191 protein-coding genes, 3 tRNA genes, 3 rRNA genes and 1 pseudogene (2 of these 198 cut by a window edge) are annotated in these 230686 nt (G+C 46.6%); 125 read left to right on the top strand and 73 right to left on the bottom strand.

The annotated features are described in order from the left end of the window. The 3 genes from BQ9893_RS05425 to BQ9893_RS05415 all read right to left on the bottom strand — a co-directional run. Positions 1 to 56, bottom strand: the 5' end (the start) of a protein-coding gene (locus BQ9893_RS05425) for an NCS2 family permease (RefSeq protein WP_075965074.1). 1240 nt of this gene lie to the left of the window's left edge; only the first 56 of its 1296 coding nucleotides appear in the window; the start codon lies at positions 54 to 56; the stop codon falls past the left edge of the window. An 11-nt stretch (positions 57 to 67) separates the two neighbouring features. Next, the gene (locus BQ9893_RS05420) at positions 68 to 784 is read right to left on the bottom strand and encodes a nucleoside-specific channel-forming Tsx family protein (protein ID WP_075965073.1); all 717 of its coding nucleotides are present in this window, start codon (positions 782 to 784) and stop codon (positions 68 to 70) included. A gap of 152 nt (positions 785 to 936) precedes the next feature. Continuing rightward, positions 937 to 2982, bottom strand: coding sequence for a M13 family metallopeptidase (locus BQ9893_RS05415; RefSeq protein WP_075965072.1), 2046 nt, complete (start codon positions 2980 to 2982; stop codon positions 937 to 939). Between the two features lie 157 nt (positions 2983 to 3139). Between BQ9893_RS05415 and BQ9893_RS05410 the strand changes: the two genes are divergently transcribed. The 3 genes from BQ9893_RS05410 to BQ9893_RS05400 all read left to right on the top strand — a co-directional run bounded on the left by BQ9893_RS05410 (position 3140) and on the right by BQ9893_RS05400 (position 8066). After that, on the top strand, positions 3140 to 5479 hold the full coding sequence (locus BQ9893_RS05410) for a beta-galactosidase (protein ID WP_075965071.1): 2340 nt from the start codon (positions 3140 to 3142) through the stop codon (positions 5477 to 5479). Between the two features lie 11 nt (positions 5480 to 5490). Then, positions 5491 to 7029 (top strand): alpha-N-arabinofuranosidase, encoded by a 1539-nt coding sequence (locus tag BQ9893_RS05405; protein ID WP_075965070.1) that lies wholly within the window; start codon positions 5491 to 5493, stop codon positions 7027 to 7029. A 125-nt stretch (positions 7030 to 7154) separates the two neighbouring features. Then, positions 7155 to 8066 (top strand): nucleotidyltransferase family protein, encoded by a 912-nt coding sequence (locus BQ9893_RS05400; RefSeq protein ID WP_075965069.1) that lies wholly within the window; start codon positions 7155 to 7157, stop codon positions 8064 to 8066. Positions 8067 to 8206: 140 nt separating this feature from the next. Here the strand turns inward: BQ9893_RS05400 and BQ9893_RS05395 are convergent, their stop codons facing one another. Continuing rightward, positions 8207 to 9493 (bottom strand): DcaP family trimeric outer membrane transporter, encoded by a 1287-nt coding sequence (locus BQ9893_RS05395; RefSeq protein ID WP_075965068.1) that lies wholly within the window; start codon positions 9491 to 9493, stop codon positions 8207 to 8209. 127 nt (positions 9494 to 9620) lie between these two features. Between BQ9893_RS05395 and BQ9893_RS05390 the strand changes: the two genes are divergently transcribed. Genes BQ9893_RS05390 through BQ9893_RS05370 form a run of 5 tightly spaced genes read left to right on the top strand, consistent with a single transcriptional unit; the run spans position 9621 to position 15331 of the window. Further along, on the top strand, positions 9621 to 10292 hold the full coding sequence (locus BQ9893_RS05390; RefSeq protein WP_075965428.1) for a peptidylprolyl isomerase: 672 nt from the start codon (positions 9621 to 9623) through the stop codon (positions 10290 to 10292). Between the two features lie 10 nt (positions 10293 to 10302). Beyond that, positions 10303 to 11064 (top strand): peptidylprolyl isomerase, encoded by a 762-nt coding sequence (locus BQ9893_RS05385; RefSeq protein ID WP_075965067.1) that lies wholly within the window; start codon positions 10303 to 10305, stop codon positions 11062 to 11064. Beyond that, positions 11061 to 12395 carry an MATE family efflux transporter gene (locus BQ9893_RS05380; protein ID WP_075965066.1) on the top strand — a complete coding sequence of 445 codons (1335 nt, stop codon included), beginning with the start codon at positions 11061 to 11063 and terminating at the stop codon, positions 12393 to 12395. The genes BQ9893_RS05385 and BQ9893_RS05380 overlap by 4 nt, the downstream gene beginning before the upstream one ends. Before the next feature lie 3 nt (positions 12396 to 12398). Next, positions 12399 to 14396, top strand: a complete 1998-nt coding sequence (locus BQ9893_RS05375) for a fructose-1,6-bisphosphatase (RefSeq protein ID WP_075965065.1) — start codon at positions 12399 to 12401, stop codon at positions 14394 to 14396. An 11-nt stretch (positions 14397 to 14407) separates the two neighbouring features. Continuing rightward, entirely contained in the window at positions 14408 to 15331 is a 924-nt protein-coding gene (locus tag BQ9893_RS05370; protein WP_075965064.1) for a DMT family transporter, read from the top strand. A gap of 38 nt (positions 15332 to 15369) precedes the next feature. Here BQ9893_RS05370 and BQ9893_RS05365 read toward each other — a convergent pair whose 3' ends face one another. After that, on the bottom strand, positions 15370 to 16302 hold the full coding sequence (locus tag BQ9893_RS05365) for an Rpn family recombination-promoting nuclease/putative transposase (RefSeq protein WP_075965063.1): 933 nt from the start codon (positions 16300 to 16302) through the stop codon (positions 15370 to 15372). Between the two features lie 524 nt (positions 16303 to 16826). Here BQ9893_RS05365 and thrA point away from each other — a divergent pair. From thrA to thrC, 3 genes are read left to right on the top strand one after another with little or no spacing between them, the layout of a single operon-like run. After that, positions 16827 to 19265, top strand: coding sequence for a bifunctional aspartate kinase/homoserine dehydrogenase I (thrA, locus tag BQ9893_RS05360; RefSeq protein ID WP_075965062.1), 2439 nt, complete (start codon positions 16827 to 16829; stop codon positions 19263 to 19265). A gap of 40 nt (positions 19266 to 19305) precedes the next feature. Beyond that, positions 19306 to 20508: a cofactor-independent phosphoglycerate mutase gene (locus tag BQ9893_RS05355; RefSeq protein WP_075965061.1), complete on the top strand. Its 1203-nt coding sequence runs from the start codon at positions 19306 to 19308 to the stop codon at positions 20506 to 20508. Beyond that, entirely contained in the window at positions 20505 to 21818 is a 1314-nt protein-coding gene (thrC, locus tag BQ9893_RS05350) for a threonine synthase (RefSeq protein WP_075965060.1), read from the top strand. Before BQ9893_RS05355 ends, thrC begins: the two co-directional genes overlap by 4 nt. A gap of 107 nt (positions 21819 to 21925) precedes the next feature. Here thrC and BQ9893_RS05345 read toward each other — a convergent pair whose 3' ends face one another. Then, positions 21926 to 22363 carry a DUF695 domain-containing protein gene (locus BQ9893_RS05345; RefSeq protein ID WP_075965427.1) on the bottom strand — a complete coding sequence of 146 codons (438 nt, stop codon included), beginning with the start codon at positions 22361 to 22363 and terminating at the stop codon, positions 21926 to 21928. A gap of 85 nt (positions 22364 to 22448) precedes the next feature. Between BQ9893_RS05345 and BQ9893_RS05340 the strand changes: the two genes are divergently transcribed. The 4 genes from BQ9893_RS05340 to BQ9893_RS05325 all read left to right on the top strand — a co-directional run bounded on the left by BQ9893_RS05340 (position 22449) and on the right by BQ9893_RS05325 (position 25182). Then, on the top strand, positions 22449 to 22946 hold the full coding sequence (locus BQ9893_RS05340) for a GNAT family N-acetyltransferase (RefSeq protein ID WP_075965059.1): 498 nt from the start codon (positions 22449 to 22451) through the stop codon (positions 22944 to 22946). A gap of 55 nt (positions 22947 to 23001) precedes the next feature. Further along, positions 23002 to 23874 (top strand): EamA family transporter, encoded by an 873-nt coding sequence (locus BQ9893_RS05335; protein WP_075965058.1) that lies wholly within the window; start codon positions 23002 to 23004, stop codon positions 23872 to 23874. A 49-nt stretch (positions 23875 to 23923) separates the two neighbouring features. Further along, positions 23924 to 24499, top strand: coding sequence for a Crp/Fnr family transcriptional regulator (locus BQ9893_RS05330; RefSeq protein WP_075965057.1), 576 nt, complete (start codon positions 23924 to 23926; stop codon positions 24497 to 24499). A gap of 89 nt (positions 24500 to 24588) precedes the next feature. Next, a complete protein-coding gene (locus BQ9893_RS05325; protein ID WP_075965056.1) occupies positions 24589 to 25182 on the top strand; it encodes a sugar O-acetyltransferase in 594 nt (197 codons plus the stop codon). 56 nt (positions 25183 to 25238) lie between these two features. Here BQ9893_RS05325 and BQ9893_RS05320 read toward each other — a convergent pair whose 3' ends face one another. The 4 genes from BQ9893_RS05320 to BQ9893_RS05305 form a co-directional block, all read right to left on the bottom strand. Continuing rightward, the gene (locus tag BQ9893_RS05320) at positions 25239 to 26189 is read right to left on the bottom strand and encodes a transporter (protein ID WP_075965055.1); all 951 of its coding nucleotides are present in this window, start codon (positions 26187 to 26189) and stop codon (positions 25239 to 25241) included. A 165-nt stretch (positions 26190 to 26354) separates the two neighbouring features. Further along, positions 26355 to 27440, bottom strand: a complete 1086-nt coding sequence (gene gcvT, locus BQ9893_RS05315) for a glycine cleavage system aminomethyltransferase GcvT (protein ID WP_075965054.1) — start codon at positions 27438 to 27440, stop codon at positions 26355 to 26357. Between the two features lie 17 nt (positions 27441 to 27457). Continuing rightward, a complete protein-coding gene (gene pepT, locus BQ9893_RS05310; protein WP_075965426.1) occupies positions 27458 to 28687 on the bottom strand; it encodes a peptidase T in 1230 nt (409 codons plus the stop codon). 112 nt (positions 28688 to 28799) lie between these two features. Then, positions 28800 to 30206 (bottom strand): amidophosphoribosyltransferase, encoded by a 1407-nt coding sequence (locus BQ9893_RS05305; protein WP_075965053.1) that lies wholly within the window; start codon positions 30204 to 30206, stop codon positions 28800 to 28802. 489 nt (positions 30207 to 30695) lie between these two features. On the opposite strand from BQ9893_RS05305, the gene BQ9893_RS05300 reads away from it, so the two are divergent. From BQ9893_RS05300 to BQ9893_RS05275, 6 genes are all read left to right on the top strand, one after another. Then, positions 30696 to 30769 (top strand) — tRNA-Thr (locus BQ9893_RS05300). Positions 30770 to 30974: 205 nt separating this feature from the next. Continuing rightward, positions 30975 to 31505, top strand: a complete 531-nt coding sequence (locus BQ9893_RS05295) for a DUF4199 domain-containing protein (protein ID WP_075965052.1) — start codon at positions 30975 to 30977, stop codon at positions 31503 to 31505. A 21-nt stretch (positions 31506 to 31526) separates the two neighbouring features. Then, positions 31527 to 32480: a glycosyltransferase gene (locus BQ9893_RS05290; RefSeq protein WP_075965051.1), complete on the top strand. Its 954-nt coding sequence runs from the start codon at positions 31527 to 31529 to the stop codon at positions 32478 to 32480. 112 nt (positions 32481 to 32592) lie between these two features. Further along, positions 32593 to 33162, top strand: a complete 570-nt coding sequence (locus tag BQ9893_RS05285) for a manganese efflux pump MntP (protein WP_075965050.1) — start codon at positions 32593 to 32595, stop codon at positions 33160 to 33162. Between the two features lie 487 nt (positions 33163 to 33649). Then, on the top strand, positions 33650 to 34621 hold the full coding sequence (locus BQ9893_RS05280; protein WP_244155058.1) for an O-antigen ligase domain-containing protein: 972 nt from the start codon (positions 33650 to 33652) through the stop codon (positions 34619 to 34621). A gap of 5 nt (positions 34622 to 34626) precedes the next feature. Continuing rightward, on the top strand, positions 34627 to 35361 hold the full coding sequence (locus tag BQ9893_RS05275; protein WP_075965048.1) for a WecB/TagA/CpsF family glycosyltransferase: 735 nt from the start codon (positions 34627 to 34629) through the stop codon (positions 35359 to 35361). On the opposite strand, the gene BQ9893_RS05270 is transcribed toward BQ9893_RS05275, so the two are convergent. The 14 genes from BQ9893_RS05270 to BQ9893_RS05205 form a co-directional block, all read right to left on the bottom strand. After that, entirely contained in the window at positions 35336 to 36409 is a 1074-nt protein-coding gene (locus BQ9893_RS05270; RefSeq protein WP_075965047.1) for a glycosyltransferase family 4 protein, read from the bottom strand. The two genes, BQ9893_RS05275 and BQ9893_RS05270, sit on opposite strands and share 26 nt — an antisense overlap. A gap of 118 nt (positions 36410 to 36527) precedes the next feature. Further along, positions 36528 to 37631: a sialidase family protein gene (locus tag BQ9893_RS05265; protein ID WP_075965046.1), complete on the bottom strand. Its 1104-nt coding sequence runs from the start codon at positions 37629 to 37631 to the stop codon at positions 36528 to 36530. Between the two features lie 66 nt (positions 37632 to 37697). Next, on the bottom strand, positions 37698 to 38696 hold the full coding sequence (locus BQ9893_RS05260) for a glycosyltransferase (protein ID WP_075965045.1): 999 nt from the start codon (positions 38694 to 38696) through the stop codon (positions 37698 to 37700). A gap of 4 nt (positions 38697 to 38700) precedes the next feature. Then, positions 38701 to 39810, bottom strand: a complete 1110-nt coding sequence (locus BQ9893_RS05255; RefSeq protein WP_139322562.1) for a hypothetical protein — start codon at positions 39808 to 39810, stop codon at positions 38701 to 38703. A 6-nt stretch (positions 39811 to 39816) separates the two neighbouring features. Further along, a complete protein-coding gene (locus BQ9893_RS05250; protein WP_075965043.1) occupies positions 39817 to 41076 on the bottom strand; it encodes an oligosaccharide flippase family protein in 1260 nt (419 codons plus the stop codon). 1 nt (position 41077) lies between these two features. Further along, on the bottom strand, positions 41078 to 41764 hold the full coding sequence (locus BQ9893_RS05245; protein ID WP_075965042.1) for an acylneuraminate cytidylyltransferase family protein: 687 nt from the start codon (positions 41762 to 41764) through the stop codon (positions 41078 to 41080). A gap of 7 nt (positions 41765 to 41771) precedes the next feature. Further along, positions 41772 to 42812 (bottom strand): nucleotidyltransferase family protein, encoded by a 1041-nt coding sequence (locus BQ9893_RS05240; protein WP_075965041.1) that lies wholly within the window; start codon positions 42810 to 42812, stop codon positions 41772 to 41774. Position 42813: 1 nt separating this feature from the next. Continuing rightward, positions 42814 to 43968 (bottom strand): UDP-N-acetylglucosamine 2-epimerase, encoded by a 1155-nt coding sequence (gene neuC / locus BQ9893_RS05235; RefSeq protein ID WP_075965040.1) that lies wholly within the window; start codon positions 43966 to 43968, stop codon positions 42814 to 42816. Beyond that, complete coding sequence (gene neuB / locus BQ9893_RS05230) at positions 43965 to 44972, bottom strand: N-acetylneuraminate synthase (RefSeq protein ID WP_075965039.1); 1008 nt, start codon at positions 44970 to 44972, stop codon at positions 43965 to 43967. The genes neuC and neuB overlap by 4 nt, the downstream gene beginning before the upstream one ends. 3 nt (positions 44973 to 44975) lie before the next feature. Then, the gene (locus tag BQ9893_RS05225; RefSeq protein ID WP_075965038.1) at positions 44976 to 45617 is read right to left on the bottom strand and encodes an acetyltransferase; all 642 of its coding nucleotides are present in this window, start codon (positions 45615 to 45617) and stop codon (positions 44976 to 44978) included. Further along, entirely contained in the window at positions 45614 to 46753 is a 1140-nt protein-coding gene (locus BQ9893_RS05220) for a LegC family aminotransferase (RefSeq protein ID WP_075965037.1), read from the bottom strand. The genes BQ9893_RS05225 and BQ9893_RS05220 overlap by 4 nt, the downstream gene beginning before the upstream one ends. Then, positions 46746 to 47723, bottom strand: coding sequence for an NAD-dependent 4,6-dehydratase LegB (locus BQ9893_RS05215; RefSeq protein ID WP_075965036.1), 978 nt, complete (start codon positions 47721 to 47723; stop codon positions 46746 to 46748). Before BQ9893_RS05215 ends, BQ9893_RS05220 begins: the two co-directional genes overlap by 8 nt. A gap of 3 nt (positions 47724 to 47726) precedes the next feature. Then, positions 47727 to 49325: a GumC family protein gene (locus tag BQ9893_RS05210; RefSeq protein ID WP_075965035.1), complete on the bottom strand. Its 1599-nt coding sequence runs from the start codon at positions 49323 to 49325 to the stop codon at positions 47727 to 47729. 8 nt (positions 49326 to 49333) lie between these two features. Next, entirely contained in the window at positions 49334 to 50143 is an 810-nt protein-coding gene (locus BQ9893_RS05205; RefSeq protein WP_075965034.1) for a polysaccharide biosynthesis/export family protein, read from the bottom strand. Positions 50144 to 50334: 191 nt separating this feature from the next. On the opposite strand from BQ9893_RS05205, the gene BQ9893_RS05200 reads away from it, so the two are divergent. Further along, entirely contained in the window at positions 50335 to 51186 is an 852-nt protein-coding gene (locus tag BQ9893_RS05200) for a CvfB family protein (RefSeq protein WP_075965033.1), read from the top strand. A 183-nt stretch (positions 51187 to 51369) separates the two neighbouring features. Here the strand turns inward: BQ9893_RS05200 and rrf are convergent. The 5 genes from rrf to BQ9893_RS05175 all read right to left on the bottom strand — a co-directional run bounded on the left by rrf (position 51370) and on the right by BQ9893_RS05175 (position 56495). Next, positions 51370 to 51480: ribosomal RNA gene (gene rrf / locus BQ9893_RS05195) — 5S ribosomal RNA — on the bottom strand. Between the two features lie 125 nt (positions 51481 to 51605). Further along, positions 51606 to 54480 (bottom strand): 23S ribosomal RNA (locus BQ9893_RS05190). Positions 54481 to 54644: 164 nt separating this feature from the next. Continuing rightward, positions 54645 to 54718: transfer RNA gene (locus tag BQ9893_RS05185), tRNA-Ala, on the bottom strand. Between the two features lie 11 nt (positions 54719 to 54729). Beyond that, positions 54730 to 54806: transfer RNA gene (locus tag BQ9893_RS05180), tRNA-Ile, on the bottom strand. A gap of 158 nt (positions 54807 to 54964) precedes the next feature. Then, positions 54965 to 56495 (bottom strand): 16S ribosomal RNA (locus BQ9893_RS05175). Together the 16S, 23S and 5S rRNA genes with 2 tRNA genes alongside form the textbook arrangement of a ribosomal RNA operon. Before the next feature lie 413 nt (positions 56496 to 56908). Between BQ9893_RS05175 and BQ9893_RS05170 the strand changes: the two genes are divergently transcribed. From BQ9893_RS05170 to BQ9893_RS05140, 7 genes are all read left to right on the top strand, one after another. Further along, complete coding sequence (locus BQ9893_RS05170; RefSeq protein WP_075965032.1) at positions 56909 to 58075, top strand: efflux RND transporter periplasmic adaptor subunit; 1167 nt, start codon at positions 56909 to 56911, stop codon at positions 58073 to 58075. Further along, positions 58072 to 61200: an efflux RND transporter permease subunit gene (locus BQ9893_RS05165; protein WP_075965031.1), complete on the top strand. Its 3129-nt coding sequence runs from the start codon at positions 58072 to 58074 to the stop codon at positions 61198 to 61200. The genes BQ9893_RS05170 and BQ9893_RS05165 overlap by 4 nt, the downstream gene beginning before the upstream one ends. Positions 61201 to 61205: 5 nt before the next feature. Then, positions 61206 to 62576, top strand: coding sequence for an efflux transporter outer membrane subunit (locus BQ9893_RS05160; protein WP_075965030.1), 1371 nt, complete (start codon positions 61206 to 61208; stop codon positions 62574 to 62576). Positions 62577 to 62648: 72 nt separating this feature from the next. Further along, positions 62649 to 63209, top strand: a complete 561-nt coding sequence (locus tag BQ9893_RS05155; protein WP_075965029.1) for a nitroreductase family protein — start codon at positions 62649 to 62651, stop codon at positions 63207 to 63209. Then, positions 63206 to 63973, top strand: coding sequence for a Rossmann-like and DUF2520 domain-containing protein (locus tag BQ9893_RS05150; RefSeq protein ID WP_075965028.1), 768 nt, complete (start codon positions 63206 to 63208; stop codon positions 63971 to 63973). Before BQ9893_RS05155 ends, BQ9893_RS05150 begins: the two co-directional genes overlap by 4 nt. Further along, positions 63966 to 64487, top strand: a complete 522-nt coding sequence (locus tag BQ9893_RS05145) for a KdsC family phosphatase (RefSeq protein ID WP_075965027.1) — start codon at positions 63966 to 63968, stop codon at positions 64485 to 64487. The genes BQ9893_RS05150 and BQ9893_RS05145 overlap by 8 nt, the downstream gene beginning before the upstream one ends. A 24-nt stretch (positions 64488 to 64511) precedes the next feature. Continuing rightward, complete coding sequence (locus BQ9893_RS05140) at positions 64512 to 65102, top strand: Maf-like protein (protein ID WP_081415371.1); 591 nt, start codon at positions 64512 to 64514, stop codon at positions 65100 to 65102. Between the two features lie 49 nt (positions 65103 to 65151). Here the strand turns inward: BQ9893_RS05140 and BQ9893_RS05135 are convergent, their stop codons facing one another. Both BQ9893_RS05135 and feoB read right to left on the bottom strand, forming a co-directional pair. Then, positions 65152 to 66165 carry an FAD:protein FMN transferase gene (locus tag BQ9893_RS05135; RefSeq protein WP_075965424.1) on the bottom strand — a complete coding sequence of 338 codons (1014 nt, stop codon included), beginning with the start codon at positions 66163 to 66165 and terminating at the stop codon, positions 65152 to 65154. Between the two features lie 190 nt (positions 66166 to 66355). Next, on the bottom strand, positions 66356 to 68836 hold the full coding sequence (gene feoB / locus BQ9893_RS05130; protein WP_075965026.1) for a ferrous iron transport protein B: 2481 nt from the start codon (positions 68834 to 68836) through the stop codon (positions 66356 to 66358). 107 nt (positions 68837 to 68943) lie between these two features. On the opposite strand from feoB, the gene BQ9893_RS05125 reads away from it, so the two are divergent. Continuing rightward, positions 68944 to 69399 carry a 2-amino-4-hydroxy-6-hydroxymethyldihydropteridine diphosphokinase gene (locus BQ9893_RS05125; protein ID WP_081415370.1) on the top strand — a complete coding sequence of 152 codons (456 nt, stop codon included), beginning with the start codon at positions 68944 to 68946 and terminating at the stop codon, positions 69397 to 69399. On the opposite strand, the gene BQ9893_RS05120 is transcribed toward BQ9893_RS05125, so the two are convergent. The 11 genes from BQ9893_RS05120 to BQ9893_RS05070 form a co-directional block, all read right to left on the bottom strand. Further along, on the bottom strand, positions 69292 to 70326 hold the full coding sequence (locus tag BQ9893_RS05120; protein WP_075965025.1) for a class I SAM-dependent methyltransferase: 1035 nt from the start codon (positions 70324 to 70326) through the stop codon (positions 69292 to 69294). The genes BQ9893_RS05125 and BQ9893_RS05120 overlap by 108 nt on opposite strands. After that, entirely contained in the window at positions 70313 to 71443 is a 1131-nt protein-coding gene (locus BQ9893_RS05115) for a glycosyltransferase (RefSeq protein ID WP_075965423.1), read from the bottom strand. The genes BQ9893_RS05120 and BQ9893_RS05115 overlap by 14 nt, the downstream gene beginning before the upstream one ends. A gap of 5 nt (positions 71444 to 71448) precedes the next feature. Further along, complete coding sequence (locus BQ9893_RS05110; RefSeq protein ID WP_075965024.1) at positions 71449 to 72690, bottom strand: glycosyltransferase family protein; 1242 nt, start codon at positions 72688 to 72690, stop codon at positions 71449 to 71451. After that, a complete protein-coding gene (locus tag BQ9893_RS05105) occupies positions 72687 to 74003 on the bottom strand; it encodes a UDP-2,3-diacetamido-2,3-dideoxy-alpha-D-glucuronate deacetylase VimE (RefSeq protein WP_075965023.1) in 1317 nt (438 codons plus the stop codon). The genes BQ9893_RS05110 and BQ9893_RS05105 overlap by 4 nt, the downstream gene beginning before the upstream one ends. Positions 74004 to 74016: 13 nt before the next feature. Beyond that, positions 74017 to 74655 (bottom strand): PIG-L deacetylase family protein, encoded by a 639-nt coding sequence (locus tag BQ9893_RS05100; protein ID WP_075965022.1) that lies wholly within the window; start codon positions 74653 to 74655, stop codon positions 74017 to 74019. A 7-nt stretch (positions 74656 to 74662) separates the two neighbouring features. Then, the gene (locus tag BQ9893_RS05095; RefSeq protein ID WP_075965021.1) at positions 74663 to 75622 is read right to left on the bottom strand and encodes a GNAT family N-acetyltransferase; all 960 of its coding nucleotides are present in this window, start codon (positions 75620 to 75622) and stop codon (positions 74663 to 74665) included. A 125-nt stretch (positions 75623 to 75747) separates the two neighbouring features. Then, positions 75748 to 76791 (bottom strand): recombinase RecA, encoded by a 1044-nt coding sequence (gene recA, locus BQ9893_RS05090; protein WP_075965020.1) that lies wholly within the window; start codon positions 76789 to 76791, stop codon positions 75748 to 75750. Between the two features lie 6 nt (positions 76792 to 76797). Further along, positions 76798 to 77256, bottom strand: a complete 459-nt coding sequence (gene bcp, locus BQ9893_RS05085; protein ID WP_075965019.1) for a thioredoxin-dependent thiol peroxidase — start codon at positions 77254 to 77256, stop codon at positions 76798 to 76800. A 9-nt stretch (positions 77257 to 77265) separates the two neighbouring features. Continuing rightward, positions 77266 to 78195: a radical SAM protein gene (locus BQ9893_RS05080; RefSeq protein WP_244155084.1), complete on the bottom strand. Its 930-nt coding sequence runs from the start codon at positions 78193 to 78195 to the stop codon at positions 77266 to 77268. Positions 78196 to 78315: 120 nt separating this feature from the next. Beyond that, positions 78316 to 79509, bottom strand: coding sequence for a saccharopine dehydrogenase family protein (locus BQ9893_RS05075; protein WP_075965017.1), 1194 nt, complete (start codon positions 79507 to 79509; stop codon positions 78316 to 78318). A 177-nt stretch (positions 79510 to 79686) separates the two neighbouring features. Continuing rightward, positions 79687 to 80520 carry an AraC family transcriptional regulator gene (locus BQ9893_RS05070; protein WP_075965016.1) on the bottom strand — a complete coding sequence of 278 codons (834 nt, stop codon included), beginning with the start codon at positions 80518 to 80520 and terminating at the stop codon, positions 79687 to 79689. A 144-nt stretch (positions 80521 to 80664) separates the two neighbouring features. Between BQ9893_RS05070 and BQ9893_RS05065 the strand changes: the two genes are divergently transcribed. From BQ9893_RS05065 to BQ9893_RS05055, 3 genes are read left to right on the top strand one after another with little or no spacing between them, the layout of a single operon-like run. Then, on the top strand, positions 80665 to 81780 hold the full coding sequence (locus BQ9893_RS05065; RefSeq protein WP_081415369.1) for an efflux RND transporter periplasmic adaptor subunit: 1116 nt from the start codon (positions 80665 to 80667) through the stop codon (positions 81778 to 81780). Between the two features lie 9 nt (positions 81781 to 81789). Continuing rightward, complete coding sequence (locus BQ9893_RS05060; RefSeq protein ID WP_075965015.1) at positions 81790 to 85005, top strand: efflux RND transporter permease subunit; 3216 nt, start codon at positions 81790 to 81792, stop codon at positions 85003 to 85005. Continuing rightward, positions 85002 to 86369 (top strand): TolC family protein, encoded by a 1368-nt coding sequence (locus BQ9893_RS05055; protein ID WP_075965014.1) that lies wholly within the window; start codon positions 85002 to 85004, stop codon positions 86367 to 86369. The genes BQ9893_RS05060 and BQ9893_RS05055 overlap by 4 nt, the downstream gene beginning before the upstream one ends. 64 nt (positions 86370 to 86433) lie before the next feature. On the opposite strand, the gene trpA is transcribed toward BQ9893_RS05055, so the two are convergent. From trpA to BQ9893_RS05015, 8 genes are all read right to left on the bottom strand, one after another. Further along, positions 86434 to 87204 (bottom strand): tryptophan synthase subunit alpha, encoded by a 771-nt coding sequence (gene trpA / locus BQ9893_RS05050; RefSeq protein ID WP_075965013.1) that lies wholly within the window; start codon positions 87202 to 87204, stop codon positions 86434 to 86436. A gap of 17 nt (positions 87205 to 87221) precedes the next feature. Then, positions 87222 to 87893 carry a phosphoribosylanthranilate isomerase gene (locus tag BQ9893_RS05045; protein WP_075965012.1) on the bottom strand — a complete coding sequence of 224 codons (672 nt, stop codon included), beginning with the start codon at positions 87891 to 87893 and terminating at the stop codon, positions 87222 to 87224. Then, positions 87890 to 88699, bottom strand: a complete 810-nt coding sequence (gene trpC / locus BQ9893_RS05040) for an indole-3-glycerol phosphate synthase TrpC (RefSeq protein ID WP_075965011.1) — start codon at positions 88697 to 88699, stop codon at positions 87890 to 87892. The genes BQ9893_RS05045 and trpC overlap by 4 nt, the downstream gene beginning before the upstream one ends. 1 nt (position 88700) lies before the next feature. Next, positions 88701 to 89699 carry an anthranilate phosphoribosyltransferase gene (gene trpD, locus BQ9893_RS05035; RefSeq protein ID WP_075965421.1) on the bottom strand — a complete coding sequence of 333 codons (999 nt, stop codon included), beginning with the start codon at positions 89697 to 89699 and terminating at the stop codon, positions 88701 to 88703. A gap of 30 nt (positions 89700 to 89729) precedes the next feature. Beyond that, positions 89730 to 90305: an anthranilate synthase component II gene (locus tag BQ9893_RS05030; RefSeq protein WP_075965010.1), complete on the bottom strand. Its 576-nt coding sequence runs from the start codon at positions 90303 to 90305 to the stop codon at positions 89730 to 89732. 27 nt (positions 90306 to 90332) lie between these two features. Further along, positions 90333 to 91736 carry an anthranilate synthase component I family protein gene (locus tag BQ9893_RS05025; protein WP_075965009.1) on the bottom strand — a complete coding sequence of 468 codons (1404 nt, stop codon included), beginning with the start codon at positions 91734 to 91736 and terminating at the stop codon, positions 90333 to 90335. A gap of 14 nt (positions 91737 to 91750) precedes the next feature. Beyond that, positions 91751 to 92944, bottom strand: a complete 1194-nt coding sequence (trpB, locus tag BQ9893_RS05020) for a tryptophan synthase subunit beta (RefSeq protein ID WP_075965008.1) — start codon at positions 92942 to 92944, stop codon at positions 91751 to 91753. Between the two features lie 511 nt (positions 92945 to 93455). After that, positions 93456 to 94430 carry a carboxylesterase family protein gene (locus tag BQ9893_RS05015; protein WP_081415368.1) on the bottom strand — a complete coding sequence of 325 codons (975 nt, stop codon included), beginning with the start codon at positions 94428 to 94430 and terminating at the stop codon, positions 93456 to 93458. 506 nt (positions 94431 to 94936) lie between these two features. On the opposite strand from BQ9893_RS05015, the gene BQ9893_RS05010 reads away from it, so the two are divergent. From BQ9893_RS05010 to BQ9893_RS04990, 4 genes are all read left to right on the top strand, one after another. Further along, entirely contained in the window at positions 94937 to 97222 is a 2286-nt protein-coding gene (locus BQ9893_RS05010) for a TonB-dependent receptor (protein WP_075965006.1), read from the top strand. Between the two features lie 194 nt (positions 97223 to 97416). Further along, positions 97417 to 98298: a FecR family protein gene (locus tag BQ9893_RS05000; protein WP_075965004.1), complete on the top strand. Its 882-nt coding sequence runs from the start codon at positions 97417 to 97419 to the stop codon at positions 98296 to 98298. Positions 98299 to 98301: 3 nt separating this feature from the next. Continuing rightward, positions 98302 to 101010, top strand: coding sequence for a TonB-dependent receptor (locus BQ9893_RS04995; RefSeq protein ID WP_075965003.1), 2709 nt, complete (start codon positions 98302 to 98304; stop codon positions 101008 to 101010). A 19-nt stretch (positions 101011 to 101029) separates the two neighbouring features. Then, complete coding sequence (locus BQ9893_RS04990; RefSeq protein ID WP_075965002.1) at positions 101030 to 102025, top strand: DUF4249 domain-containing protein; 996 nt, start codon at positions 101030 to 101032, stop codon at positions 102023 to 102025. 13 nt (positions 102026 to 102038) lie between these two features. On the opposite strand, the gene BQ9893_RS04985 is transcribed toward BQ9893_RS04990, so the two are convergent. Beyond that, the gene (locus BQ9893_RS04985; protein ID WP_075965001.1) at positions 102039 to 102617 is read right to left on the bottom strand and encodes an HdeD family acid-resistance protein; all 579 of its coding nucleotides are present in this window, start codon (positions 102615 to 102617) and stop codon (positions 102039 to 102041) included. 190 nt (positions 102618 to 102807) lie between these two features. Here BQ9893_RS04985 and rfbA point away from each other — a divergent pair, with 190 nt between their 5' ends. The 10 genes from rfbA (at position 102808) to BQ9893_RS04935 (ending at position 114017) form a co-directional block, all read left to right on the top strand. After that, positions 102808 to 103692, top strand: a complete 885-nt coding sequence (gene rfbA, locus BQ9893_RS04980; protein ID WP_075965000.1) for a glucose-1-phosphate thymidylyltransferase RfbA — start codon at positions 102808 to 102810, stop codon at positions 103690 to 103692. Beyond that, complete coding sequence (locus BQ9893_RS04975; RefSeq protein ID WP_075964999.1) at positions 103685 to 104758, top strand: GDP-L-fucose synthase family protein; 1074 nt, start codon at positions 103685 to 103687, stop codon at positions 104756 to 104758. Before rfbA ends, BQ9893_RS04975 begins: the two co-directional genes overlap by 8 nt. Before the next feature lie 110 nt (positions 104759 to 104868). Then, positions 104869 to 106020, top strand: a complete 1152-nt coding sequence (gene gmd / locus BQ9893_RS04970) for a GDP-mannose 4,6-dehydratase (RefSeq protein ID WP_075964998.1) — start codon at positions 104869 to 104871, stop codon at positions 106018 to 106020. A gap of 110 nt (positions 106021 to 106130) precedes the next feature. Next, entirely contained in the window at positions 106131 to 107279 is a 1149-nt protein-coding gene (locus BQ9893_RS04965; RefSeq protein WP_075965420.1) for an OmpA family protein, read from the top strand. Between the two features lie 99 nt (positions 107280 to 107378). Next, positions 107379 to 108776 (top strand): undecaprenyl-phosphate glucose phosphotransferase, encoded by a 1398-nt coding sequence (locus BQ9893_RS04960; RefSeq protein ID WP_075964997.1) that lies wholly within the window; start codon positions 107379 to 107381, stop codon positions 108774 to 108776. 68 nt (positions 108777 to 108844) lie between these two features. Further along, positions 108845 to 109267: a Holliday junction resolvase RuvX gene (gene ruvX / locus BQ9893_RS04955; RefSeq protein ID WP_075964996.1), complete on the top strand. Its 423-nt coding sequence runs from the start codon at positions 108845 to 108847 to the stop codon at positions 109265 to 109267. Positions 109268 to 109272: 5 nt separating this feature from the next. Beyond that, entirely contained in the window at positions 109273 to 109830 is a 558-nt protein-coding gene (def, locus tag BQ9893_RS04950) for a peptide deformylase (protein WP_075964995.1), read from the top strand. 24 nt (positions 109831 to 109854) lie between these two features. After that, entirely contained in the window at positions 109855 to 111402 is a 1548-nt protein-coding gene (locus tag BQ9893_RS04945) for an acyl-CoA carboxylase subunit beta (protein WP_075964994.1), read from the top strand. A 24-nt stretch (positions 111403 to 111426) separates the two neighbouring features. Then, positions 111427 to 111759: an acyl-CoA carboxylase biotin carboxyl carrier protein subunit gene (locus BQ9893_RS04940; RefSeq protein ID WP_075964993.1), complete on the top strand. Its 333-nt coding sequence runs from the start codon at positions 111427 to 111429 to the stop codon at positions 111757 to 111759. A gap of 137 nt (positions 111760 to 111896) precedes the next feature. Then, complete coding sequence (locus tag BQ9893_RS04935) at positions 111897 to 114017, top strand: tetratricopeptide repeat protein (protein ID WP_075964992.1); 2121 nt, start codon at positions 111897 to 111899, stop codon at positions 114015 to 114017. 89 nt (positions 114018 to 114106) lie between these two features. On the opposite strand, the gene BQ9893_RS04930 is transcribed toward BQ9893_RS04935, so the two are convergent. Further along, on the bottom strand, positions 114107 to 114319 hold the full coding sequence (locus BQ9893_RS04930) for a hypothetical protein (RefSeq protein WP_075964991.1): 213 nt from the start codon (positions 114317 to 114319) through the stop codon (positions 114107 to 114109). 475 nt (positions 114320 to 114794) lie between these two features. On the opposite strand from BQ9893_RS04930, the gene BQ9893_RS04925 reads away from it, so the two are divergent. The 26 genes and pseudogenes from BQ9893_RS04925 (at position 114795) to BQ9893_RS04800 (ending at position 143869) form a co-directional block, all read left to right on the top strand. Continuing rightward, positions 114795 to 115433 (top strand): FadR/GntR family transcriptional regulator, encoded by a 639-nt coding sequence (locus tag BQ9893_RS04925; RefSeq protein ID WP_244155057.1) that lies wholly within the window; start codon positions 114795 to 114797, stop codon positions 115431 to 115433. A 19-nt stretch (positions 115434 to 115452) separates the two neighbouring features. After that, positions 115453 to 115959 (top strand): HD domain-containing protein, encoded by a 507-nt coding sequence (locus BQ9893_RS04920; RefSeq protein WP_075964990.1) that lies wholly within the window; start codon positions 115453 to 115455, stop codon positions 115957 to 115959. A gap of 5 nt (positions 115960 to 115964) precedes the next feature. Beyond that, entirely contained in the window at positions 115965 to 116486 is a 522-nt protein-coding gene (locus BQ9893_RS04915) for a methylated-DNA--[protein]-cysteine S-methyltransferase (RefSeq protein ID WP_208610802.1), read from the top strand. A gap of 1034 nt (positions 116487 to 117520) precedes the next feature. Next, positions 117521 to 118765, top strand: coding sequence for a tyrosine-type recombinase/integrase (locus BQ9893_RS04910; RefSeq protein WP_075964988.1), 1245 nt, complete (start codon positions 117521 to 117523; stop codon positions 118763 to 118765). Positions 118766 to 119032: 267 nt separating this feature from the next. Next, positions 119033 to 119467, top strand: coding sequence for an RrF2 family transcriptional regulator (locus BQ9893_RS04905; protein WP_075964987.1), 435 nt, complete (start codon positions 119033 to 119035; stop codon positions 119465 to 119467). A gap of 90 nt (positions 119468 to 119557) precedes the next feature. After that, the gene (locus tag BQ9893_RS04900; RefSeq protein WP_075964986.1) at positions 119558 to 120868 is read left to right on the top strand and encodes a DUF3575 domain-containing protein; all 1311 of its coding nucleotides are present in this window, start codon (positions 119558 to 119560) and stop codon (positions 120866 to 120868) included. Further along, on the top strand, positions 120865 to 121845 hold the full coding sequence (locus tag BQ9893_RS04895) for a DUF5119 domain-containing protein (RefSeq protein WP_081415365.1): 981 nt from the start codon (positions 120865 to 120867) through the stop codon (positions 121843 to 121845). The genes BQ9893_RS04900 and BQ9893_RS04895 overlap by 4 nt, the downstream gene beginning before the upstream one ends. Positions 121846 to 121885: 40 nt before the next feature. Next, a complete protein-coding gene (locus BQ9893_RS04890; protein ID WP_075964985.1) occupies positions 121886 to 123052 on the top strand; it encodes a fimbrillin family protein in 1167 nt (388 codons plus the stop codon). Between the two features lie 75 nt (positions 123053 to 123127). After that, on the top strand, positions 123128 to 124249 hold the full coding sequence (locus BQ9893_RS04885; RefSeq protein WP_075964984.1) for a fimbrillin family protein: 1122 nt from the start codon (positions 123128 to 123130) through the stop codon (positions 124247 to 124249). A 159-nt stretch (positions 124250 to 124408) separates the two neighbouring features. Further along, complete coding sequence (locus BQ9893_RS04880; RefSeq protein ID WP_075964983.1) at positions 124409 to 125506, top strand: fimbrillin family protein; 1098 nt, start codon at positions 124409 to 124411, stop codon at positions 125504 to 125506. A gap of 39 nt (positions 125507 to 125545) precedes the next feature. Then, positions 125546 to 127519: a fimbrillin family protein gene (locus BQ9893_RS04875; protein ID WP_244155056.1), complete on the top strand. Its 1974-nt coding sequence runs from the start codon at positions 125546 to 125548 to the stop codon at positions 127517 to 127519. Between the two features lie 47 nt (positions 127520 to 127566). Continuing rightward, positions 127567 to 129840 (top strand): fimbrillin family protein, encoded by a 2274-nt coding sequence (locus BQ9893_RS04870; protein ID WP_075964981.1) that lies wholly within the window; start codon positions 127567 to 127569, stop codon positions 129838 to 129840. Between the two features lie 184 nt (positions 129841 to 130024). Further along, on the top strand, positions 130025 to 132661 hold the full coding sequence (locus tag BQ9893_RS04865; RefSeq protein ID WP_081415364.1) for a fimbrillin family protein: 2637 nt from the start codon (positions 130025 to 130027) through the stop codon (positions 132659 to 132661). A 236-nt stretch (positions 132662 to 132897) separates the two neighbouring features. Further along, positions 132898 to 133179 (top strand): hypothetical protein, encoded by a 282-nt coding sequence (locus BQ9893_RS04860; RefSeq protein ID WP_075964979.1) that lies wholly within the window; start codon positions 132898 to 132900, stop codon positions 133177 to 133179. Beyond that, entirely contained in the window at positions 133172 to 134044 is an 873-nt protein-coding gene (locus tag BQ9893_RS04855; RefSeq protein WP_244155055.1) for an RteC domain-containing protein, read from the top strand. Before BQ9893_RS04860 ends, BQ9893_RS04855 begins: the two co-directional genes overlap by 8 nt. Positions 134045 to 134094: 50 nt before the next feature. Beyond that, positions 134095 to 134541, top strand: coding sequence for a PepSY-like domain-containing protein (locus tag BQ9893_RS04850; protein ID WP_075964978.1), 447 nt, complete (start codon positions 134095 to 134097; stop codon positions 134539 to 134541). Between the two features lie 160 nt (positions 134542 to 134701). After that, entirely contained in the window at positions 134702 to 134986 is a 285-nt protein-coding gene (locus BQ9893_RS04845) for a hypothetical protein (RefSeq protein WP_244155054.1), read from the top strand. 283 nt (positions 134987 to 135269) lie between these two features. Further along, positions 135270 to 135968 carry a hypothetical protein gene (locus tag BQ9893_RS04840; protein ID WP_139322561.1) on the top strand — a complete coding sequence of 233 codons (699 nt, stop codon included), beginning with the start codon at positions 135270 to 135272 and terminating at the stop codon, positions 135966 to 135968. A 43-nt stretch (positions 135969 to 136011) separates the two neighbouring features. After that, a complete protein-coding gene (locus BQ9893_RS04835; RefSeq protein ID WP_075964975.1) occupies positions 136012 to 136473 on the top strand; it encodes a PepSY-like domain-containing protein in 462 nt (153 codons plus the stop codon). 594 nt (positions 136474 to 137067) lie between these two features. Beyond that, positions 137068 to 137853 (top strand): hypothetical protein, encoded by a 786-nt coding sequence (locus BQ9893_RS22005; RefSeq protein WP_244155053.1) that lies wholly within the window; start codon positions 137068 to 137070, stop codon positions 137851 to 137853. Beyond that, positions 137850 to 138908: a YncE family protein gene (locus BQ9893_RS04825; RefSeq protein ID WP_075964973.1), complete on the top strand. Its 1059-nt coding sequence runs from the start codon at positions 137850 to 137852 to the stop codon at positions 138906 to 138908. Before BQ9893_RS22005 ends, BQ9893_RS04825 begins: the two co-directional genes overlap by 4 nt. Before the next feature lie 101 nt (positions 138909 to 139009). After that, entirely contained in the window at positions 139010 to 140239 is a 1230-nt protein-coding gene (locus BQ9893_RS04820; protein ID WP_075964972.1) for an AAA family ATPase, read from the top strand. Between the two features lie 38 nt (positions 140240 to 140277). Beyond that, entirely contained in the window at positions 140278 to 140799 is a 522-nt protein-coding gene (locus tag BQ9893_RS04815) for an RloB family protein (RefSeq protein ID WP_244155052.1), read from the top strand. A gap of 344 nt (positions 140800 to 141143) precedes the next feature. After that, complete coding sequence (locus BQ9893_RS04810; protein WP_075964970.1) at positions 141144 to 141521, top strand: helix-turn-helix domain-containing protein; 378 nt, start codon at positions 141144 to 141146, stop codon at positions 141519 to 141521. Further along, a pseudogene (locus BQ9893_RS04805) lies at positions 141518 to 143592 on the top strand (AAA family ATPase). Before BQ9893_RS04810 ends, BQ9893_RS04805 begins: the two are co-directional and overlap by 4 nt. Next, positions 143567 to 143869 carry a helix-turn-helix domain-containing protein gene (locus BQ9893_RS04800; RefSeq protein ID WP_075964969.1) on the top strand — a complete coding sequence of 101 codons (303 nt, stop codon included), beginning with the start codon at positions 143567 to 143569 and terminating at the stop codon, positions 143867 to 143869. The pseudogene BQ9893_RS04805 and the gene BQ9893_RS04800 overlap by 26 nt, the downstream one beginning before the upstream one ends. Positions 143870 to 143964: 95 nt before the next feature. On the opposite strand, the gene BQ9893_RS04795 is transcribed toward BQ9893_RS04800, so the two are convergent. From BQ9893_RS04795 to BQ9893_RS04780, 4 genes are all read right to left on the bottom strand, one after another. Continuing rightward, positions 143965 to 144474, bottom strand: coding sequence for a PIN domain-containing protein (locus BQ9893_RS04795; RefSeq protein WP_075964968.1), 510 nt, complete (start codon positions 144472 to 144474; stop codon positions 143965 to 143967). After that, positions 144449 to 145171, bottom strand: a complete 723-nt coding sequence (locus tag BQ9893_RS04790) for an ImmA/IrrE family metallo-endopeptidase (protein ID WP_075964967.1) — start codon at positions 145169 to 145171, stop codon at positions 144449 to 144451. The genes BQ9893_RS04795 and BQ9893_RS04790 overlap by 26 nt, the downstream gene beginning before the upstream one ends. Then, positions 145168 to 145509 (bottom strand): helix-turn-helix domain-containing protein, encoded by a 342-nt coding sequence (locus BQ9893_RS04785; protein ID WP_075965416.1) that lies wholly within the window; start codon positions 145507 to 145509, stop codon positions 145168 to 145170. Before BQ9893_RS04785 ends, BQ9893_RS04790 begins: the two co-directional genes overlap by 4 nt. Before the next feature lie 155 nt (positions 145510 to 145664). Beyond that, a complete protein-coding gene (locus tag BQ9893_RS04780) occupies positions 145665 to 147578 on the bottom strand; it encodes a type IA DNA topoisomerase (protein ID WP_075964966.1) in 1914 nt (637 codons plus the stop codon). Positions 147579 to 147870: 292 nt separating this feature from the next. Between BQ9893_RS04780 and istA the strand changes: the two genes are divergently transcribed. From istA to rho, 18 genes are all read left to right on the top strand, one after another. Next, the gene (gene istA / locus BQ9893_RS04775) at positions 147871 to 149235 is read left to right on the top strand and encodes an IS21 family transposase (protein WP_075964965.1); all 1365 of its coding nucleotides are present in this window, start codon (positions 147871 to 147873) and stop codon (positions 149233 to 149235) included. A gap of 11 nt (positions 149236 to 149246) precedes the next feature. Further along, on the top strand, positions 149247 to 149921 hold the full coding sequence (gene istB / locus BQ9893_RS04770; RefSeq protein ID WP_075964964.1) for an IS21-like element helper ATPase IstB: 675 nt from the start codon (positions 149247 to 149249) through the stop codon (positions 149919 to 149921). A gap of 167 nt (positions 149922 to 150088) precedes the next feature. Continuing rightward, on the top strand, positions 150089 to 151276 hold the full coding sequence (locus BQ9893_RS04765) for a 6-bladed beta-propeller (protein WP_075964963.1): 1188 nt from the start codon (positions 150089 to 150091) through the stop codon (positions 151274 to 151276). Between the two features lie 110 nt (positions 151277 to 151386). Further along, positions 151387 to 151848 (top strand): glycosyltransferase family 2 protein, encoded by a 462-nt coding sequence (locus BQ9893_RS04760; RefSeq protein ID WP_081415362.1) that lies wholly within the window; start codon positions 151387 to 151389, stop codon positions 151846 to 151848. Further along, the gene (locus BQ9893_RS04755; RefSeq protein ID WP_081415361.1) at positions 151842 to 153125 is read left to right on the top strand and encodes a 6-bladed beta-propeller; all 1284 of its coding nucleotides are present in this window, start codon (positions 151842 to 151844) and stop codon (positions 153123 to 153125) included. Before BQ9893_RS04760 ends, BQ9893_RS04755 begins: the two co-directional genes overlap by 7 nt. Before the next feature lie 271 nt (positions 153126 to 153396). Next, positions 153397 to 153906, top strand: a complete 510-nt coding sequence (locus tag BQ9893_RS04745) for a nitroreductase family protein (protein ID WP_075964960.1) — start codon at positions 153397 to 153399, stop codon at positions 153904 to 153906. 146 nt (positions 153907 to 154052) lie between these two features. Further along, positions 154053 to 156008: a threonine--tRNA ligase gene (gene thrS, locus BQ9893_RS04740; RefSeq protein ID WP_075964959.1), complete on the top strand. Its 1956-nt coding sequence runs from the start codon at positions 154053 to 154055 to the stop codon at positions 156006 to 156008. A 33-nt stretch (positions 156009 to 156041) separates the two neighbouring features. Further along, on the top strand, positions 156042 to 156656 hold the full coding sequence (gene infC / locus BQ9893_RS04735) for a translation initiation factor IF-3 (protein WP_075964958.1): 615 nt from the start codon (positions 156042 to 156044) through the stop codon (positions 156654 to 156656). Between the two features lie 60 nt (positions 156657 to 156716). Continuing rightward, complete coding sequence (gene rpmI, locus BQ9893_RS04730; protein WP_075964957.1) at positions 156717 to 156914, top strand: 50S ribosomal protein L35; 198 nt, start codon at positions 156717 to 156719, stop codon at positions 156912 to 156914. Positions 156915 to 157022: 108 nt separating this feature from the next. Further along, a complete protein-coding gene (gene rplT / locus BQ9893_RS04725) occupies positions 157023 to 157367 on the top strand; it encodes a 50S ribosomal protein L20 (protein ID WP_075964956.1) in 345 nt (114 codons plus the stop codon). A gap of 10 nt (positions 157368 to 157377) precedes the next feature. Next, positions 157378 to 157662 carry a hypothetical protein gene (locus BQ9893_RS04720; RefSeq protein WP_244155051.1) on the top strand — a complete coding sequence of 95 codons (285 nt, stop codon included), beginning with the start codon at positions 157378 to 157380 and terminating at the stop codon, positions 157660 to 157662. Between the two features lie 180 nt (positions 157663 to 157842). Continuing rightward, entirely contained in the window at positions 157843 to 160017 is a 2175-nt protein-coding gene (locus tag BQ9893_RS04715) for a glycoside hydrolase family 20 protein (RefSeq protein WP_075964955.1), read from the top strand. Positions 160018 to 160053: 36 nt separating this feature from the next. Then, the gene (locus BQ9893_RS04710) at positions 160054 to 162297 is read left to right on the top strand and encodes a GH92 family glycosyl hydrolase (RefSeq protein ID WP_075964954.1); all 2244 of its coding nucleotides are present in this window, start codon (positions 160054 to 160056) and stop codon (positions 162295 to 162297) included. A 143-nt stretch (positions 162298 to 162440) separates the two neighbouring features. Then, a complete protein-coding gene (gene aspS / locus BQ9893_RS04705; protein WP_075964953.1) occupies positions 162441 to 164198 on the top strand; it encodes an aspartate--tRNA ligase in 1758 nt (585 codons plus the stop codon). A gap of 84 nt (positions 164199 to 164282) precedes the next feature. Continuing rightward, complete coding sequence (locus BQ9893_RS04700; RefSeq protein ID WP_075964952.1) at positions 164283 to 165380, top strand: Nif3-like dinuclear metal center hexameric protein; 1098 nt, start codon at positions 164283 to 164285, stop codon at positions 165378 to 165380. Between the two features lies 1 nt (position 165381). Then, on the top strand, positions 165382 to 166146 hold the full coding sequence (locus tag BQ9893_RS04695; protein WP_075964951.1) for a zinc ribbon domain-containing protein: 765 nt from the start codon (positions 165382 to 165384) through the stop codon (positions 166144 to 166146). Positions 166147 to 166150: 4 nt separating this feature from the next. Then, entirely contained in the window at positions 166151 to 167485 is a 1335-nt protein-coding gene (gene tilS, locus BQ9893_RS04690) for a tRNA lysidine(34) synthetase TilS (RefSeq protein WP_075964950.1), read from the top strand. A gap of 183 nt (positions 167486 to 167668) precedes the next feature. Then, the gene (rho, locus tag BQ9893_RS04685) at positions 167669 to 169714 is read left to right on the top strand and encodes a transcription termination factor Rho (protein WP_075964949.1); all 2046 of its coding nucleotides are present in this window, start codon (positions 167669 to 167671) and stop codon (positions 169712 to 169714) included. 138 nt (positions 169715 to 169852) lie between these two features. Here rho and BQ9893_RS04680 read toward each other — a convergent pair whose 3' ends face one another. The 8 genes from BQ9893_RS04680 to pbpC form a co-directional block, all read right to left on the bottom strand. Continuing rightward, entirely contained in the window at positions 169853 to 171139 is a 1287-nt protein-coding gene (locus BQ9893_RS04680; protein ID WP_075964948.1) for a DEAD/DEAH box helicase, read from the bottom strand. 160 nt (positions 171140 to 171299) lie between these two features. Further along, positions 171300 to 172127: a transporter substrate-binding domain-containing protein gene (locus BQ9893_RS04675; RefSeq protein WP_075964947.1), complete on the bottom strand. Its 828-nt coding sequence runs from the start codon at positions 172125 to 172127 to the stop codon at positions 171300 to 171302. Positions 172128 to 172131: 4 nt separating this feature from the next. Beyond that, positions 172132 to 174243, bottom strand: a complete 2112-nt coding sequence (locus BQ9893_RS04670; RefSeq protein WP_075965414.1) for a putative porin — start codon at positions 174241 to 174243, stop codon at positions 172132 to 172134. A gap of 53 nt (positions 174244 to 174296) precedes the next feature. After that, complete coding sequence (locus tag BQ9893_RS04665; RefSeq protein WP_075964946.1) at positions 174297 to 174854, bottom strand: 2-oxoacid:acceptor oxidoreductase family protein; 558 nt, start codon at positions 174852 to 174854, stop codon at positions 174297 to 174299. Between the two features lie 168 nt (positions 174855 to 175022). Further along, entirely contained in the window at positions 175023 to 175787 is a 765-nt protein-coding gene (locus BQ9893_RS04660) for a thiamine pyrophosphate-dependent enzyme (RefSeq protein ID WP_075964945.1), read from the bottom strand. A gap of 295 nt (positions 175788 to 176082) precedes the next feature. Continuing rightward, positions 176083 to 177165 (bottom strand): 3-methyl-2-oxobutanoate dehydrogenase subunit VorB, encoded by a 1083-nt coding sequence (locus BQ9893_RS04655; protein ID WP_075964944.1) that lies wholly within the window; start codon positions 177163 to 177165, stop codon positions 176083 to 176085. 9 nt (positions 177166 to 177174) lie between these two features. Continuing rightward, a complete protein-coding gene (locus BQ9893_RS04650) occupies positions 177175 to 177408 on the bottom strand; it encodes a 4Fe-4S dicluster domain-containing protein (RefSeq protein ID WP_075964943.1) in 234 nt (77 codons plus the stop codon). A gap of 105 nt (positions 177409 to 177513) precedes the next feature. Then, on the bottom strand, positions 177514 to 179859 hold the full coding sequence (pbpC, locus tag BQ9893_RS04645) for a penicillin-binding protein 1C (protein ID WP_075964942.1): 2346 nt from the start codon (positions 179857 to 179859) through the stop codon (positions 177514 to 177516). A gap of 746 nt (positions 179860 to 180605) precedes the next feature. On the opposite strand from pbpC, the gene BQ9893_RS04640 reads away from it, so the two are divergent. From BQ9893_RS04640 to BQ9893_RS04630, 3 genes are all read left to right on the top strand, one after another. Continuing rightward, positions 180606 to 182984: an ABC transporter permease gene (locus BQ9893_RS04640; RefSeq protein ID WP_075964941.1), complete on the top strand. Its 2379-nt coding sequence runs from the start codon at positions 180606 to 180608 to the stop codon at positions 182982 to 182984. Between the two features lie 52 nt (positions 182985 to 183036). Next, positions 183037 to 183717 (top strand): ABC transporter ATP-binding protein, encoded by a 681-nt coding sequence (locus tag BQ9893_RS04635; protein WP_075964940.1) that lies wholly within the window; start codon positions 183037 to 183039, stop codon positions 183715 to 183717. Positions 183718 to 183792: 75 nt separating this feature from the next. Then, a complete protein-coding gene (locus tag BQ9893_RS04630) occupies positions 183793 to 184734 on the top strand; it encodes a sugar phosphate isomerase/epimerase family protein (protein ID WP_075964939.1) in 942 nt (313 codons plus the stop codon). Positions 184735 to 184808: 74 nt separating this feature from the next. Here the strand turns inward: BQ9893_RS04630 and BQ9893_RS04625 are convergent, their stop codons facing one another. After that, positions 184809 to 185237, bottom strand: coding sequence for an HIT family protein (locus BQ9893_RS04625; RefSeq protein WP_075964938.1), 429 nt, complete (start codon positions 185235 to 185237; stop codon positions 184809 to 184811). Between the two features lie 290 nt (positions 185238 to 185527). On the opposite strand from BQ9893_RS04625, the gene BQ9893_RS04620 reads away from it, so the two are divergent. The 19 genes from BQ9893_RS04620 to BQ9893_RS04535 all read left to right on the top strand — a co-directional run bounded on the left by BQ9893_RS04620 (position 185528) and on the right by BQ9893_RS04535 (position 204927). After that, the gene (locus BQ9893_RS04620; protein ID WP_075964937.1) at positions 185528 to 185833 is read left to right on the top strand and encodes a hypothetical protein; all 306 of its coding nucleotides are present in this window, start codon (positions 185528 to 185530) and stop codon (positions 185831 to 185833) included. Positions 185834 to 186033: 200 nt separating this feature from the next. Then, positions 186034 to 187311, top strand: a complete 1278-nt coding sequence (locus BQ9893_RS04615; RefSeq protein WP_075964936.1) for a hemolysin family protein — start codon at positions 186034 to 186036, stop codon at positions 187309 to 187311. Positions 187312 to 187483: 172 nt separating this feature from the next. Then, the gene (locus BQ9893_RS04610) at positions 187484 to 188224 is read left to right on the top strand and encodes an NUDIX hydrolase (RefSeq protein ID WP_075965413.1); all 741 of its coding nucleotides are present in this window, start codon (positions 187484 to 187486) and stop codon (positions 188222 to 188224) included. Between the two features lie 9 nt (positions 188225 to 188233). Continuing rightward, a complete protein-coding gene (locus tag BQ9893_RS04605; protein WP_075964935.1) occupies positions 188234 to 189721 on the top strand; it encodes a xylulokinase in 1488 nt (495 codons plus the stop codon). A gap of 55 nt (positions 189722 to 189776) precedes the next feature. Next, positions 189777 to 191105 (top strand): xylose isomerase, encoded by a 1329-nt coding sequence (gene xylA, locus BQ9893_RS04600; protein ID WP_075964934.1) that lies wholly within the window; start codon positions 189777 to 189779, stop codon positions 191103 to 191105. Between the two features lie 210 nt (positions 191106 to 191315). Then, positions 191316 to 192860 (top strand): D-xylose transporter XylE, encoded by a 1545-nt coding sequence (gene xylE, locus BQ9893_RS04595; protein WP_075964933.1) that lies wholly within the window; start codon positions 191316 to 191318, stop codon positions 192858 to 192860. Positions 192861 to 192895: 35 nt separating this feature from the next. Further along, positions 192896 to 193714, top strand: coding sequence for a monofunctional biosynthetic peptidoglycan transglycosylase (mtgA, locus tag BQ9893_RS04590; protein ID WP_075964932.1), 819 nt, complete (start codon positions 192896 to 192898; stop codon positions 193712 to 193714). Next, on the top strand, positions 193711 to 194379 hold the full coding sequence (lipB, locus tag BQ9893_RS04585) for a lipoyl(octanoyl) transferase LipB (protein WP_075964931.1): 669 nt from the start codon (positions 193711 to 193713) through the stop codon (positions 194377 to 194379). Before mtgA ends, lipB begins: the two co-directional genes overlap by 4 nt. Then, the gene (locus BQ9893_RS04580; protein WP_075964930.1) at positions 194376 to 195314 is read left to right on the top strand and encodes a tRNA-dihydrouridine synthase family protein; all 939 of its coding nucleotides are present in this window, start codon (positions 194376 to 194378) and stop codon (positions 195312 to 195314) included. The genes lipB and BQ9893_RS04580 overlap by 4 nt, the downstream gene beginning before the upstream one ends. Before the next feature lie 92 nt (positions 195315 to 195406). Beyond that, positions 195407 to 196456 carry a linear amide C-N hydrolase gene (locus BQ9893_RS04575; RefSeq protein WP_075964929.1) on the top strand — a complete coding sequence of 350 codons (1050 nt, stop codon included), beginning with the start codon at positions 195407 to 195409 and terminating at the stop codon, positions 196454 to 196456. Between the two features lie 217 nt (positions 196457 to 196673). Then, positions 196674 to 199262, top strand: a complete 2589-nt coding sequence (gene clpB / locus BQ9893_RS04570) for an ATP-dependent chaperone ClpB (RefSeq protein WP_075964928.1) — start codon at positions 196674 to 196676, stop codon at positions 199260 to 199262. 111 nt (positions 199263 to 199373) lie between these two features. Further along, the gene (locus BQ9893_RS04565) at positions 199374 to 201080 is read left to right on the top strand and encodes a RecQ family ATP-dependent DNA helicase (protein ID WP_075965412.1); all 1707 of its coding nucleotides are present in this window, start codon (positions 199374 to 199376) and stop codon (positions 201078 to 201080) included. A 179-nt stretch (positions 201081 to 201259) separates the two neighbouring features. Next, positions 201260 to 201586 carry a hypothetical protein gene (locus BQ9893_RS04560; RefSeq protein ID WP_075964927.1) on the top strand — a complete coding sequence of 109 codons (327 nt, stop codon included), beginning with the start codon at positions 201260 to 201262 and terminating at the stop codon, positions 201584 to 201586. Between the two features lie 49 nt (positions 201587 to 201635). Next, positions 201636 to 202319, top strand: coding sequence for a YiaD family glycine zipper/OmpA-like lipoprotein (locus BQ9893_RS04555; protein WP_075964926.1), 684 nt, complete (start codon positions 201636 to 201638; stop codon positions 202317 to 202319). A 214-nt stretch (positions 202320 to 202533) separates the two neighbouring features. After that, complete coding sequence (locus BQ9893_RS04550) at positions 202534 to 203016, top strand: GNAT family N-acetyltransferase (protein WP_075965411.1); 483 nt, start codon at positions 202534 to 202536, stop codon at positions 203014 to 203016. A 123-nt stretch (positions 203017 to 203139) separates the two neighbouring features. Next, positions 203140 to 203289 carry a hypothetical protein gene (locus BQ9893_RS22000; RefSeq protein WP_244155087.1) on the top strand — a complete coding sequence of 50 codons (150 nt, stop codon included), beginning with the start codon at positions 203140 to 203142 and terminating at the stop codon, positions 203287 to 203289. Further along, on the top strand, positions 203235 to 203432 hold the full coding sequence (locus tag BQ9893_RS04545; RefSeq protein WP_244155083.1) for a GNAT family N-acetyltransferase: 198 nt from the start codon (positions 203235 to 203237) through the stop codon (positions 203430 to 203432). The genes BQ9893_RS22000 and BQ9893_RS04545 overlap by 55 nt, the downstream gene beginning before the upstream one ends. 178 nt (positions 203433 to 203610) lie before the next feature. Then, positions 203611 to 204264, top strand: a complete 654-nt coding sequence (locus BQ9893_RS04540; RefSeq protein ID WP_075964925.1) for a DUF4136 domain-containing protein — start codon at positions 203611 to 203613, stop codon at positions 204262 to 204264. A 33-nt stretch (positions 204265 to 204297) separates the two neighbouring features. Next, positions 204298 to 204927, top strand: a complete 630-nt coding sequence (locus tag BQ9893_RS04535; RefSeq protein WP_075964924.1) for an outer membrane beta-barrel protein — start codon at positions 204298 to 204300, stop codon at positions 204925 to 204927. An 82-nt stretch (positions 204928 to 205009) separates the two neighbouring features. Here the strand turns inward: BQ9893_RS04535 and BQ9893_RS04530 are convergent, their stop codons facing one another. From BQ9893_RS04530 to BQ9893_RS04500, 7 genes are all read right to left on the bottom strand, one after another. After that, complete coding sequence (locus BQ9893_RS04530; RefSeq protein ID WP_075964923.1) at positions 205010 to 205651, bottom strand: hypothetical protein; 642 nt, start codon at positions 205649 to 205651, stop codon at positions 205010 to 205012. Continuing rightward, on the bottom strand, positions 205632 to 206438 hold the full coding sequence (locus BQ9893_RS04525) for a metallophosphoesterase family protein (RefSeq protein ID WP_075964922.1): 807 nt from the start codon (positions 206436 to 206438) through the stop codon (positions 205632 to 205634). Before BQ9893_RS04525 ends, BQ9893_RS04530 begins: the two co-directional genes overlap by 20 nt. A 108-nt stretch (positions 206439 to 206546) precedes the next feature. Beyond that, on the bottom strand, positions 206547 to 207482 hold the full coding sequence (locus BQ9893_RS04520) for a phosphoinositol dihydroceramide synthase (protein ID WP_075964921.1): 936 nt from the start codon (positions 207480 to 207482) through the stop codon (positions 206547 to 206549). Further along, positions 207479 to 208162 carry a CDP-alcohol phosphatidyltransferase family protein gene (locus BQ9893_RS04515; protein WP_075964920.1) on the bottom strand — a complete coding sequence of 228 codons (684 nt, stop codon included), beginning with the start codon at positions 208160 to 208162 and terminating at the stop codon, positions 207479 to 207481. Before BQ9893_RS04515 ends, BQ9893_RS04520 begins: the two co-directional genes overlap by 4 nt. Before the next feature lie 17 nt (positions 208163 to 208179). Further along, positions 208180 to 208686 carry a GtrA family protein gene (locus BQ9893_RS04510; protein WP_075964919.1) on the bottom strand — a complete coding sequence of 169 codons (507 nt, stop codon included), beginning with the start codon at positions 208684 to 208686 and terminating at the stop codon, positions 208180 to 208182. Continuing rightward, on the bottom strand, positions 208671 to 209144 hold the full coding sequence (locus BQ9893_RS04505; protein ID WP_075964918.1) for a phosphatidylglycerophosphatase A family protein: 474 nt from the start codon (positions 209142 to 209144) through the stop codon (positions 208671 to 208673). Before BQ9893_RS04505 ends, BQ9893_RS04510 begins: the two co-directional genes overlap by 16 nt. Positions 209145 to 209305: 161 nt before the next feature. Next, positions 209306 to 210598: an inositol-3-phosphate synthase gene (locus tag BQ9893_RS04500; protein WP_075964917.1), complete on the bottom strand. Its 1293-nt coding sequence runs from the start codon at positions 210596 to 210598 to the stop codon at positions 209306 to 209308. Between the two features lie 402 nt (positions 210599 to 211000). On the opposite strand from BQ9893_RS04500, the gene BQ9893_RS04495 reads away from it, so the two are divergent. From BQ9893_RS04495 to BQ9893_RS04460, 8 genes are all read left to right on the top strand, one after another. Next, on the top strand, positions 211001 to 211246 hold the full coding sequence (locus BQ9893_RS04495; RefSeq protein ID WP_005635197.1) for an RNA recognition motif domain-containing protein: 246 nt from the start codon (positions 211001 to 211003) through the stop codon (positions 211244 to 211246). Between the two features lie 107 nt (positions 211247 to 211353). Then, positions 211354 to 212604, top strand: coding sequence for an LpxZ family protein (locus tag BQ9893_RS04490; RefSeq protein WP_075964916.1), 1251 nt, complete (start codon positions 211354 to 211356; stop codon positions 212602 to 212604). Positions 212605 to 212744: 140 nt separating this feature from the next. Further along, complete coding sequence (locus BQ9893_RS04485; protein ID WP_075964915.1) at positions 212745 to 213725, top strand: FecR family protein; 981 nt, start codon at positions 212745 to 212747, stop codon at positions 213723 to 213725. Between the two features lie 231 nt (positions 213726 to 213956). Then, positions 213957 to 217262, top strand: coding sequence for a TonB-dependent receptor (locus BQ9893_RS04480; protein ID WP_244155050.1), 3306 nt, complete (start codon positions 213957 to 213959; stop codon positions 217260 to 217262). A 12-nt stretch (positions 217263 to 217274) separates the two neighbouring features. After that, positions 217275 to 219068 (top strand): RagB/SusD family nutrient uptake outer membrane protein, encoded by a 1794-nt coding sequence (locus BQ9893_RS04475; RefSeq protein WP_075964914.1) that lies wholly within the window; start codon positions 217275 to 217277, stop codon positions 219066 to 219068. A gap of 130 nt (positions 219069 to 219198) precedes the next feature. Further along, the gene (locus BQ9893_RS04470) at positions 219199 to 221676 is read left to right on the top strand and encodes a hypothetical protein (RefSeq protein ID WP_075964913.1); all 2478 of its coding nucleotides are present in this window, start codon (positions 219199 to 219201) and stop codon (positions 221674 to 221676) included. Positions 221677 to 221702: 26 nt separating this feature from the next. After that, a complete protein-coding gene (locus tag BQ9893_RS04465; RefSeq protein ID WP_075964912.1) occupies positions 221703 to 223568 on the top strand; it encodes an FAD-dependent oxidoreductase in 1866 nt (621 codons plus the stop codon). Between the two features lie 91 nt (positions 223569 to 223659). Next, complete coding sequence (locus BQ9893_RS04460) at positions 223660 to 225111, top strand: alpha/beta hydrolase fold domain-containing protein (protein ID WP_075965409.1); 1452 nt, start codon at positions 223660 to 223662, stop codon at positions 225109 to 225111. 7 nt (positions 225112 to 225118) lie between these two features. Here BQ9893_RS04460 and BQ9893_RS04455 read toward each other — a convergent pair whose 3' ends face one another. After that, positions 225119 to 226279, bottom strand: coding sequence for an MFS transporter (locus BQ9893_RS04455; protein ID WP_075965408.1), 1161 nt, complete (start codon positions 226277 to 226279; stop codon positions 225119 to 225121). Between the two features lie 375 nt (positions 226280 to 226654). Here BQ9893_RS04455 and BQ9893_RS04450 point away from each other — a divergent pair, with 375 nt between their 5' ends. The 4 genes from BQ9893_RS04450 to BQ9893_RS04435 form a co-directional block, all read left to right on the top strand. Beyond that, positions 226655 to 229021: an ABC transporter permease gene (locus BQ9893_RS04450; protein ID WP_075964911.1), complete on the top strand. Its 2367-nt coding sequence runs from the start codon at positions 226655 to 226657 to the stop codon at positions 229019 to 229021. Between the two features lie 124 nt (positions 229022 to 229145). Continuing rightward, positions 229146 to 229637, top strand: coding sequence for an RNA polymerase sigma factor (locus BQ9893_RS04445; protein ID WP_075964910.1), 492 nt, complete (start codon positions 229146 to 229148; stop codon positions 229635 to 229637). Between the two features lie 4 nt (positions 229638 to 229641). Next, positions 229642 to 230205 carry a hypothetical protein gene (locus BQ9893_RS04440; RefSeq protein WP_075964909.1) on the top strand — a complete coding sequence of 188 codons (564 nt, stop codon included), beginning with the start codon at positions 229642 to 229644 and terminating at the stop codon, positions 230203 to 230205. Between the two features lie 26 nt (positions 230206 to 230231). Further along, positions 230232 to 230686 carry the 5' portion of a DUF5024 domain-containing protein gene (locus BQ9893_RS04435; protein WP_075964908.1) on the top strand. Its footprint extends 10 nt past the window's final position, so the window shows 455 of its 465 coding nt (coding positions 1-455); it begins with the start codon at positions 230232 to 230234; the stop codon falls past the right edge of the window.

The raw sequence follows: 230686 nt of genomic DNA, 5'->3' as shown, positions 1-230686 counted from the left end.
ATCTCCGTCCGCAATGTCATTGTCTGTGGGTCGAACCCAAGTAATTTCTTCAGCATATCCAACCCGATTAATCGAATGACCACTTAATTGCCAATGTAGGAATGGCATAAAATCCTTTACGTGCGCCAAAATTCTGGCTCAGCTCTACCTCGCTACCGACACTCAGTTTGAACTTATCATCAACATGTTTCAATTTGTTCAGATTCACCCAAAACTGCGGTTCGCTCAGGAAAATAAAGTTTCGATGGCTGCCGTCTGCATAATCGGTCCGTTCCCTCCACCAGTCGGCAAAACCGCTGAATGTACAAAGACCGTTCTTGGCAAAATGGATATACCACGTACTTGTCAACTGGAAGTTGTTTGGTTCCTTGTGTTTCTGGATATATTTATACATGGCGGTAAGTGTAAAACCTTTCGTAAAGTCAGAACTGTTCCACGTATAGGTCGCACCGCCGAGATAAGCGTTATTGTAGGAAAAACTGTTCGATGCTCCACCATTATATTCGACATGTATGGAAAATGGCGGCTGCCAGAAACGCAACTCGCGGGCGATCTCCCAATAACCGGCAGCAACACCTTTACTGGTATAATCCATATCAACAAAGAAATAGGTACTTCCCCATTTATCTGCTTTAAACATTTCCACCGTCGAGGTCAACACCGGACGGCCGTGTAAATCCTTGTCATAAAGAGCGCCCCCGAAATCATAATGTAACTGCACATTCTGTGCCTTTCCGCAACAAACAATAGCCAGCAAAGCTGCCAGCATAAAAAACCTTCTCATCTTATCCTAAATTGTTAAAGTGTTAAAGAAAGATGCAAATATACAAAAAGAGATATATCAAAGCAATAACACTTCGATACATCTCTTTCTGCAAATGTTTTTTACAAACTACCGTACACTCGCTTTCCGGAAAAGAACCGTTTCTTTCCGTCTTACCAAATCACCACCCGGTCAGCCGGCAACATATACATCGGTTCGCCTTCTTTGATATCGAATGCGGCGTAGAAAGCATCGATATTGCGGAGGGCGGCATTGACACGCCACTTGCCTAATGAGTGCGGATCGATCTTGGTCAGACGCAAGATCTCTTCAGGACGGATGTTTTGGGCCCAAAGATTGGCGTAACCCAGATAGAAACGCTGTTCGTTGGTAAAACCGTCGATCGGAGCCGGTGTTCCTTTTCCTTCCAAAGAGTTGAGGTAAGCCAAATGTGCGACCATTAAGCCTCCCTGGTCGGCAATGTTTTCTCCCAATGTGAAACGACCGTTGGCATGAACGCTGTCCACAACAATGATATCGCTATATTGCTGAGCCAGGCGGTCGGCACGTTGCGTAAAGAGAGCGGCATCTTCGGCCGTCCACCAGTCGCTCAAGTTGCCCTCCTTATCATAGTTGCGTCCTTGGTCATCGAATCCGTGAGTCATTTCGTGGCCGATCACGACGCCGATAGCACCATAGTTCACAGCGTCGTCAGCTTCCGGATTAAAGAAAGGAGGTTGCAAGATGGCGGCAGGGAAACAAATCTCGTTCGTTGTCGGATTGTAATAAGCGTTTACCGTCTGCGGGCTCATTCCCCAACGAGCTTTATCGACCGGTTTGTCTACATCCGCTAACATATAATTGACTTCAAAGATATTGGAACGGCACACGTTCGCCCAATAAGAATCATTCTTGATCTCCAGGCCACTGTAGTCGCGCCAAGTGTCGGGATAACCGATCTTGACGATAAAAGCGGCCAATTTTTCCTGCGCCTTCGCCTTAGTGGCATCGCTCATCCATTCCAGGCCGGAGATACGGTCACCCAAAGCTTTCTGCAAGTCGCCGACCATCTTCAACATTTTTTCCTTGGAAGAGGCGGGGAAATATTTAGCCACATACATCTGGCCGACAGCTTCCGACAAGGCACCGTTCACCGTAGATAAAGCACGTTTCCAGCGTGGCTGCTGTTCCTGACGGCCGGACATCGTCTTGCCATAGAAATCAAAATTTGCTGCGACAAACGGATCGCTCAAGTAAGGAGCGGCAGAGCTAAGCAGGTTGAATGTCAGGTAATATTTTTGTTCATCCAAAGTCGTATTCTTCATCAAGGCAGACAGACCTTCGTAGAACGGGAGCTGTTTCGCATCCAGATATTTGATATCCATCATCCCCATGCTTTCGAAATAAACATCCCAGTTCAACGGATCGTTCTTGGCTTTGAAGTCTTCGACAGACATCTTATTGTAGTTCTTCCGGGAATCACGCAAATCTTCACGGCTGAAAGAAACTTCGGCAATGCCTTTTTCGATCTTCATGACCGCATCGACGGCAGCATCGGCCTGTTCGGGAGAACTTCCGATCAAAGTAAACAGGCGGGTAATATAGTTTTTATAGGCTTCGCGCATCTTCTGGCTGCTTTCGTCTTCCAGCAGGTAGTAATCACGATCCCCCATACCCAGTCCGGCTTGGTACAACTGTACAATATTCATGGAACTGTTCTTTTCATCAGCCCCGACATACAAGGCAAAGAAAGGAGCCATTCCCTCCTTATGCAAGGTCGCCACCATCTTGGTCAGTTCGTCTTTCGTTCCTAACTTGTTGATTTCAGCGAGCTGATCCTTAATCGGAGCATAACCGTCTTCATTCAGTTTCACGCTATCCATCCCCATTGCGAACAGCATACCGATCTTCTGCCCGACGCTCCCCTCCTGTTGCGGTGTCTCACTGAGACCTTCAATAAGCGTACGGATCTGTTCCTGATTGTTATCCCTGAGCTGGTCGAAAGTACCGAAACGGGCATATTCCGGTTTCAGCGGATTATTCTTCATCCAACCACCACAAGCATACTGATAGAAATCGATTCCCGGAGCCACGGTTGTGTCCAGGTTTGCCAGATTAATAGCATCATTCTTTACAGCGTCCTTCGCAGGAGTTTTACTGCATCCCACCATTGCGGCCATTCCGGCGGCAACAAGCGGTATTACCATTAACTTTTTCATCTTGTTCAACGTTTAATCATTCATTTTACATGGCAAAGGTACACAAATTGAAGCAAATGGAACTATTTTTTCCATTTATGCCCCACAAATATCCCGCACATAAGTGTAATTTATGTACTTTTATCGCCGGATAATATTTATAAACTAATTTTATATCATGAAGTACCTACAGAACACAGCATCCTGGCTGATAGCACTGTTTCTCATTGTCCTTTCCGGCTGTAACCAAAAGCCGGCTGGAGAACACACTTTTACGATCAGCGACAAAACATTTCTGTTAGACGGGAAACCGTTTGTGATCAAAGCCGCGGAAATCCATTACACCCGTATTCCGGCCGAATACTGGGAACACCGCATCCAACTTTGCAAAGCTCTTGGCATGAATACGATCTGCATCTATGCCTTTTGGAATATTCATGAACAAAAACCCGGCGAATTCGATTTCAGCGGACAGAACGACATTGCCGCTTTCTGCCGCCTGGCTCAAAAATACGATATGTATATCATGCTGCGCCCCGGCCCTTACGTCTGCTCCGAATGGGAAATGGGAGGACTGCCCTGGTGGTTGCTGAAAAAAGAAGATATCAAACTGCGTACCAACGATCCTTATTTCCTGGAACGGACCAAACTGTTCATGAATGAAATCGGGAAACAGCTTGCCGACCTCCAGATCACAAAAGGAGGCAATATTATTATGGTACAGGTCGAAAATGAATACGGTTCCTATGCGACAGACAAGGAATACATCGCCAACATCCGCGACATCGTGAAGGGTGCAGGATTTACAGACGTTCCTCTGTTCCAGTGTGACTGGAGTTCCAACTTCCAGAACAATGCCCTTGACGACCTGGTATGGACCGTCAATTTCGGTACGGGTGCCAATATCGACGAACAATTCAAAAAACTGAAAGAAGTACGCCCCAACACCCCGCTCATGTGTAGCGAGTTCTGGAGTGGATGGTTCGATCATTGGGGACGCAAGCACGAGACACGCGATGCGGAAACGATGGTATCCGGTATCAAGGACATGCTCGACCGCAACATTTCGTTCTCTCTCTACATGACGCATGGAGGAACGACTTTCGGCCATTGGGGAGGAGCCAACAGCCCCGCCTACTCGGCTATGTGCAGTTCTTACGATTATGACGCGCCTATCAGCGAGGCAGGATGGACAACCCCCAAATATTTCAAATTGCGTGAACTTCTTGCCGGCTATATGGACGAAGGCGAAACACAGTCTGAAGTACCGGCTGCTAAACCGATCATCGAAATACCTGAATTCGAGATAAAGGAAGTCGCTCCTTTATTCGGAAACCTGCCGGAGCCGAAGACTTCTGAAGACATCAAACCGATGGAACAGTTCGACCAAGGCTGGGGAACAATCCTGTACCGGACTACACTTCCTGCCGTGACCTCCGGCACTATCCTCCTAATTACGGAAGTGCACGACTGGGCACAGGTCTATGCAAACGGGAAACTCTTGGGACGCCTGGACCGCCGCCGCGGCGAGAACTCCCTTAAACTGCCGGCTTTAGCTGCCGGGACACAGTTGGACATTCTGATTGAGGCTATGGGACGTGTCAACTTCGACAAAGCGATCCACGACCGCAAAGGAATCACTGAGAAAGTGGAATTGCTGAACGAAGGCTCCACTCAGGAATTGAAGAATTGGCAGGTGTATAGTTTTCCGGTGGATTACCCGTTCGTGAAAGACAAAAAGTATGCTCCGGGCAAGAAATCAGACGGACCGGCCTATTACCGTGCGACATTCAACTTGGAAGAAACAGGCGACGTATTCCTCGATATGCAGACCTGGGGAAAAGGCATGGTTTGGGTAAACGGGAAAGCGATGGGCCGCTTCTGGAAAATCGGGCCGCAACAAACACTCTTCATGCCGGGCTGCTGGCTGAAGAAAGGCGAAAATGAAATTATCGTACTCGATTTATTAGGTCCGGAAAAAGCAACGATCAAAGGCCTGGACAAACCGATCCTGGATATGTTGCGTGCCGAAGCACCGATGACACACCGTAAGGATGGTGAAAACCTGAATCTCAAAAACGAAAAGCCGGTAGCCTCGGGTACGTTGAAAGCCGGCAACGGCTGGCAGGAAGTCAAATTCGACGCGCCGGTGAAAACCCGTTTCTTCTGTCTCGAAGCACTGAGCGCCCAGGATGGCAAAGACAACGCCGCCATAGCCGAATTCTATCTGTTGGACGAAAACGGGAAACCACTCTCCCGCCAGCACTGGCAGATCGCATATGCCGACAGTGAAGAGACACGGGGCGGTAACTTTACCGCCGATAAAATATTCGACCTGCAGGAATCGACTTATTGGAGTACGGCACGCGGTGACAAATACCCGCATCAAGTCGTGATCGACCTGCGCGAAGAAGTGGTTGTCTCCGGTTTCCAATACCTGCCTCGAGCAGAAGAAGGATATCCGGGCATGGTCAAAGAGTATAAGGCATACACAAAAACGAACCCGTTCAAATTTTAAATCTATTAGACATGAAAACAGTATTAGCAAGTTTAATGGCAGCCGCCGTGCTGCCCCTCTTCGCCCAGAAAGACGCGAGCATCCGTATCTATCCTGAGCAGGGAAACCAACTGATCAGCAAACATATCTACGGTCAATTTGCCGAGCACCTCGGAACCTGCATCTATGGCGGGCTTTGGGTCGGCCCTGAATCTGAAATACCCAATACGCAAGGCTACCGCAACGACGTGCTGAATGCCTTAAAAGAGCTGAAAATCCCCAACCTCCGCTGGCCGGGCGGCTGCTTTGCCGACGAATACCACTGGATGGACGGGATCGGTCCGAAGGAAAACCGCCCCAAGATGGTGAACAACAACTGGGGCGGCACGATCGAAGACAACAGTTTTGGTACACATGAATTCCTGAACCTCTGCGAACTGTTAGGTTGTGAACCTTACATCAGCGCCAATGTCGGCAGCGGAACCGTCGAAGAGATGGCCAAGTGGGTCGAATATATGACATCGGAAGGAGACAGCCCGATGGCCCGCCTGCGCCGGCAAAACGGACGCGACAAGGCATGGAAAGTCAAATTCATCGGTGTCGGCAACGAAAGCTGGGGATGTGGCGGAAGCATGCGCCCTGAATATTACGCCGACCTCTACCGCCGCTACTCCACTTACTGCCGTAATTACGACGGGAACCGACTTTTCAAGATCGCCAGTGGTGCCAGCGACTACGACTACAACTGGACGGAAACGCTGATGAAAAACGTGGGCGGCCGCATGGACGGTATATCCCTGCACTATTACACGGTGACGGGATGGAATGGCAGCAAAGGATCGGCTACGGATTTCAACAAAGACGATTACTACTGGACAATGGGCAAATGTCTTGAAATAGAAGATGTCGTCAGGAAACATATCCAGATCATGGACAAATACGACCCGCAGAAGAAAATCGGTCTGATGGTGGACGAGTGGGGAACCTGGTGGGACGAAGAACCGGGCACGATCAACGGCCACCTGTACCAGCAGAACACCATGCGCGACGCTTTCGTGGCAGCCCTTACCCTGAACGTGTTCCACAAATATACGGATCGCGTCCGGATGACCAACATCGCTCAGATTGTCAACGTGCTCCAATCCATGATCCTGACGAACGGCCCGAAGATGTTGCTCACGCCGACCTACTATGTTTTCCAGATGTACAACGTGCACCAGGATGCCACATTCCTGCCGATGGACCTGATTTGCGATAAAGCCAAAGTGCGCGACAATCGCGAAGTGCCGATGGTTAGCGCCTCTGCTTCCAAAGACAAGAACGGACATATCCATATCTCTTTGGCCAATGTAGATGTCGACAACGCCCAAAACATCACCCTCGACCTGCAGGGGCAGAAGATAAAGAGTGTGAACGGACGTATCCTGACCTCCGCATCCATCAACGACCACAACACCTTCGAGAAACCGGATGTCGTAAAACCGGCGACCTTCAACGGTGCGAAAATAGAAAAGGGACAACTCAAAATCGACCTGCCTGCCAAATCGATTGTCGTGCTGGAAGTGGAATGAACATGGCGTTGTTTGTAGTATCAGGTCAGGAGTAAATGAATAAATCATAAATCATAAATCAAAAATCATATTTATTTTCTACTTTTGTCCGAAGAAAACAAAAACACTATATAAACTTGAAAATTATGAAACCTACATTATTCTTATTGGCTGCCGGAATGGGAAGCCGCTATGGAGGCTTGAAGCAATTAGACGGACTGGGGCCTAACGGCGAAACAATCATGGATTATTCTATCTACGATGCTATCCATGCCGGTTTCGGCAAACTTGTTTTCGTTATCCGTAAAGATTTCGAACAGGATTTTCGCGACAAAATCCTCTCCAAATATGAAAGTCACATCCCGTGTGAACTGGTATTCCAGGCATTGGACAACCTGCCCGAAGGATTCACCTGCCCGGCAGAACGTACCAAACCGTGGGGAACGAACCATGCAGTCATGATGGGTGCCGACGTGATCAAAGAACCGTTTGCCGTTATCAACTGCGACGACTTCTATGGTCGCGACTCTTTCCAAGTAATGGGCAAGTTCCTTGCCTCCCTGCCGGAAGGTTCTAAGAATGTGTACTCAATGGTAGGTTTTCGTGTAGGCAACACATTGAGCGAAAGCGGTACAGTATCACGCGGTATCTGTAGTACAGATGAAAACCATCTGTTGACATCCGTTGTCGAACGTACCAAGATCCAGCGCATCGACGGAGAAGTGAAATACATCGACGACAACGGCGAATGGACAGCTACCCCCGACACGACCCCGGTAAGCATGAACTTCTGGGGCTTCACTCCTGATTACTTCGCTTACAGCCAGGAATTCTTCAAGACTTTCCTGAGCGATCCGAAGAACATGGAAAACCTGAAGAGCGAATTCTTCATTCCGCTGATGGTTGATAAATTGATCAATGACAAGACGGCTACGGTCGAAGTGTTAGATACCGCCAGCAAATGGTTCGGTGTCACCTATCCGGAAGACCGCCAGGAAGTAGTAGACAAGATCCAAGCATTGGTCAATGCCGGTGAATATCCTGCTAAATTGTTCTAAGCAAACAAGATCAAGTCCAATAAAAAAGAATCCCCGCAGTGTTTTCTGTTTCACTGCGGGGATTTTATTGTTCACTATGATAATGTTTCACATTTTGACAGGTTTAAACCATAAATCATCATTTAAAGGTTCAAATATTCTTAGAAACTATACTGTACCGCCAGATTCACCCGGTTGGCATGACGTGTATCGCCGTTGAAATCCGTACGCCAACCACGTAGATATTCGGCACCGGCCTGCAGGTTGGAAGTGATGTTCCAAAAAAGTGTGGCATTCAGATACTGACCATAGCGGTACTGTCCGGAAGGAGTGGCCGGATAACCGTCATGGCTGTACAGGCGTGACTGCCCGTATGTGCTGGTGACAAACACTTTCGGAGAGAAATTATACTGCATCCCGGCAAACCATCCCATCATCGGGAGCACCTGCATCTTCCCATTCTTTTCAGGGTTCGGAGCCATATCGACATTCAACATGCTCATATCGTTCAGGAACTGTCCGATCCCCTTGCCATACACACCCTGTCCATAGACCTGCAAACGATTCGTCACATTGAAGGTAGCAGAAGCCAGTACACCCCATCCGATCTCCGACTCCGCCTTGCGAGCAGTCAAATTGTCGTAACTCATACTGCGAATGATAGCCGCTGCCCGGAAATGGCTTTTAGGGTTCCAACCGTACTGCACGTAGACCGGGAAGTTCGGCATCCGCTGCTTGGCAATGCTGACATGATCATTCGTCAGACCGTCCACAACCGGCATTTCCACGCCGATACCGGCTTTCAAGCCCTTGGCAAGTGCATGTTCGTAACGGATCTGCGTGGCATGATAGATCGACATCCCGTTAGGACCGGCGAAATCAATCGTAGCAGGCACATTGCCCAAGTCCATGAACGAACCGTAATCGTAGCCTGCCGTAAAACCACGCGCCGACACATAAGCATTCCTCAACTCGAATATCTTACCGCTACCTCCCCGGAAGTTGCCGGCGGTATACACTACGAAATCGCCCAACAAGTCCGTATGTCCGACCAGTTTCAAAAAGATGGAACTCGTAGTGGCGTCCATCTGGAACTGGTTCCGCACGTACGACTGCCCCTTACCGGGAATCAATGCCGGATAAAAATCTATATTATCGGAAATACCGCCAAAATCATATTCGGCTGCCAGTTTCACATATCCTCCGATACCGAGTGCAAAACGGCCTTTCCGGTCAGTCAACAGGAAACGAGGCTCTTTCGGTTCGTGGAAACGAGGACTTTGCGTCTCATTCATGATCCGGATAATTTCGTTGCCTGCCTTATCGATGGAGACAAACATGACCGAGTTAGGTTCGTTATCCTCAACCACAACTTTCTGAGCGTGGGAATGGACAGAAACCAGTCCCATTCCGAGCAGTAGAACTGCGCTTTTCAACAATGTTTTCATAAATGTGCTTTTTGTTTAGATGAATTACCAACTTGAACAGATACCGACGGAAAAGGTTGTGTTAAATGATTGCTTTAACGAGTAAATATCACTATTTTTGTTGCCATAATATAAAAATAAGATGAAGATGAAAAAGCTGTTTGCTATATGCTTAGTGGTCCTTTCGGCCCTTATATCCGTTCATTTGCAAGCGCAAGAGGTTGAAACGCTGGTACTGATCGACACCGATATGGGAAAGATCAAAGTGAAACTCTTTAATGATACACCCCAGCACCGTGACAATTTTATCAAGAACGTGAACGAGCACCGCTACGACGGGTTGTTGTTCCACCGTGTCATCAAGCAATTTATGGTGCAAGCGGGCGACATCAATTCAAAGGATGCTCCAATTGAACAACATTTAGGTGATGGTGACCTGGGCTACACCATTCCAGCAGAGATCGTGTACCCGAAGTATTTCCATAAACGCGGCATGTTCGCCGCCGCCCGTACAGGCGATGAAGAGAATCCCGAACGCGCCTCGTCGGCTACCCAGTTCTATATCGTAACCGGCAAGTTCTTTACGGAAATGGAACTCGACAAGATGGAAAAGGAACAAGGCATCACCCTCACCCCCGAACAGCGTCAAGCCTATATGCTGGAAGGCGGCACACCTCATCTGGATGGCAAATATACGATCTTCGGCGAAGTCGTAAGCGGCATGAAAGTAGTCGACAAGATCCAGTTTACCGAGACTAACGCAGAGGACCGTCCCGTCAAGAACATCAAGATCAAATCAATGAAGATAGTCAACAAATAAACAACAAAGAATGGAAACGAAAGAAACATCAGTGGTGATGGACACCACGCTCGGAAAGATAAAAATCAAATTATACAACGATACTCCGCAACACCGCGACAATTTCATCAAGCTGGCGAAAGCCGGACAATACGACGGCCTGCTGTTCCACCGCGTCATCAAAGACTTTATGGTACAAGGTGGCGACGTAACATCCAAAGATGCCCCGATGAACAAGCCGTTAGGAGCCGGAGACTTGGGCTATACCGTTCCGGCGGAGTTCAACTATCCCAAATATTTCCATAAAAAAGGCGCCCTGTGTGCCGCACGTACCGGAGACGAAGTGAATCCTGAAAAAGCATCGTCAGCCTCGCAGTTTTATATCGTCACGGGTAAGAAATATTCGGAAGCCGAACTTGGCCAGATGGAAAAGCAATTGGAGGGGCGTCTGAAACAAGCCATCTTCAGCCGCCTCCAGACGGAAAACAAGCCCAAGATCATGGAGCTCTACCGCAGCGGCAACAAAGAAGAGCTCGCTGTGCTCCGCGACACTCTGATCGGCAAGACCGAACTGGAGGCCGAAAAACGGAAAGACGAGACGAAGATGCCCGCCGAACTGCGTGAAACCTACAAGACGATCGGCGGCGTGCCCTTCCTCGACAATCAATACACCGTATATGGCGAAGTGGTGGAAGGTCTGGACGTGGTAGACGCAATTCAACAAGTAAAGACCAACAAACAAGACCGCCCGATGGAAAATATAGTAATCAAGTCGGTAGAGGTTTTGGAATGATGCAGTTTTCGGTATACAAGAAACATTACAAAGAAACGATACGCCTGGGTGTCCCGATCATGTTGGGACAGCTGGGCATTATTATTGTAGGCTTCGCCGACAACATCATGGTTGGGCATCACAGCACGGCAGAGCTGGCTGCCGCATCCTTCGTCAACAACTTCTTCAACCTTGTGTTTATTGCAGGAATGGGATTCTCCTACGGGCTGACGCCCATCATCGGAGGCTATTTTGCGCGAAAAGAATATGCCAAGGCGGGTGAGACACTGAAAAACAGCCTTTGCATCAATTTTGCCGTGGGGCTGACGCTCAGTCTCTGCATGTTGGTACTGCTCTTGAACATCCACATCCTGAAACAGCCGGAAGAGCTGATGCCCTATATCGTACCCTACTACATATTGCAGCTTTTTTCGGTTATCTTCACCATGTTGTTCAACTCGTTCAAACAGTTCAGCGACGGCACGACAGACACGGTCACCCCGATGTGCGTCATGTTAGGAGCTAACGTGCTCAACATCATCGGGAACTACCTATTGATATACGGCAACTTCGGATGTCCCGAATTGGGGCTTACCGGCGCCGGCATCTCGACGCTCGCCAGCCGCATCCTGACATTCGTCATATTCTGCATCCTGTTTACCCGACATTCCCGTTACAAACTTTACAGAGAAGGATTCAAGAAAGGGACAATCAACCGGACAAGCATAGGCAATCTGGCCCGCCTCGGTTTGCCGGTCGGCTTTCAGATGGGAGTCGAGACTGGTTCATTCAGCCTAAGCGTCATCATGATGGGTTGGCTGGGAAGCACAGCTCTTGCCGCCCACCAGGTAGCAGGCGTGATCACCACGCTCGGCTTCATGGTCTATTACGGCATAGCAGCAGCGGTCGCCATACGGGTAAGCAACTTCCGAGGGTGGAACGACTGGCCTGCCATACGGCACGCATCCTTTGCCGGGTTGCATCTGGTCATGGGAACGGCAACCATCGTAGTCCTCTTGATCTTTATCTTCCGCAACAATATGGGATATATCATCACACCGGAAAAAGAGGTGGTCGAACTGGTCGCCCTGCTCGCCTGGTCAATAATCCTGTACCAGGCAGGCGACGGGCTGCAAATCCTCTTCGCCAACGCCCTGCGCGGCATCTCTGATGTCAAATACATGGCCTATATGGCTTTCTTCTGCCACTTCGGGCTGGCACTCCCCATCGGTTACCTGTGCGGATTCACCTTCGGCTGGGGAGCCATCGGTGTTTGGTGTGGCTTTCCGATCAGTCTGACCACACTCGGACTGTTACTTTGGAGACGTTTCAATCGATTGACAAAAAAATAGTGTATGACTAAAGATATAACAGCAGAACATGTATTAAACGACCTGCGCTACCTGACGCTGTTGGCACGCAGCTTTCCGACGGTGGCAGATGCCTGTACGGAAATCATCAACCTGGAGGCCATCCTGAACCTGCCGAAAGGGACGGAGCATTTCCTGTCCGACATTCACGGTGAGTACCAAGCTTTCAACCATGTGCTAAAGAATGCCTCCGGTGCGATCAAACGTAAAGTAAACGAGATATTCAGCAACACGCTGCGCGATTTCGAAAAGAAGGAACTGTGCACGCTGATCTACTACCCGGAACAGAAACTGGAACTGATCCGGCAGTACGAAAAAGACCTGGACGACTGGTATCTGATCACCCTGAACCAACTGGTGCGCGTATGCCGGAACGTATCGTCCAAATATACGCGTTCAAAAGTGCGTAAGGCCTTGCCGAAGGAGTTCTCCTATATCATCCAGGAACTGCTTCACGAGTCGAGCGACGAGCCGAACAAATCTGCTTATGTAGACCAAATCATCAACACGATCATCTCGACCGGCCGCTCAAACGACTTCATCATCGCCATGTGTAACCTGATCCAACGCCTGACAATCGATCTGCTGCACATCATCGGTGACATCTACGACCGTGGACCGGGTGCCCACATCATCATGGACACACTTTGCGACTACCATAACTTCGATATCCAGTGGGGTAACCATGACATCCTCTGGATGGGAGCCGCTGCCGGCAATGCGGGTAGCATCGCCAACGTGATCCGCATGTGCATGCGCTACGGCAACCTGGCGACTTTGGAAGACGGCTACGGCATCAACCTCCTGCCCCTGGCGACATTCGCAATGGAAGTCTATGGAGATGATCCCTGCGAACTGTTCATCCCGCGCACGAACGCATCGGATGTGACTTTCGACGAAAAGACAACCCAACTGATCGCCCGCATGCACAAGGCGATTACAATCATACAGTTCAAAGTGGAGGGCGAGATCATCCGCCGCCGTCCGGAATTCGGGATGGACGACCGTCTGTTGCTCCACCACATCGACCTCCGCCATGGGACGATCCGCATTGAAGGAAAGGAATATGAGTTGAAAGACAAAAACTGGCCGACCCTCAACGCTAAAGATCCCTATGCCCTCTCCATCGAGGAGGAAGAACTGATGCGACGTATCAAACATTCGTTCGAATGCAGCGAGAAACTGAAAAAGCATATGCGCTGCCTGTTCACGCATGGCAGCATGTACCAAGTCTGCAACTCCAACTTGCTCTTCCACGCCTCCGTCCCGATGAACCCGGACGGAACACTCAAGGCTGTCAGAATCGAAGGGACGGAATATAAAGGCAAAAGTCTGCTGGACAAAGCAGACCAGTTGGTACGTACCGCCTATTTCGATGCCGACGACAGTCCGGAGAAGGACTTTGCAATGGACTACATCTGGTACCTCTGGGAAGGCAAGGACTCTCCTCTTTTCGACAAGAGCCGGATGGCGACTTTCGAACGTTGCTTCATTGACGACAAATCGGTACAGAAGGAAGAAAAAGGCGCCTACTATTCCCTCAGGGAAGAAGAATCAGTCTGCGACATGCTGTTAGACGAATTCGGCGTCACCGGCCAGCACCGCCACATCATCAACGGGCATGTCCCCGTACGCTCCATCCAAGGTGAGAATCCGATCAAAGCGAACGGCAAACTGCTTGTCATTGACGGAGGCTTCTCCAAGGCCTACCACCCGGAGACAGGCATTGCCGGTTATACCTTGGTCTACCATTCGCGTGGCTTCCAACTCGTGCAACACGAACCATTCCTGTCGGCCGACCAGGCCATCAAGGAAGGCAAGGACATCCGCTCCACCACCATCGTCGTGGAGCTGAACTCCCATCGCCAGATGGTCAAGGATACAGACAAGGGAGTGGACCTGCAACAGCAGATCCATGATCTGGAAAAACTCCTTTATGCGTTCCGCAACGGATTTATCAAAGAAAAAGAACGTTATAAATAAGAACATCTATCATGAACAGCGAGAAACTGAAAGGTCACATCCTGATATTGATAACCAACATCCTGTTTGCCGTCAACATGCCGATATCCAAATATCTGCTGCCGGCACACGTTCCCCCCGAAGGTCTTACGATCATGCGCATGGCTTTCGCCTGCGTGATGTTCTGGATCGTGTCTCTCTTCACGGTAAAAGAGAAAGTGCCGTTGAAAGACTTAGGGATGCTTTTTGTCTGTGCTCTTTGTGGGGTGGGAATCAATCAAGGGTTGTTCATCGTCGGGCTGAACCGTTCTTCTCCTGTCGATGCCTCCATCATCGCCACCGCCGTGCCGATCTTCGTTCTGCTGTTGGCGGCCGTCATACTGAAGGAGCCGATCACCCGAAAAAAATCATTCGGGGTGTTCATGGGAGTCAGCGGCGGTCTGTTGCTTGTCTTCAATTCTACACATGCCACGGACAGTATCAGCAGTCTCGACGGTGACGTGATGATGATTGTCAGCGGGTTGATGTACGCCATCTACCTGGTTCTGTCGAAACCGCTTTCCCTGCGCTATTCATCGGTCACAATGATGAAGTGGATGTTCTTGTTCACAACGCTGACATTGGTTCCTTTCACCTTCCGGCATGTGCTCGATGCTCCCGCTTTCCACCGTGAAACGTTGGATTTTACAGAATTAAGCGCGATCTTCTACGTCCTCTTCGGGGCGACGTTCCTCCCCTATCTACTCATCCCGATGTCGTTGAAGCGAATCCGCCCGACAACAGTCAGCATGTACAACTATGTGCAACCGATCGTCGCCTCGTTCATCGCCGTCATGATCGGGCAAGACACTCTTTCTTGGCAGAAATTCCTGTCGGCGATCCTGGTCTTCATAGGTGTTTATCTCGTGACACAGAGCAAAAGCCGGGAAGATATGGACCGGGAACAGAACACGTAACCGGTCAATCAACAAAACCATGCAGAGGAACGTCCTGCCTATAGTTTTTCGATCTCATCGGCCGTCAGACCGGTGCAGTTTGAAATAGCGACGGCATCCATCCCCATCTGCTTCATGTTGGTAGCAGCTTGGCGCATGGCTTTCGTTTCCCCCTCGGCGAGTCCTTCAGCCTTTCCTTCGGTAAGGCCTTCCCATTTGGCATTCTCAATAGCGTCTTCCAGGATCACAACATTGGTGAGATGTTCTTCATAGGCATAGCGTTCTCCACGGGTCATGGAGTCGTATTTCAATTTCTCACGGGCTTCGCGAAGGCCAGGGACAGTCGTGTCCGGACGAATTGTACCATCTTTCAGGTATTCGATCCATTCGTCGAGCGGAGTACTCGCTACCTTGTCGAACTCGTTCACGCGGATCAATATGTATTCGGGAAAGATTTCGGCCGGTAGGCGGGGGATGACAGCGTCGCGATCGCGTGTGTTGATACGTAACTGATCTCCGGTGTGAACACCGATGAAGTGATTCTGCCCGTGATAGAAATAGTCCGTCCCGACACCGAGGTCGAAATAAAGGATGCTGATGGAATATACCTTCTTCACTTTCTGGTAACTCTCGCCCAAAGATATATGTTCGGTGATAGCTTTAGCAACACCGTAGAGGATACGTTCGAGATAATACAGTTCGCGGGTGTTCTGGACTTCTACGATGATGATTTCGCCTTTGCTGTTCAAAGCCTTGACATCGACACGGTTGAATTTATCGTCGAAAGCCGTCTGGTTGCCTTCGCTTTCGAGGATTTCCAATATCTTGACCTCTTCGCCTATCATAACAGTCAGGAAACCTTCAAGCACGCCAAAGTTGGCTTTCTGGCGCAATAAACGCTTGATAGCCCAATCGAAACGGATATACCTATCCTGCAACTCTCTTCTTTCCATCTCTTCCATGATTTTCAGATCTGATTCTTCTTTTTTCATAGTTAATGTTTTTTATTTGTTATATGATTCATCAAATGTACGCATTATCCACGAACAGGCAATAATACAGCCGGGAAGTTTTGCACAATGCAGTAAAATACATCAGCAGTCACGTTTCCTCCCTGGTATCTGGAATTTTAACATAGCACCTTCGTTTTGCCGTCAGATTGAACTTTTATCTGTCAGATTTCAACTTTTACTTAAAAAAATGCTTGCATTTGAAAAATAATGCGTAATATTGCCGACGTAAATATAAACACAAGAAAAATCGCAAATGACATTAACAGGTTTCACATATCATACCTGGGCACTGACAATGACCCCTTGGGGGGTTTAGCATATACAAACAAACAAGTGCGGAGACCACGTCCCGCTTTGTTGCAATTCTCACATTGCACTTGCGTTTTTTTTCAAATCAATCAATAATTATTAGTAAATAACTGACATTCTCAAACCGGCATGCAGTTCTGTTTATAAACTGCCGATTGTCGATTTCCGATTGTCGACTAAACAAATACATATCGATGAAAGTATTGAAATTCGGCGGAACATCCGTAGGTTCCGTGGATAGCATTCTGAGTGTAAAGAAGATAGTAGAGGCTATTGAAGAGCCTGTAATCGTTGTAGTATCCGCCTTAGGGGGGATCACGGACAAACTGCTGAAGACAGCCTCGATGGCGGCAAACGGAGATGTAGCCTACGAAAGAGAGTTTTCCGAAATCGTAACCCGCCATCTCGACGTCATACAAGGTGTTATTCCCGACCAAACAAAGCGGATCGAAGTGCAGAAGCAAGTGATGGCTTTGCTCGACGAACTGGGTAATATTTACAAAGGTGTGTATCTCATCAACGACCTGTCTGCCAAGACTTCCGACACGATCGTCAGCTACGGCGAGCGTATCTCCTCGCTGATCGTTTCGAATGTGATAAACGATGCCAAACTGTTCGACTCGCGCAAATTCATCAAGACGGTCAAACAATTCAACAAGCATATCGTTGATTTCGAATCAACAAACAAGCTGATCGAAGAAACATTCAACCCGTTACCCAAAGTATCGCTGGTACCCGGTTTCATCTCTTCCAGCAAGGAAGGGGAAGTGACCAACCTCGGACGAGGAGGTTCCGACTATACCGCCTCCATCCTGGCAACGGCTTTAGGTGCACGCCGGCTGGAGATCTGGACGGATGTGGACGGCTTCATGACAGCCGACCCGCGTGTGATCAGTTCGGCCTACGTCATCGACCGGCTGACCTTTACGGAAGCGATGGAGCTGTGTAACTTCGGGGCAAAGGTGATTTATCCTCCTACAATCTACCCGGTCTACCACAAAAACATACCGATCCGCATCCTGAATACCTTCAACCCGACAGCAAGGGGTACTTATATCTCCAAAGAACGTGTACCGGATGACAGCAAAGCGATCATCAAAGGTATCTCGTCTATCAACGACACCTGCCTGATTACGGTACAAGGTTTGGGCATGGTGGGGGTTATCGGTGTCAACTACCGTATTTTCAAAACATTGGCCAAGAACGGCATCAGTGTGTTTATGGTGTCGCAGGCCAGTTCGGAAAACAATACGACGTTTGCCGTCCGAAATGCAGACGCCGACCTGGCGGTCAAAGTCCTGGACGAAGAGTTCGCACTTGAACGCGCCCAAGGCGACATGAGCGACACGGTAGCGGAAAAGGATCTGGCAACCGTCGCTATCGTAGGCGAAAACATGAAGCGCACTCCCGGTATTGCTGGCAGGCTATTCGGAACATTGGGTAGCGCAGGTATCAGCGTGATCGCCTGTGCACAAGGTGCATCCGAAACGAACATTTCGTTCGTCATCAAACTGAAGTACCTGCGTAAAGCATTGAACTCCATCCACGATTCCTTTTTTCTCTCCCAATACAAGGTGTTAAACCTTTTCATCGCAGGTGTCGGCACAGTCGGTGGCAATTTGTTGGAACAGATCCGCATCCAGCAACCGAAGCTGATGCAGCAGAACGGGCTGAAGCTGAATGTAGTCGGCATAGCCAACAGCAAGCATGCCATCTTCTGCCGTGAAGGGCTGAAACTGGAAACCTGCATCGACGAACTGAAAAAGAACGGACAAGAAAGTTCGCCCGAACATCTGAAAGAAGAGATTCTGAAGATGAATATCTTTAACTCGGTGTTCGTGGATTGCACGGCTAACCAGGCAGTCTCCGATCTATACGAAACATTACTGAACAACAACGTATCAGTCGTTGCGGCAAACAAGATCGCCGCATCCTCTTCATACGAAAACTATATCAAACTGAAAGAAACGGCCCGCCACCGTGGCATCAAGTTCCTGTTCGAAACAAATGTCGGAGCCGGACTGCCGATCATCAACACGATGAACGACCTGATCAACAGCGGCGACCATATCTTGAAACTGGAGGCTGTCCTTTCCGGTACACTCAACTATATCTTCAACACATTGAGCGCGGACATTCCTTTCAGCAAAGCGATCATGATGGCAAAAGAAGAAGGATATTCCGAACCGGACCCCCGTATCGACCTGAGCGGCAAGGATGTGATCCGCAAACTGGTGATCCTGGCACGCGAAGCCGGTTACAAAGTGGAGCAGGAAGATGTGAAGCGCAACCTTTTCATTCCCGAAAACTATTTCGAAGGTTCGCTGGATGATTTCTGGCGCAACATACAGGGACTGGACGCCCAGTTTGAAGAAAAGCGCCAACAACTAGAAGCAGAAGACAAGCATTTCCGTTTCGTCGCCAAGATGGAAAACGGAGCCTGCGAGGTCGGTTTGCAGGAGGTTGATGCACACCATCCGTTCTACGAACTGGAAGGCAGCAACAACATCATCATGATCTCTACCGAACGCTACCATGAGTATCCTATGATCATCAAAGGATATGGAGCCGGAGCCGATGTTACGGCAGCCGGAGTCTTCGCTGATATTATTTCGATTGCTAACATCCGTTAAACAATTGTCAATTGATAATTGACAATTATGAAAGACTGATATGAAAAGTATAATCATCTTGGGAGACGGTATGGCCGACGAGCCGATAGAAGCTTTGGGCGGCAAGACCCCGATGCAGTATGCGGACACTCCCTATATGGACAAACTGGCCGAAATGGGGGTTACCGGACGTATGAAGACCGTTGCCGACGGTTTCCATCCTGGAAGTGAAGTGGCGAATATGGCCGTATTAGGTTACGACCTCCCGACCGTCTACGAAGGGCGGGGCGTGCTGGAAGCGGCCAGCATCGGATATGACCTGAAACCGGGTGAAATGGCCATGCGCTGTAACCTGGTCTGCGTGGAAGGCGACATTCTGAAGAACCATTCATCCGGCCATATCACCACGGAAGAAGCAAATGAACTGATCTGCTTTCTGAACGAACAGTTTGGGTCCGACCGCATACATTTCTATACCGGTGTGTCTTACCGCCATCTGTTAGTGGTGAAAGGAGGCGACAAACGCCTGGATTGCACTCCCCCGCACGATGTGCCTCTCCATCCCTTCCGCCCCTTGATGATCAAGCCGGAAGTCCCCGAAGCACAAGAAACGGCCGAGCTGCTGAACGACCTGATCCTGAAATCGCAGGAGATACTGAAAGACCACCCCGTCAACCGCCGGCGTATCGCCATCGGGAAAGACCCGGCAAACAGCATATGGCCCTGGTCGCCGGGATATCGTCCGGCTATGCAGACCATGCAGGAAATGTATGGCTTCAAGCAGGGGGCCGTCATCTCGGCCGTCGATCTGATACGGGGCATAGGCGTATATGCCGGATTGAAGGTGATCGATGTGGAAGGTGCTACCGGGCTCTACGACACGAACTATGAAGGAAAGGCGCATGCCGCTCTCGAAGCATTGAAGACAAACGATTTTGTCTACCTGCATGTCGAAGCCAGCGACGAAGCCGGACACGAAGGGGATGTCGATCTGAAAATCCGGACCATCGAGGATCTGGACAAACGAGCCATCGGCATTATCTTCGAAGAGTTGCAGAAATGGGATGAGCCGGTGGCGATTGCCGTCCTACCCGACCATCCGACTCCTTGTGCCATCCGCACGCATACGAACATTCCCGTCCCATTCCTCATCTATAAACCGGGACAAGAGCCTGACGGCGTGACACGTTTCGACGAGTTCTCCGTACTGGAAGGGAAATACGGCATATTAGAGAAAGACGAATTTATAAAAGAATTAGTATGAACTATTACAGCACGAACAAGCAAGCACCGCTTGCCTCACTGGAAGAAGCCGTCGTAAAAGGTCTTGCAGGTGACAAAGGGTTATATATGCCGGAACACATCCGGCCTTTGGACAAAGATGTGATTTCCGATCTCAAAAACAAATCGTTCCATGAAATCGCCTGTACGGTAGCACGGGCTTTCTTCGGGGAAGATATAGAGCCGGAAACGCTCGATGCGATCGTCCGGGACACGCTCTCGTTCGAGACACCGGTCGTCCCCGTACGCGACAATATCTACAGCCTTGAACTATTCCACGGCCCGACTTTGGCTTTTAAGGATGTTGGAGGGCGCTTCATGGCCCGCCTGTTAGGTTATTTCATCCAGAAAGAGGGCTTGAAACAGGTGAACGTATTAGTGGCCACATCCGGAGATACGGGGAGTGCCGTTGCAAACGGTTTTCTCGGCGTACCGGGCATTCACGTATATGTACTCTATCCGAAAGGGAAAGTTAGCCCGATCCAGGAATGCCAGTTCACCACGCTCGGACAAAACATCACGGCACTGGAAGTAGACGGGACATTCGACGACTGCCAGGCATTGGTCAAGTCAGCCTTCATGGACGAAGAGTTGAACCGCCACATGAAACTGACCTCTGCCAACTCTATCAATGTGGCGCGTTTCCTTCCGCAATCATTCTACTACTTCAACGCGTATGCCCAACTGGACAAGGCGGGCAAAGCGGACGAACTGGTCGTATCCGTCCCCAGTGGGAACTTCGGCAATATCACAGCCGGATTGTTCGCCCACCGGATGGGGTTGCCGATCAAACGCTTCGTGGCAGCCAACAACCGCAACGATGTATTCCTGGAATATCTCCGTACGGGTGTCTACACGCCGCGCCCTTCCGTCCCGACCATTGCCAATGCGATGGATGTCGGCGATCCGAGTAACTTCGCCCGTATCCTGGACTTGTACGGCAAGAACGGTAACCCGCATGCGGAAATCTGCCAACTGATCAGTGGTTACCGTTTCACGGACGAAGAGATCGGGACTACCATGAAGCAGGTGTACGACGAGACCGGTTACATATTGGACCCGCACGGTGCTTGCGGCTATCAGGCATTGATAGAAAGCGGGCTGTCCCCAAACGAAACAGGCCTGTTCCTTGAAACCGCCCATCCGGCGAAGTTCAAAGGGACGGTAGACAAAATACTGGAGGCCGACATCGAAATCCCCGCCAAACTGAAAGCCTTCATGCAAGGAGAAAAACAAAGCGTCGGGATGGACAAGGACTTCGAAAGTTTCAAATCTTATTTATTAAAACAATAATATTCGGCTTACCTCCAAAAGCCACTGTGTTATTGTGGAAACAGCCTTGTTCCTGTGTCAAGCGCGGGAACAAGGCTGTTTTTTATCTTTTCCGTACGGGCGAAATCTCATTCAATGGCCCATTCTTTCATCTCGTACATATCCAAATATTCCTCCCATTCGGGGTCTACCTCCGTATAGATAGAGAGCGGCAACATTTCAAACGGGGCCAGAGCTTCGTTCAACCGTTCGCCAAAGACGCGGACAGTCCGGGTATAATATACCCATACCCTCTCTCCGCCTCCGGTATAAACACCGGTCAGAATCGAGAGTTTGTCCTTTTCCATTGCCTTACGCAAAACTTCCTGTACCTCTTCCATCTTTTCGGCAAGCGTTTCGGAAGGCATTCCTTTGTCGTCACCTTCATATTTCCAGGTGATTTCCACCCGCTCTTTGAACTTGCCCGACTGAATAAATTCAGTTAATTCATCACGACCGGAAACGGTGACCAGTTGTCCGGATTCATTCTCCGAAAGAGCAGTAAACCATTCGTTGCTTAATCTCATACCTATATTAATTATTTTACAAAAATAGGGATTATTTTCCTTCCAATACATTATTTTTGCGACAAGAATACAAGATAATAAAGATATGGTCAGACAGGTGAAACTTCAGGATGCGAAGGCGATCGCGGATATTTATAATGAATATGTAGTGCATAGCGTAGCGACTTTCGACACGGAACCGGTACAGGAAGAAGAAATGCGCACCCGGATTACTGAAATATCTTCATCTTTCCCTTATTTCGTTTATGAGGAGGACAAGAAAATCGTCGGTTATTGTTATGCCCATACATGGAAAGAGCGTGCTGCCTACCGCTATACGCTGGAAACGACCGTTTATCTGTCTTCCGGGCATACCGGAAAAGGGATCGGCACGCTCCTGATGCAAAAACTGATTGAAGCATGTCGCGAAAATGGCTATTGCGCTTTGATAGCCTGCATCACGGAGGGGAACGAAGCCAGTAACATCTTGCATGAAAGACTTGGGTTCAAACAAGTCTCCCGCTTCAAAAAGGTAGGCTTGAAGTTCGACCGTTGGCTGGACGTCATAGACTATGAACTTCTGCTGGCCCCGACTCACGGCTGACAGAAATGTCTTTAACCGAAAAACTATATTTTATTCTAATGCATCTAATGGACAAATGTTAGCAACAGCCTTCTCACTCATTCTGCGTATCCTATCCAATCCGATAGGAAATGTTTTTCAGAAGAAATTGACCGAACAACAAAACCATCCGCTGCTGGTCAATTTCCTGACTTTTTTCATATTGAGCATTCTTTGTATCGTTCCGGCATGGAGGCAAGATTGGGGACAGGTATCTGAACTAAGCTGGTATTACGGAATCATTGCCGGAGTGTTCGGTGCAATAGGCAATGGTTTTTTAGTCAAAGCGCTACAGGGCGGAGACCTTTCGATTTTAGGACCGATCAATTCCTACAAATCGGTAGTAGGCATTTTAGTCGGTATTGTTTTCCTGCACGAAATTCCCAATATCTGGGGTATAGCCGGCATCATCCTAATTATTTACGGCAGCTACTTCGTATTAGACACAATGCAAGAGCGTTTCTCCTGGAGACTATTAAAAAACAAGGATATACAGTATCGTATCGCGGCAATGGTATTGACAGCCATCGAAGCTATATTTATAAAGAAAGTCATTCTTTATTCCTCTACCATGGTTTCTTTTTTCTTTTGGTGCTGGTTCGGGACGTTTTTCTCTTTTATACTTCTTTTCTTTTTCAAAGTTCGTTTTCTGAAAGAACTGAAACAGATAAAATGCCATCATTTGCCGGCATACGGTTGTTTGGTCCTATGCATCGGAACCATGCAATACACGACAAACTATGTCTTCTCGCACATGAATGTCGGATATGCTTTGGCTCTATTCCAATTATCCACCTTAGTAAGCATCATCTTAGGATATCGGATATTCAAAGAACAGAATATCAAAAAGAAATTGCTGGGTGCAATAATCATGGTCATCGGTTCAGGGGTGATTATTTTGCTAAACTAACGGGCTGGCTACAAGTCCAATGATAATATTCAAATAAAAGTCACCAACAATGAACAATATAATCAGAAAAATAAAAGAATATTATCCGATGCAGGATGATTCATTAAACCTCTTAAAAGAGAATCTGAGACCACAGTTGTTCCCTGCCAAAACCATTATTGTACAAGCCAACCATTTAGACAAGCATATTTATTTCATAGAAAAAGGCATGACACGCTCATACATCCTGCATAACGGAAAAGAAATAACCACATGGTTCTCTTTGGAAGGTGATGTCACCTGCGGCTCATGGGATTTGTACAGGAACAAAGCCGGATTTGAATATGTAGAGACTCTGGAAGATACATTGGTTTATTCCATCTCCATAGAAACATTAAACGTCCTGTATAAATCAAACATCGATATAGCCAATTGGATGAGAGTTCTCCAACAGGAGAACTTCCTCAAACTGCAAGATACTCATATCCGCAGGTTGAACTGGTCTGCCAAAGAACGGTATGAACATTTTGTGCAAGAATATCCCACTCTTTTCCAACGGGCCAACTTAGGATATATCGCATCCTTCTTAGGTATGACACAACAATCGTTAAGCAGGATAAGAAAGGCTTTTTTTAACATAGGGTAAATTTACTGTAAACCCAAATGTTTTATTTTGTAGACAAAAACTCACACTTTATGGAAAGCAATGAACTATTTTTATTAAAATACTAAGACATGAAAACAGAATTGGAAAAATGTTTGGCAGGAGAAGTATTCAATGGTGGTGATAAGGAATTGGCAACAATGGCATTGAATGCTAAAAGATTACTAAAAGAATTGAACAATACGGATTATGCTGATGTAGAACTGAAAAGAAACATCTTACAGAAATTATTCGGTAAAATAGGTGAAAATGTTCATTTAGATATTGATTTCCACTGTGAATACGGGAAACATATTTTTGTTGGCAATCAGGTAGTCATCAACATGAATTGCACATTTGTAGATAACAATATCATTGAAATCGGCAATAACGTACTGATAGCCTCCAATGTGCAGCTATATACCGCTACCCATTCAACGAAAGTGCACGAAAGGATAATGAATGATGAGGAGATAAAGACAGGAATCTGCAAAACGTATGCGTTACCTATAAAAATTTGTGATGGCGCATGGATTGGAGGAGGAAGCATTGTTTTACCGGGCGTAACTATTGGTAAAAACAGTGTTATCGGAGCCGGAAGCGTTGTCACTCGTTCTATTCCTGATAATTGTGTTGCCGTAGGAAACCCATGTAGGGTTATAAAGTATATTGATAATGAAATATAAGCATATAACATTTGTATTAGAAGGCATTTTTCGCCATACATATTATCTTACTTTCATTATTTTATTTCATTCCTCCTCTTTTTCCAAAGCTGGTAGCTGTTAAAAATGTTTTGCCACAGGACGTATGATCCGGGGCCGACCGATGAAAGAGGGTCCAGATAGGTATAGGCCATCCAGATGGCGAGTACGGTGTTTTTCTGGCCGAGGGCCTGCCCGGCACTGATGCGGTCGGAATAGCGGGTCCCGATCCTTTTGCCCAAATAGAACTGGATGGCGCAGGTGACGAACCCGGCTAAGGCTATCAGCATCTCCACTCCTGCCGGAGCACTGCTTTCGGCAAGAGACTTCACGGTCTGCGCCGTCACGATGGCAAGCGCGACACCCCAGAGATAGAAGGCAAGATCGCGGAAACCCAACAGATAATGATGCAGCCTCGGTAGGAAATAGCGAAACAGCATCGCCAGGAAAAACGGACAGAGCAGCAAGGGGAACACCTTACTCAATATCTTCAGGAAAGCAGCCATAAAGGTTATATCGGCATGGGGTTCTACCAACGGGAACATCAGCGGGACGATTACCGCCGCCAGGATGTTCGACAACAACGTGTAAGTCGTCAGGCTGGACGCGCTCCCTCCCAACTTGCCGGTGATAACAGCCGCTGCCGTAGCCGTCGGGCAGATCAGGCAGACCATCGCACCCTCGAAAACCTCCTTGTAGGCGCCATCCATATGCACAAATATCAACAAAGAGGCCACCAGAGAAGCCGAAACAAGCTGGAACAACAGCAACCATCCATGCCAGGGAGAAGGCAGCAGTTCGTGCGGTTGCACTTTACAGAAAGTCAGCAATAGTTGCGCAAAAATAAGAGCGGGAGTCAGGTAGGCGATAAAAGAATTCATGAACGGTTTTGTCGGCTCCAGAAAAGCGAAATTGGCAAAAGCAAAATACCCCAATGCTCCGGCAAGCATCGCAACGGGCAATGTCCAGTTTTTCAGAAAATTCAACATAGAAATATCCTCTTTTTTATTCGGGATGCAAACTTACAAAACATCTCCCATTTCCCCCACTATAATCACAACAAAATCCGAAGCACGACAAAACCCATAGGGTTACGGTGGCTAAAGCTATGCTTTACACCTCCTAACCCTATGGGTTTTCCTATCTATCTCGTCTTACTTGCGGAACGGTGCTTTTACGACCTGGGCTTTCAGATTGCGATTCCGGACTTTGATAAAGATTTCGGTCCCGACTTTCGCAAATTCAGGTTTCACATATCCCATACCGATACCTTTTTTCAAGACAGGCGACATGGTTCCGGATGTCACCACCCCGATGATGTTGTCTGCGGCATCTACGATTTCGTAGCCGTGGCGGGGAATACCTTTGTCGACCAGTTCGAAAGCGCACAACTTGCGGCTAACGCCTTCTTTCTTCTGACGTTCCAGTTCGGCACGGTTGGTGAAGTTCTTGCCTTCGGCAAACTTGGTGATCCATCCCAGACCGGCTTCGATCGGCGAAGTAGTGTCGTCGAGGTCGTTGCCGTACAGGCAGAAGCCCATTTCCAGACGCAACGTGTCGCGTGCCCCCAGGCCGATCGGTTTGATACCTTCGGGCTTGCCGGCTTCGAAGATGGCGTTCCAGATCGTCATGGCCTCTTCCGGATAGAAATAAAGTTCGAAACCTCCGGCTCCGGTATATCCCGTATTGGAGATGATGACGTTCTTGCAACCGGCAAACTCGCCTGTCACAAACGAATAGTAAGGGATGGAAGACAGGTCGACCGGAGTCAGACGTTGCAAAACCTCGATGGCTTTCGGACCCTGGACAGCCAGCTGTGCAGTACGGTCGGAAGAGTTCTCCAGTTCCGCCCCTACCGTGTTATGGCTTACGCACCAGTCCCAGTCTTTGGCGATATTGCCTGCATTGACGACCAACAGGTATTTTTCCGGTTCATAATGATAGACCAACAGGTCGTCCACGATACCGCCCTTGTCATTCGGGAAGCAAGTATATTGAGCCTTGCCGATCGGCAACACGGAAGCGTCGTTCGAGGTGATGCTCTGGATGAATGCCAGGGCGTTCGGGCCTTTTACCCAGAACTCGCCCATGTGGGAAACATCGAACACGCCTACACCGTTCACTACGGTCATGTGTTCGTCGATAATACCGGTATACTCGATCGGCATGTTGAAACCTGCAAATTCATGCATTTTGGCACCGAGTGCGATGTGCACGTCGGTAAACGGAGTTGTTTTCATGATTTATGATTTGTGATTTATGATTTATAATTTCCTTTGACTAACAATTCTGCTATTTTAACGACCGTCTCCATGCTCTTTTCAAGCGACTTGACCGGCAGGAACTCATAACGGCCGTGGAAGTTCAACCCGCCGGCGAAGATATTCGGGCAAGGCAGTCCCATGAAAGACAGGCGAGCGCCGTCCGTCCCTCCGCGGATCGGTTTCACCAAAGGCGTGACACCGGCTTCCTTCATAGCATCGAACGCCAGGTCCACGATAAACTTCTTCGGTTCGACCACTTCACGCATATTGTAATACTGGTCGCGCATTTCGAGCGTCGTGCTGCCCGGATGCATCTCGTTCATGCGTTTCACCAACTCGCGCAACAGCTCCTTCTTCTGTTCGAAAGCAGTGCGCACATGGTCGCGTATAATATAGGAAAGGGAAGCCTCTTCGACCGTTCCGCTCATGCCGGTCAGGTGGAAAAAGCCTTCATAGCCGGACGTATGTTCGGGACGCTGTGCGACAGGCAGCCAGGAGGCAAACTCCACCGCCAGCAACGATGCGTTCAGCATCTTGTCTTTGGCATATCCCGGATGCACGTTCAGCCCTTTGAAAACGACTTTGGCTCCGGCAGCATTGAAGTTCTCGTATTCCAACTCGCCGATCTGCCCGCCGTCGATCGTATAGGCCCATTCGCAACCGAACTTTTCGACATCGAAATAGTCGGCTCCGGCTCCTATCTCTTCATCGGGCGTAAACCCGATACGGATCTTGCCGTGTTCGATCTCCGGATGATCTTTCAGGTATTTCATGGCGGCGATGATAGCGGCCACTCCCCCTTTATCGTCTGCTCCCAGCAAAGTCTTGCCGTTGGCCACGATGATGTCCTGTTCCTTATAATCGTTCAGTTCGGGAAACATGAGCGGCGAGAGCACCACGTTCTCTTCGGCACACAACACGATATCGCCTCCCTTATAGTTCACGATACGGGGCTTGACATCCTTGCCCGACATATCGGGACTGGTATCCAAATGGGCGATAAAGCCGATCGTCGGAACTTCCTTTGCCGTATTGGCCGGCAGGGTAGCCATCAGGTAGCTCTTGTCGTCGAGGGTGATATCTTCCAATCCGACCTCTTCCAACTCTTTCACCAATGCTTCGGCAAACACGCGCTGTCCCGGCGTACTGGGGGTCACGCCTGTCGTTTCGCTCGACTCGGTGTCGAACGTCACGTACTTCAAAAATCTATCTGTTACTGTCATAAGCTTATCATTAATGTTACAAGCCATAAAAGTAAACAAAGTGTCATTAACAACAAAAAAATCATGTGCATTTCTGCACATGATTTTCCTTATATCATCCGGTCACATCTCTTTAGAAACAACTGCTTCCGTCGAAACAATGCGTACAGACTTTGCATTTCGGCAAACCGATCGCTTCGATGAGCGTCTCCAGCGTATTGAACTTTAACGAGCTCAGGCCGAAACGTTCGGCAATGATCTGCACCATTTTTTGATATTCAGGCGAATCGGTTGTCGCATATTTCTCCAGGTTCTTGTTCTCGTCTCCTTCCAGTTCTTTGATGATCCGGCGGGTGATCAGTTCAAGGTCGCTCTTCGACGAAGTAAAGCCGATAAATGGGCAACCGTAGATAAGGGGCGGACAGGCAATACGCATATGCACCTCTTTTGCTCCGTAGTCATACAGAATTTTCACGTTGTCGCGAAGCTGTGTCCCACGTACGATCGAGTCGTCACAAAACAGGATACGCTTGCCTTCCAGCATGGCCCGGTTGGGAATCAGTTTCATCTTGGCCACGAGCGAACGCATTTCCTGGTTGGCCGGAGTGAAGCTGCGCGGCCAGGTCGGCGTGTATTTGGCGATAGCCCGATGGTAAGGCGCTCCTTTTCCTTCGGCATACCCCAAGGCCATGCCGACACCCGAATCGGGAATACCGCAGACACAATCCACCTTGCTCTCATCTTTCTTTCCCATCTTGTAGCCACATTGGAAACGGACTTCCTCGACATTCCTTCCCTCATAGCAAGAGACGGGGAAACCATAATAAACCCACAAGAAGGAACATATCTGCATCTTTTCGTTCGGCCGGCGCATCTGCTCGATACCATCGGCACGCATGCACAAGATTTCACCCGGTCCGACAAATCGGTCTATCTCATAATCCAAATTGGGCAAACTGCTCGATTCGCTCGTCGCGGCAAAAGCGCCCTCTTTCTTACCTATAATAATAGGCGTTCGTCCCCACTTGTCGCGTGCCACGATGATGCCGTCTTCCGTAAGCAACAACATGGAGCAGGAACCTTTGATACGGTCATAGACATTTTCTATTCCTTCGACAAAGTTTTTTCCCTGCGTGATCAGCAACGCCACAAGTTCGGTCAGATTCGTCTTGCCCGAACTCAGTTCGGAAAAGTGCATGTTGGCCTTCAGCAAGTCCTGTTCCAACTCATCGACATTATTGATCTTCGCAACCGTCACGATAGCGAACTTTCCGAGATGAGAGTTGATGACGATCGGCTGCGCATCCGTATCGCTGATAATGCCGATACCGGCATTTCCCACAAACTTATCGAGAGAAGACTCGAACTTTGTACGAAAATAAGAACTTTCCAGATTGTGAATCGAACGTGTGAACCCGACCTCCTTATCGTATGTAGCCATACCGCCACGCCGGGTCCCCAGATGAGAATTATAGTCGGTGCCATAGAATAAATCAGTTGAACAGGCCGACTTAGAAATAGTTCCGAAAAAACCACCCATTGTAAATAGTGTTTTTGATTTTTGAATTTGAACGCAAAGGTACAAGATTATTTATAAATCCGAAATATCCTTTCCTTATAAACAAGCTCTACTTTTCAATCTTCTACTATCAAAATAACACAACACCCCGTCTAAATCGAGTTTCAATAGCGGGAAAACAGAATTAGTAGCAAGGGTAATATTTTTTAACATAGCTATTTCACATCATTTTCGCATTTTCACTACCAGAATGACAAATGGTTTTTCCTCACAAGCCCTCCCCACAAGCGCCCTGCATATATTTTTTAACATATCTAAAAGCCAAAGGTTTCCAACCACTTACAAATAAATAACACCCATACTGGCAGAAAACGCTTGCTTTGTAAAAAATAATATCTACTTTTGCACCCGGGTAAGTCCTACACGGCATGCTCCCTCGGAATCCCCCAGGGCTTGACCGCAGCAAGGGTACTTGGTTGTAGCGGCGCGATGTAGTAAGCTTACCCACCTGCCTCTTTAGCTCAGTTGGCCAGAGCACGTGATTTGTAATCTCGGGGTCGTTGGTTCGAATCCGACAAGAGGCTCGAAATAAAAGGACAATTGACAATTGACAATTAAGAAAGATATCTAATTGCGATTGTCAATTGTCTTTTTTTATGTTCAATTGTTAATTATCTGTTAATCGTTCGTTAATTGTCAATTGCCGATTGTCAATTGTCAATTCTAAGCATTGTATATTCTCGTAAAAGGAGTAATTTTGCTGATGAGAACATTAAAAACAGCGTTATCATGGAAGAGAATAAAGGTTTACTGCTGAAATGTGCGATGTCTTATGGCCTGGCTATGGGGATCTATTGGGTAATAAAATATCTGTTCCTCATCTTCGGGTACTCCATTCCCTCGCTTATCCTTATTTATGAAGGCTTGAGCCTTGCCGTTCCTTTCATCGCCTACTACCTGACCAAACGTTACCGGCAGGACATAGGAGGAAGCATCAGTTTCTTCCACGCATGGCGATTCGGCATCATGCTGTACTTCTTCGCTGCCCTGATCGTTTCGATCGAGCATTTCATATTCTTCCAGTTTATCGCTCCGCCCGATTTCCTAAGCAACACGATGACACAGGCTATAGCTATGCTGAAAGAGGCTGACTTCAACAGCGAAATGATCGAAGCCATCAGCCGGACCAACATCACCCCCATCCACATGGCTATTCAAGGTATTTTCAATAATATATTTTACGGGATCATATTATCCATACCGGTAGCAGCACTGATTTGCCGCAAACAAACAGCAAACCCGGTGTCCGAAGAAAAATAAGAAGAATATAAAAAACAAATAATGGACATATCAGTAGTTATACCATTGTACAATGAAGCCGAATCTCTTCCAGAACTGTTTGCATGGATAGAGCGGGTGATGAAAGAACATAACTTCAGTTACGAAGTAATCTTTATCAACGACGGGAGCACGGACAACTCATGGGAGGTGATCGAAGCGCTTAAAAGCAAAAATCCGGAAGTGGTACACGCAGTCAAGTTCCGTCGCAACTACGGTAAATCCCCCGGTCTGAACTGCGGTTTCCAACGGGCAAAAGGAGATGTGGTCATCACAATGGACGCCGACCTTCAAGACAGCCCCGACGAAATTCCCGAACTGTATAGGATGATCACCGAAGACGGCTACGACCTGGTGTCGGGCTGGAAGAAAAAACGCTACGACCCGTTGTCGAAAACCATCCCGACCAAGTTGTTCAACGCTACGGCACGAAAGTTCTCCGGCATCACAAACCTGCACGATTTCAACTGTGGACTCAAAGCCTACAAGAATATCGTCATCAAGAATATAGAAATCTATAACGACATGCACCGCTACATCCCCTACCTTGCCAAAATCGCAGGATTCAACAAGATCGGTGAAAAAGTGGTGCATCACCAAGCACGCAAATATGGAACGACCAAGTTCGGGCTGAACCGTTTCGTGAACGGTTATCTGGACTTGATCACCCTCTGGTTCACCTCCAAATTCGGCAAGAAACCGATGCATTTCTTCGGATTATGGGGAAGCGTGATGTTTTTTATCGGTTTCATAGCACTGGTCATCGTACTGGGCGCGAAACTGATTTCTATCTGTACAGGAGATTTGCGGCCATTGGTCACCAACTCGCCCTATTTTTATGTTTCGCTGACAGCCATGATCCTCGGAACACAAATGTTCCTCGCAGGATTCATCGGAGAATTGATTTCGAGGGATTCACCCAATCGAAACAAATATAAAATCGAAACAGAATTATAAACCTGCTGAAACAGGTGTACAGAAGCGTTGTTAGACGCGCAAGCACGCATCCCCCAAAAAAGAAGGAAAGGTATAGGAGATGATCATCAAGGAAGAAATATTTTAATATAATATGTCATTTATAGAAATAGTGTTACTGGCTGTGGGGCTGTCGATGGACAGTCTCGCGGTTTCTGTCGCAGGCGGAGCCCTCATTCAAAACTACAAACATCACCACATGCTGAAGATCGGTTGCGTAATGGGAGGATTCCAGGCCGGGATGACCATAGCCGGTTATCTGGCAGGGCTGAGTTTCAAGAAATATATCACAGCATTCGATCACTGGATCGCCTTCCTGCTGCTGCTTTACCTCGGAGGTAAAATGATATACGAAAGCACAAAGGAAGAAAAAGAAAAAAATTGCAAGACGAACCCGCTGTGCTACAAGACACTTTGCGGCCTGGGCATTGCGACAAGCATCGACGCTCTGGCAGTCGGCATATCGCTCGCCTGCATCGAAACAGGCATTGCACTGGAAGCCCTGACAATAGGAATCGTCACATTCTTGTTCTCAGCATTCGGAGTCTACTTCGGAAACCACTTCAGCCGCAAGATAGATCTCAAATTAGACCTGATCGGCGGCTTAATCCTAATCTTCATCGGAACCAAAATCCTGATCGAACATATCTATTTCAACGGATAAAATTTGCCATTCTCACATCCAAGATGACAGACTCGTCACCAAACGGTTGGCGTTGTTACACAACAAGCACTTTATAGTCCAGTCGAAATGGATGTGGTTTGACATATTCGGTCCAATTAAATACATGAAGACTACCAAATAAAAGAACAATTAACCTTACTTACTTTGCCTAATTTCAAGCGAAGTGGTATCTTTGTCACAAATTACATAATCCATAGCAAACAATGAGATGCAAACATTCCTAAATAATATTTTATACAAATTATTTATAATCACTATCACATTCGGAGTTGTTCTTCATGATGTCATAAGATTCAAATCCATAGATGAAATTTGTGGTTTATGCTTACTTATAATTTTTCTTTTTTCCCTATTTCGATCCAAAGACTGGAAAATCAATAAAGTCTTTCTGTTTACATTATTCGTTTTTCTTTTCTATCTATGCTATTCTCTATGGATCGGTAGCAATAATAAAAAAGCGATATTAATGGACTTAATCATACAAATGAAACCCTATTTGGCATTTTTCTGTATGTATCAATTAAAACCACAATTCAGTAATACTCAGCGTTTATTACTTAAACAACTCATGTTGCTATTTTGGTTCATCTTACTGCCAATAGGATTGGTCAATATAATAATTCCTCAGACAATACCTACAATAATGATACATCCTACAAATTTCGCAGGAGTAATAACCGCAATATCAATTGTATATTTATACGCTTCAAATTACACAAAAAAAGATAAAATTATTTTTTTAATAATGTTAACCATAGGACTTGTTTCCGGACGATCCAAATTTTATGGATTTTATGCATTATCCATAGTCACTATCTTATATTTTGAAAATCCAGATCATCTAAAGATAAACATTAAAAACATATCGATATTAACATGTAGTGTCACAATTATAATACTTGTTGCTTGGGAAAAAATTATGCTTTATTTTGGACAAGGTTTCATGATGAATGGGACAGAGAAAAGTGATATTGCCCGATTTGTTTTATATGCAACATCAATCAGTATATTTGTAGACTATCTACCTTTCGGTAGCGGACTTGCAAGTTTCGCCACACATACATCTGGATATTACTACTCCCCCTTATACAGTAAATATGATATTGACAATGTATGGGGAATCAGTAAAAACGACTGGTCGTTTATCGCAGATACCTATTATCCGTCTCTCGCACAATTCGGAATCGTTGGAATTTGTTTATTTATATCATTCTGGCTTTATCTATTAAAAAAATCTTATACGATATTTTCAAAAACACAAGAGACTAAAATATTTGCATTAACACTCTTAATTACAGGATATTGTATAATCGAAAACATAGCAGATGCCTCGTTTACAAGCAACAAAGGATTTTTCATGCTGATGCTTCTCGGACTTATATTATCTAATAATCACGATTTAAAAAACGAAATATCTCAACCGATAAAACAATCATAATCAACATGAAGGCACAATTCATATCTTTACAAGATTATCAAATTGCAAAAAATTACATATTCGATAATATACCTGTTTCAAAAACGGTCATTAATACAATCAACGCGCACTCGTGGGTAACAGCAGAAAAGGATACCATATTTAAAAATGCATTATTGACTAGTGACATTTTATTACCGGATGGAATTGCAATCGTATTGGCCGCCAAATTCCTAACAGGGAATAAAATACATAAAGTGGCTGGTGCTGATTTACACGAAATGATCCTGCACACACTAAATGAAAAAGCAGGTAAATGTTTTTATCTCGGAGCATCTCAAGAAACTTTGGATAAAATAAAAAACAAATTGCAGAAAGAGTATCCTAATATTCAAGCAGAGACCTACAGTCCTCCTTTCAAAAGCGTATTTTCTGAACAAGATAACAAGAGTATGATACAAAATATCAATTCTTTCAATCCTGATGTCTTATTTGTTGGTATGACTGCACCTAAACAAGAGAAATGGATTATAGAAAATAAATCAGAGATTAAAGCTTCCGTTATCACTGGTATAGGAGCAGTCTTCGATTTTTATGCTGAAGTAAAAAAAAGACCAGCTAAATGGATGATAGATTGTGGTTTAGAGTGGTTAGGCAGATTATTCCAAGACCCCAAGCGCCTTTGGAAACGATATATAATAAACAACCCAATATTTATATATCAAATTCTTAAAATTAAACTGAACAATATATTTCATTGATCATATCAACATATCGAGTGATAGAGAACTGTTCCATTATAGTTTTTCGACTTCGAAAAGCCATTGCAGCAAGCAAGTTTCGCTCCTGGTTTAAGCGCACTATAATATCAGTAATTGCTGTATCATCGTTAATCAAAAATCCATTTTCATGATCTTGTACGACAACCGACATAGAACCAACAGGAGTAACTATCGGGACAACTGCACTTCCCATACTCTCCAACAATGCCATAGGAAGCCCTTCAAAAAAAGATGGCAACAAAAAGATATGGGATAAGGAAAGTACTTCTTTTTTCATTTCTCCATAGACCAACCCTTTGTCGATAATAGATGCATAAGCTGCTCCGTTTAACTGTTTTATAAACCAATCCTTATCCGGACCTACTCCACATAAATAAAATCGATAAGAAATTCCTTTATCGGATAATTCATTTAAAGACCTTGCAATGGTTTCCAACCCTTTTTTTCGATCAATACGTCCCAAGTACAATATATTCAAAAACTCACTTTGATAATCCTTTTTCAATTCATTTTCTTTCGGTATCTCGACTGCATTTGGTATAACCCAAATCTTTTTTCCAAAAAGAAAAGGATAATGTAACGACAAATAATCACATTCGGTACTACTCAACACCAATATTTCAGTACTTTTCTTCAAAAAGAATTTAATAATCGATCGTAATATTATACTATCAGGAATAGATGATATATAACGTCCCCCATGAATATGAAGATACAAAGGCAATCCTTTCAAATAGAGTAAAAAATAAGGAAATACATCCCGCAATAAAGACAAAGGTTCAAAACCTATATTAAAATGTACTGCTGAAATATGATGCTTCCTAACAAAAGTCAATATCTTAAATGGTGTTTTCATCTGAGTAATCAACCAAAAAAGACCACGTTTTGAATTATCCTTCCTCCCTAATACAAAATGATAATAATTTACTTTCGTATTATACGACATCAATAAACGGGTTATCGAAGAAATGCCACTTACATTATCTTTTGTATCCAAAGATGGCGAAGTTATCAGTATATTGTCCATTATTTTGTTATCTTTATTTTTTTCAAGTATAAATTTGGACGGTTCTTAAATTAATGTGCTGAATCGACCGTCTGAGCACAAAGTGTGAATAGATATCCTCTGTTTCATTAACTAAACATCAATAAGACCGAACATACACTAATTTCAAACTACCCAATCCCCATTGTTCTTGTTTCGATATGCTATACAAAACAAGCATCTCATTATCCGACAAAAATTCCATTGCCGGATAACAGGCCAAATAACCATTTTGATTCTCTAATAAAGCTTTATTACTCCACATCGTACCTTCATTAAAAGAGGAGGCAATACAAAGAGGCATTCGTTCGCTTTTACTTTTATTCCATACGGCAACCAAAGCTTTCGTATAAGGATTCCTTTCTATCAAAGCTGGAGCCAACGGTGATTCTAAAGGACTTCGAGAGAGTTTACCCCAAGAATACCCTCTATTATCCGAATAAGAATAATATTGATATCCGCTGTTTGTTCTTATATACATGAGAATCTTACCATCGGACAACTCGACAATTCCCGGTTCTTGCAACACTAATGACCGATCCGGTGATGTAAATGATTTACCCTTACACCAATTTTTCCCACCATCATCAGAATAACAACAAAAGATTATGCCGCTTTCTGAAAACACTCCAGCTTTATCAACGATATGTTGGGAAATAGGTATAACTATCCGTCCCGTAGACAACTGGATAGCACGAGAGTTATTCATAATATAATAGCCACTTTCTGGCGAAATACAAGCCGTAGGTTCCGACCAATTCTCTCCATTATCAGCAGAAAACCGGACAACTGGATAACAGTCCTTATTACTATTTTTGACTAAATAGAACAAAGCCAAACCACCATCCTTCAATTGCAATAAAGAAGCTGACATCACGTTTAAATGACCTCTTTGATCAATAAACTCCATTTCTTCAGACCACGTTTGTCCCTTATCTTTTGAAATTCGCTTCACTAACACAGCATGATCATGGTCTTCATATCCTCCCACAAATTTAGTATAGATCAAAAGAAGTCTCCCATCTGTCAATAACAAAATATCCCCCTCACTCCTTCGCGGTATATCCAAAGAAGATTCAACAAACAATGCATTAGATTTAAATATATAAGGAATAATCTCTTCTTCCACCACATCTGAAGAACATTGGGAGAACAATAATAGCAAAAATATACCTATTCCACAAAAATAACCACTCTTTTCCATCTCTACAGAATATTTCATCTTAATGGAATCAAATATAAAAAAACTGCATCATAGAAAAAACTTTTTTTATCCCCTTAACTTTTTTTTTAGCCAAACAACCGGATACAAAATCCGTACGACATTCCATCCGCCCATAACATTAAAGCCACAAGATATAATGTATTCTTTCACTTCTTTACCAGGCTGTAAATGAGAGATACCTGATTCATGAATTAAAACACATAAACTTTTCTGCACTTCTCTCTCTTTCAATTCAGCTATACGCAATAAAGCAAAAACCATTAAACTCGTTACCGTTTCTTTTATTACATTCTTAAAGCCATTACCGAGAGAAGGATCTTCTATGTATTGCAAAACAGAGATAGAAGCCCCTATTATATCCGTTACTTTCTTTTTATCAATTGTATAAATTGTTGAAGTTCCTCTTTGGCGATATGCATAAATACAAGAATCCATATAAACAACCTTATTTGCATGGTAAGCAATTTTTAAGGCATATTCCACATCTTCAAAAAAAGCCCCTTCTTTATATTGAATAGAATATTTTAATAAAAAACTTCTTTTGATTAAAGACAAGCAAAAGAATTCTCCTTGATAAAGATGTTCATACAAAAATTGTCCATCTACTAACCGACCACTATATTGCATTCTCTTATCACGATTTGTTTTTTTATCCAATTCATGTCCTTCTTCATCAACATATTTATAATCAAACCTCAAAACATCCAGATCGTGTTCCGTCGCTTTTGACAAAAGAGAAGCCAATGAATCCAAACAAAGATAATCATCAGAATCCATAAAAAAAACATATTTTCCGCTTGCCACAGTCAATCCGTTATTCCTGGCCACCGATTGCCCACTATTTTTCTGAGATATTATAATCATATTCGGATATATCTCCTCATATTTCCTCAGGATATCAATACTTTTATCCGTTGAACCGTCATTCACAGCAATGACTTCGAATGTTTCCAAAGACAACGATTGCTTGTATATACTAAGCAAGCAATCTTCTAAATAATTTTGAACATTATAGACTGGTATTATTATCGATAGCTCCTTCATTGTATTACAAATTTAATAACTTAGCCAATAGGATATCTTTATTCCTTTTCATTTCCGTATTCTTGGATGTCAAATAAGAATATATATACTCACTCCGTTCTTCTTGATTCAGTTTTCGAGGATTAAAATCAGTCATATCGATATGATCTACATCAAATATCGGCATTTTTAATAACAGAGACAACTTCTTTTGAGTTGATGACAAATCACGATTTTTACCATATTCCTTATTTGTGATCAAAGCCATTGGTTTGTCATATAAGATACAATAAGAAACAGAGTTACTCGTATGCAACAATACCATATTGGCCCCTTTTACTAAAGCCCCCGTTTCACCTTGAACAATCCTTCTATCTCCAAACTCTGATCCTACATATTTAGCCTTAGGATGAGCTGCGATTATCACCGGTATACCATATTTATCTTCAAACTTGTCAAAAAAAGTTCTTAAACTTTCCTGATAAGATAAAGGAGATACTGCTTTCATCCCCATCATATAAAGCAAATCAGGATGCAAAGGGTAATAAATATCCAAAAAAACCGCATACTCCCCCCTTGTGGACGATTGATTTTCAAAATATTTTTCATAATCAGGATGATTGATGGGAATCCTACCCGGAAACAAAATAGAAGAAGAGAAAACAACATCAAAGTCCTTCACCTTATTTATTCTTTTATATATACTCAAAGCATATTCCTCAACCCGATTTGATAGCATCTTTACAATCCTTTTCAACTGTACATTCCTCAACTTCTGCCACAAAGAAATGTTCAAGACCGTATTCCCGTACATATCAATCCTCACCGTAAAACAATGATGATCCGACAACAATTTATAAAATTTCCTCGACTGCCAATTTTTACGAACCTCTATTATAAACACTATATTGCCAATATCGGCAGACACTAATTGCTGTCGGACTTGCCACAATTGAGTGAATTTTCTTATATAAGAAACCTCAACTTCCTCTGTCAATCGCATGCCTGGAAATATATACTGAGAAATATCCCAATATTCAAACTCAACGCCAGCTTGAATAAAATCTTCTATATAAAATATAGATTTAGTCCTTTCTGTTAATGGCTCATGGCCTATCATCACTATTTTTTTCATGCCAACCTATATTAATTTATAAACCCGACGACTATACAAAAAAACTCCTAATACAATCATCATGTTTACAATCATCGTTACATAAGCCGTGTACATCACCGAATATCGCGTCAACAACACAGATAGCAGTACATGAAAGAGAGACATTGAAAATGTTATATACATTAACTTTTTTGTTTTCTTATAATAAAACAGATAATTCACAAAGAGATAATATACACATTGAAAAAAGGCACTCATGCATAACGGGAATAAATAGGATACTGCATCTGTGTATTTAGGAACAAAAATCGGTATAAAGACAGAAGTCCCGACATAAACACATAATGTAATGATTGCAAAAAATAAAATCATGACTTTCGTTTGCTTCAATAAACGGCTGGATGTATCCGCCTCTATATTGGCAAGATTCTTATATATATATACCGAATTTGTCGCATTAAAAGCCAATCCTATAATCTGAATAATATTAGCAAAATTGTAAGCAAAACTATATATTCCGACTTGGGTTGCCATATAAAAGTAATTAATCACATACCGATCCAAACCTTGGCGAATCCAGGCAGATGCGCTATGAGGAATCAATGGAATACCAAAATCCAAAGCAGATTTTACAGTTTCTTTATTTGGCATCAACCTTTGAAGATAGCCTCTTCTTATTAGGAAGTAGATACTGACAAAAAAGAACAGCATACTAACGGCAACCTGTGCATACACTCGTCCCAACCACCCCCAATGGAAACCAATAACCAGAATTAAAGTCAAGATAAAGTTTGCAAAAACTGTTGCGACACTATATATTCCATATGAAAGAGGATTTTCCTCCAAACGCCAAATATCCAGATTGACAGTAGAAAATACTTGCATATAGCATACCAACAACCCCAACCATTGATACTCAGTAGACAATCCGATTATTCGTTCAAAAAAAGCAGAAAAGAACAAGAGTAATAATGAAAAAACAAGAAATGATACGGAAGACAAACATAAAACAGTACTTAACATCCGCCGAAGTAGCGTTTTCTCCGCAGAAAAAAAATCAACAGCAATAATACCTGTTGCATTCAATGAAATAAAAATAGACAACAATGTCACAAATGTGTTAAACAGATTCAACTCACCGTATTCAGAGGGAGGTATAAAACTGGCTAACACCAGTAACAGCAAAAAACCAATGCCACTATTCAGAAAAGAAAAGAAAGCGAATAGCGTTCCGTTCCTGAACAATATATTAGTCCGTATCTTATTTATCAAAGCGAAAGACATGCTACTTTCTTTTATTCATTACAGCTTCCAAATATATCCAATCTGTAAGGGTATCTAAATCAACAGACATATCCAGTGGCATAACATACTTGCGTATTTTCTTAAAACTATCAAAATACCCCTTACGCAATGACTCCACATTAAATACGTAAATAGCTCCATTAAACATCCAAACAGAAGGCGTATCCTGACGTCTCCTAAAAGTACCATTTCCTTTTGAGATGTGAAGATATCCATCCCTATTTTCTTCAAATAAATTATAATATGGATTCTGAGGAGATTCGCATACGGAAACAACAGCATCAACAGACTTATCGTATAATTCAATAGCTTCCATTACCTGCTGAGCTGTCCGCAAAGGAGAAGTCGGTTGTAAAAGGACTACAGCATCATAGTTAACCCCTAAGTTCTCGTAAAAATCAATTGCATGCAAAATGACCTCGTATGTACCGACCGAATCAGTAGCAAGAAAATCAGGTCTTTTAAACGGCACTGTCAAACCATAAGATGTAACAACTTGCATAATTTCATCATCATCAGTCGATATACAAATATTACAGTCATCCGTCAATTGACGAGCCACATCAATTGAATAGGCAATTAAAGGCTTTCCCGATAATTCCTTTATATTCTTACGAGGAATACCCTTACTTCCTCCTCTCGCTGGTATCAAATACAACAATTTCATTATTCAATTATAAATGGTTTACTAATTCCTGAGCTTTATCAAAATCTTCAAACTTACCTATATCCAACCAATACCCGGTAATTGGATAACGTATGACTTTATAGCCCTTCGAAATTAACAGATTAAGAAAATCCGTTGCATCAAAGAATATATTTGAAGGAATAAGTTCCAATAAATTTTTCTTTATCAAATATATACCAGCATTAGCATAATAATTGAATGTCGGTTTTTCTTTTATGCCTTTAATCTCCCGCCCGTCTAAATCAAATATTCCATACGGAACTGAAACAGAGTAAGGCACTGCCGCCACAGACATATCGGCCTGATGCTCCGAAAAATGAGAGAAGAAATCTTCATAATTTATATTTGTAAACAAATCCGAATTCATCACTAATACCGTATCGTGATGAAAACATTCTACATATCTAATCGATCCTATTGTCCCTAAATACTGTGGTTCACGAATACAACGTATATTAGAATCTACACGGGATTCGGCAATATATGACTCAATCTGTTCTCTTAAATAATTTACAGTTATAGAAATATGATCAATACCATATTCTATTAAATGATCTATATTATAATCTATGATCGGTTTATTACCCACCTTCAACAATGGCTTAGGGACTGTTTCTGTCAACGGGCGTAGACGCAATCCTTTTCCTCCTGCCATTAAAACCGCGTCAACAGGTAAAATAGACTTCTGTTTCTGAAGGTTATATATTTTAATTATACGCCTATCACAATCCAAATAGGGCAATAAAACTATCTTCTTTGATTTTAATGTTTTTATTTCATCAATAGAAATATTACCATATTGCAAATAATGAAAATTTCGATTCATTGCCATAGAAACAGGTGCATCCAAATTCACTCCTTTAATCAGACACCGACGGATATCTCCGTCGGTCAACGAACCGACCATTCTTCCCTGCCCGTCTACAACAAACAGAGTTAAAATATCATTTGATAGTTGATTCAATGCAACTAAAGCCTCCCCGATATTAAGACTCTCATCTATTATATATTTTGAGTTTGCATCCATATTACAAATTATAAAATGATTTCTGAACCAAGTTTTCTAATGGATAAGTTTTCAACTGAAAAACAATCATATCTGTGGTACCATCCTTTTCATACGGATTATTTCGCAATTTTGCTACTGATTGAATTTCTTCAGAGAAAATTAATTTAAAACCCTGTTCTATCTCTTCCATTGACACTCCGCTATGTACCACACTTTTTGCAGCAATACGTCCCTTTTGACGGTCTCCAATATCCAGAGTCGGTATTCCGAAACTCGGAACTTCCAAGATACCACTCGAAGAATTACCAATAACAGCAGAGACATATTTCAATGCGGAAAGATAACGAAGCTTACCCAAAGACTTAAAAGCGATTGCTCGGTCTTTATTCTTTGCAACAAAATCTTTTATACAGTCTACTATGACACACCCGTCCGTATCTGAATTCGGAAATGTAAAAAGGATCCGATATTCCGAATGTTTAGTTAAGACTTCCAATAAATTATCACATTGTTCCCGTGTCGTACACGTTTCCAAAGTTACAGGATGGAACGTGACAAGTAGGGACTTATCGCCCAATTTAAAATCCAAACTATTCTCCAATTCTTCTTTTGAAAGGAAAGAGCTTTTTTTTATATTTTCAACTCCAATAGCTCCGACATTAAACACCCGATCCGGACTTTCTCCCAACTGAATCACCCTTTTTCGATATTCTTCCGTCGAAGTAAAATGCAAATGACTCATCTTGGTAATCGCATGGCGAATCGCATCGTCATAGGCACCTTCCGTTATTTCTCCTCCATGTAAATGAGCAACAGGAATCTTAAAAAACAAGGCAGTGGAAACAGCTGCCAGAATTTCATATCGGTCACCTAAAACAACAATCAAGTCAGGACGCAGGTCTTCATAGGCATCGGCAAAACCAATCATCCCTAATCCTACGGATTTAGCTGTAGCACTTGATGTATCCGAAGAAAGCAGCATTTCAACCCGCTTATCAATAACAAAACCATCTTTCTCTATTTCCTTATACGTCAAGCCAAACTCAGGAGAAAGGTGCATATTGGTTGCTATGATCTGTAATTTTAAATCTTCAGATTCATCTATTTGCTTCATTAGGCCACTTAGTAAACCATATTCAGCACGGCTACCAGTTATAACGCATATTTTTCTCATAATTCTATCAGATCATCTGGTTCATATAATCTCGTTGCCGTTTTTCCTACCACATCCAACCATTGCATGGGAGAGATTCCGTTTCCCGGACGTTTTACAGTCAGATTCTGTTCTGTAAAAATCTCACCTTTCTCTATTTTGGACGCTGCAACGATGCTTTTCCTGGCGACTTCTACATTTTTAACTTCAGAAGGAGTTATCCGCTTTTCGGCATCTCCTAAAGCCTTTTCTATATTTCGAATAGATGAAACCATTCTCTTCAGTTCATCCGGTTCCAAAGAGGCCTTATGATCTGGCCCCTCCATATTCCGATCCAAAGTAAAATGCTTTTCTATAACAGAAGCTCCCAATGCAACAGCCGCAATAGGAACTTCTATACCTCTTGTATGATCTGAATATCCGACTTCGACATGAAATCTCTCAGCAATAGACTGCATAGCCCGCAGATTCACATCTTCCATAGGAGTCGGATATTCTGTATTACAATGGAGTATTATTATATCATTATGTCGGACACCATTTTCCTCCAAAACTGCCAACGCTTCTTCTATTTCCCGATATCCACTCATTCCGGAAGACAGGATTACAGGTTCTCCCCTTCGGGCAATCTTTCTTAAATAAGGATAATTGGTAATTTCTCCCGAAGGGATTTTCCACAATCCCAAATGAATTTCTGTAAGGAAATCGATACTATCCAAATCAAAAGCTGTAGATAAGAATTTTACACCTTTCTTTTTACAATAATTTATCAATATCAAATGCTGTTCCCTAGTAAGTTCTAGTTGTTTCAACATTTGGTACTGGGAATCATTACCATCACACAGATTTTTTTGTTGATACTCTGCCTTGACTGCATTTTTTGAGACCAACAACTCTGTTTTAAAGGTTTGAAACTTAACATAATCAACCCCTGCCTCTGCAGCCACATCAATCAACTGTTTCGCTATTTCCAACGAACCATTATGATTTACACCAGCCTCCGCTATAACAAGAGTATGTTTCATATCTTACAATTTTATCTTTAATAATGCTGGATTACCAGAATAAATGCCTTTTTTCACTATATTTTTACGCACAACACTGCCGGCTGCAATAACACAAGAATCCATAATACCAATGCCGTTCACCATCACAGATTGACTTCCTAAAAAGACCCCCTGCCCAACTGTACAATTACCATTCACCATTGCCCCTGTAGAAATATGGCAAAAATCACCAATAACTGCATCATGCTCAATATTGGCAAATGTATTGATGATGCAACCTTTCCCGATGTGAGCGTTCGCATTAACCATTGCATTATGTAACACGACACTTCCTTCACCTATAGAAGCATAACGAGAGACATGAGCTGTAGAAGCCACAATCGTAGCTAAACGACCACCAACTGATTGAATATGTTCGTGCAACCGGATTCGCAGATACGCATCCTTTATATGTCCTACCGTCACAATAAACAAGGCTTTATCCACATATTTAACCAAATCTTCATCCGTCCCGACAACCGGATATCCCAAAACAGAACTACCGACATATTCTGGCATATCAAGTATACCAAGTATCGTATAACCTGCACTCTCAGCTACATCTATCACCGATTTGCAATGTCCGCCACCACCGACCAATACTATATTATTAGGGTCTCTCATAACCTAACACTACTTGGAATATTTACAACACGTTCCTCAAACCAATACGTATTCGTCAGATCGTCCGTCTGGCAACCTGCAAACATTGGTTGTTTATTCATCAATCCCCAAATTGGTCGTGTCATAACTCCATGATCATTTGTATAGGTCAAAAATTCATCACGTGCCACCTTATCAGGCAATAAAACCGCATTCAACCAATAATTGGAACGACATTCTTCCGGTTCGGAAAAAAACTCAATTGGTGTATCTTTGAAAAAGATTTTATATTTTTCAGCAGTTTCACGTTTATTATCTATAAAACGATCCAGATTCTCCATCTGTGCACAACCTAACGCCGCATTTATATTAGGCATACGATAATTATAACCGACATGATCATGCATAAACTCCCAACGATGAGGAACCTTAGCTTGCGTCGTTAAGTGTTTTGCATAAGCACCCAATTCGGCATCCTGGAACAACAACATACCGCCTCCACCAGTCGTAATCGTTTTATTACCATTAAAACTTAGCGCACTAATCTTACCCCAAGTACCAGTATGCCTACCCCTATACAAACTACCGATGCTTTCAGCTGCATCCTCTATTAATTCGATATGATACTGTTCACATATTTGTACAAGCTCCGCTAATCTAGCAGGATGCCCGAATGTATGCATTGGGACACATGCTTTCACTCTCCGTCCTGTCTCTTTATTATAGCAAGTGCCATCCTTTATGTCTGCAAATGTAGAAAGCCATTTTCTTAAACTGCCAGGAGACAAGCTCATCGTTTCCCGATCTACATCTATAAAAACAGGATGAGCGCCTATATAACTTATTGCATTTGCAGTAGCAATAAATGTCAAAGCCTGAGATATTACTTCATCTTCACGCTCTACCCCCGCCAATAACAAAGCCATATGAAGAGCATTTGTCCCATTTACACAGACAACAGCCTTTGCCGCCCCTGTATAATCGGCAACCATTTCCTCAAACCGATCTACAAACTTACCAACACTCGAAACAAATGTCGTATCAATACACTCATTCAGATATTTCTTTTCATTGCCGATAAAACAAGGGGCATGAAGGGGTACAAAGTCATCCGAATGATATAATTCATGTATAAAATCAATTACAGGTTCATACATTGTATATATCAGTTTTATATTTTTTCAAATTATCTTTATCCAAAAACCAATTTATCGTTTCCTTTAAACCTTCTTCCAAAGAATAAGAAGGCTCATATCCTGTTAAGGATTTTATTTTTGCATTATCTCCCCATAAGCGGAAAACCTCAGAATTCTTAGGGCGGATACGAGCCTGATCTTCTATGAACTTAACATCTGAATTCATCAGATGAGCTATTAAATTCAGAGTATCACGCATCGAAATTTCATTGTTGCTACAAATATTGACTTCTTGTCCAATCGCCGCATCACATCTAGATAATTCAATAAACCCTTTGCAAGTATCTTTTACGAAATTAAAATCACGCGTCGGAGTCAAATCTCCTAACTTTATCTCTTTCTTTCCATTTGCTATTTGCGTTATAATGGTTGGTATAATAGCCCGAGCTGATTGACGGGGGCCATATGTATTGAACGGTCTCACTAACACTACTGGCAGTGCAAAAGCATTATAGAAACTCATTGCGATTGCATCCGCTCCAATTTTCGTTGCAGAATAAGGCGACTGTGGTTGCTTAGGATGACTTTCATCAATCGGAACATAACGTGCAGTTCCATACACCTCCGAAGTCGAGGTTACAAGAATTCTTTTCACTCCGTTTTCTTTTGCTGCCTGGCAAATATTCAAGGTCCCTTTTATATTTGTATCCACATAACTATCCGGCGCAACATAAGAATAAGGAATCGCAATCAATGCTGCCAAATGGAAAATAATCTCAACATCCTGAGTTATATACTTACAGAAATGAGAATCACGTACATCACCAGTCACCACCTCTAATTCAGGATGCTTAACATTATTCAACCATCCCCAATCATTGAAAGAATTATAATATGAAAGTGCTTTGACTTTATATCCTTGTTCCAATAACATTTCAGTCAAATGAGACCCGATAAAACCATCAGCCCCTGTAACCAATACTTTTTGCATATCTTACTTCGTTTCTTTATATTCTTTTCTTAATGCACTAAATTGTTCCCGACCAAATAGAAATGCAACCGGAATAATCAAAGTAAAAAGAAACATTCCTATTGCTGCATAAAGTTTTCTAGGGCCGATTGGAGATTGCTTTACATATGCCTTTTCAACAAATCTCGCCCGATCTTTAGACTCTCCTATAGCCAAAGCAATATCTTCTCTCTTTTGTAAAAGAATTAAATAAACAGCTTGATAAATTTCTTGTTGACGTTTATAATCAATATATTCTCTTTCCAAAGATGGAACTATCCCCATTTTGTCCATTATCAGTTTTTCTTTTCCCTTTAAATCGTTTAAAGTAAACTGTATTGCCTTTTGAGAATTTTCTATTGCAAGAAAAACACTTTCCCTAAGTTGGTCCACCTGCTTATTTATCTGCCCAATAAGAGGATTATGCCCTTTTGTTGTTTGCAATAATTTAGCTCGTTCCAATAATGCTTCATTATATGTAGTTATAGGACCAGCCTTATCACCCTCTCCTGTAGAAAGCAAAGAAGGTATCAGATTATACTTATTCTGAGGATCTTTAATATATACATTCAGCATTTCAATTAATCGATTTTGAGCCTCTAATTCAATAATTTTAACCTGTAACTCTTTCAATTGCTCTACATAGAATTGAACATCAGCTTCAATATCTGTCATTTTATTTTTCAATTTATAACGTTCTATAGAAACTTCTGTTTCACTCAAATCAGCCATTACATGTTGAATACGTTCTTCCAAAAAAGCCAATGATTTCATTCCTTCAGTTCGTTTAATCGAATCCTCCTGACTATTATAAACATCAACTAAAGTATTTAACATATTAAGACCTCTACGTCTTTCATAATCTATATAAGAAATTTCAATAACATTCGCATTTTTGGAATATTCGTCAAACGTAAAATCCCGGAATATATCTTCTGCGACCCAACCTGCAGGTGATATATCCAAAGTTAATGACAAAGGTTTGATTTCTTCATTTCTATATGCTAAAATAAAATTTCCTTCCTTTAACTTTATTTTTGCAGGCAAAGACTCAAATTCAAATAGTTTTTTTTCTTTTAAAGCTTCTGTCTTAACTTTAATCTTACCATCTTTCCTTATGTCAACATCAAAAGTAACTATACAATCTAATTCATTTTCTGTAGTCGAATCCACATACAATATCAAAGGAATGTTCTCATACATTTTATACTTATAGGCATACGGCTTATAATAAGAAATATTTAAGCCCAATTTTAGCACCACATTTTTCAATGTCGAGTTGGAAGTAAGCTTAGCCATTTCATCATCCAAATTAATTCCTCCTCCTCCGATTCCTCCTAAACCAAAAGACTTCATTAATCCAGAAGCATCTCCAACGTTAAAACCATTACTCGAACTGCTCTTATCCTCTATCAATTGTATTTTTGCTGCAATTTCATAAGTACGAGGTGTAAATATTAAATACAACAATGCTGGTATTAAAGATATAATTGCTGCATAAACAAATAATTTCCAATGGCGAATATAATATATTACTATTTTCTTCAGACTAATAGTCTCATTATCATGTTGAATTGCATTCATATCTTATACTAATTTCTATTAAGATTTACAATTGTAATTACCATGCTTGTGATAATCGATACAGAACTAATTATTGAAGTCAACAACGACATCGTAAACTGCCGATCAGAACTTGTACGAGCACGTTGTTTATTCTTGATTGGTTCTACATAAACAATATCATTTTGTTTCAAGTAGAATCCCGGAGATGCAAATATTGCAGGATCTGTTATATCCATCCGATAAGTTTCTTTTACACCATCATTATCCCGTATCACTAATATATTTTTCCGATTCGCCGTCAAAGGTAAATCTCCAGCCATACCAATAGCATCCAAAACAGAAATTCTATCATTTTTTATAGTGAAAGATCCTGGACGAGAGATTTCTCCCATCATGGTAATCTTAAAATTCAAAAGCTGGACATTTACTAATGGATTTTCCACATATTTAGATATCATATTTTCCAACTTAGCTGCAATATCTTGCCTAGTCAAACCCGCAACATGAATTTCGCCTAGAACAGGGAAATTTATATTACCCTTGGGATCTACTAAGTAAGTATATTGACTTTGAGAGGCGACAAGAGGCTGTTCACCTTGTGCTGAATAAGCATATACAGGTGGATTAAAAGGAGTTACAGCAGCAGGATCCCATGCTGTAACATTAATTGATAATAAATCATCACTTGTTATTTTGGTAGTATATGTTTGACTCATTTTTGTTAACTGCTCAGGGGTCAAATCATCTATTCCCTGAAAATAAATCACATCTTTTGGTGCCGAACATGCACACATCAATCCACAGAAAATGGCAAACAAATAATATTTCAATCTCATGCTATTATATAAGTATTTCAAAATTAGAACTACAAAGATACAACTTTCAAAGGAACCATCCCTTTAAAAACTCCTTATAAAAACTATTACTACTATAACGATGCAAATTTTGTTATATTGCTGCTTGAGAAATAAAAAATATAGGATATTAGGCTATTTTCCCGTACTTTTGCCTTAAAATAAATAGGAGAATGGTTGAAATAGGGAAATATAACACATTAAAGATCGTAAAGGATCTGGACTTTGGAGTTTATCTGGATGGGGGAGATGGAGTGGAGATACTTTTGCCTGCCCGTTATGTACCCAAGAATGTAAAACCGGGAGATGAAGTCGAAGTTTTTATTTACCACGACAATGAAGGAAGGTTGATTGCAACGACGGCCAAACCACTTGCCCAAGTAGGAGAATTTCAGTTTATGGAAGTGAAATCTGTCAATAATACCGGAGCTTTTCTGGAATGGGGATTAATGAAGGATTTATTGGTTCCTTTTAAGGAACAAAAAATGCCCATGCGGGAAGGGAAATGGTACTTGGTATATGTGCATGTAGATCATGTTACCGGACGCATTGTTGCCTCTGCAAGAGTTGATAAATATTTGGATAATGTAATACCGGATTATTCCTTTAATCAGGAAGTCGATTTGCTAGTTGCTGAAGAAACTGAAATAGGATATAAAGTAATTATAAACAACACTCATTGGGGACTGGTTTATCATAGCGAGGTTTTTCAACGTCTAGAAAAAGGGGAACATGTAAAAGGATACATCAAAGAAGTTAGGGAAGATGAAAAAATTGATGTCAGTCTCACTCCCTTAGGATATCAAAAGGTCGAAGGCATTTCCAAGATAATTCTGGATTCACTCAAAGCCCAAGGTGGATATATAGCCGTTCATGACAAAAGTGAACCTGAACTGATCTATTCTCTATTTCGCTGCAGCAAAAAAGCTTTCAAACAGGCCATCGGAGCTCTTTACAAACAAAAGATAATAAATCTCGAAACTGAAGGAATCCGATTAATCAATAAAGACAATAATATCCAATGAACATCTATTAGGGGGAGAGCCTCCAATCTCCCCCTATAAATGGGGGAGCCGTCATAGTTTATCGGGGGGAGCCTGATCCGTAATCACCCGAACAAATTATAGTATAGTAATACGAAAAAAGCCGACTCAAAACTGAATCGGCTTTCATCATCGAGTGTTGTTTTTGCCTGCACTCTCATTCTAAAACGGCGGCTATCTACTCTCCCACTTTTACGCAGTACCATCGACGTGGTTGGGCTTAACTTCTCTGTTCGGAATGGGAAGAGGTGGATCCCCAACGCTATAACCACCTTAATCTCTTTTGTTCTTTTTATCAAGACTTTTGACTGGACAACTGCAAAAAGCTTTTTTTACGTAACTTCTCTCATTTCGAGCTTACGACCCTAAAGCCGTCCTGCTGATATATCAACCCTTTCATGATTCGAAAGTCTCGGGCTATTAGTACTACTCGGCTTCGACATTACTGCCCTTACACCTGTAGCCTATCTACGTCGTAGTCTACAACGACCCTTAAGGGATATCTCATCTTGAGGCTGGCTTCGTACTTAGATGCTTTCAGCACTTATCCAATCCAGACTTAGATACCCGGCGGTGCTCCTGGCGGAACAACCGGTAAACCAGTGGTCTGTCCAACACGGTCCTCTCGTACTAGTGTCAGAGCCCCTCAAATATCCTACGCCCACGATAGATAGAGACCGAACTGTCTCACGACGTTCTGAACCCAGCTCGCGTGCCACTTTAATGGGCGAACAGCCCAACCCTTGGGACCTTCTCCAGCCCCAGGATGTGACGAGCCGACATCGAGGTGCCAAACCGCTCCGTCGATATGAGCTCTTGGGAGCGATCAGCCTGTTATCCCCGGAGTACCTTTTATCCTTTGAGCGATGGCCCTTCCATGCGGAACCACCGGATCACTATGCTCTAGTTTCCTACCTGATCGACTTGTAGGTCTCCCAGTCAAGCACCCTTATGCCATTACACTCTGCGACCGGTTACCAATCGGTCTGAGGGTACCTTTAGAAGCCTCCGTTACTCTTTTGGAGGCGACCACCCCAGTCAAACTACCCACCATACAGTGTCCTCGCTCCTGCGAGTTAGAACTCAAACAACAAAAGGGCCGTATTTCAACGGCGGCTCCACAAACACTGGCGTGCCTGATTCATTGCCTCCGGCCTATCCTACACATCCGTTGCCCAAATTCAATGTAAAGCTATAGTAAAGGTTCACGGGGTCTTTTCGTCCCATCGCGGGTAATCGGCATCTTCACCGATACTACAATTTCACCGAGCTCACGGTTGAGACAGTGTCCAGATCATTACACCATTCGTGCAGGTCGGAACTTACCCGACAAGGAATTTCGCTACCTTAGGACCGTTATAGTTACGGCCGCCGTTTACTGGGGCTTCAATTCAAACCTTCTCTTGCGATAAGCTCTCCTCTTAACCTTCCAGCACCGGGCAGGTGTCAGGCTGTATACCTCATATTTCTATTTCGCACAGCCATGTGTTTTTGTTAAACAGTTGCCTGGACCTATTCTCTGCGCCCTACCTCTCAGTAGGGACCCTTTATCCCGAAGTTACAGGGTCAATTTGCCTAGTTCCTTAACCGTGAATCACTCGAGCGCCTCAGTATTTTCAACCCAACTACGTGTGTCCGTTTACGGTACGGGTACTTTATGAATATGCTTAGCGGATTTTCTAGGGAGCCTGATTACATCCATATTGCCTTGTGCAAGCACTCGGCATACTGTTAGGTTCGACTCTCCCTGCGGATTTGCCTACAGGAATCTACGTCTACACCCTTCAACCGACTATTCCGTCAGTCGGCAGGACTGTCACTTCTCCGTCTCCACATCGCTCCATAAAGTAGTATGGGAATATTAAACCATTCTTCCATCGGAATCGCCGTTCGGCTTATCCTTAGGTCCCGACTTACCCTGATCCGATTAACGTTGATCAGGAAACCTTAGTCTTTCGGCGAGGAGGTTTCTCACCTCCTTTATCGTTACTTATACCTACATTTGCTTTTCCAAAAGCTCCAGCAAAGGTCATCCTTTACCTTCGGCGCCGTTGGAATGCTCCCCTACCATGTATTACTACATCCATAGCTTCGGTAGACAGTTTATGCCCGAGTATTATCCATGCCGGACTCCTCGACTAGTGAGCTGTTACGCACTCTTTAAATGAATGGCTGCTTCCAAGCCAACATCCTAGCTGTCTCTGCAGTCCGACTTCGTTAGTTCAACTTAACTGTCATTTGGGGACCTTAGCTGATGGTCTGGATTCTTCTCCTCTCGGACGCGGACCTTAGCACCCGCGCCCTCACTCCATGGCAATATATAGCACGCATTCGGAGTTTATCTGGACTTGATAGGCGGTGAAGCCCTCGCATCCAATCAGTCGCTCTACCTCATACTATACTAACCATAGGCTGCACCTAAATGCATTTCGGGGAGTACGAGCTATCTCCAAGTTTGATTAGCCTTTCACCCCTACCCTCAGTTCATTGGAACACTTTTCAACGTATACCCATTCGGACCTCCAGTTGGTGTTACCCAACCTTCATCCTGACCAAGGGTAGATCACTTGGTTTCGCGTCTACTCACTCCGACTATACGCCCTATTCAGACTCGCTTTCGCTTCGGCTACGGGCCTGAAGCCCTTAACCTTGCCGGAGAAAGTAACTCGTAGGTTCATTATGCAAAAGGCACGCCGTCACAACTTGCGTTGCTCCGACCGCTTGTAGGCAGACGGTTTCAGGGACTATTTCACTCCTCTGTTCGAGGTGCTTTTCACCTTTCCCTCACGGTACTGGTTCGCTATCGGTCTCTCGGGAGTATTTAGCCTTACGGGATGGGCCCCGCTGGTTCACGCAGAATTCCTCGTGCTCCGCGCTACTCAGGATACCACTAGGCTTCTTCAGGAAGTCGTATACAGGGCTTTCACCGTCTACGGCCGTCTTTTCCAAAACGTTCTACTTTCCTAACTTCTTGCCACATCGTGGTCCTACTACCCCGATAATGCCTAAACATCATCGGTTTGGGCTGTTCCGCGTTCGCTCGCCACTACTTGCGGAATCACTTTTGTTTTCTTCTCCTATGGGTACTTAGATGTTTCAGTTCCCCACGTTCGCCTTCCTTACGGAATGGCAGGCCTTCAACCTGCCGGGTTGCCCCATTCGGAAATCCCGGGATCAAGGGTTATTTGCACCTTCCCCGGGCTTATCGCAGCTTATCACGTCCTTCTTCGCCTCCGAGAGCCAAGGCATCCACCGTCTGCCCTTGCTTACTTTCTTTATCACTGACACTCTTTCCAAACCTTTAATTTTTCAATTAACATTTGGAGTATCGCGTCGGATTGATATATCTTCAGCTTGCTCTTATTTTTCGTTACTTAACTTTTTTGAAGTTGTCCAATACGTCAAAGATCTTTTTCTGCCTCTTTTTGGGAGGCTTTTTGTGGAGAATAACGGATTCGAACCGTTGACCCTCTGCGTGCAAAGCAGATGCTCTAGCCAGCTGAGCTAATCCCCCGTCTTTTTTTATGGTAGTCCCAGGCAGAGTTGAACTGCCGACCTCTACATTATCAGTGTAGCGCTCTAACCAACTGAGCTATAGGACTGTCAACTTTCATGTTGCCTGAGATTTTCTTATCTCAGCCTCTTTTTTCTCTTTCACTGGCCCTTCCAGCTATAAAGATCATATTTTTATACATATTCAACCGTAGTACCAGAGAGCAACATACCTTCTCCTACTTCTCTTACAAGATTCAGGCTCCAGAAAGGAGGTGTTCCAGCCGCACCTTCCGGTACGGCTACCTTGTTACGACTTAGCCCCAGTCACCAGTTTTACCCTAGGCCGATCCTTACGGTTACGGACTTCAGGTACCCCCGGCTCCCATGGCTTGACGGGCGGTGTGTACAAGGCCCGGGAACGTATTCACCGCGCCATGGCTGATGCGCGATTACTAGCGAATCCAGCTTCACGGAGTCGAGTTGCAGACTCCGATCCGAACTGAGACATGGTTTGGAGATTAGCATCCTGTCGCCAGGTAGCTGCCCTTTGTCCATGCCATTGTAACACGTGTGTCGCCCCGGATGTAAGGGCCGTGCTGATTTGACGTCATCCCCACCTTCCTCACAGCTTACGCTGGCAGTCTCACCAGAGTCCTCAGCTATACCTGTTAGTAACTAGTGATAAGGGTTGCGCTCGTTATGGCACTTAAGCCGACACCTCACGGCACGAGCTGACGACAACCATGCAGCACCTCGTAATTTGCTATTGCTAGAAAAAGTGTTTCCACTTCCGTCAAACTACGTTCAAACCCGGGTAAGGTTCCTCGCGTATCATCGAATTAAACCACATGTTCCTCCGCTTGTGCGGGCCCCCGTCAATTCCTTTGAGTTTCACCGTTGCCGGCGTACTCCCCAGGTGGATTACTTAACGCTTTCGCTGTAGAGCTTACTGTCTATCGCAAACTCCTAGTAATCATCGTTTACTGCGTGGACTACCAGGGTATCTAATCCTGTTTGATCCCCACGCTTTCGTGCTTCAGTGTCAGTTATGGTTTAGTAAGCTGCCTTCGCAATTGGAGTTCTGCGTGATATCTATGCATTTCACCGCTACACCACGCATTCCGCCTACCTCAAACACACTCAAGTTCCCCAGTTTCAACGGCAATTTTATGGTTAAGCCACAAACTTTCACCGCTGACTTAAAAAACAACCTACGCACCCTTTAAACCCAATAAATCCGGATAACGCTCGCATCCTCCGTATTACCGCGGCTGCTGGCACGGAGTTAGCCGATGCTTATTCATAGGGTACATACAAAAAGGGACACGTCCCTCACTTTATTCCCCTATAAAAGAAGTTTACAAACCATAGATCCTTCTTCCTTCACGCGACTTGGCTGGTTCAGCCTCTCGGCCATTGACCAATATTCCTCACTGCTGCCTCCCGTAGGAGTTTGGTCCGTGTCTCAGTACCAATGTGGGGGACCTTCCTCTCAGAACCCCTATCCATCGTCGGTTTGGTGGGCCGTTACCCCGCCAACTGCCTAATGGAACGCATGCCTATCTATCAGCAATAAATCTTTAACAAATATTCCCATGCGGGACCCCTGTTTTATGGGGTATTAATCCGACTTTCGCCGGGCTATCCCCCTCTGATAGGTAAGTTGCATACGCGTTACTCACCCGTGCGCCGGTCGCCATCAGTTTGTATTGCTACAAACCATGCTGCCCCTCGACTTGCATGTGTTAAGCCTGTCGCTAGCGTTCATCCTGAGCCAGGATCAAACTCTTCGTTGTTGATTTGTTTTTTCGAACAGAGAAGTTAAGCCCAACCACGTCGATGGTACTGCGTAAAAGTGGGAGAGTAGATAGCCGCCGTTTTAGAATGAGAGTGCAGGCAAAAACAACACTCGATGATGAAAGCCGATTCAGTTTTGGATTGGCTTTTTTCGTATTCCCCCCAGCATGCATGCATAATCAAACACTTGGGTATCATAATTGGGGATTTTTTAGAAAGAATGTGGAATAATTCTACATATATGGATTGTCTTTTAGAAAAACGAGCTATTTCATACTAAGTGTATTGTATTAAAAATAAGCGATATAATCTTTTTTAATGTATCAGTTAAAAACAATGGTACGATTATTTCATTTCTTAATTTAGATATAGATATATAGCAAGTTTAAATGTCAATTATAAATCTTGGAAAATGGAAGGAGAAAGATTGGTTAAAAAGGCCGTGTTTTTAGCCTTGATAGTGTTAGCAACTGGATGTCGACATAAGGATGAACCTTTGAGGCCTCTCGTGATTGTAGATAAACCGGCGAAGGAGGATGTACAGATTTTTGGTGAATATGTCGGACGTATCCGGGCAGCCCGGTTCGTTGAGATACATGCCCGCGTTGAAGGTTATCTGGAAAAGATGTTGTTTGTGGAAGGAAAGGAAGTAAAGCAGAACGAACCTCTTTTCATTATAAATTCAGCTCTTTATAGGGCAAAGGTAGAGAAAGCCAAAGCACAGCTGAAAAAGGACGAAGCACAAGCTGCAAAAGCCAAACGTGATGTAGAACGTTTGCAGCCTCTGTACGAACAGCATGCTGCCAGCCAATTGGACTTGGACAATGCATTAGCATCGTTAGGCGATGCAGAAGCGGATATCGCCATGAGCAAGGCCGATCTGGACCAGGCGCAACTTGAATTGAGCTATACGACTGTAACCTCTCCGTTGGCCGGATATATTAGTGAGCGTTTTGTGGATGTCGGTGCCTTGGTCGGTCCCGGTGTAAACTCCAAATTGGCGGCTGTCGTAAAGAGCGATACTGTTTTGGTGGACTTCAAGATGACAGCATTGGACTATCTGCGTGCCGAACGTCGTAATATTAAGTTCGGAGAGCAAGACACGTCCCGTTCCTGGCAACCGACCGTGACGGTTACCTTAGCCGACGATTCCGAATATCCTGTTAAAGGGATAGTGGATTTTGCCGATCCGATTGTCGATCCGCAGACTGGTACATTCGGTGTGCGCGCTGAACTTCCCAACCCGAACCAGAAACTTCTTCCGGGGCAGTTCACAAAAGTGAAACTCTTGTTGGATGTCCGTGAACGTGCAATTGTTGTTCCCCGTAAAGCTATTTCCATAGAGAAAGGAGGCGCTTTCATTTATGTAGTCCGCCGGGACAATGTGGCAGAAAAGCGTTTTGTACAGACCGGACCGGAAATCGGGAACAATATTGTCATAGAACGTGGATTGGGAGAAAATGAACAAGTTGTAATAGAAGGCTATCATAAGTTGGTCCCCGGTATGCTGGTACAGCCGGTGCAGGCGGGTGACGATAAAGCAATTGAAGCATTAAAGGCAAAGGAGGAAGGAGAATGAAACCGGGATTCTTTATAGATCGGCCCGTTTTCTCGACAGTACTTTCTTTGGTGATTGTTATTGTCGGGATTATAGGGTTGGTGATGTTGCCGGTGGACCAGTATCCACAGATCACTCCGCCGGTTGTGAAGATTAGTGCCTCGTATCCGGGCGCAAGTGCCATGACGGTATCGCAAGCTGTTGCGACTCCTATAGAACAGGAGTTGAACGGTACGCCGGGTATGATCTATATGCAAAGTAGTAGCTCCAATTCGGGAGGTCTGAATATCACTGTCACGTTCGATGTGAATGCGAATCCGGACCTTTCGGCCGTAGAAATCCAGAACCGTGTGAAACTGGCGGAGTCCCGCTTGCCGGCAGACGTTGTGCAGAACGGCATCACGGTAGAAAAACAATCAGCCAGCCAGTTGATGACATTGAGTCTGCTTTCGGACGATCCCCGTTTCGACGAAATCTATTTGAGTAACTTTGCGACTATAAACGTATTGGATGTGCTACGTCGTATTCCCGGTGTAGGTCGTGTTTCGAATATCGGTAGCCGTTATTATGGAATGCAGATATGGGTTTATCCGGATCGTCTGGCAAACATGGGGTTGACAGTAAAGGACTTGCAGAATGCCTTGAAAGAGCAAAACAGTGAATCGGCAGCTGGCGAGTTGGGAAAACAACCTGTATTGGATGTCGATATCACCCTGCCTGTTACTGCCAGAGGACGTTTGTCTACGGTAAAGGAGTTCGAAGATATTGTAGTCCGTGCCAACCCGGATGGTTCTATTGTCCGTATTCGTGATGTGGCAAGAGTTTCGCTCGAAGCCTCTTCTTATTCAACGGAAAGTGGGCTGAACGGAAAAAATGCAGCAATACTCGCTATCTATATGCTGCCGGGAGCCAATGCGCTGGAGGTGGCTACGAATGTAAAGGAAGCGATGAAAGAGATTAGTCGGAACTTTCCTGAAGGGGTGGAATATAAGTTCCCCTTTGATGCAACCGAATATATATCACAGTCTATCCATGAGGTATATAAAACCCTGTTTGAGGCCTTGTTTTTGGTCGTATTGGTGGTATTTCTGTCCTTGCAGAACTGGCGTGCAGCCTTGATCCCGACAATTGCCGTTCCTATCTCTCTGATCGGGACATTCGGTTTTATGCTGATCATGGGCTTTTCACTCAATATGTTGACACTGTTAGGCTTGATTCTGGCAATCGGTATTGTAGTGGATGATGCGATCGTCGTGGTGGAAAATGTGGAACGTTTGATGCATGAAGAGCACCTGACGGCACGCGAGGCTACTCATAAAGCTATGCGCGAGTTGTCGGGGGCCTTGATTGCTACTTCTATGGTGTTGGCGGCCGTGTTTGTCCCTGTCAGCTTTTTGAGCGGAATTACCGGAGCTTTGTATCGTCAGTTCTCCATTACGATTGTAGTCTCCGTACTATTGTCTACGGTCGTGGCATTGACATTGAGCCCTGCCATGTGTGCGATAATCCTGCGCCCGAACAGGAAGAAAAAGAATATTGTCTTCCGTAAAATCAATATCTGGCTGGCCAAAGGAAATAATAAATACGGCCATTTGCTGGAAAAAGCGATTCGGAACCCGAAGCGTATCTTGGCTGGTTTCGGAATGGTGATCATATTTATCTTCGTGCTGAACCGGATGATCCCGACCAGTTTTATACCCGAAGAAGACCAAGGGTTCTTTACTGTCGAACTGGTGATGCCCGAAGGAGCGACTTTGGAACGGACACGTAAAGTCACAGACCGTGCCATCGCTTTCATCGAGAACCTGCCAGCTGTCGCATATGTGCAGAATGTGACCGGTAGCAGCACACGTGTCGGAACTTCGCAGAGCCGTTCCACCTTGACCGTTATTCTGAAACCTTGGGAAGAACGCAAATCTTCCAATATGGGAGTGGAGGACGTAATGGAACAATGCCGTAAGGAGTTTTTATATTATCCAGAAATATTGGCCTACCTGAACCGTCCTCCTGTGATTCCGGGGTTAGGAGAGAGCGGAGGTTTGGAAATGCAACTGGAGGCCCGTGGTGATGCCAGTTGGGAAAACTTGGTGGCGGCAGCCGATACGTTTATGCTCTATGCATCGCAAACGCCGGAGCTGACTGGTGTGTCATCAGCCTTGCAGTCGGAGATACCGCAGCTCTATTTCAATGTAGACCGCGACCGCGCGAAGTTCCTTGGTATCCCGTTGACAGATATCTTTTCGACCATGAAGGCTTATTTAGGTTCCGTCTACGTGAACGATTTCAACATGTTCAACCGTATATATAAGGTGTATATCCAGGCAGAGGCCCCATATCGTGCAACGCGTGATAATCTTGGCCTGTTTTTCGTCCGTGCACAGAACGGTTCGATGGTCCCGTTGACAGCTCTGGGGACGGCCAGCTATACGACCGGACCGGGAACGATCAAACGTTTTAATATGTTCACGACAGCCGCTATCAGTGCTGTTGCCGCTCCCGGATATAGCTCTGGCGAAGCAATGGCAGCCATGCAGCGGATTGCCCGTGAGCATCTGCCGGAGAACATCGGATTGGAATGGAGCGGACTTTCCTACCAGGAGAAAAAGGCCGGCGGACAGACCGGATTCGTGCTGGCACTGGTATTCCTTTTCGTATTCCTTTTCTTGGCCGCCCAATATGAAAGTTGGATTGTGCCGATTGCTGTACTGCTTTCATTGCCGGTTGCTGCATTGGGGGCTTACCTCGGAATATGGGCGACGGGCCTGCACAACGACATTTATTTTCAAATCGGTCTGGTGACGTTGATCGGTTTGGCCGCAAAGAATGCGATTCTGATCGTCGAGTTCGCCAAAGTACAGGTCGATTCCGGAGTCGAGGTTGTCAAAGCTGCCCTTCATGCTTCCCGGATGCGTTTCCGTCCGATCCTGATGACCTCATTGGCTTTTGTCCTGGGCATGCTTCCGATGGTATTGGCAAGCGGACCGGGTTCTGCCTCCCGCCACAGTATCGGCACCGGTGTGTTCTTCGGGATGCTGGTCGCTATCACTGTCGGGATCGTTTTGGTTCCTTTCTTCTTCGTCTTGATTTACAAGATAAAAGGTAAAGTCAGAATGGAACGTATTCTTCGTCGAACAATAAGCAAATAATTACAATGAAACGAAATATCTATATATTCATAGCCCTCTCCTTTATGCTGATGCTTTCTTCCTGCAAGATCGGCAAGAAGTACGCTCGCCCGGAACTGAACCTTCCGGAAGAGATTGTGACAGGGGCGGATACCGCTTCGATAGACAGTGTCTCCTGGCAGAGCCTGTATGCCGATACGACTTTGCAGCGCTTGATCACCATCGCTCTCGATAATAATAAAGACATGAAAATCGCCGCGGCGAAGATTAAGGAGATGATCGCTTCGAAACGGATATCTTTCGCTGATCAGTTTCCGGAAATAGGGGCCCGGATTTACGGACAGAAAGAGCGCCTGAATTATGGAGGTGATAACCCGAAACACGATCCCGAATACGGAGCCAAACTGACTCTCTCGTGGGAATTGGACCTGTGGGGGAACCTTCGCTGGGCAAATGAAGCGGGAATTGCCGCCTATCTGCAGTCGGTAGAAGCACGCCGTGCCTTGCAGATGACATTGGTGGCGGAAGTAGCTGCCGCTTATTATGAACTTTGCGCACTCGATCAGGAACTGGATATCGTGCGCCATACGTTGGCTGCCCGTCGCGAAGGTGTCCGCCTGGCCAAGCTGCGCTTCGAAGGTGGCCTGACTTCCGAGACATCCTACAGCCAGGCACAGGTGGAACTGGCACGTACGGAAACTCTGCTTCCTTCGCTTGAACGGAAGATCAAGATAAAGGAGAATGACCTTTCTTTCCTGCTTGGACAGTATTCGGGGAATGTCCCGCGCGGATTGTCCTTACGTGAACAACATTTACCGGAAACATTGCCGGTCGGCCTGCCTTCTTCCTTGCTTGAAAGGCGTCCTGACATACGACAAGCCGAGCAGAAACTGCGCGAAGCGAATGCCAGGGTAGGAGTGGCTCAAACCGATCTTTTTCCAAGGATCAGTTTGACTGGTAATTTAGGCTTTGAAAACGAAGAACTGACGAATTTTATCAAGAGTCCCGCATGGTTCCTTGTTGGTGATTTGTTACAACCGTTGTTTGCTATGGGTAAGAACAAAGCGAAACTGAAAGCGGCTCGTGCCCGCTATGAACAGGAAGTCTATAATTACCAGAAAAGCGTGCTCGGCGCTTTTAAAGAAGTGGGTGATGCAATCGTCACGATCCGCAAGGCAAAGGAGGTCCGCCTGTCATACGAAAAATTGCTCAATGCTGCCGATACTTACCTCCAATTGGCACAATTGCAGTATATCAACGGTGTCACTAACTATATGGACGTTCTTGACGCCCAGCGTGGTTTGCTTGACGCTCAACTCAGCCTGAACAAGGCGATGCTTGACGAACTGCTGTCGACAGTCTACCTTTACAAAGCGTTGGGAGGAGGCTGGGAATAAAGTCGGTTTTTGTCATACCGAAAATCTCACTATCTTTGTTTTCTCTTTCGCAATCAATAAAGTAAAATGTAAATGGAAAGTTTCGCAACATTAATAAAGAACAGAAGAAGTACCCGTAAGTTCACGGAGCAGTTACTGAATCCGGAGCAGGTGGAAATGATATTGAAAGCCGCCTTGATGGCACCGGCTTCCAAACGAAAAAATCCTTGGCAGTTTGTTGTCGTGGAAGATAAGGAGATGTTGGCCAAGTTGTCGGTGTGTAAACCGGCAGGAGCTGCGTTTCTGAAAGATTGCGCGTTGGCCGTCGTTGTGTTGGCGAATGTGCTGGAAAGCGATGTTTGGGTAGAAGATGCTTCGATTGCTTCTATCTATATGCAATTGCAAGCTGAAGATTTGGGATTGGGCAGTTGCTGGTGCCAGATCCGCAACCGGCAGACGGAAGACGATACGGATGCCGCGCAGTATGTGCGAGGATTGCTTGGCGTACCTTACCAATTGGAAGTCCTGTCCATCATCGGTATCGGATATAAGGACCAGGAACGTAAGCCGTTTGACGAATCGCACCTGCAATGGGAAAAGATACATCTCGGAACTTTCCGCATGCCAACTGAAAACCAACAGGAGGAAGCATGAAAATCATCTTTTTAGGCTCCGGCAACCTGGCAACGCGTTTGTCGCTCGAAATGCACCGCAAAGGAATGCAGATCGGGCAGGTGTATAGCCATACGCCGGAAAATGCGCAGCAGCTGGCCACCTTGTTGGGCTGTCCTTGGACAAACGATCCCGAAGCTGTCGATACGGATGCCGACCTGTATGTCTTTTCCTTAAAAGATACGGTTTTGGCGGATGTGATTGCCCGTGTCAGGCCGAACAATGGCTTGTGGGTACATACGGCAGGCAGTATGCCGATGGATATTTTCAGCGGCCATGTGGCCAACTATGGAGTCCTGTATCCGATGCAGACGTTTAGCAAAACACGTGAGGTGGATTTCAGTGTGATTCCTTTTTTCCTTGAAGCCAATACGTCTGAAAATTCCGGCAAATTGCAACAATTGGCGGAGAAGCTTTCGGAAAATGTCCGTTTCCTGTCGTCCGACAAACGTAAAAGTTTGCATCTGGCGGCTGTCTTTGCCTGCAATTTTACCAACCATATTTATGCGTTGGCTGTTAAATTATTGCAGGGACAGGGTATACCGGCCGATGTCCTACTGCCGCTTATCGACGAAACGGCAGCCAAGATACACACGATGTCGCCGAGGGAGGCACAGACCGGCCCGGCTATCCGGTACGATGAGAATGTGATCAATAAACATTTGGCTATGCTGGACGATCCCGATATGCGGACGATCTACCGGTTGATCAGCCAAAGCATACATAAGGAGGCACAACATGAGTAGTATCAATTATGATCTGAGTAAGATAAAGGCTTTTGTTTTTGATGTGGACGGTGTGTTGTCCTGTGATGTAATTCCCTTGCATCCGAACGGTGACCCTATGCGTACCGTTAATATAAAGGATGGCTATGCTTTGCAGCTCGCCGTCAAGAAAGGCTATCATGTAGCCATTATTACCGGGGGATACACGGAAGCGGTACAGATTCGTTTTTCGCGTCTCGGCATTACCCATATTTATATGAAGAGTGCTGTGAAAGTCCACGATTACAAGGATTTTCTGGAAAAGACAGGTCTGCAACCTGAAGAGGTTATGTATGCTGGGGACGATATCCCCGATTATGAAGTGATGACAATGGTCGGCCTGCCTGTGGCACCCGCAGATGCAGCTCCTGAAATCAAGCGTATCGCCAAATATATCTCCCACAAGAACGGAGGAACCGGCGTTGCCCGTGATGTAATCGAACAAACCATGAAAGCTCAAGGTCTTTGGATGGGTGACGAGGCTTTCGGCTGGTAGCACTAAACTGAAAAAAATAGGATAATGAAAAGCATACTCTCTAACTTAAGTCAATATAAAATTGTATTAGGCTCCAATTCTCCCCGACGGCGCGAATTGCTGGCTGGACTGGATATTGACTTTGAAGTACAGACAATCCCGGGGATAGACGAATCTTTTCCCAAAACATTGCGGCCGGACGAGGTACCGGTCTATATCGCCAGGAAAAAGGCGGAAGCCTACATTCCTTCCATGTCGGCAGACGAATTGTTGATCACAGCCGATACGATCGTGTGGACTTTCGGTGAAATTTTAGGAAAACCAAAAGACCGCGAAGATGCTATCACGATGCTTCGGAAACTGTCCGGACGTGTACATGAGGTGATTACCGGCGTTTGCATTACGACAAAGGAGAAAACTGTTTCTTTTTTCGCTTCATCTGCTGTTTGTTTTGCCGATCTGGACGACGACGAGATCATCTACTATGTCGATAAGTACCGCCCGTTTGATAAAGCCGGCAGCTATGGCATACAGGAGTGGATCGGTTATGTGGCAGTCGAAGCTATCAATGGTAGTTTTTATAATGTGATGGGATTGCCGGTCAGGTTGCTTTACCAGGAGTTGAAAAAGTTTTAGGATCAGGACCTTTCTTGTGCAATTTATACCAATCAAGAAGGGGCCGAGCTTACATTGGTTTCCGTTTAGGCAGGTATTGGAGCATTCCTTTTGAATATTCAATTTGGTGCTTCCCATTCTCATCGGCATATATCACATAATATTCAATCTCTGGTAAGGAATCAGCCATTTGCCTGGCTTTTTCCAATCCCATCGCCATAAATGCAGTGGCATAGGCATCGGCCGTCATGCAATCGTCAGCAACGATTGTGGCGCTCAATACACTTTGTTCGGCAGGATAACCGGTACGGGGATCGATCGTGTGAGCATATTTTTTACCGTCTTTGATATAAAAATTACGGTAATTGCCGGAGGTGGCAATCGCACCTTTTTTACAAAGCTGGACGATTTCGTCATAATTATATTTGATACCTTCCGGATCTTCTTCCGGAAGGTTGATGCCGGTTCGCCAGCATACGCCATTCTGATTGACTCCCTTTACCACTACTTCGCCGCCTATCAAAATCATATAGTTTTCCACTCCTTCCTTTTCAAGGAGGCGAGCGATCACGTCACAGGAATATCCTTTGGCTATGGCGGAGCAGTTAAGTAACAGGCGGGGATCGTCTTTTACGACCTTTTTGCCTTCCAGATGCACTTTCCGGTAACCGACAAAAGCTTTGAGGCTGTCGATCATGGCAGGTGTCACACTGTCTTTTTTATTGAACCCGAATCCCCAAAGATTGACCAAAGGGGCGCAGGTAATATCGAAAACACCATCTGAATTGCGGGAGACTTCCATTGATTTATTGAATACCTCTGTAAACCATTCGTCTACCTCTACCGGTTCATTGTTATTTACTTTCGCGATGATCGAATTAGGGTTGAAAGGATTCAGGGACAGGTTGAACTTTTGCAATTCGGCATCTATTTTATCCGTTAAAATCTGGGAGGCTTCATATTTGATCGTGTATAGGGTATGAAACACAGTTCCGCTTTCTTCGTAATATTGTTTCTTGTTGTCTTTGCAGGAAACGATAGAAAGAATCCCCAATATAGCCAGTAGGTAGACTTTCTTATGCATCTTTTTATCTTTGCTCCGGTTGTTGTCCTTTAGTGTACATCCCGAACATCCATGGCAACAAGATTTACTCGTTCCGGTGGAGTGTGTTAGGAATCTGTAAATTTTTTTCCCGATGTGGAAAATGACGACAAGACCGATGATGACAACTGCTATTTCCTGCCACATGATTAAAATATTTTGTATTCTGTTGTTAACTAAATAAATTCATAAAAAGGTGTCCTGTCTGGTAGACCACGCATGAGACAATCCACGCAAGTACACAAGTATAAAAGATTACGAATATCCCCCATTTCCACGAACCGGATTCATTGACAATAGCCGATATCGTAGCGATACAAGGAAAATAGATCAGAACGAAGAGCATGAAACTCAGAGCGATCAATGGGGTGAAGACAGGTTCTCCATCGGCATTCTTATCCTGTTTCAAGCGTTCGGTCAGGACCTGGCTGTCATCCGACTCTCCTGTGTATAAGACGCTCAATGTGCTGACGACTACTTCTTTGGCTGCCATGCCTGTCAACAGGCTGACACTCATCTTCCAGTCGAATCCCAACGGATGGAGTACCGGTTGTATGGCCTGGCCGATGCGGCCGATATAGGATTCCTGTTGATGGTCCATCGATTTCAGGCGTTCCAGTTCGGCGATTGTTTCCACTTTATCTTCCGGATTTGTATCGGACTGCTCCACTTCGGCTATCTGTTTGTCAAAAATATCGCTGTTTTTCGAGTGGCGGGGAAAATATCCCAAGAACCAGATGATGATAGAAGCGATCAGGATGACGCCTCCCATCTTGTGCAGGTATTGTTTGGCCTTTTCCCACATATGAATCATGATAGACTTTCCTGTCGGCATGCGATAGGGGGGGAGCTCCATCACGAAAGGTATATCTTCGTCATTGAATAGGAAACGTTTGAATAGGCGTGCCATCAGGACGGCAAGCAGGATACCCGAAGCATAGAGGATCATCATGACCGTTCCAGCTGTCTGCGGAAAGAAAGCACCTGTCAGCAAGACATATACCGGAAGACGGGCGCTGCAACTCATCAACGGGTTTACCAGCATGGTGATCATCCGGCTGTTACGGCTTTCGATCGTACGAGAAGCCATGATAGCCGGTACGTTGCAACCGAAGCCCATCACAAGCGGGATAAACGATTTGCCGTGCAGCCCCATTTTATGCATGATCTTATCCATGATGAAAGCGGCACGTGCCATATAGCCGGAATCTTCCATGAAGGATATAAAGGCGTACAGTATCAAGATGTTGGGAAGGAATACGATAACGCCTCCCACCCCTCCGATAATACCGTCCACCAACAGATCTTTCAACGGACCTTCACTCATATTTCCACGTATGAACTCTCCGATCCAACCCACGAACGATTCGATCCATTCCATCGGGTATTCTCCCAGGCGGAAAGTAGCTTCGAACATGATCCACATAAAGAGAATGAAAATCGGGAAGCCCAGTACTTTATGGGTAACGAAGAGATCGATGATCTGTGTGCTTGTCGCTTCTTCTATTTTGTTTTGCTCGTAGGTCTCACGCAATGCTCCGGAAATAAAACCGTAGCGGGCGTTGGTGAAAGCTGTTTCGCAATCTTCTTTCAGAAGGGTTTCGATTTGAGCAACATTGCGGTCGCGTTCCTGGATGACTGCTTCGGAACCAGACAATGACTTGACAAATGTTTCCACTTCCGGATCACCCTCAAGTAATTTGATGGCAAGGTAACGTTTGGAAAGGCTTTTGGAGACATTCCCGTTCTGTTTCAAAGTCTGCCTTACCGAATAAATGGCCTTTTCCAATACCTCACCATAGTTGATGTGAATATGGCGGAGCACAGGATCTTCTTCTTCGTAGACCTTTATGACGCGGTTGAAAAGTTCTTCAATACCGAAACCGGTCTTACTGATGGTCGGGACAATTGGCGTACCGATCATCTTTGAGAGAGAGTTATGGTCGAACTTATTTCCATGCCGTTCCAGTTCGTCATACATGTTGAGGGCGATGACCATACGTTCGTCCATGTCGATCAATTGGCAGGTCAGGTATAGGTTTCGTTCCAGGTTGGAAGCATCGACAACATTGATTACGACGTCCGGTTGTTCCTCACTCAGATGCTTGCGAACGTAGAGTTCTTCAGGGGTATAAGCCGACAGGGAATAGGTTCCTGGAAGGTCTACAATCTTGAAGGTGTAACCGTTCTGATGGAATGTCCCGGCTTTGGCATCGACGGTCACGCCGCTATAGTTGCCGACATGCTCATGTGCACCGGAGGCGAAATTAAATAAAGATGTTTTACCGCAATTGGGATTTCCGACCAATGCGACATTGATGGTTTTGCCTTTGTGCATGGCCATAGCCTGCAAACTCTTGCTGGATGTTTGGATATAAGAATCTACCGGGCGGTTTTCCGGTAACCCGCTACAGTTTTTCGTGAATTCAGCCGCACTGACGACTTCTATCATTTGTGCATCGTTTCTTCTCAACGAAACGTCATACCCCATTACGCGATAGTGTATAGGATCCTTAAGCGGTGCGTTCTGGATGACATCGACCTCTTTTCCTCTGATAAATCCCATTTCGATAATGCGCTTGCGAAAGGCTCCGCGCCCCATTACCTTTACTATAACTCCTTTTTCGCCTGTACGAAGTTCTGATAATCTCATCTTTTTTTAATCTTGCGCAAAGGTAGTATGAAATGGTAATATGGTCAATACCATATTGTAGGTATTTTTTGTTAGTTTTGTTGTCGTAAAGGCTTTAAAATACGACTATGTGGAACAATGCTATATTATGTTTGGGGTCTAATACCGATTGCGAAGCGAATCTGAGATCTGCGGTTGGTCTGTTACGTGCTTATTTCAGCTCGATCCGGTTCTCTGAAGCGGCTTATACGGAGCCGATTGGTTTGCCTGATTCAAGCCTATTCTTGAATCAGGTGGCTATTGCCGGTACGGATGCTTCACTGGAAGAGGTGAAACGGGTTTTGAAGGAGATGGAAAAAAGATTGGGACGCATGTCGGACAGCAAACGAAAGGGGAAGATCCCGATCGATATAGACCTGCTCCTTTGGAATGAGACAATCTTGAAACCTGCCGATTGGGAAAAGGAGTATGTGCAACTACTTTTCCAGTCTGTAGCGTATGGAAGTTATGATGATGAAAGGGGAAATACGTATTCCCCAAGCCCCGATACTCCTGATCAATTTATTGGCGATCATGGCACATAAGTTCTTCAGTTTGTTTTTCCCAAAGAGGTTGTAGAACCCCACTTGTATAAAGCACAATCCGTCTTCTTCCCCAGACAAGAGATAACGATATTCTTTTAGAGGGAGAATACGTTCCATATAATTGCCGGTTTCCGGGTCACAGGTGTTGTGCTTGTCCTGATATCCGGTTAACGTAGCAGCGCCTGTTCCATCGTAGTTGTTCGATTGGATGAAATACTGGATATCCTCATAGTTCATCCCGCGAGTGATAGCTGCATATTCATGAGCCTTGCTTTTCTCCATATCCGGATAGGTCCGTTTAATGAATTCCAATCTTTTGGTATAATAGTTTGGAGTGGCGGCATTTCCTTTTTCATAAGCATCCATTTCTTTTCTGAGTTTTCTGCATTTCCAGAAATTCTTCGGGTTGGAGCCGGTCATGAAGACTAAACTCAGATTTTGGTTGAGCGAGGAGATGTCGGCGAAGAAATGTCGGAGATTGTAAATATGTTCGATCACATCAAGTCCGACGACAGCGTGCGGTTTTACTTGATTCTCTTGACACCATGCGACCAGGTCGGGCGAGTCTCCGCAAATGATTACGTCCGGTCCGATTCCGAAAACTTTACTCACCTCTTTTACTGTCTTTACGGAGTCGGGATTCCGATCTATATAAATGACTTTGTGGACTCCGAGCATTTTTGCCAGAATACTGAAAAAACCGCATCCGCCACCATAGTCTACCATAATGATATCCTTATTCAATAGCGTGATCGATCTCATTACGGATTGAACATAAGCGTATATGTTTATGTAGTAGCAATGAGCTGATTTTATGTTAGCTATATACTTTTTGTTATAATCACTGATCGGTAGTTTATCAAAATCGATCTCTATTATTTTCTGCTCGAAATCCGTTAGAATTTTTATTATATTATTTGTTTTCATAAATAAAATTGTATAGAAGTTTTCCTTGATATTGATTGGAATAAGTTGGATAGAGGAAGTTGCGGCGCTGTTCGATCAACTCCGGGACCATATCAGTATGCATCAACTCCCGACAAATGTGGATCATTTCATCTGGAGTATCGGCAATATGGCAGAGCTGTTCCAGGCCGCTACCTGTTATCATCAGCCGGTTGACCACAGTATGGCGTCCGGCAAAGAGGCTGTTTAGCAGTTTCAGTTTTAATCCGGTCGCTTGGAAAGTGATCAAGACATGTATTTGTGCATCGTGTATCAACTTATTCATCAGCTCTTCTGAAGGATTAGCTTCGATACGGATATTCGGATAAGGAGCTGCCGCGTTCAACAAAGAAGCTGGCGGGTCCATACCTGCAATGATACAATGGCAATTCAGCTTGCAGAACACGTTTCGGATGAGATAGAGCGCTGCTTGTGTATTTTCAATCACGGATAGTTTGCCATGATAAAGGATAAAATCGGAAGAACCCGGCTTAACCGTAATTTGATCGTTGGTATGGAAACATGGCATGAACTCGACCGGTTTGTCGGGAAACCGGTGTCGAAGGTAATCGGCATCGGTTGTCGATACGGCAATAATCAAATCTGCATGTTTCAGTACTTTCTGATAAAGTTTGAATCGCCAAGCCTCTATCCGGAAGAAACTTTTTCGGATTAGATGGCTCTCCGCCTGTGCCAAGTGGAAATAATAGTCATGTTCGATATTAGCTTCCCTGTAAATCTTTTTCCTGTTTTTCAGTCGCGGATCGTTTATGTAATAACAGCAATGGAGTCCTTCGAACAAGATCGGATAATCGTTCTTCAGCAGATTGGCGATCAGTTCAGGATGTTTGCGGCTGTATACATTATAAGGCAACAGGGTTATATTGGTACGCAATCCCGTATGCCGTTTGTAGTAATATACCTTTTCACTGATAGCTTCCAGTTCGGCCGAATGCGCACGTTCGTATTCAAAACAGTGTAAGATAATCTTCACACCGCACTGGCGCAGAGCCTTCATTTTATAATATACGTCGATGATTCCTCCATAGTTGGCTGGCCAAGGTATATTGAAAGCTATAATGTTCAGGTGACTTTCCATTTCTGTCATTTACTGTTTAGTCGGGTAAAGATACGCATAAATTGTTCAGTTTGTTTTTTTCGGGAGAAATATTCTACTTCTTTTTTGTTCGTATCTATGTATGTGTATCCATTATCCTGCCAAAACCGATAATGGTACAGGATAAAACGATAGGCCTCTTCAGCTGTCCGGGCTGCCAGTCCGGAACGGGTTTTCCGGATGGCGGCTTCAAGGTAGCTTTCATCGCTTTTTACGCAGAGTAAAGGTTTTTCAACTGCCATCGACTCGAAAAGCTTGGTAGTCATAAACCCTTTGGGACCATCGGACGCAAAGGTATTGGCGAGTTGCAGCAGGATGGAACTGCGGTTTAATACACCTGGAATCTCGGAAGCGGGTATATAATTGAAAAAATCCATATACCGGGCGACCGGGTAAGCGGTTGCAGCCTGCATGATGATCGCTTTTGATTCGGAATCGACATACCATTGGATCCGAAACTTGTCCGGATCAATGAGTTTTTCACGGTCCAACCGGCTGACGGCCTCGAAAAGCAACCGGGGGTCACGTGTTGCCAAACTGATCAAACGTCCGGTATAGGTGATGACAAATTGGGCGGTCCGGTGCTGTTCGGGATAGAAGAGTTCCGGATCGTAACCGTTGTAAACCAATTCCGTATTGGGGTTGTAGGCTTTGAGTTTTTCCACGTGCCAAGGGGAAATGGTCGTGACCATATCTGCCTTCCTCAAAGCGTTGTTTCTGTCTCGTAGCAGTTTATGGCGGAATGCAGCCGTGATTTTTTTGTCTAACCAGGAAAAGGTATGAAAGTTATGAGCGATATATTCATTGGAGGCATATTGTTCGATTATATCCCGCAGGTCGATTACTAACGGCAGATGGTGTTTCTCTGCCACATATCGGGCAGCCGGCAGAGGAAAAGCCCGGTATGAACTGCACAGGATACCGGCATATGTCCCTTTTTCCAGCAAACGGGAGGCTACTTTTGCCATCTTCTTGTCTTTATAATGGAAGAAGAAGTCGAGTATGAATACGCATATCCATTCTAACTTATGCAGGATTTTTCTTTTGGAACGAAAGAAATTTACATATGTGACAGATGTTTCACCCTTTAGAAAAGAAAACGTGTTGTCATCTATTCGCTCGGTGACAACGACTGGTTCCCATCCGGCCCGCTTCATATATTTGCATAAATAGCCCATTCGCGGTCCGAATGCAGGGGGAAACATATCGCATAATATCAGTATCTTCATGATTTTACCAATTCTTTAATGATGGCAGCGAATAGTTTTCGCTGCCAGTCGACAGATACATTTGGCTTGATCCGGGTGGTGATGGAGTCGTTGTGCCAAAGCAGCACCAGTTCGCCGTTGGCACGTACCACCTGTTGGATCAGTTGTCTCGAGTAGGCAAGCGCATCCTCATAGTCGAGATTCATATAAACAGGTTCGTTCAGACTGCATTCCATAATTGTCAACGGATGGAGTACAAGTGAAGAGATGCGTCTGTTCTCCGGGTTAATCCAATGTACCGGACGGGAAGTGCCGAGGCGAAAACCGGCAACATCCGGATATCCCATCGTGAAATCGTCTGTTATTCCCGCTTTTTCCAACCAGTCCATATCCTCCGGTTCACGTGAGGCCAGGTAATGATGCCGATTGTAAGTGACAGGTTTTCCGGTTTGCTTCTCCAACTGTTCTTTTTCCGTTGAGATGAGTGCCGGAGTTTTACCGGCATCGTAGCTGGAGTGTAGTCCAATCCGTGCTTTCTCAATTTTGCAGAGGAGCAAAAGTTCTTGTAAATCCTTAGAATGCAGTTTATAGTGAGGCTTGTCATAAACGGATGATCCACCCGATTTGATAAAGAACAGAGATTCGCAACGCTCTTTTCCGATAGCAGCCTTTAACTCGTTTTGTTGTTCCAAAAACCAGGGGAATGTGTAGAACGGATCTTCTTGTAGCGGACCGTTGAACATTTTCCAGGCTTGTATCAGTCCTTTGCCTTTAATCGTTTCCCGTATCAGATTACGGAAAGTCCGGCAAAAGAAAGGAGCATCCACATCATGTGTCAACCATATTTTCTGTATGCGTGGGGCCGGTTCGACGACCGGCTGTACACGTGCCTGGCGTAACCAGCGACGTAACAATCTACCGTACTCGTCAACTATCGGGCGATGGATGAATCCGGCTTTGAAAGGTAGGGATTCTTTTCCCGGAAAACGGCCGTGAATGTCCCGTATGTTTCGTTTCCGTATTTCTTCATATCGCGTCAGCAGGAAATAGGCACTGGCGATGATGTCGGCATGTACCACCCACGTATCGCCCTGCCATTCTATTTTGGAAGAACCGAAAAGCAGAGGTACGCCTTCTATTTCTTCCAGTGGCAGTTTTGGCATAGACTCGGTTGTCCCGTAAACTTCATCCCGGAAAAAAGGAGAGGGGATGATGACTACGCGATAACGGGAGAATTGGTTCGGGTCTGACGTGTAACCGACAAGGCTGCTCAGCGCACCTGCATTTTCTCCTCCTATCAGAAATTTGATTATATAAGAAATAACGGCTTTCATATAGTCTTTCGCTTTACAGGAACAAACGGACTACTTCGAATGCTTCAGCATAAGGACAACCCGCTTGTACACCACGTGTTTTTGCCAGTGAAAAGATGAACTCTTCGGATAGATAATCGCGTGCTCCTTGTGATTCGTATGCTTTTAATGCTTCAACTTTGGCCTGAATGTGTTTCCTGTTAAGCTCGACAAAACATTGCGTGTTAAATGTCAGATTGTTCCATATCAGCTCGTAGCCCAGCAGAGTTGTATTTTTGAAAGCGCGTAGGCCTTCCTGGGCGATAGTCGTATGGTCCTGGTGAATGTCGTGCAGGCTTGGAATGAAAACAAGGTCAAAACTGTTCGCTTTTTTTAGGCGGATCAGTTCTTCCAATATCTCCTGCCGGACATATCCGAGTTTACGGACTTCATAATTGTAGATGATGAGGTTCTCAGGCAATATTCCCAATTTGGCAGTCGCTTTCTTGACTTCCGTTTTCAAAATATCTTTTGGAAAACCTTCGGGAACGGATTGCTGGGCGGTCGAAAACGCGACATAGGTTACTTTCTTTCCCAGTTCGATAAGTTTGCTTATGGTTCCCCCCAGCCCCAATTCCCCGTCGTCCGTATGAGGAGCCAAAACCAGTATATTATTATAACTGTTTAGTATCATAAATAATCTATCTGTTTATTATTCTTCCTATTTTTAAACAGGCTCTATTTAATAAACTTAATTTCCCTTTGGTTATTGTGAAGAAAGGGGTTTGAATTGCTCCGAATTCGCGGAAAAAGCGTTCGACTCCCGGAATCATAGAACCTTCGAAGTCGAATGTGTCGGTATATTGTGAAACATGACGGATTGCCTCCCATAAAATCAAACTGTGTGCTCCGGATTTCCGAAGAGCGGGGTCTCCGCCGGCTGCTAAGTTATAGGCGGAAAAATTTTCCCAAACAACAAAAATGGCAGCATGCAATCGCCCCTCGGGATCATATCCGCCCCATATTTCTCCCTGCCCTCTTTCCCTGGAGACTTCAATGAGGGTTCTTAGTGTAGATTGATTTTCTTTGTTTTTAATATTTTGCCGTAAAAATGTCTTTTCCTGAATAGACAGAAAATCATCGATGGGGACACCTGTTTTGACAATGATTCCATTTTTGGCAGAGGCTTGTGTGATATGTCCTCTTAGGTTGGAATTCATATTCTCCCAAATCATTTGATGATTTTTTATATGATGAAGGATGTAGGTGTATCGTGTTGTTTGCCGGAATCCTTCCCAATAGAATGGAAGCCAATCTGTAACTTGGTAAGAAAAGTTTTGTAAAAAGAAAGTGAAGCGAGGCAATTGTGCTATGAGTTGTTTGTAGAATGCCTGACGCTTGCTTAGTAGAGTGGTATATTTGCTATTGGCGGATTCTTTTGTTTGCCAAGGTCCCATCGTTTGCGTATAAGAAGGCATGGTTATAATGCCGGGGTGCGGCTGATAGTAAGGCATCGATGCGAGAATTTTATCATTAGCCTCTACTAATGACACATCCCAGTTCTTTTCTCCACATACCGCATCAAGCCACCACGCCTGCGAGAAGATGGGGATATCTATTTCTGTTTGGCAGAGTAAACGGTATTTTTCTTTATTTGTCACTATTTTTTTACTAAAAGAAAATAGGGAAATACATACAAAAAACAAATCTGCATCCTCTTGAGGAAATAGAGGGAATACATTTCCTCAAGAGGAAAATTTTTATTTTGTACGGCTTCCGTGTTCTGTTATCCTTTTAACGCTTCAAAGATCAAGCCGGACAATTCGTCTGCCAGTTCAGGGTTGTCGGCAACGCATTGTTTGGCGGCATCACGTCCCTGCCCTAATTTTGTGTCGTTGTAGCTGTACCACGAACCGCTTTTCTTGATGATGTTCAGTTCAGCGCCCAAGTCGATTATCTCACCGGCTTTGGAGATGCCTTCACCGAACATGATGTCGAACTCTGCTTTCCGAAAAGGAGGAGCGACCTTGTTCTTAACCACTTTTACGCGCACCTGGTTACCTTTGATATCATCACCGTCTTTTAATTTGCCGATGCTGCGGATATCCAGGCGGACAGAGGCATAAAACTTCAGCGCATTACCACCGGTAGTCGTTTCCGGATTGCCGAACATCACGCCGATCTTGTCACGCAACTGGTTGATGAATATGCAAGTCGTGTTTGTCTTATTGATTGCAGCGGTCAATTTACGAAGAGCCTGAGACATCAATCGTGCCTGTAGCCCCATTTTGCTATCACCCATGTCGCCTTCGATTTCCGCTTTCGGAGTCAGGGCGGCAACCGAGTCGATTACGATAATATCCACAGCGGATGAACGGATCAGCTGTTCGGCGATTTCCAATGCCTGCTCGCCGTTATCCGGTTGGGAAATCCACAGGTTTTCGACATCTACTCCCAACTTTTCTGCATAAAAGCGGTCGAAAGCATGTTCCGCATCGATAAATGCAGCGATACCGCCGCTTTTCTGTGCTTCGGCAATCGCATGGATTGCAAGGGTTGTCTTACCGGATGATTCCGGTCCGTAGATTTCGATCACACGGCCTTTGGGATAACCACCTACGCCTAATGCTGCGTTCAGGGCAATAGAGCCGGTCGGGATCACTTCGATATTTTCGACACTCTCATCGCCCAACTTCATGATCGAACCTTTTCCGTAGCTCTTTTCGATCTTGTCCATTGCTGCGCGGAGCGCTTTCAATTTGTCTGCGTTTACAGCCGGTTTTCCGGTTGCAGGCTGCTTGCCTTCTTCGAATAAATCTTCTTTTGCCATTTCCTTTTATAGATTAAGGATTTGATTTGCATGGTCTTTAGTCTTCACCTCTTTCGGGCCGATGATATTGGTGACGATACCGTCTTCATCTATAATAAAGGTGGTACGGAGAGTCCCCATGTATGAACGCCCGTACAGTTTCTTTTCTGCCCAAACCCCGAACTGCTGTTGCAGGGTCGTATCCGTATCAGCGATGAGGCTGAAAGGTAGTTCTTGTTTTGCGATAAATCCCTGATGAGACTTGGCACTGTCTTTGCTGACACCCACTACTTCGTAGCCGGCAGTTTGCAATTCCTTGTAGCCGTCCCGCAGGCTGCACGCTTCCGCCGTACAACCGCTGGTATTGTCTTTCGGGTAGAAATAGAGAGCCAACTTCTTACCTTTGAAATCGCTCAGCTTTATCTCTTTCCCGTTCTGGTCAAGTCCCAGAACTTCGGGAGCTTTATCTCCTATTTGTATTGCCATATATTTATTTTACTTGATGTTATAGTTCATCTTGCGCGTAACGTCCGCTTTCCGGCTGGCTTTCCGTCCGAAAACTTTCCAAAACAGTTTTCTTCCCATGTGATGGCCGGCGGCATACGACTCGAATGTTTCCGTTCGGTAATCGAAATCATCTTGCCAGCAATCCTGAGGAGAAACATAGCAGTATGTAATCTTTTCGATACTGTTGTCGTCCGCTTCGTTTTCCTCCAGTATGATGATGTTCTGCTTGTCGGGAGCCAGGCAGGTGATATGCCTGCGGTGGCATTCTTCTATCAGTGGAACCAGTACGGCATCATACCTCGCATAGATATTAGTCAGATCGAAATCCTGATATTCGCTCTCTCCTATCTTCTGTATCGGACGGAGTTGCAGAATGTCCAGTTCGTTTCCGACAATATCCCATATCCGGCTTAGTTCTTCGAGGTTGTCGTTGTTGATCGTATAATTGATGCGTAACTTGAACTGCGGATACTGTTTCTTTATTTCTGCGACGTTGGCGAGCAACCTGCGGAACAAATCGAATTTGCCGTTCGTCATCAGATACTCGTATGTTTCGCGCGTAAAACCATGTGCCGAGAGAGTCAACTCATCCAACCCGTTTTCTACGGCAGCGGCTAACAGCTCTTTTGTCAGCAGGTTCCCGTTTGTCGTAAGTGAAACGTAAGGGACGTTGTGTCGTTTGCCCAGTGCGATGATCTTGACCAGATCCTTGTGTAAAGTCGGTTCCGCCCCGCAGTCGACCTGAAGTTTCAAGGCACGGTGGAACAGGCTTTCGGCAATGGCTTCTATCTCTTCATATCTCAAGGTGCCTCGCAGGCTTTTCCTTTTCTCCTCATCGCTGAAATAACACATCTTACAGCGGAAGTTGCAGGCCAGTACCGGATCGAGAAAAACGCCGATGTATCGTTTGCCTAACACATGAAACAACCAGAGGCCCAATAATTTGAGCCTTCTGCTTTTGATTTGTGTTCCAAGCCGTAATATGTTGTAAATGTTACGCACTATTTAATTAATTGACAATTATCAATTGTCAATTGTTCAGAGTTCCAGATCAATATTGAACAGTTCGTGCCAAGGCAGACCTTGTTCGTTCAGTTCCTTCATGAACGGATCTGGATCGAACTCTTCCACGTTCCAGACTCCCGGTTTTTTCCAAAGCCCTTGCATGAACAGTTTGGCTCCGATCATGGCCGGAACGCCGGTCGTGTAGCTTACGCCTTGTGCTCCTGTTTCCAGATAAGCAGCATGGTGGCTACAGTTATTATAAACGTAGTAGGTCATTTCCTTGCCATCCTTGATACCGCGGATACGGCAACCGATGGATGTTTCGCCTGTATAGTTCTCTCCCAGATCTCCCGGATTGGGCAAAACGGCTTTCAGGAACTGGATCGGGACGATTTCCTGTCCGTTATACATGATCGGATCGATGCGTGCCATACCGATGTTCTGGATCACACGCAAGTGCGTCAGATATTCCTGTCCGAAAGTCATCCAGAAACGGGCACGTTTGATCGTCGGGAAGTTCTTGGTCAGGCTTTCCAATTCTTCGTGGTACATCAGGTAAGACTCCCTCGGGCCGACATTCGGATAGTTCAACGGTTTGTGTACGGACAGAGGGTCTGTTTCCTTCCATTCTCCGTCTTCGAAATATTTACCCCGTTGGGTAATTTCGCGGATATTGATTTCCGGGTTGAAGTTGGTGGCAAATGCCTTATGATGGTCTCCGGCGTTACAGTCTACGATATCCAGATATTGTATTTCATCGAAATGATGTTTGGCTGCATAAGCCGTATATACACCCGTTACGCCCGGATCGAACCCGCAACCCAGGATAGCGGTCAGGCCGGCATCCTCGAAACGTTTCTTGTATGCCCACTGCCAACTGTATTGGTATTTAGCTTCGTCCAGCGGTTCGTAATTGGCCGTGTCGAGATAGCTGACACCGTATGCCAGGCAGGCATCCATGATGTGGAGGTCCTGATAGGGCAAAGCCAGGTTTACTACTAAGTCCGGTTTGAAGGAATTGAACAAGGCAACGAGTTCTTCCACGTTGTCTGCATCGACCTGTGCTGTTTGTACCTTTACATTCTTGATATCAGCAGCGATCCGGTCGCACTTGCTTTTCGTGCGGCTGGCAACCATGATATCGGTAAAGACATCCGCGTTCATCGCGATCTTCTTAACAGCAACGGTACTAACGCCCCCTGCACCAATAACTAATACTCTTCCCATTTACTAATAGAATTAATCTTGTTAATATACCGTTTACAAGGTTTTAAACCTAACGACAAATATACGATGAATCTTTGAATAATCGGATAAGGAAGGAGAGAAAAACCTTTCATAGGCATGAAACAAAAGTTTTATGCGCAGCAAACTTTTGTTTCGTGCCTGTTAACCGGAACCTGGTTAACGGAGTTTGCGCCTGTAGTATAGTGGAGAGATGCCGGTATGCTTCTTGAAATACCTGCCGAAAAACGACTGGTCCGGAAACTGGAGGCGGTTGGCTATTTCCTGTATGCTCAGGTCTGTCGATTCCAGCAAAACCTTTATTTCGAGTATGACATGTTTGTCGATGATGTTTTTTGCTGTTTCTCCGGAGACTGCTTGCACGATAGCCGACAGATAGCGGGGGGTGATGAACATCTTTTGGGCGTAGAATGAGACTTCGCGTTGGCTGAGACAGTGTTGGTGTATCAGCTGGATGAACCGTTTGAACAATTCTTCCTGCCGGCTGATTCCTTCCGGGCGGTTCTGCTCGAAGATGCGATGTGTTTTATCGTAAATGTCCAAAAGAAAACTTTGTATGTAGTTACGGAGGATCTGCAGCCGGAAACAGTTTTCTTTGTCTTTATAGAGGTCTTCCAGTGCAATGATGAGTCCGTTAATGGTACGTGTACGCTCGGCTGGTAGCGTGACGACCGGATTCTCTTTCAGAAAATGGATGAAAGAAGGATCAAGGCGGGCTGTCGCTTCCTGGAAGAGTATTTTGGAAAATGCTATATAAGAGATAGAGAGGTCCGGACTGGCATATGAATAACTGACAATGCTGTTGGGTAGGAAAACGATCTGCGTATTAGGTACGATATCGTATTTCAACAAATCGATTTCGATCCGGGCTTCTCCGCTATGGCAGAAAAAGATGCAGGCGTCTTCCAGTTTGAAAAGATGTTGGGTCATATCGGAACAATTGTTTGTCCCGACGAAAAAGGGATCTTCGGTGGTTGTGCGTAAAGTTTCCATTCTATTCTTGTTTTGGTTACAAAAATACCGATTTATTCTTTAAATAAAGATGAAATATTCCTGTTTTGAACAATATGGGCTAACTCTTGAACTCTATCGCTTGACAAATCACCTCTACCTTTGCCGCGAATTAAAGATTGGAAAATGATAATGATGAACAAAAGATGGATGCAACTATTAGGTATTATCAGTTGCGCAGCGTTAATGGTGTCTTGCAAGCAAGCGCCATCGGTAGAAATGGAAGCGGAGTATGCAGTGTTGCAGGTACAACCTTCCGACAAAGTAATCTCCACTACTTATTCGGCGACAATCCGTGGGCGGCAGGATATCGACATCTATCCGCAAGTATCAGGCTTTATAACTAAACTCTGTGTAGAGGAAGGACAGGTGGTCCGTCGCGGGCAAGTGCTGTTCGTGATTGATCAGGTGCCCTACCAGGCCGCTTTGCAGACAGCGGAGGCAAACGTGGAGGCTGCTACGGCGTCGTTGGCGACAGCCAAGCTGACTTACGACAGCAAAAAGGAACTTCGTGCCCGTAACGTCGTTTCCGATTTCGATCTGAAAACAGCCGAGAATAATTGGCTAAGCGCCAAAGCGCAGTTGGCTCAGATGAAAGCCCAGGAATTGAGTGCCCGTAACAATCTCTCTTATACGGAAGTGAAGAGTCCGTGTGACGGGGTGGTCGGAACTTTGCCTTATCGAGTCGGGGCGTTGGTGAGTGCCGGTTTGCCGCAGCCACTGACTACGGTTTCGGATAACTCGGACATGTATGTGTACTTTTCGATGACAGAGAACCAATTGCTTGCTCTGACACGGCAATACGGTTCGAAAGCCGAAGCCTTGAAGGAAATGCCGGAGGTGGAATTGATGTTGAACGACCAATCGGTGTATGAAGAAAAAGGAAAGGTCGAGACCATCAGTGGTGTAGTTGACCGGAACACCGGGACAGCCAGCCTTCGTGCCGTGTTCCCGAACGGGAAAGGCTTGTTGTATAGCGGAACTTCGGGGAATGTCGTCCTGCCGGTTTCTAAGAAAGGAAGCCTGGTCATTCCGCAATCTACCACATTCGAAATACAGGATAAGGTGTATGTCTATAAGATTGTGGACGGCAAGGCACAGTCTGCGCCAGTCAGTGTGACCCGTGTGAACGGAGGCCAGGAGTATATCGTCGACAACGGATTGCAAGCCGGCGATGTGATTGTAGCGGAAGGTGTCGGTTTGCTGCGCGAAGGAACTCCAATTAAAATAAAACAAAACTAAGAGAAGAAAATGAATTTAAGAACCTTTATAGAACGCCCCATCCTGTCGGCTGTCATCTCTATTTCGATAGTCGTTGTGGGCATTATCGGGCTTTTTACATTGCCCGTAGAACAATACCCCGACATTGCCCCGCCTACGATCCAAGTGAGTACTACTTATTTCGGGGCGAGTGCGGAAACCTTGCTGAAGAGTGTCGTCGCCCCGTTGGAAGAGGCGATAAACGGTGTGGAAGATATGACATATATGACTTCGTCTGCCTCTAATGCGGGCACGGTCAGCATTACCGTTTACTTCAAGCAAGGGACAAATCCGGATATGGCAGCCGTCAACGTCCAGAACCGTGTCTCGAAAGCCACCGGCCAGTTGCCGGCCGAGGTAACGCAGGTCGGTGTTACGACTTCCAAGCGGCAAACCAGTATCTTGCAGATGTTTTCACTGTACAGCCCGGACGACTCGTACGACGAGAAGTTTCTCTCCAATTACATCAGTATCAACCTGAAACCTTCCATCCTTCGTATACAGGGTGTCGGCGACATGATGGTCATGGGAGGCGACTACAGTATGCGTATCTGGATGAAGCCGGATGTGATGGCCCAGTACAAACTGATTCCTTCGGATGTGACGCAGGTGCTTGCCGAGCAGAATATCGAGTCGGCGACCGGATCGTTTGGTGAGAATTCGGATGAAACTTACCAGTACACCATGAAGTATAAAGGTCGCCTGATCACACCCGAAGAGTTCGGCGAAATCGTGATCCGTTCGACCGAGGATGGTGAGGTGTTGAAACTGAAGACTATCGCTGATATCGAAATGGGGGAGGAAACCTATGCCTATCATGGCGGTATGGACGGGCACCCCGGTGTTTCCTGTATGATCTTCCAGACAGCCGGTTCAAACGCTACGGAAGTAAACCAGAATATCGACGCATTCCTGGAAGAAGCGCGGAAAGATTTACCTAAGGGTGTGGAGCTGACTCAGGTGATGAGCTCCAACGACTTCCTGTTCGCATCAATTCATGAGGTGATAAAGACTTTATTTGAAGCTATCCTGTTGGTGATCTTAGTGGTGTATGTATTCTTGCAGGATATCCGTTCGACGGTTATCCCGCTGGTGGGGATCGTGGTTTCGCTGATCGGGACGTTTGCATTTATGTCGATTGCCGGGTTCAGTATCAACCTGATTACCTTGTTTGCATTGGTATTGGTGATCGGGACCGTGGTGGACGATGCGATTGTCGTCGTCGAGGCGGTGCAGGCACGCTTCGATGTCGGGTACCGCTCTTCCTATATGGCCAGTATCGATGCGATGAAAGGAATCAGTAATGCCGTTATCACCTCTTCACTGGTGTTTATGGCCGTGTTTATCCCGGTTTCGTTCATGAGCGGGACTTCGGGAACGTTCTATACCCAGTTCGGTTTGACAATGGCGGTAGCGGTCGGAATATCGGCAGTCAACGCACTGACGTTGAGTCCGGCGCTTTGTGCCCTTTTCCTGAAGCCTTATATTAATGAGGACGGCATGCAGAACAATAACTTTGCCGCCCGTTTCCGTAAAGCTTTCAATGCAGCATTCGATTCGATGGTCGAAAAGTATAAGAAGGGAGTGCTGTTCTTTATCAAACGGAAGTGGATGGTCTGGTCGCTGCTTGCCTGCTCTGTCGTGCTGTTGGCATTTCTGATGAACACGACGAAAACGAGTCTGGTGCCCGACGAAGACCAAGGTGTCGTCTTTGTTAATGTCAGTACGGCAGCCGGTAGCTCGCTAAAGACGACGGACGATGTGATGAAGCGCATCGAACAGCGTTTGGAGGGCATCCCGCAGGTGTTGCATGTCCAGAAAGTCTCCGGTTACGGTCTGCTGGCCGGACAGGGAAACTCTTTCGGTATGTTGATTCTGAAGCTCAAACCGTGGGACGAACGTACGGGCAAGGGAGAAGACGTGCAAGCCGTTATCGGGCAAGTCTACGGCATGACGGCGGACATAAAGGACGCCAGTGTCTTCGCCATCTCTCCGGGAATGATCCCCGGTTATGGCATGGGTAACGCGCTGGAACTGCATATGCAGGATAAGCAAGGCGGTGATATCGGTACGTTCTTCACGACGACACAGCAATATTTAGGGGCACTGAACCAACGTCCCGAAATCTCGATGGCTTACTCTACTTTCGATGTCCGTTATCCGCAATGGATCGTAGAGATCGATGCTTCGAAGTGCAAGCGTGCCGGGATAACACCGGATGCGGTGCTCAGCACGCTGTCGGGCTACTATGGAGGACAGTATGTCTCTAACTTCAACCGTTTTTCCAAGGTGTACAAAGTGATGATACAGGCCGATCCGAAATACCGTGTCGACGAGGCTTCCCTGAGCAATATCTTCGTACGCATGGCCAATGGAGAAATGTCGCCGCTCAGTCAGTTCGTGACACTGACACGCAGCTATGGAGCGGAATCCTTGAGCCGTTTCAATATGTACAACTCCATAGCCGTGAACGCGATGCCGGCAGAAGGCTACAGTACCGGCGACGCCATCCGTGCCGTACAGGAGACAGCCGAGCAGGCCCTTCCGAAAGGCTACGGCTATGATTTCGGAGGAATTACCCGCGAAGAGAATACACAGAGCAATACGACCATCATCATCTTCGGCATTTGCTTCCTCATGATCTATTTGATCCTGAGCGCACTTTACGAAAGTTTCCTGATCCCGTTCGCGGTGTTGCTGGCTGTCCCGTTTGGCTTGACCGGATCTTTCCTTTTTGCCAAAATGATGGGCTTGGAGAATAATATATACTTGCAGACAGGTCTGATCATGCTGATCGGTTTGCTTGCCAAGACCGCCATCCTGCTGACGGAGTATGCGACCGAGCGCCGTAAAGCCGGAATGAGCCTGACTTCTGCCGCTCTTTCGGCTGCCAAAGCCCGTTTGCGCCCGATCCTGATGACAGCCGGAACGATGATATTCGGATTGTTGCCCTTGATGGTGGCGACGGGAGTAGGAGCCAACGGTAACAGTTCCTTAGGTACGGGTACGGTTGGAGGTATGCTGATCGGTACGCTGGCGTTGCTGTTTGTCGTACCTTCTTTGTTCATCGTGTTCCAATATTTGCAAGAGAAGGTCCGTCCCATCCAGTTTCAGCCGGCTTCCGATTGGCAGATCCAGGAAGAGTATGTGGAAGCAGAGGAGGAAAGAGAACGTTACATGGAAAGTAAAAACGAAGAGAAAAAATGAGAAAAGAGATATTGATTATAACCGTCGCAGCGTTCACACTGAATAGCTGCGGCATCTATACGAAATATAAACCGTCGACCCAAGTTCCGGAAGACCTCTACGGAGAAGAGGTCGCACTGAGCGACAGCGCGGACAATCTTGGCAATCTTGGCTGGCGGGAAGTCTTTACCGATCCGCATCTTCGTGAATTGATCGAACAGGGCTTGCAAAACAATACCGACCTTCAGTCCGCACAGTGGCGTGTCGAGGAGGCCGAGGCCACGCTGATGTCTGCCAAGTTGGCTTTCCTGCCCTCGTTTGCCCTCGCCCCACAGGGAACGGTGAGCAGTTTCGATGGAGGCAAAGCTACACAGGCCTATTCCGTGCCCGTCACAGCCAGTTGGGAATTGGATATTTTCGGCCGTATGCGTAATGCCAAGCGCCAGGCAAGAGCGTTGCTCGAACAGAGTCATGACTACAGGCAGGCGGTTCAGACACAGCTTGTGTCCGGTATAGCCAATGTCTACTATACATTGTTGATGCTGGATGAGCAGCTTGCGATCTCGGAACGTACGCAGCAATCGTGGAAGGAAACCGTCGATGCCACACGCGCCTTGATGGATGCGGGCTTGGCAAACGAAGCCGCCGTATCGCAGATGGAGGCTACCTATTACAGTATTTCTACCTCGATACTCGACTTGAAGGAGCAGATCAACCAGACGGAAAACAGCCTGTCGCTTCTGTTGGCGGAAAGCCCTCGCAGTGTCGGGCGTGGCAAGTTGGAAGGACAAGCATTGCCCGATCATCTTGCCGTAGGCATTCCGATGCAGATGCTTTCAAACCGTCCTGATGTGCGCCGTGCGGAACATTCGCTCGAAAGCGCTTTCTATGCCACCAACCAAGCACGTTCCGCGTTCTATCCATCTGTTGTCTTAAGCGGCAGTGCCGGATGGACAAATTCGGCCGGAAGCATGATCGTCAATCCGGGGAAATTTCTTGCGACGGCTATCGGGTCGCTCACTCAGCCATTGTTCAACCGAGGAGCGAATATCGCTCAGTTGAAGATCGCCAAAGCACAACAGGAGGAGGCCGAATTAAGTTTTCGCCAGGCTCTTCTCAATGCCGGATCAGAGGTGAACGATGCGTTGGTGAAGTACCAGACTGCCCGTGATAAGGCTGGGCTTTTCGAGAAACAGATAGCTTCGCTTGAAAAAGCATACGAAAGTACTTCTTTGACGATGCAGTACGGAAATACAACCTATTTGGAAGTTCTGACGGCCCAACAGAGTTTACTGAACGCACAGTTGACGCAAGTGGCGAACCGTTTTACGGAAATACAAGGTGTGATCAATCTGTATCAAGCGTTGGGAGGTGGAAGAGAGTAGTAGTCCTTTGAGGTAAGCCTGATTTATTGCCGTCCCCCAGCCCTGTTTGCTGGGGGACGACTGTTCATTCCTGGAGGGCTGCCAGCAACTTATCGACGGCAACGGCGATCGGTTCGTTTTTCAATAGTTGTATGAATTTGCTGCCGATGATAGCCCCTGATGAGTTAGCGGCGGCAGCCTCGAAAGTGGCTTTGTTCGATATGCCGAAACCGACCAATCGCGGATTCCGGAGGCCCATCCCGTTGATGCGGTGGAAATAAGCCTGCTTTTGTTCGTTGAAACTCTGTTGTGCTCCGGTCGTGGCGGCGCTCGATACCATATAGATGAAACCGCTTGTATGTTCGTCGATCAGACGGATACGTTCTTCAGACGTTTCGGGGGTGATGAGCATGATCATTTTGAGGTTATACTGGTCGGCGATGGCTTTATAATCCGCCATATAATCGGCGAAAGGCAGGTCCGGGATGATCATGCCGTCCACACCTGTCTGCACGCATTTCTTGCAGAACGCTTCGAAACCATACTGCATGATCGGGTTCAGATAACCCATCAGGATAATCGGGATATGCACATCTTGACGGATATTTTCCAACTGGTCGAACAGGAGGCGTAGCGACATCCCGTTTCGTAACGCGGCAGTGGAGGCTTCCTGGATTACCGGGCCGTCCGCCATCGGGTCGGAGAAGGGAATACCGATCTCGACCATGTCAATTCCTTTTTTTTCTAACTCTTTTAATATCTTCGTCGTATCATTCAAGTTCGGATATCCGGCGGTGAAGAAGACGGAAAGGATTCCGTTCTTTTTCGTGTTGAATAAGTTTGTAATACGGTTCATTTTTTTGATTTGTGATTTCAGATTTTTGAATTATGATTTTGAATCTCTGTTAGGAACTCCTTTAGTTTTCCAATGTCTTTCAAACCCGGCTCGATCTCGAATCCGCTGTTCAGGTCGATCCCTGCAAAACGGGGATGCCGGAAAGAGCGTATAGCCTTGGCGCTTTCCGGTCGGAGGCCTCCACTTAACAGAAAAGGTGTCTTGCCTTGATAGGCTTCAAGTACGGACCAATCGAATTGTCTGCCGGAACCTCCATAACTGTTACATTTGGTATCGAAAAGAAAGTAATCGACGCGTCCCTCGTAGCCGGCCGTTTGTTCGAGATCGTCGGCTGTCGCAATCTGGAAAGCCTTGATCAGCGAATAGCCGCGCTTTTGCAGGGCATGGCAATCGTCCGGCGTCTCGTTCCCGTGCAGTTGCAGGTAATCGAGATGGAAAGATTCCGCTGTTTTCGTCAACTCCTCAAAGGAAGCGTTGACAAAAACACCGACCTTTTTCACTGGGCAATTGATAATTGGCAATTGACAATTGGAGTGCCGCTTGCCGCCATAGCCAATCGTCCATTGTTCATTGTCCATTATTCTTCGCGGGCTTCTCGCGAAGAATATCAGTCCTATCCAGTCGACACCCAAGGCGGCGACCTCCCGTATGTTTTCGGGATCGCGCATTCCGCAAACTTTGATGATCATGACAATCCTCCTATGAATTGAGTGAGCGTGTCGCCCGGCACATCGGTTTTCATGAACGTCTCGCCGATCAGGAATCCGCAAAAACCGGCTTCCCTGAGGTTCGAGACGGTGGCCGTTGCCGAAATGCCGCTTTCCGACACTAACAGAGGAGAGAGGCCTCTTTCGCGAGTGACCGTTTGCATTGCCTTTGCCAGGCGGAAGGAGTTTTCCACGTCAGTATGAAATGTTCCGAGGTTGCGGTTATTCACGCCCAGCATATCGACAAATGTGTTGAGGTGTTCAAGTTCTCCTTCGGAATGGATTTCCAACAGCACTTCCATGTCGAGGATGTGGGCTAACTCCGCAAATGTAAGGCACTGTTCCGGAGTAAGACAGGCGGCGATCAGCAGGACGGCATCGGCCCCCATCACGCGTGCCTGATAAAGTTGATATTCGTCAATGATGAAGTCTTTCCTCAACAAAGGCAGGTCTACTAGGCTGCGTGCTTTGCAAAGGTCTCCTAAAGAGCCTCCGAAAAAGTTCGAATCGGTCAGGACGGAACAGGCGGAAGCACCGCCCTTTTCATAAGCAGGCAACACATCGGCTACGGCTGCATCGGGGTGTAGCCAGCCTTTCGAAGGGCTTTTCCGCTTAAACTCGGCAATGATACCCGACGAGGATGCTGCGAGAGCCGCCCGCATGGAACGGGTAGGGCGTTCGAGCCGTTCACCGCCCAACCCCAACAAGGTCTGTAACCGGACAGCTTGTTTTTGCCGCTCCACTTCGATGCGTTTATTCACTATAATATCTTGTAATATATCATTCATATTATTTGCTATTCAAATTGATGAACGTGTTGAATGTTTGCAATGCTTTACCGCTTTCCAATGCTTCGCGGGCTTCGTCCAAGCATTCCGTGATTTTCTTTTCGGGGCAGATGACTTGGATAGCGAAAGCGGAATTGGCGATTACACAATTCTTTTGTGCCGGAGTCGCCCGGTTGTTCAGGACATCGTCAAAGATGCGGGCTGCTTCAGCCACAGTCTCGCCGCCATCCAGTTCCGCTTCCGTTGCGCGGGGAAAACCTAACATTTCGGGTGTGTAGAGTTTCTCTTTTTCTGGCATTGCGACCTTGAATTCCGCTGTCAGCGAGATTTCGTCATATCCGTCGAGGCTATGTACGATGGCAAAACGCGTACCGCTCTCCTGGTAGGTGTAGCTGTAAAGCCTGAGCAATGGCAGGTTGTACACACCTAACAACTGGTAGGTCGGCATCACCGGGTTGACCAGCGGACCGAGCATGTTGAAGAAGCTGCGTACTCCCAAGCTTTTCCGTACCGGAGCAACGGCTTTCAATGCCGGATTGAACAGCGGCGCATGCAGGTAGGCAATATGGCAGGTTTCCATCGAACGGCGCAACCGGTCGATATCGGTCGTAAACTTCACACCATGTTGCTCCATTACGTTACTGGCGCCACTGACCGAAGTCGCTCCGTAGTTTCCGTGTTTCACAACGTTATATCCGGCACCGGCTACGACAAAGCAGGAAGTCGTGCTGATATTAAACGTATTCTTCCCATCGCCTCCTGTCCCCACGATGTCGATCGGCTTGAACTCCGACAAATCCACCGGGACACGCATATCGAGCAGTGCCTCCCGGAAACCAGCCAACTCTTCAACGGAGATATTACGCATCAGGTATACCGTTATCAAGCTGGCAATCTGTGAATCATTATACTTGCCTTCCGCAATGTTCTGAAGAATCGTCCGTGCCTCGTCACGTCCTAAATACTGATGTTCGAATAATCTATATAATATATCTTTCATTTTCCATTCCGAATTTTCAATTTTCAACTTTCAATTTTCAGATCCCGAGATCCAGTTTCGTATGATTGTCTTTCCCTTGGGTGTCAGTACGGATTCCGGGTGGAACTGGATGCCGCGAACATCATATTCGCGATGGCGGAGTGCCATGATTTGTCCTTCCTCTGTATCTTCCGCCGTGATCTCCAGGCAGTCGGGGAAATTTTCTTTTGAGACGACCCACGAATGGTAGCGACCGGCACGGAAACCGGATTCCAGACCTGCAAACAACGGATCTTTCACTATCACCCGTATGTCCGAACAGACTCCGTGATGAACATCCGTCAGGTTGATAAGCGTTGCGCCGAATGCTTCTCCGATGGCCTGCTCTCCGAGGCAGACGCCTAAGATGCTCTTGGTCGGAGCATAGCGACGGATCAACGGCAGCAGGATACCGGCCTCTTCCGGGATGCCCGGACCGGGAGACAAAAGGATCTTGTCAAAACGTTCCACTTCATCTAATGATATCTTGTCATTGCGATGTACTTCAACATCCACACCCAATTCCTTCAGTATGTGCAACAAGTTGTAGGTAAAGGAATCATAATTATCGAATAGTAATACTTTCATAAAAAACTTTGTTTGTTGGTTTAATTGTCAATTGATTAGCGTTGTTGCCAGATCGATCGCTTTCTTCAAAGCGCCTAATTTGTTGTTGACTTCCTGCAATTCCCGCTCATCGTTGCTTTTGGCGACAATGCCGGCTCCTGCTTGGTAGTACAGGACATTTCCACGGCTGACGAATGTGCGGATCGTGATCGCTTGGTTCAGGTCGCCGTCAAAGCCGATAAACCCGATGCAACCGCCATAGGCGCCTCGATTATGCTTTTCTATATCCGTAATCAGCTGCATGGCGCGTACCTTCGGTGCCCCGCTCAGTGTTCCGGCAGGGAATGTGTCTATGTAGGTCTTGACCGGATTGCTATCAGCATTGATCTCACCGCTGACACGCGACACCAGATGGATGACATGGCTGTAGTATTGCACTTCCTTGTAGAAATCGACCTGCACGTCATGTGCATTGCGCGAGAGGTCGTTGCGGGCAAGGTCGACTAACATTACATGCTCGGCATTCTCTTTCGGATCGGCGAGCAGAGCTTCGGTGCGCTGTTTGTCCAAGGCGACATCTCCCGTGCGGAAAGCCGTGCCTGCGATCGGGTCGATGCTTGCATGTCCGTTGGCGACTTTGCAGTGCGTTTCAGGTGAGGAACCGAAAATGCGGAATCCTCCGAAGTCGAAATAAAACAGGTAGGGAGACGGATTTATACTCCGGAGAGCACGGTAAACCTTGAAATCGTCTCCTTTGAACGCTTGCTCGAACCGGCGGCTCAGTACGATCTGGAATACGTCTCCGCGGAGGCAGTGGCGGATGCCTTCCCGCACCATCGCTTTGTATTCTTCCCCGCTGATCGGAGATGTTTCAGGGCCGATGGCCTGGAAGTTGTAAGATGCATAGTTTCGGTTTTCGATCAATGTCTCTATTTCCTGCAAATTGGAGTTTTCGCCCGGTTGCAGCAGTTCGACCAGTGTCAACTCGTTTTTGAAGTGATTGAACACAAGTACATACTTATATAATATGTAGAGCATATCGGGAGCATCGTTTTCTTCATGGTGTGCTTCCATCACCGGGATGTTCTCAAAGTAGCGTACGGCGTCAAAAGCCGTATATCCGAACAGTCCGCAGACTTTCCTGTCGGGACCTTCTATCGAGAAGCGTTTTAAAAACGCATTCATGGCATCCGCCACATTGAATGTTTCCGTCAATGGCGTAACCTCGCTTTTCCCATCAGGAAAGATAGCCGTACATTCTCCATTGTTGATTCCGATGCTTGCCAGCGGACAAAGCGCTATATAGGAAAGGCTGTTTTCGTTCCCATGAAAGTCGGAACTTTCCAATAAGGCCGATTCCGGATAAATATCCCGGACCTTCAAGTAGATACTGACAGGTGTGTGAAGGTCGCCGAGCACCTTTCTGCTTATTGTTTTAAATGTATAGTCCATGTTTTTTTGAATTGTCAATTGTCCGTTGTTGATTTGTGATTAATATAAGTTTCCATATCCTTGTCTCCCCGGCCCGATACCGTCAGGACAACGACGTCTTCCGGTTTGAACTTTATCTTGGGTAATGCACCTAATGCATGTGCACTTTCAAGTGCCGGGATAATACCCTCGATACGTGTCAGGCAAAAGGCCGCATCTAACGCCTCGTCGTCATTGACGGCAAGAATCGTTGCCCGGTGAGTTTCCGACAGGTTGGCGTGGATCGGCCCGATACCCGGATAGTCCAGCCCGGCAGAGATGGAGTAGGGTTCTTCTATCTGTCCGTCCTCGTTTTGCATCACTAACGTACGCGCTCCATGTATGATGCCTTTCTTGCCTAACTGGATGGTTGCCGCGCTTTTCCCGGTCGTAATCCCCAAACCGCCTGCTTCGGCAAGAACGATTTTCACCCGTTCGTCATCAATAAAATGGTAGATCGTCCCGGCTGCGTTGCTTCCACCGCCCACGCAGGCGATCAGATAGTCCGGATAGTCACGCCCTTCCTGTTCCAACAACTGCTTTTTGATCTCTTCGCTGATGACGGATTGCAAACGCGCCACCATGTCCGGATAAGGATGAGGGCCGACTGTCGATCCGATGATATAGTACGTGTCGGAAGGATGGCAACACCAGTCGCGGATCGCTTCGTTGGTCGCGTCTTTCAGTGTCATATTGCCGGAAGTGACGGGGACGACCGTCGCGCCCAGCATCTCCATCTTCTGCACATTTGCATGTTGGCGTTCCACATCCGTCTTGCCCATATAGACGATACATTCCATATTCATCAACGCACAGACGGTAGCGGTAGCCACGCCGTGCTGTCCGGCTCCCGTCTCGGCTATGATACGGGTTTTCCCCATCCGGCGTGCCAGTAGTATTTGTCCGATCGTGTTGTTGATCTTGTGAGCGCCGGTATGGTTCAGGTCCTCACGCTTCAGATATATCTTGCAACCATACTTCTCGCTCAACCTTTTTGCCAGGTAAAGAGGGGAAGGGCGTCCGACATAGTCCCGAAGCAACTGGTTGAATTCTTTTTTGAAGCTGTCGCTTTCCAATACTTCCAGATACTTCTTCTGTAAATTTTCCACACATTGGTGAAGTATTTCGGGCACATATGCCCCTCCAAACTCACCATAATACCCATTTTCATCAACTTGATACGTTTTCATCGTTTTATCTGTTATTATTTATTCTTTTTATCTTTTCAAATCTTTGTAATCGCCTTAAACGGAAAAAGGCCTGCCGTAAGTACGACAGACCTTTTTTATATCACGATGGTATATACATGAGGACTGGTTCCTTACGACCTTATGAGTTGTAAAGAGCGCCACCACCAATATGTATTTACTATACTTGTTCTCATGACTTTTTTTGTTATTTCGGCAGCAAATATATGCATTCTCTGACAAACTGCAAATAATTCGGCCGTTTTTTTGTTTATTTTATTTGAACAGTCCGGTCTTTCCTTTTAATTTCTCTTGTTTTTCAGAAATATATCCGAGATGATGGAGGAATATGATTTTAAGATTATCAAAATGTCACTACTACCCCCTCCAAATCGGATTAGTACCCCATGTTTTTTGAATTACACTAACGGGTAATATTTTTTAACCTTTCATAAAGTACTGATTTATTCGAATAGAGATAATAAAATGACACTTTATATTCTACACGAAGTTTTCAGTTTTTATAATATTTATCGGTTATGACTTTACCATTGCTATACAGACTACATCTGATATAAATACCCTTTTGAGTCGGTTCGGATGTTAGTCTTTGTCCATTGATGGAATACCAGGCTGTATTGACTAATTTGCTGTCATCCTTGGCTATAGGTGCTATTCCTGTTGGTTGCCCTTTAACATGTTTGAAAACCCATGCAAGACGCTCGTTGGTATAGCTCTTCTTACATACATCCTCATGAGTCCAACCGTCTTCAATATCAAACTTATATTCAGCCTTGCATTCATCCATTTCAGTCAGAAAGACTTCGACATTTGATATTTTCATGATTTTGTCAGCAGTACCCATAACGGTGTAAATCGGAACTTGTGAAACTGCCTCGGCATTCAAACCTGTCGGATTGCCTGCAACAGGCATGGCAGCGGCAAACAAATCCGGATGATTGGAGAGCATGTTCCATGTGCCTGTTCCACCCATAGAACCGCCAAAGATGTAAACCTTATTGGCATCAGCCACGCCTCTGTCTATATATGTTTTGAGTAGAGTTTCCAAAATATCTTGGGTAGAGCCAAGCCATGCCTTATCCGCAGGACATTGCGGTACGAGCATGATGGCCTTACGGTTGTTCTCAGACAGCCATAAGGCAATGGCTTTGATGCCTGGTTCCTGCATCTGAGTCTCGTTGTCGTCGCCCTTACTGGAGCCTCCATGCAGATATATGACAAGCGAAGCCTTGTCTCCGTAACCAGGAATAGTTGCTTTGCGGTATGGCAATGTCATCGTTTCGTTAGAAAAAGTCTCTTTGGAGAATTCTATTTTCTCGGTGACGGCATCGCTGAAAGCCAACTCTTGAACGAAGTGTTTGGCTTCGATTTCTGCCAATTGCTCATGGAAAATCTGCTGTGCAAATACGGTTACATAAGACACAATCATTGTGATTGCGATAAGTAATGTTCTAATAATGCGTGTCATAATTCTTCTATTTTACAATAAACATTGTTCATTGATAAAGATATCGTCTTACCTGTTGGCTTTCATATGCACAACTTATATGCAATATTCGCAAAATATCTCGATATCTGCAAACAGATAGCAGGTATTTAGTCAATGCACGAAGATGTGGTGTCTGAGTCTCCCCGATGTAGAAGCACGAGTATATCTTCAAGTTTGTGTTTGAAGTTACCCCCCTGATTGTTCTGCTGTATCCGGAGATTAAGGATACAAATTCTCTTAGATAAAAGAGTTGTGGTGACGCGGTAATTTATTTTTATAAAAAGTTGTGATTTTCAAATAATATCTCTTTCTTTGCTGAAAAACTGATAAATCTAAATTTTATGAGAAAAACGATTTTCTTCTTAGATACATTCTCTCCTCTATTTTAATACAAAAACAAAAAACAGTATACAAACATGACTAAATTACTATTTTTTTATATTCTACTTTTTTGTAGTTTTCCCGCTTTTGGAGAAACTATTTTATTGAGAGGTAAAATCGTAGACCAAAAGAAAAATCCCGTAGGATCTGCTTATGTGGAAGTGCAAAATGACAACAGTCAAATAATCGGTTATACATTAAGCGATACTTTGGGCTTTTTTACGATGGCGCTTCCTCCCAAACCAGAATATCAGGTCAATATTACGCATGTGGCATTCAATCCTCTCAGCAAGAAAGTAGTACCGAGCGAAAAAGAACATCTCTTTGTCATGGATGAGCGTGTAGAAAATATTGACGAAGTTGTTGTTACCAGTAGTTACACCAAAGCTATGAGAATGAATAGCGAAGGAAACATCGTGTTTGCACCAAAAACATTAGGTAACCTTGTCACCTACAACTTGCCACGTCTATTACAAATTTTGCCGAGCATACAAATTACATCCAGCGGAATCACCCAAAACGGACGCCCGACAGCCCTGCTGGTCAACGGCCATAAAAGAAATTTAAGCGGGAAAAGCATTGAAGCATTCTTACGGGCGATCCCGACCGACAAAGTAAAAGAGATCGTAATAACACCAATCTCGTCAGCCGGCGATCTGGCTTCGGAAAATGGAAGCATCAACATCATCCTGAAAAAAGAAGAGAACATGCTTGCAACCCAGATCGGCAGTGAATTGAATATACGGAAGGGCGGGGTATACGGAAACGGGAATGCTTTCCTGATGTACAACAAAAATAATTTCTACATGGATTTGTCCTTGGGCTATTATAATATTTATGACCGCAAAGACACAAAAGAAGAATCAACGTATGCCAATTCTTCTGCAACATCCTTGTTCGACTATAAGACAAACTCAAGGGAAGATGATTACTTCGGCAGCCTCAACTTGGAATGGGAAACGAAGCAAGGTCATAAACTGTTTGGAGCGGTCACAGGTTTTTATGACAACGGGACAACCCATGCGGACAACTTGATGGCTTTCAAACCGGACGAGAAACGGCAAGAGCAGACCAAAGGAATCGCCAGCCAAGATTTTGATGACGATCTGTATACTGTAGAAATGGAGTTCGCTTCCAACGACACGCTTCGGCACCAACACATTATTGGCTATGGCATTATATGGGGAAAAGCACATAACACGGGTTTCAACAACGAATCAACGACCGGTGGGGAGATAGAATCAGAGTTGCAACATAACACGATAAACCGGCACTACGGTTATCAACACCAAATGAAATACAACTATAAGTTTCTGCTCAATCCCGGTTCAACCTTGAAAGCCGGCGTTCACGTTGCTCTCGGAAATATACATCCCAAAAGCCAGTTTATAGAAAAAGATTTGACGGTAGAAGATTTTCTGTATGCCGACCGATACAATATGCACGAAAACACGTACGGAGGATTCGTTGAATACGCTTATAAACATGAAAATACTTCCGTTTCTGCCGGATTACGCTTGGAATATACCGATTATTCGGCTCGTTCGCAAGTCGACAACAAAAAGTATGACTATAACCGGATGGATTATTTTCCGTTTTTCTCCATCTATCAAAAAGTGGGTTCGATAGCAGATGTATCTTTGCGGTTGGCTTCAGGAATAGACCGTCCCCATTTTCTGGACTACGTGCCCAATTATAAGTATACCTCGAAATATGCTTATTCGGTCGGGAATCCGGATCTTAAGCCGTCCAGATTCTATTCTGCCACATTAGGAAGTATGTTTCTTGACTTCTTATATCTCGAATTCATCTATATGCACACGAAAGATATTATCAGCAAAATCAGCAAAAACGAGGAGAACTCTTTCCAAGTAGCGACAACAAACCTGAACTCTTCTGACGAAAACAGGTTCATATTTAGAATGAATTGCCCGTATGTTTTTTTGAATGACAGGTTGTCCGGATATTTGGGAACTTGGTTCGGATATGGGAAATACACGAATACTAAAGTCGATTTGGGAGAATACTATAATACAGACTATAAGGGCTTTTATTTGACAAACCAAACACAATATGAAATAATAGACAATCTCAATATAGGTTATGATTTGTATTATCAGCCCAAATTATATCTACAACAAGGTATTTCCGATCCTTTCTTTAAGTTAGGATTCGATATCTCATACAAAATAAGACATTTCGATCTCGGATTTAATGTGTCCAATGTATTGAATAGGACAAACAGAGGTGTGGATCTGAACGATAAAACTTATGCAAGATACAAAATCAACAAACATCAACCTGTTTATTCACTGACCGTAAAGTATAATTTCGGAAATGCCAATAAACGGAAATACCATAAAGGCATCGATTCATCGAGATTTAAATAAATTATTGTCTAACAGATTGATTCCTAACTATAGAATTCCTGCCCATGCCACACCTGCATGGGTAGAGGTATTGTATCCCAAAATCAAAGCTAAAATGAAAAAAAACGTTCTGTTGTTTATTTTTACGGAAAGTGCATAGTGAGTTTCTTGTTTCCACCTGTCTTTATCTCTGAAATCAAACAGAAGAGAAAAGCATGGAACCTTCATACGATCCTATAGAAAAGACACTGGACAAGCTCGTTGCTTCCACACGTTCGCCCCGCGGACGTTATTCCGCTCCCGAAAGTTGGAAATTGTTGGAGAGGCGGATCGTTCCTCCCCGGGCGAAGCGGCTGAGGCTGTTCCCTCTGGCAGGAGCTGTCGCAGCATCCGTCCTTCTTTGCCTTACAAGCTGGTTTATCTATGATTACCGAAAGCCGGCAACGATGCAGACAGTTTCAGCCGGTCCGGCCATATCGGTAATCACTTTGCCGGACCGTACGAAGGTGACGCTGAACCGCTATTCCTCTTTGACCTATCCGGACCGTTTCAAAGCGGACAGGCGGGAAGTGCAATTGCAGGGGGAGGCTTATTTCGAAGTCGAGAAAGACACCCTGCATCCCTTTATCGTGAAAGCGGACCCAGTCGAGGTCGAAGTGCTCGGAACACATTTTAATGTTGAAGCCTATCCCGGTGATGCAGAAGTGAAGACGACTCTGTTGGAAGGTTCCGTTGCCGTCAGTGCACCGGCTGGTAGCAGGCGGCTTAGGCTTTCTCCCGGGGAAAGTGCCATTTACAATCGGGCCGACAAAACATTGAAGGAAGAAAAAACAGAGGAAAACCGTACGGCTATCGGTTGGCGCGACGGCCATTTTCATTTTGACTATCTGCCGTTGCAGGAGATTGCACGGGAGTTGTCAAATGCTTTTCACGTGAAAATCAAGATTACGGATGAAGATATAAAGGATTTTCGTATCAGGGCGCATTTTACCGGAGGCGAGAGTTTGGATCAGATGCTCGATCTGCTTCAGTCTGCCGGAAATTTCAGTTATGCAAAGGTAAATGACACGATCTGGATCCATTCTAAACTTAACTAAGTCATGAATTATTACCTATATTGTCTCCGCCGGTTTGCCCGGCTTATTCTTCTATTATGGATAGTTTTCAGAATTGCGCCGCTCGTCGCACAAGACCGGGCGGCGCGTCTGGACTTCCAGGTCCGGCAAGCCACGCTGGACACTTTAGTCCGCCGGCTGGAGGACTCCACCGGCTTTTCGTTTATCTATGGCGAAAGAGTGCGGCTTCGGCAGCCCGTCACCCTCGATGTCCGCCAGAAGACCATCGAGGAAATCCTGCAACAAGCATTCAGGCAGGAAGCGATAACGTTTAAAATCTCCGGCACGCACATCTTGTTAGGCGAACGGCCTGTTTCCCGTAAATATACGGTCAGCGGATATATAACCGATTCCTTGTCGTCCGAAACGCTGATCGGCGCCAATGTCCTGGAATCCGGCTATCATACCGGGACTTCGACGAATCCTTTCGGGTTCTACAGCCTCACCTTGCCGGAAGGAGAGACCGGACTTTTCTTTTCGTATTTAGGATATGAAACCAAGCATTGCCGTTTCTTCTTAGACCGGGACACAGTGATGAACATCCGCTTGCAGACCAATAACCAGTTGGCGGAAGTCGTCGTCCTATCCGAAAAGAAAGAGACAGGCATCCGGGCAACGGGTATGGGCACGTTGGACATCCCGATGACACAGATCAAGAATACGCCGGCCATCTTGGGTGAGGCCGATATCCTCAAAACGATCCAGTTGATGCCCGGCGTACAGGCCGGAACGGAAGGGTTCAGCGGACTGTATGTGAGAGGAGGCGGACCGGATCAGAACCTGATCCTTCTGGATGGTATCCCCATCTACAATGCCGACCATATGTTGGGTGTGTTCTCCATCTTCACGCCGGAAGCGATGAAAAAGGTCACGCTTTTCAAAGGGTCGTTTCCCGCCCGCTACGGCGGCCGTCTGTCTTCTATCGTGGATATCCGGACAAACGACGGCGATATGCAGAATTACCACGGCACGGTCAGCATCGGTCTGTTGACCAGCAAGCTGCACCTCGAAGGCCCGATCCTGAAAGACAGGACATCCTTTTGCCTGACCGGTCGCCGTACCTATCTCGACCTGGTGGCAAGGCCGTTTTTGCCGGAGGACAAGAAGTACAATTACTATTTCTATGATATCAATGCCAAGGTGAACCATAAGTTTTCCGACCGTAGCCGCCTGTTCCTCAGTTTCTACAAAGGGAAAGACCATTACGATTATAAGCAGGACAAGGAATATGACGGCTATTCGAATAACTATGGGGCGAGTATGTATTTCTACAACAGCCGGATCGATTTCAACTGGGGGAACACGATTGCTGCCGGACGGTGGAATTATGTCTTCAACAGCAAGCTATTCAGCAATACGACCGTGGCATACAACCATTATCAGATGAGCATGGCAGACGCTTACCGGAAAGACATCTTCGAGACGGACAAAGACGGCAATCGGATAACCGATAAAAACGAATCGTATGTCTATAATTCCGATTACCGTTCCGGTATACACGACTGGAGTTTTCGGACGGATTTCGATTATATGCCTGCCCCTGACCATCATGTCAAGTTCGGGGCTACCTATCTGTATCATACGTTCCGCCCGGAGGTGACTACCTCGCGTGTGAAAGAAGCCGCAGACGGGCAGACGGCGCAGGACACTGTCTACAACGATTCTTCGAACAGCTATCTGCACGGACACGAGTTCTCGCTCTATGCCGAAGACAATGTCGATATCGGCGACCGTCTGAGCCTGAATGCCGGTATCCATCTCTCTCTGTTTTCCACGCAAGGGAAAGGCTACCTGTCGGCACAACCTCGCCTCTCTGCCCGATATCGTTTTCATGACGATTTTGCGGCAAAGGCCTCCTTCACGCAGATGGAACAGTATGTCCACCTGTTGTCATCCTCGCCGATTTCGCTGCCGACCGATTTGTGGGTCCCCGTAACTAAAGATATCCGCCCGATGCACTCTTTCCAGTATGCTGTCGGCGGTTATTATACCGGTGTGAAAGGGTGGGAGTTCTCTTTGGAAAGTTATTATAAGGATATGCATAATGTGTTGGAATACCAGGATGGCGCCACCTTTTTCGGATCATCCGGCGGATGGCAGGAAAAGGTGGAGATGGGCCGGGGACGTTCGTTCGGCCTGGAGGTTTTAGCCCAAAAAACCATCGGGAAAACAACGGGATGGTTGGGGTATACGATCGCCAAGAGCGACCGCCGGTTCAAGGATGGGACAGTCAACAACGGCGAACGTTTCCCTTATAAATACGACCGGCGCCACAACATCAACCTTTGTGTGAACCATGCTTTCAGCAAGAAAACGGATATTGGGATCACTTGGGTTTTCAATACGGGCGGAACGGCTACGGTCGCCGAGCAGCGTACCGGGACGGCATCGGGCAACTTGATCGACTACATTTCCCATCGCAACAATTACCGTCTCCCCGTCAGTCACCGGTTGAATCTGAGCATCAATTTCCATAAGAAACTGCGTCGTGGCATGCAGACTTGGAATATTTCGATCTATAACGCCTATAATGCCATGACTCCCAACCTTGTCTATAAGGAAGAAGAATATATCGGAGTAGAACATATTAAGCCGGATGGTAGCTATGAGACAATCTGGAAGCAAAAAACGAAACTGATAAAGCAGACGCTTCTGCCTTGTGTCCCTTCGATTACCTATACATACCGGTTCTGATAAAAAAAGAGGTAGAATTATGAAAAAGAAATTATCCCTGTTATTCATACTGGCTTCCATGCTGTTCCCGGCTTGCGAAAATGAACTTCCATACATGGACAAGCCGCAAGCTCCGCAACTTCTGATGAATGCTTTTCTCGAAGCCGGAAAGGAAGAGAACGGAGTGTTCCTGCGCATGGTCGAGGATGACGAGCTGCAGGCGGATTATGTGTCCAATGGCTCCATTACCGTCTATGTCAATGGCGAAAAGACCGAAACGGCGCAGGTGGAGAAGGTCTATGCCTTTTCCGGTGATCCCAATTGTAAGTTGAAAACCCCTTTCCGCCCCGGTGATCACATTCGCTTTGAGGCGACAACCGGAGACGGGCAATACCGGGCCGGCTGCGAGGTGGAAATCCCGTTGCCGATCGAAGAACCCATCCGTGTGGATACACTCCGTACGCAGCTGAGGGGCAGCTACAGTATGATGGATTGCATGCAATACAAAATAACGATCCACGACCGTCCGAACGAGAAAAACTATTACCGTCTTATTATCGAAGAAAATACATACCGGGTTTCTTCGGAAGATGGTGTCAGATACGGTCCCTTTCCTTTTTATCCCGAAATTATCAACCAAGAGGATATCGTGTTGACCGACGGGCATCTTACGACTGCCGACGACGACAAATTCGGTATCCTGGATTTGACAGTCCGTAATCTCAACAATGTCTTCACGGACGGGCGTTTTGAAAACGGCTCGTACACCCTTAAAGTCTACACCTCTGTTCCCAATATTAGCGAATCGAATAGAAAAGATCATTATTACTTGGATGTCACGGTCCGCCTGTTGAGCATATCACAACCGTATTATCGTTATTTGCGTGCGATGAACTGCCTGAATTCGGAAGATTATAACGAAACTTTTATGGAGCCGGTCATTGTCCCTCAAAACGTGTCGGGCGGTTTGGGTTTTGTCGGAGCTTCATCCGAACAGCAGGTAACTTTGCGGATGGTCGACCGGCCGCCATTTTAATATTCCGAACGGATTATCCGTTGTATTCTTTGTTCCGTTTGTGCAGGCTCTTCAGCTCGAAGGAAAGCATGACCCGGAAGATTCCGATGATCAGCAGAGTGTATGCGATCATATAGACAAGAGATAGCACGCCGAGGCCCGGCTGCCAGATGATGCCGATACTGCAAAGGATCGCCAGTACGCCGAAAGCCATATACCAGCCCCAGTTGCGAGTCCCATAACGTTTCAGGTCCATAGCATAGCCGGTTGAAGCAAAACCGCGGAACATCAGCCAGAAGGCAACGATGAAAGGCAACACAGCCATGCTCAAACCGATATTGGCCATTAGGTAGATGCCTAAAATCAAGTCGATGATACCGCTTGCCAGATACCAGCCCCAACTGGAAATATTCTTTTTGTTGGAGACGGCAAAAAGGATTTCCAGCGTGCCGCTGACAAACATGGAAATGCTGAACAAAACGCTCAGTGCGATATAGCTTGCCAGTGGTGTGAACATCAGGCAGATTGCAATAAGGATATAAAGCAGCCCCAGCAGCAGGGAAACCCACCAGTTTTTTACTCCGAAGTTGATTGTGTCAATAAAAGTCTTCATAATAAATTCGTTTTTTAATTATTTTGAAATCTACTTTGTAACAAACCTTGGGAAAGAAAAGTTCCGCCGGGCCGGTAAAGTGAATTATTTTTAATACATTTGCCCTTCATTATAATTATTAAGGGTTTATGATTTTGAATTACTATTGATACATAAATTCAAAATCATAAGTTATAAATCATAGAAGATTATGAAAGGTATTGTTTTAGCAGGAGGGTCCGGTACGCGTTTGTATCCGATAACCAAAGGAGTTTCAAAACAGTTATTGCCTATTTATGATAAACCGATGGTCTATTATCCGGTGTCAGTGTTGATGCTGGCCGGAATACGCGAGATATTGGTGATTTCCACACCGCAGGATCTTCCCGGTTTCCGGCGTCTGTTAGGCGACGGCTCCGATTATGGCGTTCGTTTCGAGTATGCCGAACAGCCTTCGCCGGACGGATTGGCACAGGCTTTTCTGATCGGAGAGGAGTTTATCGGGAATGATTCCGTTTGCTTGGTTTTGGGCGACAATATCTTTTACGGGCAGAGTTTTACGGCTATGCTGAAAGGCGCCGTGGCCGATGCGGAAAACGAACAAAAAGCAACAGTCTTCGGTTATTACGTCAATGATCCGGAACGCTATGGCGTGGCCGAATTCGATGAGGCGGGAAATGTGTTGAGCATTGAAGAAAAACCGGCATGCCCGAAATCGAATTATGCGGTTGTCGGTCTCTATTTCTATCCGAATAAGGTGGTGGAGGTTGCCAAACGGATTAAACCTTCCGCCCGTGGAGAACTGGAAATTACGACTGTCAACCAGGAATTCCTGAAGGACGAAGAATTGAAAGTCCGCCTTTTAGGACGTGGTTTTGCCTGGCTTGACACCGGCACGCACGATTCTCTTTCCGAAGCCTCTACCTTCGTCGAGGTGATCGAAAAACGGCAAGGGTTGAAAATAGCCTGCCTGGAAGAAATCGCTTACCGGAACGGCTGGATCGATGCTGAACGGTTGAGGCAGGTTGCCTCTCCGATGCTGAAGAACCAGTACGGACAATATCTGCTGAAATTGATAAAAGGAGAAAATGAATAAGGATAGTAAAATATTTGTAGCAGGTCATCGGGGCCTGGTCGGTTCCGCCATCCTGAAGAATCTGAAGACAAAAGGGTATACGAATTTTGTCTTGCGTACGCATATGGAACTGGATTTGACCGACCAGCAGGCCGTTCATGATTTCTTTGCGGTCGAGAAGCCGGAATATGTGTTCCTGTCGGCCGCCCATGTCGGAGGAATTATGGCGAACAGCCGTTACCGCGCCGACTTTATTTACGAGAATCTAATGATTCAGAACAATGTGATTCATGCTTCTTATCTGAATAAGGTAAAGAAACTCCTGTTCTTGGGGAGTACTTGCATTTATCCGGGAAACGCTCCGCAACCGATGCCGGAGGATTGCCTGCTTGCTTCGCCTCTCGAATATACGAATGAACCTTATGCGATTGCCAAGATTGCCGGGATCAAGATGTGCGAGAGTTATAACTTGCAATACGGGACTAACTATATTGCCGTGATGCCGACCAACCTGTATGGGCCGAATGATAATTTCAACCTGGAGACTTCGCATGTGCTGCCGGCCATGATCCGTAAAATACATTTAGGCAAATGTCTTTCCGAAGGAAATTGGGATGCTGTCCGGAAGGATTTGGATGGACGTCCGGTTGAAAACGTATCCGGTGATGCTTCCGAATCCGAAATATTGGAGCTCCTTGCCAAGTATGGCATCTATCCCGGTAAAGTGGAGCTATGGGGCACAGGCGAACCGCTCCGTGAGTTCCTTTGGAGCGAAGAGATGGCAGACGCTTCCGTCTATGTGATGGAAAAGGTCGATTTTGCCGATGTCTGTCCTGCTACCGGCGATATCCGGAATACACATATTAATATAGGTACAGGAAAAGAACTCACCATCCGGGAAGTGGCTTCCCTGATCCGTGAAAAGGTCGGTTTTACGGGTAATATCGTATTTGATTCGTCCAAACCGGACGGGACGATGCGTAAACTGACGGATGTTACGAAGCTGCATGCTTTGGGTTGGCATCATACGATTGAAGTGGACGAAGGGGTTGAACGCCTCTATAATTGGTACTTGCAGCATTTATGATTTGAGATTTATGATTTATGCGTTGATAATAAATCATAAATCTCAAATCATAAATCTGGAAACATAAATCTGGAAACATAAATCATAAATCACAAATCATACATCAAAAAGTGAGCAAAGTTGCATTAATAACAGGAATAACAGGGCAGGACGGAGCTTACCTGGCCGAATATTTGATTAAGAAGGGATATGTAGTACACGGCATCAAGCGCCGGTCGTCTATGTTCAACACGGATCGTATCGACCATCTTTATCAGGACCCGCATGTGGAAAACCGTAATCTGATCTTGCATTATGGCGATCTGACCGACAGTTTGAACCTGACTCGTATCATCGGTGAGACACAGCCGGACGAGATATATAATCTGGCGGCTATGAGTCATGTGAAAGTGAGTTTCGATACTCCCGAATATACGGCTAATGCCGATGGTCTGGGTGTCTTGCGTATCCTGGAGGCGGTTCGTCTGCTGAACCTGATCCCCAAGACACGTATTTACCAGGCTTCCACATCCGAACTTTATGGTTTGGTGCAGGAAGTTCCACAGAAAGAAACGACTCCTTTTTATCCGAGAAGTCCGTATGCCGTAGCCAAACTTTACGGTTACTGGATAACGGTGAACTATCGTGAGGCCTATAAAATGCATGCGTCGAACGGCATTTTGTTCAACCATGAGTCTCCTCTGAGAGGGGAAACCTTCGTGACGCGTAAGGTGACGCGGGCTGTTTCCCGTATTGCTTTAGGCATGCAGAAAAAGGTTTATATGGGGAATCTTTCTTCCAAACGCGACTGGGGACATGCAAAAGACTATGTCCGTGCGATGTATGCCATCCTTCAGCAGGACGAACCGTCCGATTACGTCATAGCGACGGGAATTACGACAACTATCCGCGATTTTTTGAAAATGGCGTTCGCCGAGATTGGCGTGGAAATTCTTTTTAAAGGAGAAAATGTTAATGAGGTAGCTGTCTTAAACTATATTGACGAAAAAGTGTTTATTGAAAGAGTCGGTGAGGCTTATCTCGATAATCTTCGGAAACGAATTGGGAATGAGGTGGTTGGTGTCGATCCGCAATATTTTCGTCCGACCGAAGTCGAGCTGCTGATCGGTGATGCGACAAAGGCTCGCACCCGCTTAGGCTGGGAGCCGAAGTACGATTTGCCCGCATTAATAGCGGATATGATATCCAATGATATAAAGTTGATGAAGAAAGAATCGTATCTTAGAAAAGGCGGCTATGAGATATTGAATTATTTTGAGTAGAATCAAACTTTTATTGTTTTTATTTGTTATAATTGGAAAAAGAGTTAATTTTGCAATATATTTGAGCAAGATTAGAGGTAATTGATTGTTTAATTAAAATGTTGATGAATATGAAGACTAAAGTATTACTTTTAGCTTTGTTGTCAGGTTTTGTTTTCTCTGTTTCTGCGCAGGAATTTAAACCGCAGGTTGGATTTAGTAACGAGGCGGGTTATAAAACAAACTTCAAAAAGAACAAAGCTGGCGACAACTGGTTTATTTCTATTGCCGGTGGTGCAAGTGTTTTATTTGGTGACCAGAACAGTGAAGCCGATTTTAAAAATCGTTTGAATTTCGCTCCTCAGTTCTCTGTCGGTAAATGGTTCAATCCGTATTTGGCTCTGCGTCTCCAGTTGAACGGTGGTGTGTTGCACGGTTTTGAAAACACAGGCGCTACATTTATGCAGCACAATAAATATGCAGCCGCTCATGCCGATTTGTTGTGGGATGTAACGAATTTCTGGGCTCCTTATAATGAAAAGAAAGTATTCCGTTTGATTCCTTGGATCGGTCTTGGTTACGCACAGCGTTTCAAAAACTCCGATGATAACAGAGGTATTCCAAGAACAGAATCTCCGACGGTTAACTTCGGTATCTTGACTGCATTCCGTTTGAGCAAACGTGTGGATTTGAACGTTGAAGTTCAGGGTTCATTGCTGAACGAACAGTTTAACCGTGTTGCTATGTACCACCTGACTGACGGTATCGGCCAGTTGAGCGCAGGTTTGACTTTCAAACTGGGTAAGACTGATTTCGAAGTGTTGGAACCGATGGACTACGCTTTGTTGAACGACCTGAACGGCCAGATCAACGCTTTGCGTGCTGAAAACGACGAATTGAGCAAACGTCCGGTTTCTTGTCCTGAATGCGAAGAAGTCGTAACTAACGTTGTTAACAACTATGTAGACAATGTGGTATACTTCCGTATCAATAGCGCTAAGATCGACAAGAACCAGCAGGTTAGCATCTATAATACTGCACAGTTCATGAAAGATAACAATGTGCCTATCAAGGTTATCGGTTATGCTGATAAGAAAACTGGTACAGGTTCTTACAATATGCAGCTTTCTGAAAAACGTGCAAGAGCCGTTGCTAAAGAATTGATCGACAAATACGGTATCTCTTCCAGCCAGATCACAATCGAATGGAAGGGTTCTGATGTTCAGCCGTACAGCGAAAACAACTGGAACCGTGTTGTTATCATGTCTGCAAATAATTAATTAATTTCTGATTATATTCCGAAGGGCTGCACATAATCTGTGCAGCCTTTTTTTTGCTCGGAAATATTGCTTATTTTTGCATGATTTTAGAGCGTTGTTATGGAGTTAAATAAAAAACATGGTTATCTTATTCAATGGTTGATAGGCGTTGGGGATCTGATCGTTCTGAATCTTCTTTTCTTTCTTGTCTACTATGGATTGAATAATTTATATACATCAGCTATCACTGAGAATTTGCGTGAGGTGGTGCTTTTGTTGAATTTCTGTTATTTTTTCTCCCTCTATTTTGTCCCTTTGCAGTTGCATCTGTCCATTGTCTTTATCGACAAAATTGTGCAAAGGGCTTTCCTGTTGGTTACGATCATGTTTTTCCTGTTTGCCACGTGCCTGATTTTTCTGAATGTCGGGGATGTGCTGGCGACTTTCCTGTTGATTTATTATGTCGTTACGATTGTTATATTTTCGTTGTGGCGTGTTATTGTACGCGTAACTTTGAAGATGTATCGCCGGAAAGGATATAACTTCAAGAAGATAGTGATTGTCGGAGCCGGGAAGAACGGGATGGAACTGTATAAGGTGATGAAGGACGATCTGTCCTACGGTTTCAATATCTTAGGGTTCTTTGATGATAACCTGTCCTTGAAATCTGTCCTCCCGAATTATTTGGGTATGACAAATGAAGTGGAAGACTTTGTGTTGGCAAATGATGTGGATGAAATTTACTGTACCTTGCCTGGTACGAACGATGAAAAGATCGTCCGTCTGCTGAATTTTGCGGAGAAGCACATGATCCGTTTCTATATCGTGCCGGAATTTTATCGGAACTTGAAGAAGAGTCTTGTGATGGAGGTCTTGGAGTCCATTCCTTTGATGACTGTCCGCCGCGAACCTTTGCAGGCAGCCTATAACCGGGCGTTGAAGCGTACGTTCGATATTCTTTTTTCTACCATAATTCTGGTGACGATATTCCCGATATTGTATGTCGTGGTCGGTATCATGATCAAGCTGAGCTCCCCGGGGCCTATTTTGTTCAAGCAAAAAAGAACGGGACTGTACGGGCAGGATTTCAGGTGCTATAAGTTTCGCACGATGAAAGTCAATGCACAGGCTGATTCCCTGCAGGCGGTGAAAAACGACCCGCGTAAAACGAAGGTCGGAGATTTTCTTCGTCGGACGAACCTGGATGAATTTCCCCAATTTATTAATGTGTTGAGAGGAGAAATGTCTGTCGTAGGGCCGCGTCCCCATATGCTGAAGCATACCGAGCAATACTCTGCGCTAATCGACAAGTACATGGTTCGCCATCTGGTCAAACCGGGTGTGACAGGTTGGGCACAGGTAACAGGCTACAGAGGAGAAACAAAAACATTGGAACAGATGGAAGGCCGTGTGAAACGAGATGTCTGGTATATCGAGAACTGGTCTTTCTTCCTGGATCTTAAGATTATAGTCGTGACGGTTCTCAATATGTTCAAAGGAGAAAAGAACGCATACTAAGTATAAAATTGCACACTTTTTGTATATATGTGTAATTAAGAGTTGAATTTATGTTATCTTTGTGCCCGATGGGAAGGATTATAGCAATTGATTATGGTCGGAAACGTACCGGATTGGCAGTTACGGATACGTTGCAGATGATAGCAAACGGACTGACAACCGTTCCGAGTGGCGAACTCGTGAAGTTTCTGGCGGACTACGTCTCGCGCGAACCTGTCGAGCGTTTTGTAGTCGGCCTTCCGAAACAGATGAACAACGAACCTTCAGAAAATATGAAATATGTGGAAGCTTTTGTTACACACTTGAAACGGACGCTTCCGGATATTCCGGTGGAATATTACGATGAACGATTTACTTCCGTTTTGGCGCATAAGGCAATGTTGGACGGAGGATTGAAGAAAAAGAAAAGGCAGGATAAAGGATTGGTGGATGAGATCAGTGCGGTTATTATCTTGCAGTCATATTTGGAAAATAAGAAATATCAGTTATAAAAGTTATGATTTTGCCAGTATATTTATATGGACAGCCTGTGTTAAGAAAAGAGGCTGAAGAAGTTCCGATGGATTACCCGGAGTTGAAACAATTGGTAGCCAATATGTTTGAGACGATGTACAATGCCGATGGCGTAGGGCTGGCTGCTCCGCAGGTCGGTTTGTCATTACGCCTTTTGGTAATCGATGCCGACGTGATGGGAGATGATTTCCCCGAATGTAAAGGATTCAAGCGTGCGATGATCAATCCTGTTTTCCTTGAAAAAAGCGAAGAAGAAGTTTCGATGGAAGAAGGTTGCCTGAGTCTGCCGGGGGTACATGAGAAAGTGTCCCGTTCGGCAAAAGTGCGCGTGAAATACCTGGATGAAGATTGGAAAGAACATGAAGAAACGGTAGAAGGATTTGCCGCCCGTGTCGTACAGCATGAGTGCGAACATCTGGAAGGCCATGTTTTTATCGACAATATTTCCGGGATCCGCCGTCAGTTGAATAAAAGCAAATTAAATAGTATTATTAAAGGAACAGCCCGTTGCTCCTATAAAGCAAAAGCGGTTGGTAAGTAATAAGAACTCTATTAACTAATCAGTATGACAGATTTAAGTAAAAACATTCAGGCCCTCAGGGAAAAGAAAGCCGTCGTTGAGATGGGTGGAGGCGAAGCCGCCATCGAAAAGCAGATCGCGATGGGTAAATTGACAGCCCGTGATCGTATTCTATCCTTGTTGGACAAGAATTCTTTCCACGAATATGACCTGTTCGTGAAGCACGATGGTCGTGATTTCGGTATGGATAAGAAAGATTTACCCGGTGATGGTGTTGTTACAGGTACAGGTACGATCTTTGGTGCTCCGGTTTGTATCTATGCGCAGGACTTTACGGTTGCCGGTGGTTCGCTGGGCTTGCAGCATGCACGTAAGATCACGAAGATCATGGATCATGCTTTGAAAATGAAATGTCCGATTATTGGAATCAACGACTCGGGCGGTGCGCGTATCCAGGAAGGTGTAGGCGCATTGGCAGGGTATGGTGAAATATTCTATCGCAATACAATTGCTTCCGGTGTTATTCCTCAGATTTCTTTGATTCTGGGACCTTGTGCCGGTGGAGCCGTATATTCTCCGGCTTTGACGGACTTCGTGTTTGTCGTAGAAAACATCTCCAAGATGTTTATTACAGGTCCTAACGTGATCAAGACCGTGTTGGGCGAAGATATCTCTATGGAAGACCTGGGAGGTGCACGCGTCCATGCTGAAACAACCGGTAACGCTCATTTCTATGCTCAGAGCGAACAGGAATGTTTCGAGCAGGTTAAACGTCTGGTCAGCTTTATCCCGTGGAATAACCGGGAACGTGCAAAAATGGCAGAACCGAAGGAACCTGCTGCGATCATGAACATCGAAGAAGTAGTTCCCGCAGATCCGAAGCAACCGTATGATGTACGTAACGTTATCAAATGTATCGTGGATGATTCCGACTTCTTGGAGGTACAGGAACTGTGGGCAGCCAACATTGTGATCGGTTTCGGCCGTATGGGAGGTGAAACAGTCGGTTTCGTAGCCAACCAGCCGATGGTATTGGCCGGTGTGCTGGATTGTGACAGTGCCGATAAGGCTGCACGTTTTATCCGTTTCTGCGATTCTTTCAATATTCCGATTATCACGTTGGAGGATATGCCGGGCTATTTGCCGGGTGTCGACCAGGAACATGCCGGTGTGATCCGCCACGGTGCAAAAGTGCTGTATGCTTATTCCGAAGCGACCGTACCCAAGATCACGGTTATCCTGCGTAAGGCCTATGGCGGCGGTTATATCGCCATGAACTCACGCCACCTGGGTGCGGACTTTATGTTTGCATGGCCGAGTGCGGAAATTGCGGTAATGGGACCGGAAGGAGCTGCCAATATCATCTTCCGTAAGGAGATCATGGAAGCAGAAGACCAAAACGCAATGCGCCAGGAAAAGGTAAAGGAATATATCGAGAAATTCGCAAATCCTTACGTGGCTGCGTCCAAAGGATTCATCGATTCTGTTATCGAGCCGAAAGAAACACGTTCCTTGTTGCTTCACGCGCTTAAACTTTCTGTATTGAAAGAGGAATACAGGCCGGCTAAGAAGCACGGATTGCCTCCGTTCTAATTAACGCTGTAAAAACTTTTGGATATGGAAAAGAAAGAGAAAGAGAACGAATATGTGGATTTTGTAGTAACGGCTCGCAAATATAAAACGACGCTGACTGCAAAATATAAGAACCGCAAAATGTGGCATAAGCCCTTTGTCGGTGATGTGATTTCTCATCTTCCCGGGACGATCGTTAAAGTGGAAGTGCAAAAAGGCCAGGAAGTCGAAGCCGGCCAGTTGCTACTGATCCATCAGGCGATGAAGATGTACAACCGGGTGGTTGCACCCGTGGCAGGTACGATTGTCGAACTGGGAGTGAAGGAAGGTGATAAGATACCCAAAGATCATTTGATGGTTAAGATTCAGCCGAAGTAAATAGCTGAAGCAAATAAATATAGAAAGCTTTCACACTGTTTTGCAGTCTGTGAAAGCTTTTTTTATAGATTGGTTTTAACGGCTAAGATTATTTACTTACTTTTGCGACTGATCAATGTTGAATATTTTTATAATAGATGAAGAAAGCGATTCTTTTATTTATATTCCAGCTGTGTTCGTTGGCCATGTTTGCACAGATCAATACGGACCGTGTATTGACTATCGGACGCAATGCTTTGTATTTTGAGGACTATGTTCTTTCTATACAATATTTTAATCAGGTTATCAAATCGAAACCTTGGTTGGCTGAACCGTATTTCTACCGTGCTGTGGCAAAAATCAATCTGGACGATTATAAAGGAGCAGAAGAAGACTGTACGCTTTGTCTTGAGCGAAACCCTTTCCTTGTGCAGGCATATTACGCGCGTGGTATTGCCCGTCAGAGCCAGGAGAAGTTTGACGAAGCAATAGCTGATTACAAAAAAGGGTTGGAATTTAAGGCGGAAGACCGTCAGATGCTGGTGAACATGGCGGTTGCCAATATCCAGAAGAAAGATTTTAATGAAGCAGAAAAAGTTTTTGACGACCTGATGGCGGCCCACCCCAAATATTCCATGAACTATCTGACGCGTGGTGCGATGTACACCGAGAAGGGAGATACGGTCAAGGCGCTTGCCGATTATGATAAGGCGATCAGCATGGATCCCTATTATGCTCCTGCTTATGGAAACCGGGCGATCCTGCTTTACCAAATGAACAACTTGAAAGATGCGCTTGCCGATCTGAACGAGGCTATCCGTCTGAATACCCGCGAGAGCGGTTATTATATCAATAGAGGCTTGGTGCGCTATCAGTTGAAGGACTTGCGTGGCGCTATGGCGGATTACGACCAGGTAGTCGGCATGGATAGCCACAACCTGATTGCACGCTTTAACCGGGGATTGCTTCGGGCCCAGATCGGTGATAATAACCGGGCTATCGAAGACTTCGATGTTGTGATCGAGATCGAACCGGATAACTATATGGCTTATTACAACCGGGCGTTGTTGCGCTACGAAACGGGTGATTATCAGGGAGCCGTACATGATTTTGATGTCGTGTTGCAGCAGTATCCGAACTTTGTCGCCGGTTATTACAGCCGTGCGGAGGTGAAGCGGAAAATGCATGACGAAGTGGGAGCCGATCGTGACTACTGGACTGCCTATAATATGGAACAGCAAAAGAAGAATGGAAACTCTTCGGGTAATGCGGTCGCTTCCCGGAATGGGAACAACGCTGGTACGCAATCGGCTGATCCGACATCTAAAGATGAAAATACGCGTGAGCAGTCGGATAAGAATATCGATAAGTTCAACCGCCTTGTCGTGTATGATGAAGAAGAGGTACGCAAGACGAAGTATAACAGTGAAATTCGCGGACGGGTGCAGGACCGCAACGTACGTGTGGATTTGGAACCGATGTTTGTCCTGACCTATTACGAAAAAATAGATCAAGTAAAGAAGTTGGTTTATTATGATAAGATGGTGGAAGATTACAATGCCCGCCTGGTATTGGAACGTAAGTTGCGTCTCACAAACGAGGAGGCAGCCCTCACGGAAGATCAGGTTGCCACACATTTCGCCTCTATCGATAACTTCTCGGCTCATATCGTGAAGAATCCGAACGATGTGGATGCTTATTTCGGGCGAGCTTTGGATTTTATGCTTGTGCAGGACTTTACCGAAGCGATAAAGGACTATACGAAGGTGATCGAACTGGACCCGAATTTTGCAATGGCCTATTTCAATCGAGCCGTCGTCCGCTATAAGCAACTTGACTATAATATGTCGCAAGCCGCCAATTCTCAAGATGATTTTGCTATGAGCATGAACCTTAAGATGGGCAAGAATCCGGCGGTTGTTCGTACGCCGGCGACATCCGATCCGACTTCCGCATCCTTGAAAGATAATAAGCGGGCTTACGAGCATGAAATGATTACGCGTGATTACGACATGGTAATCAAATTGAATCCGGGTTTCGTATATGCTTATTTCAATCGTGGAAACCTGCGTTGTGCGCAACGTGATTTCCGTGCAGCCATCCAGGACTACAGTGAGGCGATCCAACGCGATCCGGAATTTGCCGAGGCTTATTTCAACCGTGGATTGGCTCGTCTTTCGCAAGGAGATGCCAACCGGGGAATCGCCGATCTGAGCAAAGCCGGAGAGTTGGGTATCATCAATGCTTATAGCATCATCAAGCGTATGACAAGCAATTGACGTCGGTAAGCCCTTCCCCCCCCCCTTATTGTAAAAAACATCTTGAAAACGGCCTGAAATCCCTTCACGAGCGGATCCGCAAACAATTTTTACGGATCCCAAATAAGGTCTTGGAAAGGCTCTTTTCCATGAGGTGCGCGGTTTTTTCTCCTGACGACCGTCTTCATTGCCATGACGACCGTTTTCATATAAGGTGAACCCTGCAGTTCACGGCAACGAAGACGGTCGTTATGGCGGTGAAGACGGTCGTTGCGGAAACGGAATGCCGGAATCCTTGAGAATACCCTCAAATACTTTTCCATATTCCCTTACTCTCCCCCTTGTTTCTCTGAATATCCGATTCTACAGAAGTTAGGCTTTGCAGAAATGTCAGGAACTCCGGTAAAAAGATTGACAAACGGCAAGCTTTTTTCATAATCCAAGCAGGCTGTTTATATGTGCGTCACGAAAAGTACCGTTCCGGTGTATAAAAGTCAATCTGAAAACGTCCGGTTTTTCATTTGAAATAGAAAAAATAGGGGATATTGTAGAAAATGAAGGAAAAATTGAATATCACGTTGACCGAATGGGAGAAGGAGTGTGGTGCAGAGCTTGCAGAAAATCTTTGGCGTCCCGTTTTGAAGGTTTTCAACGACAAGCAATATGCATAAGCCTTTTTCCAGTGATGGCCGGGATAATATTAAATGTTGCAAACTTATTCGTAATAACAGCATAATATTGTTACTTTTGCTTCATATTCATCGGATGATATTACGAATAATCATAAAGCAAAAGAACATGATGCAAAAAAAATCGCTTGCCGATGAAGTCGTGGAGCATATAAGGAAACAGATAGAAGTCGGTGAGTTGAATGAGGAAGAGAAATTGCCAACAGAACCCGAACTGATGAAATTGTTCGGTGTGGGACGTTCTACCATTAGAGAAGCTGTAAAGACCCTTTCCAATATGGGATATTTAAGTGTACAACAAGGACGTGGAACTTTTGTGAAAAGTACTATTCCCAAAGACCAATCGTTTGAAGAAAGGATAAAGCGTGCTGACATACAGGGACTCAAAGAGGTGCGCAATATCCTCGACATGCCTTTGTCTGCTATAGCGGCACAACGGAGAACCCCCAATGATATTGAGAAAATCAGGAAATGTGCGCAAAATCGCGAGAAAGTCGCTGTGAACGGTGACTTGGAAGGCTGCATCAAGGCTGACGTTCTATTCCATGTGTCTGTGGCAGAAGCTACGCACAATACGATTCTTGCGGAAATGTATCGAAGCATTGCCTTGTCCCAGCCATTGCATGACAAGTTGGTCAAGTTCATCAGTGAGGGGAACGTGAAGAGTGCGGCTCGCATAGGCGAATCGTTTTGGGGTATATTCGTAATGCGGCGCAACAAATTGTGTCTGGCAAGTTTGAGATATTAAAAATTTAAATAGTAAGCAAATGAACATACAACTCGCCCAACTGATGAGGGCAATGATAAACTATGATAGTGGGGACGTGCCACGCATACAACATTTTGTGAAAGTACACGACTTTGCTGCAACCATTGGTATATCAGAAAACTTGGATGAAGAAACGCAACTTATCCTTGAAGCTGCTGCCATACTACACGACATAGGCATTCATCTTGCGGAAGTCAAGTATGGAAATTGTAACGGAAAGGCACAAGAGGAACTGGGACCAAATGAAGCCCGTAAATTGTTGACGGAAGTTGGTGGCTTTACAGAAGCTCAGACAGAACGTATCTGCTGGCTTATCGGGCATCATCACACATATGACAATGTGAAAACAGCAGACCATCGCATACTTCTTGAAGCAGATTTCCTTGTCAATTCTTTTGAGGACAATCTGGATGTAAAAGGCATCATGGCTTTTAGGAAAAGAGTGTTCCGCTCTACTTATGCCATTGATATATTGGACAAAATGTGGAAAATCGAAAAAGCATGAAAGAAATGTACAAGAAGAATATAGTCAAGACAAAACGTTACGAATCTCCATGTGGCACATTGTTGTTAGGTTCGTTCAACGACAAGCTCTGCCTGTGCGACTGGCAAGTGGAGAAACACCGTGACCATGTGGATAAAAGATTGAAACGTGTGTTACAAGCAGATTTTGAAGATAGCTCATCTGCTGTAATCGAAAAGGCGATTGTGTTGCTTGATGAGTTTTTTGCTGGGAAGCGCAAGAAATTTGACTTACCATTATTATTCGTAGGTACGAATTTTCAGAAAAAGGTGTGGAATGAACTGTTGAAAATACCTTATGGAAAGACGGTTTCCTATGGAGAGATGGCATCTCGAATAGGTATGCCAAGGGCTGTTCGTGCAGTAGCCAATGCCAATGGAGCTAATGCCATCTCGATTTTTGTCCCTTGTCATAGGGTGATTGGGAGTGACGGCTCGCTTACCGGGTATGGCGGTGGACTTGCAGCCAAGAAAAAACTATTGGATTTAGAAACAGCTTTCTTGGAATAGTCAAGAAGTTACCGTAGCAGCATAAAATCTTATAAACAATCCAAATAAAGGCAGAGAGTACCCCTAAATACGCTCTGCCTTTACCAACTATATTCCTCGCTTTTTATACGAAAAAATGAGGAAATAATTTAATTATTTGATATTCAAGACTGAAAGAGAATAAAATTCAGTAACAGGTAGCTATTTAGTAGCAGTGCACGTTTCGCTGCATTGCCTTGCTCTGCACTGATAACGGGACAAAGATAGGAAATTTGACTGAAAAGTGGAAAAGTATAGGGCTTTTTTAGGCTCTTGACTGATAAAAAACAGGGGCATGGAACGAGATTTTTGAATCGGTGCAAAAAAGTGGTGATTTTGCTCCGATTTTTCGTCTTGCTAAATAATTGATAAATAATCTGTTGACATTTGGTGCAAGGTGCACGTATCTATATAGATATACGTGCACCTTGCACCAACGTTTTATATGTGGTCAGAAAAAGGCTTTTCCTGTGCCGTACTATTGGGTTGTAAACAGGTTGAAATTAGTGTTTGTGCAATTTTATCTTGGTCGTTCTTCTGAAAATGCAATTGTGCTGATGTTCCCTTTTGGTATCTCGTTTGATACCGCTCATTGTTTGGTGGTAGTGGTATTGTAGAAATTAGCACATAAGCATAACATTCAAGTAAACTTGATGTTCTGCGATTCAGTAATTCAGCAAATTTTCATGGTGTTCTATTACAGTATCTTTGCTAATAGAAAAGAATTCTATTGATGGAGTATAAAATCCATCCTTAACAAAATCATCAAAGATGAATGGAAATTAATGGCTAAATATCAGCCTATATTCTTGCAATCAGGATCGTGATTTTACTTTCCTGACAGGAAACCGTTAATTTTCTTTAAATAACTTGCCACCTCCCAGTTGCATCATGACCGTAAAATCATGGAATGCGGCTATCGCCACATCAGTGCTGTTAAATGTTAAATATCCCAATTATCCAAAATCCTTTTCCTTCTTTACCATTATAATGTAGTAAACTAAAAACAAGGAATAATGATGGATAGGAAAAAGAAAACGTTACTTTCTCCATTGTTGGATCGGACACTGGAAGCATTGAAAGGACAACGTAGCGTGCAAACGTTGGAGAACTACCACAGTAGTATAAATAAGGTAAAGGAATTTGTGGGGGATGGATGGGAACATCTGACGGTAGAAGACATCACAAGAGGTTGGACGGACAGATTCACCACATGGCTGGAAAGCCGCCACGCCGACAAACCTCAGACCGTGGACTTTTACCTTCGCACGTTCCGTGCGTTGTACAGTCATTCACTTGCACTTTCAGACAATAAAACGGACGGGAAACCTTTCGGCGGACATCACGGCGGGAGCAGCTTCCCCGCCAAACGTGCGCTCCGGAAAGAAGAGGTGCAGCGTCTGCTCTCTCCGGCCTTGCGGCAGACACTGCCGGAGAACCGGCGTGAGGCATTGGACGTATTGCTGTTCATCCTTTACGCCCGCGGAATGGTATTCAAGGATGTATACAACCTGACCCGCCGTATGGTGACGGACCGGCATATCCGTTACCTGCGCAGCAAGACCGGCGTGCCCATCGACGTGGAGGTTGTGCCTGAACTGGAAGAAATCATGAAACGGTATTATCGAGAAGATTCTCCTTTCGTTTTCCCTTTCCTACACAAGACAAGAAAAGGGTGTTGCGGGGAGGAACTCTCTGAGGAATCCGCCCTGCGGCGGATCAACCGTTCCATGCACGAGATTGGCAGAAAGACGGGACTCTCCGTGCCGCTCACCACCTACGTATTGCGCCACACATGGGCGACACTGATGCTGGAGGACAGCCAACCGGTTGAACTTATCAGCCAGTGCATGGGACACACTTCGATACGCACCACGCAAATCTACCTTTCGCGCATCAGCAGCCATAAGGTTGACACCGCTGTGAACGGCATGTACGACCGGATGCTGCGGCAGCCCAAACATAAAAGAAAGGAAAGGGACATCCCGTCCGGATGCTGCCGAAAAACCGAATCCCTTGCATCGCAACTTTTGGAAAACAGAAACACACAGCCGCATATTTCCCAAACTCCCGAAAACAAAAAATGTCCCTTTCTTAATGAGAAAGAGACATCCTTTTCGTGTCACATGAACACCGTAATAAATTTCGTTGCAAAAGTATATATTTCACAGGTTTGCTGCAAATTTTCTTCCGCTTTTTTCTCCGTTTTACCCGACATTTCTTTCTACCTTCCTTTCCTCTATTATTTCCACGCAAGGTGAAATACCTTTTCAACCGCCTGTATCACAGAATTATACAAATCAATTTTCCATAATGTCTCTTTCTCATTAAGAAAGGGACACGCGTCAAGGGGCATTATAATGTATGGAAAAGCGAAAATTAAACGGGTGACATTCCCATTTCTTTTTCCATTTCAAATACAGTTAATCACCGTATTTGCCGTACAGTTCGCAAATGCAAAGGCACTGGAAAGAAAGCATAAGGAGACGATAGAAAATGAAACGAATGACAGAGGAAAGGGGTGAGATATGTTGACGAACCCCACGCGATACGGGCTGATCGCCTGCCGCTACCTTGTATGGGGCTGGCACAACGGCGTATGGCTCAACGCACCCGAGATAGCGGAGCGTTACCGGATGAACGTGCGTGCCCTCTCTCCGGCGTTGCGGCGGCTGGTGCTGGCAGGCATCCTGCGCTCGCAGTGCGGAGGGACGAGGCCGGGTTTCATGCTCAGCCGCCCACCGGAGGAGGTGACGATGCTGGAAGTGGTGCGCGCGCTGGAAGGGAACTTCCGCATGGACTGCTGCCGCACGGTGCTTTCAAGCGTCCGGTGCTCATGCGAGACGGAATGCTGCCTGGTCTGCGGGGTATTCCGCGACATGCTGGACGAACTGCGGCGGAGACTTTCGGATGTGTCGCTCGAGGAGCACGCCGCAACGGAAGAATTTTCGGGGGGGGTATAAAGCCTTGCAAACCAATAATATAGCGTACTATTCCGGAATATTCCAGCGATAACGCATGAGATAAAGACAACTAAAATTAAAAAATACGATATGAGAAAAAGATTCATTCCGTCCCTGTTGCTGGCGACGCTGCTCGCCGGAAGCGCGCAGGCGGCCACCGTGTCGGACAGCCTCCGCACCACGGTGTACTACCGCACCGCGAGCGCACGGCTGGAGCTACCGTACATGGACAACGCCCGCCACCTGTCGGCACTGGGGGACAGCATCCGCGCTTTGGAAGCCGACCCTGCGGCTGTGCTCAGGCGTATCCGTATCCAGTCGTCGGCATCGCCCGAGGGGAACAGCAAGTTTAATAAGGAGCTCGCCAGAAAACGCGGCGAGGAACTACGCGACTATCTGAAAGGGAACCTCTCGCTTCCCGACAGCATCTTCACGCTCCAGTCGCTGGGCGAGGGCTGGGACGAGCTGGCAGAGAAACTCGCCCGCACCGACGTTCCTTGGCGCGACAAGGCACTGGCCATCATCCGCGACACGCCCGAATGGGTGGTTCGCGAGGGCAAGGTGGTCGACGGCCGCAAGCGCCAGCTCATGAACCTTTCCGGCGGACGCGCGTGGCAATATATGATGGAGAACCTCTTCGACAGCCTGCGCAGCGGCGCACTCGTGGTGTGCGAGGTGGAACGCATGGAACAGGTGAAACCTGAACCCGAACCCACGTCCGCCGAAGTGAGACAGGCAACCGACATGACAGCCGATAACACTGAAGAAACCCCGTCGACAGAGCCCGAATCCACCGCCACCTTATATAACAAGGAGGACGAGACGGTTCCGCAGGACAACACGGAAGTAGGAAACGGCGGGAAGCCGTTCTTCATGGCTGTAAAGACGAACCTGCTCTACGACGCGGCACTCGTTCCGAACGTGGGACTGGAGTTCTACCTCGGGAAAGGCTGGAGCGTCTGCGGCGATTGGATGTATGCATGGTGGAGCAAGGATGCCAAGCACCGCTACTGGCGCGTGTACGGCGGCGAGCTGGAAGTGCGCAAGTACTTCGGTCGCAAGGCTGCCGAAAAACCGTTGCAGGGACACCACCTCGGCGTGTACGCCCAAGGGCTGACCTACGACTTCGAGACGGGCGGCAAAGGCTACCTGAGCGACTTCGGCTACGGCGTGGGCGTGGAATACGGCTACTCGCTGCCTGTCGCCAAGCGTCTTAACATCGACTTCGGCCTCGGTGTCGGTTACGGCGGTGGCAAGTACAAAGTATACGATCCGGAGGACGGCTGCTATGTATACAAGGAAACGAAGAAACGCCGCTGGTTCGGCCCGACGAAGGCGGAAATCTCGCTCGTCTGGCTGCTGGGACACGGCAACGAGAACAAGAAAGGAGGAACGAAATGACACATATACGGATATACAAGGAATTGCGCAAGGCAATCGCGGGATGTCTGGCGGTGATGCTGCTTCCCCTGCTTGCGGCCTGCGAGCACAAGGACCTGTGCTACGACCATCCGCACTCGGCGAACGTGGAGGTCGTGTTCGACTGGACGGAAGCCCCCGACGCGCACCCTGCCACGATGAGCCTCTACCTCTATCCGGAGGACGGCTCCGAACCTATGCGCTACGAGTTCACCAAGCACGAGGGCGGCACCATCATCGTCCCGGAGGGTATGTATGACGCCCTCTGCGTGAACAGCGACAAGGAGACGCACCGCATCCAAAACAAGGAGCGCATGGAGACGTTTCAAGTGACCACCGGAGACACCCGTTCGCTTCGCGGCGCACTGGCCACCCGGTCGGAGACGGCCCCGCTGGCACGGGGCGCGGAAGAGGAGCGCAGCGTGATGGAACCCGAGGCCCTCTGGAGTGACCATGCCGAGCGGTTGGACATCGGTCCGGCGAGCGGCGTGAAGCGGATCGTCCTGACCCCGAAGCCACGGGTGAACACTTGTACGGTGGAGGTCAGAAACGTGGAGAACCTGCGTCACGTGAGTGCACTTAGCGCGTCCGTGACGGGTATGGCGGGCGGCTGGCTGGCAGGAATCGACGAGTTGACAACCGAGAAAGTGACCATCCCGTTCGAGGTACACGCCAATGAGGAGAAGACGCAGTTGTCGGGCAGTTTGAGCTTCTTCGGCCATTGTCCGAAAGAAACCGGCACGCACAAGCTGATGATCTATGCGCTGATTTCGGACGGCAACACCTACTACTTCGAGGCGGACGTGACAGACCAGCTGCACGACCCGGCACAGGACCCGACGCATATAGTCATCGTGATCGACAAGTTGCCGCTTCCGAAACCGGTGTCTGGTGGTGGAGGATTGCAGCCTACCGTGAAGGATTGGGAAGAAGTGCACATCAGCTTACCGATGAGCTAAGCAGAGAACAAGTGGAACAGAAAAGTAAAAATACAAGTATATGAACAAATCGATTTATATATGTGCGGCTGCCGCGATGATGCTGGCTTCATGCTCCAACGACGAGGTCGTGGAACAGGCGCAGGAGAACGCCATCAGCTTCCGCAGCATGATGGGTGCGAATACCCGTGGCGTGGTGGCTGACGTTAGTAATTTGAATACCCTCTGCGTGACGGCCTATCAAGGAACAAGCCTGTACTTTGACAATGTCATATTCCAAAAGGACGGTACGGGCTTCTTCAACTCTGCCAAGCCTTATTATTGGCCGGAAACCGGCGAATTGACTTTCACCGTACTTTCAGGCAACTGGAGCGGCACGCGTGATTTCACCGGCTCAACGAATCAATGGATGCACGATGTCGCCATAGCGGACGGGATAGCCGAGCAGCAGGATATGACTTATGTCAGCAATGTGAGAGGCACGAAAGCCGACTACGGAAAAGTGGGCGTACCGCTGGAGATGAAGCACGCGCTTACACAAATCCAAATTAGTGCCAAAAATGAAAACAGCAACTATGTGTACAAGGTGAAAGGTGTCCGCATATACAGCGCGTTGGGAGGAGGTGATTTTGATTTCAAAAATGAAGAATGGCATGCAAATGGGACATACATGTGTTATGAGACCACTTATGATACGCCGATAGATTTAACGGAAACTGTCCAATCCATTATGGGAAAAGCAGGCAATGCCATTGTGTTGCCTTATATAGTGGAGGCTTGGGACGGAAAGCAATCATCCGGAGATAGTTTTGAGATACCATTATCTTTAAATCCGGCAGATCAAAATGCCGTCGTAGGTTCTTACATATCCGTTTTGGTAAATATCCAGATGAAGTTAGGAGCGACTGTTTATCCCGATAAGGTTGGCGGTTATGCATGGGCTGCCATACCAGTATCATTTGAATGGGAAAAGGGCAAGAAATATGTTTATACGCTCGACTTCACCAATGGTGCCGGAAAAGTTGACCCCATGGATCCGGGAACTGACTGGGATGCAAGCAAAGACCCTGCCAAGGCAGACCCCATCTTAGGTGGCCTGATACGCTTCGGTGTGACGGTCAGCGAGTGGGGCACTGATGACAAGAACGTGGACCTGAAAGACTCGGAAAAGTTTAATGTCACGGTGGACGGCTGGACGGACGAGACGAAAGATGCTCCCCTGAAATGAATCTGAAAAGTTATACAAAAGGTTATCAATCAATTATTTTTTTAATTATTCATTTTAAATTTTATTTTTTCAATTATGAACAAAATGATTTATTTGTGCGCAGCGGCTGCTTTGACGCTGGCATCATGTTCAAACGACGAGACTGTGGAAGTGGCACAGCAGAAAGGCATCAGTTTCCGTGCCGTAACAGGACTGAACACACGTGCTTCTGAAGTGACAACGGCAAACCTGAGTGAAATTCAGGTAACAGCCTTTTGGGATGCGAACAACAACAAGTACGACGGTTTTACTAATGGTGAGGTTCTTTATAAAAAGGACAGCAATGGCGATTTTAATTCCGCCATTCCTGTATACTGGCCAGGAAAAGACCAGGAAAATGAGAAGTTGAGCTTCACCGCTTTCTCCAATAACTGGACAGGAAATAAAACTATCACGGACAAGAATACCATCAGCGTGGGTAGTGTCGAGATTAACACAGATGTGGACCAGCAAGCGGACATGGTATACGTTACAGGTGCAACAGGAACCAAAGTAGCCAACGAAACTGCCGGCGTTCCATTGGTATTGGGACACGCCCTTTCCCAGATCCAAATCTCTGCAAAGAGCGACAATACGGTCTACACATACCAAGTGAAAGGTATCCGTATTTCAAACGTTGACGGAGAGGCCGACTTCGATGTCGTTACCGATAAGTGGAGCAACAACGGTGCAAACGACCAAGTTTACAATGTGACTTACGACAATGCGATAACCTTGAATGGTACCGCTCAAACAATCATGAAAGCCGAAGGCAACAACCTCATGCTGCTTCCGCAGGCTGGTGTAGACGGTACTGGCACAACTACGGCTTGGGATGTTGAAAACGACCAGACAAATACCCAAAAAGGTACATACATCTCTGTATTGTTGAAAATCAAGAAAGGCACTGAAAACGTTTTCCCTGCTGAAGGTGATGACACTTACGGTTGGGCTGCCGTTCCCGCCTCATTCACTTGGGTAAAGGGCAATAAGTATGTCTATACTTTGGACTTCACCAACGGTGCAGGACGTGTTGACCCTGTAACTCCGGGACCGGATGTTAAGCCACAACCGGACGGAAAAGACCCAAAACCGGGAGATAAGATCTTGGGTGACCCGATCAAGTTCACCGTTACGGTTACTCCTTGGAATCCCCAAGAGAACAACATCGGCATGTAATCCGACATCCGTATAATCAAAAATCAATAACCAAACCGCGCTTCCGCCCGGCGACCGTCCGCACACACGGTCAAGGCAGGAAGCGCACCCTTAGGCCGGGCGAGGTTGAATGTCCTTTTCCGGTCACACTGAATAGACAATTTAAAATAAAGAATAACTATGGCAAATAAAGCGATTCATGTATTGGCGGCAGCGGCCTTGATCCTTGCCTCGTGCTCCAACGACGACACGGTGCAGGTAGCTTCGGGGAAAGGCATCCGTTTCCGCACGACGGTGGGCATGAACACCCGCGCCCTCCCTGCCGACCTTGCCGGGCTGAAAGCTGCCGGTTTCAGCGTGTCGGCGTTCGCCACGGCCGGCAACGAGGAGAAGTACGGGTTCCGGAACCTGCTGTTCACGCACGAGGACGGCACGGAGAACGACTGGACGTCCGACCCCGTGAAATATTGGCCTGACGACGGCAGCGAGTTGCGCTTCGTGGCATCCTGTCCCGAAGCCACGGCTTGGGGTGGCACCTACGAGGGCGAAAATCCCGGCGAGCTGAAAGTGACCGGCTTCAGTCCGGCAGCGGACATCGCCGGACAAAAAGACCTGCTGGCCGGCTACGCCTCGGGCAGCAGGAACAATGCCGCCAAGACGGAGATAGAGTTGCGCCACGTGCTCACGCAGGTGGAGGTGCGTGCTAAGAGTTCGAACAATACCTACCGCTACGACGTGAAGGCGGTGCGCATCGGTTCCGTCCGCTCCACGGGCGACTATACGTTCCCTTCAGCGATAAATACCGATGGCAGCTGGACGCTGAAAGACGGCAGCTACGCTTCCTATACCACGAAGAACTTAAAAGAGCCTGTACGCCTTACGGCGGATGCCACATCACTCATGGGCGATGGCGGTACGGCGATGCTCCTTCCGCAACGGCTCACGGCATGGAACGTGGAGAACGACAAGGCGAACACGGGGAACGGTGCCTATGTCGCCCTACTGCTGAAGATAACCACCGCCACGGGCAGGCAGGTCTACCCCTACGCGGAGGGCGAATACGGCTGGGCGGCCGTGCCCGTCGGAGGCCATGCGGAGAGCAGGAAGAACCTCTGGCAGCCGGGCGACAAGTTTGTCTACACGCTCGACTTGAGTAACGGTGCAGGGGTAATGCCCCCGGACAGCCCCGATCCCGGTGAACCGGTGCTGGGACAGCCCATCCGCTTCACGGTTACGGTGAATAACTGGGTGATTCGCCAGCAGGACGTGAACCTGTAAGACAGAAAACGAATTACGAATAATAAACGAATGACAGATATGAACTACAAGAACAAACTGATGGGCTTGTCGCTCATCCTATTGGCGGCGTTCTCCGCCTGTACGGACGATGTGGAGAACGGAGGCCGTGACTCGGGTACGGGCGACCACCGCATCACCTTTGCCGTGGGCACGGAATCCCCCGATGCCCGGACACGGGCGGACGGCAGCCTTCCGGGTGCCGCCGAATCATACGAGACCAATTCCGTGGAGATGCAGGGCAAGCTGGACGGAAAAACCGTCTACCTCACCGCCGAAGTCTCCGACGGCTTCCCGGGCGACGGTCAGCCCTTGACACGCGGCACGCAGGTGACGGGGGTCGCACAGGTGGATGAATTTAGTGTGTCGGCTGCTATTTTAGATGCCAACGTTTTTGAACCCGAGACGTTGGATGTGATGTACAACGTGAAGGTGACGAAAGACAACGCCGCTTCCACATGGAGTACAGAAACGCCGTACTATTGGCCTACCGGCAAGAAACTGACTTTTTTCGCTTGGTATCCTTACAACTCGAAGAACCTGACCATCCCGAAAGACAACAATGTCAAGGATACGAAGCTGTTCTACGAGATACCCGAACAGGTAGCCGACCAAGAGGACTTTATGATGGCCAACAGCTATGACGTGAGCGAGACATCGAGCGTGCCGATTTGGTTCAGACATATGCTCACGGCGGTGAAGTTCAAGACGGGCAACAACATCCCTGCCTGCACCGTCAAGTCCATCGCTTTGAAAAAAGTGAAATACAAAGGCTATCATAACTGGCAAGCACATGGCAGCGGTATATTACCTTGGAATCCGGATGCTGACACCCGAGACTTCACCTTGGACTTTCCCAATGGAAAGAAGGTTTCCGAGAATACCGAGACCGAACTCACGGGAGAGGGCGAGACCTTTTTCATGATGCCGCAGACGTTCGGTGATGACAGCGAAGCCCGTTTGGAGGTGACGTTGGAGATGAACGGCACGGAACAGACCATCGGTGCCAAGCTGAAGGACCTTACCAATGGTTATTTCTCAGGTTGGAGTCCGACAACAACGGTTACATATAATATCTCGCTCGACCAGAATGTCGAGTTGGAATTGAACAAGGACGTCTTCGTGGCTTCGGGTGCCGACGCCGTGATTTACGTGAAGAGCAACTGTGACTGGGAGTGTACGATGAGCGACCCGAACGGCATCACGGGAACGGCCGCACCGGCCTTGTGCAAGCCGACGCTGAAAGGTAGCACCAGCGGAGTGCAGTCGGACAGTTTCGATAATGAAAAAGCGAAACTCACCCTTGAAACCATCCAACCGACCGACACTGAGACGCGCAAGGGCAAGATGAAGCTCACGTTTACGTTCCCTTCCAAACCGGGAAAGACGGTGGAGAAAGAGGTGACGCTGACTTCCAGTCTGATGGTGGAATATCCGACAGGAAGTGACATCTGGTACAAAGTGACCAAAGGAACCATAACCGGAGAAAAGTTGGTGACAACCGATATTCCGGCCATACCCGACAATGCCGACTTTGCCACGGCCATAGCCAAGGTGGCAGGTGCCGATGTGACGTATAGCCGCGAACTGGTGGCTACCAGGGTGCTCAATGACGATGATGCCACCCAGTGTTTGACCAAGTTCGCTATCCGTAGAGCCAAGGCTGACGGTTCGACGACGACGGTAACATTCTCCGTAATTACTTTGGAGCGTCAGGATGGCTCATTGACTTTCGATGAAAAGAACTTCATGACATGGGGTGACATTTATTATCCGATAGGCAGCACATGGGTGGTAAACAAAGACAACTTCAACGTGACGACGGATACCGAAGACTTAGGGAAAAAGTCTGTTTGGGAAAGTATTGCTGCGCCCTCGTGGTCATATAACCAAGCTAACTTTTCGTTTATGGACCAAGTGTATATGATGCCGGGCTATCGTACCATGCAGAATACCAACTTGACCATCTACTCCATCGAAAAGGTATCGAATTGAGAAACAGGCAAGAACAATAACAGTTTGAACAATAAAAAAGACAAGATATGAACTACAGGAACAGACTGATGATCCTTTCGTTCATCGCGCTGGCAGTGTTCTCCGCCTGTACGGACGTGGTGGAGAACGGTGGTCAACGCCCTGTCAAGGGCGACCACAGCCTGAGCTTCGCCGTGAGTACGCCCGGCTCGCAAACGTGGACGAAGGCGGACGGCACTCATGCGGCTTCCGCTCCTGCCACGCAAGAGCTTGAACCCGTCGAAATGGAGGGGAAGGTGAACGGGAAGACCGTCTACCTATCCGCTGAAGTAACCGACGGATTTCCCGGTGAAAATCGTCCGATGACGCGCGGCACGCAGGTAACCGATGACAACAAGGCGAAAGACGGCATCATGGAGACCTTCGCCGTATCGGCCTATACGGATATTACGGGCACAGCCGACTTCATGTATAGCGTGCCGACAACGATGGGAAGCCCTGAGAACGGTACTTATTATTGGTATCCCGAAGAGAAATTCTACTGGCCGGGTGTCAAGTCCCTGAACTTCTATGCCTGGTATCCGCACACTGCCAATGCGGAAGGCTTGACCGTATCGGGTGCTGACGAGAACGGTACTCCAAAGCTCCATTACACCGCTCCCAACGACGTGAAGAAGCAGATGGACGTGATGACGGCTGTCGCTACCAACCAGGCAGAACAGGAAGCCATACCCTTGACCTTCAACCATGCCTTATCGGCCGTGAAATTCGTGGCAGGAAGCGACCTCCCCAACTGTGTGGTAAAGTCCGTCAAACTGTACAACTTGCAGTATGAAGGTACGTATGATATAGCCTCTTCCTCTTGGACAGAAGTAAAGCCCGATAAGAAAGATTTCATCGTCAGTTGGGGTTATAACGCAGTGGAAGGCTCGGAAGGCTCGCCTGTGACTCGGGAAGACGAGACTTTCTTCTTAGTGCCGCAAACCTTGGACGGAGTAAAGGTGGAGGTGACGTTTATGAATACCGACAACACCGAGTTCACTGTGGGCGCATCCCTCAGTGGTACGTGGGAAAAGGGTAAGACCTATATTTATAAAATCTCGTACAACTTCGTTTACATAGGTGTATCGAACGAGAAGTTTGTTGCCTATGTGGATAAGACGGATGAGATGAAAGACCAAATAGCTTTCTATGTGAATTTCAGTTCGTCTGACCCAAATGACACAAGAATAATCATTTCTCCGAAAAATGGCGGCCTGACTGTTACACCTAAGACTATAACACCCGGCTCAAACATACCTATCAAAGTCTCTTGGGATGGAACAAAGAACTGGCTATATGCCAATATGGCGATAACTAAAAGTGAAGATGACAGAGAAGATAAAATGCTAATGTACTGCGTGGAGCAGAAAACCCTTACTGCTGACTTCGGTTTCAAGGATTGCGAACGAAATATCTCTCGTGAGGCGGAGAAATGGAATATCGTAGTGGATGCGACAGGCGCACGCTTAAAAGACGAGGTCACGAAATTGCAAGCACGTGTGGTCATCTCTTCCAACATAGACGATACACAAATTTCTGACTTGGGACGAGACCTTACTTACGGTGATCCTGCAAGCATATACATTGACAAGGCAACAATGACAGGCATTTCTGTCAAACCCTACGTGAAGAAGCGTTGGGACAACGGGGTTAACGATGCAACCAACAATGGCGAACGAACAGTAAACGTGCAAGTGAAAAGAGCGGATTCGGACGATTGGTGCGATATAGACACCAAAGGAACTATGAGTGACAGATTCTACTGGGGAAAGAATTATTGCATAGGAACTGATACTTATTATGCCGGAGAAACTACTAAAAACGATTGGAACGATTGTGCAACCAAAATATTAACAGCATATTGGAAGGTGCATAAGAACCACCCTCTGTTCGGCTTATACAGGTGGACTATTCCGAGATTAGATACGAAGGCAGATGTAAACACTAATCCCCTATATGCGGTACATAGTGCCTCTAAAGGGCTGAATGGTTTGAATGTCAATAGTCTTTATGGAGTTGTTGGACTAAGTCCAAATATGCTATATCAAGGGTGTACCAAGGTCACCAGTATTGTTGACCCTGATAATCCTCAGTCTGCTTGGAATGCTATATATAACAACGATATTGGAACTTTCATGGTAGGAGGAAAAGGTGACTGGCCAAACAATTGGGATGCCAGCTGGAGTGATGGCGCACACTGTGCGCAGTGGTATCCGATAGTATATGCTGCGGATTATTGTGAATCGAGTGACCGTCCTACAGACGAGCTTCCTATTTCCGGGAAATCGGTAAACGAATAAAGATAAATCGTTTTAATAGCATAAATAAGCAATACATTCTTCTTGTGTATAACGAGAGGAATGTATTATATCCAATCCATATAGGATACAGATGGGAACAACGAAAGTACTTGAAACGGAAAGAAAAAAACAGAGATGTCGTTTCTGTTTGCCAAAGGAATAACGAAATAAAATAAATAACTATATGACAGCAAGAAAAAGACTAATGAGCCTTTCGCTCATCGCACTGGCAGTGTTTTCCGCCTGTACGGACGAGGTGGAAAACGGAGGTCAACGTCCTGTCAAGGGCGACCACAGCCTGAGCTTTGCCGTGAGTACGCCCGGCTCGCAAACGTGGACGAAGGCGGACGGCACTCGTGCGGCTTCCACTCCTGCCACGCAACAGCTTGAACCCGTCGAGATGGAGGGTAAGGTGAATGGGAAGACCGTCTACCTAACTGCCGAAGTGACGGACGGATTTCCCGGTGACAACCGGATAATGACACGGGGGACGCAGGTAACCGAGGACAACAAGACGAAAGACGGTATCATGGAGACCTTTGCCGTATCGGCCTATACGGATATTACGGGCACAGCCGACTTCATGTATAGCGTGCCGACAACGAAGGGGAGCCCTGAGAACGGTACTTATTATTGGTATCCCGAAGAGAAATTCTACTGGCCGGGCGTCAAGTCCCTGAACTTCTATGCCTGGTATCCGCACACCGCCAACGCGGAAGGCTTGACCGTATCGGGTGCTGACGAGAACGGTACTCCAAAGCTCCATTACACCGCTCCCGACGACGTGAAAAAGCAGATGGACGTGATGACGGCTGTCGCTACCAATCAGAGTGAACAGGAAGCCATACCCTTGACCTTCAACCATGCCTTATCGGCCGTGAAATTCGTGGCAGGAAGCGACCTGTCCAACTGTGTGGTAAAGTCCGTCAAACTGTACAACTTGCAGTATGAAGGTACGTATGATATAGCCTCTTCAACTTGGACAGAAGTAAAATCCGATAAGAAAGATTTCACCGTCAGTTGGGGGTATAACGCTGTGGAAGGCACAGAAGGTTCGCCTGTTACTCGGGAGGACGAGACTTTCTTCTTGGTGCCGCAGACCTTGGACGGTGCAAAGGTGGAGGTGACGTTTATGAATACCGACAACACCGAGTTCACTGTGGGTGCAGCCCTCAGTGGTACGTGGGAAAAGGGTAAGACCTATATTTATAAAATCTCGTACAACTTCGTTTACATAGGTGTATCGAACGAGAAGTTTGTAGCCTATGTGGATAAGACGGATGAGATGAAAGACCAGATAGCTTTCTATGTGAATTTCAGTTCGTCTGACCCCAATGACACGCGAATGATCTTTTCCGCAGAAGATTTTGATCAAAATGCTGTAATAAGTGTTACCCCTAAAACTATAACACCCGGCTCAAACATCCCAATCAAAATCTCTTGGAAGGGGAAAGAAAACTGGGTATATACCGAAGTGACGATATCTAAAAGTTTATCTGACTTCCAGCAGTATAAAGATGATAAACGGCTTTGGGTAATTCGCCCCGATGTGGAAGCAAATCGTGTAGATGGTGAAACAAATATCTTTGAAGAGGATGGTGGGTTCTGGATTTACTCTTTGCCGGAAACAACCAGCCAGCCTTTTAAGGACGAATACTCCGATGGTGACATTATAGAAGTTCAAAATATAACGGAATCGGATTGGTTGGCCATCACCCCGTTGTCCACCTACAACAAGAATGCAAAATACCAAGCCATCTACAATAACGCTTCGAAGGGCGACATCTACCTGCAAACATTGAGTGTTCCGAGTGAGAACCGCTTCGCATCATTGCTTGCTTGTAAGGAGGACTTCAAACAGAATATAATGTACTGCGTGGAGCAGAAAGCCTTTACCGCCGATTTCGGTTTCAAGGATTGTGAACGAAACATTTCTCGTGAGGCGGAGAAATGGAATATAGCCGTAACAGGCGGACGCTTCAAGGATGGAGCACAGATAAAGGCACGTGTAGTGATGGATGCCGGACAAGACGGAGTGACGGATGATGGTTCTCTTACGTATGGGGACGATGCGCTCATAACCTGTACCTCTACGGGCGGTACGTCATCGTACGTGAAGAAACGGTGGGACACACAAGAGAACACGGCTGCAAACAATGGCAAACGTACCGTTCATTTGCAAATACAGAATGCAAGCGTGGATGATGATTGGATAGATTTGAATGTCTCAGGAACAATGCATGACTGGATGACTTGGGGAAAAGACACAAAATCAAACGACGATTTTGTCATTGCGCATGGCTCTTCAGGAGTTCGTTTGGGTGATGCTCCATACGGATCAATGAATAAGTACGATTATTGTATCGCTCCCCTTTATACTACCTGTTGGAATGTTCACAAAGACCATCCTTTCTTCGGGACTACCCAATGGCAATGTACTGGAAATACGTGTGACGACCCTGCATATATGTGGTGGAGCGCAGCTAAGGGTGCAAACAACGTATATGTAAGAGACGTGTCTGAAAATAAAAGTACTTTAAGCCAGTTAAAAGCAATTGTAAGAGCTATGTCTACTACTAATGCTTATACTTATAAAGACTATATAGAAGGTAGACTAAGTACTCCGGGACAATATGTATATGTTCCTGTACAAGGTGCAAGGTGGTATACAGACAGTGAGGGCGCGAGGTACTTTACCACAAGTGAAACCGCAACTTCTTTTGCTGTTAAGTATATCCAGAATCGTCCTACAAACGATACGCCCATAGAACAAGAGACCATTTATAATAATTACAGAGCTTATTCTGATAAGTATAAGTAATATAATCAATCTATTACAATTTGAACTTTAGAATTACGAAAACGAATTACAATTCTGAGAGACGTGTCGAACGGTGTAATTTGCTTTCGTAACCAACAAGATTATATATACACTTTAAATACATCAAGACTCTCCCCTGCACAGCGGGGAGGGATATGTATAATAACCCTATAACTTGCCGCCCTTGTGAAAGACCGGCAAGTTCCCCCTAAGTTAATACATATAAGAATACGAATATGGAAACAAAGATACTTGAAACGGAAAGAGACAACAAGGATGCCGTCCACCTCCATTGGAACGAGGCGGACAAGACGTGGAATGCCTACGGCACATCGGCAGAGAACGCCCTGCGTATCAACCCCGAACTCCGCACGCTGACGGACAAGGCGGAGCTGGATGGCACACAGGTGACACACCTGAAAGTGACCACCGGACAGTTTGAGCGGTACGGCCTTGCCGACTACTGCGTGGCGGTGGATGACGAGCTTTTGGAACTGAAGATACCCGTGCATGGCTGAGACGGACATGAAGGATTTCGCCGCAAGGCTTGAGGAAGAGGCAGAAAAGAAAGTGGAGAAGATAGAGGCCGGAGACCTGAACATGATCAAGAAGTCATTCGAAGCCTCGTTGGTGCTCGCGGACGCTTTCCTGCAACTGAAAGCCTTCATAGCGGGGTACACGTTCCGTGACGAAGCGGAGGAAATCGAGTTCTTCAAGACAATCAAGCCCCGAATCTGCCACCGGCTCATCTACTACCGTAAGATATACAACATCGAGATGAACCGTCCCGTAGGCAACGAGTCACAGCGAAGCTACCTGATAGACGAGATACGGGGCATCAACCGTTACAACGAGAAACGTTCGGATTTCGTACGTTACTACCGCTCTGGGCTGACCCACTTGGACGCACTCTATTACCTGCGTGGCAACCTTGACACGGCACTCTACTTGGAGTCGTTCCATCACGAGCGTGATCCGTCCTTCTCGACCAACTGTGACTTCATGGCGGCACGGCTTCTTGCCAACGAGCGGCTGATCCGTTACCTGACGAAGGAATTAGAGGCGTTCGAGCTGCGGCAAGCCGAAGAATCGTTGCCGAAGGTGCGCCTGACATGGGAAGCGACGAAGACGGAGCTGACCGAACTGCTGTTCGCATTGGACAGCCGTAAGGCATTCGGGGATGTCCCGTTGACAAGACTGTCGGAGTACGTGCAGCGGGCGTTCAACATCGAGCTGGACAAGAACCTGTCCCGGACATTCGGCGACCTGCGCATCCGCAACCGGCAGACGCCTTTCCTTGACAGCCTGAAAGCCGCGCTGCTCAGGCGGATGAACCGCCCGATGAACAGCCGTCCCGGAGGGCGGAACAGAAAGACGCTATGAAAAAGGTAAATTAAAAAAAACAAATGGGAACCCAATAAAATAAAAAGAACATGAAACAGGTGCTTATCAAGACATGGTTGCTGCTGTCCGTGATACTGACGGTAGTATCCTGCGACAAGGACGAAAAGGAAATCGGCTACGACGCTCTGCCCCAGAAGGCGCAGCTGTTCATTGCGCAGTACTTCCCAATGGCGGAATGCAGCCGCATCGTGCGTGACAAGGACGACGGCACGACCGAGTACGAGGCATGGCTCTCGGACGGCACGGAGCTGGACTTTGACAAGCAAGGCGACTGGACGAGCGTGGACTGCAAGTTCTCCGCGCTGCCAGAGGGTATTTTGCCCGAAGCCATCGCGACGGACATCGCCACCCGTTACCCCGATGCTGTACCTTACAAGGTGGAGAAACAACCGGGCGGTTACGAGATAGATATTCCCTGCTGGGAATTGTACTACAACTATCAAGGCACGTTCATCCGTGCCGAAAGGGACTGGTAAATTTCAAGAACGATTAAAACCTGACACTATGTTCATATATGACAGCAAAATCGCCCGGCTGCTGCAAGGCCGGCTGAACCCCTACGATTACGTGACCCTCCCGATTGTCACCCTGACCGCCCTCCCCTACGGAGAGCAAGGAATTTGGGAGGAGATGGAGATGAGCATCCACCGCCGACAGTACACGGAATGTTTCCTTGCGGCACTGCTGCCGTCCCTGCTTCTGGGCTGGCAGGTGTGCTGGGGACTTGCCGCCCTGCCACTGTTCACATATTACATCCTCTATTGGGCGGAACGGTTGGCTGTCGGCCATTTGGCGTTCGACTACGAGGCGGAAAAAGAAAGCGAGGAAGTAAGCTACTTCGTGGTGCGCAAACGCTTCGCTTGGTGGAAATGGTATTGGAAAAAGGAACTGCCGGCCATCGACCGAGACTGGCTCTGCTAAAATAAGAAAAGTGCAATTCAGACAAATATATAAGAGAGAAAAGACATAGGAGTTCCGCCCTTGCGAAAGGCCGGGACTTCTTGGGTATTTTAGTGTTTTGGCTTGTCCGAATTCCCGGCAAGCCGATATACCAATAGTTAGTTCACTTCGCATCGGCGGATGCGGTACAAGTGAAGACAACGAAGAATCAGGGAGCTTCCGCCTGCGACAGCCCGGAGCTTCCGTTTTTTTATTTACGGAATGCGATAAAGTCAATAAACAAGAACGATTAAATAATATGGCAATGAAAACATTGAAATGGAATAATTTGATACTTTTGCCGGGAAAGACGGTGTCCGCCCTCGTGCGTTGCGGTTTCCCGGTGGCAGGGGAATTAGTGATGAAGACCTTGTTCCCCCGTGCGGACCATTCACGGTACGAACGTGCCGTGCGTGATTACCTGTGGCACAAGTATGCGGAAATCGTGAGATGGTACGAGGACAGCCCCTGTCCGACAGGACACCTTACGGCGGACGCCCCGATATGGGTGTTCCTCCCCGAAGAGGGAGAAAAGGAAAATAACGAGCTCTTGCAATCGGTACGCAAGGAATCCGGCAACCGCCCGGTGCGCGTGATTACCCGTGAGAATTACCGCAGGTGCGTCAGCCTTCCCGGTCAGCTCATCAAACGGCTCGAACGGGTGGATGATGGCATCTTGTCCGAGCTACTCTGCCACACCCTACTCTTCAGGCAGGACGGCACGTATGTGGACGCACGCAGATGGGAAAGTGCCAAGAAAGGCGACCCGGTACACGGCTTCGTGTTCGATACGTTGGCGGCGTGTATCTCCGCCCGTCTGCCGATAGTTGACGGAGACCTGTCCGGCATCCTCACGCACATGGCGGAAGGCTGCATCCACTCCGTCCGGGCGAAACGGAACGAGCTGGACAGGATGATCCTGCAATCCTGCTCGCTAAGGGCAACCGGCTTCAGTATGGAGTGACAAACGATGAAAAGAAAAGAACAACAGATAAAAAACTGAAAACATGAAAATGAGATTCGACCGTACAATCGCCACCGTCAGCATTTGCGTGGCTTTTGTCCTTTGCATCGTCCTGCCGGCCTGTGCCGACAACAAGAGACCGATCACGGCAGAACAGCTTCCAGCCAAGTCGCAAACTTTCCTGAAGAAACATTTCAAGGGAAAACGTGCCATGCTCGTCACGTTGGAGCGCGAGCACCTGAAAACGACCTACGAGGTGCGCTATGCCGATGGCACCGGGGTGGAGTTCGACAAGGACGGCGAGTGGAAGGAAGTGGACTGCCGCCTTGACACCGTGCCCGTGGCTATCGTTCCGCTGCCCATCCTGACTTTCGTGAAGGAACATTACTCCGACAGCTACATCTGCAAGGTGGAACGCGACCGCAAGGGCTATGAGGTGAAGTTGAACAACCGGCTGGAACTGACTTTCGACCCCAGATTCCGCCTGATAGAAATGGATGACTAAGGGCAAGCCGATAGGAACGCAAGAAGTACGATTATGAACGAACCTGCAAAAATAGACAAGAACAATCGAATGAATGACAAGACAAGAACAAAAGACATGACCCGAAAGGGCTTATGGGCCTTGCTATGCGCGGCCATGCTGCTGCCTGTAGCCTGCTCCACCGTCTACGAGGACGAGACGGTGTACAACGACATCGAGATCCCCTTCAAGGACGACTTCCGCACGGACACCGTGACCTATGGAAAGTTACCAGCAGAGCACGCCCGTCACATTCTGAACCTTGCCGACCCCTCGTCGGAAATCGTGGGCAAGGCGGATTACACCTTCCGCACCGACGAGCTGATCAGCGTGCGGCAGACCGCCGAAGATGATTCGCTCCGCATCACCAGCTGGTCGGCAAAAACCATCTATGATGTGACGCTCGAAATGTACATCCCCGAAGTCGGGGAATACCTGCCCGTGGCCTACCTCGACTCCATCCCCGGCTTCTCCCGTTTCACGTTCAAGCCCTCATTCGTGGGACGGCGTAACGTGTGTCGCACGGCGGACGGCGGATTCGTCAGCTTCGAGTGCCCGCACCTTGACATGGAGCACATGATGGTACGCCTTCAGAGCGACGACGAACATTTCAAGAAACTACAGAAGATAGATGCCAAGTGGACGTGCAGCTTTTCCAATTATAGCTGGACACCCACCGCAGGAGACAACTGCCCCTACAGGGAATTGCGGCCCATATACGCCCGCGAATGGGTTGTTATCGTGAGCAACTATGCCTACATGATGACCACGCCCGAATACGACTATGTACTATCGCACTTCAGCGAGGTGATGGGTGGCGACCTGTGCGACAACGACAAGATTCTCTTCGATGCCGACAAGTACCAGACGGAGAAGGAACGCTTCAAAGCCGAGAAGACCTTCATTTTGGGACAGAGCAGCCCGGCCTACGGCGGACTGGGCGGTGGATATATCTGGACGGTGACGGACTGGAACTTCTACGGGCACTACGCCTCATTCAGCGGATGGGAGGCCATCGCCCACGAGTTCATGCACTGCATGGGATATTCGCACAACAGCAACATGACCTACGGTGCGAACAACGAGGCCGGCGTGAACGTGGGCTGGACGGTGTTCATCTGGCAGCTGCACATGTGGCTGAGCCGCAAAGGAGACCTGCCCTATACCGACCGCAACCTCTTGGGCTTCCACAAGCCGGAGAACGCACCTTACCGTGACTGCGACATCAATGCCATCTTCCAAGACGACGCGGTGTTGGAACAGAACATCGAGAAGTTTTACAAGCAAAGCCGGCTCGTGAAATACTTCACCGAGCACCCGGTAACAGTTACCACGGCCAAAGGAAAGGAGGAAACGAAATGAAGAAAGGCATAATGATATGCGCAGGTATCGTAGGGATATTGACGGCCTGTGAGCAGACCGAGATACGCGAAATCACGGAAGACCGTTACGTGCCGCAACCGGTGGACACCGTATCGGTGATGGACAACTACTATCTGGACGGATACACGGTACGTACCGCCGCCGACTTGGGCGAGAACCGCACCCTGCAAGCCGTGAACCTCTGCTTGGACGAAGGCGAGCTGTACGTGGCAAACGCAGCAGAAAGCTGCGTGGACGTGTTCGATGCGGAAGCCCTGACCTACAAGCGGAGCATCGCCAACGGGGACAGAACCCTTGCCCGTGACGTGTACGTGGAGGGCGACCACCTGTTCGTGGCCGCCGGTAACAACCGCGAGGTGCAGGTGTTTGACAAGCGTACCGGAACATACCTGACCCGACTGGGCACAGGCTCGTGGCCGGCAAGCAACGTGTCGTGGGCTGGCTGTGTGGCGGCTACGAAACGCTTCGCCTTTGTTCGCGATTCAAAGGAACAGAACGTCCGCGTGTTCGACCGCGAAGCCATCGAACTCATGGCAGCGAACAACAATGCCGTGTTCGCCCGTCTGAGCACGCCCGGCAACTTCATCGGCAGCGGCACGGAGCCGCAGGGGGATTCCTACGACATGGAGGTCATCGGAGACTCGCTGTACGCCTTCATCCCCCGTTCGGGCATCGTTTACGCATGGAAGATAAGCGAGATAGAGGCGCAAAAGGACAATACGCCCACTTCCGTAACCACGCCAACCGGCGTAAAAATCCGCTCGGTGGCGAAAGGCAAGGACGACAGCTCGCTGTTCGTGGCGATGGAGAAGAATGGTAAGATGCAGCTTGCAGAAATCACTCTCTCGGACTTCCAGAGCCGGCGTTTCGACCGTCCGCTCCGAGAGTTCACGGCGGACAGCCGCGTGGTATTGCCCTCGCAGCCGATCATCACATACCTTTACGAGCGGCTGATACTTACGGGCAGCGACAAGCTGGAACGCTGGGAGATTCGGAACAATCCATCGTATGTGATACGGCCGGGAGGAAAGTGAATGTTAAAGTATCACTAATCAACCTATATTTTATCAATAAGTGATTGATACATTAAATTAAAAGTCTATATTTGCAGGAAAGCTACAAATATAGACTTTTAATGATACTTAAAATTGAATTTGAAAATTTCTATTCCATCAAGGACAGAATCAGAATAGACTTCCGTGCTGCAAATATCAACACGGCTTTGGCTCGTGAGTTGAAGCATAATGTCATGGAATGGAACGGTGTCCCCATATTGAAGTCGGTGGGGTTGTTCGGACCGAACGCTTCGGGCAAATCCAACATCCTCACAGCCATCAGTTTTTGCTGTCGGATGGTTCTTGAATCACACCTTAATAACGAAGGTGCGGTTTTCAATTTCGAGCCGTTCAAATTTGACGGTATGCAAGACAAGCCAAGCAAATTCCTGATTGATTTTGTCTGTGAAAACGTGGAATACGAATATGCCTTTGAATTAACCAAGAGCAAAATCCTTGCAGAAAGCCTGTACCACTATCCTGTCGGTAGACGAGCCAAGGTGTTTGTCCGCAAGGCTGACGGAACATATAGCTTTGGAAACGGAGTAATTGCAAAACCCGGCGACGTGGTGCTTAACACGAGCGACAAGAACCTTTTTCTTAGCCGGGCAAGTTCCATGAATCGGGAAATCGGGCAGAAACTATACCGGTATTTCATGAACCAGTTCCTGCTGGGGCTTGTCAATGTGAACGACATGATGGTACTCGACAGCTTCAATACCTACAAGCGTGTTATCCTAAAGGCTCTGGAGATATGTGACACGGACATTACCGACATAGACGTGCGGAAGGAACAGATTCCTGCGCCGACGGTCGTCCCGGGACAGGCGGAACTTTCCTACAGGCTTGTAGATATTTTGCGGTTCAAAACCGTCCATCGGAACCAGCCGGATGTGATGTTCGATATGGATATGGAGGAATCCAGCGGAACCCGGAAGTTGTTCCAAATCCTGCTAAGGTTGCTTGATGTGGTGAAGTATAAAAAGGGCATCATGATGGACGAGTTCGATATGGGACTGCATACGCGATTGGCCGATTTCATTCTTGATTTGATCCATGCTTCGGAGGGAAGCCAGTTGCTATTTTCTTCGCACAATACCAACCTGATTGACGTCAAGCGTCTCCGAAGGGACCAGATCGTATTTGTAAACAAGACGGAGAACGGTGCGACGGAAGTATATTCGCTCTATGACTTCAAGGATTTCCGTGAAAACATGGATGCGGAAAAGGGGTACATACAGGGTCGCTTTGACGCTGTCCCGTATGTCGATTCTTCCGTCGAGTGCATCAAACAATTGCTGGAGGAATGACTATGGCGAGCAGAAGAGAAAAAACGTCCGTCAAGAGAATGCGCAAGATCGCTCTGGTCATTTGCGAGGGAGAAACCGAAGTCTGCTACATCAACCTGTTGAAGAAATGGTATAAGTCACCGGTGCGCATTATTTCACACATAGAGGGTACGAAGATAACCCAATCCCTTGTCGATAGCCGTACACGCGAGGTGAAAATTTCGGCAGGGGACAAGGTCAGTACGTTCCTCATGTATGACATGGATGTTCCGGCCGTCAATGAGAAAATCCTGTCTTGCAAAGCCGAACTCCTTCTAAGTAACCCGTGCATTGAGGTTTGGCTGTTATTGCACGGCAAGGATCAAAAAACGGCACTAAGCACGAAAGCGGCATTGCAAGAATTGAAGAAAAGTGACACTGTGTGGAACAGCTATCAAAAGTCATCGTTCAGCGAGCCCCAACAGGCTTTCCTCAAAGAGAATTTGGAAACGGCGGTCAAAAGAGCCAAGCAACTAAAGGAATTGCAGAATCCGTCTTCAGGGGTTTATAAATTGGTAGCTATCCTGCAAGACGAAGGATAAGAAACTTGACGAGCCGGCTTGGAATAATATGATTCCATTTTGTAAAGCATTTGATCTTTGCAAAATGGAATTTTTATTTGCAAACAATCCTTATACCGATGTCGGTATAAGCTATTTCGTAAGAGAGAAAAGCCACTTTTGCACTGCTTGTTCCGGTTTTTGTCAGTCGATTCTGTTTATACCGAGTAAAATACTTGTCATTCAAAGTCAATCCAACGGTTGTTTATAATGCAATCTATATGATGAACAATCAGATAGATTGCATTGAAATTTAGTCGTACCGACCTCGTGTGCTTCTGTCCGCAAACTGCCGAACTTTGCGGCAAACATTAAAGGAAAACATCATGGAAGTAATTACGATGGAGAGCCGGGCATACCTCCGGCTCATGGAAAAACTGGATTCCATCACCGCATACGTGGAGGAAGCCGTCAGGCGGGAAGAGGAAGCCCGGAAACGGACGGGGGAAGATTCCGTAAATGACGGCAAGTGGATGACGGGGAAAGAGGTATGCGAGGCGTTGGGCGTCAGTTCACGCACGTTGCAGCGTTACCGTATGCAGGGTGAAGTGTCATACTCCCAGTATGGGAAGAACCTGCGCTATCCGAGAGCGGAAATAGATGCCTTTGTGGAAAAACGGTTGGTGAAAACCACTTCCGAACAGGTAGACCGCCTGACCGAAAGGTATGCCATGACCCTGAAAAGGAAAGGCGGTGCGAGATGATCGGCAAGGACGAGATTCTGACGAGAACCAACAACGGGCTGGACGTGTTCCGCCATTACCTTCCCGTGAAATGGAGGGTGGGCCGGAATTTCCTGAACCCCTTGTATGACGACCACAAGGCTTCGTGCAACGTGTATTACGACCGCCGTAGCGGAACGTACAAGATGAAGGATTTCGGGAACGGCGACTATTCCGGAGATTGCTTCTTCCTCGTGGCGAAGCTGAAAGGGCTGGACTGCAAGAACGCTGCGGACTTTGTGGAGGTGCTGGAGACAATAGACCGTGAGCTTTGTCTCGGCATTGCCGGTTACGGGCAGACGGACATGCAGGACAAGCGGTCTTTACAGATTGTCCGTCCGGAAACGGATTCCACCCGTGAAGAACCGGAAAAGGCAGAACCATCGGTGGAAAACCGGCGGATAGCGAAATTTCAGGCCATAGAGAAGCCGTTCAGCGAAAGTGAACGGGCTTATTGGGGGCATCGGGTATCACGGAAGAGACGTTGCACCGCTACGGGGTTGTCTCTCTTCAGGAATACCGTAGCGAGACGAGGGACGGCAGGCCGTTCGGATTCTCCTCTACCCCAGCGGAACCGATGTTCGGTTACAAGGGGAAATGGGGCATGAAGGTGTACCGCCCGAAATCGGAACTCCGCTTTGTCTATGGCGGACACACGGGAGAGGGATATTGCTTCGGTCTGGAACAGCTACCCTCGAAAGGCGACCTGTTATTTATCACGGGCGGCGAGAAAGATGTCCTTACGTTGACTGCGCATGGCTTCCATGCCGTCTGCTTCAATTCGGAAACGTCCCCTGTGCCGCAGAGGTTCTTACGGAAGGTGTCCTACCGCTTCAAGCACATCCTGTTGCTGTATGACACGGACAAGACCGGTTTGGAGTGTTCGGAACGGCTGGTGTCACAACTCTCCGAGTACGGGGTGAAGCGAATCGTGCTTCCGCTGGCCGGGACAAAGGAGGAAAAGGACGTGACCGACTTTTTCCGAACGGGACATACGAGGGAGGAATTGACCGGGTTGTTCCTGAAACTGTTAGACACGCTCTATGGCGACACGTTTGCCGCGCTGAAATCCTGTGAGATTGACTATGACCACCCTCCCCAACAGGCGGTGAGCATCATCACCGCCGGAGAGGTGCCTCTCGGCACGGAGGAGAACATCCTCTGCATCACCGGCGGCGAAGGGACGGGCAAAAGCAACTACACGGCCGCATTGGTTGCCGGGGCGGTTCAGGAGGTGGAAAAGGAAAACGACCTGTTGGGCGTGAAGGTCGAGCCGAACCGCAAGGGGCGTGCCGTTCTGCTGTACGATACGGAACAGAGCGAGCAACAGCTCTACAAGAACGTAGGCCGCCTGCTCAAACGTGCCGGACTGGACCGGATGCCGCTCTTCCTGCACGCTTACTGCCTGACCGGGATGTCGAGGAACGAACGCCTGACCGCCATCATACAGAGCATGGACAAGTACCATTACCTGCACGGTGGCATCCATTTAGTGGTGATAGACGGCGTGGCCGACCTGATCCGCTGCGCCAATGACGAGGCGGAAAGCGTGGCTCTCATCGACGAGATCTACCGGCTGGCCGGGATTTACCGTACCTGCGTGGTCGCCGTCGTGCACTTCGTGCCGAACGGCCTGAAGCTGCGCGGACATTTGGGCAGCGAGCTGCAACGGAAGTCCGCTGCCATCCTCTCCATCGAGAAGGACGAGAACCCGGAAATATCGGTGGTGAAAGCACTGAAAGTGCGTGACGGCAGCCCGTTGGATGTCCCGCTGATGCAGTTTAGGTGGGACCAGAAGGCCGGGATGCCCGTCTATGTCGGGGAGAAGCCGAGAGCGGAGAAGGAGAAACGCAAGGAAAGGGAACTGGCGGACATGGCACGCGAGGCGTTTGCCCGTCAGGACAGGTACGGCTATATCGAGCTGTGCGAACTGATACAGGAAATGTTAGAGGTCAAGGAACGGACGGCCAAAGGGTATATCCGCTACATGAGGGAAAAGGAAATCATTGAAAAGGAAGGAGACAGCTATGTATACAGACAGGGAAGAGTTTGAGGGATGGATGGAGCGCATCATGGACCGCTTCGACCGGACGGACAAGTTGCTGGAGAGGCTGCTGAAGAAGAACAACACGCTGGACGGTGACGAGATACTGGACAATCAGGACTTGTGCCTGCTGCTGAAAGTGGGAATCCGCACGTTGCAACGATACCGCGCCATCGGTGCCTTGCCCTACTTCACCATCAGCGGCAAGGTGTTTTACCGTACACGGGACGTGCATGAGTTCATACGGAAACGGTTCGAGGCGGTGGAGGGGCGGAAAACAGACTGAAAATGGAATACCAATCTATTGCCACCACAAGAAAGCCTACTCATGGTGTGTCATTTGTCACCATAGGTAGGCTTTCGTTTGATTCTATAGTATAGTCATATCTGTGTGTTGGGCGAATATTGAGATATGTCTATTGTAGGGAGCTTGCTTCCCTTGGCATTGACTTCGAGAATGAACCCGTCACACTCGTCTTTTGACATTTTTCCTCTAATATACGCATAATAGAGGAAGTCCAATGTCGTGAGATAGGTGATTTGCTGTGCCGCACAATATTCTTTAATATCACGTAGGTTGCTGCTACCGATGACATTGTTGGTAAACCGGCAGAAAGCCATGCAGGCACTTTCTCCTTTGCCATACTTTGATCTAAGACTTGCGTATTCCAACCTCATTTGCCCCGTGGGGTTAAAGGGAAGAACTTCCATGTTCTTCAAAAAGTTAATCTGATTATCTATCTGGGTTCGAATGGAAAGGGTCTCCTCATAAACCGCACTCAGTATGGTATGGTCATATTCCGGCAGTATCGTTGGAAGCAAAGAAAGTTTTCCGGCTTTTGAAAAGTGAATGAGAACATCCGCATCAAGAATTATCTTTATTTTCTTCATAACCGATTTTTCTCATTAGTTCAATATAATGCCCTTCCGATATACGCTCTTCATCAAAAAGCCTTTTTGCCTTTGTGCCATAATCTCCAAGAACGAGATTCTCGTTTCCCTTGTAGTAAAGAGACAAATCATATCCCCGCAGTGACGCTTCATGCCGGATACTCAGATTCATGAGCCTGTCCGCATTTTGTGCAGAAATTATTTTGAGCTCTTTCAGCCTGACAATGAGTGTGGAGTGAGATACGCCATAGAGTTGTTCGATCCGCAAGGCGGTGTCAATGGCAACGTTTTTGTCAATCAACTCGTTTGCAGGGATGTTATATGACAATCCCTCCTTTGGCATCAATAAAGCCGAAGCAAACATATTGGCGGAACGCTCTGCGGAGTCCGTTGCCATGCTGTTCTTGTATAAATGCGGCTTGGGATTATCGTCATAGAACAGGTGAAACAACTCATGCGCTATGGTAAAATGTTGACTGCCTTTTGTCGCATTGCTGCTTACGAGCATGAACATCTTGCCATTGCTCGATTTGAGCGACAGTCCCCAGATTCCCTCTGACAATGGTCTGTATATGGTCATGATGTTCAGCTGTCTAAGTGCTGTCTTCATATTGAGGGGTTCGCTTGCACCTACTCGAAGAATTGTTCTCATTTTGAGGGCAATTTCCTCTGCTGTTTCAATGGTAAGTTTCTTCATTCGGCCAATAGTCTTTCCATTTTCATATAGTTCAATACGATCTCCTTGAATGCACTGACCTCTTTTAGGTCATTTTCGCTGAGATTATCGGCACGGAACGCACATACAAGCATATTCTTGACTGCTTTTTCGTCTTTGTCGAACAATAGTTCCATTTCACAGCCAAACAGGTTGCAGGCTTTCTCCAAAACATCAATAGGGACTTCTCTTTCTCCTGTTTCGTAGTTGGCATATGCAGAACGGTTGATGCCAAGATATGAAGCAACCTGTTCTTGTGTGTAACTATTTGCTTCACGCAAGGACTTGAGGTTACGTCCTATGATTCGATTTTCATTCATGATATATTTGTCCTGACAATTGATTTCTGTGGCAAAAGTATAACAAAATCTTTGATTATGCAAATTTTGCCACGGAAGAATCAATCCTTTATGCCAAATTTCAGCTGTAAGTTTACGCCTTGTTGCCATACTAATTGGTTGGTTATTAAGGAATATTATCTCTTCCCGTCCTTTCGTGGCGGAAACTCGTACCCGATGCGGAAGTCCTTGTCAAGGACGAGACGGGCATCGAAGGACTTGTCTTCCTTACTCTTGAACCCCTTGACCAGCTCCGTCTTCCCCTTGACCACAAGGTCGGTTATCTGCCTGTCGGAAAGCCGTTTTCCGCCTTTGTTACGGAAGACGGTGAACGGGCAATCCACGTTGCTGCATTTGGCAACCTTGGGGTAAAAGAGGATACGCCCGGACCTACACTTGGGACATGGGATGCGTTCGCCCTCCGCAGAAGGGACTTGTACCTGCAAGAGTTCCTCCGTGATTTGGACGGCATAAGCCTCGATTCCCCTGCGGAACGTGCCGGAATCCATCTCCCCGTTCTCAATCTTGGCGAGCGCAGCCTCCCATTGCCCGGTCATCCCGACATCGGCGATACGCCTGTCCTTCACGATACCATATACGGCAAGCCCCTTTTCTGTCGGCACGAGGTTTCTCTTCTCCCGGCACATGTAACCTCTGGCGATCAGGGTCTCGATGATGGAGGTGCGGGTAGCCGGCGTCCCGATGCCGACCTCTTCCAAGTAGCTCCGGTATTCCTCCTTCTGTACCTCCTTGCCACAGTGCTCCATAGCGGAAAGCAGGCTGCTTTCGGCGGTCTGCACGGGCAGGTTCTCACCGGGTAGCAGGACTGGCAATGCCACCTCCTCTTCGTCCTCCTCCCGTTCGGCACGCACGGCACGCCATCCGGCGGACTTGACCTGCGTTCCCTTGACAGAAAAACGGCAATCGCCGGCCGTAAGGCTTACGGTGGTGACTTCTTTCAGACAGCGTTCGGAAAAGGCTTCGAGCAGCCGGGCGGCCACCATGTCGTACACCTTGCGTTCGTCTTCGGACAACTCTCCGGGCCGGCACTCGGTAAGGATAAGCGCATGGTGGTCGGTGACTTTCCGGTCATTCACGCTGTGTCGGTTGAGCACCGCGTCTTTCAAACGGGCAGCCTGTACAGCAAGAACCGGATGGGTTTCCAAAGCGGCAATACGCTCGGGCATCTCGTCAAACACGTCTTCCGGGATGAAACGGGAGCCGGTACGCGGATAGCTCAGCACCTTTTTTTCGTAAAGGGACTGTGCCAACGCCAACGTCCTTTCAGCCGAGAATCCGAACCGGCTGTTGGCATCCTTCTGCAAAGCGGTCAGGTCATACAACAGTGGCGGCTCTTGGCTTGCATCCTTACGTTGTACCTCGTCCACCGAAACCGTTCCGGCCGCTGTCACGGTGGCAAGTACCTTCTTTGCCTCTTCTTGGGTGTCGTAGCGTTGCTCGGAGAATACGGCGAACGCCTTGCCGTCCTTTGCCGTGGTGACTTTCAGCTGATGGTAGGTCTGCGGAACGAAATCCCTGTTCTCCAAATAGCGTGAACAGACCAACGCGAGCGTGGGAGTCTGCACCCGTCCGAGCGAATAGATCCCCCCTCCGGCGGCGATGCTCAACGCTTGGGTGGCGTTTATTCCGATCAAGTAATCGGCGATGGCGCGTGCTTCGGCGGCCCGGTAGAGGTTATCGTAGTCGCCGCCGGGTCTGAGGTTTTCCAGCCCGTCGCGGATGGCACGGTCGGTCAGCGAGGAGACCCATAGGCGGAGGCAGGGCTTGCGGCAACCGAGATAGCTGTAGATATAGCGGTGGATGGCATCACCCTCGCGCCCGGCATCGGTCGCCATGATGATGCGGTCGGAACGGTCAAAGACCTCCCGGATGACCTTCAGTTGCTTGAGCACGCCGGGATCGGGTTTGTATTCCTTTCCTTCCCGTATTTGCCGGGGTACGTACTTGAACTCCTGCGGCAGGATGGGCAGGTGCTCCCTGCGGAATCCTGTAAATCCGTAGGCTTCGGGCAGGTGCATAATTCGGAGCATCCCCACCCAGTATTTCCTCCTCAATTAGCATCTTTTGAATTGTAACTCATAGCATTCAAAATCGCCAAATTGCACCATATTCACCCAATTTAGGAGTAAATTCGGGTAAAAATGAAAGAAAACAGTTTCAAAAATCAGTTATTTCGGAGCATATACACCCATCCGGATGAGTGTTTCGACCCTATTTCGGAGCATTGCCACCCAGTCAAACGCTACTTCCCTATACCTTTGTGCCCTAAATTTAACAGGTAACAAATTAATGCACAAAACGATGGCTGGTAAAATAACAGAAATGAGTAAACTTAAGCAAATTCTTCAATTACATGAAAGTGGAGTTTCTAACCGTTCGATTGCTTCACAACTGGGAATCTACAAAGAAACGGTCAACAAGTATATACGTCAATTTAAAACCTTGTCAGTGGGTGTTAAAGAGCTATTGGAGAAAGACGAACCGGAATTGGAACGAATCTTTAACGGTGGCGCCCCGGCCTATACGAACAAGCGCTTCGATGATTTTTCCAAGCGCTTACCCTATCTGGAAAAGGAACTTGGACGTAAACATGTGACCCGGATACAGCTTTGGGAAGAATATATTGCCGAATATCCTGCCGGCTATGGTTTCACCCAGTTTTGCTTCCACCTGAACCAATACAGAATCGCCCAACAGCCTTCTACGGTGTTAGTGAACAGTTATGTTGCCGGTGAAAAGTGCTATGTCGATTTTGCCGGCGATACGATGCAGTACATTGATATGGATACCGGAGAAGTCATCAAGGTACAGACCTTTGTAGGCTGCCTTCCCTATACGGACTATGCGTTTGCCATCGGTGTCCCTTCACAGAAAAGCGAGGACTTTATTTATGCCATCACCCGTATGTTTGCTTTTTTCGAGGGTGTCACCAAAATAGTTGTACCGGATAACCTGAAGTCCGCCGTAGTTAAAAGCGACCGCTACGAGCCTGAAATAAACCGCTTGATGGAACACCTGGGCAATCACTACGGTTTTGTAACCCTGCCGGCAAGGCCGGGCAAGCCAAAAGATAAATCCCTGGTTGAGAATCAGGTCAGGCTGATATACCAACGGGTATACGCTCCTTTGCGTAAGCGGGTTTTCTTCTCTTTAGAGGAACTGAACAAGGCCGTCTTGGAGCAAGTCAGGCTACACAACCACAAACGGATGCAGCAGCGTCCATACAGCCGGGAGGAACACTTCATCAGTGATGAGAAAAAGACGCTCAAACCCTTACCCGGTACCTCTTTCGAAGTGCAGTATGACACAGAACTGACTGTCAGTGCCAACTGCTGTATCTACCTGGGCAGGGACAAACATTACTACTCTGTCCCTTACCAACATATCGGGCAGAAGGTAAAGGTAATCTATACCCGCACGTTGGTCAAGGTGTACCTTAAAGGCGAGCGCATAGCTACCCACCCGCGTATAGAAGGTTTTGGCTACAGCATGAAGGAGGAACACCTGGCTTCACACTCGAATGCATACACAAAGCGTTCCATGGCATACTACAATCAAAAAGCGGGTGAGAAGTCCGCAGTGCTGAAAGAGTTCTTCGAGTTGATGTTCGCTTCACAAAACGTGCCACCGGAGTTCTTTTACAAACGCTGTGACGGCCTGTTACGCCTGCAAAGGATAACTCGCTGAAGTTATCAGGAATGGCGCGTTTATGGGCTTCATTCGGTGAAACCAAGCGTCTGGACAAACTCACGCTTGTTGATGGATTAATGTTGCTTTTACAAGCGGAGAAAGACACCCGTACCACCAATCGGAACGCCCGCCTTATAAAAGAGGCGGACTTCCGCTACGGTGCTACTCTGGAACAACTCGAAACCGGTAGTCATCGGGGAATAGACCCTAACATGCTGGCTCTGTTAGGCACGGGAAGCTATGTGGACAAAGGCGAATCCGTCCTGATCACCGGTGCCGCAGGAGTAGGCAAAAGCTATCTGGCTACAGCGTTGGGAAACAAAGCCTGTAATCAGGGATACAAGGTCAACTATTTCAATATGCAGAAACTTTTGGGCAAGCTCAGGTTGGCACGGGTGGATGGAACCATTATCAAGCTGATTACCAAAATATCCAAGGTGGACTTGCTTATCATCGATGATTTTGGCATGAAGGCGCTGGAGGGACAGCAACAGAAAGACTTCATGGAGATCATAGAAGACAGGCATGGAAGGAAGGCTACTATCATTGCCAGTCAATTGCCCGTCAGCAAGTGGTATGATGTCATCGGAAATGAAGTCATTGCTGATGCGATCCTGGACAGAATTGTACACTCTTCGCATCGTTTTGACTTAAAAGGTGAGAGTTTAAGAAAGAAATTATAAATTTGCACCCCAATGCCATTTTATAGGAAACAAACTGGGTGGATATGACCGAAATGCCTGGGTGGGTATCACCGAAATATGCAATTTCTACAAGGTTCCGAATATATTTACAAATACGACAGGAATTTGAGTTTTATTTTTGTATGATTAATTCAAAATGATCGAATATGAATAACTATATTTTTTTGTCTATTTTGTTTTTCTATCTTTGCTTTTCTTGTGTTAGTAGTGAACAACAGAAGTATTCAGGTATTATGACGTTTGATGTTGCAAAGAAGTATGAATTTAAAAAAATTGATATACATGATATTGCCGAAGTAGAATATATTATTCCACTTTCAAATGATGGTTTTTTATATACAAATTTTGTTTATATTACAGATCATTATTTTGTTATGTTTAATTATTTTGGAGGCGATTTTGTTTTTCTTGATCGTCAGGGAAATCCACAAAGTTCAATTTCAAAGATGGGGCAAGGACCAACCGAATATCTCCCATATTATTGGTTACAGATATATGATGAATACCGAGATGAATTTTTCGTATTTAGCGTTCCAAATGTACTGAAAGTATATGATCGATTTGGAAAATATAAACGAACATTGCCTTTGAGAAACAGGGAAAAGATCCCTTGCTCGATAGATGCATTTTATAACTATAATGAAGAATATTTGGTTTGTCACGATAAACTGTCTGAAAGTAGTCCATTTTATTTATTGTCTAAAAAAGATGGAAAAACAAAGGATATAGATATTTATAGAGTTGGAAAATTTGACAGTCGAATTGTAAAAAACTATGGAGATGGGAATACAATGAATGTCTCTTTAAGTAATTCTTATGCAATAAAGAATGGCAACAATATTTTATTGACAGAATATGGAACAGACACAATATTTGCTTACACGCCGGATTCACGTTTACTACCTGTATTTGTTCGTACACCATCGATTCATGATATGGAACCTCAAATTGTGGTGCATGGTTTCATTGAGACTGATCATTATTTGTTTTTCTCCACGCAAAAAAAGGAATATGACTTTCGGACTCGTAAAGGAATGGAACAACAAGGGTATATGTACGATAAGTTGGCTCAAAAATATTATGAAGTGGAAGTATATAATCCTGATTATAATGGTCAAAGTTTGATTGTTACGCCTGCTGAAATGATGACGCGGATTGGCGAATGTTCGTCTGATCCTCATACGGGAATCAGAGTTTTGTGGAAAGAAGATTTGGAAAGAGCGGATGGCGCTGGAAAATTAGGTGGAAATCTGAAATCTGTGTTCGAGCAAATGGAAGATGAAGATTTGTTTATTTTAATGGTATTAAAATTCAAACAGTGTGATTATGAGTAGGATGGTAGTTAAGAAAGTTGTTTTAATGGGAACTGTTTGAGGATTATTGAATTTTGAAATTTTGCAATGAGTTGAACGAAATCTTTTAATATATAAATAGAGAATTGGGAATGAAAGAAAAAATATGGATATCGATAATTATGTCTGTATATGATGAAGAGCAATATGTACAAGAGGCGATAGATTCCATTTTGTGGCAAACCTATCCTTTTATAGAACTCATCATTATCAATGATGCCTCAACAGATCGGACGGATACTATTGTTCGATCCTATACAGACGAGCGTCTTGTTTATCTTGATAGCTCCGAACATCAAGGTACTTATAAATGTCGTAATAGGGCGATTCAAATGGCAAAGGGACAGTATCTTGCCATGATGGATGCTGATGACATTGCTATGCCGGAGCGTTTGGAGAAGCAGTTTCGATATTTGGAAGCTCATCCTGATGTTTGTGCAGTCGGTGCTGATGACGGACAAAAAAACGTCGAATGGCCGGATATTGCTTATCCGGATATGGGGATGGTGGTTGCATATTATACCTATGGTGATTTATATTATTCACAATGTTAGTAGAAAACATGAAAACATATATATATATTATTCTTTTATTTTGTTTGTTAGGATGTTCTAATAAGGCAAATAATACATCCTCAATTTTGTCAGAAATCGATACACTTGTGGTCGAGGAAGATGTGAATATCAGACCTGAAGATAAGCATATTCCTATCTATGAAGAAATATCGGAATATCGTAATAATTTGTCAGAAATTGCTTCTGAGATATCTTTTGTCAAGTTATCTAATGAGCCTTTGGTTCGTGATTTCTTCATCTATGATATTCAATCTACTGATCAGTTTATATTCTTGATGGGACCACAGCTTATTTATCAATATGATTGGAACGGTAATTTTATAAGGCAAATAGGTGGTAAAGGGCAAGGCCCAGGTGAATATACAAATTTGACTGCTCCATTGATGATCGATAGTGAAAATAAATTACTATATGCACATGACCTTCATACGCAGCAATTGTTGGTTTATGATTTTGATGGGGTTTTTAAAAAGAAAGTCAATTTGGATCGAAACGCATCTTGTCTAACTATGTATGACAGCATTTTGATTGCAGAAAGAACAAGTTCTGCTTATCGTTTTTTGCCTTATGAAGGAAAAGCATTTGCTTTTCGGGGTTATAACGGAAAAATAGTCAAGTCTTTTGGTAGTTATTTATATCCCATCTCGAGAGATGGATTAGAGCATTATGGCCCGGATGTTAATCCATTATGGAACAATGATGGAAATTTTTATATGTTGGAATATGGCAATGATACTATTTATCAAGTGACGAAAGAAACTCTAATTCCTGATTTGGTATTGACCGGAAAGTTGGCTCTTGATAGAGATGGGTTGTTTAAAAAAGATACGAAAGACAAGGTTTGGGTAGGAGGCCCTTTGATGAAACCCAATTCTTATGTATTTGAATCTAACCGGTTTTTATTGTTTAGGATGTATGCAGCAACAGAGATATATTATGCCATCTGTGATAAAAAGACTGGGCAAATCAGTCGAACTGGGCATCAGGATAAAAGATACGAGTTTGATTACAAGGGTGAAAAGAGTAAGGATTATTTTATAGATGATCTTGTCTCCAATATGGTTGTCGATCCTTTGTACCAGAGTTCTGGCATAGCAATAGGTCTTATCCCCGCACCTGCAATTGTTGATGACCGTGATAATATTACAAATTTTATAGATCAACATCCTACTGACGAGGGAACGAAATTAAAAGAGATAGTCACTCAAATGACGGAAGAGGATAATTCTATTGTTTGTTTCATTAAATTCAAATAACAGAGGCCTGCCTTCACCCTTTTACGGATTGTTTTTCAATATACGTCAAGATAGAGGTGAATCCAACTCGCATATTCTTGCGTATGAAAAAATCGGTGGAGATAATCCGGGCAGGCATTTCGGACGGAGGCATAAAGTACCCGTTTCAGGTCATTCTCTGGAAAGCGGAACACCTGTTTGTCCTGTAATTAGACCAATATAACAAAAGTTTATGCCTATATTTGAATAAAAATTAGGTATAACTTTGTCGAAAATCAAAATAACACTGCTTATGAATTTCTTAGAACTTACAAAACGACGCTATTCAGCAAGAAACTATTCTTCTGATATGGTTGAACAAGAAAAACTTGATTACATTTTGGAATGTGCCCGTTTGGCTCCTTCCGCCGTAAATTATCAACCTTGGCATTTCTTTGTCATAAAAAGTGATAAACAAAAACAGTTGGTTCAACACTCTTATCCTCGTGATTGGTTTGCTGGAGCTCCACTTTATATTATTGTCTGTGTAGACAGTGCTGTGGCTTGGGTGAGAAAATCAGACAATAAAAATCATTCTGATGTTGATGCAGCGATAGCAACTGAGCATATTTGTTTAGCTGCAGCCGAACAAGGTATAGGAAGCTGCTGGGTATGTAATTTTGACGCTGATATATTAAAGCAAAATCTTCATTTATCTCCAACTCAATATCCAGTGGCAATTGTTTCATTGGGATATGTGAAACAACTACCTGAAAAATCATCCCCAAGAAAAGATTTGACGGAAATAGTTTCAATCTTATAAATCTAACTTGGGGCTTCTTTCTTTATAAAAGATTGAAGTCCGGATAATGCAATAAAAAAACTTTTTACCCAAAAGTTCTGTTTAACAAAAAAAGAATACTAAATTTGCATCCTGATTAATTTTTAGGAATTTATAGTGAACAGATTATGATAAAGATTACATTTCCGGATAATTCTGTAAAAGAATATGCCGAAGGAACGACCGCCATGCAGATTGCGGAAAGCATCAGTTCCCGTCTGGCACAGGAAGTTCTGGCTGCGAGCGTAAATGGTGAGATTTGGGATTTGACCCGTCCGATCAACCAAGATGCCGCCATCAAACTTTTCAAGTGGGAAGACGAGGAAGGTAAGCATGCGTTTTGGCATTCCAGTGCTCACTTGATGGCAGAAGCTTTGCAGGAGTTGTATCCAGGTATCAAATTCGGTATCGGACCGGCTATTGAAAACGGGTTCTACTATGATGTGGATCCGGGCGAAGCCGTTATCAAAGAAGGAGATTTTCCTGCTATCGAAGCAAAGATGCTTGAACTGGTAGCGAAGAAAGAGGAAATCAAACGCCAGGATATTTCGAAGGCTGATGCTTTGAAAATGTTTGGTGACAGAGGTGAAGTGTATAAAACAGAACTTATCAGCGAGTTGGAAGACGGTACGATCACGACCTATACGCAGGGTTCGTTTACTGACTTGTGCCGGGGACCGCACTTGCCGAATACATCTTATTTGAAAGCTGTAAAAATAATGAGTGTTGCCGGAGCCTATTGGCGTGGTGACGAAAAGCGTAAACAGTTGGTTCGTCTCTACGGTATCACTTTCCCGAAGAAAAAGATGCTGGACGAATATCTGGCATTGATGGAAGAAGCCAAGAAACGCGACCATCGTAAGATAGGAAAGGAACTCGAACTGTTTACATTCTCTTCGGCTGTAGGAGCAGGGCTTCCGTTGTGGTTGCCGCGTGGTACGCAGTTGCGCCTGAAGCTGGAAGATTTCTTGAAACGTATCCAGAAGAAATACGGCTACCAACAGGTGATGACTCCGCATATCGGAGGCAAGCAGTTGTATGTGACTTCCGGCCACTACGCTAAATACGGTAAGGATTCGTTCCAGCCGATCCATACCCCGCAGGAGGGTGAAGAGTTCTTGTTGAAACCGATGAACTGCCCCCACCACTGTGAAATATTCAAAGCATTCCCGCGTTCATACAAGGATCTGCCCCTGCGTTTCGCAGAGTTCGGAACTGTGTATCGTTATGAACAGAGCGGTGAACTGCACGGCTTGACAAGGGTGCGTGGCTTTACGCAGGATGACGCCCATCTGTTTTGCCGTCCCGACCAGTTGAAAGACGAGTTCCTGAAGGTGATGGATATTATCTTTATCATCTTTAAAGCTTTGGATTTTGAAAACTTTGAAGCACAGATTTCTCTGCGCGACAAGGTGAACCGGGATAAATACATCGGTTCGGAAGAAAACTGGGAGAAAGCCGAAAGCGCTATCATCGAAGCTTGTCAGGAAAAAGGACTGAAAGCCAAGATCGAATATGGCGAGGCAGCTTTCTATGGTCCTAAACTGGACTTTATGGTGAAAGATGCCATCGGCCGCCGTTGGCAGTTAGGTACGATCCAGGTAGACTACAATCTGCCGGAACGTTTCGAACTGGAATATACGGGTGAAGACAATAAGAAACACCGTCCTGTCATGATCCACCGTGCGCCGTTCGGCTCTATGGAGCGTTTCGTCGCCGTGCTGATCGAACATACGGGTGGTAAGTTCCCGTTATGGCTGACTCCGGACCAGGTGGCGATCCTGCCGATCAGCGAGAAGTTCAACGATTATGCCAATGAGATAAAACGTCAGCTCGAGGCTGAAGACCTGAGTGTATTGGTGGATGACCGTAATGAGAAAATTGGGCGTAAAATCCGCGATACGGAATTGAAACGTATTCCTTATATGCTTATTGTCGGAGAGAAAGAAGCAGAAAATAATGAAGTTTCTGTAAGAAAACAGGGCGAAGGTGATAAAGGTTCGATGAAAATTACTACCTTTGCAGCGCTTTTGAAAGGTGAGATAGAGGATCAGATGAATCACTGGAAGAAAGATAATAATTAATTAACTAATAACGAGGAGAATAAATCTTTTTGAATGAAGAATGACAGTCTGAAAGAACAGTATAGAATCAACGAACGTATTCGTGTTCGTGAAGTTCGTTTAGTAGGTGATAACGTAGAGCAGGGAGTTTATCCTACTTCTCAGGCATTAAAGATGGCTGAAGATCAAGGGCTCGATCTGGTTGAAATTTCACCGAATGCTGCGCCCCCCGTTTGTCGAATTACTGATTATCAGAAATTCCTTTATCAACAGAAGAAGCGCCAGAAGGAACAGAAGGCGAAATCTGTGAAAGTGGTTGTGAAGGAGATTCGTTTCGGACCTCAGACCGATGATCATGATTACAACTTCAAGTTGAAGCATGCCAAGGGATTTTTGGAAGAAGGAGCAAAAGTAAAAGCATATGTGTTCTTTAAAGGACGTTCCATTCTTTTCAAAGAGCAAGGAGAGGTATTGTTGCTTCGTTTTGCCAATGACTTGGAGGAATACGGAAAGGTAGAACAATTGCCGGTATTGGAAGGTAAGCGTATGATCATCATGCTGACACCGAAGAAAGCCGGAGCTGCCGCAGCTTCCAAACCTGCCGTTTCAAAACCGGTAGTGAAGAAGGTGATCGTCACTCCCAAGCCTAAGACTGAAGAGTCTGAATAATAAAGAAAGAAACCACCCCATTAGAGGGTGTAAAGTTTAATAATTAAAACATATTGGAAAATGCCTAAGATGAAGACTAATTCCGGTGCCAAAAAAAGATTCGCTCTTACCGGAACAGGTAAAATCAAAAGAAAACACGCTTTTAAAAGTCACATTCTGACGAAGAAGACTACAAAGCAGAAGAGAAATCTTACTCACACAGGCTTGGTTGCCGGTGTAGACGTAAGCAACGTTAAACAGTTGCTTGGTTTAAAGTAATCTTTTTTAATTAAGCGAGTTTTACAAGATTTTTATTAACCGAATGTATTTAGCAAATAAGATCATCCGAAAGAGTGATGACGCTAACATTCAAAACAGATTAGTATTATGCCTAGATCAGTAAATCATGTTGCTTCAAGAGCAAAAAAAAAACGGATTTTAAAACTTACCCGTGGTTACTATGGTGCACGTAAGAACGTGTGGACCGTTGCTAAGAATACCTGGGAAAAAGGTTTGACTTATGCATTCCGTGACCGTCGTAACAAGAAACGTAACTTCCGCGCACTGTGGATTCAGCGTATCAATGCTGCTGCCCGTCTGGAAGGTATGTCTTATTCTCGCCTGATGGGAGCTTTACACGCAGCAGGTATCGAAATCAACCGTAAAGTTCTTGCCGACTTGGCTATGAACCACCCGGAAGCTTTCAAAGCAATCGTTGCTAAAGTTAAATAATTGACATTATATGGCAATTGGAAAAGAGCTTCAGAAATGGAGCTCTTTTTTTTGTCAAAAGTTTGGAGGTCTCATTCCTATTGCATATCTTTGTGATAAGAAAAATGAGTTAGCCGCACATGTTCGATTGGGAAACTCATCAGTTTATTTTAATTCCGAGACACAGCTCTTGTCGTTAATGGCGGGCCGCACCCTTCGGGGCATGCTTAGCACGGCGGATTACAAAGATGGCAAAGCACTCAAATCCTGTCATACGGAGTTTGTTCATATCTACGGTGCGGCTTTCTTTACATAGGAGGATATGCCTGAATAGGCATATCCTCTTTTTTTGTACCCCGTAAAGCATAGCTTTAGACAGTGTAAGGCTATGGGTTAGGGTAGCTAAAGCATAGCTTTTTATTTGGAATAGGGGTTTGTCCGTTTTTTCTTCGTATATTTACCCACCAAGAATAAAACACACTAAACTAAATATTTTATGTTACTGCCAAAACAGTCTCGCAATTGTGTAACCGAACTGGCTTTCGCCTGCTTGTTACTATTCGTTTCCTGCACTTCGGAGGAGGTCCGGCAAGTCAATCTTATTCCCAAACCGGAACAGATGACAATGACCGGAGGAACCTTCAGGGCCGACAGCCTCGCTTTATTCGGTGAGCAATCTGCCCGGAATATCAATACCGTGATCGATGATGCCTGGTCCGGAAGCCTGGAAGGTTATCAGTTGGATGTGACGTCGAAAGGAATCGACCTGCGTGCCGGTTCTCCGGACGGCCTGTTCTATGGGATACAGACGCTACGCCAACTCTATGCCGGAGGAGAGGTGCCATGTGTTTCGATCCGGGATAATCCTCGTTTTGGGTATCGGGGATTACATCTGGATGTTTCCCGCCATTTCTTTTCCAAAGAAGAAGTGATGAAATTGCTGGATGTGATGTCTTTTTACAAGCTGAACACCCTGCATATGCACCTGACGGATGCCGGAGGATGGCGTATTGAGATAGACAAATATCCGAAGCTGACTTCTGAAACGGCCTTCCGCACCGAATCCGATTGGCGGAAGTGGTGGGACGGGCACGACCGTAAGTATCTGCCGGAAGGAACACCGGGCGCTTATGGCGGTTACTATACGAAGGAAGACATTCGGGAGATTGTGGAACATGCGGCTTCCAAGCATATAAACATAATACCGGAGATCGAATTTCCGGGACATTCGGAGGAGGTTCTGATGGCCTATCCCGAACTGAGTTGTTCCGGCAAGCCTTACCTGAACGGCGATTTTTGTATCGGCAACGAGCAGTCGTTTACATTCATGGAAGATGTATTGGCGGAGGTGATCGATCTTTTCCCGTCCGAATATATCCATGTCGGCGGCGATGAAGCCGGGAAGTCCGCCTGGAAAAAATGCCCGAAGTGCCAGGCTTTGATGAAGAAAAAAGGAATGAAGAGCGTGGACGAGCTTCAGAGTTACATGATTCATAGGGCTGAAGAGTTTCTGAATTCAAAGGATCGCAAGCTGATCGGCTGGGACGAGATACTGGAAGGCGGCCTGGCTCCGGAAGCTACTGTCATGTCATGGCGAGGAGAAGACGGTGGAATCAAATCGGCACGGATGGGACATGATGTGGTGATGACACCGGGCAATTATATGTATTTGGATTTCTATCAGGCCGATCCGAAGACACAGCCGTATGCCATCGGTGGCTATACGCCGATAAAGAAAGTGTATAGCTATGACCCTGTCCCGGCGGATTCGTTGACGGAGGAGGAATGCCGGCATATTTTGGGTGTGCAAGCCAATACCTGGACCGAATACATCCAGACACCCGAACATCTGGAATATATGATGTTCCCGCGGGCTCTTGCCGTAGCCGAGATAGGATGGACGCCGCAGGAATTACGGACATGGGAAGATTTCAAACCCCGCATGAATGCGCATATTTCCCAATTGCAAGGAATGGGAATCCGTACTTTCACCCTTTCGGACGAAATAGAAGTGACCATGCGGGTCGATACGGCAGGCAGAAAGATTGAAGTCATACTGGATGCCGAGAAATATCCGGCAGAAATCCGCTACACGACGGACGGTTCCGTTCCGGCTGCATCGTCCGCCTTTTACACCGGGCCGATAATCGTGCAGGATTCCGCTCATATCAAAGCCGCCATTTTCCGGGGCGGAGTGCTTCAAGGGACACCGACGGAAAAGAAGGTGGATTACCATCGGGCCATCAATAAGCCTATACATTATAATAGTAAGCTCTACAAAGGCTATATGGCCGGAGGAATGAACGCCCTGTTGGATGGTTATCGCGGTGGCCTGACTTATCTGGACGGACGTTGGCAAGGCTATTTGGATGACCTAGACTGTGTGATCGATATGGAAGGGGAAACGGATATCCATAAAGTGTCTGTCCGTTTCATGCAGCTGACCGGCCCGGGAGTGTTCCAGCCCGGACAAGTGGAGCTGCAGACTTCGGAAGATGGTGAAAACTTTATTTCCCGTGGGATTGTTCCAACAACGATTCCGGCAGATGATCCGAACCTCCTGTTCCAGGAATATACGTTCGACGGTAACTGGAAAACCCGTTATGTCCGTTTGAAAGCGCCAAGGGCGAATCCCGGTTTTATTTTTGCGGATGAGATCGTCGTTTGGTAGATTGAAAATTAAGAATTAAAAATAAGAATTGGTGCTATGAAGATATTGTTGTTCTCTTTTCTGTTAAGTTGCTGTTCAGCGCTGGTCTCCGCGCAACAGCCGGTCGATTATGTGAACCCGTTTATCGGGACAAGCAACTACGGGACGACCAATCCGGGTGCGATTTGCCCCCAAGGAATGATGAGTGTCACCCCTTTCAATGTGATGGGGTCGACAAGTAATAAGTTTGACAAAGACAGCCAGTGGTGGTCCACACCTTATTCGGCTGATAATAGTTTCTTCACCGGCTATGCACATGTCAACCTGAGCGGTGTCGGTTGTCCGGAGATGGGAAGCCTGTTGCTGATGCCTACTTCCGGGGAACTGAATGTGGATTATCACGAATATGGCAGCGGATATAAGAACGAGGTGGCCCATCCCGGCTATTACAGTAATATCCTGACGAAATATAACATCAAGACGGAAGCGACCGCCTCCATGCGTACCGGCCTGACACGTTTTACTTTCCCGAAGGGGCAGGGGAATATCCTCTTGAACCTGGGTGAAGGGCTGACGAACGAGACCGGTGCGACTGTCCGTATGGTGAGCGATACGGAGATAGAGGGGAGCAAGTTGCTCGGAACGTTCTGCTATAACCCGCAAGCCGTTTTCCCGATCTATTTCGTGATGAAGCTCAGCAAAGCCCCCAAGCAGGCCGGCTACTGGAAGAAGCAGCGCGAGATGAAGGGAGTGGAAGCGGAATGGGATGTCTATTCCGGCAAATATAAATTGTATACGAAGTACGATCGTGAGATGAGCGGTGACGACATCGGCGTCTGGTTCAAGTATGATACCGAAGAAGGCGAGGTGATTGAAGTAAAGATGGGTGTCTCGTTTGTCAGCATCGAGAATGCCCGCCTGAATATGAACACCGAACAGCCGGATTTCAATTTCGACAAAGTGCGTGCGGTTGCCGGCAAGATGTGGAACGACGATCTGTCGCGTGTGATGGTGGAAGGCGGGACGAACGACGATAAGACGATTTTCTATACCGCCATGTACCACCTGCTGATCCATCCGAACATCATCCAGGACGTGAATGGCGAATATCCGATGATGGAAAGCCTGAAAGTCGGCCATACTACCGGAAACCGCTACACGGTCTTTTCGCTCTGGGACACCTACCGCAATGTCAGTACATTGATGACGTTGCTCTATCCCGAAAAGCAGCTCGACATCATCCGCACCATGATCGACATGTACAAGGAAAGCGGATGGCTTCCGAAGTGGGAACTGTACGGACGCGAGACGCTGACGATGGAAGGTGATCCGTCTATCCCTTATATCGTGGATGCTTATATGCGCGGTTTGCGCGATTACGATATCGAGACTGCCTACGAAGGCATGCGCAAGGGCGCTACTACTCCCGGCGAGTTCAATCTGCTCCACCCGGACAATAACGACTATATGAGCAAAGGCTACGTCCCCTTGCGTGAACAGTATGATAATTCGGTTTCGCATGCTTTGGAATATTATATCGCCGACTGGAATCTCTCGTTGTTGGCAGATGCGTTGGGAAAGAAGGAAGACGCTAAGCTGTTCCGTGAACGGGCTATGGGCTATAAGCATTACTATTGCAAGGAGTTCGGCACGCTTCGTCCCATCCTGCCCGATGGCACGTTCTATTCTCCATTCGATCCGAAGCAAGGGGAGAACTTCGAGCCGAGCCCCGGTTTCCATGAAGGAAACGCCTGGAACTACACGTTCTATGTTCCTCACGATGTCAAAGGCCTTGCCAAACTGATGGGCGGACAGAAGAAGTTTGTCGATAAGTTGCAGATGGTTTTCGACAAAGGGTACTACGATATGGCAAACGAGCCGGATATCGCCTATCCGTATCTTTTCAGCTATTTCAAGGGAGAAGCCTGGCGTACGCAAAGGCAGGTTCGCGAATTGTTGGGCAAATATTATCACAATGCCCCCAACGGGCTTCCCGGCAACGACGATACGGGGACGATGTCTACCTGGGCGATCTTCTCGATGATGGGATTCTATCCTGCCTGTCCCGGTGACCTGGATTATGTCTTGACTTCTCCGACTTTCGACAAGGTGACGATCCGGCTGGATGAGAAGTTCTATCCGAAAGGCAGCCTGGTGATCGAATCCTCCCATCCGACACCGGATGATATTTATATTAAGGAGGTGACGGCCGATGGTAAAAGGCTGAAAGGTTATACGATCTCGCAACAGGAACTGGTCAATGCCGGAACGTTGCGGTTCACATTGGAGAGTGAACATTAACCGGATACCAGATAAGGAAACTCTTTTTGCAAGAAAATATTTAGGTGCCGCAGTCCGGTTTTTCAGCGGATTTGGCGATAACGTCCTTATATATTATTATCTTTGCAGCCATAGTTTGAAAATAATAGTTTAATCCATATCATATGTATAGAACAAGAACATGTGGCGACCTGCGCCTTGCTGACGAAGGCTTGGTGATTACGCTGGCCGGCTGGGTACAGAAAACCCGTAAGATGGGTGGCATGACGTTCGTGGACATCCGCGACCGTTACGGTATTACACAATTGGTGTTTAACCAGGAAGTTGATGCCGCTCTTTGTGAGAAAGCAAATAAACTGGGACGCGAATATGTTATCCAGGTAACAGGAACCGTTCGCGAACGTTCCAGCAAAAACCCGAATATCCCTACAGGTGAGATCGAAATCATCGTATCGGAACTGAATGTCCTGAATGCAGCCGTGACTCCTCCTTTCACGATTGAAGACGATACGGACGGGGGTGACGACCTGCGTATGAAATACCGTTATCTGGATTTGCGCCGCAACGCCGTCCGCAAAAACCTGGAACTGCGTCATCGTATGGCTTTCGAGGTGCGTAACTATCTGGATAAGCAAGGATTCCTGGAAGTGGAAACTCCGGTGTTGGTCAACTCTACGCCTGAAGGGGCGCGTGACTTTGTCGTGCCTTCCCGCATGAATCCCGGACAGTTCTACGCGTTGCCCCAGTCACCGCAGACATTGAAACAGTTGTTGATGGTTTCTGGTTTCGACCGTTATTTCCAGATCGTGAAATGTTTTCGTGACGAAGACCTGCGTGCGGACCGCCAGCCCGAATTTACACAAATCGACTGCGAAATGAGCTTTGTGGAACAGGAAGACGTGCTGAACATTTTCGAAGGAATGGCCAAGCATCTGTTCAAGGTGATTCGTGGTATCGATATAAAAGAAGCTTTCCCGCGTATGACTTGGCATGACGCCATGAAATATTACGGAAGCGACAAGCCGGACCTGCGTTTCGATATGAAGTTTGTCGAACTGATGGACATCATGAAAGGACATGGTTTCTCCGTATTCGATAGCGCAGCTTATGTAGGCGGTATCTGTGCGGAAGGGGCAGCCTCTTATACGCGCAAGCAATTGGATGCGCTGACCGAGTTTGTGAAACGTCCGCAGATCGGTGCGAAGGGCATGGTATACGCCCGTGTGGAAGCCGATGGCAATGTGAAGTCGAGCGTGGATAAATTCTATACGCAGGAAGTATTGCAGCAGATGAAGGAAGCCTTTGGTGCAAAACCGGGCGACCTGATTTTGATCCTTTCCGGCGACGATGCAATGAAGACGCGCAAACAGCTTTGCGAATTGCGTCTGGAAGTGGCCGGTCAGTTGGGGTTGCGTGACAAGAACAAGTTTGCCTGCCTGTGGGTGATCGATTTCCCTCTGTTCGAGTGGAGCGAAGAAGATCAGCGTTTCTATGCAATGCACCATCCGTTTACTTCTCCCAAACCTGAAGATATTCCTTTGTTGGATAGCGATACGGGAGCCGTCCGTGCGAATGCATACGACATGGTGATCAATGGTGTCGAAGTGGGTGGCGGTTCTATCCGTATCCACGATAGCAAGTTGCAGGATAAGATGTTCCAGTTGTTGGGCTTCACCGAAGAAAAGGCGCAGGAACGTTTCGGTTTCTTAATGAATGCCTTCAAATACGGTGCGCCTCCTCATGGAGGTCTGGCCTACGGTCTGGACCGTTGGGTATCTCTGTTTGCCGGTTTGGATTCTATCCGTGACTGTATCGCATTCCCGAAAAACAACTCCGGCCGCGATGTCATGTTGGATGCACCCGGACAACTGGATGATTCGCAGTTGGAAGAATTATGCCTGAAAGTAGATATTAAGGAGTAATATACCGATAGGTCGATTTGCCGGTATGCTGATGAATGGTTCATTGGCCTATTGGCAAATTGATTTGTTTATAAATTGTTGATTATGTTAAAGGTTAAGGATATACTGAAAGAAATCGAACAATACGCCCCGTTGCCATTGCAGGAGAGCTTTGACAATGCAGGTGTGCAGGTAGGCGATGTGAATCAGCCGGCTACCGGTGCGCTTCTTTGCCTCGACGTCACCGAAGAAGTCGTGGATGAGGCGATAGAGATGGGGTGTAACTTGATTGTCTCTCATCATCCTTTGGCCTTTAAAGCATTCAAATCTCTGACCGGCTCGACTTATATCGAGCGGTGTATGATGAAAGCCTGCAAGTATGACTTGGTGGTCTATGCCGCCCATACCAATCTCGATAATGCGGCGGGAGGCGTGAACTTCCGTTTGGCAGAACTGATCGGGCTGGAGAATGTCCGTGTCCTGAGCCCGCAGAAAGGAGCATTGCTGAAGTTGGTTACTTTTGTGCCGGAAGCCTATGCCGATTTGGTGAGGACGACTCTGTTCAATGCGGGAGCCGGAACGATTGGCGACTATGATTCATGCAGTTTCAACCTGCCGGGTAACGGAACTTTCCGTGCCGGTGAAGGAACGAATCCGTTCTGTGGTGAAATCGGCGAGTTGCATGTGGAACGGGAAATCCGTATCGAAACGATATTACCCGCTTTCCGCAAATCGACGGTGACCCGTGCATTGCTTTCCGTCCATCCTTACGAAGAGCCTGTGTTCGATTTCTATCCATTGGACAATGCTTGGAACCAGGTCGGTTCGGGGGTAGTGGGTGAGTTGCCTGAAGAAGAGGACGAACTGGCCTTCCTGCAACGGGTCAAAGAACTGTTTCAGGTGGGGTGCGTGAAGCATTCCGCCTTGATCGGTAAACCGATACGGGAAGTTGCTTTATGCGGAGGGAGCGGGGCTTTCCTGATCAAAGACGCGATCAACTACGGTGCGGACGTTTTCATTACGGGAGAGGCTAAATATAATGACTTTTACGATGTGGAAGACCTGATTCTGCTGGCGGTTATTGGTCATTATGAAAGTGAAGTCTGTACAAAAGACATCTTTTATAACATAATATCGAAAAAATTCCCTACCTTTGCGGTGCATTTTTCGAATGTTAATTCAAACCCGGTAAAATATTTATAGAATGGCTACAGATAAACAATCAGCTGAAAAAGAGATTACAGTTGAAGAAAAGCTTTCTACGCTGTATCAGCTTCAGACGATGATGACTGAAATTGATAAGATCAAGACGCTTCGCGGCGAACTTCCTTTGGAGGTACAAGACCTGGAAGATGAGATCGCTGGTCTGGAAACACGTCTTCAGAACTATCAGTCGGAAATTAAAGACTTTGAAAACGCTGTTGTAGAACAGAAACATAAGATTACGGAGTCAACCGGTCTGATTGAAAAATATAAAACGCAGTTGGATAACGTGCGTAACAACCGTGAGTTCGACAACTTGTCAAAAGAAATAGAATTCCAGGGACTTGAAATCGAGTTTTCTGAAAAGAAGATTCGTGAATTCGGTGAAGCGGTCAACCGTAAGAAGGAAGAAATAGCCGAACTGTCCGAAAGACTGGAGGGTCGTAAAGCGGACTTGGTCCAGAAGCAGAGCGAATTGGAACAGATCATTTCCGAAACCAAACAGGACGAAGAGAGACTGCGCGAAAAAGCAAAGAAACTGGAAGCGAATATCGAGCCGCGCCTGTTGACTGCTTTCAAACGTATTCGTAAGGGAGCGCGTAACGGTTTGGCTGTCGTATATGTACAGCGTGGTGCTTGTGGTGGTTGTTTCAACAAGATTCCGCCTCAGAAACAGTTGGATATCAAGTTGCGTAAAAAAATTATCGTTTGCGAATACTGTGGTCGTATCATGATCGACCCTGAATTGGCAGGTGTAGAAGATTAATCGGATGCGCGACGTTGTCCGTGCATATATAGAGAAATACCGGTTGCTTACGGAAAACCGTCCGGTTCTGGTCGGTGTAAGTGGCGGAGCTGATTCAATAGCCCTACTCACCCTTTTGGTGGAGTCGGGCTATTCCTGTATAGCGGCGCATTGTAATTTTCATTTGCGGGGAGACGAATCCCTGCGTGACGAGCAGTTTGTAAGAGAGTATGCCCGAAAACTGGACGTACCTTTTATTATGACGGACTTCGACACCCGGAAATATGCGGCCGACCGTCATCTTTCCATTGAAATGGCTGCTCGCGAGTTGCGCTATGGCTGGTTCGAAGAACAACGGGTCGCAACCGGGTCGCAAGCAGTTGCCGTGGCCCATCATCGTGACGACAGTGTGGAAACACTTCTGATGAACCTGGTACGCGGAACCGGTATTCGGGGAATGAGCGGGATTCGCCCTAAGAACGGATTTGTGGTACGCCCTTTGCTTGCCGTGAGCCGTGAGGATATCTTGAAATGGCTTGCCGGACGCGGGCTGACGTATGTGACTGACAGTACCAATCTTTCCGAGGCCTATACGCGCAACTTTATCCGCCTGCGTGTCCTTCCGCTTTTGAAAGAGATCAACCCTTCCGTGAAGGAGGCGATAGCCCGTACGTCCGAACATCTGTCGGCGGCTGAAGCCGTTTATTTGCATGTGGTGGAAGAGGCGAGGAATACCGTGGTCGAGCAAGGAGATCGTCTTTCTATTGCCTCCCTGATGTGTTACCCGTCGCCCGAAGCTATTTTATATGAGTTGCTCAAAACCTATGGCTTTACTCGTCCGGTGGCAGAGGATGTTTATTTGTCCCTGACGAAAGAATCAGGCAAAACTTTTTTCTCTTCAACACACCGGTTGATAAAAGATCGGGACTACTTATTGTTGTCTCCCCTTGTAAAAGAAAAGGTTTGTGAATATACACTGACCGGCGGCGAGAATGTTTGGTCCGGTCCTGTTGAACTTTCTTTCGAGAAGATTGTTCTAAAAGAAGAGTTCCATATCCGGAAAGATAAAAACATCGCCTATTTTGATTACGACAAACTGACTTTTCCGCTTACCCTGCGTACATGGAAAGAGGGAGATTGGTTTATTCCTTTTGGCATGAAAGGGCGGAAAAAATTAAGCGATTATTTCTCGGATCATAAGTTCAGCCGTTTCGATAAAGAACGAACTTGGCTCTTATGCAGCGGAGATGCTGTTATCTGGATTGTAGGAGAACGTTCAGATAATCGTTTTTGCCTGGATAAAACAACTAAAAGAGTGTTAGTTGTGAATTTTTTTCCGACAAAAAGCGAGAGTAACTGAAAATATTATTACATTTGCAAAGATTTACTCCGCAGATGTGTTACTAATGATTCAAATTAGCTGAACAATCCGGTTTTCACATGAAATTATTAATTATCAAATTATAAAAGATACAATGATTGCGTTGTACGCGTGCCGTGTCAGGTCGTGTAAGTACGTCGTTTTTATTATTCACTTCGCATTATGCAAAAATATAACATTCTAGAACTAAATGAAAAACTCCTTCCTGAGTTGCAAAGTATAGCGGAAGAGTTAGGTATTAAAAAAGTAAGTTCTCTTAAGAAAGAGGAACTTGTATACAAAATTCTTGACGAACAGGCTATTTCTTACGCCGGCATTCAGGCTGAAAAGGAGAAAGAAAAGGAAGCCAAGAAAGCGGAAAGGCTGACTAAGGCTAAGAAAACAAAAGCGGCGGCTCCGAAGGGTGCAAAAGCTGAGACCAAAACTAAGGCTGCTGCTCCCGCCACACCTGTTGAAGTTCCGGTAGAAGGAGTTGCTTCAGTAGTTCCTGAACAACCTGAACGTAAGAAACGGACACGTATCGAAAAGAAAGAAAAAGTGGCTACGGCTGCCGTCCCTGTCCAGAAAAACGAAGAAGCTGCCGTCTCTAAAAAGCCGGTTTCAGCCAATGCTCCCGTGTCTGAAGCTCTTGTTCAAGCAGCTGACACGACAGCCAATTCTCCTGCCGAAACAGTAAAACCGGCAGCAAAGAAAATGGTTAAGAAAACCGACAAGCCTGTAGCAAAACCGTTGCTTCCTCCCGTTGTGGTGGAATCGGATAACGGAGAACTGCCGGCCGAAGTCGCTTCTGAAGTAATGGAAGAACCGGTTGTTGTAGAAACGCCAGCTGCTCCGGTTTCAACTCCGGCAGACGAACCTAAACGTGTGGTATTCCGCCATCCGGACACCAAATCGGTTCTCGACCAGCTTTTCCCATTCTCTTCTACGTCAGCCAAACCGGAACCGAAAGCGCAGGGTGAACAACCTGCAGCGGCTCAGCAAAACAATCCACGTCTGAATAACAACCGACAGAACAATCAGAATAATCATAACAACCAGCGCAACAATAACAATGCAGTGCAGGAAAAACAGTATGAGTTTGACGGCATACTGACCGGTGTAGGCGTGTTGGAAATGATGCCCGACGGATATGGTTTCCTGCGTTCTTCCGATTATAACTACCTGACTTCTCCGGATGATATTTATGTATCGCAATCGCAGATCAAGTTGTTCGGCCTGAAGACTGGCGACGTGGTAGAGGGAGCTATCCGTCCTCCGAAGGAAGGTGAAAAATATTTCCCGCTCGTCAAAGTGGATAAGATCAACGGCCGTACGCCGGAAGAGGTCCGCGACCGTGTTCCTTTCGATCATCTGACTCCGCTTTTCCCGGACGAAAAATTCATGTTGACGGCCCGCAAGTCTCCGAAAGTGTATGACAATATCGCCGTACGTGTAGTAGACCTGTTCTCACCGATCGGCAAAGGACAGCGTGGTCTGATCGTGGCGCAGCCGAAGACCGGTAAGACGATGCTGTTGAAAGATATCGCCAATGCGATTGCCGCCAACCATCCTGAAGTGTATATGATTATCCTGCTGATCGACGAACGTCCTGAAGAGGTAACCGATATGGCCCGTAGCGTGGATGCAGAAGTGATCGCTTCTACTTTCGACGAACCGGCTGAACGCCATGTGAAGATAGCGGAAATCGTCTTGAACAAGGCTAAACGTATGGTGGAATGTGGGCATGATGTTGTGATCCTGTTAGACTCCATCACGCGTCTGGCTCGTGCTTACAATACGGTTCAACCGGCTTCCGGAAAGGTTCTCTCCGGTGGTGTGGATGCAAATGCTTTGCAGAAACCGAAACGTTTCTTCGGGGCTGCCCGTAACATAGAAAACGGCGGTAGCCTGACGATCCTGGCAACGGCGTTGACAGAAACCGGTTCGAAGATGGACGATGTGATCTTTGAAGAATTCAAGGGTACGGGTAATATGGAATTGCAGTTGGATCGCAAGTTGGCGAACAAACGCGTTTATCCGGCTGTCGATATCACAGCTTCTAGCACACGCCGCGACGACCTGTTGCAGGATGAAAGCACGGTGAACCGTATGTGGATCCTGCGTAAGTACCTGGCCGATATGAACTCTATGGAGGCTATGGAATTTGTTAAGAAACGCATGGAACAGACATTCGACAATATGGAGTTCCTGGCTTCGATGAACGGATAAATAGAAGATACTTGATATATAAAAAACGCAGACCGGGCTCGACCCGGTCTGCGTTTTTTATTTGTTACAATCAAAAGAATAGAGTATCATGCTTCGCGTTGAAGGATTGACACCTCTTTATCACTCTATAAGCGTTGCTTATGCTTCCTTTCTCGGTCTTCCCCTGCGGCGTTGGTTGTTGTTGTTACCGCTGGGGCGGTTGTCTTTTTTTGCATTTCCGCTGTCTTTGCGGGGACGTCCTCTGCCACGGCGCATGTTGGAGTATTTTTCGGGTTCGTATAAAGGAGTTTCACCGAATTTGGGATCGATCGGTATTTTGTAGACTTCCTTTTCCAGAAAATCTTCGATACATTTGAATTGGGATTGTTCTTCGACCGAAACGAATGTGATGGCTAACCCTTCACCGTTTGTTCCGCGTGCGGTACGGCCGATGCGGTGTACGTAGTCTTCCGGGTCGTGGGGAATGTCGAAATTGACTACCAGCTTGATGTCGTTGATATCGATACCACGCGAGACGACGTCTGTGGCAACAAGGATGTCGATATGTCCGTTCTTAAACTCTTTCATCACCTCTTCACGCTGCGACTGCTCAAGATCCGAATGCATGGCTGCCACGTTGAACTTCATTCGTTTGAGGGTGGTTGCCAGCTCCTTTACTTTCATTTTTGAAGATGAAAATATGATGACACGTTGTGGGCGGCTCTGCGAGAACAGGTCTTCCAATATGTGCAATTTCTGCATATCATAGCAGATATAGGCCGTTTGCATGATTGTTTCGGGTGGACGGGAGATGGCTATCTTGACTTCTTCCGGATTTTTCAGGATCGTTTGAGCCAGTGTCCGGATCTTGGGAGGCATTGTGGCGGAGAACATGATTGTCTGGCAGTTTTCAGGCAATAGTTTGTAGACCTGCATGATATCGTCATAAAATCCCATGTCGAGCATCCGGTCCGCTTCATCCAGGACGAAGAAGGAAACCTGCGACAGGTCGACAGTCCCCAACTTGATATGCGACAACAGGCGTCCGGGGGTAGCGATCACAATATCGGCACCCATTTCCATCCCACGCTTTTGCTGTTCCCAGGCAATACCGTCCGTACCACCGTAAACGGCAACGGCGGAAACCGGAACAAAGTAGGTGAAACCTTCGATTTGCTGGTCGATCTGTTGGGCCAATTCGCGTGTAGGAGCCATGATAACGGCATTGATCGCATTGGCCGGATGTAATCCTTTGCTGAGTTCATTGATCACCGGCAGCACGTATGCGGCAGTTTTTCCTGTCCCCGTCTGTGCACAGGCGATAATGTCTTTCCCTTCCAAAATAACCGGAATCGTTAGTTCCTGTACCGGAGTAGTCTCCTGAAAATTCATTGCGTCAAGGCCATCCAATACGGCCTCTTCTAAATCCAATTCGTCAAATCTCATCTTTCATCATTAAATTCCCGGTAAAGGTAGATAATATTTGGCAATAATTATTACATAGAACGCCGCTCTTCTTAGAAAAGAGTTGTTTTTTAGATAAAATATAAGTTTTAGTCACGTTTTTATAGGGGAAACCTCGATAAGAATAAGATTCATTGTCGCGCTATTTGTAATATTTCTTGTATATTTTGTCGAATGTACCGTTCTTGCGTATCTGTTCCAGCCAGCTGTTCAGGCTGTCGAGCAGGATAGGGGAGTCTTTGCGGACTGCCCAGGATTGGAGTTGCGTGAAACTTATGTCTGTTTTGATATCTATTTCCGGAAGTTGTTTTTGGGAAAGGACGGCTATCTGCTGGTCGCAGACGGCATAATCGATGTCTCCTTTGGCGACCATGATGGCAAGCTGTTCACCGGAGTATAATTCGTCTTCTACCACGTAAATCGTATCGCCGATCTCATGTCCTAAGTTTTGCAGCCTGAGCCGGGCGGGAGAATCTTTCGGAATATAGAGAGTCTTGCCGGCCAGGTCAAGCTGGTTACGGATGGGTTTGGTCCCGTTATTGGCTGCTTCCGTTCGTTGTATCAGGACTTGTTTGTCGAGGACGATTGGTTCGGTGAACAGATATTTCTCTTTGATCTCGCTGGTGATCGGGATGTTGCGGGCGACAATATCGCATTTGTTCTCTTCGAGCATATCGAAACTTTCGGCCAGGCTCATCTCCAAAAGCGTTTGTACTTCCAGGCCTGATAACCGGGCGATAGCCTGGCTCAGTTCGTATTGGAAACCTTCTATTGTGTCGCCTGCCACATAATAACCCGATTGGTTGTATTCAGTCACCAGCCGCAGGATTCCCTCTGCTTTGATCTCCGGATAGTCGCGTGGGAGAACTTCTGCCTTCGACATGTTTTTCAGGCGCCATAGCATGATCATGGTTGCAACGGCGATTACCAGCAGCCCGGCATAGACTCCTATCAGTTTCCTCGATTTCATACAATCAGTTGTTGAATGTGACAGCCACGCCCATTTTCAAGACAAACGGATCCAGCGGATAATGCGCCAGTGAGAAGTAGTTCGGATTGACGAACTTGGAACCCAGGTTGTAGCCCATCACAAAGAAACGGGCCTGCTTCAGGTGGAAGTTGACATAGGCGTTGACAAGCGGGAAATTGCCGACTTTCACTTCGTCCTGTATCTGGAACTGCTGTGTGGCCGGTTCGTAATACGGGGCGTAGTAGGAAGTGTTATAATACATATTGGCCCCCAACTGGACCATCAATACCTTTGCTACCTTAAATTTCAGATACATATTGGTGTACAGGCTGATTTGGGGCAAAGGCAGCACGCTTTTGTCGCTGCTCAACTGGTAGGCCACTTCATTTTCCCATCCGAAAGCGCGGTGCATGACATCTTGTTTGATGCGGGCATTTATCACTTGCAGGTTTCCGCTTTTCTGTTCCGGCATTCCTTGTTTGTTGAAGAATACGTAGTTCTGTATGCTTTCGATCCCGGCAGACAACTGTGTCCGTGTGGACTCCAGGTTGATCTTGGCTCCGGCATAGATTTGCTGGATCATGTTCATGTCCCGGTTGTCCCACCAAAAATAGCGGGAATGGAAGTGGCGCATATAGAACGAAGGAGTGACATTCTTGATGTATCCTTCCGCACTGATCGTCGCGTCTTTTTTGAAGAGCTTGAATCTGGTTTGCAGGTTTCCCGTTGCCCGAAATTCCCCGATGTCGTCACCCACGACGCAAAGTTCTCCGCGGGCATTGTAAGTCAGGATATTTCCTTTACGTTTGGAGATTTCGGCTCCGATATATGTCGAGAATTCGTCATACACCTGTGCCACCGGAAATTCGATGGAGGAAGGAGAAGCATCCAACCCGCTTCCGTATTCGGGATCATAAGACAACCCCGGTATCTGGGCCGGCAACTGGAATTTGCGCTTGTCGAACGTCGCAAAGGCGGTGATGCCGAACTTCGCCCAGTCCTGAAAACCTTCGCGAAGGGAGAGCCCGAACGTATTGCGCAGATTCCAATAGGAGGTACGGTCGTCGACACTCGTCCCGTTTTCCAAACCGAAAACACGAGGATCTCCATCCGGAGTCAGATAGCATTCGTTCAGGTTTTGGTCCGCTTCCGAACGGAAACGGCGACGGTTGTCCTGATATTCCAGTGTATGAATGATACTGGATACGGGAATGAATACTTTCACGGGATTTCCCAGCGTGTCCACTTCCCCTTCCAGTTCGCGTTCGAATCCGAGGTTATAATGGTGGCTGAGGAAATACTGTTTGCCCCGCACACGGTTCCAGGCTTTGACCGGATAGCGCGTATCGAAAGCCTTTGGGTCGTCCTGGTTCCTCTCGCCGGCAAAATATTGGTCCGGGTTGGTGATGACCGAGTCGTTGGCCAATCCTCCGTTTTCGTAATTGATGAAGTTGAAGTTGCTCAAGTAAGCATGCGCTTCGTAACGATCCGACTTGTAACTGCCGAAAAGGCGGTAGCTCAACAGCTTGTTGCCGTTATTCTTGTAATATCCGCGGCTGTAGATATAGTCCAGATCGCCACCTACGTTGATCTTCGGGCCGAAGTTCATGGTCAGCGTTCCTTTCAGCCGTTCGTTTTTGCTTTCACTTCCCCCCATGGTCGTGTACATCACGTTCGTATAAGGAATTTTCGTGTTGTAATACAGTGCGTTCCGGGGGTCTGTGATATAATAATCGTAAGCATCGGCAAACAGGAAATCCCGTGGTTCCTTGCGTTCGGAGAAGATACGGGTTTGTGCCGGTGATCCCGTATTGGCCAGGTAGCCGACTGCCAGCGATTCGGATTCCACCAGCGTGCTGTTGGCGAAATTCAGTTTGTGCGTGTCCAACGGAGCAATATAAGGATCGCCCAACAGAGGAGTAAGCCGATAGGCGGTGATACGTCTGTCGTTTATTGCTGCGCTGTCCGGAACCAGCAGGCTGTCCGGAACTTCCTGGTTGGCTTTTGACAGGTTCCCGAGTGAGAATCCTTTCCGGTCTCCGCCCGGCCGACGTTGCGCATGCAGAGCCGAAGCGGATATTATCAAGAGTAATAATATGTATAAGCTATGCTTCATGGGGGGCAAAGATACGAATAATGTGTCAATTGAATAATGTGCCAATAGACACATTATTCAATTGGTTCATTATCACATTGTATAATCTCCATTCCTTTTTTGATTGCCGCCTCGTTCATAGGGATGAGTTTGTGGTGGCGTTCGGGCAGAGATTTCTTCAAGCCTAACAATACGTTTTCCAGTTTCACCATCGGGACGATTTTCAGCAATCCGCCGAGGATCAGCATGTTGAATGCTTTCTCGTTTTTCATCTCGGTGGCCGCGTCCATTGCATCCACGCGATATACGCTGACATCGGTCCGTTTCACCGGTGTATGGATTCCATATCCGTCATAAATGATGATGCCGCCTTTTTTCACCTTGTTTTCGAACTTGTCCATAGAGGGCTGGTTCAGGATGATGGCAATATCATACTCGTTCAGTACGGGAGAACTGATGCGGTCGTCACTCAGAATAACGGTTACGTTGGCTGTCCCGCCCCGTTGTTCGGGACCGTAGGAAGGCATCCAACTGACTTCCTTCCCTTCCATCAGGCCGGAATAAGCCAGGATCTTACCCATTGACAAAACCCCTTGTCCTCCGAAACCTGCTATTATTATCTCTTGTTTCATTGTGTCAATAATTTTATAATGAGCCAATGAGCCAATGTGCCAATTTGAAATCACACAGACTTTTTGGCTGAACTAATTATACTGTTTATAAGTCGTAATATCTCAACGCGACTTTCACTATTTTGAGCTTCATTAATATTAGCCCCGATAGAAGTGCCTGGCAAATTATTATTCCTTGTTCTTGAGGTCTCCTAACGGATAGAACGGGATCATGTTCTCTTCCATCCATTTATTAGCCTTTTCAGGTGTCATTTTCCAACCGGAAGAACAAGTGGAAACGAATTCGACAATCGAAGTACCTTTGCCGGCCATCGAGTTTTCGAAGGCTTTGCGGAGCATTTTCTTTGCTTTGCGGACGGCAGCAGCGGTCTGTACGCTCTGGCGGGTGACCAGGCAGGTCCCTTCCAACTGTGCAAGCAGGTCGCCGATCTTCAACGGATAGCCGTTTAGGGCAATGTTACGGCCGTAGGGGCAGGTTGCTGTCGGCATTCCTTCCAGTGTGGTAGGAGCCATCTGGCCGCCTGTCATGCCATAGATGGCATTGTTGACGAATACGATCACGATATTTTCTCCACGGTTGGCTGCATGGATTGTTTCGGCAGTGCCGATGGCAGCCAGGTCACCGTCTCCCTGGTAGGTGAATACCATCTTGCTCGGGTTCAGCCGCTTGACGGCAGTCGCGATGGCTGGTGCACGTCCGTGGGCTGCTTCGATCCAGTCGATATCCAGATAATTGTAGGCAAAAACTGCGCATCCGACAGGAGAGATACCGATCGTTTTATCTTCCATGCCCATCTCGGCGATCACTTCGGCAATCAACTTGTGTATCACGCCGTGGCTGCAACCGGGACAGTAGTGCATGGGATTTTCATTCATCAACCTGGGCTTTTCATATACCAGGTTCTCCGGTTTAATTATATCATTAATTTCCATACTGTGAATAATTTTTCAATGAGTAAATGTGCCAATGTGCCAATAATATAGTTTGCACATTGGCACATTTGCTCATTATTAATTAATAAATCTCATCAGATATTGAACCAGGCGGAAACAGATCGCCGCGCCACCGCAGTACAGGAAAGGCAATCGGTTTTCCGGAAAAGCGAAGTAACAGACTACTGCTGCTATAGCCAAAATCATGAATAACCAGGTCAATATCATGTCAATTTTACTTCCGCGAATCATCGTTGTTACTTTATGATTTATGGTTTATTTATGACATAATGGATCATAAATCAAAATTCTTTTTCAGAGCATTCAGGACTTCATCCGGTGTGAACACGATACCGCCGAGACGGCCGAAGTGTTCGACCTTTACCTTGCCGTTTACGGCCAGACGTACGTCTTCGACCATCTGTCCGGCGTTCAGTTCGACGGAAAGCATGCCTTTTACCTTGTCGGCATAAGCGGCGATCACTTTCTTGGGGAACGGCCACAACGTGATAGGGCGGAGCAGGCCGAGCTTGATACCTTCCGCACGGGCTATTTCCACCACTTTCTGACAGATACGGGCGGAAGAACCGAATGCGATCAGCAGATATTCGGCATCTTCGCACTGGAACTCTTCGTAGCGGACTTCGTTTTCTTCGATCTTCCGATATTTGGCCTGGAAGCGGATGTTGTTCTCCTCCATCTTAGCCGGGTCCAGTTCCAGTGAAGTAATGACATTCGGTTTGCGGCCGGCTGTCTTCCCCTGTGTGGCCCACGGGCATTCGGCTATGATTTCTTCCTCTGTGCGGCGTGTATGGAAAGGCGGCAGTACCACTTTTTCCATCATCTGGCCGATGATGCCGTCTGCCAGGATAATAGCAGGATTACTGTATTTGAAAGCAAGTTCGAAACCCAGTCCGACGAAGTCCGCCATTTCCTGTACGGAAGAGGGGGCGAGCGTGATCAGGCGGTAGTCGCCGTGGCCGCCGCCTTTGACTGTCTGGAAATAGTCTGCCTGGCTGGGCTGGATCGTTCCCAGGCCGGGGCCGCCACGCATCACGTTCACGATCAGGCAGGGCAGTTCGGCTCCTGCGAGATAAGATATGCCTTCTTGTTTCAGACTGACACCGGGGCTGGACGAGGAGGTCATCACACGTTTGCCCGTGCTGGCTCCTCCGTATACCATATTGATGGCTGCCACTTCACTTTCTGCCTGCAGCACGACCATTCCGGTTGTTTCCCACGGCATCTCGGCCATCAGGGTTTCGAGTATCTCCGACTGCGGAGTGATCGGGTAGCCGAAGTAACCGTCTACGCCGTAGCGGATAGCCGCATGGGCGATGGCTTCGTTACCTTTCATTAATTTTACTTCTTCTGCCATACCTTATATTTAATTGTCAATTCTCTTCTTGTAGATGGTTAAACAACCGTCCGGACAGACTAACCCGCAACTTGCACAACCGATGCAGTTGTCAGGGTTTTTCATGTACACATAATGGTATCCCTTGTCGTTTACTTCACGCGGGTGCAATTCGAGTACATCCGACGGGCAGGCTACTACGCAAAGGTTACACCCTTTACATCGTTCTGTGTTAACAACAACAGCTCCTTTTATTTTCGCCATAACTATATATATTTAAAAACTAATGTAACACTAATCTATCTCATTTGCGATTGCCAAAGGTAGTAAAAACTTTGCAGAACGAGTCTTTTTGGGAAACAGTTTTGATTATTTCACCTCGAACGATATCGTCTTTCGGTTGCCTTGGTCGTCGACCAGCGTCAGGCGGTGTTTGCCGGGGGGAGCAGAGCTGCTGATCTGGTGGTGGTCCGCTGTTTCGCCGATAAACGTGTCGTCGAGATGCCAGTAGAGGATGGCATCCGGACGGGCATGGGCGGCTTTGAACACGAATTTTTCCCGTTTGCCGGAGAAGCCTTTCGGAAGATAGAGGATGGCGTTATGCTCGGGATAGATCAGTTCGATCTGCCGGTTCCGGTCTTCGCCGCATCCCGGTCTGACAGGAGGCAGGGGCGCGTAGTCGATATGATAGTTCCGGTAATAATATTCTTCGGAAGGAGGCAGTACGAACCACGGGCGTGCGATCATCCGGCCGACCGACTCGCACGAGCTGTTCACCCGGAAACGGCCGTCTGCGGAAAGATGGACAAGCCGGTGGTAGGGGCAGACCTCCGTCTTGTCGGCCGAGCGCGGCATGTAGAGCGTGTCCACCTGGTCACAGATTGCAGAGGCCTTGTGGCCGCTGAGACGGCAGATGGCCATCGGGAGGAGTTCGTCGTAAGGCATGTCGAACCAGCCGCTTCCCGGCAGGAGCGAGAACAGGTCGAAGAGGACGGGTGCGGCATTGCCCACGCCTGTCAGTCCCGGCCGGCCTTCTCCCGAAGCGTTGCCCACCCATACGCCGACCGTATAGCGCGGGGTCGTCCCGATCGCCCAGGCGTCCCGCCCGCCATAGCTCGTCCCCGTTTTCCAGGCCACCTGCTTCATGGAGCCGAACTGCTGCCAGTCCGCCTCCTCTTCGGGGCGGTTCAGTGCCGACATCGCTTCGAAGGCGAACCAGATGGAAGCGGCGGAGAGGAGCGGTTTGTCCGTCAGCCTTCTGTCGGCTATGGAGCGGACCGGATCGGTCGGAGGAGCCGGATAAGGAGTGAGCGGATGAATATCCGCCGGGTCATACCGCCCGTTGTAAGTCCGGTAATGTGCGAGCGTACGTGCCAGTGAAGCATACATGCCGGTGAGGTCCCATAGCGTCCCTTCGGCGCCTCCCAGGATCAGCGAAGCCCCGTAATGCTCTTCGGAAAAGCGCAACGTGGTCATGCCCGCCTTTTTCAGCAGCGACATGAACCGCCCCGTGTTGTAGGCCGAAAGCATCCGTACCAGCGGGACGTTGAGCGAACGTTCGATCGCTCGGTGCGCCGGGACCGCCCCGTAGAATGTCTTGTTGTAGTTTTGCGGCGAGAAGCCGTTCAGGTTCAGGGGCACGTCCGAAACGAGCGTGCCGGGGAGCAGTTGCCCGTCGTGCAGCATGGCGGCATAAAGGAAGGGCTTCAGGATGCTGCCCGTGCTGCGCGGCGAAGTGATGATGTCTACCTGGTTCCCTTTGCGGGCATCGGCCTTGAAGGTGACGTTTCCCGCATAGGCGAGCACCTCGCCCGTTTCGGCATCGGCGACGAGGGCGGCCAGGTTATGGATGTGGTTGGAGGCATAGTCGCGGGCGTAGCGGTTGACGAGCTCCTGCGTCTGGCGTTGCAGCATCCGGTTGACGGAGGTCGTGATGCGCGTTCCCGGAGCGTCGGCCGCCAACCGTTCGAGCAGGTGAGGGGCTTCGTCGGGCAGAGGCACGGGCGCTTTGGGGAGCGGTTCGAGGAGCGAGAGCCCGTATTCGGTTTCGTCCAGTATCCCTCTCTCCTTTAAGGCGGCCAGGAGCTTGTCGCGTTTGGCTTTCAGCCGTGCCCGGTTACGTCCGGGATGGATTAGGGCGGGCGAGTTGGGCAGGACGGCGAGTGTGGCGCTTTCGGCCCACGAGAGGTCGGCGGCACTTCGCCCGAAATAGCGCCAGGCCGCCGTCTCGATGCCTACCACATTCCCTCCGAACGGGGCGTGCGAGGCATAGAGGTTCAGGATCTGATGTTTGTCGAAGGCTGTTTCCAGGAGAAGGGCATAACCGGTTTCGACCATTTTTTCATACAGGGTGCGGTCGCGGTTGCCCCGCGCGATCCGTGCCAGCTGCATGGTGATCGTGCTCCCCCCGCTGACGACCTTGCCCCGGCTGAGGTTGATCCACATGGCCCTGACGATGGCGGCAGGGTCTACCCCCGGATGCCGGAAGAAGCGTTTGTCTTCGTAGGTCAGCAGGCAGGTCACGAACTTGTCGGGAAGACTGTCTGCCGGAGGGAAACGCCATTGTCCGTCCGGTGCGATCCGTGCCCCCAACAACTGTCCGTCGGAAGAATAGAGCAGGGTGGAGCACGCCTCCGGAAAGAGCGTCCGAGGGTTGCTCAGATGCAGGAACGCCCCTATCAGCAATTTTATGAAAAACAGGTGGAAGACAATCATTCGCCATTTCGTTTTACCCTTCAAAGTTAATCATTTTCTTGTCTATTCCCAACCGGAACCCCTTGAATTTCTCTTCGAAAATGATCATCGTCCCGTAGGGGCAGGGCTCTGCTCTGCCCATTGATATCCGACAAGGCAACATCGCTTTCATTGAGCCTATTGATTATCCCTGTTGCCTACAAAAAAATACAATATCCCTCCTTAAATCATATTTGTGCTATAAATGTTTGATTATTAAAGATATGGTGAAAATACCTGTTTCTTAAAAAATATTACCCTATAGGGAAATTTGAATTAAACGGGGTATAAAATCAAATTAGACGCAGTAGTAGTTTCGATTTGAACCAATACCTTTTTGAGAAATATGACAATAAGAGAAAAAGATCGTAGGGGCAGGGCTCTGCTCTGCCCATTAATATCCGGCAAGTCCCCTCCCTAACCCATAGCTTTAGTCTTCCCAAAGCGGATATGTTGAAACAGCTTTGTTCCGACGGCGCTTTACGGCTTTCCAGGTGTCCCGACAATCTCCCGTACCCTGGACAGGCATGTTGGATAATCCCCTGGAGGCTGACTGTCAAAAAAATAGACAGTAGTGTCTAAATATTGGACACTGCTGTTTGTGCTACGTTTTATTACAATATTGAATGTTAGTTGATTATGTTGTTTGGCATGCTTTTTGTTCCTTTTGTCGCGAATGCGAATCCGGTCGACAGTCTTAAAAGTGAATAAAACAATAACAACAGGATATGAAAACTATTTTACGAAATTTCTTTAGTGTGCTCCGTCGGTTCAAGACGGCCTCTATTTTGAATGTGTTGGGGTTGAGCATTGCTTTTGTGGCTTTTATGCTCATCATGATGCAAGTGAATTATGATTATACGTTCGATCGCAGCCTGCGGGATGCAGATGCCATATTCCGGTTGGATGTCGTGCAGGGAACAGAAGGGTCGCAGGCCATTATCAACCGTCCGTTTGCGCGGGCGTTTGTCGAATCGTCTCCCCATATAAAAGAAGGATGCCTTCTGAGTGGTTGGGTGGGCAACCGTTTCTTCTATGTCGAGCAAGGCGGGCAACGGACGAGCTATAAGGAAGATGCGTGGGGCGCGACTCCCGGAGTCTTGAGTGTGTTCCATTTCGATATGCTTGAGGGAAACGAGCGGTCTTTGGATGAGCCCAACAGCGTGGTCCTTCCGGAAAGCATGGCGAAAAAGATTTTCGGAGATGAACCGGCGATAGGCAAGCAACTGATCTCTGCCAACGCAGCGGAAGATGCGAAAATCGTAAAAGGCATATATAAGGATTTTCCCCGTAATTCAGCTTTGAAGAACATCATATACATGGCGATGGACCCGAAGGAAAACTATAATAACTGGGGAAACTGGAACTATTTGGTTTTTGTCCGTCTCGACGATCCGGCCAACAAGGAGAATGTCCTGGACAATTTCAAGAAAAATTTTAATGCGAAAGAAATCTTTGGCGACGATTTCAAATGGGGAGAAGGAGATGATAACCTCGACCTTCGCCTGACCTCTATGCCGGATCTCCATTTCCTGAACAACGTGGATTTCGATTCGATGCCGAAAGCGAGCCGCCAGACGTTGCTGGTGCTTTTCTCCATCGCTTTTGTCATCATTCTGATCGCCGGCATCAATTTCACCAACTTCAGCACGGCGCTGACCCCCATGCGCATCAAGAGCATCAATACGCAGAAGGTTCTGGGCAGTTCCGACAGCATGCTGCGCGGAAGTTTGTTGGTTGAGGCAGTTTGTGTCAGCCTGTTTGCTTATCTGCTTTCGCTCCTGTTCTTGTATCTGGCACAAAAAACACCGATCGCCTCGCTGGTGGATGCCGACATGTCGTTCGGGGCGCAGCCGGCGATCATTGCCGGTACGGCCGTGATTGCAGCGATCGTGGGAGTGCTGGCCGGCCTTTATCCTTCCTACTATATCACCTCTTTCCCGCCGGCACTGGTGCTGAAAGGAAGTTTCGGCCTTTCCCTTTCCGGGCGACGGATGCGGAGCATGCTGGTCGGCATTCAGTTCGTGGCTTCCTTCGTCCTGATTATCGGTTCTTTGTTTATGTACCTGCAAAACCATTACATGCAGAATGCGCCGTTGGGATATGACAAGGAAGAGATGATCATCGTACACCTGAATAATAACATCAATAAGGACCGGGATGCTTTCACGAACCAGTTGAAATCGTTCTCAGGCGTGGAAGACGTGACCTATTCCCAGTTTCTGCTTTCCAGTGGAGACCAGTATATGGGATGGGGACGCAACTATAACAGCGAAAATATAAGCTTCCAGTGTCTTCCGGTCTCCTCTTCTTTCCTGAAAGTGATGGGCATAGAAGTCAAAGAAGGCCGTGATTTCCGTCCGGAAGACGAACTGAAGGAGACAGGTTGCTATATATTCAACGAAAAGGCGAAGGCGCAGTTCGAAATGAAGTTGAACGAAAAGATCGACGGTGACGAGATCATCGGTTTCATCCCCGATATCAAGTTCGCCTCTTTCCGCCAGGAGGTCACTCCGATGGCTTTCTATCTCTGGGGAAAATACCAGTGGGGGAAGGAAGGCAACTATTATAATATCGCCTACGTGAAGTTCAAGGCCGGAAGCAATCTTCGCGCCGGGATGGAGCATGTGCGCGAATCGCTTGAAATGTTCGATTCGGAGTATCCTTTTGTTGTCCGTTTCTATGACGAAGTGTTGCAGCACACCTATGAAAAGGAATTGAAGATCGGTTCTTTGATCACGTTGTTCAGCCTTGTCGCCATCTTTATCTCGATCGTGGGCGTGTTCGGCCTTGTCGTGTTCGAAAGCGAATACAGGCGGAAGGAGATTGCCGTGCGCAAGGTGTTGGGGTCGACGACGGGCGAAATCCTGTATATGTTCAACGTGAACTACTTCTGGATTCTGCTGGTATGTTTTCTGCTCGGAGCTCCGGTCGCCTGGTACGGCGTACACCGTTGGTTGGAGAACTTCGCCTACCGCACGCCGATGTATTGGTGGGTGTTGCCGTTGGCTTTCCTGGTGGTGGGCGTGATCACGGTCCTGACGGTGACATACCAGAACTGGCATGTCGCGAATGAAAATCCGGTAAAGAACATAAAGTCTGAGTAATCAAGAAAAAAGAGTCAAGAATAAAGAAATAAAATCATAAATCAAGAAAGTCATGATAAAGATCGAAGGTTTAAGTAAGAGTTTTCGTACGGAAGAGGTGGAGACGATAGCATTGAACAATGTTTCCTTGGAAGTGAAAGACGGCGAATTTGTGGCTGTCATGGGCCCTTCCGGCTGTGGCAAATCAACGTTGCTGAATATCTTGGGTTTGCTGGATAATCCGACATCGGGCAATTATTACCTGGCCGGAAAGGAGGTCGGGCATCTCAAGGAAAAAGAACGCACGCAGGTCCGTAAAGGCAACATCGGTTTCGTGTTCCAGAGTTTCAACCTGATCGACGAACTGAACGTGTTCGAGAACGTAGAACTTCCGCTTACCTACCTGAAAGTGAAAGCCGCCGAACGTAAGCAGATGGTGAACGATATCCTGAAACGGATGAACATCAGCCACCGTGCCAGCCATTTTCCGCAGCAGCTTTCCGGAGGACAGCAGCAACGTGTGGCCATCGCCCGTGCCGTTGTTTCGAATCCGAAGATCATCCTTGCCGATGAACCGACCGGTAACCTGGACTCCAAGAACGGAGCCGAAGTGATGCAACTCCTGACCGAACTGAACCGGGAGGGAACCACGATCGTCATGGTGACCCACTCCAAACACGACGCCAGCTTCGCCCACCGGATCATCAACCTGTTCGACGGTAGTATCGTCTCATCGGTGAACGAGTTTATCTGATCATGTTTTTCAGGAAAAATGGACTAACTTTCAGAATAAAATCATACCTTTGGAGCTATCTAAATTTAATAGACCATGATTAATAGAAGAAACTTTTTGAGAAATGCATCCCTGCTTACGTTGGGAGGCCTGATGGCCGGTAAGGTAGGGAATGCTGTTGCGGCACAGCCTGCGACATCAGCCGTTCTCGAAACGGCGGCTGCTAAGAATATCGGTTTGCAAATCTACTCTTTAGGCAATGAGCTGTACAAGGATGTTCCGGGAGGATTGAAGAAGCTGAAAAAGATGGGGTATCAGACCATCGAACTTGCCGGTTACGGTAATGGTAAGATCCGCGATGTCGAACTGATGGACTTCAAGAAGATGGCGGACGATGCCGGCATAAAGATCCTGAGCTCACATGTGAATCCTCCTGTTCGCGAATACACGAAGGACAACCTGAATACAATAAAGGAATTCTGGAAAAAGACGGCCGACGACCATGCCAAGTTAGGTGTGAAATACCTGGTTCAGCCCGGTCAGCCCAGTACCCGCAGCGTGGAAGAAACGAAATATGTTTGCGAAGTCTTCAACGAAGCCGGGCAGATCGTGAAAGCGGCCGGCATACCGTTCGGCTATCATAATCATGATATGGAATTTGCCAAGGTGGTTCCCGGCGGCACGGAAATGAAGTTCGGGCGTAACAACAAGGGAGAAAAGGTCTATGACATCTTCCTGGCGAATACCGACCCGTCGTTGGTTTTCTTTGAGATGGACGTTTACTGGGCCGTTATGGGCCAGCAGGACCCGGTCGAGTATATCACGAAATATGCAGACCGTATCAAGGTGCTCCATATCAAAGACCGCTATGTCCTGGGTGATTCCGGCATGATGAACTTCGAACAGATATTCAAGCACTTCTACGCAAACGGACACAAAGACTTTTTCGTTGAAATGGAAGGAACGAGTAGCGGACATCAGTTCGAAGGCGTGAAAAAAAGTGTCGACTACCTGCTGAAATCTTCATTCGTAAAATAAGCAAAAAATTTATGATTTATGATTTATGATTTATGTGTCGATAAAATAAATCATAAATCATAAATCTGAAATCCTTATAACGCCGCCTTTATCTTCTCAACCATATCCTGATATTCCGCATCCGTCAAATACACCTTTTGGGGGTTCATGGTGAATGTCCCGCCAAAGTCCGGTCCTCCTTCATATTTCGGAGCCAAATGGAAATGAAGGTGCGACAGTTTATCCGAATATGCGCCGTAATTAATCTTCTGCGGATTAAACACTTTCTGCATCGCGCGGGTCACCCGTACGACATCGGCCATAAACGCATTCCGTTCTTCATCGCTGAGCATGTTCAAGTCGTGCACATGGTCTTTGTAGGCAACCAGGCAACGCCCGTGATACGTCTGTTCTTTAAATAGGAACAGTCTGGATACAGAGAGGGGAGCGATTTCGATCATCAGATCGTGTAAAGTCTGATTGTTCTGGCAATACAGACAATCTTTGGGATCACTTAAATTCATATTCTATTAGATTTCATTAATGATGTGGCTAAATTAACAAGAAAAATGGACATAAGGAGAGATGTGCCACAATTTATGTAGAAAAAATACACAGTCATCTACAGCCTTTTCTACATTTCACGGATTGGCATCCGGTACGGATCTGTTTTTTGTACGCCTTGTTTTGTAAGCCCTTAATAGATATTTCCGAGTCTTTGGCACGCTGCCGTGGTACGATCCTTGTACTTACTTGATCAGATTGAATGAAGTTCTTCAATCATTTAGGTATTAATTTTAAATTTGTTAGAGTCATGAAAAAGATTGTTTTAATGGTAGCAGTAGTAGCATGTGTGGCATTCGCATCACAAAGTGTACAGGCATCGGCAGTACAGGTATCGGTCGAAAACGTTATGCAGGATGATTTCGTGAAAATCGAACTGAAAGAGCTTCCTCAAGCCGTACTGGATGCAATAGCCAAATCTTACGAGGGGTGTGCGGTGAAGGAAGCCTACGTGGCCGAAACCGATGAAGCCAAGAAGTATAAAATCGTACTTGTCGACAAAGATCAAAAGGAGCAAACCATTGTCCTGAATGAACAAGGCGAGGTGATTGAATAAATATGAGTTAGCTAAACTCATCGAAATAAAAGGTGGTGTGTCCAAATGTGCTTATCTCCGCGTCAGGCGCGAGAACAAGGCATTTTAGATACGCCACCTTTTTTTATGTATAAATTAGATTTATTTTCATAAGGTTAGGCCGTCGGAACTCGAATAATTCATATCTTCGCCTCTCTAATCAATCGCTGTGCATATAGCAAATGGAAATACTTATTATAATCGGTCTTATCTTATTGAACGGCCTTCTTTCTATGTCGGAGATCGCTTTGGTTTCTGCACGTAAAGCACGCCTCGAAGTAGAAGCGAAACGAGGTAACAAATCTGCCAAAACCGCATTGAAGCTGGCAAACGAACCGGATCGGTTTCTTTCGACTATCCAGATCGGGATTACGCTTATCGGTATTTTGACCGGTTTGTATTCGGGCGAAGCTTTTGCCTATGACCTGGCTGAGCATGTCCGCCGCATTCCTTTTCTGGAACCTTATGCATTGGGTATTTCCAAAACCACGATTGTCGTGATCGTCACTTACCTGACACTGATTATAGGCGAGCTGGTCCCCAAACGTATCGGTATGGGCTACGCGGAGCGGGTGTCGATGCTGGTCGCCAAACCGATGAACTTACTCTCGCTGGTTGCCTCGCCTTTCGTGTGGCTGTTGTCCAAAAGTACGGCCTTGACCGTCAAACTGATCGGGACCGACGCGACGGAAGATAACAAGGTGACGGAAGAAGAAATCAAAGCAATTGTCAAAGAAGGCTTTGATGGCGGCGAAGTGCAGGAAGTCGAACAGGACATCGTCGAGCGCGTGTTTAACCTGGGCGACCGCAATGTCGGTTCTATCATGACGCATCGCAGCGAACTTGTATGGTTGGACCTGACGGACAGCATCGAGCAGATACGCGAGAAGGTTCAGGAAAATCTATTCAACATCTATCCGGTTGCCGCCGGAAAGTTTGACGAGATAAAAGGTGTCGTCTATCTGAAAGACTTGTTCGGCCGTATCGACGAGCCGGGTTTCTCTTTGTCCCAGGTGATACGCCCGGCGGAGTTTATGCCGGAAAACCAGAGCGTGTATAATGCGTTGGAACAGTTCAAGCAGGCACGTGTGAAATATGGCATCGTCACGGACGAGTTTGGTGGCATCCAGGGGATCGTGACCCTGAAAGATATCATGGAAGGCCTGATCGGGCAGGTTCCCGATGTAGGAGAAGAGGCCGAGATCGTCGAGCGGCCTGATGGAACCTGGCTGGTAGACGGGCAGTACAGTTTCTATGATTTCCTTGAATATTTCGACATGGAAGATTTGTATGCCGAGCATGATTATAATACGCTTAGCGGACTGATCCTGGAGATCCTGGAACGGGTTCCTAAGACAGGCGAGAAATTGAGCTGGCTGAACTTCGAATTCGAGATCGTCGATATGGACGGCGCCCGTATAGACAAAGTCCTGGTGTCCAAGATACCGCAAAAAGAATAGGCCGGCATCCGGTTTCGGCCGGTTTGTGCCCCCCCCCCTGTATTCTACTTACGCAAATGCAATATATGTTAAATAATGGGCTTTTTATCCTTTTAAGTAGATATTGTTAGAATTACATTATGTCCATATCTTTTTTAGCCTTATATTTGCACAGAATCTTTATTATGATATTATGGAAACACAGAAAGATAAGCATGAAATGTTTTATCCGCACGTTTCGGTCGATTGCGTATTGCTCGGGACAAACGAAGATAAACTATGCGTATTGCTCGTCGAAAGGCAAGTTGCCGGTAGTAACGAAAAACGCTATAAATTGCCGGGAAGCCTGATTTATGAAAGCGAAGATCTGGATACGGCGGCTTATCGCGTCTTGAACGAAGCGACAGGCCTGAAACGTGTTACCTTGAAACAGTTCCGCAGTTTCGGATCTCCCTCCCGCACCAAGAACAAAGAAGATGTGCAATGGTTGGAAAAAGCTTCCAAGATGAAAATCACACGGATCGTGACGGTCGCTTATCTGGCATTATGCAAGTTCGGGAAAAAAATGACGAAGGGAGAAATGTCCGATACCCTGATTTGGGCGCCTGTCAATGAATTGCCACATCTGCCATTCGATCATAAGGAGATTATTGAAGCTGCCAGAGAAGAGATACGGTGCTGGGTGGATGCGGAACCGGGCATCGTTTTCGATTATCTTCCGTCGAAGTTTACGGCTTACCAGTTGCGGCGCATTTTCGAGATCGTTTACAATAAGGATATAGATGTGCGCAATTTCCATAAAAAGATGATGTCGATGGAGTATATCGTGCAAACGGATGAAGTGGAAAAGGGCGTGAACCACCGGGCAGCCCGCTATTACCGGTTCGACAGGGTGAAATACAACAAGTTATATTCGAAGTTTAATAAGATATAAATAGATAGTATGTGTTTATTGGGTTGTGATATCGGAAGTTCTTCGGTGAAGGCTTCTATTGTCGATAAAGATACGGGGTTGACGCTTGCCTCCGATTTTTATCCGAAAGAAGAGGCGGCGATCAAAGCCGTACGTCCCGGTTGGGCAGAGCAGAATCCGGATGATTGGTGGATGTATCTGAAAGAAGCGATCAAGGGTGCGGTCGCGAAAGCGGGCATCAAGGGGACGGAGATAGATGCGATCGGCATCTCGTATCAGATGCATGGGCTTGTGCTGGTGGACAAAAAGATGCAGGTGCTGCGCCCGGCCATTATCTGGTGCGACAGCCGTGCGGTGAATTATGGTGAATATGCTTTCAAGGCGATTGGCGAGAAGCAATGCTTGGCTCATTTGCTGAACTCTCCCGGAAACTTTACGGCATCCAAACTTGCCTGGGTGAAGGAAACCGAACCGCAGATATTCGAACAGGTACATAAATTCATGTTGCCGGGCGACTTTATCGCCATGCGTATGACGGGCGATATCGTGACGACTGTTTCGGGGCTTTCGGAAGGTATCTTCTGGGATTTCCGGAATAACTGCGTTTCCGAAGACTTGATGGGCTATTTCGGGTTCAGCAAGGAACTGATCCCGGATATCCGTCCGACTTTCGGTGTGCAGGGAGAATTGCTCGGATCGGTCGCTTCGGAGTTGGGCTTGAAGAAGGGTACGCCGGTTACTTATCGGGCAGGCGACCAACCGAACAACGCGTTGTCGCTGAATGTCCTGAATCCGGGTGAGATAGCTGCTACGGGCGGAACGTCGGGGGTCGTGTACGGTGTGAACGGCAAGGTGAACTACGACACGTTGTCCCGTGTGAATACGTTTGCGCATGTGAACCATTCGGCCGACCGTATACGTTTGGGGGTACTTCTGTGTATCAACGGTGTAGGGATCCTCAATTCGTGGGTGAAGCGGAATGTGGCTCCGGAAGGTATAAGCTACCCTGCTTTGAACGAACTGGCGGCAACCGTGCCGATCGGTTCGGAAGGCCTGTCGATCCTGCCTTTCGGAAACGGGGCGGAGCGCATGTTACAGAACAAGCAGGTGGACTGTTCCATTCACGGGCTGAATTTCAATATCCACAATAAAGCTCATATCGCCCGTGCCGCACAAGAGGGGATTGTCTTCTCTTTCAAATATGGTATGGATATCATGAATGAGATGGGGATCGATATCGGGGTGATCCGTGCCGGTAATGCCAACCTGTTCCTAAGCCCGATTTTCCGGGATGCGCTGGCAGGCGTGACGGGGGCGGTGATCGAACTTTACGATACGAACGGGGCTGCCGGAGCAGCCAAAGGCGCCGGTATAGGCGCCGGCATCTACACGTCGGCCGAAGAGGCGTTTGCTTCCCTGAAGAAGATCGATGTGATAGAGCCGGACGGGCTGAAAGCAGACAAGTACTGCGGGGCTTTCGAGGTTTGGAAGGAACGGTTGGAGAAGGCTTTGGCGTAATGAAGAAGCTGTTTATAAACGAAAAAATTGTGTAATCAATAAAATATTTATTATCATGAATTACTTTAAAGGTGAAAAAGAATTTTTTCCAGGTATTGGAAAAATAGAGTTTGAAGGACGTGAATCGAAAAATCCGATGGCTTTTCATTATTATGATGAAAACAAGGTCGTAATGGGAAAAACACTGAAAGATCACCTGCGTTTCGCTATGGCCTATTGGCATACGTTGTGTGCGGAAGGAGCCGACCAGTTCGGAGGCGGGACGAAAACATTTCCTTGGAATGCGGGTGCAGACCGTATTTCCCGTGCTAAATATAAAATGGATGCCGCTTTCGAATTTATGACGAAGTGTAACATCCCTTACTATTGTTTCCACGATGTGGATGTTGTGGATGAAGCGCCGACGTTGGCCGAATTTGAAAAGGACCTGCATACGATGGTCGAACATGCCAAGCAACATCAGGAAGCGACAGGGAAGAAGCTGTTGTGGTCTACCGCCAATGTGTTCGGGCATAAACGTTATATGAACGGGGCTGCCACAAATCCTTATTTCCCTGCTGTGGCTTGTGCCGGCACGCAGATCAAGAACGCGATCGACGCTTGTATTGCCTTAGGTGGCGAAAACTATGTGTTCTGGGGCGGACGTGAGGGCTATATGAGTTTGCTGAACACCAACATGAAACGCGAAAAGGAACATCTCGCCATGATGTTGACGATGGCACGCGACTATGCCCGTAAGAACGGTTTCAAGGGTACTTTCCTGGTTGAGCCTAAACCGATGGAACCGACCAAACATCAGTATGACGTGGATACGGAAACGGTTATCGGTTTCTTGCGCCATTATGGCCTCGACAAGGATTTTGCCATCAATATCGAAGTAAACCATGCTACACTGGCCGGACATACATTCGAACATGAACTTCAGGCTGCCGCCGATGCGGGCATGTTGTGCAGTATCGATGCCAACCGCGGTGATTATCAAAATGGTTGGGATACGGACCAGTTCCCGGTTGACATCTACGAATTGACACAGGCTTGGTTGGTCATCCTCGAGGCGGGCGGCCTGACTACAGGCGGTACGAACTTCGATGCCAAGACGCGCCGTAACTCGACCGATCTGGATGATATCTTCCTGGCTCATATCGGTGGCATGGATTCTTTTGCCCGTGCTTTGATGGTCGCTGCCGATATCCTGGAACATTCCGATTACAAGAAAATGCGTGCCGAACGTTACGCCAGCTTCGATGGGGGCGAAGGAAAGAAGTTCGAAGAAGGCAAACTCCTCCTCGAAGATCTGCGCACGATTGCCCTTGCCGGTGGTGAACCGAAGCAGATCAGCGGGAAACAGGAATTGTATGAGATGATTATCAACCAGTACATTTAATAACATATAAATACTGATTTACCGGTGTGCAATAAAATAATGGTGTCTCGTAGGGGTGGGGTTCTACTCCGCCCGATGAAAATAAAGTCCGCCTTGCCGGTTCGATGGGCAGAGTAGAGCCCTGCCCCTACAAACGACAATTATTTTGTATGGCCGTGTCATCCAAGTCCCATACCGATAAATCATTATTTACCTATATGAATCTCTATCGTGAAAAACAACAATTACTACATTTTTGGAATCACCCTTGTGGCGACATTGGGGGGATTATTATTCGGATATGATACAGCGGTGATATCCGGAACGGTCGAATCGCTGCGTAAATTCTTCATCGAACCTTTCGGGCTACCGTTGGATCAGGCGAATGCGCTTGAAGGGTTTGTCGTGAGCAGTGCCCTGATCGGTTGTATCTTGGGCGCCTCTTTTGCCGGCTGGATCAGCCAGAAGTATGGACGGAAACCTACGCTTGTGTTGGCTGCCATCCTGTTTTTGCTGTCGGCAATCGGTTCGGCATGGCCGGAGCTGTTTGTCGGGATGCCCGGCAGCGGTGACCATACGTACATGTACCTTTTTGTGTTTTACCGGATTGTCGGCGGTGTGGGAGTCGGTTTGGCTTCTATGGTTTCTCCGATGTATATAGCCGAGATGGCGCCTGCAGAGAAACGAGGGAATTTAGTGTCATGGAATCAGTTCGCGATCATCTTCGGTATGCTTGTCGTCTATTTCGTGAATTACAGCATCGCGTTGCAGGGTGATGCCGCCTGGTTGCATGCGATCGGGTGGCGTTGGATGTTCGCCTCCGAGATTATCCCGGCTTTGTTCTTCCTGGTCCTTCTGAAGTTTGTTCCGGAAACACCCCGTTATTTGGTGATGCGCGGCAAAACGGATAAGGCACTCTCTGTACTGGACCGCCTGATGGGAAAAGAAAAAGCAGCACCCGAACTGGAGGAAATAAAAGATAGTTTCAGAAAAAAGGAACCTTCCATGCGTCCCTATTTCCTGTTTATGGGAATGTGGCTGGTGTTGTTTCTGCTTTTGTACGGGGCTTTGGAGCTGGCGGGCAATACAAGCGCATTGGAGATTGCTTTGATCGGTAGCTTTTTTGTCTCTCTGGCCTTCCCGGTACGTTCGTTCGGCATGCTGATCATATTTGTCGGTGTCATGTTGTCCGGTTTTCAGCAGTTTGTCGGGATCAACGTCGTGTTGTATTATGCGCCGGAGATATTTAAGACAATGGGGGCTGCCACTGATGCCGCCTTGTTGCAGCAGATCGTGGTGGGAGCCGTGAATCTTTCCTTTACCGTGCTGGCTATCTTTACGGTCGATCAGTTCGGGCGCCGTCCGCTGATGATTATCGGGGCGTTGGTCATGGCTGTCTCGATGATGGTCTTGGGGACGACTTTCTATACGCATTCCGTCGGTATCGGCTCATTAGTTTGCATGTTGGTGTACACGGCTGGTTTTGCGATGTCGTGGGGGCCGGTCTGCTGGGTATTGCTGGCTGAGATTTTCCCGAATACGATCCGTTCGACGGTGATGAGTATTGCCGTGGCAGGGCAGTGGATTGCCAATTTCCTTGTCTCCTGGACTTTCCCGATGCTTGATAAGAGCCAGTATCTGACCGATACGTTCAATCATGGCATGGCCTACTGGGTTTATGGCATCATGGGAATTCTGGCTGCCTTGTTTATCTGGAAATTCGTTCCCGAAACAAAAGGCAAGACACTGGAGCAGATGGAACAATATTGGAAATAAATCCGTAAGTTTGCCATTCGAAAAGACAAGAATCGATGCGCATACTGAAGAAAATACTGATAGGAAGCCGGAATCTGTTACTGTTCCTGTTTGTTTCCAGTTTGTTGGCAGTGGTGGCATATAAGTTCATTCCTGTTTATTACACTCCGCTGATGTTCATCCGGATGTACGAACAGTTCCGGGACGGAAAGCCCTTCAAACTGGAACACAAATGGGTGCCGATGAAGAAGATCGCCCAGCCACTGGCACAGGCGGTCGTGGCTTCGGAAGACAATCTCTTTCTCGATCATCACGGTTTCGATATGACGCAGATACAGAAAGCCCGTGCCGATGCCGAAAAGGGCAAGCGCGTGCGTGGGGCGAGCACGATCTCGCAACAGACTGCCAAGAACGTGTTCCTCTGGCCCGGAAGAACCTATTTGCGCAAAGGCATTGAGGCCTATTTCACCGTCCTGATCGAATGGATCTGGGGAAAGGAACGTATCATGGAAGTCTATCTGAACTCGATCGAAATGGGAGATGGCATTTATGGAGCCGAAGCAGTCGCACAGGCCCATTTCAAAAAACCGGCCTATAAACTGACGAAGACGGATGCAGCCCTGATCGCTGCGACCTTACCGAATCCCCGCAAGTTCAATTCCGCAAAACCTTCTCCTTACATGCTGAAACGGCAGGCGAAGATCGTTTCGCTGATGGGCAAACTGCTAAAGATCGAAATGGGGTATGACGGTGGTGATCCCGACCCCGAATCCGGCAGCAGGAAAGTACGCAAACGGAAGAAACTCCGGGCGGAATCCGGCACGACGGCCCGTCTGCCTGAAAAGAATATTCACATAAGAACGATAATCATATGAGTCATTTTATATACCACGACCTCGGACGTATCGAATATGAGAAGGCACTGGAGCGCCAAACGGCTGCGTTCAACGCCCTGTTGGAAGCGAAAGCACAAGGTTTGACCGGGGAAAACCGGTTGTTTTTCTGCGAACACCTGCCGGTTCTGACGATTGGAAAAAGCGGTAAGGACGCCAACCTGCTGATCCCGGAAGAACTGCTCGCACAGCGAGGTATCTCTTTCTATCATATCAACCGAGGAGGGGATATCACGTATCACGGGCCCGGACAAATCACCGGATATCCGGTCTTCGATCTCGATGTCTGGAAGTTGGGGCTCAAGCAATACATCGACAGGTTGGAGGAAACGATTATCCGTTTTTTGGCTCTCTATGGCATTAAAGGAGAGCGGTTCGCAGGAGCTACAGGCGTGTGGATCGATCCTGATGTGCCGGGAAAGGCCCGTAAGATTTGTGCGATCGGCGTGAAAAGCAGCCGTTTCGTCACCATGCACGGCTTTGCTTTGAATATAAATACGAACCTGGATTATTTCTCCCTGATCAATCCTTGCGGCTTTAAGGATAAAGGGGTTACTTCGCTTGAGAAAGAGTTGGGGGCGGAACAGGATTTCGAAGCGGCCAAAGCACGTCTTCATTCACTCTTCACAGAAATGTTTCCGGGATGATGGAATCGTATGCTGTTCATTTTGCCCCTTTGCAAGGATATACCGACTCGGTCTACCGGGAAGCGCATGCACGGGTATTCGGGGGAGTCGAGACCTATTACACTCCGTTTGTCCGTCTCGAAAAGGGCGGTTTCCGCAATAAGGAACTACGGGATCTTGCACCGGAGGCAAATACATCTGCCTCGCTTGTTCCCCAGATGATCGCAGCCTCGCCCGAAGAGTTCCGCCGGATTGCCGGCTTGTTTCGTGAGTCGGGCTACCGGCGTGCCGATATCAATTTAGGTTGTCCTTTCCCGATGCAGGCACGACAACACCGGGGAGCGGGTATCCTGCCTTATCCGGATGAGGTGAGAGCGTTGTTGGAAACGATCTTTGAATACCCGGAGATACGGTTTTCGGTCAAACTGCGGTTAGGTTGGGATTCTCCGGATGAGGCACAAGCTCTTCTTCCTTTTCTGAACGGATTGCCTCTCACGCATCTCACGTTGCATCCCAGGATCGGCACGCAGCAATATAAAGGAGAGACTGACCGGGTGGCTTTTTCCCGTTTCTACGAATCATGCACGCTTCCGCTTTTTTATAATGGAGACATCCGGACCTTGCCGGATATTCGTTCGTTGACCGGACGTTTCCCTCGTTTGAAAGGGATCATGCTCGGACGCGGTCTGTTGTCTTCTCCTTGGTTGGCAGCTGAATATGTATCCGATACACCGCTTACCGCCCGTGAGAAGAAAGAAAAGTTGTCTGCTTTCCATGCTTTGCTGATGGCGGGCTATTCTTCCCGTTTGGAGGGAGGCGAACATCAGATACTCGACAAGATGAAGACCCTTTGGGACTATCTGTTGCCGGATGCAGAGAAACGGCTCCGGAAAAAAATATTGAAAAGCTCCCGGTTGGCGGATTACCAGGAGGCGGTGAAAAATTTGTTGTTGTAAAGAGAATGTGAGAACACTTATTTATATTTGAAACTATCGTTCTTATATCCCTGTTATAAATATAGTTTGGACATGTTTTTTAAATTATAGTTATGGCAAGAAGGAATAAGTTAGCAGCCTTTTCTGTGGCTGTTTCAGGTGTGCTGTTTTTTGCAGAGCAAAGCAATGCCTGTACGCGTGCGGTCTATTTAGGACCGGATGATATGATCGTGACAGGGCGGACGATGGATTGGAAAGAAGATCCGCAGTCTAATATTTATCTTTTCCCGCGGGGAATGGAGAAACGGGGAGGAATTACGGACAATACGGTAACGTGGACTTCCAAATACGGGAGTGTCGTGACGGCCGGCTATGATATCGGGGTTTGTGACGGCATGAATGAAAAAGGCCTGGTGGCGAACTTGCTTTTCCTGACCGAATCCTCTTATCATCGTCCGAATGACAGTCGTCCGGTGATGGGATTGAGCATCTGGGCTCAATATGTTTTGGACAATTTTGCGACGGTGGACGAAGCGGTGAATGAACTGAGCCGGGAGATTTTCCGTATCGATGACCCGGATTTACCCAACGGGGCAAAGTCTACTTTGCATCTCTCGGTTTCAGACGCGACCGGGAATAGCGCCATCTTTGAATATATCAACGGCAATCTGATTATTCACGAAGGACGTGAATGCCAGATAATGACAAATTCTCCGACCTATGACAAACAGTTGACTTTGAACGATTACTGGAAGCAGATCGGCGGTCTTGTCATGCTGCCCGGAACAAACCGTGCTTCCGATCGCTTTGTCCGTGCATCGTTTTATATCCAGGCGCTGCCGCAAACCGATAATTTCAGGCAGGCTGTTGCCGGAGTTTTCAGTGTGATGCGCAATGTTTCGGTTCCTTTGGGAATCTCCATTCCCGAACAGCCCAATATCGCTTCGACTCGCTGGCGTACGGTAGCGGATCAAAAAAATAAAGTGTACTATTTCGAGTCGACGCTTAGTCCCGATATTTTCTGGATCAATTTCAAAGACCTGGATTTTAAGGTTGGAGCTCCGGTGAAGAAGCTGACGCTCACGAATGGAGAGATTTATGCAGGCAACGCTGCCGGAAAGTTTCAAGCCGGAAAGTCTCTTCATTTTCTGTTTGGGATATAAAAACAGGTTCTTATAATAGTAAACCTTTTTCCCTGCCGCCTTGTTTTTCCTCCGAAAATATGTAAAAAACGGCATGGAACGGGACTGTTCGACAGGTCCGTTTTACGTTGAAGTTTAAAATATATGACAAAATGGCGTATTTTTGTTTTTGGTATTTGTTTTGTAGGAATGTATGTGAAATTCAAAAACAAAATAGAATAGAAAGGAGTATAACTATATGAACTTAAACAATTTTACAATTAAAGCACAGGAGGCCGTCCAGCAGGCCGTACAACTTGCCACCCAGCATGGGCAGCAGGCGATCGAAGCCGTACATCTGCTGAAAGGTGTCATTATGACGGGCGAAAGTGTGACTAATTTCATCTTTCAGAAACTGGGTGTCAATATTCAGAATCTGAATCGTGTATTGGATGCACAGATCAGTTCGCTGCCGAAAGTATCCGGTGGAGAACCTTACCTGTCGAGTGAGGCGAATGCTGTTTTGCAGAAAGCGATCGACTATTCTTCCAAAATGGGAGACCAGTACGTTTCTTTGGAGCCGGTCATTTTGGCCTTGTTTACCGAAAAAAGCACTGCTTCCCAGATACTGAAAGATGCCGGTGTGACGGAAAATGAATTGCGCCAGGCAATTGAAGAACTGCGGAAAGGGAATAAGGTGACCAGCCAGTCTGCCGAAGATACATACGACGCATTGGGTAAATATGCAATCAATTTGAACGAACGTGCCCGTAGCGGCAAATTGGATCCGGTGATCGGTCGTGACGACGAAATCCGTCGTGTACTTCAGATTCTGAGCCGTCGTACGAAAAACAACCCGATCCTGATCGGTGAGCCGGGTGTCGGTAAGACGGCGATTGCCGAAGGGCTTGCCCATCGTATCGTGCGGGGCGACGTACCGGAGAACCTGAAATCGAAACAGATTTTCTCTTTGGATATGGGTGCTTTGGTTGCCGGAGCCAAATACAAAGGTGAGTTTGAAGAACGTCTGAAAGCAGTAGTCAATGAAGTGACCAAATCGGAAGGAGAAATCATTCTTTTTATCGATGAGATCCATACATTGGTCGGTGCCGGAAAGGGCGAAGGCGCGATGGATGCCGCTAATATCCTGAAACCGGCGTTGGCACGTGGCGAATTGCGTTCGATCGGTGCGACGACATTGGATGAATATCAGAAGTATTTTGAGAAAGATAAGGCGCTCGAACGTCGTTTCCAGATTGTCATGGTAGACGAACCGAATGAATTGGATGCCATTTCCATTCTGCGTGGTTTGAAGGAAAAATATGAGAACCACCATAAGGTCCGTATCAAAGATGATGCGATCATCGCTGCCGTCCAGTTGTCTACGCGATACATCACCGACCGGTTCTTGCCCGACAAGGCGATCGACCTGATGGATGAGGCTGCAGCCCGTTTGCGTTTGCAGATCGACTCTGTGCCGGAATCTCTTGATGAGGTTTCCCGCCGTATCAAACAGTTGGAAATCGAACGTGAGGCGATCAAGCGCGAAAACGATACGGATAAGTTGGAACAGCTCAATAAGGAAATTGCCGACCTGAAGGACGAGGAAACGAAGCAGAAGGCCCAGTGGCAAAGCGAAAAAGAGCAGATCAACAAGATACAGCAGAACAAGATCGATATCGAGAACCTGAAGTTTGAAGCCGATAAGGCCGAGCGTGAAGGCGACTACGGACGGGTAGCCGAAATCCGTTACGGAAAGATCAAACAGAAGGAGGAAGAGATCAAGGAAGTTCAGGCGAAACTGAAGACGATGCAAGGTGCTGCCGCCATGATCAAGGAAGAGGTGGACAGCGAAGATATTGCCGATGTGGTGTCTCGTTGGACCGGAATCCCTGTCAGCAAGATGATGCAGAGCGAAAAGGAAAAATTGCTCCATCTGGAATCCGAATTGCACACACGTGTGATCGGGCAGGAGGAAGCTATCAGTGCTATAGCTGATGCCGTACGCCGTAGCCGTGCCGGATTGCAAGACCCGAAACGACCGATCGGTTCGTTCATCTTCCTCGGTACGACGGGTGTCGGTAAGACAGAGTTGGCCAAAGCGTTGGCGGAATATCTGTTTGACGACGAGAACATGATGACGCGTATCGATATGAGCGAATATCAGGAGAAGTTCAGTGCGACTCGTCTGATCGGTGCGCCTCCGGGATATGTCGGATATGATGAAGGCGGCCAGTTGACGGAAGCTATCCGCCGTAAACCTTATTCGGTCGTTCTGTTTGATGAGATCGAAAAGGCTCACCCGGATGTTTTCAATATCCTTTTGCAGGTATTGGATGACGGACGTCTGACCGACAATAAGGGGCGTGTCGTCAACTTCAAGAACACGATCATCATCATGACCAGTAACATGGGATCGTCCTTGATTCGTGAAAACTTCGAGAAGATGACTCCCGAAACACACGACAAGGTTGTCGATGAAACGAAGGTCCAGGTGTTGGAATTGCTGAAGAAGACGATCCGTCCGGAGTTTCTGAACCGTATTGACGACATCATTATGTTTACTCCGCTTAACGAAGAGGAGATCCGTAAGATCGTTACCCTTCAGTTGAATAGCGTGAAGAAGATGTTGTCTCAGAATGGCATAGCCCTGGAATTTACAGATGCAGCTCTGGCGTTTATCTCGGACAAAGGGTTCGACCCGCAGTTCGGTGCCCGTCCTGTGAAACGTGTCATCCAGAAGTATGTCCTGAACGAACTGTCCAAAGAGTTGCTGGGCGGAACGGTCAATAAAGATCGCCCGATCACAATCGACAGCGACGGTAGCGGACTGGTCTTCAAGAACTGATCGAGGATGGTTTGATTGATATATATTTATGTGAAAGGCTCTGCTCCCAAAAGGGGCAGGCCTTTTTTTTATTGCCCCGGATATCCTATCTTTGCAGAAACGTTCGATACAATGCACAATCCATTACAAGTTCTGAAACACTACTGGGGCTATGACGGGTTTCGGCCGGGACAGGCTGAAGTCATAGACAGTATTCTGTCCGGGCACGACACGTTGGCGCTTATGCCGACGGGCGGAGGTAAATCCATTACTTTCCAGGTCCCGGCATTGGCGAATCCGGGTATTTGCCTTGTGGTCAGTCCGCTTGTTGCTTTGATGAAGGACCAGGTGAAGAACCTGCAAAAGCGAGGCATTTTGTCGGCGTTTATCAGTTCGGAAATGCCACATTGGGAGATTTTGCAACAACTGGATAATTGTATCTTGGGAGATTATAAGTTTCTTTATATTTCTCCCGAACGTATTTCCTCCGAACTGTTTCAGGAGAAGTTGAAGACCTTGTCCCGCAAAGTGAATTTGCTGGTCGTGGATGAAGCGCACTGTATCTCCCAATGGGGAAACGATTTTCGCCGTGACTATCGTTTGATCGCGGATATCCGCGACGCCATACCGCATGTTCGGGTAATCGCCGTGACGGCTTCGGCCACGGCTGCCGTAGTGGCCGACATCTGCGAGCAGCTTCATTTCCGCAAAGGATATCGGATATTCAAGACCTCTTTCGAACGGAAAAACCTTTCGTTCGTAGTCCGTAAGACGGACAATAAATTGAAGGAAATCTGCCATATCTTATCTGCCGTACCCGGTTCCGCCGTGATCTACAGCCGTACCCGCAAAGGGGTGGAAGAATATGCCGGAAAGTTACGGGCAGCAGGTATTTCAGCCGAATATTTCCATGCCGGCCTGGACCCGGTTGTGAAGACGGAGCGGCAGACCAATTGGGTGAAAGGATTTACGCGTGTGCTGGTCGCCACCAATGCATTCGGAATGGGGATCGATAAGGGAGACGTACGGTTGGTCATCCATACCGAATTTCCCGATTCGATGGAAGCCTATTACCAGGAAGCGGGGCGTGCAGGCCGTGATGGAAAACGGGCCTATGCCGTGGCTCTGTTGGGGCCGCAGGACATAACGGACATAAAAAGGCGCCCTTCCAATGCCTTCCCGACGATCGAGTATATCAAACGTGTATACGAAGCGTTGTGCAATCATTTTCAGATCGCGGAAGGCGACGGGGAAGGAGTGGTGGTCTATCTCGACGAACCGGAGTTCCTGAAGAACTGGCATTTCGATAAAGGCCGTTTGCGTTCCTCCCTCGAAATATTGTCTTTGTCGAACTATCTTACTTTTGAACCCTACCCTAATTCACAACCCTATCTGCGGTATGACCAACCCCGTTGGACGATGGATCGTTTCCTGAACGATGATTCTCCGGCCGCCAAAGTCGCTGTCGAGGTTTTACGGAATTACGAAGGACTCTTTTCAGCAGGAGTTTTTGTCAGTGTCGATCTGCTGGCAAGAAAAACAGGATTGGAACCGCGTGTCGTCGCGAAAGTATTGGGCTATCTGCGAAATGTCGGCTTCTATTATGTCCCTCCCCGAAAAGAACCCCGGATCACCTTTAAGATGATCCGCGTCCCTTTGGACCGTCTTGTCATTACGACCGCATCCTATGAAAACCGATTGGCGGCTTTCAAAATGCGAATCGAAAAAGTCGTTGAATATCTCGAAACAAACGGCTGCCGGCAGGAGTTTATTTCCGAATATTTCGGTATGGAAGGGACACGTTGCGGGTGTTGTGACAACTGCCTGCAGAGACGGTAAAAGCCGGTTTGGCTAACCCTATGCTTTACGTTAGCTAAAGCATAGGGTTAGCCACCGTAAAGCTATGCTTTAAGGCAGGTGTTTTAGGGCATTCGGAATTGATTTTTGAGAGTACCTGCATGGATAACGAATATTTTTGTTTATGTTTGCAGTATCTATCAACCAAAAATTAAAAAGATATGAGTGACAAAGACGATTTAATTTACGATGAAGAAGATTCTGTAGCATTTATCCAGAACTATCTTCCCCAGGAATTGAAAGGGAAATTCAGTAATGACGATATCAATTACATTGTAGACCTGATTTATGAATTTTATGAGTCAAAGGGATTTCTTGATGAAAATGCCGATGACAATGCTGAAATTGATATTGATGAAAATGAATTGATCGGGTTTGTTGTAAAGAATGCGCAAAAAGACGGCGTAGGCAAGTTCGCATCTGAAGACATTACTTTTATTGTACAAGGAGAACTTGAATATTGCGATTCTATCAACATGTTCGATTAATAGACTGTTGTATGGTTACAATATAGTTTATATAAAGAATAAGAAGAAGATGAGAAATTTTAAGTTGTTATCAGTTTTGCTGCTTTGTATGGCAGTCATTTTTACGAGTTGTGGAACATGGAATAATACCGCTAAAGGAACAGCTATCGGAGTCGGTGGAGGTGCGGCAGTTGGAGCCGGTGTCGGCGCATTGGCCGGTAATACTGCGTTAGGTTCGATAATCGGTGCTGCCGTGGGCGGTACGGCAGGAGCCCTGATCGGCAAGAAGATGGACAAACAGAAGAAAGAACTGGAAGCGACATTGCCGGAAGAAACAACGGTTGAAACCATCAACAACGGTGAGGCGCTGAAGGTTACGTTTGATTCGGGTATCTTGTTTGCAACCAATTCAAGCACAGTCAGTGCCGCTTCCAAGAGTGCGTTGCGTGATTTGGCTACCAGCTTGAATGCCAATCCGGATACGGACATTAAAATCATAGGACATACGGATAATACAGGAAAGGTTGACTACAACCAAACCTTGTCTGAAAAACGGGCAAAGAGCGTATTCGATTACCTGATGGAAGACCAAGGCGTGAGCAGTAAGCGCATGACTTATGAAGGCAAAGGTATACATGAACCGGTTGCCGACAACAGCACCCCTGAGGGACGTGCTCTGAATCGCCGTGTAGAAATCCTTATCCTTCCGAACTCAAAGATGGTGCAGGAAGCACAGCAGGGAACATTACAGTAAGAAATTGCAGAAATCAGAATCATGAAAGGGATGTCCGAAAGCCGGGCATCCCTTTTTTTGACGATAACCACATCCACTTAAACATAAACCGGTAATAAAACATGTTTATCTGAGAAATATCCATATATTTGTATCTTTATGTTTGATAACTATTGATAAACAGCAATTATCAAACATAGTAGGCCTTGTCGCAGGTAATATGAGTGTTAAGAATATGAATACAGATTTTACAATTAGAATAGCCCAGCCGACTGATCTCCTTGAAATCAAAGATTTATTTCAAGATACAGTCCTCAATATAAACAAATTTGATTATTCAAAAGCAGAAGTGGAAGATTGGGCTTCGTGCGGAAACGATATCTCCCATATAAAAGAAATGATTAGGACGCATTATTTTATTGTAGCAACTAATCAACAGTCACAGGTTGTCGGCTTTGCATCCATTACCCAACAAGGCTATTTGCATTCTATGTTTGTTCATAAAGATTTTCAAGGTAAAGGCATTGCTACGATACTTCTAAATGAAATAGAACGGTATGCAACTGCAACAAGAATCATACGGATTACATCAGAAGTAAGTTTAACAGCCCGCCCGTTCTTTGAAAAAAGGGGGTATATAGTAATGGAAGAACAAAAACGGAAAGCAAATCAGCTTTCTCTCACCAATTTTTGGATGGCAAAGAATCTGAGCAAATGAAATAAGTTCAAAAGTTTTGCAAATCGTTGGTTGAAGTATGGGCAACATTTTATTGAAATCAAAAACTTATTGAGGCAATAGGTGAAATGAAGTTCTTACAAGTTTTTAATAATAAGATCGATCTTGAATATTCGACAACTGAATAATTCCGAATATGAAAAGGCTGTCTCTTTGGCACTCGATGTGTTTGTTGAGTGTGGAAGTTCCATCGCAGAGGTATTGGTAGACAATTATTTGATTCTGTCTATGCCGATCAAAATCAAATGCAGATAACTGTCAATTCATCGTCGTACGCTGTGAAGTTCTATGAAAGTTTAGGCTTTTCAAAGACTTCAGAAGAACAGGAAACAGATGGATTAAAATATACCCCGATGCACTACTGTCCATTAAGAATGGACGGCCTTATCACTGGATAATACACGAGATTGTTGTGTTCATTAACAGTCGTTTATAACCGTTCCAAAATCTTCAGACAAGTTAATTAACACTCTTGAAAAGAGAGAATGCAAACCTTTTTTAGTTCATGTTGTTTAAATAGTAACTTATATATAAGTGCATAAATAATAGTATAAACTGTTTTAAACGTTGAATGAGATGAAAAAGATTCTTCCTTTTTTCTTATTGGTTCTTTTACTGGCGTCTTGCCAGAAAGATCCGGACATGTCAAAACTAAGCGATGATTTCGTAGTATTCACAGATCACAACAAGAGTGCTGATTTCGGATCGTTTACAACTTTCTACATCCCTGACAGTGTAATGGTAATCGGTAACAGCGAGAAACCGGAATTCTGGAGTGCAACTGAAGCCGGCGATATCGTCTCTACTTTGGTTAATGGCATGGAGGGCCGTGGTTACACACGTACGATGGATAAAGAAGATGCAGATCTGGGTTTGCAGGTTTCTTTCGTGAAAAATGTAAATTACTTTACCAACTATCATGACAATCCTTATTGGTGGTGGGGCTATCCGGGATATAACTGGTGGTATGGCTACTGGGGTAACTGGACTGGTGCATGGGATGGATGGTATTATCCGTATCCTGTAGTGTACAGCTATAGCATAGGTTCTTTGTTGGTCGAAATGGTCGACTTGAAAGCTCCGCAACCGAAATCCACGGATGCTAAACTTCCGGTTCTTTGGACTGCTTACATGACAGGCTTGTTGTCCGGTTCCGACAAAGTAAATATCCAACTTTCTACTCGTGCTATCGAGCAGGCTTTTGTACAGTCACCGTACTTGAAAAAATAATTAAACGCGAATTAAAAGATAAATTTGAGTCTTATGAAAAAGATGTATAAATCAATAAAATTAATCGCTTTACTTGTCGCCTGTTTAGCGATACCTTCTCTGGCTGGCGCCCAGGTTGTAAAGAACATGTATTTTAATGTCGACTGGCAGATCAACTCTCCGTTCAGCCAGGAATTCTCAGACAAGACAAGTGGTTGGGGGGCACATGCAGAAGCCGGTTATTATGTAATTCCTAATTTCTCGGTCGGAGCATTTATCTCTTATCATACCAACAATAAGTATATCGATCGGCAGACATTGCCGGTAAGTTCTACATCGGCCATCACTTCCGACCAGCAACATTCTATTTTCCAGTTGCCTTTCGGTGCAGCTTTTCGTTACAACGTGGCTCCCGAAAGCCAGTTCCAACCTTATGCCGGTGTACAGCTGGGTGCAAGCTACAGCGAAATGTCGACTTATATGAATGTAATGAAAGTATACGACCGTAACTGGGGTTTCTATGTATCTCCCGAAATCGGTATGAATATGTATTTTACACCTCAGAAACAGATTGGTCTGCATATCGCTGCCTACTATAATTATGCAACCAACAAAGGAGATGTCCTGAGCTATTCGATCGATGGATTGAATAACTGGGGTATCCGCTTAGGTCTTGCATTTTAATGCGAAATTCGTTCTTTTAAGTGTTTTATGTAGTTTATGGGGAACGGGAGGCTGTCGTAATGACACCTCCCGTTTTTTTGTTTTACAGGATTTGTAGTTTGAGGCCGAACGAGAGGCTCAGATAGTCTTTGGGTTTCAGATAACCGTTTCCGATCTTGTTTATCAGATACAGGTCACAGGTGCTGAGTTCGTAAAAGAAAGAGATGGATTTATGCCAGCTCTTTTTTGTGTCTAACTTCAATGTGAATCGCTCTCCGACGAAAACATGGGTACGGATGCGGGTGGAGAACCAGTAATAGCCTTGCGGATATTTGTCCGGCTGTTTGCCCCAGAAGTCACGATCTAAAAGAGTATTGATATAGACACCGCAGGCGAGAGGTTCGAAAGACAACTTGTCGGCGATATGGATGTTCCAGGGGTAATAATTCTGTTTGAGCGTAAGGGTTGCCATAGCATGATGGTCCGAGTTGCGGGGAACTATTCCCAAATATAGATCTGTTTCCCAGTGATTGCGATAATAATTCCAACCTGTTCCGAGTGAAAGCATACCCATTGATCCGGCAAACTGTAGTTTGGTATAACGGGGAATGAGTTTCTCCCATCTGGATATATATTTCTCCACACGTTTTTTATATCGCACATCATCCTCGATTGCCTCCTGTGCCTGTAAGGTGCCGGTCAGGAAGAGAAATAGGAGCATCCATTTAAAAATCGATAACTTCATACGTGTAGTTGTCCGGGGTTAGGGTGAATAATATGTAGTTGCGTTTGGCTATATTGCTACAACCATAGTAGATGATCCCGTCGTCGAAAATATCCTCCACTTGTAACTGATGGTTATGAGCATTCAGACAGAACTGCAAAGAGGGGAATTCACGGATATATAGTTGGAATACGTCTTTTATGTTATTATCGAACTGTTCGCTTCCGGGGCGTGCATGCATGGCGACGACCGTACGGCTGTAATGGCGGGTGCTGTCTTGCAGTTCCTCTTTCAGGAAACCGAAATCGGGAACAGGGTGGGAGTAGTCGTATTCGATTGCATTGGTGTTGAGACAAACGAATTTGACATCCCGGACGATAAAGGAAAAGTTTTCTGCTCCAAACAATTTGTTGAAAACCTGGTCGCCATTACCGATTACGTCATGGTTACCGATCAATCCGACGTACGGGATATCGAGCTTCGATAATATATCGACGGCCCACTCGTATTCTTTCTTCATGCCGAACTCGGTGTAGTCTCCTCCGTGTATGATGAAATCGATACTGTCTTTTTTAGTATTGATATGTTTTACGAAATCTTCCGTCTCATCATAACTACGCTGGGTGTCGCCTATCAGGACGAAGCGGATCGTATCTTTATCTTTTGTTGCTGCCTCGATAAGCGGGATGTTGTGACCGTTGATATCGCGTTCGGAAATGGTGAGTCGGCCGTCATACGGATGGTAATCGATCAAGTCGCATGCAGACAAGAGTATGCACAGGAATAATGGTAGAGTTTGTTTATACATGACATCCTAACTTTTATTTGTGGCAAAGTTAAGATGTCATGCTATTTCAAAAAAGGTCGGGATGCAATGAATAATGTGCCAATGTGAAGAAACTCTTTAATTGGTACATTATTTAATGTAGTTATAATACTGGTTGAAGAAGTTTTTGAACCAGCCTGTCTTCATCAATCCTTTCTCGAAAAGTAAGATTCCTAAAAGAGCACAACAAATACCCAATGTTACATCTATAATATAATGATGTGAGGTGTAAACTGCTGTTCCCCAAATTCCCACCATGATGATGGCAAACAGAACAATCACAAATTTATTGCATCTATTGATAATCGCATAACATAGTGCCACAACCATATATGCGGCATGTAATGATGGAACTGCCGCGAATACGTTCGCGTTGCGGCCATAGATGGAATCGAAGATCGAGAGGCCGGTCAATGCGTCGAACCTGCCGAGTCCGGCAACATTGCCCGGAGTGTCGAGTATCGGTTCGAAGCCATAATTGATCGCATACCAAGGTGGTGCTGCCGGATGAATATAATACCCTGCAAAACCGATCAGGTTGACAAACAAGAATACCATCGAGAAACGGAGATACAAATTACGTTCTCCCTTGAGATAGAGCCACAACCCGAAGGCGATCGGAACAGGAACCCAGCAGAGATAAAATACACCTGCAAGGAAGTCTGCTATCTGGCAATTATGGATTGCGAAATACTCGCAAGGAATCAGGATATTCCCATTGTCGTTTATGCCGAACAAGCTTTTTTCCAGATTATACAGGCCTTCCACATCGATCGGGTTCGCCTCGTAGTTTGGGAAAACACGCATCCAGTCGTATGAAATGCCGAAAAGAGCGAACGGCAACAAGGCAACAGCCAACTTACGGGTTGTCTTGCCGGCGAAGAAGAGGAGCAGGTACAGGCCGACCATGAATACATGCTCCGGGCGTAGTCCGATGCATACGGCTGTCAGCAAAAGAAACAACGCTGCCAGGCCGATAACAGTTCCAGCCTCCTTCTTTGACGGGAGTACAATAGTCTCTTTCATTCGTTGCCTTTGCTGCTCAATAGTTTACGACAATGGTTCAGGCGTGCGAATGCCGTGATGTTGGAGAATATCGCAACGATTAGCAAAGGAATGACGAATATCATGATCGGTTCGAATGTCTCGTTGTTTTCCAGCATAGGAGCAAAGATTCCACAGCAAAGGGCGCCTAATCCGGTCAGCACCACACGTTCGGGGCGTTGCATGAAGCCCACTTTGCATTCAAGTCCCAACCCTTCGGCACGAGCGCGGACGTAGCTTACCATCAGCGAGCCGATCAAAGCGACAAAAGCAACGATCGAACTGATTACATATCCTTGATTGATCAGGTAGAAACAGATTCCGAAGAAAACTGTCAGTTCACTATAGCGGTCCAGTACAGAATCGTACAAAGCTCCGAACGTGGAACTCATTTTTCCGATACGCGCCACCTGCCCGTCCATCATGTCGAACAGCCCGGCAAACAGGATGATGCCGCCACCCCAACCGATATAGTTGAAATCACCTCGCTCTCCCTTCATTCCTGCATAAAGGAATATGCAGGCAGCCACAATATTCAGGATTAATCCTGTCGTCGTAATAAAATTGGGGGTAATTCCAATTTTAATCATTCCATGTACGATCGGGTTGATGATCTTGTAGATCGTCTGTTGCAACCAATCTCTAAAAACTTTGAATTTCATATTTTACTATTTTGTTTTTATTTTGAGTTCACTCTCTGGAAACGGCCTCTGATCCTACAGTTCTTGTAGACAAAGACACGTTGCATATTATAGTTCCAAAGAAATCCGACAAGCAGCGAGACGACCACCTTGGAGAAGACGAACAAGTCGTCGATATAGTGTTTCAGCGTCTCCTGGACCCAGGGACTCCTGCTGATCGTTTCCGTCATGAAGTAGATGCCCCAGGTATTCAGTAAGATACTGCCGATCCAGACCAACAGGTATTTTACCATCACATGCCGTTTCTTGCATTCTTTGGATTTGAATGTCCATTTATAATTGATGATGCAGTTCACGATCCCGCCACAGACAGATCCCGTGAAAGTTGCATACACGTAATAAATTCCAAATAATTTGACCAACAAGATTGTGACCAGAAAGTCTGTCGCACTGGCAATCTGCGAAGAAAATTGGGCTCGCATGAACATGAATATCCCACCTTTCTCCGAAAACGCTCTTGCACTTTTCTTTATCCAATCAACCATCTTGCACCGATTAGGAGGAAGAGGCTATATATCCCAGCCAAAATATCATCCATCATTACTCCGACTCCGCCCTTGAGACTTTCCATCTTGCGTATGCCCAACGGCTTGAAAATATCGAACAGGCGGAACAGTACGAATGCTGCCAGTGCATACCACAGGTTGCCTGCCGGTGCAGCCAGAAGCGGAATCCAGACTCCTACCATTTCGTCTACCACCACCCGCGAAGGATCTTCTCCCCAAACGGGCTCGACTGCGTTTGCCGAACGGATGCCGGCAATCGTAAAAAAAACGACCAACAATGCTGTTATGATAAGAAGTTGGGTAGGAGATACGGCGCAAGACAATGCAAGCCAGATCAATGTAGCTAATAAAGCTCCTGCCGTTCCCGGAGCAAACGGAGAAAAACCGGAACCGAAGCCTGTTGCAATAATAATATGAATTAGTGGAACTTTTTTCATCCTGTCAGTAAAATGTGTGCAAAGTTATAAAAAGAATAAAACTTTCCCCCTTATCCGGGAGAAAGTTATATCGAGAATTCCATCAGCATGGAATTTCAGTTTCATAGGCATGGAACAAAAGTTTCATCCTTATGAAACTAAGTTTGTATTGCCTTGAATTTTTAATCCAGATAGCTGGGCGCTTTTTCCCCGATCATATCGCGCAACGTCTGTTTAACCATTCTCCATTGCTGGAACAGGTCATGTACAGGTTGATGTTCGAAATCATGCATCGGGCTCTTGCAGAAGAACGACAACCAAGTTTGGATGCCACACATGCCTGCACGCAAGGCCAGATCGCTGAACAACACCAGGTCAAGCGCGATAGGAGCAGCCAGGATAGAGTCACGGCAAAGGAAGTTTACCTTGATTTCCATCGGATAACCCATCCAGCCGAAGATGTCGATGTTATCCCATGCTTCTTTGTTGTCCTTGCGGGGAGGATAGTAGTTGATACGTACCTTATGATATACGTCTCCGTACAGGTCCGGGAATTTTTCGGGTTCGAAGATGTTGTCGATGACAGATAGCTTGCTGACTTCTTTTGTCTTGAAGTTTGCGGGATCGTCCAACACTTCGCCGTCGCGGTTTCCTAAGATATTGGTGGAGAACCAACCGCTTACACCCAACATACGGGTTTTGAACATCGGAGCCAACACTGTCTTCATCAATGTCTGTCCGCTCTTGAAGTCCTTGCCGGAGATAGGCACATTCATCTTTTTGGAGAATTCCCACATAGCAGGAGTATCCACGCACAGGTTAGGAGCGCCCATGATAAATGGAGCACCTTCTGCAATAGCAGCGTAAGCATAACACATACTTGGAGAAACAGCCTCCGTGTTATTGTCCTTCATTGCTTTCTCCAAAGCTGCAAGAGACATGTGCTCGTCAGACAGCGGGATATAGATTTCCGTACTTGCGGCCCACAGAACAGCGATACGTTCGCAATTGTTGGCAGCCTTGAATTCACGTATGTCCTGGCGGAGCTGTTCAACCATGTCCCAACGGGTAGCAGCCTGTTTGATGTGCGTGCCGTTCAAACGTTTTGCCCAATTATGGTCGAAAGCGGCCGGCATCGGCTTGATTGCCTCCAATTCGTCTTTTACACCGTTCAGGTCTTTTTCTTTCAAGACTTCAGCGTACATAGCCGCTTCGTATGCATTATCAGGGAAAATATCCCATCCGCCGAAAACGATGTCATTCAGGTCGGTCAGAGGAACAATATCTTTGATCGCTTTTTCTTCTCCGTTTTCTAAACGCATTGTTGCTAACTGTGTGATAGAGCCGATAGGCTTTGCCAGTCCTTTACGTGCAGCCAGCGTACCTGTGATCATAGTAGTGGCAACTGCACCACCTACCCCAACAACCAGAATACCAAGTTTTCCTTTGGCTTCTTTAACTTCGATTTTTTCCATGTCAAATTAAGTTCAAAATGATTGGGGCAAAATTAGGCTTTCTGATTGAGACATAAAAGGCTCTATACCGGCTTAATTGGTCAGAAATACTATAAAATAGGCTTTTTTCACATATTATTGTATCAAAGCCTCTTTTTCCAACCCTTAGTGATTCTAAGGAGGTTCTATAGAGAAAATCTTTTTTGAATATGTCTTTTTTGAATTGTTATGAATTAATTTTTTGTTTTATGGTGCCATATCTATTTTAAATGCTTTTCTTTGTACCCGACAAGCAAAACTGTTTGTATAGCTCTTTATCTCCGACTTAATATTCATAACAGAATATGATTTAGCAGACATTGATCTTTCCTTAAAGTTTTATTGTTTCAAATTTTTTTATTAATTATTTTATATCATTTTTGTATGAATATTTACATTGGTAACCTGAACTATCGGGTTAGAGAATCAGACTTACAACAGGTTTTGGAAGAGTACGGTACAGTTGAATCAGTTAAATTGATCATAGACCGTGACACTCGTCGTTCTAAAGGTTTTGCATTTGCAGAACTTCCTAACGAAAACGAAGCAAGAAACGCTATCGAAGAATTAAACGGGGCTGAATACGAAGGTCGCCAGATGGTTGTAAAAGAAGCAACGCCGAGACGCTAATACAAATAGCTTCAAAGTATATGAACGGGGATATGGATTAGATTCTATATCCCCGTTCTTCGTTTATTCCTTTTTAATTGTTACGTTTGTACTTAAATTTGCAGTTGATGAAAAGTTTTTTACACATTCCCTGTTTGCGCTTAGGCCTGTGTTTCCTGTTCTGTTTGGCGGGAACTTCGTTTGTTCATACACTTCATGCCCAGATTCCGGACCGTGTTTTCAAAACGGATTATCGGATCGATCCGGAAAAGAAAGGAGAACTTTCGGTCGAAATAGATAACCTGAGTTTCTTTAAAGATGATGAGTATGCCGGTTCGTTTATGAAAGGTTATACGTTGCCGGGGCTTTGGTTGCAGGCAAAGGCGGTCTATTATCCGTTGGAAATGCTGAAACTCGAAGCCGGTGTGCATCTGCAACGTTTTTGGGGGGCGAATCGCTATCCGAATATGGCTTATCAGGATATTGCATATTGGAAAGGAGATCAGTATCAGAAAGGTTTTCATGCACTTCCCTGGTTCCGGGCGCAGGTGGCCTTATCCGACCATGTGAATATCGTGCTGGGCGATTTGTATGGAGCGGCCAACCATAATCTGATAGAACCGTTGTACAATCCGGAATTGAATATGCTTGCCGATCCGGAGATGGGATTGCAATTGTTATATAATTCCCGCCGGTTCGATTTGGATGCATGGGTGAATTGGGAAAGTTTTATTTTCAGGAAAGATGTCCATCAGGAAGCCTTTACGGTCGGATTGTCTGCCCGTTTCAAGTTTAACGATCCGGATTCACGTTTTCATTTCTATGCGCCTTTGCAGGTTTTGGCTCAGCATCGGGGAGGGGAGATCGACACGATCCAAACCAATTCTGTCCAGACATTGATGAATGGGGCGGTCGGATTTGGAGGCGTATGGAACACAGGCCATAAGATATTCAAAAAAGTAAATGTGGAATTGGATGCTACCGGTTATTATCAACAGGCCGGTAAGATATGGCCATTCGATAAAGGTTATGGTATATATGTACGCGCGTCAGCCGATATTTATGATTTCCGTGTGAAGACTTCCTACTGGAGATGCCATCAGTTTATATCCATGTTCGGCAGTCCGTTTTATGGAGCTGTCTCGACATCCGATGAAGGTCTTACCTTCGATGATCCTTCCTGTGCCTATTTGGGTCTGGAGTATTCGCGTGAACTGGCAAAAGGTTTTTCATTGGGCATCGATTTGGATATATACGAACATCTGCCTGTCGTTTTTCGCGGTACGGGACAGGATGGCTATAAATCGCCAGCCAAAACCAGTTTCTCAGCCGGGATTTATCTGAGGGTGAATCCGTCTTTCCTTATAAAGAAATTCTAAGAGTTTAATAGCTTTCTTGCTTTTTTGCCCGCTTGGGGCAGGATGAAAAACAGTACTGCAAAAATAATTTGTATTTTTTTTTCGTATCGGATAGGGGGAAAGAATCGCTTGCGTGTATTTATATTTGTAAAGCGATTAAAATGGAATACGAAGACAAAAAATATATATTGAAGAAACTGATGCAGGATGCGCTGACCGAAGAAGAGCGCATAGCCTTGCAGTCGTCTCGCCGGGTGACGAAAAAAATGGAGTGGCAATGGGATAACGCTCCGGATGCAGAGAGAAGCGATTGCCCGGACGAACCGTCTATCTGGCGGAATATTTGCAGGACAGTCTGGCAACAGGGCGAAGGACGGAAAGTTGCGTTTTATAAGGTATATAGCATGGTTGCCTCCGTCTTGCTGGTATTAGGGGTGGCCGGAGTTGCTTATTTCGCGTTGCAGGACAGGGCGAATGTCCTGATGTATGTTGTAAGTTCCGGAATCCAGAATATGGAATCCGTCTCTTTGCCGGACGGGACGAAAGTGCAGATGGGACCGGGCAGCCGTTTGACTTATCCTGCCCGTTTCTCCGGTAAGACGCGCGAGATCACATTAAACGGGCAAGCCTTTTTCGATGTGGCGAAGAACCGCGAAAAACCTTTTATCGTCCACACCGAGGATATGAGCGTAGAGGCATTGGGAACCGCGTTCGAACTCTTCAGCTACGATATGGAAAACAAGATAGAAACGATTCTTCTGAATGGCAAGATCAAAGTTAGCATAGCGGACAAAGAAACAGATAAAATGCAGGAATACCTTGTCTCTCCCAATGAAAAAATCTTGATGGACCGTCAAACCGGAAAAGTCACCAAACAAATTGTTGATGCCGATAAATATACCGCTTGGCGCAAACAAAAGATGCTGAGTTTCGAAAACGAAAAACTATCCATGATCATCCCGCGCCTCGAACAATGGTATGGCAGAAAGGTGATGTGCCAGAAAGACCTCGCAGACAAATACCGGTTTACTTTCAAGGTGAGAGACGAATCGCTGGAACGGATACTTTTTATGATAAAGGTATCCTCCCCATTGCTGTATAAAGAGGTGGAGAACGGCGATTATATATTGACTTTAAAATAACTTATTATAATAATTAAATTCTAATGCCTATGGAATAAAAAAGTTAGCCTTCAAAAAAATTGGAAGATGCCGGCAAGCACCTTCCAATCAGAGAGTTTTCAAAAATGCTTGTCGTAAGGAGTCCAAGCCAAAGACTTGCATTTATTATTCATCAAAAACTATTACAAAGTTATGAAAAAAAACAGTGGCAGGGATTATTGTATCCCATTATTTAGAAAAACTAAACGTATCATGAAGATCACAACCTTATTTTCGTTAGGAGTTGCATGTTGCATTTCTGCCTCTACCTATGCGCAGAGTTACAAGGTATCGATCAACAAACAGAACAGCAGCATTATCGAAATCCTTAGAGAAATTGAAAAAAGCAGTGAATTTACATTCTTCTTTAACGACAATCGTGTAAACGTTAATAAAATTGCAAGTGTTAATGCTAAAAATGCGACACTGGAAGAAGTACTGGATCAGGTATTGAATAATACAGGATATAAGTATCAGATAATTGATCGCCAGGTATTAATCAAGGCTTCGGAAAGTTCTTCTTTGACAGGTGTGCAGCAGAATCAGAAAGTAATAACGGGAGTTGTCTTAGATGAATCAGGTCTACCGGTTATTGGCGCCAACGTGATTGAGAAAGGAACAACGAACGGAACGATTACGGATGCCGAAGGGAAGTTTTCCCTTGATGTTGCATCAGATGCAACATTAATAGTTTCCTATATAGGATACATTCAGAGTGAAATATCTGTAAAAAATAAAACAGCCGTGTCTATAACAATGAAAGAAGATGCGGAATTGTTGGATGAAGTTGTGGTGATTGGTTATGGTTCGGCACGTAAGGGTGATTTGACCGGTCCGATCTCCAGTATCAAGGGGACTTCTCTGACAGAGCGTTCTACTCAAATGCTGTCTACGGCTATGCAGGGGCAGATTTCAGGAGTGGAGGTGACGCGTTCTTCCGGTGGTCCCGGTAGTTCGGCAACCATACGTGTCCGTGGTGTCACGACACTTTCCAATAATGATCCGCTTGTTATTATTGACGGTGTGCCAGGCTCGTTGAATGATGTCGTAGCTTCAGATGTAGAGACCATGAGTGTTTTGAAAGATGCCGCTTCGGCCTCTATCTACGGGTCCCGTGCAGCAGCAGGTGTCATATTGATCACGACCAAGAGAGCCAAAGAGAATAAATTCAATTTGGATTACAATTATGAATATTCCATTGACAAACCGACTGCTCGGCCGACAAACGGGAATGTGATCGATTGGATGAATGTTCAAAATGAGATTAAGTGGAACGATGGTGCGTCTAACCCATATTCGCAGTATTCGCAGGAAACCATTAACTCCTGGATGGCTAACAACGCAACGGATCCCTATCATTATCCGGATACGGATTGGGCCGATTTGTTGTTGAAAAATACAACTTCTCATCAACAGCATAACTTTAATGTTTCAGGCGGCACGGATAAGTTGCAATCCAAATTTTCGTTCAATTACCAGACGGCAGATGGATATTATGCAAATAAGTCGTATGAACGCTATGCAGGTCGAGTCAACAACGATTATAAGATCAATTCCTGGATCCGTGCCAATATCGATATCGATTTTTCTACTTCGAAGAGTGTATCTCCTGCAACCATCAATCCTGTTTATTGGGCTTATCTGACTGCTCCCTATTACAATCCTTATTGGGAAGACGGACGCTATGCTGATGTGAAATCCGGAGCCAACCCGTTGGCTATGCTCAATGAAGGAGGAACGGACAAGAATAATTATTATAAATTCGGTGGAAAGGCCCAATTGGATTTGACTCCGATCAAGGGATTGACGCTTTCGGCTGTTTTTGCTCCCCGATATTCGTTTTTAACAGGGAAAAAGTTTGTAAAAGCAGTGAATGTGTATTATGAAGACGGAAGCACCATTGCTGCACAAAACAATAAGACTACATCTCTTAGTGAAACACGAAATATAACGCAAAGCCGTACCTATCAGTTCTATGCCAATTACCAGAACAGATGGAATGATCATTCTTTGAATGCAATGGTCGGATATGAAGGTTACAAATATAAATGGGAAAATTTGGGCGCGTCGAGAAACAATTATGAATTGGATACTTATCCTTATTTGAATCTTGGGCCGGAAGATTACCAATATAACTCAGGCAATGCAGGCCACAATGCTTATCAATCTGTATTCGGACGTGCCATGTATTCATACAAAGACCGGTATATGTTACAGGCGAATGTCCGCGCAGATGCCTCTTCTCGTTTTGCTGCTGACTACCGTTGGGGCGTGTTCCCTTCCATATCGGCAGGTTGGGTTGTTTCAAGCGAACCTTGGTTCCCCAAAAACAAACAGATCGATTATTTGAAAGTACGTGCTTCTATTGGTTCATTGGGAAATGAGCGTATCAGTGATTCTGAATTCCCATATCAGGCCGCTATCAATTTCGGAAACAGTTATATGTATGACAAGGGTTCCCAGTCGGTGACAGCCATACAAAACGCAGCGCAATATTATTATGCATTCAACAACATTACGTGGGAAACGACGACGACTTATGACGTTGGTGTTGATCTTACTTTGCTGAACAATCGTTTGACTTTGACGGGAGATTACTATTACAAGAAAACATCTGATATGCTTTTGACGTTAGGTTTCCCCTCTTATGCCGGATTCTCCGCACCGAAGCAAAATGCCGGTGATATGTACACGCACGGTTGGGAGTTTGAAGCCGGTTGGCGTGACCAGATTGGTGATATCTCTTATGGCGTATCCTTCAATCTGTCCGACTATCGTTCGAAAATGGGCTATTTAGGAGACAGAAGAACGATCGATGGCAATAAGATTTATGAAGAAGGTTCTTATTATTATGAGTGGTTCATGTATAAGACCGACGGCCTGTTTATTACAGATGCAGATCTGTATGATTCGGAAGGAAACAAGTATCCGACACTCACGGCTAACGATAAGGCCGGTAATATTAAATATGTCGATGTGAACGGAGATGGCGTTATCAATGCAGATGATAAAGTCCGTTTGGGCAATTCCTTGCCGGAGTTTCAGTTTGGAGGAAATCTTTCCTTGGGTTGGAAGGATTGGGACTTCTCGCTTTCTTTCCAAGGCGTAGGACATCAGAATGTACTCTTTAATTCAGCTTGGATTCAACCGTTGAAAGAACAATGGGGAGCCGTGCCCTCTCTTGTGTTGGGCAACTATTGGAGCCAGCATAATACGGAAGACCAGAACAGGAATGCCAAATATCCTCGTCTGACCTATACCAATACGACCAATACTTATACAGGGTCTGATTATTGGTTGTTCAACGGAGCTTATTTCCGTGTCAAGAACATCACATTGGGATATTCGTTGCCACAGAAACTTATGGATAAGTGTTTCATCAGAGGGCTTCGGATATACGCTACAATAAACGATCTTCCAGCTATAAGCCATTATCCTAAAGGATGGGATCCGGAAATAGGCGCAAGTTCCGACTTTATATCCACTTCTTTTACATTTGGCGCTAATGTTAAATTTTAAATTTATAGTGATATGAAAAAGATAAAACTTTCTATATGTACCGCATCTCTATTCATGCTCATGTCGTGTGTCGATCTTAATTTAAATCCTCTTTCTGAAGGATCAAGCGAGAATTGGTATTCTTCTCAGGCAGAAATAGAAATGTCTTTGAATGATTTCTATCGTACGGATTTTTTCCCGATTGACGATATGACATGGGGAGATGATGTGACTGCCCGAAACACAACATCGGCTGTGAATAACGGGACATTGACATCTGAAGACGGAACGATTGCCAAACGTTGGGAAAACTATTATAAAGGCATCGCTCGTGCTTTGCGTATAATCAAAAATATGGATCGTGCACGTGCTATGGGCGTGTCGGAAAAAGATATAGCCCAATATGAAGGTGAAGCCTATTTCTATTTAGGATATGCTTACGGTATGCTGGCTTTCCATTGGGGTGATGCGATCCTGGACAAAGAGGGCATGAGCCTGGAGGAAGCTTACACCGCTTCCCGTTCTCCGAAAGCCGATGTGTTGGCTTACAGCTACGAATGCTTGGACAAGGCAGCGGAACGTTTGCCGAATAGTTATTCAGGTATCCAGCGTGCCACGAAAGGGGCTGCTTATGCATTTAAAGCGAGAATCGCCATTTATAATGAAGATTACGCTACCGCTGCCGTAGCGGCCAAGAATTGCATGGATTTGAATGTATATAAATTGCATGCCAACTATCGGGATTTGTTTACGGCTTCTTGGTCTGACGAATGGATTTTCTTCTTCCGTGGGGATGTGACGTTGAAGAACTATTATTGGGCTGCATCTGATGTCCTGAATTGCATCTCTCGTCTTTCAGGCGGATGGGGTGGACAAAAGGCTCCGTCTTATGAATTGGTTTGTGCTTATCCTTGCATTGACGGCAAACCGATCGACGAATCTCCGCTTTACAACCCGAAAGACTTTTTTGAGAACCGGGATCCACGTATGGCAATGACGATTGTGCCTTTTGCGACAGCATACAACAAAAGCGTGCTGGATGGAACGTATGATCCGCAGGATTATAAATGGTTAGGCTATGAATATTCTCCATCTCCCATAAAAACAACCGTCCAAAGAATTTCTGACGGAGCGCAAGTAGGGAATAATGATTCTAAAGCAAGAGCGGAACATGCTTCATACACCGGTTTGTTGTTTAAAAAATATATCGATGAATCGTTTTTGGAAAATGGTAAAGCGGGTGCACCGACTACTTATCCCATGCTGCGTTATGGCGATGTCTTGTTGATGTATGCTGAAGCGATGAATGAGATGAACCAATGTAGCCAAGAAGTGCTGGATGCAACGATCAATAAATTGCGTGAAAGAGCTTACAACGGAACAGGCCTTGAGTATCCGAGAGTAACGGAAGGAACGCAGCAACAGCTACGTACGATCATCCGTACCGAGCGTTTCATTGAAATGGCTTGGGAAGGTCATCGTTATAGCGATTTGATCCGTTGGAAGATTGCCGGTAAAGTTTTTAACCGTCCGATTTATTTCTTGAATCGTGCATGGTCCGGCAGTACCTCTTGGGGTGGCGATGAAAATGCCGTTTCTGCTGAATACAAACAGTTGATTCAGAACTGGAAAGATGGTAACTATCCGATAGGCGGCATTCCGCAGATCGATGAAGACGGCATTGCCGATTTAAGCGAAATGGCGGAAAAGGGATATATCACTGTGGCAACAGAACGTAAATTCGATGAAAGCCGCGATTATTTGTGGCCGGTACCTGCTGCAGATAGACTTATCAATGAAAATCTGTCACAAAATCCGAAATGGTAATGTTTTTTGAAGTTAAAATAATTTGATTAATAGGGTATAGTCGATATATTGGGGCTTCTCTGTTTATATATTATCATATAGAAATATGAGAAGCCCTTTTTTTGATATTTTACCTAAAACAGTAGATGATATGAAATTGAATGTTGTTGGTTTATTAGCCGCATTTTCCCTGTTCGGTTGTACGACACAGAAAGATGTCAAAAAAGCGCCGGATTCCATATCCGGCATTTATCCCCGTTTGGCTTATTATAATAATGAGGGCGAATGCGGGACGGGGGCTGTCGTGCCTTGGGCCGATCGTTTATGGGTGGTTACTTATGGGCCTCACTTGCCGAATGGCTCTTCCGATAAATTGTATGAGGTGACGTCCGATTATCGGCAGATCGTACATGACGAGAGCATCGGTGGCACACCTGCAAACAGAATGATTCATAAAGAAAGCGATCAACTTTTCATTGGTCCTTATGCGATTGATAAAACAGGAAAAGTCCGTGTGATACCTTATACGGTAATGCCTGGACGGCATACCGGAAATGCCCGTCACCTGACGGATCCTGCCAATAAGATTTATTATGGGACAATGGAAGAAGGCTTTTATGAGGTGGATGTAAATACACTTGAGGTAAAAGAACTGTACCAGGATGGAAATAACAAGAAACAAAAAAAGAATGATACGGATGCCGGGCCTGTAAACGCTTTGTTGCCGGGTGTACATGGCAAAGGGCTATATTCCGGGCAAGGGCGTATGTATTTTACGAACAACGGAGAAGGGACCCAGGAAGCATTGAGAAAGTTTGACGTGGAGGCCGGAGTTCTGGCTGAATGGGACGGAAAGGATTGGAAAACGGTTCGTCGTAACCAGTTTGTCGAAGTGACGGGCCCGGGTGGAATCTATGGCAATGCGAATCCTGAGACAGACCCTATTTGGGCGACCGGATGGGATTACAAGTCGATTATTTTAGGCGTGCGTGATGCTAAAAAAGGATGGTCTTTCTATCGTTTGCCTAAAGCCAGCCACAGTTATGACGGAGCGCATGGTTGGAATACGGAATGGCCGCGTATCCGAAATGTCGGGACTGAGTCGCAACCTGAATATTTAATGACGATGCACGGGATGTTCTGGCATTTCCCGGCTATGTTTACAGCCGGTAATTCTGCCGGAATCCGCCCACGTTCCGCCTATTTGAAGGTGATCGGCGATTTTACCCGTTGGAATGATCAATTGGTTTTCGGTTGTGACGATTCTGCTCAAAAAGAATTCTTGAATAAACGAAAAGCGAAGGGCAACATAGAAGGTCCCGGCCAATCCAATTCAAATTTGTGGTTCACCTCTTTGACAAAGCCTGACGAATTAGGACCGGCTACAGCCGAGGGTGCAGTCTGGGCGAAAGAGAGCGTAAAAGCGAATGAAGTTTCCGAGCCCTTTTTGTTCAGTGGCTGGACCAATCGTTTCGGTTGGGTGAAAAACGAAGGCAAGCAGCCCGTGACATTTACGTTCGAAGTGGATGAATCAGGCAATAATGAATGGAAGACACTGAAATCGGTAACAGTCAACGCCGGAAAAGCAGTCTCCGTGCCGTTCAGTGCGATGGAGAAAGGAGAGTGGATTCGGGTGAAAGCAGATAAGAACACGATGGCGACGGTAAGTTTCAATTATACGGCAGCAGATACCCGTTCGGCCTCTTCAGACCCGATCTATAAAGGTTTGACTCCGGTTGATAAAGCAACGACGACCGGTGGCTTGTTGTACGGATTGGGCGATAACCGCCGTGCTTTAGGTTTGTTGGCCAATGTGGCGGCAGAAGGGAAGGTCACGGAAACCGGTTATTATGAAATGGGTGAAGAATTGGAACTGGTCCGTAAAGAAGATGCCGAAACAGCCGATTTCATCCGTAATAAGTTTGCAATACCGGAACAAGTCATAACAATTGACGAGAGTTCGGTCCTGGTTGTGGATGATTCAGGCCGCCGTTGGCGTTTGCCTTTGGGACAAGAAACGTATAAGGCGCTGACAGATCAGGGATTACTCCGTATTTGCCGTGAAGTCGCAACAGAACGAGATCTGTTCTCCTGCATGGGTACGTTTTACGAACTTCCGGCTGAAAATGCGGATGGCTATGCAAAGATTCGTCCTATATCGACACATAATTATCGCATCAATGATTATGCCTCTTATCGAGGCATGCTTGTCTTGACAGGCGTGACTCCCGAAGAGGGCAGAGACAATCCTCATGTTGTCGTATCCGATGACGGGAAAGCAGCCGTTTGGGTTGGTGTCATAGATGATTTGTGGTCTTTGGGTAAACCGGTCGGCCAGGGTGGCCCATGGAAGGATGCGGATGTAAAAGCAGGTATCGCTTCTGATCCTTATCTGATTGCTTTTTACGATAAAAAAGAACTTGCCCTGTCTCACCAATCTGATAAAAATGTGGTAATGACTGTCGAGGTTGATCCGACAGGAAACGGTGATTGGATGGAGTATGCCTCTTATACGGTAAAGCCGGGAGAAAAACTTGTTCAACAACTTCCGGAATCGTTCCAGGCAAGATGGATTCGTTTCGTTTCGGATACGGATACGAAAGCGACAGCTTGGCTGAATTATAGATAAAGTGTGATAATAGAAAGCAACATATCATGAAGACTCGTGTAATTTTAGCATTATTGTTTTTAGTGAGTTTGGGAACCGGCCGAGCGGCAGAACTTTTTGTCGAAGCCGAAAGTTTCAGCAACAAAGGAGGTTGGAAGGTAGACCAGCAGTTTATGGATTTGATGGGATCACCCTACCTTTTGGCGCACGGGATGGGTGTACCCGTCGATGATGCTTCGACCGAAGTGACGTTTCCTGAAAAAGGAGAATATTATGTATATGTCCGTACCTACAACTGGACTTCCCCGTGGAAAAAAGGGGAAGGTCCCGGTAAATTCAGTTTGTCTGTCGGGGGTAAGAAGATGACCTCTCCTTTGGGAGCGGAGGGTTCTGCCTGGATGTGGCAGATTGCCGGAAAGGTGTCTGTCAAGAATCTGAAAACCGTAATCAAACTGCATGATTTGACCGGATTTGACGGTCGTTGCGATGCGGTCTACTTTACCACGGAAGCCGGCAAGATGCCTCCGTCGGATATCAAGGAGCTGGAAGCATTCCGCCGTAAAGCATTGGGGCTGCCGGACGAAGCACCGGTTGCCGGCAAATATGACTTGGTGGTTGTGGGAGCCGGTATAGCAGGGATGAGTGCGGCTGTGTCGGCCGGCCGTTTGGGCTGTAAGGTGGCTTTGATCAATGACCGTCCTGTGGTAGGTGGAAATAACAGTTCGGAGATACGTGTTCATTTGGGAGGCCGTATCGAAGAAGGGACTTATAAGGAACTTGGCGGCCTGCAGAAAGAATTTGGCCCGGAAAAGGGAGGCAATGCCCAACCTGCCGAAAATTATGAGGACCAAAAGAAAATGGATTGGCTGGCAGGAGAAAAGAATGTGTCTCTTTTCCTGAACTATCGTGCGATAGGGGTGACGAAGGAAGGCGATAAGATCACATCGGTTGTTGTCAAGCACATCGAAAGCGGTAAAGAGTTAAGGTTCGAGGCTCCTCTGTTTTCCGATTGTACGGGAGACGGGACGATCGGTTACCTGGCGGGCGCCGACTTCCGTATGGGACGTGAAGGCCGTGACGAGTTTGGTGAAAGCATCGCCCCGGAGAAAGCAGACAAGTTGACAATGGGTTCTTCCGTCCAGTGGTATTCAGTGGATAACAAGAAGTCGAGTCCTTTTCCGGAGTTCAGCTATGGAGTGGAGTTCAACGACAAGAATTGCGAAAAGGTGATGATGGGAGAATGGACCTGGGAGACCGGTATGAATTTCGACCAGATCAAGGACTTCGAACGTATCCGTGATTATGGGATGCTGGTCGTCTATTCGAACTGGAGTTATCTGAAAAACCATATGAAGGAAAACGCCCCGTATAAGAACCGCAAATTAGGCTGGGTGGCTTATGTGGCCGGCAAGCGTGAATCTCGTCGTCTGATGGGCGATTATATTTTAAAGGAAGACGATGTCACGAAAAACGTGTTCCATGAAGACGCCTCTTTCGCCACGACATGGAGCATCGATTTGCATTGGCAGGACCCGAAAAACAGTGAATATTTCCCCGGCAATGAATTTAAGGCTGTCACGAAGCATATCTTGATTTATCCGTATGCCGTTCCGTATCGTTGCCTGTATTCGCGCAATGTGGACAACCTGTTTATGGCCGGCCGTAATATCAGTGTCACCCACGTGGCCTTGGGAACGGTTCGTGTGATGCGGACGACAGGTATGATGGGCGAGGTAGTCGGTATGGCCGCGTCATTGTGCAAGAAATACGGCGTGACGCCCCGTGGCGTTTACCGTTCGCATCTGGATGATTTGAAGACATTGATGAAAGAGGGTGTGAACAAGAAAGGATTGCCGAACAACCAGCGTTATAACGAAGGAGGTATGTTGAAAGACAAACCGGTTGTCCAATAAAATACCTCAAAGTCAAAGAAGAACCAGGTGCGTGTTATCCGCGTATCTGGTTCTTCTTCATTTCAAATATAATCTTGCAAGCCTGAAAGCCATGAAACATAGATATCTTTCTTTATATCTGTTATTATTTTCTTTATTGTGCTGTTCCGTCGCTACCACCGGACAGGAGAAAAAGCAGGAACGGTTTACCCTGATGGGATTAGGTGATTCCATTACGGAAGGAGCGGATTTTTTCACTTGCTATTTGTATCCGCTTTGGGAGAAATTGTTTACAGCCGGGTATCAGTTTGATTTTATCGGTCCCCGTGAGAGCAAATGCCGGATCGGAACGCTTAATCATTGCGGTTTCAGCGGCAAGAATGTAGAGTTTTTGGCGTCGAAGATCGACAGCCTCTACCGGCTTTATCCGGCAGATATCGTATTGCTCCATGCCGGCCACAACCATTTTGCGGAAGAAAAGCCTGTCTCCGGAATGATTGCTTCTTACAAGTCTATTATCAACACAATACTGGCGATCAACCCGGAGGCCCGTATTTTGGTCGCCCAGGCAATACCAAGCGGGAAACTGCCTAAATATTCGTATATCCCGGAATTGAACGAGAAGATAGCGGAAATGGTTGCCGGACTAAACTCAGGACAAGTCTTTTTGGTCAATCAGGCACAGGATTTTGATTGGCGAAAATATACGGTTCACGATAAAGTACATCCGAATGAAGCCGGCGCGGAAAAAATGGCGGCTGTCTGGTTTGAAGCGTTGAAAAAAGTATTGGCTCCTTCAGAGATGGCCTTTTCTCCGGAGATAATCGGGTATAAAAAATTGGAAAAAGGAGATTCATTGACACTTCATGTCTTTAGGCCCCGGAATATGAAGGCCGGCGAGAAAAGGCCGGCGATTGTGTACTTTTTCGGAGGCGGTTGGAAATTAGGTACTCCGCTTCAGTTTTACCGTGAATGTGCTTATTATGCATCAAAAGGAATGGTTGCCGTATCGGTTGACTATCGGATCGAGTATCTGCATCATTCGACTCCGTTCGAGAGTTTCGAGGACGCCAAAGATGCAATCTGCTGGTTGCGAAGCCATGCTTCGGACTGTCAGCTTGATCCGGATAAGATAGCCGTTGCCGGAGGTTCTGCCGGAGGGCATTTGGCTGCCGCCCTCGGAACGATCGGAAGTGAGGAGGCTGTTTCGGCGGGTTACAGGCCGAATCTCTCCGTGTTATATTATCCGGTTGTAGACATGGTTTCGCGAGGTTATGGTTTTCCGGAAATCCAAAGAGATTTCAAACAAATCTCGCCGCTCCATCATGTGTCGAAAGCAACTCCTCCCACTCTGATATTGCTTGGGACGAAAGACCCTCTCGTTTCGGTCGAAACGATTGAAACTTACCGGGATAAACTTTTGCAGAAAGGTGTGGATTGCGAACTCCATCTTTTTGAAGGGGCCGGACATCCGATCTTTCTATACAGAAAGCCGCTTACGGAAGATTATTATAAGGTCCGGACTTTGACGGACGATTTTTTGAAAAGACAGGGATTCCTGTAGCTTTCTTTTAGTCTGCTTCTTTTCTGAACTGCAACACTAAGAATATCCCTCCCGGTAACAGTATGATCCCGGCTGAAACGAGCAGGGCTGCCTGGAGGGAATACATGTCATTCAGCCAGCCGATGAAGGGGGCGATAGCGGCGAACATCAGACGGATAATGAAGTTACGGATGGAAAGCACCGTCGCCCTCATCTCGGAAAAGGTCATCTGGTTGATATATCCTTTCAGGATAGGAGTGGCAAACCCGCGAAATATGTAAAAGACGAGCAGGATGGCAAGGCCGGCGTATGTCAGGTTGAAAGCGAGCGCGACATATCCGCCGACGATCACCGCAAGGATGAGGACTCCCATCTTGCGCGGCCCGAAATAGTTGTCCACGCGGTCGGACCAGAGGGCGGCAAGTCCGACCGTCAGGTTCAGTACCGTCCAAATGACGCCATACCAGGACACGGGCGTTTTCAGATACATCAGCACCGGCTGTACGAACCAGGCCATCGTGAGGGTGCCCGCCCCGATGATTCCGGAAAACATAATGTTATAGCAGAGCTTTTTGTTGGTGACCAAAGAATATTTGATGATCCGCACAATTTCGCCGACCGGATTCCGGATTTTGCCCGAACGGTTTATTTCCTTCAGCGCGAATGCCGCAGGAATGCCGGTGAAAGCAATGATCGCCTGGCCATAAAAAGGAAACCGGAGAGAATAAGCCGCCAGTAACCCGCCGAATATGCCTGCAAGCGCTTCCGCAAAATTGCCGATCATGGTGATGCGCCCTTCATACCGCAGATATAAGTTCTCTTTTTTGTATTGTGCGGTCGTATCGTACAGCAAGGCCGAATCCGCTCCATTCACCATCGTTTGCCCCGTCCCCAGCAAGATTTCGGCAAAAAGAAAAGCCGTGAATGTCGATGTGAACGAATAGCACAGATATCCGAAAAAGAAAAGGATACACCCGCATATCAGACATTTGCGCCGTCCCCAGACATCGGCCAGATAACCCGAAGGTATCTCCAACGCTACGGCAGCTACCGAATAGACGCTCTTCAGTATAAACACGTCCTGCAATCCTAACCCGTGTTTTTCGTAAAAAAGCACGATGATGGGCATTACCAGTGTGAACCATTTGGATAGTTTGATCAGATAGAGAGCAAGTATGTTCCGTTTCATGGTGCAAAAATAGGGAATATGTGAGTAACCCCGGTTAACAGGCACGGCCTTTCTTTTGTAACATCTTGTTTTTATCAAAATGTCACTACACCCCGTCTAAATCGGATTACTACCCCGTGTTTTGGAAATTAGTAGCAAGGGTAATATTTTTTAACATAGCAAACGGTCGTGCTTTTTAGGGATAAAGGTGACAAAATGCTTTTTGCGGAAAAAAGACGCGGTTAAACCCCGGAGTGTCTAATTATTGTACACCATTGTCAAATAATTGGACACTTGGAAAAAATGGCTGTGCGTTTATCTGTTTGTATATTAGTGTGTTGGTCGTTTTGGCACGCTTTTTGAATCTTAATGGGCAGAATATAATAAATACACGATATGAAAAACTTGAACATAGCATTACGTTCGCTATTTAAGAAAGGCAGAAGTAACGGGATAAAGATATTATCCTTGGGAGTCGGACTGGCAATGGGGCTTGTCCTTATATCGAAAGTTTGTTTTGAACGTTCGTTTGATAAATTTTATCCGGACAGCGACCGCATTTACCGTTTGCATGAGAATATCATCCGGGACGGAGAATATAAGTCTTATGGACAGGTGAGCGGAGGTGTGGCCACGGCTATGCAGGTCGAGATCCCGGAAGTTGAAAAGGCAACCCGCCTGACCTATATGGGAGGAGAAAGGGAGTTCTTCAAGACAAAGGACGGAAGCCGTTACTCGGCCCGTTATGTCGTGATGGGCGATACGAATGTTTTCGACGTCTTGCCGCGTCCCATACTGATCGGAAACCCGAAAGAGACTTTGGCCCGTCCGGGATACGTGATGGTCTCGAACCGTATAGCCAAATTGTTGGGAGGCCCGGAACAGGCTTTGAACAAGGAATTCGAATTTGAATCCAGTCCGGGACAGACCTATACGATAGGCGGGGTGTTTGAAGATGTCCCTGAAAATTCACATCTGCGTTTTGAGATCATCGCTTCTTTGGAAGGAATGAGTAAATGGAGTCGTGAAAACTGGTTGGGGAATGACCGTTACCTGGGATATGTGAAACTTTATCCCGGCACTGATCCGAAAAGCCTGGCGACTGCCATCCGCGAGATGCAGGGACGGCATTGCGATCTGGAGGAGGTGAAAAAAGCGGGAGTCGATTTGACCTATAGCCTGGTTCCGCTGATAGACATGCACAGCAACAGCGATGAGGTGAAGGGCATGAATACCCTATTGGGCTTATTGGCTTTTGTGCTCATCTTTACGGCTGTGATGAACTATGTGCTTATCGTGATTTCCACGCTGATCAACCGGACCAAAGAGGTCGCCGTTCATAAATGTTATGGGGCTTCCGATAGAGACCTGTTCGGCATGATCATGTCGGAAACGTGTCTGCATATGCTGATTTCTCTGCTGCTTGCCGCTTTCCTGATCGTTCTGTTCCGTACGAAAACGGAAGAACTGCTGGGAGCTACGTTGGGCGCGTTGTTTTCGGTACAGACCCTTGTGGTTCTGGCCGGTATCTGCGTCGTGATCTTTTTCATCACCGGTTTGATCCCGACCTATATGTTCCTGCGTATTCCGGTGGCAGCCGCGTTCCGTAATATTAAAGAGTCGCGCAGGTATTGGAAACTTTGCCTGCTGTTCGTCCAGTTTCTGGCTACATCCTATCTGGTGGCGTTGTTGTCGGTCATCAATAGGCAATATGATTATATGGTGAATGTCAACCCCGGATATGCTTATGAGAAGTTGGCTTATTGCTCGACATGGGGCGTGGACGAATCCGTCCGGAACGTGGCAATCGAGGAGTTGCGCAAGATACCCGAAGTAGACATGGTTTCGGCCTGCTATGCCCTGCCGATTTCGAGGATGTCGGGAAATAATGTTTTGCTTCCCGGAGATGATCGCGAGCTGTTCAATATTGCCGACATGTATGCGGTGAAAGATGGTTTCTTTCCCCTGATGGAGATTCCGGTCATTGAAGGAGAAGTGTTCCGTTCGGATGGGTCGGCCTCGAACAAAGTGATGGTCAGCCGTTCTTTCGTCAAGAAGATGGAGCGGGTGGCCGGTTGGACCGGGAGCGCGATAGGCAAGAACGTTATAATTACGGAACATAGCCATAATGGGGCGCCGCTTACCATCTGCGGCGTATATGAAGATATTTGTATCGGTAGCACCGGCCATCCGGACCCACGTCCGACGGTCCTGTTCTATGGTGAAAATACACCGATGATTTTGATCAAATTCCATGAGATGTCTCCGGAGAACCTGAAAAAGGCGCAAAAAGTGCTGGAAGGCGTAATGCCCGACCGGAATGTTACGGTGACGGCTTACTATATGGATATGATCGACCTGTATAAAGATTCCCGCATGTTTCGCGACTCGGTCCTGATCGGCGGCCTTGTTACCTTGATTATCGCTTTGATCGGCCTGTTGGGATATACCAGCGACGAGACGAACCGCCGCGGACGCGAAATAGCGATCCGCAAGGTGAACGGGGCGACGGCATGGGACATCCTGAAGATGATCTCCCAAGACATCTCCTATATTGCGGTTCCGGCTATTGTGATCGGCATGACGGTCGCTTATTATTCCGGTATGGGATGGTTGGAGAATTTTACGGAAAGGGCGCCCATCGGATTTTTCATCTTCCTATTCGGCGCTATGTCGGTCTACGCGTTGATCATCGCATGTGTCCTGTACCGCGCATGGACGGTGGCGAATTCCAATCCGGTCGAAAGTTTGAAATCGGAGTAGTCCGGGATATTGTTTTCCCGGTGGGTAAATAAAAACACACCCGGCAGGTAACCAAGAATACTTGCCGGGTATTTTTTTTATAAACCATGTTACGTTTGTCCGAGTGGCGTGTCTTTTTAATAGAATGGAACAAGAACAGTTTAAAATAGAAGTCGTACCCTTGCGGGGAAAGTTGTCGGGATGTGCCCGGCGTCTGCTGGATGACCCCGAAGATGTGGAGGATGTCGTCCAGGAGGTGTTCCTGAAGTTGTGGTATATCCGTGATGAATTGGAACGCTACGACAGTGTGGAGGCTCTTGCCGTGCAGATTACGAAACATCTTTGCCTGAACCGTCTCCGTACATTCCAGTACAAGCCGGAAAAACTGTCCGGCTCGGCGATGCTTGCGGCAGATGATGATCCGTATATCGCGTTGGAACAGAAAGACAGCGTCAGCCGGGTGATGCATATCATGGAGCAGCTTCCCGGCCTCCAGCAGACGATACTGCGGATGAAGCATGTCGACGGCTTCGAAGTGAAGGAGATTGCAGAATTGACCGGCAGTACGCCTGAAGCCGTCCGGGTGAACCTCTCGCGTGCACGTAAAAAAGTCAGGGAACTATTCTTAAAAATGTAACAAGATGAAAGCAGACGAATATATCTATATCGAAAACCTATTGGAACGTTTCTTCGAAGGGGAGACAACCAATGCCGAGGAGCAGGAGCTGTATGCCTTCTTCGCCCGTCCGGAGTTGCCGGAGCATCTGAAAAACTACCGTCCGGTATTCGGATATTTTGAAACCGGGATTGCCGGGGAGATGGAAGAAAGGCAAAAAACTTCGAAGGCGGCCCGTCGTATTTCTTTTTTTAAAAGAGGATTATGGATGGGGATGGCAGTAGCGGCTTCTTTGTTGTTGTTCTTATTCTTGAACAAAGGAGAGGGGATCGGGGAAGATGATTTCAATCCGTATGCCGGTAGCTACATCATTCGTAACGGCGTGAAGACGGAGATACCTGAAGCGGTGGCGCGTGAGTTGGACGAGGTGATCCGGCAGGCAGAAAAAAAGCAGTACGAAAAGGAACGGCTGGCGTTGTGTCCTTTGCGCCAGTACGAGAAAACAATGGATAATATCCAAACGAAAGAGAACGAAGTCGAGCGGTTCGAATCGGATATCGAGAGGTTGGAGAGGGAACATAAGGACTAATGATGATTCATTTAATAACATAAAGTATGAAAACAAGAAATTTTATTTTAACAGCCGCCCTGTTGATGACAGGGAGCTTGGCAGGCGATTTGCTGGCGCAGGCGAATCTGAATGCATTGATGAAAAAATGCGAGTCGATGGAGAAGGTAAATGTCGATGTGATCTACGATAAAGACCGGAAAACGAAGAAGCCGGTAAAAGAGGTGATTACGATCACATTTTCGAGAAAGGATAATCCGAAATTGCTGGATGAGTTTCTCGATGCGTTCAGAAAGGACAAGGAATCTGCCTATAAGGTGATGGAATCGAAAATAGACGGTAAGGTTATGCCGTCTTTCTACCGTTTTGCAGCCGGGACTTCGGATATCTCTTTTTCATTGGAAGATTTGAACAAAAAGTTCAAAGGAAACGAATATATGCTTCGGAACGGAGAAATACGAATCACGAAGATTGAACGTTTCGACTTCAAGGAAGAAAGCGA

Origin of the sequence: Parabacteroides massiliensis (assembly GCF_900155425.1) — a bacterium.
GTDB lineage: Bacteria > Bacteroidota > Bacteroidia > Bacteroidales > Tannerellaceae > Parabacteroides > Parabacteroides massiliensis.
Note: the sequence above shows the minus strand (reverse complement) of the source record. Positions and strands in the feature narration are given on the sequence as shown.

Coding starts and splice junctions, on each gene's coding strand:
- BQ9893_RS04745 (WP_075964960.1), top strand. CDS start 153,397: ATGAATTTCTTAGAACTTACAAAACGACGCTATTCAGCAAGAAACTAT.
- BQ9893_RS05000 (WP_075965004.1), top strand. CDS start 97,417: ATGGAACCTTCATACGATCCTATAGAAAAGACACTGGACAAGCTCGTT.
- BQ9893_RS04940 (WP_075964993.1), top strand. CDS start 111,427: ATGGAAAAGAAAGAGAAAGAGAACGAATATGTGGATTTTGTAGTAACG.
- BQ9893_RS04490 (WP_075964916.1), top strand. CDS start 211,354: ATGAAAAGTTTTTTACACATTCCCTGTTTGCGCTTAGGCCTGTGTTTC.
- BQ9893_RS05045 (WP_075965012.1), bottom strand. CDS start 87,893: ATGATCATCAAAGTTTGCGGAATGCGCGATCCCGAAAACATACGGGAG.
- BQ9893_RS05100 (WP_075965022.1), bottom strand. CDS start 74,655: ATGATACTAAACAGTTATAATAATATACTGGTTTTGGCTCCTCATACG.
- BQ9893_RS04495 (WP_005635197.1), top strand. CDS start 211,001: ATGAATATTTACATTGGTAACCTGAACTATCGGGTTAGAGAATCAGAC.
- BQ9893_RS04455 (WP_075965408.1), bottom strand. CDS start 226,279: ATGAAACGGAACATACTTGCTCTCTATCTGATCAAACTATCCAAATGG.
- BQ9893_RS04680 (WP_075964948.1), bottom strand. CDS start 171,139: ATGAGATTTGACGAATTGGATTTAGAAGAGGCCGTATTGGATGGCCTT.
- BQ9893_RS04935 (WP_075964992.1), top strand. CDS start 111,897: ATGAAGAAAGCGATTCTTTTATTTATATTCCAGCTGTGTTCGTTGGCC.
- BQ9893_RS05140 (WP_081415371.1), top strand. CDS start 64,512: ATGAAAAGCATACTCTCTAACTTAAGTCAATATAAAATTGTATTAGGC.
- BQ9893_RS05395 (WP_075965068.1), bottom strand. CDS start 9,493: ATGAAAACATTGTTGAAAAGCGCAGTTCTACTGCTCGGAATGGGACTG.
- BQ9893_RS04480 (WP_244155050.1), top strand. CDS start 213,957: ATGAAGATCACAACCTTATTTTCGTTAGGAGTTGCATGTTGCATTTCT.
- BQ9893_RS04625 (WP_075964938.1), bottom strand. CDS start 185,237: ATGAATTTAAGTGATCCCAAAGATTGTCTGTATTGCCAGAACAATCAG.
- BQ9893_RS05380 (WP_075965066.1), top strand. CDS start 11,061: ATGATGCAGTTTTCGGTATACAAGAAACATTACAAAGAAACGATACGC.
- rpmI (WP_075964957.1), top strand. CDS start 156,717: ATGCCTAAGATGAAGACTAATTCCGGTGCCAAAAAAAGATTCGCTCTT.
- BQ9893_RS04500 (WP_075964917.1), bottom strand. CDS start 210,598: ATGGAAAAAATCGAAGTTAAAGAAGCCAAAGGAAAACTTGGTATTCTG.
- BQ9893_RS04905 (WP_075964987.1), top strand. CDS start 119,033: ATGTTGACGAACCCCACGCGATACGGGCTGATCGCCTGCCGCTACCTT.
- BQ9893_RS05245 (WP_075965042.1), bottom strand. CDS start 41,764: ATGAAATTGTTGTATTTGATACCAGCGAGAGGAGGAAGTAAGGGTATT.
- BQ9893_RS04975 (WP_075964999.1), top strand. CDS start 103,685: ATGAATAAGGATAGTAAAATATTTGTAGCAGGTCATCGGGGCCTGGTC.
- BQ9893_RS04985 (WP_075965001.1), bottom strand. CDS start 102,617: ATGAAGACTTTTATTGACACAATCAACTTCGGAGTAAAAAACTGGTGG.
- clpB (WP_075964928.1), top strand. CDS start 196,674: ATGAACTTAAACAATTTTACAATTAAAGCACAGGAGGCCGTCCAGCAG.
- BQ9893_RS04580 (WP_075964930.1), top strand. CDS start 194,376: ATGATGGAATCGTATGCTGTTCATTTTGCCCCTTTGCAAGGATATACC.
- BQ9893_RS04675 (WP_075964947.1), bottom strand. CDS start 172,127: ATGAAATCGAGGAAACTGATAGGAGTCTATGCCGGGCTGCTGGTAATC.
- pbpC (WP_075964942.1), bottom strand. CDS start 179,859: ATGATTGTCTTCCACCTGTTTTTCATAAAATTGCTGATAGGGGCGTTC.
- BQ9893_RS05265 (WP_075965046.1), bottom strand. CDS start 37,631: ATGGAAAAGAGTGGTTATTTTTGTGGAATAGGTATATTTTTGCTATTA.
- BQ9893_RS04825 (WP_075964973.1), top strand. CDS start 137,850: ATGAAGAAAGGCATAATGATATGCGCAGGTATCGTAGGGATATTGACG.
- rfbA (WP_075965000.1), top strand. CDS start 102,808: ATGAAAGGTATTGTTTTAGCAGGAGGGTCCGGTACGCGTTTGTATCCG.
- BQ9893_RS05155 (WP_075965029.1), top strand. CDS start 62,649: ATGGAAAGTTTCGCAACATTAATAAAGAACAGAAGAAGTACCCGTAAG.
- thrC (WP_075965060.1), top strand. CDS start 20,505: ATGAACTATTACAGCACGAACAAGCAAGCACCGCTTGCCTCACTGGAA.
- recA (WP_075965020.1), bottom strand. CDS start 76,791: ATGGCAAAAGAAGATTTATTCGAAGAAGGCAAGCAGCCTGCAACCGGA.
- BQ9893_RS04765 (WP_075964963.1), top strand. CDS start 150,089: ATGAATAACTATATTTTTTTGTCTATTTTGTTTTTCTATCTTTGCTTT.
- BQ9893_RS05355 (WP_075965061.1), top strand. CDS start 19,306: ATGAAAAGTATAATCATCTTGGGAGACGGTATGGCCGACGAGCCGATA.
- BQ9893_RS05295 (WP_075965052.1), top strand. CDS start 30,975: ATGGAAGAGAATAAAGGTTTACTGCTGAAATGTGCGATGTCTTATGGC.
- BQ9893_RS04855 (WP_244155055.1), top strand. CDS start 133,172: ATGGCTGAGACGGACATGAAGGATTTCGCCGCAAGGCTTGAGGAAGAG.
- BQ9893_RS05240 (WP_075965041.1), bottom strand. CDS start 42,812: ATGGATGCAAACTCAAAATATATAATAGATGAGAGTCTTAATATCGGG.
- BQ9893_RS05420 (WP_075965073.1), bottom strand. CDS start 784: ATGAGAAGGTTTTTTATGCTGGCAGCTTTGCTGGCTATTGTTTGTTGC.
- BQ9893_RS04870 (WP_075964981.1), top strand. CDS start 127,567: ATGAACTACAGGAACAGACTGATGATCCTTTCGTTCATCGCGCTGGCA.
- BQ9893_RS04925 (WP_244155057.1), top strand. CDS start 114,795: ATGATGCAAAAAAAATCGCTTGCCGATGAAGTCGTGGAGCATATAAGG.
- BQ9893_RS05220 (WP_075965037.1), bottom strand. CDS start 46,753: ATGTATGAACCTGTAATTGATTTTATACATGAATTATATCATTCGGAT.
- neuC (WP_075965040.1), bottom strand. CDS start 43,968: ATGAGAAAAATATGCGTTATAACTGGTAGCCGTGCTGAATATGGTTTA.
- BQ9893_RS04650 (WP_075964943.1), bottom strand. CDS start 177,408: ATGGCGAAAATAAAAGGAGCTGTTGTTGTTAACACAGAACGATGTAAA.
- trpB (WP_075965008.1), bottom strand. CDS start 92,944: ATGAAAACGTATCAAGTTGATGAAAATGGGTATTATGGTGAGTTTGGA.
- BQ9893_RS04505 (WP_075964918.1), bottom strand. CDS start 209,144: ATGAAAAAAGTTCCACTAATTCATATTATTATTGCAACAGGCTTCGGT.
- BQ9893_RS04815 (WP_244155052.1), top strand. CDS start 140,278: ATGCGCAAGATCGCTCTGGTCATTTGCGAGGGAGAAACCGAAGTCTGC.
- BQ9893_RS05225 (WP_075965038.1), bottom strand. CDS start 45,617: ATGAGAGACCCTAATAATATAGTATTGGTCGGTGGTGGCGGACATTGC.
- BQ9893_RS04835 (WP_075964975.1), top strand. CDS start 136,012: ATGAAAATGAGATTCGACCGTACAATCGCCACCGTCAGCATTTGCGTG.
- BQ9893_RS04700 (WP_075964952.1), top strand. CDS start 164,283: ATGTTAAAGGTTAAGGATATACTGAAAGAAATCGAACAATACGCCCCG.
- BQ9893_RS04875 (WP_244155056.1), top strand. CDS start 125,546: ATGAACTACAAGAACAAACTGATGGGCTTGTCGCTCATCCTATTGGCG.
- BQ9893_RS04635 (WP_075964940.1), top strand. CDS start 183,037: ATGATAAAGATCGAAGGTTTAAGTAAGAGTTTTCGTACGGAAGAGGTG.
- BQ9893_RS05255 (WP_139322562.1), bottom strand. CDS start 39,810: ATGAAAAAAATAGTGATGATAGGCCATGAGCCATTAACAGAAAGGACT.
- infC (WP_075964958.1), top strand. CDS start 156,042: ATGAAGAATGACAGTCTGAAAGAACAGTATAGAATCAACGAACGTATT.
- lipB (WP_075964931.1), top strand. CDS start 193,711: ATGAGTCATTTTATATACCACGACCTCGGACGTATCGAATATGAGAAG.
- BQ9893_RS04885 (WP_075964984.1), top strand. CDS start 123,128: ATGAACAAAATGATTTATTTGTGCGCAGCGGCTGCTTTGACGCTGGCA.
- BQ9893_RS05385 (WP_075965067.1), top strand. CDS start 10,303: ATGGAAACGAAAGAAACATCAGTGGTGATGGACACCACGCTCGGAAAG.
- BQ9893_RS05260 (WP_075965045.1), bottom strand. CDS start 38,696: ATGAAGGAGCTATCGATAATAATACCAGTCTATAATGTTCAAAATTAT.
- BQ9893_RS05275 (WP_075965048.1), top strand. CDS start 34,627: ATGAAGGCACAATTCATATCTTTACAAGATTATCAAATTGCAAAAAAT.
- BQ9893_RS05390 (WP_075965428.1), top strand. CDS start 9,621: ATGAAAAAGCTGTTTGCTATATGCTTAGTGGTCCTTTCGGCCCTTATA.
- BQ9893_RS04670 (WP_075965414.1), bottom strand. CDS start 174,243: ATGAAGCATAGCTTATACATATTATTACTCTTGATAATATCCGCTTCG.
- BQ9893_RS04560 (WP_075964927.1), top strand. CDS start 201,260: ATGAGTGACAAAGACGATTTAATTTACGATGAAGAAGATTCTGTAGCA.
- BQ9893_RS05060 (WP_075965015.1), top strand. CDS start 81,790: ATGAATTTAAGAACCTTTATAGAACGCCCCATCCTGTCGGCTGTCATC.
- BQ9893_RS05070 (WP_075965016.1), bottom strand. CDS start 80,520: ATGGAAACTTTACGCACAACCACCGAAGATCCCTTTTTCGTCGGGACA.
- BQ9893_RS04555 (WP_075964926.1), top strand. CDS start 201,636: ATGAGAAATTTTAAGTTGTTATCAGTTTTGCTGCTTTGTATGGCAGTC.
- istA (WP_075964965.1), top strand. CDS start 147,871: ATGAGTAAACTTAAGCAAATTCTTCAATTACATGAAAGTGGAGTTTCT.
- trpA (WP_075965013.1), bottom strand. CDS start 87,204: ATGAACCGTATTACAAACTTATTCAACACGAAAAAGAACGGAATCCTT.
- BQ9893_RS04755 (WP_081415361.1), top strand. CDS start 151,842: ATGTTAGTAGAAAACATGAAAACATATATATATATTATTCTTTTATTT.
- BQ9893_RS04610 (WP_075965413.1), top strand. CDS start 187,484: ATGGAAACACAGAAAGATAAGCATGAAATGTTTTATCCGCACGTTTCG.
- BQ9893_RS04760 (WP_081415362.1), top strand. CDS start 151,387: ATGAAAGAAAAAATATGGATATCGATAATTATGTCTGTATATGATGAA.
- BQ9893_RS04865 (WP_081415364.1), top strand. CDS start 130,025: ATGACAGCAAGAAAAAGACTAATGAGCCTTTCGCTCATCGCACTGGCA.
- BQ9893_RS05340 (WP_075965059.1), top strand. CDS start 22,449: ATGGTCAGACAGGTGAAACTTCAGGATGCGAAGGCGATCGCGGATATT.
- BQ9893_RS04710 (WP_075964954.1), top strand. CDS start 160,054: ATGAAGATATTGTTGTTCTCTTTTCTGTTAAGTTGCTGTTCAGCGCTG.
- BQ9893_RS05120 (WP_075965025.1), bottom strand. CDS start 70,326: ATGAAAACAAATAATATAATAAAAATTCTAACGGATTTCGAGCAGAAA.
- BQ9893_RS05145 (WP_075965027.1), top strand. CDS start 63,966: ATGAGTAGTATCAATTATGATCTGAGTAAGATAAAGGCTTTTGTTTTT.
- BQ9893_RS04540 (WP_075964925.1), top strand. CDS start 203,611: ATGAAAAAGATTCTTCCTTTTTTCTTATTGGTTCTTTTACTGGCGTCT.
- BQ9893_RS22005 (WP_244155053.1), top strand. CDS start 137,068: ATGATGGTACGCCTTCAGAGCGACGACGAACATTTCAAGAAACTACAG.
- BQ9893_RS04820 (WP_075964972.1), top strand. CDS start 139,010: ATGATACTTAAAATTGAATTTGAAAATTTCTATTCCATCAAGGACAGA.
- BQ9893_RS04895 (WP_081415365.1), top strand. CDS start 120,865: ATGACACATATACGGATATACAAGGAATTGCGCAAGGCAATCGCGGGA.
- gcvT (WP_075965054.1), bottom strand. CDS start 27,440: ATGAAAACAACTCCGTTTACCGACGTGCACATCGCACTCGGTGCCAAA.
- BQ9893_RS05305 (WP_075965053.1), bottom strand. CDS start 30,206: ATGGGTGGTTTTTTCGGAACTATTTCTAAGTCGGCCTGTTCAACTGAT.
- BQ9893_RS04720 (WP_244155051.1), top strand. CDS start 157,378: ATGGCAATTGGAAAAGAGCTTCAGAAATGGAGCTCTTTTTTTTGTCAA.
- BQ9893_RS05115 (WP_075965423.1), bottom strand. CDS start 71,443: ATGGAAAGTCACCTGAACATTATAGCTTTCAATATACCTTGGCCAGCC.
- BQ9893_RS04525 (WP_075964922.1), bottom strand. CDS start 206,438: ATGTATAAACAAACTCTACCATTATTCCTGTGCATACTCTTGTCTGCA.
- BQ9893_RS04850 (WP_075964978.1), top strand. CDS start 134,095: ATGAAACAGGTGCTTATCAAGACATGGTTGCTGCTGTCCGTGATACTG.
- BQ9893_RS04655 (WP_075964944.1), bottom strand. CDS start 177,165: ATGGCAGAAGAAGTAAAATTAATGAAAGGTAACGAAGCCATCGCCCAT.
- BQ9893_RS04660 (WP_075964945.1), bottom strand. CDS start 175,787: ATGGAAATTAATGATATAATTAAACCGGAGAACCTGGTATATGAAAAG.
- BQ9893_RS05055 (WP_075965014.1), top strand. CDS start 85,002: ATGAGAAAAGAGATATTGATTATAACCGTCGCAGCGTTCACACTGAAT.
- BQ9893_RS04450 (WP_075964911.1), top strand. CDS start 226,655: ATGAAAAACTTGAACATAGCATTACGTTCGCTATTTAAGAAAGGCAGA.
- BQ9893_RS05205 (WP_075965034.1), bottom strand. CDS start 50,143: ATGAGATTGAAATATTATTTGTTTGCCATTTTCTGTGGATTGATGTGT.
- BQ9893_RS04780 (WP_075964966.1), bottom strand. CDS start 147,578: ATGCTCCGAATTATGCACCTGCCCGAAGCCTACGGATTTACAGGATTC.
- BQ9893_RS05165 (WP_075965031.1), top strand. CDS start 58,072: ATGAAACCGGGATTCTTTATAGATCGGCCCGTTTTCTCGACAGTACTT.
- BQ9893_RS05400 (WP_075965069.1), top strand. CDS start 7,155: ATGAAACCTACATTATTCTTATTGGCTGCCGGAATGGGAAGCCGCTAT.
- BQ9893_RS05320 (WP_075965055.1), bottom strand. CDS start 26,189: ATGTTGAATTTTCTGAAAAACTGGACATTGCCCGTTGCGATGCTTGCC.
- BQ9893_RS04485 (WP_075964915.1), top strand. CDS start 212,745: ATGGAATACGAAGACAAAAAATATATATTGAAGAAACTGATGCAGGAT.
- BQ9893_RS04620 (WP_075964937.1), top strand. CDS start 185,528: ATGAAAAAGATTGTTTTAATGGTAGCAGTAGTAGCATGTGTGGCATTC.
- BQ9893_RS04465 (WP_075964912.1), top strand. CDS start 221,703: ATGAAGACTCGTGTAATTTTAGCATTATTGTTTTTAGTGAGTTTGGGA.
- BQ9893_RS04920 (WP_075964990.1), top strand. CDS start 115,453: ATGAACATACAACTCGCCCAACTGATGAGGGCAATGATAAACTATGAT.
- BQ9893_RS05160 (WP_075965030.1), top strand. CDS start 61,206: ATGAAACGAAATATCTATATATTCATAGCCCTCTCCTTTATGCTGATG.
- BQ9893_RS04605 (WP_075964935.1), top strand. CDS start 188,234: ATGTGTTTATTGGGTTGTGATATCGGAAGTTCTTCGGTGAAGGCTTCT.
- BQ9893_RS05375 (WP_075965065.1), top strand. CDS start 12,399: ATGACTAAAGATATAACAGCAGAACATGTATTAAACGACCTGCGCTAC.
- BQ9893_RS04930 (WP_075964991.1), bottom strand. CDS start 114,319: ATGGAAAAGTATTTGAGGGTATTCTCAAGGATTCCGGCATTCCGTTTC.
- feoB (WP_075965026.1), bottom strand. CDS start 68,836: ATGAGATTATCAGAACTTCGTACAGGCGAAAAAGGAGTTATAGTAAAG.
- BQ9893_RS04880 (WP_075964983.1), top strand. CDS start 124,409: ATGGCAAATAAAGCGATTCATGTATTGGCGGCAGCGGCCTTGATCCTT.
- BQ9893_RS04535 (WP_075964924.1), top strand. CDS start 204,298: ATGAAAAAGATGTATAAATCAATAAAATTAATCGCTTTACTTGTCGCC.
- BQ9893_RS05365 (WP_075965063.1), bottom strand. CDS start 16,302: ATGAAAAAAGAAGAATCAGATCTGAAAATCATGGAAGAGATGGAAAGA.
- BQ9893_RS05030 (WP_075965010.1), bottom strand. CDS start 90,305: ATGAAAGTATTACTATTCGATAATTATGATTCCTTTACCTACAACTTG.
- BQ9893_RS04860 (WP_075964979.1), top strand. CDS start 132,898: ATGGAAACAAAGATACTTGAAACGGAAAGAGACAACAAGGATGCCGTC.
- pepT (WP_075965426.1), bottom strand. CDS start 28,687: ATGACAGTAACAGATAGATTTTTGAAGTACGTGACGTTCGACACCGAG.
- BQ9893_RS04565 (WP_075965412.1), top strand. CDS start 199,374: ATGCACAATCCATTACAAGTTCTGAAACACTACTGGGGCTATGACGGG.
- BQ9893_RS05325 (WP_075965056.1), top strand. CDS start 24,589: ATGAAAACAGAATTGGAAAAATGTTTGGCAGGAGAAGTATTCAATGGT.
- rplT (WP_075964956.1), top strand. CDS start 157,023: ATGCCTAGATCAGTAAATCATGTTGCTTCAAGAGCAAAAAAAAAACGG.
- BQ9893_RS04445 (WP_075964910.1), top strand. CDS start 229,146: ATGGAACAAGAACAGTTTAAAATAGAAGTCGTACCCTTGCGGGGAAAG.
- BQ9893_RS04785 (WP_075965416.1), bottom strand. CDS start 145,509: ATGAATGAAAATCGAATCATAGGACGTAACCTCAAGTCCTTGCGTGAA.
- mtgA (WP_075964932.1), top strand. CDS start 192,896: ATGCGCATACTGAAGAAAATACTGATAGGAAGCCGGAATCTGTTACTG.
- BQ9893_RS05015 (WP_081415368.1), bottom strand. CDS start 94,430: ATGACACGCATTATTAGAACATTACTTATCGCAATCACAATGATTGTG.
- BQ9893_RS04960 (WP_075964997.1), top strand. CDS start 107,379: ATGGAGTTAAATAAAAAACATGGTTATCTTATTCAATGGTTGATAGGC.
- BQ9893_RS04615 (WP_075964936.1), top strand. CDS start 186,034: ATGGAAATACTTATTATAATCGGTCTTATCTTATTGAACGGCCTTCTT.
- BQ9893_RS05075 (WP_075965017.1), bottom strand. CDS start 79,509: ATGGGAAGAGTATTAGTTATTGGTGCAGGGGGCGTTAGTACCGTTGCT.
- BQ9893_RS05280 (WP_244155058.1), top strand. CDS start 33,650: ATGGACTTAATCATACAAATGAAACCCTATTTGGCATTTTTCTGTATG.
- BQ9893_RS05025 (WP_075965009.1), bottom strand. CDS start 91,736: ATGGACTATACATTTAAAACAATAAGCAGAAAGGTGCTCGGCGACCTT.
- BQ9893_RS05210 (WP_075965035.1), bottom strand. CDS start 49,325: ATGAATGCAATTCAACATGATAATGAGACTATTAGTCTGAAGAAAATA.
- BQ9893_RS05105 (WP_075965023.1), bottom strand. CDS start 74,003: ATGAAAGCCGTTATTTCTTATATAATCAAATTTCTGATAGGAGGAGAA.
- BQ9893_RS05270 (WP_075965047.1), bottom strand. CDS start 36,409: ATGGACAATATACTGATAACTTCGCCATCTTTGGATACAAAAGATAAT.
- BQ9893_RS04440 (WP_075964909.1), top strand. CDS start 229,642: ATGAAAGCAGACGAATATATCTATATCGAAAACCTATTGGAACGTTTC.
- BQ9893_RS05110 (WP_075965024.1), bottom strand. CDS start 72,690: ATGAAGATACTGATATTATGCGATATGTTTCCCCCTGCATTCGGACCG.
- BQ9893_RS05285 (WP_075965050.1), top strand. CDS start 32,593: ATGTCATTTATAGAAATAGTGTTACTGGCTGTGGGGCTGTCGATGGAC.
- BQ9893_RS05250 (WP_075965043.1), bottom strand. CDS start 41,076: ATGTCTTTCGCTTTGATAAATAAGATACGGACTAATATATTGTTCAGG.
- rho (WP_075964949.1), top strand. CDS start 167,669: ATGCAAAAATATAACATTCTAGAACTAAATGAAAAACTCCTTCCTGAG.
- BQ9893_RS04515 (WP_075964920.1), bottom strand. CDS start 208,162: ATGAAATTCAAAGTTTTTAGAGATTGGTTGCAACAGACGATCTACAAG.
- BQ9893_RS05200 (WP_075965033.1), top strand. CDS start 50,335: ATGGTTGAAATAGGGAAATATAACACATTAAAGATCGTAAAGGATCTG.
- BQ9893_RS04470 (WP_075964913.1), top strand. CDS start 219,199: ATGAAATTGAATGTTGTTGGTTTATTAGCCGCATTTTCCCTGTTCGGT.
- istB (WP_075964964.1), top strand. CDS start 149,247: ATGGCGCGTTTATGGGCTTCATTCGGTGAAACCAAGCGTCTGGACAAA.
- BQ9893_RS04790 (WP_075964967.1), bottom strand. CDS start 145,171: ATGAAGAAACTTACCATTGAAACAGCAGAGGAAATTGCCCTCAAAATG.
- BQ9893_RS05170 (WP_075965032.1), top strand. CDS start 56,909: ATGGAAGGAGAAAGATTGGTTAAAAAGGCCGTGTTTTTAGCCTTGATA.
- BQ9893_RS04915 (WP_208610802.1), top strand. CDS start 115,965: ATGTACAAGAAGAATATAGTCAAGACAAAACGTTACGAATCTCCATGT.
- BQ9893_RS04995 (WP_075965003.1), top strand. CDS start 98,302: ATGAATTATTACCTATATTGTCTCCGCCGGTTTGCCCGGCTTATTCTT.
- neuB (WP_075965039.1), bottom strand. CDS start 44,972: ATGAAACATACTCTTGTTATAGCGGAGGCTGGTGTAAATCATAATGGT.
- def (WP_075964995.1), top strand. CDS start 109,273: ATGATTTTGCCAGTATATTTATATGGACAGCCTGTGTTAAGAAAAGAG.
- BQ9893_RS05405 (WP_075965070.1), top strand. CDS start 5,491: ATGAAAACAGTATTAGCAAGTTTAATGGCAGCCGCCGTGCTGCCCCTC.
- BQ9893_RS04520 (WP_075964921.1), bottom strand. CDS start 207,482: ATGAAAGAGACTATTGTACTCCCGTCAAAGAAGGAGGCTGGAACTGTT.
- BQ9893_RS04630 (WP_075964939.1), top strand. CDS start 183,793: ATGATTAATAGAAGAAACTTTTTGAGAAATGCATCCCTGCTTACGTTG.
- BQ9893_RS04575 (WP_075964929.1), top strand. CDS start 195,407: ATGGCAAGAAGGAATAAGTTAGCAGCCTTTTCTGTGGCTGTTTCAGGT.
- BQ9893_RS04945 (WP_075964994.1), top strand. CDS start 109,855: ATGACAGATTTAAGTAAAAACATTCAGGCCCTCAGGGAAAAGAAAGCC.
- BQ9893_RS04475 (WP_075964914.1), top strand. CDS start 217,275: ATGAAAAAGATAAAACTTTCTATATGTACCGCATCTCTATTCATGCTC.
- BQ9893_RS04890 (WP_075964985.1), top strand. CDS start 121,886: ATGAACAAATCGATTTATATATGTGCGGCTGCCGCGATGATGCTGGCT.
- BQ9893_RS05415 (WP_075965072.1), bottom strand. CDS start 2,982: ATGAAAAAGTTAATGGTAATACCGCTTGTTGCCGCCGGAATGGCCGCA.
- BQ9893_RS05215 (WP_075965036.1), bottom strand. CDS start 47,723: ATGCAAAAAGTATTGGTTACAGGGGCTGATGGTTTTATCGGGTCTCAT.
- BQ9893_RS04990 (WP_075965002.1), top strand. CDS start 101,030: ATGAAAAAGAAATTATCCCTGTTATTCATACTGGCTTCCATGCTGTTC.
- BQ9893_RS04910 (WP_075964988.1), top strand. CDS start 117,521: ATGATGGATAGGAAAAAGAAAACGTTACTTTCTCCATTGTTGGATCGG.
- BQ9893_RS04530 (WP_075964923.1), bottom strand. CDS start 205,651: ATGAAGTTATCGATTTTTAAATGGATGCTCCTATTTCTCTTCCTGACC.
- BQ9893_RS04510 (WP_075964919.1), bottom strand. CDS start 208,686: ATGGTTGATTGGATAAAGAAAAGTGCAAGAGCGTTTTCGGAGAAAGGT.
- BQ9893_RS04810 (WP_075964970.1), top strand. CDS start 141,144: ATGGAAGTAATTACGATGGAGAGCCGGGCATACCTCCGGCTCATGGAA.
- BQ9893_RS04640 (WP_075964941.1), top strand. CDS start 180,606: ATGAAAACTATTTTACGAAATTTCTTTAGTGTGCTCCGTCGGTTCAAG.
- BQ9893_RS04550 (WP_075965411.1), top strand. CDS start 202,534: ATGAATACAGATTTTACAATTAGAATAGCCCAGCCGACTGATCTCCTT.
- BQ9893_RS05370 (WP_075965064.1), top strand. CDS start 14,408: ATGAACAGCGAGAAACTGAAAGGTCACATCCTGATATTGATAACCAAC.
- BQ9893_RS05290 (WP_075965051.1), top strand. CDS start 31,527: ATGGACATATCAGTAGTTATACCATTGTACAATGAAGCCGAATCTCTT.
- BQ9893_RS05335 (WP_075965058.1), top strand. CDS start 23,002: ATGTTAGCAACAGCCTTCTCACTCATTCTGCGTATCCTATCCAATCCG.
- BQ9893_RS04715 (WP_075964955.1), top strand. CDS start 157,843: ATGTTACTGCCAAAACAGTCTCGCAATTGTGTAACCGAACTGGCTTTC.
- BQ9893_RS04665 (WP_075964946.1), bottom strand. CDS start 174,854: ATGAAACAAGAGATAATAATAGCAGGTTTCGGAGGACAAGGGGTTTTG.
- BQ9893_RS05345 (WP_075965427.1), bottom strand. CDS start 22,363: ATGAGATTAAGCAACGAATGGTTTACTGCTCTTTCGGAGAATGAATCC.
- aspS (WP_075964953.1), top strand. CDS start 162,441: ATGTATAGAACAAGAACATGTGGCGACCTGCGCCTTGCTGACGAAGGC.
- BQ9893_RS04695 (WP_075964951.1), top strand. CDS start 165,382: ATGGCTACAGATAAACAATCAGCTGAAAAAGAGATTACAGTTGAAGAA.
- thrA (WP_075965062.1), top strand. CDS start 16,827: ATGAAAGTATTGAAATTCGGCGGAACATCCGTAGGTTCCGTGGATAGC.
- BQ9893_RS04845 (WP_244155054.1), top strand. CDS start 134,702: ATGAGCATCCACCGCCGACAGTACACGGAATGTTTCCTTGCGGCACTG.
- BQ9893_RS05410 (WP_075965071.1), top strand. CDS start 3,140: ATGAAGTACCTACAGAACACAGCATCCTGGCTGATAGCACTGTTTCTC.
- BQ9893_RS05150 (WP_075965028.1), top strand. CDS start 63,206: ATGAAAATCATCTTTTTAGGCTCCGGCAACCTGGCAACGCGTTTGTCG.
- BQ9893_RS04900 (WP_075964986.1), top strand. CDS start 119,558: ATGAGAAAAAGATTCATTCCGTCCCTGTTGCTGGCGACGCTGCTCGCC.
- BQ9893_RS05065 (WP_081415369.1), top strand. CDS start 80,665: ATGATAATGATGAACAAAAGATGGATGCAACTATTAGGTATTATCAGT.
- BQ9893_RS04840 (WP_139322561.1), top strand. CDS start 135,270: ATGAAAACATTGAAATGGAATAATTTGATACTTTTGCCGGGAAAGACG.
- tilS (WP_075964950.1), top strand. CDS start 166,151: ATGCGCGACGTTGTCCGTGCATATATAGAGAAATACCGGTTGCTTACG.
- BQ9893_RS04460 (WP_075965409.1), top strand. CDS start 223,660: ATGAAACATAGATATCTTTCTTTATATCTGTTATTATTTTCTTTATTG.
- BQ9893_RS05330 (WP_075965057.1), top strand. CDS start 23,924: ATGAACAATATAATCAGAAAAATAAAAGAATATTATCCGATGCAGGAT.
- thrS (WP_075964959.1), top strand. CDS start 154,053: ATGATAAAGATTACATTTCCGGATAATTCTGTAAAAGAATATGCCGAA.
- BQ9893_RS04800 (WP_075964969.1), top strand. CDS start 143,567: ATGTATACAGACAGGGAAGAGTTTGAGGGATGGATGGAGCGCATCATG.
- trpC (WP_075965011.1), bottom strand. CDS start 88,699: ATGAATGATATATTACAAGATATTATAGTGAATAAACGCATCGAAGTG.
- bcp (WP_075965019.1), bottom strand. CDS start 77,256: ATGGCAATACAAATAGGAGATAAAGCTCCCGAAGTTCTGGGACTTGAC.
- BQ9893_RS05125 (WP_081415370.1), top strand. CDS start 68,944: ATGTGGAACAATGCTATATTATGTTTGGGGTCTAATACCGATTGCGAA.
- xylA (WP_075964934.1), top strand. CDS start 189,777: ATGAATTACTTTAAAGGTGAAAAAGAATTTTTTCCAGGTATTGGAAAA.
- BQ9893_RS04965 (WP_075965420.1), top strand. CDS start 106,131: ATGAAGACTAAAGTATTACTTTTAGCTTTGTTGTCAGGTTTTGTTTTC.
- trpD (WP_075965421.1), bottom strand. CDS start 89,699: ATGAAAGATATATTATATAGATTATTCGAACATCAGTATTTAGGACGT.
- ruvX (WP_075964996.1), top strand. CDS start 108,845: ATGGGAAGGATTATAGCAATTGATTATGGTCGGAAACGTACCGGATTG.
- BQ9893_RS04795 (WP_075964968.1), bottom strand. CDS start 144,474: ATGAAGAAAATAAAGATAATTCTTGATGCGGATGTTCTCATTCACTTT.
- BQ9893_RS05135 (WP_075965424.1), bottom strand. CDS start 66,165: ATGCATAAGAAAGTCTACCTACTGGCTATATTGGGGATTCTTTCTATC.